222 protein-coding genes and 3 tRNA genes (1 of these 225 running past the window's edge) are annotated in these 224,753 nt (G+C 66.2%); 135 read left to right on the forward strand and 90 right to left on the reverse strand.

The window, feature by feature from the left end:
• Positions 1–298, reverse strand: a 298-nt coding sequence (locus EYS21_RS11175) for a hypothetical protein (RefSeq protein WP_131133291.1), incomplete at its 3' end; no start/stop codon positions are given.
• 924 nt (positions 299–1,222) lie between these two features.
• Positions 1,223–1,864, reverse strand: coding sequence for a DUF2510 domain-containing protein (locus tag EYS21_RS11180; protein WP_131133292.1), 642 nt, complete (start codon positions 1,862–1,864; stop codon positions 1,223–1,225).
• A 178-nt stretch (positions 1,865–2,042) separates the two neighbouring features.
• Here EYS21_RS11180 and EYS21_RS11185 point away from each other — a divergent pair, with 178 nt between their 5' ends.
• Positions 2,043–2,690, forward strand: a complete 648-nt coding sequence (locus EYS21_RS11185) for a DM13 domain-containing protein (RefSeq protein WP_131133293.1) — start codon at positions 2,043–2,045, stop codon at positions 2,688–2,690.
• 166 nt (positions 2,691–2,856) lie between these two features.
• Here the strand turns inward: EYS21_RS11185 and EYS21_RS11190 are convergent, their stop codons facing one another.
• The 6 genes from EYS21_RS11190 to EYS21_RS11215 form a co-directional block, all read right to left on the reverse strand.
• A complete protein-coding gene (locus EYS21_RS11190; protein ID WP_131133294.1) occupies positions 2,857–3,336 on the reverse strand; it encodes a hypothetical protein in 480 nt (159 codons plus the stop codon).
• Between the two features lie 110 nt (positions 3,337–3,446).
• On the reverse strand, positions 3,447–3,713 hold the full coding sequence (locus tag EYS21_RS11195) for a GlsB/YeaQ/YmgE family stress response membrane protein (RefSeq protein WP_131133295.1): 267 nt from the start codon (positions 3,711–3,713) through the stop codon (positions 3,447–3,449).
• A gap of 134 nt (positions 3,714–3,847) precedes the next feature.
• Positions 3,848–4,681 (reverse strand): aldo/keto reductase, encoded by an 834-nt coding sequence (locus tag EYS21_RS11200; protein ID WP_131133296.1) that lies wholly within the window; start codon positions 4,679–4,681, stop codon positions 3,848–3,850.
• 304 nt (positions 4,682–4,985) lie between these two features.
• The gene (locus EYS21_RS11205; protein WP_131133297.1) at positions 4,986–6,017 is read right to left on the reverse strand and encodes an NAD-dependent epimerase/dehydratase family protein; all 1,032 of its coding nucleotides are present in this window, start codon (positions 6,015–6,017) and stop codon (positions 4,986–4,988) included.
• The gene (locus EYS21_RS11210; protein ID WP_131133298.1) at positions 6,011–6,982 is read right to left on the reverse strand and encodes an aldo/keto reductase; all 972 of its coding nucleotides are present in this window, start codon (positions 6,980–6,982) and stop codon (positions 6,011–6,013) included. The genes EYS21_RS11205 and EYS21_RS11210 overlap by 7 nt, the downstream gene beginning before the upstream one ends.
• A gap of 39 nt (positions 6,983–7,021) precedes the next feature.
• Positions 7,022–7,855: an aldo/keto reductase gene (locus EYS21_RS11215; protein ID WP_131133299.1), complete on the reverse strand. Its 834-nt coding sequence runs from the start codon at positions 7,853–7,855 to the stop codon at positions 7,022–7,024.
• Positions 7,856–8,041: 186 nt separating this feature from the next.
• On the opposite strand from EYS21_RS11215, the gene EYS21_RS11220 reads away from it, so the two are divergent.
• Both EYS21_RS11220 and EYS21_RS11225 read left to right on the forward strand, forming a co-directional pair.
• Entirely contained in the window at positions 8,042–8,941 is a 900-nt protein-coding gene (locus tag EYS21_RS11220) for a helix-turn-helix transcriptional regulator (RefSeq protein WP_131133300.1), read from the forward strand.
• A 136-nt stretch (positions 8,942–9,077) separates the two neighbouring features.
• Positions 9,078–9,296: a hypothetical protein gene (locus EYS21_RS11225; protein ID WP_131133301.1), complete on the forward strand. Its 219-nt coding sequence runs from the start codon at positions 9,078–9,080 to the stop codon at positions 9,294–9,296.
• Positions 9,297–9,356: 60 nt separating this feature from the next.
• Here the strand turns inward: EYS21_RS11225 and EYS21_RS11230 are convergent, their stop codons facing one another.
• The 6 genes from EYS21_RS11230 to EYS21_RS11255 all read right to left on the reverse strand — a co-directional run bounded on the left by EYS21_RS11230 (position 9,357) and on the right by EYS21_RS11255 (position 16,507).
• Positions 9,357–9,566: a dodecin gene (locus tag EYS21_RS11230; RefSeq protein ID WP_131133302.1), complete on the reverse strand. Its 210-nt coding sequence runs from the start codon at positions 9,564–9,566 to the stop codon at positions 9,357–9,359.
• Between the two features lie 83 nt (positions 9,567–9,649).
• Positions 9,650–11,182, reverse strand: coding sequence for a right-handed parallel beta-helix repeat-containing protein (locus tag EYS21_RS11235; RefSeq protein ID WP_242633390.1), 1,533 nt, complete (start codon positions 11,180–11,182; stop codon positions 9,650–9,652).
• Entirely contained in the window at positions 11,154–13,181 is a 2,028-nt protein-coding gene (locus tag EYS21_RS11240) for a pectinesterase family protein (RefSeq protein ID WP_131133303.1), read from the reverse strand. Before EYS21_RS11240 ends, EYS21_RS11235 begins: the two co-directional genes overlap by 29 nt.
• Positions 13,182–13,294: 113 nt before the next feature.
• Complete coding sequence (locus tag EYS21_RS11245) at positions 13,295–14,191, reverse strand: carbohydrate ABC transporter permease (RefSeq protein ID WP_131133304.1); 897 nt, start codon at positions 14,189–14,191, stop codon at positions 13,295–13,297.
• Between the two features lie 10 nt (positions 14,192–14,201).
• The gene (locus tag EYS21_RS11250) at positions 14,202–15,155 is read right to left on the reverse strand and encodes a sugar ABC transporter permease (protein ID WP_131133305.1); all 954 of its coding nucleotides are present in this window, start codon (positions 15,153–15,155) and stop codon (positions 14,202–14,204) included.
• 47 nt (positions 15,156–15,202) lie between these two features.
• Positions 15,203–16,507 (reverse strand): ABC transporter substrate-binding protein, encoded by a 1,305-nt coding sequence (locus tag EYS21_RS11255; protein ID WP_131133306.1) that lies wholly within the window; start codon positions 16,505–16,507, stop codon positions 15,203–15,205.
• 307 nt (positions 16,508–16,814) lie between these two features.
• On the opposite strand from EYS21_RS11255, the gene EYS21_RS11260 reads away from it, so the two are divergent.
• The 3 genes from EYS21_RS11260 to EYS21_RS11270 are packed head-to-tail and all read left to right on the forward strand — an operon-like array spanning position 16,815 to position 20,358.
• Positions 16,815–17,744, forward strand: coding sequence for a PmoA family protein (locus tag EYS21_RS11260; protein WP_242633391.1), 930 nt, complete (start codon positions 16,815–16,817; stop codon positions 17,742–17,744).
• Positions 17,741–19,321 carry a glycoside hydrolase 43 family protein gene (locus EYS21_RS11265; RefSeq protein WP_131133307.1) on the forward strand — a complete coding sequence of 527 codons (1,581 nt, stop codon included), beginning with the start codon at positions 17,741–17,743 and terminating at the stop codon, positions 19,319–19,321. The genes EYS21_RS11260 and EYS21_RS11265 overlap by 4 nt, the downstream gene beginning before the upstream one ends.
• Before the next feature lie 17 nt (positions 19,322–19,338).
• Positions 19,339–20,358, forward strand: coding sequence for a LacI family DNA-binding transcriptional regulator (locus EYS21_RS11270; RefSeq protein ID WP_242633392.1), 1,020 nt, complete (start codon positions 19,339–19,341; stop codon positions 20,356–20,358).
• Between the two features lie 135 nt (positions 20,359–20,493).
• Here the strand turns inward: EYS21_RS11270 and EYS21_RS11275 are convergent, their stop codons facing one another.
• Entirely contained in the window at positions 20,494–21,198 is a 705-nt protein-coding gene (locus EYS21_RS11275; RefSeq protein WP_131133309.1) for a FadR/GntR family transcriptional regulator, read from the reverse strand.
• A gap of 149 nt (positions 21,199–21,347) precedes the next feature.
• Between EYS21_RS11275 and EYS21_RS11280 the strand changes: the two genes are divergently transcribed.
• The 7 genes from EYS21_RS11280 to EYS21_RS11310 all read left to right on the forward strand — a co-directional run bounded on the left by EYS21_RS11280 (position 21,348) and on the right by EYS21_RS11310 (position 28,537).
• Entirely contained in the window at positions 21,348–22,823 is a 1,476-nt protein-coding gene (locus EYS21_RS11280) for a four-carbon acid sugar kinase family protein (protein ID WP_131133310.1), read from the forward strand.
• An 86-nt stretch (positions 22,824–22,909) separates the two neighbouring features.
• Positions 22,910–23,809, forward strand: a complete 900-nt coding sequence (locus EYS21_RS11285) for an NAD(P)-dependent oxidoreductase (RefSeq protein ID WP_131133311.1) — start codon at positions 22,910–22,912, stop codon at positions 23,807–23,809.
• A 158-nt stretch (positions 23,810–23,967) separates the two neighbouring features.
• On the forward strand, positions 23,968–25,434 hold the full coding sequence (locus tag EYS21_RS11290; RefSeq protein WP_131133312.1) for a GntP family transporter: 1,467 nt from the start codon (positions 23,968–23,970) through the stop codon (positions 25,432–25,434).
• Positions 25,434–26,285, forward strand: a complete 852-nt coding sequence (locus EYS21_RS11295; RefSeq protein WP_131133313.1) for a class II fructose-bisphosphate aldolase — start codon at positions 25,434–25,436, stop codon at positions 26,283–26,285. Before EYS21_RS11290 ends, EYS21_RS11295 begins: the two co-directional genes overlap by 1 nt.
• A 36-nt stretch (positions 26,286–26,321) precedes the next feature.
• A complete protein-coding gene (locus EYS21_RS11300; protein ID WP_131133314.1) occupies positions 26,322–26,726 on the forward strand; it encodes a DUF1304 domain-containing protein in 405 nt (134 codons plus the stop codon).
• A gap of 102 nt (positions 26,727–26,828) precedes the next feature.
• Positions 26,829–28,208, forward strand: a complete 1,380-nt coding sequence (locus tag EYS21_RS11305; RefSeq protein WP_131133615.1) for an acyltransferase — start codon at positions 26,829–26,831, stop codon at positions 28,206–28,208.
• A complete protein-coding gene (locus tag EYS21_RS11310; protein WP_131133315.1) occupies positions 28,205–28,537 on the forward strand; it encodes a GNAT family N-acetyltransferase in 333 nt (110 codons plus the stop codon). Before EYS21_RS11305 ends, EYS21_RS11310 begins: the two co-directional genes overlap by 4 nt.
• 14 nt (positions 28,538–28,551) lie before the next feature.
• Here EYS21_RS11310 and EYS21_RS23395 read toward each other — a convergent pair whose 3' ends face one another.
• A complete protein-coding gene (locus tag EYS21_RS23395; protein ID WP_165478298.1) occupies positions 28,552–29,148 on the reverse strand; it encodes an ANTAR domain-containing protein in 597 nt (198 codons plus the stop codon).
• A gap of 108 nt (positions 29,149–29,256) precedes the next feature.
• Here EYS21_RS23395 and EYS21_RS23400 point away from each other — a divergent pair, with 108 nt between their 5' ends.
• The 6 genes from EYS21_RS23400 to EYS21_RS11340 all read left to right on the forward strand — a co-directional run bounded on the left by EYS21_RS23400 (position 29,257) and on the right by EYS21_RS11340 (position 36,413).
• Positions 29,257–29,796, forward strand: coding sequence for a hypothetical protein (locus tag EYS21_RS23400; RefSeq protein ID WP_165478299.1), 540 nt, complete (start codon positions 29,257–29,259; stop codon positions 29,794–29,796).
• A gap of 225 nt (positions 29,797–30,021) precedes the next feature.
• Positions 30,022–31,647 (forward strand): pyridoxal-dependent decarboxylase, encoded by a 1,626-nt coding sequence (locus tag EYS21_RS11320; protein ID WP_131133616.1) that lies wholly within the window; start codon positions 30,022–30,024, stop codon positions 31,645–31,647.
• Positions 31,644–33,035: a lysine N(6)-hydroxylase/L-ornithine N(5)-oxygenase family protein gene (locus EYS21_RS11325; RefSeq protein WP_131133317.1), complete on the forward strand. Its 1,392-nt coding sequence runs from the start codon at positions 31,644–31,646 to the stop codon at positions 33,033–33,035. Before EYS21_RS11320 ends, EYS21_RS11325 begins: the two co-directional genes overlap by 4 nt.
• Entirely contained in the window at positions 33,032–33,610 is a 579-nt protein-coding gene (locus tag EYS21_RS11330) for a GNAT family N-acetyltransferase (RefSeq protein WP_131133318.1), read from the forward strand. Before EYS21_RS11325 ends, EYS21_RS11330 begins: the two co-directional genes overlap by 4 nt.
• 32 nt (positions 33,611–33,642) lie before the next feature.
• Positions 33,643–35,526, forward strand: coding sequence for an IucA/IucC family siderophore biosynthesis protein (locus EYS21_RS11335; protein WP_131133617.1), 1,884 nt, complete (start codon positions 33,643–33,645; stop codon positions 35,524–35,526).
• A gap of 113 nt (positions 35,527–35,639) precedes the next feature.
• Positions 35,640–36,413: an SDR family oxidoreductase gene (locus EYS21_RS11340; RefSeq protein ID WP_131133319.1), complete on the forward strand. Its 774-nt coding sequence runs from the start codon at positions 35,640–35,642 to the stop codon at positions 36,411–36,413.
• Here EYS21_RS11340 and EYS21_RS11345 read toward each other — a convergent pair.
• Together EYS21_RS11345 and EYS21_RS11350 are read right to left on the reverse strand one after the other, a co-directional pair.
• Positions 36,381–37,466, reverse strand: coding sequence for an FUSC family protein (locus EYS21_RS11345; protein WP_131133320.1), 1,086 nt, complete (start codon positions 37,464–37,466; stop codon positions 36,381–36,383). The genes EYS21_RS11340 and EYS21_RS11345 overlap by 33 nt on opposite strands.
• Before the next feature lie 199 nt (positions 37,467–37,665).
• A complete protein-coding gene (locus EYS21_RS11350) occupies positions 37,666–39,264 on the reverse strand; it encodes an MFS transporter (RefSeq protein ID WP_131133321.1) in 1,599 nt (532 codons plus the stop codon).
• A 479-nt stretch (positions 39,265–39,743) separates the two neighbouring features.
• On the opposite strand from EYS21_RS11350, the gene EYS21_RS11355 reads away from it, so the two are divergent.
• Positions 39,744–39,956, forward strand: coding sequence for a hypothetical protein (locus EYS21_RS11355; protein ID WP_131133322.1), 213 nt, complete (start codon positions 39,744–39,746; stop codon positions 39,954–39,956).
• A 72-nt stretch (positions 39,957–40,028) separates the two neighbouring features.
• Positions 40,029–40,289, forward strand: a complete 261-nt coding sequence (locus EYS21_RS11360; RefSeq protein ID WP_131133323.1) for a hypothetical protein — start codon at positions 40,029–40,031, stop codon at positions 40,287–40,289.
• A 128-nt stretch (positions 40,290–40,417) separates the two neighbouring features.
• Here the strand turns inward: EYS21_RS11360 and EYS21_RS11365 are convergent, their stop codons facing one another.
• The gene (locus EYS21_RS11365) at positions 40,418–42,907 is read right to left on the reverse strand and encodes an ATP-dependent DNA ligase (RefSeq protein WP_131133324.1); all 2,490 of its coding nucleotides are present in this window, start codon (positions 42,905–42,907) and stop codon (positions 40,418–40,420) included.
• A 40-nt stretch (positions 42,908–42,947) separates the two neighbouring features.
• Here EYS21_RS11365 and EYS21_RS11370 point away from each other — a divergent pair, with 40 nt between their 5' ends.
• Positions 42,948–44,003 carry a Ku protein gene (locus EYS21_RS11370; protein ID WP_131133325.1) on the forward strand — a complete coding sequence of 352 codons (1,056 nt, stop codon included), beginning with the start codon at positions 42,948–42,950 and terminating at the stop codon, positions 44,001–44,003.
• Positions 44,004–44,063: 60 nt separating this feature from the next.
• On the opposite strand, the gene EYS21_RS11375 is transcribed toward EYS21_RS11370, so the two are convergent.
• On the reverse strand, positions 44,064–44,330 hold the full coding sequence (locus EYS21_RS11375) for a Rho termination factor N-terminal domain-containing protein (RefSeq protein ID WP_131133326.1): 267 nt from the start codon (positions 44,328–44,330) through the stop codon (positions 44,064–44,066).
• A 243-nt stretch (positions 44,331–44,573) separates the two neighbouring features.
• Between EYS21_RS11375 and EYS21_RS11380 the strand changes: the two genes are divergently transcribed.
• Positions 44,574–45,419, forward strand: a complete 846-nt coding sequence (locus EYS21_RS11380) for a class I SAM-dependent methyltransferase (protein ID WP_131133327.1) — start codon at positions 44,574–44,576, stop codon at positions 45,417–45,419.
• Positions 45,419–45,850 (forward strand): SRPBCC domain-containing protein, encoded by a 432-nt coding sequence (locus EYS21_RS11385; protein WP_131133328.1) that lies wholly within the window; start codon positions 45,419–45,421, stop codon positions 45,848–45,850. Before EYS21_RS11380 ends, EYS21_RS11385 begins: the two co-directional genes overlap by 1 nt.
• A gap of 77 nt (positions 45,851–45,927) precedes the next feature.
• On the opposite strand, the gene EYS21_RS11390 is transcribed toward EYS21_RS11385, so the two are convergent.
• The 5 genes from EYS21_RS11390 to EYS21_RS11410 all read right to left on the reverse strand — a co-directional run bounded on the left by EYS21_RS11390 (position 45,928) and on the right by EYS21_RS11410 (position 50,624).
• Positions 45,928–46,203, reverse strand: coding sequence for an HPr family phosphocarrier protein (locus tag EYS21_RS11390; RefSeq protein ID WP_131133329.1), 276 nt, complete (start codon positions 46,201–46,203; stop codon positions 45,928–45,930).
• 68 nt (positions 46,204–46,271) lie between these two features.
• Positions 46,272–48,320, reverse strand: a complete 2,049-nt coding sequence (locus EYS21_RS11395) for a fructose-specific PTS transporter subunit EIIC (RefSeq protein WP_131133330.1) — start codon at positions 48,318–48,320, stop codon at positions 46,272–46,274.
• A gap of 2 nt (positions 48,321–48,322) precedes the next feature.
• Positions 48,323–49,327, reverse strand: coding sequence for a hexose kinase (locus EYS21_RS11400; protein WP_131133331.1), 1,005 nt, complete (start codon positions 49,325–49,327; stop codon positions 48,323–48,325).
• On the reverse strand, positions 49,324–50,127 hold the full coding sequence (locus EYS21_RS11405) for a DeoR/GlpR family DNA-binding transcription regulator (protein WP_131133332.1): 804 nt from the start codon (positions 50,125–50,127) through the stop codon (positions 49,324–49,326). Before EYS21_RS11405 ends, EYS21_RS11400 begins: the two co-directional genes overlap by 4 nt.
• 239 nt (positions 50,128–50,366) lie before the next feature.
• Positions 50,367–50,624 carry a DUF6458 family protein gene (locus EYS21_RS11410; RefSeq protein ID WP_131133333.1) on the reverse strand — a complete coding sequence of 86 codons (258 nt, stop codon included), beginning with the start codon at positions 50,622–50,624 and terminating at the stop codon, positions 50,367–50,369.
• Positions 50,625–50,839: 215 nt separating this feature from the next.
• On the opposite strand from EYS21_RS11410, the gene EYS21_RS11415 reads away from it, so the two are divergent.
• The 3 genes from EYS21_RS11415 (at position 50,840) to EYS21_RS11425 (ending at position 55,174) form a co-directional block, all read left to right on the forward strand.
• On the forward strand, positions 50,840–51,457 hold the full coding sequence (locus tag EYS21_RS11415) for a phospholipase (RefSeq protein ID WP_131133334.1): 618 nt from the start codon (positions 50,840–50,842) through the stop codon (positions 51,455–51,457).
• 455 nt (positions 51,458–51,912) lie between these two features.
• Positions 51,913–52,644: an HAD-IA family hydrolase gene (locus EYS21_RS11420; protein WP_131133335.1), complete on the forward strand. Its 732-nt coding sequence runs from the start codon at positions 51,913–51,915 to the stop codon at positions 52,642–52,644.
• A 187-nt stretch (positions 52,645–52,831) separates the two neighbouring features.
• Positions 52,832–55,174 carry a glycosyl hydrolase family 65 protein gene (locus tag EYS21_RS11425; RefSeq protein ID WP_131133336.1) on the forward strand — a complete coding sequence of 781 codons (2,343 nt, stop codon included), beginning with the start codon at positions 52,832–52,834 and terminating at the stop codon, positions 55,172–55,174.
• Between the two features lie 78 nt (positions 55,175–55,252).
• Here the strand turns inward: EYS21_RS11425 and EYS21_RS11430 are convergent, their stop codons facing one another.
• Positions 55,253–56,581 (reverse strand): MFS transporter, encoded by a 1,329-nt coding sequence (locus EYS21_RS11430; protein WP_131133337.1) that lies wholly within the window; start codon positions 56,579–56,581, stop codon positions 55,253–55,255.
• A gap of 41 nt (positions 56,582–56,622) precedes the next feature.
• On the opposite strand from EYS21_RS11430, the gene EYS21_RS11435 reads away from it, so the two are divergent.
• The 4 genes from EYS21_RS11435 to EYS21_RS11450 all read left to right on the forward strand — a co-directional run bounded on the left by EYS21_RS11435 (position 56,623) and on the right by EYS21_RS11450 (position 59,631).
• The gene (locus EYS21_RS11435; RefSeq protein ID WP_131133338.1) at positions 56,623–57,384 is read left to right on the forward strand and encodes an SDR family NAD(P)-dependent oxidoreductase; all 762 of its coding nucleotides are present in this window, start codon (positions 56,623–56,625) and stop codon (positions 57,382–57,384) included.
• Between the two features lie 3 nt (positions 57,385–57,387).
• On the forward strand, positions 57,388–57,978 hold the full coding sequence (locus tag EYS21_RS11440; protein WP_131133339.1) for a hypothetical protein: 591 nt from the start codon (positions 57,388–57,390) through the stop codon (positions 57,976–57,978).
• A 107-nt stretch (positions 57,979–58,085) separates the two neighbouring features.
• The gene (locus EYS21_RS11445) at positions 58,086–58,898 is read left to right on the forward strand and encodes a hypothetical protein (RefSeq protein ID WP_131133340.1); all 813 of its coding nucleotides are present in this window, start codon (positions 58,086–58,088) and stop codon (positions 58,896–58,898) included.
• Entirely contained in the window at positions 58,882–59,631 is a 750-nt protein-coding gene (locus EYS21_RS11450; protein WP_131133341.1) for a 5-oxoprolinase subunit PxpA, read from the forward strand. Before EYS21_RS11445 ends, EYS21_RS11450 begins: the two co-directional genes overlap by 17 nt.
• Here the strand turns inward: EYS21_RS11450 and EYS21_RS11455 are convergent, their stop codons facing one another.
• Both EYS21_RS11455 and EYS21_RS11460 read right to left on the reverse strand, forming a co-directional pair.
• The gene (locus tag EYS21_RS11455) at positions 59,632–61,305 is read right to left on the reverse strand and encodes an HNH endonuclease signature motif containing protein (protein ID WP_131133342.1); all 1,674 of its coding nucleotides are present in this window, start codon (positions 61,303–61,305) and stop codon (positions 59,632–59,634) included.
• A 218-nt stretch (positions 61,306–61,523) separates the two neighbouring features.
• Positions 61,524–62,861: a DUF445 domain-containing protein gene (locus EYS21_RS11460; RefSeq protein WP_131133343.1), complete on the reverse strand. Its 1,338-nt coding sequence runs from the start codon at positions 62,859–62,861 to the stop codon at positions 61,524–61,526.
• A gap of 50 nt (positions 62,862–62,911) precedes the next feature.
• Between EYS21_RS11460 and EYS21_RS11465 the strand changes: the two genes are divergently transcribed.
• The 6 genes from EYS21_RS11465 (at position 62,912) to EYS21_RS11485 (ending at position 66,150) form a co-directional block, all read left to right on the forward strand.
• The gene (locus tag EYS21_RS11465) at positions 62,912–63,787 is read left to right on the forward strand and encodes a glycerophosphodiester phosphodiesterase family protein (protein ID WP_131133344.1); all 876 of its coding nucleotides are present in this window, start codon (positions 62,912–62,914) and stop codon (positions 63,785–63,787) included.
• A 95-nt stretch (positions 63,788–63,882) separates the two neighbouring features.
• Positions 63,883–64,365, forward strand: a complete 483-nt coding sequence (locus EYS21_RS11470; RefSeq protein ID WP_131133345.1) for a hypothetical protein — start codon at positions 63,883–63,885, stop codon at positions 64,363–64,365.
• Positions 64,362–65,117 (forward strand): AzlC family ABC transporter permease, encoded by a 756-nt coding sequence (locus tag EYS21_RS11475; RefSeq protein ID WP_131133618.1) that lies wholly within the window; start codon positions 64,362–64,364, stop codon positions 65,115–65,117. Before EYS21_RS11470 ends, EYS21_RS11475 begins: the two co-directional genes overlap by 4 nt.
• Positions 65,114–65,425: an AzlD domain-containing protein gene (locus EYS21_RS11480; protein WP_131133346.1), complete on the forward strand. Its 312-nt coding sequence runs from the start codon at positions 65,114–65,116 to the stop codon at positions 65,423–65,425. Before EYS21_RS11475 ends, EYS21_RS11480 begins: the two co-directional genes overlap by 4 nt.
• Before the next feature lie 191 nt (positions 65,426–65,616).
• Complete coding sequence (locus EYS21_RS23405) at positions 65,617–65,793, forward strand: hypothetical protein (protein WP_165478300.1); 177 nt, start codon at positions 65,617–65,619, stop codon at positions 65,791–65,793.
• A gap of 75 nt (positions 65,794–65,868) precedes the next feature.
• On the forward strand, positions 65,869–66,150 hold the full coding sequence (locus EYS21_RS11485) for a hypothetical protein (protein WP_242633393.1): 282 nt from the start codon (positions 65,869–65,871) through the stop codon (positions 66,148–66,150).
• Positions 66,151–66,168: 18 nt separating this feature from the next.
• On the opposite strand, the gene EYS21_RS11490 is transcribed toward EYS21_RS11485, so the two are convergent.
• Together EYS21_RS11490 and EYS21_RS11495 are read right to left on the reverse strand one after the other, a co-directional pair.
• Positions 66,169–66,342 carry a hypothetical protein gene (locus tag EYS21_RS11490; protein ID WP_242633394.1) on the reverse strand — a complete coding sequence of 58 codons (174 nt, stop codon included), beginning with the start codon at positions 66,340–66,342 and terminating at the stop codon, positions 66,169–66,171.
• 200 nt (positions 66,343–66,542) lie between these two features.
• Positions 66,543–67,208, reverse strand: a complete 666-nt coding sequence (locus EYS21_RS11495; protein ID WP_131133348.1) for a TetR/AcrR family transcriptional regulator — start codon at positions 67,206–67,208, stop codon at positions 66,543–66,545.
• A gap of 120 nt (positions 67,209–67,328) precedes the next feature.
• On the opposite strand from EYS21_RS11495, the gene EYS21_RS11500 reads away from it, so the two are divergent.
• The 6 genes from EYS21_RS11500 (at position 67,329) to EYS21_RS11525 (ending at position 72,350) form a co-directional block, all read left to right on the forward strand.
• Entirely contained in the window at positions 67,329–67,652 is a 324-nt protein-coding gene (locus EYS21_RS11500; RefSeq protein ID WP_131133349.1) for a thiamine-binding protein, read from the forward strand.
• A 103-nt stretch (positions 67,653–67,755) separates the two neighbouring features.
• Positions 67,756–68,433 carry an O-methyltransferase gene (locus tag EYS21_RS11505; protein WP_131133350.1) on the forward strand — a complete coding sequence of 226 codons (678 nt, stop codon included), beginning with the start codon at positions 67,756–67,758 and terminating at the stop codon, positions 68,431–68,433.
• Positions 68,434–68,559: 126 nt separating this feature from the next.
• Positions 68,560–69,039, forward strand: coding sequence for a DNA starvation/stationary phase protection protein (locus EYS21_RS11510; RefSeq protein ID WP_131133351.1), 480 nt, complete (start codon positions 68,560–68,562; stop codon positions 69,037–69,039).
• A 91-nt stretch (positions 69,040–69,130) separates the two neighbouring features.
• A complete protein-coding gene (locus EYS21_RS11515; RefSeq protein ID WP_131133352.1) occupies positions 69,131–70,228 on the forward strand; it encodes a hypothetical protein in 1,098 nt (365 codons plus the stop codon).
• Positions 70,222–71,607, forward strand: a complete 1,386-nt coding sequence (locus EYS21_RS11520) for a bifunctional PIG-L family deacetylase/class I SAM-dependent methyltransferase (RefSeq protein WP_131133353.1) — start codon at positions 70,222–70,224, stop codon at positions 71,605–71,607. Before EYS21_RS11515 ends, EYS21_RS11520 begins: the two co-directional genes overlap by 7 nt.
• Positions 71,607–72,350 (forward strand): glycosyltransferase, encoded by a 744-nt coding sequence (locus tag EYS21_RS11525; RefSeq protein WP_131133354.1) that lies wholly within the window; start codon positions 71,607–71,609, stop codon positions 72,348–72,350. The genes EYS21_RS11520 and EYS21_RS11525 overlap by 1 nt, the downstream gene beginning before the upstream one ends.
• A gap of 89 nt (positions 72,351–72,439) precedes the next feature.
• Here EYS21_RS11525 and EYS21_RS11530 read toward each other — a convergent pair whose 3' ends face one another.
• The 5 genes from EYS21_RS11530 to EYS21_RS11550 form a co-directional block, all read right to left on the reverse strand.
• Positions 72,440–72,616 (reverse strand): CsbD family protein, encoded by a 177-nt coding sequence (locus EYS21_RS11530; RefSeq protein WP_131133355.1) that lies wholly within the window; start codon positions 72,614–72,616, stop codon positions 72,440–72,442.
• Between the two features lie 271 nt (positions 72,617–72,887).
• On the reverse strand, positions 72,888–73,967 hold the full coding sequence (locus EYS21_RS11535; protein WP_131133356.1) for a YihY/virulence factor BrkB family protein: 1,080 nt from the start codon (positions 73,965–73,967) through the stop codon (positions 72,888–72,890).
• A gap of 95 nt (positions 73,968–74,062) precedes the next feature.
• Positions 74,063–74,692: a DUF3618 domain-containing protein gene (locus EYS21_RS11540; protein ID WP_131133357.1), complete on the reverse strand. Its 630-nt coding sequence runs from the start codon at positions 74,690–74,692 to the stop codon at positions 74,063–74,065.
• Positions 74,689–75,120 carry a phage holin family protein gene (locus EYS21_RS11545; protein ID WP_131133358.1) on the reverse strand — a complete coding sequence of 144 codons (432 nt, stop codon included), beginning with the start codon at positions 75,118–75,120 and terminating at the stop codon, positions 74,689–74,691. Before EYS21_RS11545 ends, EYS21_RS11540 begins: the two co-directional genes overlap by 4 nt.
• A complete protein-coding gene (locus EYS21_RS11550) occupies positions 75,120–76,166 on the reverse strand; it encodes a hypothetical protein (protein WP_131133359.1) in 1,047 nt (348 codons plus the stop codon). Before EYS21_RS11550 ends, EYS21_RS11545 begins: the two co-directional genes overlap by 1 nt.
• A gap of 187 nt (positions 76,167–76,353) precedes the next feature.
• On the opposite strand from EYS21_RS11550, the gene EYS21_RS11555 reads away from it, so the two are divergent.
• Positions 76,354–76,947, forward strand: coding sequence for a hypothetical protein (locus EYS21_RS11555; protein WP_131133360.1), 594 nt, complete (start codon positions 76,354–76,356; stop codon positions 76,945–76,947).
• A gap of 24 nt (positions 76,948–76,971) precedes the next feature.
• Here the strand turns inward: EYS21_RS11555 and EYS21_RS11560 are convergent, their stop codons facing one another.
• Entirely contained in the window at positions 76,972–78,009 is a 1,038-nt protein-coding gene (locus EYS21_RS11560; protein WP_131133361.1) for an NAD-dependent epimerase/dehydratase family protein, read from the reverse strand.
• Between the two features lie 145 nt (positions 78,010–78,154).
• Between EYS21_RS11560 and EYS21_RS11565 the strand changes: the two genes are divergently transcribed.
• Positions 78,155–78,943: a sigma-70 family RNA polymerase sigma factor gene (locus EYS21_RS11565; RefSeq protein ID WP_131133362.1), complete on the forward strand. Its 789-nt coding sequence runs from the start codon at positions 78,155–78,157 to the stop codon at positions 78,941–78,943.
• A gap of 67 nt (positions 78,944–79,010) precedes the next feature.
• Positions 79,011–79,931, forward strand: a complete 921-nt coding sequence (locus tag EYS21_RS11570; protein WP_131133363.1) for a fused MFS/spermidine synthase — start codon at positions 79,011–79,013, stop codon at positions 79,929–79,931.
• A gap of 40 nt (positions 79,932–79,971) precedes the next feature.
• Here EYS21_RS11570 and EYS21_RS11575 read toward each other — a convergent pair whose 3' ends face one another.
• The gene (locus EYS21_RS11575) at positions 79,972–80,883 is read right to left on the reverse strand and encodes a LysR family transcriptional regulator (RefSeq protein WP_131133364.1); all 912 of its coding nucleotides are present in this window, start codon (positions 80,881–80,883) and stop codon (positions 79,972–79,974) included.
• Positions 80,884–81,013: 130 nt separating this feature from the next.
• Between EYS21_RS11575 and EYS21_RS11580 the strand changes: the two genes are divergently transcribed.
• Both EYS21_RS11580 and EYS21_RS11585 read left to right on the forward strand, forming a co-directional pair.
• Positions 81,014–82,396, forward strand: a complete 1,383-nt coding sequence (locus EYS21_RS11580; RefSeq protein ID WP_131133365.1) for an MFS transporter — start codon at positions 81,014–81,016, stop codon at positions 82,394–82,396.
• A gap of 59 nt (positions 82,397–82,455) precedes the next feature.
• Entirely contained in the window at positions 82,456–83,205 is a 750-nt protein-coding gene (locus tag EYS21_RS11585; protein WP_131133366.1) for a 3-hydroxybutyrate dehydrogenase, read from the forward strand.
• Between the two features lie 35 nt (positions 83,206–83,240).
• On the opposite strand, the gene EYS21_RS11590 is transcribed toward EYS21_RS11585, so the two are convergent.
• Both EYS21_RS11590 and EYS21_RS11595 read right to left on the reverse strand, forming a co-directional pair.
• Complete coding sequence (locus EYS21_RS11590) at positions 83,241–83,504, reverse strand: hypothetical protein (RefSeq protein ID WP_131133367.1); 264 nt, start codon at positions 83,502–83,504, stop codon at positions 83,241–83,243.
• Positions 83,505–83,689: 185 nt separating this feature from the next.
• On the reverse strand, positions 83,690–84,079 hold the full coding sequence (locus EYS21_RS11595) for a helix-turn-helix domain-containing protein (RefSeq protein WP_131133368.1): 390 nt from the start codon (positions 84,077–84,079) through the stop codon (positions 83,690–83,692).
• Between the two features lie 123 nt (positions 84,080–84,202).
• On the opposite strand from EYS21_RS11595, the gene EYS21_RS11600 reads away from it, so the two are divergent.
• Positions 84,203–85,066 (forward strand): SDR family oxidoreductase, encoded by an 864-nt coding sequence (locus tag EYS21_RS11600; RefSeq protein WP_131133369.1) that lies wholly within the window; start codon positions 84,203–84,205, stop codon positions 85,064–85,066.
• Positions 85,067–85,220: 154 nt separating this feature from the next.
• Here the strand turns inward: EYS21_RS11600 and EYS21_RS11605 are convergent, their stop codons facing one another.
• Positions 85,221–85,856 (reverse strand): LysE family translocator, encoded by a 636-nt coding sequence (locus EYS21_RS11605; RefSeq protein ID WP_131133370.1) that lies wholly within the window; start codon positions 85,854–85,856, stop codon positions 85,221–85,223.
• A 38-nt stretch (positions 85,857–85,894) separates the two neighbouring features.
• Positions 85,895–87,427, reverse strand: coding sequence for an amino acid permease (locus tag EYS21_RS11610; protein WP_207307750.1), 1,533 nt, complete (start codon positions 87,425–87,427; stop codon positions 85,895–85,897).
• Positions 87,428–87,652: 225 nt separating this feature from the next.
• On the opposite strand from EYS21_RS11610, the gene EYS21_RS11615 reads away from it, so the two are divergent.
• From EYS21_RS11615 to EYS21_RS11630, 4 genes are all read left to right on the forward strand, one after another.
• Positions 87,653–88,081 carry a hypothetical protein gene (locus EYS21_RS11615; RefSeq protein WP_131133371.1) on the forward strand — a complete coding sequence of 143 codons (429 nt, stop codon included), beginning with the start codon at positions 87,653–87,655 and terminating at the stop codon, positions 88,079–88,081.
• The gene (locus tag EYS21_RS11620; protein ID WP_131133372.1) at positions 88,075–88,308 is read left to right on the forward strand and encodes a helix-turn-helix transcriptional regulator; all 234 of its coding nucleotides are present in this window, start codon (positions 88,075–88,077) and stop codon (positions 88,306–88,308) included. Before EYS21_RS11615 ends, EYS21_RS11620 begins: the two co-directional genes overlap by 7 nt.
• Positions 88,305–89,276, forward strand: a complete 972-nt coding sequence (locus EYS21_RS11625; RefSeq protein ID WP_131133373.1) for an NAD(P)-dependent alcohol dehydrogenase — start codon at positions 88,305–88,307, stop codon at positions 89,274–89,276. The genes EYS21_RS11620 and EYS21_RS11625 overlap by 4 nt, the downstream gene beginning before the upstream one ends.
• A gap of 144 nt (positions 89,277–89,420) precedes the next feature.
• Complete coding sequence (locus EYS21_RS11630) at positions 89,421–89,654, forward strand: hypothetical protein (protein WP_131133374.1); 234 nt, start codon at positions 89,421–89,423, stop codon at positions 89,652–89,654.
• 3 nt (positions 89,655–89,657) lie between these two features.
• Here EYS21_RS11630 and EYS21_RS11635 read toward each other — a convergent pair whose 3' ends face one another.
• Complete coding sequence (locus EYS21_RS11635) at positions 89,658–90,272, reverse strand: DinB family protein (protein ID WP_131133375.1); 615 nt, start codon at positions 90,270–90,272, stop codon at positions 89,658–89,660.
• A 30-nt stretch (positions 90,273–90,302) separates the two neighbouring features.
• Entirely contained in the window at positions 90,303–91,265 is a 963-nt protein-coding gene (locus EYS21_RS11640) for a phosphotransferase (protein ID WP_165478301.1), read from the reverse strand.
• A 181-nt stretch (positions 91,266–91,446) separates the two neighbouring features.
• On the opposite strand from EYS21_RS11640, the gene EYS21_RS11645 reads away from it, so the two are divergent.
• The 5 genes from EYS21_RS11645 (at position 91,447) to EYS21_RS11665 (ending at position 97,914) form a co-directional block, all read left to right on the forward strand.
• Complete coding sequence (locus EYS21_RS11645) at positions 91,447–92,898, forward strand: ALF repeat-containing protein (protein ID WP_131133377.1); 1,452 nt, start codon at positions 91,447–91,449, stop codon at positions 92,896–92,898.
• Between the two features lie 177 nt (positions 92,899–93,075).
• Positions 93,076–93,909, forward strand: coding sequence for an IclR family transcriptional regulator (locus EYS21_RS11650; RefSeq protein WP_131133378.1), 834 nt, complete (start codon positions 93,076–93,078; stop codon positions 93,907–93,909).
• 148 nt (positions 93,910–94,057) lie between these two features.
• Entirely contained in the window at positions 94,058–95,842 is a 1,785-nt protein-coding gene (locus EYS21_RS11655; RefSeq protein WP_242633395.1) for a urocanate hydratase, read from the forward strand.
• 79 nt (positions 95,843–95,921) lie between these two features.
• Entirely contained in the window at positions 95,922–97,514 is a 1,593-nt protein-coding gene (gene hutH / locus EYS21_RS11660; protein ID WP_131133379.1) for a histidine ammonia-lyase, read from the forward strand.
• A 163-nt stretch (positions 97,515–97,677) separates the two neighbouring features.
• Positions 97,678–97,914 carry a hypothetical protein gene (locus EYS21_RS11665; protein ID WP_131133620.1) on the forward strand — a complete coding sequence of 79 codons (237 nt, stop codon included), beginning with the start codon at positions 97,678–97,680 and terminating at the stop codon, positions 97,912–97,914.
• A 106-nt stretch (positions 97,915–98,020) separates the two neighbouring features.
• On the opposite strand, the gene EYS21_RS11670 is transcribed toward EYS21_RS11665, so the two are convergent.
• From EYS21_RS11670 to EYS21_RS11690, 5 genes are all read right to left on the reverse strand, one after another.
• Positions 98,021–98,281, reverse strand: a complete 261-nt coding sequence (locus EYS21_RS11670; RefSeq protein WP_207307751.1) for a hypothetical protein — start codon at positions 98,279–98,281, stop codon at positions 98,021–98,023.
• Positions 98,282–98,511: 230 nt separating this feature from the next.
• Complete coding sequence (locus tag EYS21_RS11675; protein WP_131133380.1) at positions 98,512–98,904, reverse strand: universal stress protein; 393 nt, start codon at positions 98,902–98,904, stop codon at positions 98,512–98,514.
• A 58-nt stretch (positions 98,905–98,962) separates the two neighbouring features.
• Positions 98,963–100,576: a tripartite tricarboxylate transporter permease gene (locus EYS21_RS11680; protein ID WP_131133381.1), complete on the reverse strand. Its 1,614-nt coding sequence runs from the start codon at positions 100,574–100,576 to the stop codon at positions 98,963–98,965.
• Positions 100,576–101,088 carry a tripartite tricarboxylate transporter TctB family protein gene (locus EYS21_RS11685; RefSeq protein WP_131133382.1) on the reverse strand — a complete coding sequence of 171 codons (513 nt, stop codon included), beginning with the start codon at positions 101,086–101,088 and terminating at the stop codon, positions 100,576–100,578. The genes EYS21_RS11680 and EYS21_RS11685 overlap by 1 nt, the downstream gene beginning before the upstream one ends.
• Positions 101,085–102,095 carry a tripartite tricarboxylate transporter substrate-binding protein gene (locus tag EYS21_RS11690; protein WP_131133383.1) on the reverse strand — a complete coding sequence of 337 codons (1,011 nt, stop codon included), beginning with the start codon at positions 102,093–102,095 and terminating at the stop codon, positions 101,085–101,087. Before EYS21_RS11690 ends, EYS21_RS11685 begins: the two co-directional genes overlap by 4 nt.
• Before the next feature lie 230 nt (positions 102,096–102,325).
• Between EYS21_RS11690 and EYS21_RS11695 the strand changes: the two genes are divergently transcribed.
• Together EYS21_RS11695 and EYS21_RS11700 are read left to right on the forward strand one after the other, a co-directional pair.
• Entirely contained in the window at positions 102,326–103,912 is a 1,587-nt protein-coding gene (locus tag EYS21_RS11695) for a sensor histidine kinase (protein ID WP_131133622.1), read from the forward strand.
• Complete coding sequence (locus EYS21_RS11700; protein ID WP_131133384.1) at positions 103,909–104,574, forward strand: response regulator; 666 nt, start codon at positions 103,909–103,911, stop codon at positions 104,572–104,574. Before EYS21_RS11695 ends, EYS21_RS11700 begins: the two co-directional genes overlap by 4 nt.
• 8 nt (positions 104,575–104,582) lie before the next feature.
• Here the strand turns inward: EYS21_RS11700 and hutG are convergent, their stop codons facing one another.
• On the reverse strand, positions 104,583–105,560 hold the full coding sequence (gene hutG / locus EYS21_RS11705; protein ID WP_131133385.1) for a formimidoylglutamase: 978 nt from the start codon (positions 105,558–105,560) through the stop codon (positions 104,583–104,585).
• Between the two features lie 109 nt (positions 105,561–105,669).
• A complete protein-coding gene (locus EYS21_RS11710) occupies positions 105,670–107,112 on the reverse strand; it encodes an NCS2 family permease (protein WP_131133386.1) in 1,443 nt (480 codons plus the stop codon).
• A gap of 112 nt (positions 107,113–107,224) precedes the next feature.
• Here EYS21_RS11710 and EYS21_RS11715 point away from each other — a divergent pair, with 112 nt between their 5' ends.
• Positions 107,225–107,842 carry a copper resistance CopC family protein gene (locus EYS21_RS11715; protein WP_131133387.1) on the forward strand — a complete coding sequence of 206 codons (618 nt, stop codon included), beginning with the start codon at positions 107,225–107,227 and terminating at the stop codon, positions 107,840–107,842.
• 57 nt (positions 107,843–107,899) lie between these two features.
• Here EYS21_RS11715 and EYS21_RS11720 read toward each other — a convergent pair whose 3' ends face one another.
• The gene (locus EYS21_RS11720) at positions 107,900–108,571 is read right to left on the reverse strand and encodes an FAD/NAD(P)-binding protein (protein WP_131133623.1); all 672 of its coding nucleotides are present in this window, start codon (positions 108,569–108,571) and stop codon (positions 107,900–107,902) included.
• A 417-nt stretch (positions 108,572–108,988) separates the two neighbouring features.
• Here EYS21_RS11720 and EYS21_RS11725 point away from each other — a divergent pair, with 417 nt between their 5' ends.
• The 5 genes from EYS21_RS11725 to EYS21_RS11745 all read left to right on the forward strand — a co-directional run bounded on the left by EYS21_RS11725 (position 108,989) and on the right by EYS21_RS11745 (position 116,153).
• The gene (locus EYS21_RS11725; RefSeq protein WP_131133388.1) at positions 108,989–110,026 is read left to right on the forward strand and encodes a universal stress protein; all 1,038 of its coding nucleotides are present in this window, start codon (positions 108,989–108,991) and stop codon (positions 110,024–110,026) included.
• Positions 110,027–110,119: 93 nt separating this feature from the next.
• On the forward strand, positions 110,120–112,819 hold the full coding sequence (locus EYS21_RS11730) for a PEP/pyruvate-binding domain-containing protein (protein WP_242633396.1): 2,700 nt from the start codon (positions 110,120–110,122) through the stop codon (positions 112,817–112,819).
• 88 nt (positions 112,820–112,907) lie between these two features.
• Positions 112,908–114,227 carry a hypothetical protein gene (locus EYS21_RS11735; RefSeq protein ID WP_131133390.1) on the forward strand — a complete coding sequence of 440 codons (1,320 nt, stop codon included), beginning with the start codon at positions 112,908–112,910 and terminating at the stop codon, positions 114,225–114,227.
• 8 nt (positions 114,228–114,235) lie between these two features.
• Positions 114,236–115,243 (forward strand): ATP-binding cassette domain-containing protein, encoded by a 1,008-nt coding sequence (locus tag EYS21_RS11740; protein WP_242633397.1) that lies wholly within the window; start codon positions 114,236–114,238, stop codon positions 115,241–115,243.
• Between the two features lie 103 nt (positions 115,244–115,346).
• Positions 115,347–116,153 (forward strand): ABC transporter permease, encoded by an 807-nt coding sequence (locus EYS21_RS11745; RefSeq protein WP_131133624.1) that lies wholly within the window; start codon positions 115,347–115,349, stop codon positions 116,151–116,153.
• Between the two features lie 19 nt (positions 116,154–116,172).
• On the opposite strand, the gene EYS21_RS11750 is transcribed toward EYS21_RS11745, so the two are convergent.
• The 4 genes from EYS21_RS11750 to EYS21_RS11765 all read right to left on the reverse strand — a co-directional run bounded on the left by EYS21_RS11750 (position 116,173) and on the right by EYS21_RS11765 (position 120,152).
• Positions 116,173–117,576 (reverse strand): C40 family peptidase, encoded by a 1,404-nt coding sequence (locus EYS21_RS11750; RefSeq protein WP_131133391.1) that lies wholly within the window; start codon positions 117,574–117,576, stop codon positions 116,173–116,175.
• A gap of 196 nt (positions 117,577–117,772) precedes the next feature.
• The gene (locus EYS21_RS11755) at positions 117,773–118,693 is read right to left on the reverse strand and encodes a cation diffusion facilitator family transporter (RefSeq protein WP_131133392.1); all 921 of its coding nucleotides are present in this window, start codon (positions 118,691–118,693) and stop codon (positions 117,773–117,775) included.
• A 42-nt stretch (positions 118,694–118,735) separates the two neighbouring features.
• Entirely contained in the window at positions 118,736–119,164 is a 429-nt protein-coding gene (locus tag EYS21_RS11760; RefSeq protein ID WP_131133393.1) for a metallopeptidase family protein, read from the reverse strand.
• 25 nt (positions 119,165–119,189) lie between these two features.
• Positions 119,190–120,152: a DMT family transporter gene (locus tag EYS21_RS11765; protein ID WP_131133394.1), complete on the reverse strand. Its 963-nt coding sequence runs from the start codon at positions 120,150–120,152 to the stop codon at positions 119,190–119,192.
• A gap of 126 nt (positions 120,153–120,278) precedes the next feature.
• Here EYS21_RS11765 and EYS21_RS11770 point away from each other — a divergent pair, with 126 nt between their 5' ends.
• Positions 120,279–120,959: a thioredoxin domain-containing protein gene (locus tag EYS21_RS11770; protein WP_131133395.1), complete on the forward strand. Its 681-nt coding sequence runs from the start codon at positions 120,279–120,281 to the stop codon at positions 120,957–120,959.
• Positions 120,960–120,966: 7 nt separating this feature from the next.
• Here EYS21_RS11770 and EYS21_RS11775 read toward each other — a convergent pair whose 3' ends face one another.
• Entirely contained in the window at positions 120,967–121,989 is a 1,023-nt protein-coding gene (locus EYS21_RS11775) for a PHP domain-containing protein (protein WP_131133396.1), read from the reverse strand.
• A 169-nt stretch (positions 121,990–122,158) separates the two neighbouring features.
• Here EYS21_RS11775 and EYS21_RS11780 point away from each other — a divergent pair.
• The 16 genes from EYS21_RS11780 to EYS21_RS11855 all read left to right on the forward strand — a co-directional run bounded on the left by EYS21_RS11780 (position 122,159) and on the right by EYS21_RS11855 (position 135,705).
• A tRNA-Glu gene (locus EYS21_RS11780) sits at positions 122,159–122,231 on the forward strand.
• Between the two features lie 92 nt (positions 122,232–122,323).
• Positions 122,324–122,397: transfer RNA gene (locus EYS21_RS11785), tRNA-Asp, on the forward strand.
• Positions 122,398–122,445: 48 nt separating this feature from the next.
• Positions 122,446–122,521 (forward strand) — tRNA-Phe (locus EYS21_RS11790).
• A gap of 270 nt (positions 122,522–122,791) precedes the next feature.
• Complete coding sequence (locus tag EYS21_RS11795; protein WP_131133397.1) at positions 122,792–123,895, forward strand: LacI family DNA-binding transcriptional regulator; 1,104 nt, start codon at positions 122,792–122,794, stop codon at positions 123,893–123,895.
• Between the two features lie 77 nt (positions 123,896–123,972).
• Positions 123,973–125,646: an ABC transporter substrate-binding protein gene (locus tag EYS21_RS11800; protein WP_131133398.1), complete on the forward strand. Its 1,674-nt coding sequence runs from the start codon at positions 123,973–123,975 to the stop codon at positions 125,644–125,646.
• A gap of 96 nt (positions 125,647–125,742) precedes the next feature.
• Entirely contained in the window at positions 125,743–126,720 is a 978-nt protein-coding gene (locus EYS21_RS11805; RefSeq protein ID WP_131133399.1) for an ABC transporter permease, read from the forward strand.
• A gap of 8 nt (positions 126,721–126,728) precedes the next feature.
• Entirely contained in the window at positions 126,729–127,703 is a 975-nt protein-coding gene (locus tag EYS21_RS11810; protein WP_242633398.1) for an ABC transporter permease, read from the forward strand.
• Positions 127,700–128,662, forward strand: a complete 963-nt coding sequence (locus tag EYS21_RS11815; RefSeq protein WP_131133400.1) for an ABC transporter ATP-binding protein — start codon at positions 127,700–127,702, stop codon at positions 128,660–128,662. Before EYS21_RS11810 ends, EYS21_RS11815 begins: the two co-directional genes overlap by 4 nt.
• Positions 128,659–129,711: an ABC transporter ATP-binding protein gene (locus EYS21_RS11820; RefSeq protein WP_131133401.1), complete on the forward strand. Its 1,053-nt coding sequence runs from the start codon at positions 128,659–128,661 to the stop codon at positions 129,709–129,711. The genes EYS21_RS11815 and EYS21_RS11820 overlap by 4 nt, the downstream gene beginning before the upstream one ends.
• Positions 129,708–131,276, forward strand: a complete 1,569-nt coding sequence (locus EYS21_RS11825; RefSeq protein ID WP_131133402.1) for a glycoside hydrolase family 32 protein — start codon at positions 129,708–129,710, stop codon at positions 131,274–131,276. Before EYS21_RS11820 ends, EYS21_RS11825 begins: the two co-directional genes overlap by 4 nt.
• Before the next feature lie 477 nt (positions 131,277–131,753).
• Positions 131,754–133,349 (forward strand): glycoside hydrolase family 68 protein, encoded by a 1,596-nt coding sequence (locus EYS21_RS11830; protein WP_131133403.1) that lies wholly within the window; start codon positions 131,754–131,756, stop codon positions 133,347–133,349.
• Positions 133,350–133,486: 137 nt separating this feature from the next.
• Positions 133,487–133,942 carry an Asp23/Gls24 family envelope stress response protein gene (locus EYS21_RS11835; RefSeq protein WP_131133404.1) on the forward strand — a complete coding sequence of 152 codons (456 nt, stop codon included), beginning with the start codon at positions 133,487–133,489 and terminating at the stop codon, positions 133,940–133,942.
• Positions 133,939–134,130 (forward strand): hypothetical protein, encoded by a 192-nt coding sequence (locus tag EYS21_RS11840; RefSeq protein ID WP_131133405.1) that lies wholly within the window; start codon positions 133,939–133,941, stop codon positions 134,128–134,130. The genes EYS21_RS11835 and EYS21_RS11840 overlap by 4 nt, the downstream gene beginning before the upstream one ends.
• Complete coding sequence (locus tag EYS21_RS11845; RefSeq protein WP_131133406.1) at positions 134,127–134,507, forward strand: hypothetical protein; 381 nt, start codon at positions 134,127–134,129, stop codon at positions 134,505–134,507. The genes EYS21_RS11840 and EYS21_RS11845 overlap by 4 nt, the downstream gene beginning before the upstream one ends.
• A complete protein-coding gene (locus EYS21_RS11850) occupies positions 134,504–135,097 on the forward strand; it encodes a DUF6286 domain-containing protein (protein ID WP_131133407.1) in 594 nt (197 codons plus the stop codon). The genes EYS21_RS11845 and EYS21_RS11850 overlap by 4 nt, the downstream gene beginning before the upstream one ends.
• Positions 135,094–135,705, forward strand: a complete 612-nt coding sequence (locus tag EYS21_RS11855; RefSeq protein WP_131133408.1) for a hypothetical protein — start codon at positions 135,094–135,096, stop codon at positions 135,703–135,705. The genes EYS21_RS11850 and EYS21_RS11855 overlap by 4 nt, the downstream gene beginning before the upstream one ends.
• Positions 135,706–135,714: 9 nt before the next feature.
• On the opposite strand, the gene EYS21_RS11860 is transcribed toward EYS21_RS11855, so the two are convergent.
• A complete protein-coding gene (locus EYS21_RS11860) occupies positions 135,715–137,541 on the reverse strand; it encodes a glycoside hydrolase family 13 protein (protein WP_131133409.1) in 1,827 nt (608 codons plus the stop codon).
• A 126-nt stretch (positions 137,542–137,667) separates the two neighbouring features.
• On the opposite strand from EYS21_RS11860, the gene EYS21_RS11865 reads away from it, so the two are divergent.
• The 5 genes from EYS21_RS11865 (at position 137,668) to EYS21_RS11885 (ending at position 142,363) form a co-directional block, all read left to right on the forward strand.
• Complete coding sequence (locus tag EYS21_RS11865) at positions 137,668–138,954, forward strand: ABC transporter substrate-binding protein (protein ID WP_131133410.1); 1,287 nt, start codon at positions 137,668–137,670, stop codon at positions 138,952–138,954.
• A gap of 7 nt (positions 138,955–138,961) precedes the next feature.
• A complete protein-coding gene (locus EYS21_RS11870) occupies positions 138,962–139,999 on the forward strand; it encodes a sugar ABC transporter permease (RefSeq protein WP_131133411.1) in 1,038 nt (345 codons plus the stop codon).
• Positions 139,996–140,892 (forward strand): carbohydrate ABC transporter permease, encoded by an 897-nt coding sequence (locus EYS21_RS11875; protein ID WP_131133412.1) that lies wholly within the window; start codon positions 139,996–139,998, stop codon positions 140,890–140,892. The genes EYS21_RS11870 and EYS21_RS11875 overlap by 4 nt, the downstream gene beginning before the upstream one ends.
• The gene (locus EYS21_RS11880; protein ID WP_131133413.1) at positions 140,889–141,140 is read left to right on the forward strand and encodes a hypothetical protein; all 252 of its coding nucleotides are present in this window, start codon (positions 140,889–140,891) and stop codon (positions 141,138–141,140) included. Before EYS21_RS11875 ends, EYS21_RS11880 begins: the two co-directional genes overlap by 4 nt.
• Positions 141,141–141,310: 170 nt before the next feature.
• A complete protein-coding gene (locus EYS21_RS11885; RefSeq protein ID WP_131133414.1) occupies positions 141,311–142,363 on the forward strand; it encodes a LacI family DNA-binding transcriptional regulator in 1,053 nt (350 codons plus the stop codon).
• 23 nt (positions 142,364–142,386) lie between these two features.
• Here the strand turns inward: EYS21_RS11885 and EYS21_RS11890 are convergent, their stop codons facing one another.
• Both EYS21_RS11890 and EYS21_RS11895 read right to left on the reverse strand, forming a co-directional pair.
• Positions 142,387–143,319, reverse strand: coding sequence for a hypothetical protein (locus EYS21_RS11890; RefSeq protein ID WP_131133415.1), 933 nt, complete (start codon positions 143,317–143,319; stop codon positions 142,387–142,389).
• Between the two features lie 34 nt (positions 143,320–143,353).
• Positions 143,354–144,160 (reverse strand): exodeoxyribonuclease III, encoded by an 807-nt coding sequence (locus EYS21_RS11895; RefSeq protein ID WP_131133416.1) that lies wholly within the window; start codon positions 144,158–144,160, stop codon positions 143,354–143,356.
• Between the two features lie 290 nt (positions 144,161–144,450).
• Here EYS21_RS11895 and EYS21_RS11900 point away from each other — a divergent pair, with 290 nt between their 5' ends.
• The 5 genes from EYS21_RS11900 (at position 144,451) to EYS21_RS11920 (ending at position 149,511) form a co-directional block, all read left to right on the forward strand.
• Positions 144,451–145,950 carry a CoA-acylating methylmalonate-semialdehyde dehydrogenase gene (locus tag EYS21_RS11900; RefSeq protein WP_131133417.1) on the forward strand — a complete coding sequence of 500 codons (1,500 nt, stop codon included), beginning with the start codon at positions 144,451–144,453 and terminating at the stop codon, positions 145,948–145,950.
• Positions 145,950–147,044 (forward strand): enoyl-CoA hydratase/isomerase family protein, encoded by a 1,095-nt coding sequence (locus tag EYS21_RS11905; RefSeq protein ID WP_131133418.1) that lies wholly within the window; start codon positions 145,950–145,952, stop codon positions 147,042–147,044. The genes EYS21_RS11900 and EYS21_RS11905 overlap by 1 nt, the downstream gene beginning before the upstream one ends.
• Complete coding sequence (gene mmsB, locus EYS21_RS11910; protein ID WP_131133419.1) at positions 147,037–147,966, forward strand: 3-hydroxyisobutyrate dehydrogenase; 930 nt, start codon at positions 147,037–147,039, stop codon at positions 147,964–147,966. The genes EYS21_RS11905 and mmsB overlap by 8 nt, the downstream gene beginning before the upstream one ends.
• Positions 147,963–148,739, forward strand: a complete 777-nt coding sequence (locus EYS21_RS11915; RefSeq protein ID WP_131133420.1) for an enoyl-CoA hydratase — start codon at positions 147,963–147,965, stop codon at positions 148,737–148,739. Before mmsB ends, EYS21_RS11915 begins: the two co-directional genes overlap by 4 nt.
• Before the next feature lie 115 nt (positions 148,740–148,854).
• Positions 148,855–149,511 carry a DedA family protein gene (locus EYS21_RS11920; protein WP_131133627.1) on the forward strand — a complete coding sequence of 219 codons (657 nt, stop codon included), beginning with the start codon at positions 148,855–148,857 and terminating at the stop codon, positions 149,509–149,511.
• Positions 149,512–149,536: 25 nt separating this feature from the next.
• Here the strand turns inward: EYS21_RS11920 and EYS21_RS11925 are convergent, their stop codons facing one another.
• On the reverse strand, positions 149,537–150,043 hold the full coding sequence (locus EYS21_RS11925) for a MarR family transcriptional regulator (protein ID WP_131133421.1): 507 nt from the start codon (positions 150,041–150,043) through the stop codon (positions 149,537–149,539).
• A 3-nt stretch (positions 150,044–150,046) separates the two neighbouring features.
• Complete coding sequence (locus EYS21_RS11930; RefSeq protein WP_131133422.1) at positions 150,047–151,804, reverse strand: AMP-binding protein; 1,758 nt, start codon at positions 151,802–151,804, stop codon at positions 150,047–150,049.
• 191 nt (positions 151,805–151,995) lie between these two features.
• Here EYS21_RS11930 and EYS21_RS11935 point away from each other — a divergent pair, with 191 nt between their 5' ends.
• Positions 151,996–153,129 (forward strand): acyl-CoA dehydrogenase family protein, encoded by a 1,134-nt coding sequence (locus tag EYS21_RS11935; RefSeq protein WP_242633412.1) that lies wholly within the window; start codon positions 151,996–151,998, stop codon positions 153,127–153,129.
• 63 nt (positions 153,130–153,192) lie between these two features.
• Here the strand turns inward: EYS21_RS11935 and EYS21_RS11940 are convergent, their stop codons facing one another.
• The 7 genes from EYS21_RS11940 to EYS21_RS11970 all read right to left on the reverse strand — a co-directional run bounded on the left by EYS21_RS11940 (position 153,193) and on the right by EYS21_RS11970 (position 160,357).
• The gene (locus tag EYS21_RS11940; protein WP_013599688.1) at positions 153,193–153,396 is read right to left on the reverse strand and encodes a cold-shock protein; all 204 of its coding nucleotides are present in this window, start codon (positions 153,394–153,396) and stop codon (positions 153,193–153,195) included.
• 160 nt (positions 153,397–153,556) lie between these two features.
• The gene (locus EYS21_RS11945; RefSeq protein ID WP_131133424.1) at positions 153,557–154,612 is read right to left on the reverse strand and encodes a zinc-dependent alcohol dehydrogenase family protein; all 1,056 of its coding nucleotides are present in this window, start codon (positions 154,610–154,612) and stop codon (positions 153,557–153,559) included.
• 40 nt (positions 154,613–154,652) lie between these two features.
• A complete protein-coding gene (locus EYS21_RS11950; RefSeq protein WP_131133425.1) occupies positions 154,653–155,831 on the reverse strand; it encodes a hypothetical protein in 1,179 nt (392 codons plus the stop codon).
• An 8-nt stretch (positions 155,832–155,839) separates the two neighbouring features.
• A complete protein-coding gene (locus EYS21_RS11955) occupies positions 155,840–157,129 on the reverse strand; it encodes a glucarate dehydratase family protein (protein WP_131133426.1) in 1,290 nt (429 codons plus the stop codon).
• Between the two features lie 41 nt (positions 157,130–157,170).
• Positions 157,171–158,082, reverse strand: coding sequence for a carbohydrate ABC transporter permease (locus EYS21_RS11960; protein WP_131133427.1), 912 nt, complete (start codon positions 158,080–158,082; stop codon positions 157,171–157,173).
• On the reverse strand, positions 158,079–159,029 hold the full coding sequence (locus tag EYS21_RS11965) for a sugar ABC transporter permease (RefSeq protein ID WP_131133428.1): 951 nt from the start codon (positions 159,027–159,029) through the stop codon (positions 158,079–158,081). The genes EYS21_RS11960 and EYS21_RS11965 overlap by 4 nt, the downstream gene beginning before the upstream one ends.
• Positions 159,026–160,357: an extracellular solute-binding protein gene (locus EYS21_RS11970; RefSeq protein WP_131133429.1), complete on the reverse strand. Its 1,332-nt coding sequence runs from the start codon at positions 160,355–160,357 to the stop codon at positions 159,026–159,028. The genes EYS21_RS11965 and EYS21_RS11970 overlap by 4 nt, the downstream gene beginning before the upstream one ends.
• Positions 160,358–160,457: 100 nt before the next feature.
• Here EYS21_RS11970 and EYS21_RS11975 point away from each other — a divergent pair, with 100 nt between their 5' ends.
• Positions 160,458–161,291: an NAD(P)-dependent oxidoreductase gene (locus EYS21_RS11975; protein ID WP_131133430.1), complete on the forward strand. Its 834-nt coding sequence runs from the start codon at positions 160,458–160,460 to the stop codon at positions 161,289–161,291.
• Positions 161,292–161,332: 41 nt separating this feature from the next.
• A complete protein-coding gene (locus tag EYS21_RS11980; RefSeq protein ID WP_131133431.1) occupies positions 161,333–162,142 on the forward strand; it encodes an IclR family transcriptional regulator in 810 nt (269 codons plus the stop codon).
• On the opposite strand, the gene EYS21_RS11985 is transcribed toward EYS21_RS11980, so the two are convergent.
• Positions 162,139–162,765 (reverse strand): response regulator transcription factor, encoded by a 627-nt coding sequence (locus tag EYS21_RS11985; protein ID WP_131133432.1) that lies wholly within the window; start codon positions 162,763–162,765, stop codon positions 162,139–162,141. The two genes, EYS21_RS11980 and EYS21_RS11985, sit on opposite strands and share 4 nt — an antisense overlap.
• On the reverse strand, positions 162,762–164,006 hold the full coding sequence (locus EYS21_RS11990) for a sensor histidine kinase (RefSeq protein WP_131133433.1): 1,245 nt from the start codon (positions 164,004–164,006) through the stop codon (positions 162,762–162,764). The genes EYS21_RS11985 and EYS21_RS11990 overlap by 4 nt, the downstream gene beginning before the upstream one ends.
• 217 nt (positions 164,007–164,223) lie before the next feature.
• Here EYS21_RS11990 and EYS21_RS11995 point away from each other — a divergent pair, with 217 nt between their 5' ends.
• Together EYS21_RS11995 and EYS21_RS12000 are read left to right on the forward strand one after the other, a co-directional pair.
• Positions 164,224–164,823: a heme-binding protein gene (locus EYS21_RS11995; RefSeq protein ID WP_131133434.1), complete on the forward strand. Its 600-nt coding sequence runs from the start codon at positions 164,224–164,226 to the stop codon at positions 164,821–164,823.
• A 10-nt stretch (positions 164,824–164,833) separates the two neighbouring features.
• Entirely contained in the window at positions 164,834–165,565 is a 732-nt protein-coding gene (locus tag EYS21_RS12000; RefSeq protein ID WP_131133435.1) for an ankyrin repeat domain-containing protein, read from the forward strand.
• Positions 165,566–165,646: 81 nt separating this feature from the next.
• Here EYS21_RS12000 and EYS21_RS12005 read toward each other — a convergent pair whose 3' ends face one another.
• From EYS21_RS12005 to EYS21_RS12015, 3 genes are all read right to left on the reverse strand, one after another.
• Entirely contained in the window at positions 165,647–166,846 is a 1,200-nt protein-coding gene (locus EYS21_RS12005; RefSeq protein ID WP_131133436.1) for an acetyl-CoA acetyltransferase, read from the reverse strand.
• Complete coding sequence (locus EYS21_RS12010) at positions 166,843–167,517, reverse strand: CoA transferase subunit B (protein ID WP_131133437.1); 675 nt, start codon at positions 167,515–167,517, stop codon at positions 166,843–166,845. Before EYS21_RS12010 ends, EYS21_RS12005 begins: the two co-directional genes overlap by 4 nt.
• A gap of 80 nt (positions 167,518–167,597) precedes the next feature.
• Positions 167,598–168,317, reverse strand: a complete 720-nt coding sequence (locus tag EYS21_RS12015; protein WP_131133438.1) for a CoA transferase subunit A — start codon at positions 168,315–168,317, stop codon at positions 167,598–167,600.
• A gap of 197 nt (positions 168,318–168,514) precedes the next feature.
• On the opposite strand from EYS21_RS12015, the gene EYS21_RS12020 reads away from it, so the two are divergent.
• On the forward strand, positions 168,515–169,303 hold the full coding sequence (locus EYS21_RS12020) for an IclR family transcriptional regulator (RefSeq protein ID WP_131133439.1): 789 nt from the start codon (positions 168,515–168,517) through the stop codon (positions 169,301–169,303).
• Between the two features lie 61 nt (positions 169,304–169,364).
• Positions 169,365–170,279, forward strand: coding sequence for an NADP-dependent oxidoreductase (locus tag EYS21_RS12025; protein WP_131133440.1), 915 nt, complete (start codon positions 169,365–169,367; stop codon positions 170,277–170,279).
• A 45-nt stretch (positions 170,280–170,324) separates the two neighbouring features.
• On the opposite strand, the gene EYS21_RS12030 is transcribed toward EYS21_RS12025, so the two are convergent.
• The 3 genes from EYS21_RS12030 to EYS21_RS12040 all read right to left on the reverse strand — a co-directional run bounded on the left by EYS21_RS12030 (position 170,325) and on the right by EYS21_RS12040 (position 172,657).
• Entirely contained in the window at positions 170,325–170,681 is a 357-nt protein-coding gene (locus tag EYS21_RS12030) for a DUF5655 domain-containing protein (protein WP_131133441.1), read from the reverse strand.
• 35 nt (positions 170,682–170,716) lie between these two features.
• Positions 170,717–171,541 carry an ammonia-dependent NAD(+) synthetase gene (nadE, locus tag EYS21_RS12035; protein WP_131133442.1) on the reverse strand — a complete coding sequence of 275 codons (825 nt, stop codon included), beginning with the start codon at positions 171,539–171,541 and terminating at the stop codon, positions 170,717–170,719.
• Positions 171,542–171,634: 93 nt separating this feature from the next.
• Complete coding sequence (locus EYS21_RS12040; RefSeq protein WP_131133443.1) at positions 171,635–172,657, reverse strand: LacI family DNA-binding transcriptional regulator; 1,023 nt, start codon at positions 172,655–172,657, stop codon at positions 171,635–171,637.
• A 220-nt stretch (positions 172,658–172,877) separates the two neighbouring features.
• Between EYS21_RS12040 and EYS21_RS12045 the strand changes: the two genes are divergently transcribed.
• From EYS21_RS12045 to EYS21_RS12105, 13 genes are all read left to right on the forward strand, one after another.
• A complete protein-coding gene (locus tag EYS21_RS12045; RefSeq protein WP_131133444.1) occupies positions 172,878–173,726 on the forward strand; it encodes a sugar phosphate isomerase/epimerase family protein in 849 nt (282 codons plus the stop codon).
• On the forward strand, positions 173,726–174,733 hold the full coding sequence (locus tag EYS21_RS12050; RefSeq protein WP_131133445.1) for a Gfo/Idh/MocA family oxidoreductase: 1,008 nt from the start codon (positions 173,726–173,728) through the stop codon (positions 174,731–174,733). Before EYS21_RS12045 ends, EYS21_RS12050 begins: the two co-directional genes overlap by 1 nt.
• Before the next feature lie 51 nt (positions 174,734–174,784).
• Positions 174,785–175,654, forward strand: a complete 870-nt coding sequence (locus tag EYS21_RS12055; protein WP_242633399.1) for a sugar phosphate isomerase/epimerase — start codon at positions 174,785–174,787, stop codon at positions 175,652–175,654.
• Positions 175,655–175,712: 58 nt separating this feature from the next.
• Positions 175,713–176,879 carry a Gfo/Idh/MocA family oxidoreductase gene (locus tag EYS21_RS12060; RefSeq protein ID WP_131133446.1) on the forward strand — a complete coding sequence of 389 codons (1,167 nt, stop codon included), beginning with the start codon at positions 175,713–175,715 and terminating at the stop codon, positions 176,877–176,879.
• 63 nt (positions 176,880–176,942) lie between these two features.
• Positions 176,943–178,004 carry a LacI family DNA-binding transcriptional regulator gene (locus EYS21_RS12065; protein ID WP_131133447.1) on the forward strand — a complete coding sequence of 354 codons (1,062 nt, stop codon included), beginning with the start codon at positions 176,943–176,945 and terminating at the stop codon, positions 178,002–178,004.
• Positions 178,005–178,081: 77 nt separating this feature from the next.
• A complete protein-coding gene (gene uxaC / locus EYS21_RS12070; RefSeq protein WP_131133448.1) occupies positions 178,082–179,488 on the forward strand; it encodes a glucuronate isomerase in 1,407 nt (468 codons plus the stop codon).
• Positions 179,485–180,897 carry a mannitol dehydrogenase family protein gene (locus tag EYS21_RS12075; RefSeq protein ID WP_131133449.1) on the forward strand — a complete coding sequence of 471 codons (1,413 nt, stop codon included), beginning with the start codon at positions 179,485–179,487 and terminating at the stop codon, positions 180,895–180,897. Before uxaC ends, EYS21_RS12075 begins: the two co-directional genes overlap by 4 nt.
• Before the next feature lie 54 nt (positions 180,898–180,951).
• On the forward strand, positions 180,952–182,181 hold the full coding sequence (gene manD / locus EYS21_RS12080; RefSeq protein ID WP_131133450.1) for a D-mannonate dehydratase ManD: 1,230 nt from the start codon (positions 180,952–180,954) through the stop codon (positions 182,179–182,181).
• Complete coding sequence (locus tag EYS21_RS12085; protein ID WP_131133451.1) at positions 182,171–184,492, forward strand: gluconokinase, GntK/IdnK-type; 2,322 nt, start codon at positions 182,171–182,173, stop codon at positions 184,490–184,492. Before manD ends, EYS21_RS12085 begins: the two co-directional genes overlap by 11 nt.
• Positions 184,493–184,556: 64 nt before the next feature.
• Positions 184,557–185,129, forward strand: a complete 573-nt coding sequence (gene pyrE, locus EYS21_RS12090; protein ID WP_131133452.1) for an orotate phosphoribosyltransferase — start codon at positions 184,557–184,559, stop codon at positions 185,127–185,129.
• A 104-nt stretch (positions 185,130–185,233) separates the two neighbouring features.
• Positions 185,234–185,992: a GAF and ANTAR domain-containing protein gene (locus EYS21_RS12095; protein ID WP_131133453.1), complete on the forward strand. Its 759-nt coding sequence runs from the start codon at positions 185,234–185,236 to the stop codon at positions 185,990–185,992.
• A 90-nt stretch (positions 185,993–186,082) separates the two neighbouring features.
• Positions 186,083–186,688, forward strand: coding sequence for a hypothetical protein (locus EYS21_RS12100; RefSeq protein WP_131133454.1), 606 nt, complete (start codon positions 186,083–186,085; stop codon positions 186,686–186,688).
• Positions 186,689–186,748: 60 nt separating this feature from the next.
• On the forward strand, positions 186,749–187,798 hold the full coding sequence (locus tag EYS21_RS12105; protein WP_131133455.1) for an alpha/beta fold hydrolase: 1,050 nt from the start codon (positions 186,749–186,751) through the stop codon (positions 187,796–187,798).
• 9 nt (positions 187,799–187,807) lie between these two features.
• Here EYS21_RS12105 and EYS21_RS12110 read toward each other — a convergent pair whose 3' ends face one another.
• Complete coding sequence (locus EYS21_RS12110; protein ID WP_131133456.1) at positions 187,808–188,638, reverse strand: HAD-IIA family hydrolase; 831 nt, start codon at positions 188,636–188,638, stop codon at positions 187,808–187,810.
• Positions 188,639–188,917: 279 nt separating this feature from the next.
• On the opposite strand from EYS21_RS12110, the gene EYS21_RS12115 reads away from it, so the two are divergent.
• The 4 genes from EYS21_RS12115 (at position 188,918) to EYS21_RS12130 (ending at position 192,205) form a co-directional block, all read left to right on the forward strand.
• Positions 188,918–189,934, forward strand: coding sequence for a hypothetical protein (locus tag EYS21_RS12115; RefSeq protein ID WP_131133457.1), 1,017 nt, complete (start codon positions 188,918–188,920; stop codon positions 189,932–189,934).
• Between the two features lie 46 nt (positions 189,935–189,980).
• Positions 189,981–190,628, forward strand: coding sequence for a TrmH family RNA methyltransferase (locus EYS21_RS12120; RefSeq protein ID WP_207307759.1), 648 nt, complete (start codon positions 189,981–189,983; stop codon positions 190,626–190,628).
• A gap of 130 nt (positions 190,629–190,758) precedes the next feature.
• Positions 190,759–191,778, forward strand: coding sequence for a class II fructose-bisphosphate aldolase (gene fbaA, locus EYS21_RS12125; RefSeq protein WP_131133459.1), 1,020 nt, complete (start codon positions 190,759–190,761; stop codon positions 191,776–191,778).
• Position 191,779: 1 nt separating this feature from the next.
• Positions 191,780–192,205: a DUF3151 domain-containing protein gene (locus EYS21_RS12130; RefSeq protein ID WP_131133460.1), complete on the forward strand. Its 426-nt coding sequence runs from the start codon at positions 191,780–191,782 to the stop codon at positions 192,203–192,205.
• 155 nt (positions 192,206–192,360) lie between these two features.
• Here the strand turns inward: EYS21_RS12130 and EYS21_RS12135 are convergent, their stop codons facing one another.
• Positions 192,361–192,993 carry a uracil-DNA glycosylase gene (locus EYS21_RS12135; RefSeq protein WP_131133461.1) on the reverse strand — a complete coding sequence of 211 codons (633 nt, stop codon included), beginning with the start codon at positions 192,991–192,993 and terminating at the stop codon, positions 192,361–192,363.
• Positions 192,994–193,188: 195 nt separating this feature from the next.
• Positions 193,189–194,643 carry a cytosine permease gene (locus EYS21_RS12140; protein WP_131133462.1) on the reverse strand — a complete coding sequence of 485 codons (1,455 nt, stop codon included), beginning with the start codon at positions 194,641–194,643 and terminating at the stop codon, positions 193,189–193,191.
• 308 nt (positions 194,644–194,951) lie between these two features.
• On the opposite strand from EYS21_RS12140, the gene EYS21_RS12145 reads away from it, so the two are divergent.
• The 5 genes from EYS21_RS12145 (at position 194,952) to EYS21_RS12165 (ending at position 199,009) form a co-directional block, all read left to right on the forward strand.
• Complete coding sequence (locus EYS21_RS12145) at positions 194,952–196,241, forward strand: adenylosuccinate synthase (protein WP_131133463.1); 1,290 nt, start codon at positions 194,952–194,954, stop codon at positions 196,239–196,241.
• A gap of 281 nt (positions 196,242–196,522) precedes the next feature.
• The gene (locus EYS21_RS12150) at positions 196,523–196,861 is read left to right on the forward strand and encodes a DUF1508 domain-containing protein (RefSeq protein WP_131133464.1); all 339 of its coding nucleotides are present in this window, start codon (positions 196,523–196,525) and stop codon (positions 196,859–196,861) included.
• A 319-nt stretch (positions 196,862–197,180) separates the two neighbouring features.
• Entirely contained in the window at positions 197,181–197,732 is a 552-nt protein-coding gene (locus tag EYS21_RS12155) for a sigma-70 family RNA polymerase sigma factor (RefSeq protein WP_131133465.1), read from the forward strand.
• On the forward strand, positions 197,729–198,550 hold the full coding sequence (locus EYS21_RS12160; RefSeq protein WP_131133466.1) for a hypothetical protein: 822 nt from the start codon (positions 197,729–197,731) through the stop codon (positions 198,548–198,550). The genes EYS21_RS12155 and EYS21_RS12160 overlap by 4 nt, the downstream gene beginning before the upstream one ends.
• A 33-nt stretch (positions 198,551–198,583) precedes the next feature.
• Positions 198,584–199,009 carry a CoA-binding protein gene (locus EYS21_RS12165; RefSeq protein WP_131133467.1) on the forward strand — a complete coding sequence of 142 codons (426 nt, stop codon included), beginning with the start codon at positions 198,584–198,586 and terminating at the stop codon, positions 199,007–199,009.
• Between the two features lie 12 nt (positions 199,010–199,021).
• Here EYS21_RS12165 and EYS21_RS12170 read toward each other — a convergent pair whose 3' ends face one another.
• Positions 199,022–200,050: a 2-oxoglutarate and iron-dependent oxygenase domain-containing protein gene (locus EYS21_RS12170; protein ID WP_131133468.1), complete on the reverse strand. Its 1,029-nt coding sequence runs from the start codon at positions 200,048–200,050 to the stop codon at positions 199,022–199,024.
• A 45-nt stretch (positions 200,051–200,095) separates the two neighbouring features.
• On the opposite strand from EYS21_RS12170, the gene EYS21_RS12175 reads away from it, so the two are divergent.
• The 5 genes from EYS21_RS12175 to EYS21_RS12195 are packed head-to-tail and all read left to right on the forward strand — an operon-like array spanning position 200,096 to position 202,342.
• Entirely contained in the window at positions 200,096–200,515 is a 420-nt protein-coding gene (locus EYS21_RS12175) for an MmcQ/YjbR family DNA-binding protein (protein ID WP_131133469.1), read from the forward strand.
• A complete protein-coding gene (locus tag EYS21_RS12180) occupies positions 200,508–201,056 on the forward strand; it encodes a DUF1990 domain-containing protein (RefSeq protein ID WP_131133470.1) in 549 nt (182 codons plus the stop codon). Before EYS21_RS12175 ends, EYS21_RS12180 begins: the two co-directional genes overlap by 8 nt.
• Before the next feature lie 14 nt (positions 201,057–201,070).
• Positions 201,071–201,697 carry a hypothetical protein gene (locus EYS21_RS12185; RefSeq protein WP_131133471.1) on the forward strand — a complete coding sequence of 209 codons (627 nt, stop codon included), beginning with the start codon at positions 201,071–201,073 and terminating at the stop codon, positions 201,695–201,697.
• A gap of 34 nt (positions 201,698–201,731) precedes the next feature.
• Positions 201,732–202,049: a putative quinol monooxygenase gene (locus EYS21_RS12190; RefSeq protein ID WP_131133472.1), complete on the forward strand. Its 318-nt coding sequence runs from the start codon at positions 201,732–201,734 to the stop codon at positions 202,047–202,049.
• Positions 202,049–202,342: a DUF503 domain-containing protein gene (locus EYS21_RS12195; RefSeq protein ID WP_131133473.1), complete on the forward strand. Its 294-nt coding sequence runs from the start codon at positions 202,049–202,051 to the stop codon at positions 202,340–202,342. The genes EYS21_RS12190 and EYS21_RS12195 overlap by 1 nt, the downstream gene beginning before the upstream one ends.
• 79 nt (positions 202,343–202,421) lie before the next feature.
• On the opposite strand, the gene purL is transcribed toward EYS21_RS12195, so the two are convergent.
• From purL to purS, 3 genes are read right to left on the reverse strand one after another with little or no spacing between them, the layout of a single operon-like run.
• The gene (purL, locus tag EYS21_RS12200; protein ID WP_131133474.1) at positions 202,422–204,755 is read right to left on the reverse strand and encodes a phosphoribosylformylglycinamidine synthase subunit PurL; all 2,334 of its coding nucleotides are present in this window, start codon (positions 204,753–204,755) and stop codon (positions 202,422–202,424) included.
• Positions 204,752–205,525: a phosphoribosylformylglycinamidine synthase subunit PurQ gene (gene purQ / locus EYS21_RS12205; RefSeq protein ID WP_131133475.1), complete on the reverse strand. Its 774-nt coding sequence runs from the start codon at positions 205,523–205,525 to the stop codon at positions 204,752–204,754. The genes purL and purQ overlap by 4 nt, the downstream gene beginning before the upstream one ends.
• 1 nt (position 205,526) lies before the next feature.
• A complete protein-coding gene (gene purS / locus EYS21_RS12210; RefSeq protein ID WP_056631212.1) occupies positions 205,527–205,778 on the reverse strand; it encodes a phosphoribosylformylglycinamidine synthase subunit PurS in 252 nt (83 codons plus the stop codon).
• Between the two features lie 213 nt (positions 205,779–205,991).
• On the opposite strand from purS, the gene EYS21_RS12215 reads away from it, so the two are divergent.
• From EYS21_RS12215 to EYS21_RS12225, 3 genes are all read left to right on the forward strand, one after another.
• A complete protein-coding gene (locus tag EYS21_RS12215; RefSeq protein WP_131133476.1) occupies positions 205,992–206,177 on the forward strand; it encodes a hypothetical protein in 186 nt (61 codons plus the stop codon).
• Between the two features lie 309 nt (positions 206,178–206,486).
• Positions 206,487–209,360, forward strand: a complete 2,874-nt coding sequence (locus EYS21_RS12220; protein ID WP_131133629.1) for an exo-alpha-sialidase — start codon at positions 206,487–206,489, stop codon at positions 209,358–209,360.
• A gap of 331 nt (positions 209,361–209,691) precedes the next feature.
• Positions 209,692–212,793, forward strand: coding sequence for a S8 family serine peptidase (locus tag EYS21_RS12225; RefSeq protein ID WP_131133630.1), 3,102 nt, complete (start codon positions 209,692–209,694; stop codon positions 212,791–212,793).
• 98 nt (positions 212,794–212,891) lie between these two features.
• Here the strand turns inward: EYS21_RS12225 and EYS21_RS12230 are convergent, their stop codons facing one another.
• Genes EYS21_RS12230 through EYS21_RS12245 form a run of 4 tightly spaced genes read right to left on the reverse strand, consistent with a single transcriptional unit; the run spans position 212,892 to position 215,242 of the window.
• Positions 212,892–213,245, reverse strand: coding sequence for a serine protease inhibitor (locus EYS21_RS12230; protein WP_131133477.1), 354 nt, complete (start codon positions 213,243–213,245; stop codon positions 212,892–212,894).
• The gene (locus tag EYS21_RS12235; protein WP_131133478.1) at positions 213,242–214,195 is read right to left on the reverse strand and encodes a 3-methyladenine DNA glycosylase; all 954 of its coding nucleotides are present in this window, start codon (positions 214,193–214,195) and stop codon (positions 213,242–213,244) included. Before EYS21_RS12235 ends, EYS21_RS12230 begins: the two co-directional genes overlap by 4 nt.
• Positions 214,152–214,715, reverse strand: a complete 564-nt coding sequence (locus EYS21_RS12240) for an SSI family serine proteinase inhibitor (RefSeq protein ID WP_242633400.1) — start codon at positions 214,713–214,715, stop codon at positions 214,152–214,154. The genes EYS21_RS12235 and EYS21_RS12240 overlap by 44 nt, the downstream gene beginning before the upstream one ends.
• Positions 214,716–214,744: 29 nt before the next feature.
• Positions 214,745–215,242: a MarR family transcriptional regulator gene (locus EYS21_RS12245; protein ID WP_131133479.1), complete on the reverse strand. Its 498-nt coding sequence runs from the start codon at positions 215,240–215,242 to the stop codon at positions 214,745–214,747.
• An 81-nt stretch (positions 215,243–215,323) separates the two neighbouring features.
• On the opposite strand from EYS21_RS12245, the gene EYS21_RS12250 reads away from it, so the two are divergent.
• Positions 215,324–215,548 carry a hypothetical protein gene (locus EYS21_RS12250; protein WP_131133480.1) on the forward strand — a complete coding sequence of 75 codons (225 nt, stop codon included), beginning with the start codon at positions 215,324–215,326 and terminating at the stop codon, positions 215,546–215,548.
• 118 nt (positions 215,549–215,666) lie between these two features.
• Positions 215,667–215,882 carry a hypothetical protein gene (locus EYS21_RS12255; protein ID WP_131133481.1) on the forward strand — a complete coding sequence of 72 codons (216 nt, stop codon included), beginning with the start codon at positions 215,667–215,669 and terminating at the stop codon, positions 215,880–215,882.
• A gap of 93 nt (positions 215,883–215,975) precedes the next feature.
• On the opposite strand, the gene EYS21_RS12260 is transcribed toward EYS21_RS12255, so the two are convergent.
• Complete coding sequence (locus tag EYS21_RS12260) at positions 215,976–217,334, reverse strand: aspartate kinase (RefSeq protein ID WP_131133482.1); 1,359 nt, start codon at positions 217,332–217,334, stop codon at positions 215,976–215,978.
• Between the two features lie 179 nt (positions 217,335–217,513).
• Here EYS21_RS12260 and EYS21_RS12265 point away from each other — a divergent pair, with 179 nt between their 5' ends.
• From EYS21_RS12265 to EYS21_RS12275, 3 genes are all read left to right on the forward strand, one after another.
• Entirely contained in the window at positions 217,514–218,521 is a 1,008-nt protein-coding gene (locus EYS21_RS12265; RefSeq protein WP_347559561.1) for an ABC transporter ATP-binding protein, read from the forward strand.
• Positions 218,518–219,648 carry an ABC transporter permease subunit gene (locus tag EYS21_RS12270; RefSeq protein WP_131133483.1) on the forward strand — a complete coding sequence of 377 codons (1,131 nt, stop codon included), beginning with the start codon at positions 218,518–218,520 and terminating at the stop codon, positions 219,646–219,648. The genes EYS21_RS12265 and EYS21_RS12270 overlap by 4 nt, the downstream gene beginning before the upstream one ends.
• Positions 219,649–219,754: 106 nt before the next feature.
• Positions 219,755–220,858 carry a hypothetical protein gene (locus EYS21_RS12275; RefSeq protein WP_131133484.1) on the forward strand — a complete coding sequence of 368 codons (1,104 nt, stop codon included), beginning with the start codon at positions 219,755–219,757 and terminating at the stop codon, positions 220,856–220,858.
• 78 nt (positions 220,859–220,936) lie between these two features.
• Here the strand turns inward: EYS21_RS12275 and recR are convergent, their stop codons facing one another.
• Together recR and EYS21_RS12285 are read right to left on the reverse strand one after the other, a co-directional pair.
• Positions 220,937–221,536 (reverse strand): recombination mediator RecR, encoded by a 600-nt coding sequence (recR, locus tag EYS21_RS12280; RefSeq protein WP_131133485.1) that lies wholly within the window; start codon positions 221,534–221,536, stop codon positions 220,937–220,939.
• Positions 221,537–221,607: 71 nt separating this feature from the next.
• Positions 221,608–224,753: the 3' portion of a DNA polymerase III subunit gamma and tau gene (locus EYS21_RS12285; protein ID WP_131133486.1), read on the reverse strand. 127 nt of this gene lie beyond the right edge of the window; 3,146 of the gene's 3,273 nt are visible here — the last part of the coding sequence; the start codon falls outside the window, past its right edge; its stop codon occupies positions 221,608–221,610.

Genomic DNA, 224,753 nt, shown 5'->3' on the forward strand with positions numbered 1-224,753 from the left:
CGGCCTCAATACTCACGGCCGGCGCGGCAGCTTCAACGAACCCGGCCGCTTCAACAGCACTAACGAGCCCGGCGGTTTCGGCAGCCTCAGCGAGCCCGGTGGCTTCGGCGGTGTCCTGCAGCCCGGCAGCCTCTGTGAACGGGGCAGCGCAGCGGACGCCCGGCCGTTCAGGCCGGTCGGACCGTGAACCGCCGCCGAAATCGCGGCCGCTGGAAGCGCCCCCAGCAGGGGAATCAGCGCGCGTGCGCAGGCCGGCATGACCGCCGTGCCCCGCGCGCTGAACCCTAAGAGCTTCCATAGGAACACTCTTTCAAAGGGGTACGACAATTAAGCCGAGCACCGTTTCCGGGTCGAAGAACCAGCCGGCGGGGCGGGAAAAACAGGGGCGCAGCTGGCCGGGTGCCGCCATCGAACATCAGAGTCTTGGAAGCGCCCCCAACAGGCGAGCCAGCACGCGTGCGCAGGCCGGCATGACCGCCGTGCCCTGCGCGCTGAACCCTAAGAGCTTCCATAGGAACACTCTTTCAAAGGGGTACGACAATTAAGCCGAGCACCGTTTCCGGGTCGAAGAACCAGCCGGCGGGGCGGGAAAAACCGGGGCGCAGCTGGCCGGGCGCCGCCGCCGAAATCGCGGCTGCTGGAAGCGCCCCCAACAGGCGAATCAGCACGCGTGCGCAGGACGGCATGACCGCCGCGCCCCGTGCGCTGAACCCTAAGAGCTTCCATAGGAACACTCTTTCAAAGGGGTACGACAATTATGCCCGGCACCGATTCCGAGCCGAAGAACCAGCCGGCGGGACGGGAAAAACCGGAGCGCAGCTGGCCGGGCGCCGCCGTCGAACATCAGAGTCTTGGAAGCGCCCCCAGCAGGGGAATCAGCGCGCGTGCGCAGGCCGGCGTGACCGCCGTGCCCCGTGCGCTGAACCCTAAGAGCTTCCATAGGAACACTCTTTCAAAGGGGTACGACAATTAAGCCCGGCACCGTTTCCTTGCCGAAGAACCCATGGCGACCAAGGGCGTCTCACCCTGGTGCCGCCGGGGACCGCTCCATCCGGAGCGGTCCCCGGAGCAGCCCCGGCACGCGTCAGCACGGCAGTTGAACTGCTGTGCTCCGCTTGCTGACCCGCAATGGCCTCCATAGGAATACTCTGCCAAGGGGGTACGACATTCAAACCTGGCAGGCACCGAACTCAGGTCACTCCCACAGCCGGTGCCCGGCCGCTCACCTGGGAATGGAGCCAACCACTGAGGACATCAGCGCCGACATTTTGATGGTGGTCACCACGAAACTGAGGAAAACAACGCCGATCAGCACCCAGATGGGCGCGAGCCCCCGGCCCGGAGCAACCTTGGCGACGATCACCGAGCGGCCGATCACGTACACCGGGCCGCTGAGGAAGCTCCACGCCCAGTGGAACGGCCTGGTGACGCCGTCGCGCTTGAGCCGTTCGCTGTCGAAATAGGCCAGCAGAACAGTCGCCGCGTAGGTCAGGAAGCCCGAGAAGACGAGGAGGAAATAGACCGGCGTGAAGATCGACGACGGGTCCACCGTTGGCCTCTGTTGACTTCCGACGTAAATGACACGGAAATCCGGGTTCCAAAACAGCAGCAGCGCCATAGTCAGCAGCGGGAGCAGCGAAATGGTCCAAATGAGCGGGTTATAGACCGGTGTTTCGCGGCTGATGAGTGGTCGTTGGGGCGCGTATGGCGTAGTCGCGTACGGATTGGCGTAGGCCGTTGGAACATGCGGCGTGCTGAACTGGTCGGTCCACGCCGAACCGTCCCACCACCGGAACCGCCCCGTCCCTGCGGGATCGGGGTACCAGCCTGGAGGAATAACGGGGCCGCCGCCCGAAGTGCTCATTTTCGCTCCACCGTCCCACGCCGCGCGTAACGCACGGACTATCTGACACTCATCACAGCACTCATTCAGCGCTTTGGCGAGAGGCAACAGGGAGTTGCAGTTTGGGCTTCCGAAATGTGCCGTGCGGCATTGCTGAGCGTCCGTTGCGCCGATCAGCGGAAGCGCGGACGATGATTCCATGAGCGGAAAGTCGGCGAGCGAAAAGCCCAGTCCTTCACGACGCCGAAACTGGACTGTCGCGGCGGCCGTTGCGGCGGTAGCACTCGTGATTGGGTTTGTGGTGTTCAAGCCGTGGCTGCTCTTTGTGGACGTGAGGGTGGACGAACAGCTCCCCATCGTTGCCAGCGCTCCCGCGCAGGCACAACCGACGCCGCCTACGCCCCTAACGTCGACGCCGGGCACCTCGACGCCGGGCACCTCGACGCCGGGCACCCCACCATCAACAACGACGACGCCGACACCCCCTCCCACGGGCCCGGTACAGCTCGCCGTGGGCAGCCTGATCAGCCACGAACACACCACCACGGGCACCGTCCGGATTGTTCAGCAGCCGGATGGTTCCAGGGTGCTCACCCTGGAAAACCTGGATACGTCCAACGGACCGGATGTGCACGTCTGGCTCAGTGCTGCGCACGTGGTGGAGGGGACGGCGGGATGGTTCACGGCCGGCTCTGCGGAGTACTACGACCTCGGCATGATCAAGGGAAATCAGGGCAATCAGGTGTACCAGATTCCCGCTGACGTGGACCTCTCGCAGTACCCGGCGGTGGACCTGTGGTGCGTCCAGTTCAGCGTCTCGTTCGGGGCTGCCGAGCTGGTCGCCTGAACCGGTACTTCGCGGCCACACCGTGAAACGCCGCCGGCCGCCGCGTCCCCCAAGGATCGCGACGGCCAGCAAGGTCAATCAGTTGTAGCACAGTTACGGCGAGTGCACTCTACGTGGAGTAGAAGCAGCGTAACTTTTCGTCCGGAACGTTCCGGAACCCCGTGGCTCAGTCCCGCTTGGGATCCACATTGGTGGCCGCGCCGGCTCGGGTCGCACCGCCTTCGTCGGACCAGTCCTGGCCCGTGGCGTCGTTCAGGGCGGGATCGGACTCAACATCCGACGTGCCCAGGTTGACCGTTTCCGGGTGCGTGCTGTGAGCCGGGACGTGGTCGCCGGTGCCGGACCCACCGAAAGAGGCGCCGACGTCGGACGTTTTGGCTTTGCCGTTGCTGGACGCTGTGTCGTGGTGCATGGCTGAGCCGATCACGGTTCCTGCGCGGCGGGCCGCCTCACCCAACTGGTCCGCCACCTCCGGAGCCTTTTCCTTGATGGCTTCCGTGGCGGCCGCCACCTTGTCCTGGACGGGCTTGCTGTCCCAAAGACCCGCTGCACGGGCCTTCAGCTTGTCGTACGCCGCCCGGCCGGACCGCGACCCCAGGACGTAGCCTGCGGCGATCCCAATACCCAAAAGAAGTTTTGATTTCATGATGAACTCCTGCTCCGTGAGAAGGTTTTCAATCCGGTCCAGTGCCCGGGGGAAAAGAAAACCGGCCCGGGGAGGTTCTCCCCAGGCCGGTCTCCTGGCTGGTGCCGCAGTTAGCTACGGACGCTGCGCTTGGTGATCATGCCGTAGACGAGCAGTACGATGACCGCTCCGCCGATGGCCAGCAGCCAGGTCTGCAGCGAGAAGAACTCCTGCAGGCCGGTACCGAAAATCATTCCGCCAATCCAGCCGCCGAGGAATGCTCCTACGACGCCCAGGAGCAAGGTGATGAAAATGCCGCCACCCTGCTTGCCCGGGAGGATCGCCTTAGCGATCGCACCAGCAATAAGGCCGAGAATCAAGAATGCGAAAAAACCCATTTTGTCGTTCCTCTTCCTACATAAAGGAGGTACCCGGATCCCGGGGACGCTTCATCCTTCTGCCTCAATAGTAATCATGCTTACTATCGATTTGCCAACCCCAAGGTTCGGAAGAGGGCCATTCCAAGCATGGTTCAGTGCCCGGTTAAGTCCGAATCGTTGCCCACGCCGGGACCTTCGTCCAGTATGGCCAATTCCGCTAGATCCTGCGGATCCAGGGCGAAATCGAACACGTCAAGGTTATCCCTCATCCGCTCCGGATCGCCCGACTTTGGAATGACCACAAGTCCGTTCTGAACATGCCACCTCAACACGAGCTGCCCGGGCGTTTTGTCGTACTTTTCACCCAGTTGGGAGAGCAGCGGAGCGCCCAGCAGGCTCGCCCCGGAACCGCCCAGCGGGCTGTACGATTCGGTAACAATTCCGTGTCTGGCGTTGAACTCGCGTTCGGCCACGCGGGTGATCGCCGGGCTCAGCTGGATCTGGTTGACCGCCGGCACCACGTCCGTCTCGGCCAGCAGCCGCTCCAGGTGGGCCGGTTTGAAGTTGGAGACCCCGATGGACCGGACTTTCCCCTCCGCCTGGAGCCGTTCGAACGTCTTCCACGTCGAGATGAATTCATCACGGGAAGGGAGAGGCCAGTGGATCAGCAGGAGATCCACGTAGTCCAGCCGCATCCGTTTCAGCGACCCCTCCAACCCTGCCGCAGCCCGGTCGTGGCCCTGGAACTGGCCGTCCAGTTTGGTGGTGACGAACATTTCGCTGCGGTCCACCCCGCTGGCCCGGATACCGTTGCCCACACCTTCCTCGTTGCCGTATTTCACGGCCGTATCGATGTGCCGGTACCCGGCTTCCACGGCACTGACGACGGCGGCAGCCACCTGATCGTCGTCCAGCGGCCAGGTGCCGAGCCCCAGCTGCGGGATGCTGTAACCGTCATTGAGCGTGATGAGCGGTGAAAGAGTCATTTCAACAGTCTCTCGTGCTTTCGCCCTTCCTAGCCCTCGAATGCCCGGAGAATATTTCCGGCGTTGTAGCCGAGCACTGTCCGGGCTGCGTCGGATACGTGGTCCGGCTTTCGGGACGTGGTAGAAACGGGCCGACGGCCGGACTCGTCTACTTTCTCAGAAGTTCGGTAGCCCGCCCGAAACGTTTCCCAGTGGCGTTTCCCCTCCCCACGGTCCAATCCCCCACGCGATTCCCGGGGAAATGACCGCGCGGCGGGGAGAAGTTGCGCGCGGCCCCTATAACGCGCCCACCAGCTGATTCGACTCACCCCAAGCTGCGGGCCCAGCCGGTCAGCCGGTCGCTCAGGTCCATGAATTGCTGGTCAACTGCCTGCAGTTCAGGGTGGGCGTCATACCAGTCCACGATCTCCCGGGCTCCGTCCGCGAACGGAATGGTGGCGGTGTAGCCCGGGACCAGGGACTTGATCTTGGTGTTGTCGAAAATGACCGAGTGGGACCGGTCGCCCAGCAGGTTGGCCCCCAGCTCGGCGCTGTGCGCGGCGATGGTTTCCGAGGCCACGTGGACCAGCTCAGGCTCGGCAACGCCGGCCGCCCGGGCGAACAGCCGGTAGATCTGGTTCCACGGCAGGTATTCGTCAGAGGTGATGGTGTAGCTCTCGCCCACGGCCTGCGGCCGGCCCAACAGCCCCACAAAGGCTTTGGCGAAGTCGCGGCTGTGGGTGAGGGTCCACAGCGAGGTCCCGTCGCCGTGCACCATCACCGGCAGTCCTGCCCGCATCCGGTGCACGTCCGTCCAGCCGCCCACCATGGCGATCTTGGTGCGGTCGTACGTGTGGGACGGCCGCACCACCGTCAGCGGAAAGTCCTCCGAGCGGTACGCCTCGAACAACAGGTCCTCGCATGCGATCTTGTCCCGTGAATACTGCCAGAACGGGTTCTTCAGGGGAGTGGACTCGAGGATGGGCAGCCGGGTGGGCGGCTTCTGGTACGCCGACGCTGAACTGATGAACACGTACTGCCCGGTCCGGCCGCGGAACAGCTCCATGCTGGCCCGCGCCTGGTCCGGAGTGAAGGCAATAAAGTCCGCGACGGCGTCGAACTCCCGTCCGTTCAGCACGTCCCGCACGGCGGACGCGTCACGCACATCCGCGTGCAGGACTTCGGCGCCGTCCGGCGCAGGCCGTCCCGCCGACTGGCCACGGTTGAGGATGGTCAGCCGGTGCCCCAGCGCGACGGCGCGTTCTGCCGCCGCCGCGCTGATGACCCCGGTGCCGCCGATGAAGAGGATGCTCCTCGGCGCGACCGTGTCGGCCTCAGGTCCGAGTGGATTCACCACGCGTAGTCTTCGGGCGCCGGGCGGTGCCCCGGAAAGATGTCATCGAGCCGCTTGAGCGCGTCGGCGTCGAGCGTGACATCCAAAGCCCGGACGGCGGCGTCGAGCTGTTCCTGCGTGCGCGGGCCCACGATCGGTGCGGTGACCGCCGGCTGGTGCAGCAGCCAGGCCAGCGCGACGTCGCCGGGGGCGTGGCCCAGGTCGTCCGCGAAGTCCTCGTACTGCTGGATCTGGTCCTGGTGCTTCTTCAGGGTTTCCAGGGCCCGGCCTTCGGCCCGCCGGACGCCCTGTTCCTGCTTCTTCAGCACACCGCCCAGGAGCCCGCCCTGCAGCGGCGACCAGGGAATGAGGCCCAGGCCGTACTGCTGGGCAGACGGGATGACTTCGAGCTCCACCTCGCGGCGGAAGAGGTTGTAGATGGACTGCTCGCTGACCAGGCCCGTGTAGTTCCGGCGCCGGGCAGCCTCCTGCGCCTGGGCGATGTGCCAGCCGGCGAAGTTGCTGCTTCCCGAGTAGAGGATCTTGCCCTGCTGGACGGCAACCTCGATGGCCTGCCAGATCTCGTCCCACGGCGTATCGCGGTCGATGTGGTGGAACTGGTAGACGTCGATGTAGTCCGTCTGGAGGCGCTTCAGGCTCGCATCCAGCGCCCGGCGGATGTTCAGCGCAGAGAGCCTGGACTCGTTGGGACGGTCCGTCATGGTGCCGTAGAGCTTGGTGGCCAGGACAGTCCGTTCGCGGCGCTCGCCGCCCTGCGCGAACCAGCGGCCGATGATTTCCTCAGTCCAGCCGCGGTGCCCGGTGCCGCCGTACACGTTGGCGGTGTCGAAGAAGTTGATGCCGGACTCCAGCGCAGAGTCCATGATGGCGTGCGCATCGGGTTCCTCGGTCTGGGGGCCGAAGTTCATGGTGCCCAGGCAGAGGCGGGAAACCTTCAGGCCGGAGCGGCCAAGGTGCGTGTACTGCATTGTGTGGTCCTTTCGGTGGTCGAGCCTGTCGAGGCCCGGTTAGAGCTGGGTGAAGGCCGCGACGGCGGGATCGGAACCGATGCGCGCACCGGACTCCAGCGCCGTGATGGCCGCAAGTTCGTCGTCGCTGAGCGCGAGGGACGTGGCCGCGAAGTTTTCGCGGATCCGGGACGGGTCCACGGACTTGGGGATGGCGATGGTGCCCGCTGCGAGGTGCCAGGCCAGCACCACCTGCGCGGTGGTGGCGTTGTGCGCCTGCGCGACGGCGGTGACGGCGTTCCCGTTCAGGTCCCCGCCCTGCCCCAAGGGGCTGTAGGCCTCCACCGCGATGCCCAGCGAGCGGCACTTGGCGGCCAGTTCGGCCTGCTGGTAGCTGGGGTGCAGCTCGATCTGGTTGACGGCGGGCGGAACTTCGGCGGCTTCCAGCAGGGTGTCCAGGTGGTCGGAGAGGAAGTTGGAAACGCCGATGGCGCGGATCTGCTTGTTCTCATACAGCCGCTCCATCTCCTTCCACGCCTGGACGTAGAGCCCCTGCGACGGGACTGGCCAGTGGATGAGGTACAGGTCCACGTAGTCCAGGCCCAGCTTCTTGCGGCTGTTCTGGAACGCCTCCTGCGCGCGGCCCTGCTCGCCGTTGCGGAGCTTGGTGGTGACGAAGATTTCCTCGCGTGGAATGCCCGAGGCGGCGATGGCCGCGCCCACACCGGCCTCGTTGCGGTAGCCGGCTGCCGTGTCGATGTGGCGGTAGCCTGCAGCCAGCGCGTCCTCGACGATCCGCTGCGTGTCCTCAGGCGGAACCTGGAAGACGCCGAGGCCCAGCCGGGGGATGGTGACGCCGTTGTTCAGTGTTGTCTCCGGTGTCAGCTCTGACATGGGGTGGCTCCTTTGCTGATGAACAGGAAGTGATGGGTGAGAAAACGCTTTCGGGAAGGCTCTCCCATGAGCCTATGCACTTTTGCGCCGATAGTCAGCCCTTGACCCTGTCCCTGTTTTTCCTAGGACTGGCAGTCCTACCTTCGTTGTAGAAAGTCCCTGCCGGGGCCGTGCAGAATAGGGTGCATGGGTCAGAGCGCCGAGTTCGGAAAATTCCTGAAGGCCATGCGGTCCCGGCTGAGTCCGGAAGACGCCGGGGCGAACAGCACTTCCGGCGCGCGCCGCGTTCCCGGCCTCCGGCGCGAGGAGGTGGCGCAGCTGGCAGGCGTCAGCACGGACTACTACATCCGCCTGGAGCAGGGGAGGAACATCCACCCGTCGCGCACCGTGCTGGACTCGGTGTCCCGGGCCCTGAGGCTGGACGCGGGCGAGCATGCGCACATGATGGACCTCCTGGAAAACTGCGCGGCCAGCACGCGCTCGCCCGGACCTGCGCAGGCTGTCCGTCCGGCGCTCCGCCAGCTACTGGAGGCCGTGGGCGACGTCCCGGCCATGGTGCTGGGCCGCCGGACCGACGTCCTCGCCGGGAACCGGATGGCCTTCCTTCTCTTCACCGATTTCCCGGCCCTTCCGCCCCAGGAGCGCAACCTCACCCGCTGGCTGATCCTCGACCCCGGTGCCCGGGAGCTCTTCCGCGACTGGAAGACCGTGGCGGCGGAAGCGGCCGGAGCGCTCCGCGTGGACGTCGGGCGGCATCCCAATGATGCGCAGGCCAACCAGCTGGTGGGTGAGCTCGCCGTCCACAGCGAGCAATTCCGCCAATGGTGGGCAGGGCACCGCGTGGCCACACGGTCCGCCGGCAGCGTCCGGCTCCACCACCCGTCCGTCGGAGACCTGGAACTGAACTTTGAAAACCTTGTCCTGCCCGACGATCCCGACCAGGCACTCCGGGTGTACTCCGCAAAGCCCGGCTCGCCGTCGTCGGACGCCCTGGCCCTGCTGAGCCTTGGCGCCGGTGCCGGGCCGGCGGAGCAGCCTCGGACCGCAGCCGCGGCGCCGCCGGCGGTCCCCGAAAACCGGCAGTAGTTGCAGCCACGCGGGGCCTGCGTTGTGCGTTTGTCCAGCCTGTCCAAGTGATTCTGGCCAGCGGTCCATTGGGAGTGAGCCGCGGCTTTCCTAGGCTTGAAGGACAAACTTTTCTCCACCAAGGATGGTCTCAACGATGAAACGCATCGCACTGCTCCAGGAACGCCAGGCCAACGCGGCCAGCAACGGCCGGACCGCCAGCACCGGCTCACACTGCCCCGCCTCCGGACTCTGGAGCCCCGAGGCCGACCCGCACACGGTCCTGTCGTTTTTCGAGGGCCACGTGTTCCCCGCGTTCGACGGCGTGCCCACCGTGTGGCGCCGCCGCACCACAGGCATCGTCTCGTCCAACTAAAGCTAAAGAGTGATGGCCGCGTCCAAAGGACGCGGCCATCACTCTTGGAACTCAGGCAGGTCAGCTTTCGTGGCGGAAACCGAGCTTGATCCGCACCTGCCAGTCGGCAACTTTGCCATCTTCGAGGTGACCGCGGATTTCCTTGACCTCGAACCAGTCAAGGTTGCGCAGCGATTTGGCGGCCTCGGCGATCCCGTTGCGGACTGCCGCGTCCACGCCTTCTTCGGAGGTGCCGACAATTTCAGTAATGCTGTACGTGTGGTTGGACAACTTCGCTCCTCGTGATCGCCTTCGATTCCCGGTTGCGGGCCGTTCTCGAAGCCTAGTAGGACTTCAGGAACGTTGGCCAGCCCTTAGCCGGATGTTCCGTTGAGAACCGCCACGTTGGTGTAGATGACATTCCTCCCCGTGGCACGGAGGACATCGCCGTCCTGTGGGGCGTCGGAGGTGACGGTCAGGTCCCGCACCGTTGAACCGTCCGCAGCCACCACCAGGGTGACTCCTTCACTGTTGGTCAGCACCACGTCCGCGGCATTTCCCGTTGCCCCGGCCAGGGTGACGTTGCGCCGGTCGCCCCAGATCACCGAAGGCTCATGGTAGGTGCCGGGCTGGAGCAGCACCGTGACGGGACCGGCGTTGTTCGGCGGGATGGCCCCGACGGCAGCCCTGATGCTGGCGAAGTCTCCGGTGCCGTCGAGGGCGACGGTGATGACGCGGGCTGGCGCGGATTCCGTCCCGCCCAACGGTCCGCCGAATGCCCGCACCAGCGCCGGAACCGCCGTCGTGGGTGTCAGCTCGTAGGCGTACGCCGCGGCCGGATCGAAGCACTGGCCCCGTTCCTGGCCGGTATTTCCGGTGCACTGTTCAAAGACGTTGTCCCGGGCCACCAGCTCGCCGCCAGGGCCCTGGTGGTGGAGCGGATTCCGGACATCCCGGAAGTAGTTGCCCTCCACTACCAGCAGCGCTGCATTCCGTCCCAGCATGCCGTAGTTGGAGATGTTTTCCAGATAGTTGTTATAGACGTGGGACGCCGCGGTGTTGTCCAGGCTGGCGTTGCGCTGGTGGGTGTTCCGGATCCAGTTGTGGTGCAGGGTCAGCCGGGTGACCACGTTCTGGGTCCAGCCCTCGCCCAGGGCCTTGTTGTGGTCCGCAAAGACGTTCCAGGACAGCGTGACGTTGTCGCAGTCCTTGCGGATGTCCACCAGGCCGTCGCCCAGGCGGGTGAAATACATGTGGTCCACCCAGACGTGGGTACTGGTGTCCATCTGGATCCCGTCCCTGTCGTTGTCCGGGCGTTTCCCCACGAAGTCACCGGGGATGTAGGAGTCCCGGACCGTGAAGTTGCGGAAGATGACGTTGGAGACGCTGATGAGCTTGAAGCCGGCGTTCACCACCGCCGCTCCTTCGCCCGCCCCAAGGAAGGACTTGTTGGCTGTCACCGTCAGCTTCTCGTACTGCGGGAACACCAGCTCGCCATGCAGGATCACCACCAGCGGCTCAGTGCTCTTGGCGAAGGCCCGGAGCTCATCCGGGGTGCTGGCATGGACCAGCCGGCCGCCCGCCCCGCCGGTGGTGCCGGCGCGTCCGTGCGCCGCGACGCCGGCGAAGCCTTCCGGCGCCTCAGTCCAGGCCGTGCCGGCAGATCCGCCGCCGAGTGCGCGGTTGACGGGCAATCCCGCTTCTGCAAAGCCGGAGCTGCCGACGGCGGGACTCACGCCGCCGGTGTCGGCCGCCGTCGCTGCCGGGCTGAGCAGGCCGGACGCAACCAGCGTGCCAGCCGTCAGTCCCGCCGCGAGGAGGGTCCGCCGTCGGATGTTCAGGTCCTGTGATTGTGATTGTGATTGTGCCTGTGCCATCTCAGCCACGTCCCGTCGGGGTCCAGTCACCAAGGAAGGCCTCCTTGGTGAATTTGACGGCATCCGCGGGTGTGAGCTGGGGATGGAACCCGTTGACGTAGGCGCCCGGTCCGCTGTTGTTGTATTCGGCGAACCGTCCTTCGGTCCAGGCGTGGCCGCTCATGCCGGACCAGCCCTGGACGGCGATGTGGCTGCCGAGGACGGAGTCGCGGATCACGGCCATGGGGTGCGCGTCCGGATCGCTGCTGGCGAACCAGGGCCGGCCCAGGCTGACGGTTCCGGGAGCGGCGTCGGACGTGAGGGTGCTGTCCACGATCAGGAAGCCGTACGGGTTGGAGTTCTTAGTGCTGGGAGCCACGATGTAGCCGTTGTTGGTGGCGCTGCCGCGGTCCAGGGAGTGGATCGTGCAGCCGTCGAAGACCGCCGTCCCGCGGCCGTAAAGGAAGTCCACGTCGCCTTCGATGTAGCAGTTTTTCAGGTAAGTGCGGGCGGTGGCGTCACGGCCGGTGGTGTCTGCGAGGTAGGTGTCCTGGTTGCCGAGGAAGCGGGTGCCGTCGAACGTCACCTTATCTGCCACGGACCGGACCGCGAGGGCCTGGCTGCCTCCGTTGGCGGCCTCGTCGTAGGCGTTTTCCACCGTGAGGTTCCGCACCGTGGTTCCCTCGGCCAGGACGTTCAGGGTGGCGCTGCCGCCGGCGCCCCAGGTCCCGCCGAAGAATTTCACGCCATTGGCCGGGAGGTCGTAACTGATGACGACGTCGGCCGGGTTGGCTGTGGCGCCCTGGATGGTGAGGTTGGGACGGTCTGCCCAGATGTTCACCGATTCGCGGTAGGTTCCGGGCTTGACCGTGATGGTGCGGGGGAGGGTGCTGCCGCTGGGGACGGATCCGATCGCGGCCTGGAGGCTGCCGAAGTCGCCGGTGCCGTCCAGGGCAACGGTGATTTCCGTGGTGCTGTTCGGGGCGCTGTTCTCCAATGGCCCTGCGCCGGCAGCAACGAGCTCCGGGACCCGGACGGCGTCGTCCTTCTGGTAGGCGTAGTACTGGGTGGGATCGAAGGCTGCTCCGACATTGTCCTTGCGGCCGCGGGTGCCGTTGAAGATGTTGTCCCGGTTCACGATTTCAGTGGCGGGATCCTTGGCGACGATCGGATCCTGGACGGCGCTGAAGCTGTTGCCTTCGAGCACCACCTTGGCGGCGTTGCGGCCCATCATGCCGTACTGGCCAATGTCCTGCAGGTAGTTGTTGTAGACGTGCGCTGCGGCCGTGTTGTCGATGCTGAAGTTGCGCTGGGTGGTGTTGCGGATCCAGTTGTGGTGGATGGTCATCCGGGTCACCGCGTTGGTGGTCCAGCCAACACCGAGGGCCTTGTTGTTGTCCGCGAAGACGTTCCAGGAGTACGTGATGAGGTCGGAGTCCTTGCGGGTGTCGATCAGGCCGTCGCCCATGCGTTCGAACTTCATGTGGTCCACCCAGACGTGATGGGTGGTGTCCAGCTGGAGGCCGTCGCGGTCGTTCTCCGGGCTCTTGCCGTCCCAGTCGCCCGGAATGTAGGCGTCCCGGACGGTGAAGTTCCGGAAGATGACGTTGGAGACGTTGATGAGCTTGAAGCCGGCGTTCACCACTTCGGCCCCGGCGCCCACACCGATGACGCTCTTGTTGGCTGCAACCGGGATCTTGACGTAGTCGGTGGCCGTCAGGGTGCCGCGGATGAAGATCACCAGCGGCTCGCTGGCCGCCGCGTAGTCCTTGAGTTCCTGGATGGTGGAGGCGGTGACGATTCTGCCGGCCTGGCCGCCGGTGGTTCCGGCCAGTCCGTAGCCGGGAAGGGAAGCGAAACCGTCAGGGGTCTGCTTCCACATCGACTCGGGTGTTCCCGCCGCGTCCGGGGTTGTCGCGGGAACCAGGGCCCCGTTTTGCTGGGCGGTGCTGCCGGAACCGGCAGGGGCTGCGTGGGCGGCCGGGAGTGCCGTGAGGCTTCCCAGCATCACGACGGCGGTGGCCGCACCTAATAGACGTCGCAAACTCATGCAAAAACTCCTTTGTTTTTGTGCCCGGGCAGCCTCCAGCGCGGGCGCGTTCATTACGGGATGTTCAGTAAGCAGTGTTCAGTCAGCGATGCGTTCGGAAAGCGCTGCGGGCGTTACTTGAGCCCGGTGGTGGCGATGCCGTTGATGAGGTATTTCTGGCCGGCGATGAAGAAGCCGATGATCGGGGCGATGGACACCACGGACATGGCGAACATGGGGCCCCACATGCTTTGGCCTTCGGAATCCATAAAGGCGCGCAGCGCCAGGGGAACCGTGTAGAGGTCCTGGTTCTGGATGTAGAGCAGCGGGCCGAAGAACTCGTTCCAGGTGGAGATGAACGTGAAGATGGCGGTGGTGGCCATGGCCGGCACGCACAGGGGCATGATGACGCGCAGGAATGTCCGGAAGGGGCCGCAGCCATCGATCTGGGCGGCGTCGTCGAGCTCCTTGGGCAGGGCCTTCATGAACTGGACCATCAGGAAGATGAAGAACGCGTTGGTGGCCATGAAGTTCGGCACGATCAGCGGCAGGTACGTATCAAGCCAGCCAAGCTGGGAAAAGATGATGTATTGCGGCACCAGGAGCACGTGTCCGGGCAGCATCAGCGTTCCCAGCATCAGGGCGAAGAAGAGCTTCCGGCCGGTGAACTCCATCCGGGCGAACGCGTAGGCGGCCAGGGCACAGGAGAAGATGTTCCCGATGATGGAGAACACCACGACGATCAGTGAATTGATCAGGTAGACGTGGAACGGCTGGTTCAACGCCGTCCAGCCCTGTTCGTAGTTGCTGAAGTCCCAGTTATCCGGCCACAGCCCCAGCTGGCGGAAGATGTCGTTGCTGGGTTTGAAGGAGCTGGAGATCAGCCACAGCAGCGGGTACAGCATCACCAGGCCTACCAGGCACAGGATCAGGTGGCGGGAGAAGCGGGTGCCGGGTGTGCCGGTCAGGGCATCTTCCGGGGCCACGTCCTTCTTTTGCTTGTTTTTGGTGGGTAGTTCGAGGAGAGCCATTGCGGTTGCCTTAATTGTCGTAGAAGACCCAGAACTTGGACGCGATGAAGTTGATGGCGGTGAAAATCGCAATGATCATCAACAGCAGCCACGCCATCGCGGAGGCATACCCCATCTCGAATTCGGTGAAGCCCTTTTGGTAGAGGTACAGGTTGTAGAACAGCGTGGAATCAGCCGGGCCACCGGTGCCGCCGCTCATCACATAGCCCTGGGTGAAGGTCTGGAAGGATCCGATGAGCTGCATGATGAGGTTGAAGAAGATGATGGGGCTGATCAGCGGCAGGGTGATGTTGCGGAATTGCCGCCACTTGGAGGCGCCGTCGATGGAGGCGGCCTCGTAGTACATGGCCGGGACCTGCCGCAGGCCGGCCAGGAAGATCACCATCGGTGAGCCGAACGTCCACACGTTCAGGACGATCAGGGTGCTCAACGCAAATTCGGGGTCCGTGACCCAGGCCGGTCCCTGGATGCCGAGCAGTCCCAGGAAGCCGTTCACAATTCCTTCGTTGCCAAAGATGTAGCGCCACAGCATCACGATGGCCACGCTGCCGCCCAGCAGGGACGGCAGGTAGTACACGGAGCGGTAAATCGACAGGCCGCTGAGGCCCCGGTTCAGGACCATTGCCACCAGCAGCGCGATGGCCAGCGAGATCGGTACGGAGACGAAGGTGTAGATGAACGTGACCTTCAGCGACTGCAGGAGGCGCGGGTCCTCGAACATGGCCTGGAAGTTGGCCAGGCCCACGAAGTTGGGCTCCGTGAAGAGGTTGTAGTCCGTGAAGGCCAGGTAGAGCGAGGCGAAGAACGGGATGATCGTGAACAGCATGCCGATGAACCACGGCAGCAGGAAGAGGTAGCCGGAGCGCTGGTTGGTGCGCCTCGACAGGCCCCGTTTGGGTTTACGGCGTCCCGGTGCGGCCAGGGTGGCGGCCGCACCGGGGGCTTGCTTGGTCAGCACTGACATGGCGTCAGGCTCCTATCTGCTTAGCTGGGTATCTGAGCGTGGGGCGGCTACTTGTTGATGGCGGCATTGCTCTTCTCGAGGAACGTCTTGGCGGCATCTGCCGGGGTGACGCGGCCGAACTCAACTTCAGTTGCGAGCTGCTTGAGGGTGTCAGCCACGACGCTGGCGCCCTTGGGGTAGACGTAGGCGGGCGCCAGTTCGTCCTTCTGGATGTCGGCCACCATCTGCACAAACTTCGTGTCATCCGCACCGAGCTTGGGCATGATGGCTTCTGTCACCTCGGGGTTGATCGGCACGCCGCGCTGGGTCAGTGTCTCGGCGGCGCCGTCGACGTCGTTGATGAGGAAGTTCAGCAGCTTGGCGGCTTCCTTGGGGTGCTTGGACTTGGCGGCAACGGACCAGAGCATGCTGGGATCGGCGGAGTAGCCGCGGCGCTTTTCCGTGGTTTCACCGGGCATGCGGAGCAGGACCAGGTTCCCGCCTGATGCTTCGTTGTAGCCGCGGAAGTTGTTGATGGGGATGATCTGGGAAGCCACCGTTCCCTTGGCGAGGTAGGACTGCGCCGGCGAGCCGCCGATCTGTTCGAAGAATCCGGCAGGCGGGTAGCCGCCGGCGTTGCGCAGGTCCACGCTGTACTGGAACCACTCGCGGATGGTGTCTTCGCTGACGCCGAGCTTATTGTCCTTGGTGTAGAAGTCCTCGCCGCGCTGCCGGGCCAACAGGATGGGGCCGGTCTCCGTGGCCACGTCGTAGCCCGCTCCGTAAATCTTTCCGCCGGTCTTCTGCGTCACCTCGGTGGCGAACTTGGCGTAGTCCTCCCAGCTCCAGGTCTTGTCGTCCGGGATAGTCACACCGGCTTGGTCCGTGATGGTTTTGTTGACCACCATGCCGATCAGGTTTACGCCGGTGGCCAGGCCGTACAGTTTGCCGTCGACTTCGCCCCGGCTTTGGATCGTCGCCGGAATCTTGTCGAGGTTGATCTCGGACAGCGTCTTCAGGTCGGCCAGGGTGCCGCGCTGGGCGTATTCGAGCAGGGTCCGGTTGGCCATGTTCAGTACGTCCGGGGGGTTGCCGCCGGCGAAGCGGGTGGCCAGCTTGTCGGCGTAGGGCCCGCTGTCCTGGTATTCGCTCTTGACCGTGATGCCCGGGTTCTTCTGTTCGAAGATCTTGATCGCGGCATCTGTCATCTTGGCGCGGTTGGAGTCACCCCAGTACACGAAGTTCAGCTCGACGTTGCCGCCGGAGGACGGGGAGGTGGCCCCTCCGCAGCCGCTCAGGGCCAACCCGGCCGCGGTCAGTGCTGCACCCAGGATGATCCTGCGCGGAATAGGGGTGCTCGTGGTCTTCTTCATCGAATGACGCCTCTCTAGCGGGGGTATGTCGGGCTTGTTCCGGCTACGTGCAAATCTCCAGTAGCAAGGAAACTTTCTGGTGTGGATCCTGCGCCCGGAACGCCAACTTCAGGTGAGTGTGGGTCCGAACTGCTGAAAAACTTTTGAGTAAACGATTTCTAGCAAGAAAACCCTGTGACTGTCAACACAATTTTGAAAGTTCTGCGATCAGAAACAACGGAAACTTTCTGTACTACTTGCCGAAGATTTCTGACATGGCTATGCTGATCCACACATCCCGGACACGCCACCCAACCAGGAGGTCTGCTTGGCCATCCACACCCCGCCGCCGGCCGCGGCCCCCGGTCTTACGGGCCCGGTCTCTTCGCTGGGCACCCACTGCACCGGACGGCAGCAGCCCGCCACCAGCGCGCCACGGCCCTACCTTCACCCGATTCGGTCCCTGGGCGGCGCCACCGTCACGGAAGCCGCGCCTGCCGACCACCCGCACCACCTGGGCCTGTCCATAGCCTTTTCCGACGTCAATGGCACAAATTTCTGGGGCGGTTCCACCTTCACTGCCGCCAGCGGCCCGGTGCTCCTGGCAAACCATGGAACGCAGGTGCCGCAGGGCTGGAAATCAACCGCAGATGGGGAAGCGGATGGCGGCACCGGCAGCGAATCCGGCGCTGTCTCCTGGCGGTCGCACTCAGGCGGCGAACTCGCCGTCGAGCAGCGGCACCTGGAGTACTTTGCCCATCCGGAGCCCGGCACGTGGAGCCTCTCACTGTCCTCGGTGATCCGCCCGGCGGCGGGCGTGGAGCAGCTGGAGGTGTCGTCGTCGGCCGTGAAGGGCCGGGCAGGCGCCGGATACGGCGGAATCTTCTGGCGGTTTCCCCAGGGCAGCGCTGACCCGCTGGTCCTGTCCGACGCCGGAAGCGGCGCCGATGCGGCCCATGGTTCGCGCTCGCCCTGGCTGGCGGTCAGCCTCCGGATCGACGGCGCACCCGTCAGTGTTGTGCTCGCCCAGGACCCGGAACGCCCGCTCCCGTGGTTCATCCGGGCGGAAGGCTACCTGGGGGCGGGACCTGCAGTGGCCTGGTCCGAACCTGCGCGCGCAGGCCACAACACTCCGCTCAGGCTGGGCCTGCACGCCGTCATCCACGACGGTGCGGTGCAGACTCCCGCCCGCGCCCTCGAACTCCTCCAGCAGCACCCCCGACTCAGCCGCCCCGGCCAAACCGACAGGACATCATGACAACCCGGCCTCCCATCCCCGTCTACACCAACCCCATCCTCAACGGCGACTGGCCTGACCCGGATGCCGTCCAGGTGGGCGGGACCTATTACCTCATCGCGTCGAGTTTCAACAGGGTGCCGGGGCTGCCCGTGCTGAAGTCCCGGAACCTCGTGGACTGGGAACATGCCGGCCACGCCCTTCCCGAACTGCCCCAGGGCAGCCACTACTCCCTGGTGCGCCACGGCAGCGGAGTCTGGGCACCGGCCCTCCGCTACCACGACGGCCGCTTCTGGATCTTCTACCCGGACCCCGACCACGGCATTTTCGTCCTGAGCGCCGAGCGGGCAGAAGGACCGTGGAGTGCTCCGCACCTGCTCTACGCCGGCCGCGGCATCATCGATCCCTGCCCGCTGTGGGATGAGGACGGCGAGGCCTACCTGGTCCACGGCTGGGCGCACAGCCGGGTCGGCGTCAAGAACCGGCTGACCGTGCACCGGATGAGCCCCGACGCGAGCCGGCTCCTGGACCACGGAACCCACGTGATCAACGGCGCCGACCTCCCGGGCTACACCACCCTGGAAGGGCCGAAGTTCTACAAGCGGGACGGCTGGTACTGGATCTTCGCCCCGGCCGGCGGCGTGGCTACGGGCTGGCAGTCGGTCTTCCGCTCTCGGTCGCCGTTCGGCCCGTACGAGGGGCGGAAAGTGCTGGAACAGGGGAACTCCGACGTCAACGGCCCGCACCAGGGCGCCTGGGTCACCACGCCGACGGGCCAGGATTGGTTCCTGCACTTCCAGGACCGCGGCCCCTACGGCCGGGTGGTCCACCTCCAGCCCATGGGGTGGGGCGAGGACGGCTGGCCGTGGATGGGAACTCCCGCGGACGACGGCGGCCCTGGCACTCCGGTGGCCAGCCACCCTTATCCCGTGGGAACCTCGCCGAAGGACGTGGCGCCGCCGGCGAGCGACAGCTTTGATTCGCCGTGGCTGGGGCCGCAATGGCACTGGCAGGCGAATCCGCGCGAGTGCTGGTCCTTCCAGGGTGGGGGAGGGCAGTTGGTCCTGCGCCCGCAGGCCAACGATCCGGTCAACCTGCGCGAACTGCCCAATGTGCTGGGCCAGATCCTGCCCGGCACCCCGTCAACCTTCACCACCACGCTGGAACTGGACGATGTTCCGGTGGGTACCCGGGCCGGCGTCGTGGTTTTGGGTCAGAGGTACGCCTGGCTCGGGATTATCCGGACCGCCGACGGCTTTGTGCTGGGAAGCGGTACCGGCGGGGAAGGCCCGCATGAGGAGCGGCCTGGACGCCAGGTGCCCCTGGACAGTGCAAGGATCGAGCTTCAGATCCGGACGGACGGAAGGCCGCGCTCCACCTTCGCCTGGCGGACCGGTCCGGGCGAGCCGTGGGAGGTCCAGGGCTGGCACTTCGAGGCGGTGGAGGGCAAGTGGATCGGCGCTGAACTGGGCGTTTTCACCGCGGCACCGCTGGGTTCGCAGGAAAGCGGCAGTGTTATCGTTGGACCCGTGCGGGTCGAGACTGCGCCGGTCCGCCGGGCAGTCATGCCGCACTTTGCCGCCACCGCTTCCAGATGATCGCAAGGACCCAGCCGTTGACCGCCACTCCGCGCCCCAAGATCGCAGATGTGGCCGCAGCGGCAGGCGTCTCCGTTCCCACCGTGTCGAAAGTGCTCAACGGCCGTTCGCACGTCTCCGAGGCAACCCGGGCCAAAGTGCGCCAGGCCCTCGAGGAGCTCGACTACACCAAACGGAACGTCCCGGCTGACCAGCCGGGACTCCTCCAGCTGGTGGTCAACAACTTCGACTCGCCCTGGGTGCTGGAAATCATGGAAGGCGCCGAGGCCGCTGCGGCCCGCCTGGGCTACTCGATTGTGTACACGCGGGCAGAGCACGCCACCGCCGAGAACTGGCGGAAGCTCCGCGAATCCTCGGCCAACCGGCTCGCCGGCGTGGTGCTGCTGGCTCCGCGGCGCGGATCGCGGCTGGTCACCACACTGCGGAGCCTCAACATCCCCGCGGTGGCAGTGGATCCGGAAGGAACCGAAGGGCTCACCATCCCCAGCGTCAGCCCGGCGTCGTTCTCCGGAGCGCTCGCCGCGGTGGGCCACCTGCTGGAGCTGGGCCACCGCCGGATCGGCATCATCACCGGCCGGGGGCATGGTTCCGGACACAGCCGTGCGCGGTACGCGGCGTACGCTGCCGCCCTGCATGAAGCGGGGTTGCCGGTCCTGCCTGAACTGGTGCGCGACGGCGACTTCAGCATTGAGTCCGGCGTCCGCCACGGCGGGGACCTCCTGGACCTGCCGGAGCCTCCCACCGCGATCTTTGCCGCCAACGACCTCCAGGCGCTGGGCGTCATGAACGCCGCCGCCGGGCGCTCGCTGAAGATTCCGGGGGATATCAGCATTGTGGGCTTCGACGACATTGCGCAGGCCGCGCTGATGTCCCCGCCGCTGACCACCGTCCGCCAGCCGCTGGCGCAGCTGGCGTCCATGGCCGTGGGCATCGTGGTGGAACAGCTCGAGCAGCAGGGCCCGGCTGTTCCCGCTGCGCTGGAAGTCGCCACCGAGCTGGTGGTCCGAGGCACTACCGCCCCGCCGCGGGTGCGCTAGCCGGGTCTCGACACGCTCGACCACCGGCGGGTCTCGACAGGCTCGACCACCGGCGGGTCCCGACAGGCTCGACCACCGCCGGGTCTCGACCGGTTCGACCACCGCCGGGTCTCGACCGGTTCGACAGCCGGGCTGCTACTGTGCCTCGAGCACCAGGTTCTTGAGGTCGTCCAGGGTCTGCTGCATGTGCGCGTCCATGGCTTCGCGGGAGCGGGACGGGTCGCGGGATTCCAGCGCCTCCGCGATGTTCTGGTGGTGGCCGATCGCGTGTACCTGGATCTCGCGCACCGCTGACGTTTCAGTGCGGCGCTTTTCCAGCACCCGGTGCAGCGGCTCGAACAGGACAGCCACAAAGACGTTTTCCGAGGCGTGCAGGATCAGGTCGTGGAACGCCAGGTCCGCCTCCACAAACGCGGCAACGTCGTTGACCTCGTGCGCGGCGCGCATGGCGGCCACATAGGAGTAGAGCGTCTGGACGTCGGCGTCGCCGATCCGGCCAGCCGCAAGTTCGCAGGCGCCGGTCTCCAGCATGCGGCGGAGTTCGATGAGCTGCACCGAGGCTTCTGCCTCGTTTTTGCCCTCCGAGGCCGCGCGAAGGACGGCCTCCAGTGAAGCCCAGCGGTTCAGCGGGTTCACAAAAGTGCCACGGCCACGTTCGACGCTGAGGATGCGCTGCGCCTCGAGGGTCTTCATGGCCTCGCGCACGGTCATCCGGCTGACTTCGTGTGCGGCGCTCAATTCAAGTTCCCCGGGCACACTGGCCCCGGGCGGGAATTCCCCCGCGATGATGCGGTCCAGAAGCTCGTCGGCGACTACGCCTACCAGTGATTTCCGTGCCATTTTCCCCCGTCCAAGCCCTGCGGCCGATATGTCAGACAAGTCTACTTGCGCGTTTGTATGTCCTATGCCACACTGAATTCAAATGTTAGATGTCAGACATCTTACAGATATCCACATCACCACCGATTACACCCACAATGGAGTGCAGCATGACGCTTGAAGCAGAAGTCCTGGCCGCCTTTCCGGCCGAAGTCCGGATCCCTGCAGCGATGGTGGCCGACGCCGTCGCCGCGTCCAGTGCCGAGTCGCCCCGCATGCTGGTGGTGCTCGACGACGACCCCACCGGAACGCAGTCCGTTGCGGACCTGCCCGTCCTCACCCGCTGGGACGTTGAAGATTTCATCTGGGCCTTCGGCCAGGCCAAACCCGCCGTCTACGTGCTGACCAATACCCGCAGCCTTGACCCCGCCGAAGCCGCCGCCCGCAACGGGGAAGTGGTCCGCAACGCGCTGGCCGCCGCCGGTTCCGGCATTGATTCAGGCCTCCGGCTCGGCTTCGTGAGCCGCAGCGACTCCACCCTCCGCGGCCACTACCCGCTCGAACCCGACGTCATCGCGGCCACCGTGGCCGAGGTCAGCGGCGAAGCAACCGACGGTGTGGTCCTGGTCCCGGCGTTTCCCGACGCCGGACGCGTGACCATCGGCGGCGTGCACTACATGCGCGGCACCGGAGAGGACGCCGGCAAGCTCACGCCCGTGGCCGAGACCGAATTTGCCAAGGACGCCACCTTCGGCTTCGCCAACTCGGACATGGCCAAGTACGTGGAGGAGAAGTCGCACGGACGCTTCGCCGCAGAGTCCGTGATCGTACTGGACCTGAACATCATCCGCGCCTCAACGGACCCGCAGGTCACCGCCAACGCCATCGCCGACGCCATTGCGCCCGCCACAAACTCGACCCCGATCGTGGCCGACATCGTCACCGAGAACGACCTCCGCGCCCTGTCCCTGGGCCTGGAAGAAGCCGAACGGCGCGGCAAGAAGCTGCTCTACCGTGTGGGCCCGCCGTTTGGCCGTGCCCGGATCGGCCAGGAAATCCGCGCCGAGCTCAGCGGCGCCGAAGCCTACGCCGGCAACACCCCGTCCACCGCGGGCGGCCTGATCGTGGTGGGCTCCCACGTGGGCGTCACCACCCGCCAGCTTAAGGCCCTCACCGAACAGCACAGCGCCGCACGCATTGTGGAAATCGACGTCGAGAAGCTGCTGGGCGAGTCCGCCGACTCCTACCTGGACCAGACCGTGGACACCGTTGTGGAGGCGTTGCGCGGCGGAGACGTGATCGTCCACACCAGCCGCCTGCTGATCAAGACCGACAGTCCCGCCGAAAGCCTGCGGATCGCACGCACCGTGTCCGCCGCCGTCGTCGCCGTGGTGAACCGGACCCTCAAGACCTTCCCGCCGCGCTTTGTCATTGCCAAGGGCGGCATCACGTCCTCCGACGTCGCCGCGCACGGACTGGAAATCCGGCACGCCATTGTCCGCGGTCCCATGCTGCCGGGCATCGTCTCGCTCTGGGAGCCGGTGGACGGTCCCGCCAAGGGCATCCCGTACATCGTGTTCGCCGGAAACGTGGGCGATGACCAGTCGCTCGCCGACGTCACCCGCAAGCTCAGCAACACTTTCTAACCGGTGGTCGAGCTTCTCGAGACCTGGATTTCGACGGGCTCAATCACCGGCATCACCGATATCGCAAAAATTCACAGGAGAACACCATGACCAGCAACTACACCATCACCGTCCTGGGCCTTGGCGCCATGGGCCTGCCCATGGCCACCCGCCTGGCCAGCGAGCTCACCGTCCACGGCTTCGACATCGCCGAGCCGCGCCTGAAGCTCGCCGAAGAAGCCGGTATCCGCACTTTCGCCTCCGCCCGGGAAGCCTCGAAAGGCGCTGACGCCCTGCTCCTGGCGGTCCGCAACGGCGAGCAGCTCAACGATGTCCTCTTCGGCGAGAACGGCGTGGCCTCCGTGCTGGAGCCGGGCGCCGTCGTCATCCTGGGCAGCACCGTGGGCACCGAAGCCATCCCCGCCACCGTGGCCCGCCTCGCCGAATACGGCGTCGAACTCGTGGACGCGCCGCTTTCCGGCGGCCCCAAGCGCGCCGGCGAGGGCGACCTGCTGATCGTTGTCGGCGCGTCCCCCGAAGCCCAGGAGAAGGCCCGCCCCGCGCTGGAACTCCTTGCCTCCACCCTGACCGTGGTGGGCGACAAGCCCGGCGACGGCCAGGCCCTCAAGACCGTCAACCAGCTCCTCTGCGGCGTCCACATCGCCGCCGCCGCCGAGGCCCTGGCACTGGCCGACGCCCTCGGCCTGGACCAGGAGAAAACCCTCAAAGCCCTCGAAGCAGGTGCCGCCGGTTCGTTTATGCTCTCCAACCGCGGCCCGCGCATCCTCGAGGCCTACACCGAGGAAGGCGCCGAGGTCCTGTCCCGCCTGGACATCTTCGTCAAGGACATGGGCATCGTGGGCAAAGCCACCCGCGCCGCCGGTCTGGCAGCTCCCGTGGCCGCCGCGGCCGAGCAGCTGTACCTCCTGGGCCAGGCCCAGGGCCTCGCCGCCGCTGACGACTCCGCCGTCATCAAGGTTGTGGCGCCCACCAGGCGCACCGCCTAAGCACCCCGCTTCACCCCCGCCAAAGCACCTCCCCGCAAAGCTCGACGACGGCGGTCCCCCCTCCGCCGTCGTCGTACCTCCCAGCGTTCCCCAACAGAAACAGTTAGCGCCTGATTGCCCGTCTTCTGGAAGACTGGCTCGTCAAAGGAGACACCGTCATGAACCACCTGATAAACCCCCTGATAGTGCGGGCGGCCGACGCCCCCGCCATCAAACCGGCAGTTGAGCTTGGCACTCCGCTGCTCCTGACGATCGCCGCCGTTGGCATCGCCATCCTGCTGGTGATGATCATCCGCTTCAAGATCCAGGCCTTCGTGGCGCTGCTGACCGTCAGCATCCTGGTGGCCGTGGCCTCCCAGATCCCGCTCAAGGACGTCTTCACCGTGGTGGCCACCGGCGTGGGCGGCACCATGGGCAAGGTGGCCCTGCTGATTGCCCTCGGCGCCGTCCTGGGCCGGATGATCGAGGTCTCGGGCGGCGTCCAGTCACTCGCCGCGCACTTCACCGAGAAGCTCGGAGCCAAGCGCGTTGCGGTGGCCCTGACCGCCGTCGGCTTCCTGGTGGCCATTCCCGTGTTCTTCGAGGTGGGCATCATTGTGCTGGTCCCCATCGTCTACGCCTTCGCCAAGATCGCCAACGTCCACCCGGTCAAGTTCGGCCTGCCGATGGCCGGCATCATGCTCTCCATCCACGTTGCCGTCCCGCCGCACCCGGGCATCGTCGCCGGCGCCGGTGTGTTCGGTGCCGACATCGGGCTCATCACCCTCATCTCGCTGCTGATCTGCGTCCCGCTCGGCTTCCTGTCCTACTGGGTTGCCAGCATCATGAACCGTAAAGAGTACGAGCTCCTCCCCGGCGTCAAGGCACAGGTGGACGAATTCGGTTCCGACTCCCTGGTCAAGGTCGGCCACGAAGGCCCCGGCGCCGTAGGCATCGCCCCGCCGCGCCCGGCCCTGATCATCTTCCTCATCGCCGCCCCGATCGTGCAGATCCTCATCGGCACCCTGGGCACGCTCACCATCCCCAAGGACAACTCCTGGTACGGCCTGGCTGCGTTCATCGGCAACCCGTTCTTCGCCCTGCTCGTTGCTGTTGCCCTGTCCTTCTTCCTGCTCGCTGTCCGCCGCAACTGGTCCCTGAAGGAAACCGGCGAAATCTTCGAAGGCGCGCTTCCTCCCATCGCCTCCATCCTGATGGTGGTCGCCGCCGGCGGTGTGTTCGGTGAAGTGCTCCGCACCTCCGGAATCGGTGCCGCGCTGTCCCAGACCCTGGACCACCTTGGCCTGCCGGTCATTGTGCTCGGCTTCGTCATCTCCCTGGCACTGCGCGCAGCCCAGGGTTCGGCCACCGTCGCCATCGTCACCACCACCGGCCTGCTGACCTCGGCCGTGATGGAAGGCGGCTACTCGCCCGCGCAGATCGCCGTCATCGTGATCGCCATCGGCTTCGGTTCCCTGGGCCTGTCCCATGTGACCGACGCCGGCTTCTGGACCGTGGTGCGCTACTACGGCCTGACCGTCTCCGACGGCCTGAAGACCTGGACCGTGCTGACCACCATCCTGGGCCTGGCCGGCTTCATCCTCACCTTTGTGGCCTGGATCCTGGTGGGAGGCCTGGGCGTCTGATGCGCACCCGACTCGACCACCTCGTCACCTCCGCCCTCCAGCAGGGCTCCGCCGTTCCGGCGTTCACCTGCTACGACTTCACCACCGCCCTGGCTGTGGTGGGCGCCGCCGAAGACGCGGGCCGCGGGGTCATCCTGCTGGTGGCACCCAAGACGGCCGCCACGTCCAACGGCCTGCGGCTGATCGCCGCGCTCCGCGGCCTGGCAGATGCCGCCTCCGTCCCGGTGGCGGTCCAGCTGGACCACGCGTCGGACCTCAGAGTGATGGCCGACGCCGTCGCCGCGGGGGCGGATTCGGTCCTCGCGGACGGCTCGTCCCTTCCGTATGAGGACAACGTGGCGCTCGTCCGGGCGGCCCGCGCACTGTTGGGTGCCGACGTTGTGCTCGAAGCGGAACTTGGCGGCCTGGCCGGCGACGAGGACCGGGCCTTCGGCGCGGATGAAGCCGGCGTGGCAGTGGCCGGCCTGACCGATTCCGCCCAGGTGGAGGACTTCGTGTCCCGGACCGGCGCACAGCTGCTGGCCGTGGCCGTGGGCAACGTGCACGGGAAGTACAAAGGCGAGCCGCAGCTTCGCTGGGACGTCCTGCAGGACATCGCCGTGCGGACGCACATTCCGCTGGTACTCCACGGCGCGTCGGGCATTCCGGCCGGTGAGCTGGTCAAGGCCGCCGCCATGAACGTGGGCAAGGTCAACTTCAACACCGAGCTCCGCACCGGCGTGCTGTCCACGCTCCAGGAGCAGCTCCCGTCGCACCGGGCCGACGGCGAGAACCTCCAGGGCCTGCTGGGTCACTGGAACACGTCGGCCAGGGAGTTTGCCACGTCGGCACTGGGGATGCTCACCCGCTGACGCTCTTTTGAGGTTTGGGGAGGCTAGGATCAAGCCATGATCCTGGCCTCCCTCGTTTTTGCGTTCATTGCCGCAGCCCTGCACGTCTACATCTTCACGATGGAATCCCTCACCTGGACCAGGCCTGCCACCTGGAAACGCTTCGGACTCGCTTCCCAGGCCGACGCCGAAACCACCAAGCCGCTCGCCTACAACCAGGGCTTCTACAACCTGTTCCTGGCTATCGGCGCGTTCATCGGCACCGGCTGCGTGGCATTCGCCGCCGCGGGGTCGGCGCCGTCCGTAGTCGGCTGGACCCTCGTCTTCAGCTGCTGCGGTTCCATGCTGCTGGCCGCCGTGGTGCTCGCCCTGAGCGGGAAAAAGTACCTCCGCGCCGCCGCCACCCAAGGCACCACGCCGCTGCTCGCCGTCGTACTGGGGCTCCTGGCGCTGAACCTGTAAGGCACAATCTCCAGGGCGGCACCTTGCCGCGGCCGGGCCGTCCGGGCGGACAATGTAGGTAACAACAACATCCGGCGTTTGTAGGGACCGTACGTGAGTGGTGTGCAGGAGCAGGGGGCAGCCCCGCAACACGGACCTGCCGGTCGGCGGGGCGCTGAACGCGACCTGATCATCGACCTCGTCCGGTTCTTCTGCCTGGCACTGGTGGTGGTGGGGCACTGCATGATGGTCAGCCCGGTGCTGCACCGGGACGGCACCGTCACCACCGAAAACACCCTCACGGCGCAGGGCTGGTTCGTGCCCGTCATCTGGATCTTTATGGTGATGCCGCTGTTCTTCGTGACAGGCGGAACCACCGGCCTGCAGTCCTGGCAGCGGCTCAAGGCCCGGGGCGGCACCGGCTTCGAGTTCGCCCAGGCCCGTCTGCTCCGCCTGGTCCGGCCGGCGACGGCGCTGCTGGCGTGCATGTTCGTGGGGCTGTGGGCGGCCCTGCTGCTGGGCGTTGACCCCCAAGTGATCCAGCTGATGACCGCCGGCGCGGGAATGCCGCTGTGGTTCCTGGCCGCGTACCTTGCCGCACAGCTGAACATTCCCCTGCTGGCCCGCTTCCATGACCGTGCACCCTGGCTGACGGTGGGTGCGCTGGCCGGGCTGGTGGTGGCCGTGGACTGCTTCCGCGGCGTCCTGCCCCTGCTGGCGTACGCCAACCTGGTGTTCCTGTGGTGCGCAGTGCAGCAGCTGGGTTTCCTGATGGCGGACGGCCACTTTGCCAGGCTGTCCCGGTCCGCCCTGGTGGGTCTGGTCGTCGCGGCCAACCTGTTGCTGGGCGTGGTGACGGGGCTGGGCCTGTATTCCGGGGACATGCTGGTGAACCTGAACCCGCCCAACTTCTGCCTGCTCCTGCTGGGTGTGTCGCAGGCGGCCTTCCTTCAACTGGTCCGCCCCATGCTCGGCTGGGTTGCCGGGGTGCGATGGGTCAGGGCGCTGGTGGCTGTCGCCGGACGCCGGTCCATGACGGTCTATCTCTGGCACCTTCCCCTGCTCGTGGGGATGTCCGGGCTCCTGCTGCTCACCGACTTCCCCAAACCGGCCGCCGGAACTGCCTCGTGGTGGTGGGCGCGGCCGCTGGTGCTCCTCGGCGTCGTTGCCCTGCTGCTTCCCGTCCTGGCCGCCTTCGGGAGGCTGGAGGAACGTCCGACGGCGTCAGTCCACACCCGCGGCCGGCCCGCCGGCGCGGTGGTGACTGCCGCCGTCGTGGTCTTCATCCCGGTGGCCGACGCCGCCTTCAACGGCCTCACGCTGGGGCTCCTGGGCGGGGGAGCGGCGTGCTTCGCGTTGGCCGTGCTGCTGCTGGGCAGGATGCCGGAGCGGGTGGTGGAGCAGGTGCCGGAGCGGCCCAGCGCGGCCCGCGGCGGACTGTCCGGCGGGCAGGAGGGCGGGCCATTGCCAGCAGGGCCAAGTAGTGCCAGTGTCGAACCATGACCGAGAACATGATTTCCACCGAGGACGAATTCAGCCCCGACGTTTCATTGGCACGGAACGACGCCCACCACTGCTACGAGCTGCGGGTCGGCGGAAAGGTCGCGGTGCAGTCCTTTTTCCGGGACCGGCCGGGGCACATTGATTTCACCCACACGGAGACGGCCGAGGAGTTCAAGGGCCAGGGCCTGGGAAAGGTGCTGGCGCATTTCGCGCTGGATGACGTGGTTGCCTCGGGGAAGCGGATCATCCCGCATTGCCCCTTCATTTCCGGCTACCTCCGCCAGCACGAGGGGTACGAGCAGTACATCGACTGGCCCGACGACGTTTAGCGAGGACGCCGCTCTTAATCGAAGTGGGTGAACGGCTCCTGGCTGGAGATTGAGGCGACCAGGTTCTCTGCCAGGGTCCGGAGCTTCTGGTTCCTGCCGCTGGAGGCCTTGACCAGGATGGCCATGGCCTTCTCCTGCGAGCAGCGGTTCTGGCCCACGATGATGCCGGCGGCGAGGTCGATTGCCGTCCGGGATTCCATGGCCGCCTTGAGGTCCGCGGCCAGTTGCTGGCCGGCAGCAACACGCATTGCCAGCCGAAGCGAACTCTGGGCATGGGCGGCGAACAGTTCCGCGTTGCTGATGGACTCTGAGCCAAAGGCGTTCACGTCCGGGGCGAAAATGTTAAGCGCCGCCCGGGAGTCATCGTCCAGGGTCAGGGGAACGGCCAGCACACTGAGCTGGCCCATGTCGGCGATGGCCTGCACGTATTCGGGCCAGCGCGTGTCGTGCCACCACGGGGAGCTCCATTGCTTCGGCGATGGCACGGGCTGAGTAGTCGCAGAATTCGTGCAGGAATTCAGTGACATCCCTGCTGCCGACCACAAGTTCTGCAGCTGCTCAGCCACGGCGTCGTCGGCGCGGCCGAGGGCCTTAAACGCGGACTTGTCCATAGCCTCAGTTAGGTCTGCAACTGCGCGGTATTGTGAGCTGAGCGACATTTTTATAAAGTCGATGGTGGGCCATGCAGTGTGCCCGAGGGCACCTATGCGGAGATCGCCATGAGCCACAAACTTTCCCATCACAAGCTTCGGATTGTTGTCCACGTTGATGTGGACCGCGGAAACATCAGCGTTGATGTTGGCGGCTGCCTGACGCAGAACAATTTTCCGGCACTGCTGCACCTGCTCCTCCGGGCGCAGCGCCTGGCCTCCGCCCCTCAGATAGCCCTGGACCTGCGGCACGCCATCCACCTCGACGCCGGCGTCCTGGCACATCTTCGCCACATCGCCAGTCCTGGCTCGCACCGGTCCGGGCAGCATGCAGCCATCCATCACGCGATGGGGCTTGCTGCGGCGGCGGCGCTGGAGGAGGCCGAAGACTTCCGCCTGTCGCTGCTTGAGCCGGTCTACCTGCCGGTGTGCCCCATTCATTCGGCCGCCGACTTCGAAGCGGCGCGGCGGGACGCTGTCGACGCCGCGGTGGTTGGCCACCCCAACCAGCCCACCGACCCCGTCCATCCGGTGCGCCCGTCCCGCGCCGCGTCAGTCAAGCGCTCCACCCACGAACGTGCAGCTAAGGCCCTCCGCGTGCACCATTGAGGTCATCATCTGCACGTTCGCGCGGGTATTTTGCCCCCGATTGGCGACATGCGCCAGTCAATGACGCGTTCAGGACCCCCAAAGCGCCCGTATTCCCGCGGTTTCGATAAATAGGTCACAAAAGTTTGACGAAAAGGCATGCCTAAGTAAGGCTTACCTTGCTAAAGACCCCCAACGTCAAAACTAAGGATGACCACCGTGCCGCTGCTGCCCCGTGTTGATGAGATGTACGTGGATGAGAACCGGGTGGGCCACGCCCTGCCCGGACAGGATTTCGGCTCCCGCGTGGAGCTTGCCCTCGCTGCCACCAACCATCTGCTCAACACCCGGAACTCCAACCGTTACGTGGCGCAGGTGCTGCAGGGTGTGAATGCCGTTGCCACCAAACTGGACCGCACGGCCCGGCCGTTCACCGGCGTCGGACCTGCCGAAATGAAGGCGCGCATCGGTGCCGTGGACCTGGACCGGCCGCTCCCGGACACCGCCGCAGCCCTTGAGGAGCTTGAGTCCGTCTACCTCCGGGATGCCATCTACTTCCACGATGCCAAGTACGCCGCCCACCTGAACTGCCCGGTGGTGATCCCGGCGCTGGTGGGGGAGGCCATCCTCTCCGCCGTGAACTCCTCGATGGACACCTGGGACCAGAGCGCCGGCGCCACCATGATCGAGCGCCGGCTCATCGACTGGACCGCCGAGCGGCTGCAGCTGGGGGCTGCTGCCGACGGCGTGTTCACCTCCGGCGGCAGCCAGTCCAACCTGCAGGCCCTGCTGATCGCCCGCAACCACGCCGTGGCGGGCCTGCGTCAGGAACCGGCCAACACCGGACTCCGGCTGCCCTCACTGCTGGAAAAGCTGCGCATTTTCACGTCCGCGGACAGCCATTTCAGCATCCAGAAGTCCGCGTCGATGCTCGGTCTGGGCTTCGACGCCGTCATCTCCGTCCCGTGCGCCCCGGACCACAGGATGGACCCCGCCGCCCTCGCCGAGGCCATGGCGGAAGCATACGACGCCGGGCTGGTGCCGATGGCTGTTGTGGCCACCGCCGGGACCACCGACTTCGGTGCCGTGGACCCGCTCGCCGAGCTCGCCGCCCTGGCCCGCGCGTACGGCGCCTGGTTCCACATTGACGCGGCCTACGGCGGCGGGCTGATAATTTCGAACCGCTACCGCCACCTGCTGGACGGCACACGGCTGGCCGATTCCGTCACCGTGGACTTCCACAAAACGTTCTTCCAGCCCGTCAGTTCCAGCGCCCTGCTGGTCCGGGACCGCGCCATGCTGCAGCACGTCACCTACTACGCGGACTACCTGAACCCGGAAAGCGCCGCCCTGGCCGAGATCCCCAACCAGGTGGACAAGAGCATCCAGACCACCCGGCGCTTTGACGCGCTCAAGCTGTGGCTGACCCTGCGCATCATGGGCGCGGACGCGATCGGCGCCCTGTTTGATGAGGCTATCGACCTTGCCACCCGGGTGGGCTGCGTACTGGCGGCCGACGACGACTTCGAGCTCGCCGCCGACCCGCAGCTCAGCACGCTGGTCTTCCGGTACCGGCCGCGAGTGCCCGGCTCTGTGTCTGGTCCTGGTGCTGGTGCAGATGCGCTTGCCGACGGCGGCGCCCGGCTGTCCGAGGATGCGGCCGACGCCCTCAACCCGGCCATCCGTGCGGCGGTCTTCGCCTCCGGCCAGGCCGTGGTGGCCGGCACCAAGGTGGCCGGCCGGCACTACCTGAAGTTCACCCTCCTCAACGCCGAAGCAACACTGGAGGACATCAGCGAGATCATCGGACTGCTCCGCCGCACCGGCGCGCAGCTGCTCGCCAACACCGCCACGACGGGAGCCTCCGCATGAGCGCCACGGACTTTGGCACTTCTGCAGAACCGCGCGTTTTCGACTTCGCCGGCATCGGCGTCGGGCCCTTCAACCTGGGCCTCGCCGCCCTCAGTGAGCCGGTGGACGGGCTGGACGGCGTCTTCCTGGAACAACGGGAATCCTTCGACTGGCACCCGGGCATGATGCTGGAGCCGGCCCACCTCCAGGTGCCGTTTATGGCGGACCTGGTGACGCTGGCCGACCCCACCTCGCCGTATTCGTTCCTGAATTTCCTCAAGCAGACCGGGCGGCTCTACCGGTTCTACATCCGGGAAAACTTCTATCCGCTGCGCGCGGAGTACAACCAGTACTGCCAGTGGGTGGCCGGCCAGCTGCGGTCCGTCCGTTTTAGCACGGCTGTGCTGGATATAACGTACGACGCCGGCGTGTACCGCCTTTCGGTGGAAGGTCCGGACGGGCCCGAGGTGCTGCTGGCGCGGCGGCTGGTGCTGGGCACCGGCACCTCGCCGTACGTGCCGGCTTCCTGTGACGGAATAGTCGACGCGGCGGCCAACGAAGGCGGGGGACTTGTCCTCCACAACGCCGACTACCTGTCGAGGAAGAGTGAGCTGCAGGCCAAGCGCAGCATCACCATCGTGGGCAGCGGCCAGAGTGCCGCGGAAATCTACTATGAGCTGCTGCAGGAGATCGACACCTACGGCTACCAGCTGAACTGGGTCACCCGGTCCGGGCGTTTCTTCCCGCTGGAGTACACCAAGCTCACGTTGGAGATGACCTCGCCGGAATACGTTGACTACTTCCACGGGCTGCCGCAGGACCAGCGCGACGGCCTGATCAAGAGCCAGAAAAACCTGTACAAGGGCATCAACTCCGAGCTGATCGACGCCATCTACGATCTCCTGTACACCAAGAGCCTCTCCGGCATGGTGGACACTCAGCTCCTCACGCACTCATCGCTGACGGAGGCCGCCTGGGATCCGGCCGCCGGTTCCCACACCCTGCAGCTCAGGCACGAGGAACAGGGCGCCGACTTCGCGCTGGACAGCGAGGCCGTGGTCCTGGCCACCGGCTACACCTACCGGGAACCGGGCTTCCTGGCCGGCATCCAGGACCGGATTGCCCGGGACTCCGCCGGCCGGTTCGCCGTGGCACGCAACTACAGCACCGGCGTCGAACCCGGCGAAATCTTCGTCCAGAACGCCGAGCTGCACACGCACGGCTTTGTCACCCCGGACCTGGGCATGGCCGCCTACCGCAACTCGTGCATCCTGCGCGAGATCACCGGCCGCGAGATCTATCCGGTGGAGCGCAGCATCGCGTTCCAGCAGTTCGGTGCGCCGGGATCTGTTCCAGCAGCAGGCCCGGCCCGGGAGGAGCAGACAGATAAAGCGGAGGTGACGGCATGAGCTACACGTTCCGCTGTGTTGACGCCGTCGCTGATGCACCCCTCCTCCACAGCTGGGTCACCCAGCCCTACGCATCGTTCTGGGGGATGCTGTCCGCCACAGTTGACGGGGTTGTGGAGGAGTACACAACGATCCAGTCCAGCGGGCACCACCACGCCCTGCTGGGGCTCGACGGCGGCGTCCCCGCCTTCCTGATGGAGGAGTACCGTCCGTCCGCCTCACCGCTGGCCGCAGCCTATGCCGTGCAGGACGGCGACATCGGCATGCACCTGCTGGTGGCGCCGCCGTCGGGAGGTCCCAAACCGGGTTACACCGCCTCGGTGATGGACGCCGTGCTGGACCGGCTGTTTGCGAAGCCGGGCGTGGAACGCGTTGTGGTGGAACCTGACGCCCGGAACACCAAAATCCATGTGCTCAACGAGCGGCTGGGCTTCCAGCCGGCCGGAGTCGTGAGGCTGCCGGACAAGGAAGCACTGCTCAGCTTCTGCACCCGCCAGGACTACCTTGCCGCCCGTGCGGCGCTCCGCAACCCCCAAGACCTTTCCGCCCCGATCCACCAGGGAGCCACACTGTGACCACCATCGAGCTGGACCCAACCGCCGCCGCCATGGCGGGAACCACCGCCGACACCGTCCCGCACCTCGGGCCGGAGCGCTGGGCCACGGCCAACCGCCACCTGGTCCGCAAGGCACTTGCCGAATTCCTGCACGAACGCATCCTGGCGCCGCAGCGACTGGGTACTGGCGCGGTCTCAGGCCCAGGCCCAGGCTCAGGCTCCGGTGCAGGCGCCGCGGACCCGGCTGAGCCCGCGGTGTATGTGGTCCGCAGCGACGACGGCTCCACGGCGTACTCGTTCACCGCCCGCGTCCTGGAGCTGGAGCACTGGTCGGTGGACGCAGCGTCCATCCGCTGCACCCGGAACGGCGTGGATACCGGCCCCGACGCGCTGCACTTCATTACCGAGTTCAAGGACACCCTGGGGATCCGCGAGGAGATGCTCCCGGTCTACCTCGAGGAGATCAGCAGCACCCTGGCCGGCCACTCCTACAAGCAGTGGCTGGGGCAGCCCTCGGCCCAGGAGCTTGTTGGCGGCGTGACCGGCGGAACCGACCCGGCGGCGGATTTCCAGGCCATCGAGCGCAGCATGACCGAAGGCCATCCCTGCTTCGTGGCCAACAACGGCCGGCTGGGCTTCGGCATCAGCGACTATCGGGCGTTCGCCCCGGAAACCGGGGCTCCTGTCCGGATCGAATGGATCGGGGTGCACCGCAGCAAGGCTGTCTTCACGTCCAGCGCCGGACTGGACTACCGTGCCCACCTGGAAGCCGAACTGGGTGCCGGGGTCCTGCAGTCCTTTGACGCCGAATTCACCGCGCAGGGCGTTGACCCTGCCGGGTACTTCCTGATGCCCGTGCACCCCTGGCAGTGGGAAAACAAGCTCACCGTCACGTTCGCGGCCGAAATCGCGCAGCAGCACATCATCCACCTCGGGACAGGCCCGGACAGCTACCAGGCCCAGCAGTCCATCCGCACGTTCTTCAACACGAGCGCCCCGGAAAAGAGTTACGTCAAGACGGCGATGTCGGTCCTGAACATGGGCTTCATGCGGGGCCTCTCGCCGCAGTACATGAAAGCCACCCCGGCCATCAACGACTGGCTGCAGGACCTGATCCGTTCGGACGGCGCCCTGCAGAAGAGCGGCCTGGCCATGATCAGCGAGATCGCGGCCATCGGCTACCACAACAGCTACTACGAGGCCGCGTCCGCCAAGGGCTCGCCGTACCGGAAGATGCTGTCAGCGCTGTGGCGGGAGAGTCCGCTTCCGCTGCTGGAGGACGGCCAGCAGCTGGCCACGATGGCATCGCTGCTGCACGTCGATTCGGCTGGCCGGCCCATGGCGTCTGCCTTCATCGAGCGCTCCGGACTGGAACCGGCCGAATGGCTGCGCCGCTACTTCGAGGCCTACCTCGTTCCGCTGGTCCACTGCCTCTACCGGTACGAGCTCGCGTTTATGCCGCACGGCGAGAACGTCATCCTGGTGCTGGAGGACGGCGTACCCGTCCGGGCAGTCATGAAGGACATCGCCGAGGAAATCGTGGTGATGGGGGACCGGCTGGACCTCCCCGAGGAAGTTTCACGCATCCGCGCGGACATTCCCGACGGCGAAAAGGTCCTGGCTATCTTTACCGACGTCTTCGACTGCATCTTCCGGTTCCTCGGCGCGCTGCTGGTGGAGGACGGGAAGCTCAGCGAGGATCAGTTCTGGGGTACCGCCGCCCGGGTCATCCGGGATTACCAGGCCGAAAACCCGGAGCTGGCCGATCAGTTCGCCCGCCACGACCTGTTCGCCGCCGATTTTGAACTGTCGTGCCTGAACCGGCTGCAGCTGCGGAACAACCAGCAGATGCTCGACCTGACCGACCCGTCCGGGGGGCTCCAGATGGCAGGCCGGCTGAAGAACCCGCTCGCAAGGTTCGCCACCGCCCGCTGACCCGCCGTTGATGAGGCGCGAACGTACACTTGGCGCCCCGCGGAGAGGGCCTCAAGTGTACGTTCGCGCTGTGGGAGGGCCTCAAGTGTACGTTCGCGCAATAGGCTGGGGGCATGACGCCTCGGGACGCTAAGACCACAGCCCTCATCACCGGAGCCAGCGCCGGGCTGGGCGCCGAGTTCGCGCGGCAGCTGGCGGCCCAGGGACACAACCTGGTGCTGGTGGCCCGGGACCGGGCCCGGCTCGAAAAGACGGCGGCGGACCTGGAACGGCGGTTCGGGATCACGGCTGAGGTGCTGCCCGCGGACCTGACGGACGACGGCGGGGTGGCCGCCGTCGTCGGACGCCTCACGGCCGCGGAAAACCCGGTGGGCATCCTGGTCAACAACGCGGGCATCGGACTGCTCCATAACTTCGAGCAGAACCACATCGACGAGGAGAAACGGCACCTGAAGCTGCACGGTGAGACCGCCATGGAACTGAGCCACGCCGCGCTGCAGGGCATGCTGGAACGCGGATCGGGCCGGATCATCAACGTGGCCAGCGTGGCAGCGTTCCTGCCGCGCGGCACGTACTCGGCCGCGAAGGCGTGGCTGCTCAGCTTCAGCCGCTGGGCCAGCCTGGCCTACGCGGCGCGGGGCGTGAAGGTCACGGCGGTGTGCCCCGGTTTCACGCACACCGAGTTCCACGACCGGATGGGAATGGACAAGTCGGTTGCGCCTGCCTGGACCTGGCTGACTGCCGAGCGGGTGGTGCGTGAAGGCCTGGCCGACAACCTCCGCGGCAAGGCCGTGTCCATCCCCTCGAAGCGCTACAAGGCCCTGGCTGTTGCGGTCCGCGTGCTGCCGGACCGGCTAGTCACCGGGCCCGCGCGCAAAGCGAAGTAGCGGGCTCGATCCCGGCCGGGTCCGTACCGTCACGACGACGAGGATTCCCACGAGCGCGCCCACGAACGTTTCCACTCCGCGTTCCAGGATGAGTACGGAGGGGTCGATCGGTGCCGCCAGCTGCGTCATCAGCAGGATCACGGGCGTGAACGAGACCATGGCCAGGCCGTAGTGCCGGGCCATAAAGAGTTCGGTGGTGAACTGGAAAACGATGACCAGGATGGCCAGGACCGCCACCTGCTGGGCTGCGAACAGCGGCGCCAGCGACCACGGCGCCTGGACAAGGACGACGGCGGTGACGGCCAGTCCGAGGAATGTCCCTACAATGCGGTGGATCCCCCGCCGGACCCGGCTGGGGAGGTCGGCCCCGGCCAGCGGGACAGCGGCGGCCGCCATGGCCCAGTGCGGATGTCCGCTGCCGCTGATGACCCCGATGGCTCCGGCCAGGCCGACAGCCAGCGTGTACCTGGCCGCGTGCACGGCGGCCGCCCGCCCTGCCGCACCGCGGAGGGATACGACGTCGCGCGCGGCTCCCGGCTGCCAGGCCCGGCCGCGGACCCAGCCGCCGAAGCCCACCACCATGGAGAAGGCCGCCGCTCCTGCGGCGATCAGCAGGGCGGCATACCAGGGGACGGACATGGGTACCGAGGCGCAGGCGCCCAGGGCCAGGATGCCGAAGAACGGGCCGTTGGGCTTGAGCTTCACACGGTCCGAATACACCGAACCGACGCCGGCCAGCACCGCTTCCACGGCCACCAGCCACCACGACTGGAGGTGGTTGACGGACAGGAAGACGCCCACGGCGACCCCGCTGAGGAGGACGAGCGCGGCCTGGGACTGGTGCCGGAGACGCAGCTGGTGCGGTTCTGACCGTCCGTACATCCCCGTCAGGGCGCCGAACACCGCGTAGATGATCAGGTCCGCGTGCCCCAGAAGCAGCAGGATGAGTGAGGGGACAGCGACACTGAGTGCGACGCGGAGCGCCGCCAGGTGGTCGTTGTTCGCGGGTTCCAGCCGGTGGAGGGCACGGACTTGCCGCAGCACTGGCTTCACGCGTTGACACCCCTCATGTGGTTGGCTGCCCCGGGCGGGGCCTTTCAAAATTATCTCCCGGCGCACGGCTAAGGCCCGCCCTGCGTGCTTCCCCCAAGGAAGAACGCGGGACGGGCCTTTGAGCGGGCCAGACAAAACAGCGGCTACAAGGCGGCCCTGACAGGCCGGTTTGTTGGTTGCGGTGCTTGGACTGCGGTGCTTAGACGCTGGCCGGAACCTTAGTGGCCGAGGCGTCGGTGATGTCCTGGGTCTCGAACGGCATGTCGTCCAGGTCGATCAGCGGGTTCTCGTCCTGGGTGGCTACCAGTTCCCTGGCCTCCGCCTGGGTGTCCACGCTGGGCATGGAGCCGGGCAGCGGGCGCTGGGCTGATTCCTTGAGGAAGTAGATCGCCACTGCCCCGATCACCGAGGTGCCCATCAGGTAATAGGCAGGCATCATGTCGTCGCCGGTTGCGCCGATGAGGGCCGCGACGATGAACGGCGTGGTGCCGCCGAAGATGGCCACCGAGAAGTTGTAGGCGATGCCCATCGCTCCGTAACGGCTCGCAGTAGGGAACTGTGCCGGGAGGGCGGAGGCGAGGTTCGCTATGTAGAAAGTCACCGGGAACGCAATCATTGCCAGGCCTGCCAGCGTGGACCAGACCTCACCGATACCGATCAGCAGGAAGGCCGGGATCGAGAACACTATGGTGCTCACGGCGCCGATCCACAGCACGGGGCGGCGGCCGATCCTGTCGGAGAGCTTGCCGGTCAGCGGAATGCAGACGGCCATGATCACGAGGACAGGGATGGTCAGCAGCGTGCCATGGACAGGGTCGTAGCCCTTGGACTCGGTGAGGTACGTCGGCATGTAGGACGTCAGCGCGTAACCCACGGTGTTGGCCGCGGCAGCGAGGATCATGGCGAGCACAATCTGGCGCCAGTAAGCCTTCACGATGCCCAGCGGGCCCTTGGAGGCGTCCGCATCGGCTGCGGCAGCATCCTTGCCCAGGGCTTCCTGGGCGTCCAGGGTTGCCTGGAACTGGGGGGATTCCTCGATCTTGTTCCGGAAGTACACGGCGATGAGGCCCAGCGGTCCGGCGATGAGGAACGGCAGCCTCCAGCCCCATTCCTCCATGGCGGACTGGCCAAGCGTCAGCTGCAGTACGGATACCAGTGCGGCACCCATGGCGAAGCCGATGTAGCTGCCCATGTCCAGGAAGCTGGCAAAGAAACCACGGCGCTTGTCCGGCGCGTATTCGCTGACGAACGTTGTGGCACCGGCGTATTCACCGCCGGTGGAGAAACCCTGCACAAGCTTCAGCAGCACCAGGAGGGCCGCGGCCCAGATGCCGATCTGCGCGTAGCCGGGAAGCAGTCCGACGGCGAACGTGCTGGCCGCCATGATCATCAGTGTTGCGGCCAGTACCTTCTGGCGGCCGATCTTATCGCCGAGCCAGCCGAAGACGACACCGCCGAGGGGGCGGGCGATGAAGGTGGCCGCGAAGGTTCCCAGCAGGAACAGCGTCTGGACCGACTTGTCTGCCTCGGGCAGGAAGACGGGTCCCATGGTGGTGATCAGGTAGCCGAACACACCGACGTCGTACCATTCCATGGTGTTACCCACGATGGTTCCGCCGAGTGCCTTTTTCAGCATGGGCTGGTTGACTACATTCACGTCGGACTCCTTGAGCCGGCGACGTGCAAGAATTTTAGGTTTCCGCACACTGGGTGGTGCGGTTGGTGGCATTACATTGTTGGTTCCGCTGGCGTTGTTAACGCCTGCTGAAGAGTCGGTCATGCTTCGGTCTGTGGGCATTTGGGCAACTCCTATGGAGGTCATTTGCTTGCGACTTGTAGCTGCCCCGCTCCGGGCAGGCCTTCAATTTTACGCGAATTCCGTGGCAATTGAGAGTTCGATGCCGTAGGATCACCCGTTTCAGGGCGTTTTCGGCCATTGTCGTCTGATTTCTTTTCGCCGGTTTGGCCGCGCCATCATTGGGAATGACGCCCGGCGGGGCCATCGTTACGTAATCTTTTTCCGCCAGGCCGCTTTGGGACGGCTTTCGGCAACCTGTTCAGGCCTAATGGTGACGCCCGCCACGGAACTTTGGAGCACTCGGGGACACCCTTCGCCGACCCAAATCGGGGGTTCACAAGCCGGGCGCAAGCTGCCTATTGTTGAGCCATGGGAACACTGATTTTTGAGTAGGCGGACGCCTGCGGCCCCGACCATCGTGCCCGCGTCCACGCTGAGCTCGTCAGACACGCTGATCCTCCTCAGAAAGGTTCCACCCAATGACTGAACAAAACACTCCCAATGAGCCCGACACCCCTGCCGAAAAACCAGAAGCCAAGGGCATCAGGGCCGGGCTCACCGAAGCGCAGCGGGCCATGCTCGCCAGCAAGTCCCGGGGTGGCGACTCCGGGCTGCAAAGCGTTGGCAAGAACCACAAGCCCACGCATGCAAGCGGCAAACAGGGGCCGGTCGAGAAGAAAGTCCGCTGGTAATTCCAGCCCCGGAAAGGCACTCCAGTCTTACTGCTGGTAAACACTTCATTTCATTGCGGAAAGGAAGAAAAAATGGCTGAAAAACATACTGGGTCCAAGGTCGCACCGGAGGTCGCGGAACATCTCGCGGCAGCCATGGACAAACCGTCCATGCCAGGCCCGGCCACCATTGCCGTGAGCACCGCCATGGCGGGGATGCAACGCTGGCCCGACGGCAACGGCAAGCGCCGGCACCCCAAGGAACGGGGTTCTTCCCACGGACGGGCCGGCCAGGAAGCAGCAGTGACGGCCGTGCACAGGACCGGCCGCCCGCAGATGCCGCACTCATCCTAGGAATCCTGGGCTGAATGACGCGCACCTGACCTGACGACACGCAAAAGACCTGGCGACACCCGAATACGGGTGTCGCCCAGGTCTTTTCCGTGTCCCCGGTGACTTTGCGTGTCGCCAGCGCAGCGGCGCTAGGACTCGTCCACCACCTCGTCGGCGTCCTTGTCCAGCCGCCACCCCCGCCACACCGGATGCCGGAGCTTCCCGCTGCCGGTCCATTGGCCGAAGGTCACCTCGCCCACCAACCGCGGCGTCACCCAGTGGGCGTCAGAGGCATCCTCGCGGGGGACGTCGTCGAACGGGGAGGTTTTCCGGGCGAGTCCGTCCACTGTCTGCCGGAGTTCCTCCAGTTCGCGCAGGCTGAAGCCGCTGCCCACCCGGCCCACGTACCGCAGCTTGTTGCCGTCGGGGATGCCCACCAGGAGCGAACCCACCGAACTCTGCCGCCCGCCTTTGCCCGGCCGCCAGCCGCCCACCACCACTTCCTGGGTCTGCTCCAGCTTGATCTTGATCCAGGTCCGGGTCCGTTGCCCGCTGACATACCGGCTGTCCGTCCGCTTGGCCATCACGCCCTCGAGCCCCAGCTCACGCGCGCTCTCCAGGATGTGCTCGATCCGGTCATCCAGGACCGGAGACAGCTCCACGGGGCATGCCGACGGCTGGTGGAACTCCTCAAGCCGTTGCCGCCGCTTGCCATACGGAAGGCGCCGGAGGTCCTTGCCGCCGTCGGACAGCAGGTCAAAAAGCATCAGCCGCACCGGTATGGCGGCCCGGGCGCGGGCGACGTCGGCGGGCCGGGTCAGCTTCATGCGGCCCTGCAGTACGCCGAAGTCGGGTTTGCCGGAAGGCCCGACGGCGAAGATCTCCCCGTCGGCGACGAACGGCCGGTCCGGCCAGCAGGTCCGGTCGGTCAGCTCGGGGTAGCTTGCGGTGACGTCGTTGCCGTTGCGGCTGAAGATCCGGACCTTCTCTTCGTCGGCGACGATCACCGCCCGGACGCCGTCCCACTTGAGTTCATACTGCCAGTCGCTGCCATGGAGGTCCGCGGCGGTGCCGGCTGTGGCCATCATCGGCCTGAGGTCTTCGGTGGCAGCCTCGGGCGCCGGCCCGGGCTTCTGTTCGTCCAGTTCCTTCTTCTCGACTGGTCCGTTGTCAGGCCCGTCGTTGGGCCCGTCATCATCCGCAGGAGACTTTCGCGGATGGAACGTGTGGTACTCCTTGTCCATCAGGTGGATGAGCCACTGCCCGTCTGAATCCTTGCCCTGCCCCCGGCCGGTGTTGATCAGGGCGAACTTCCTGGTGCCGCCCAGGCCTCCGCCCTCGGCGCCGGTGAGCGTTGCGATGACCTCGCGGCCGTTGATCCACTTCTCGAGCTCGTAGGTGCCGTGATCCCAGATTGTCATTTCGCCGGCGCCGTACTGGCCCGTGGGAATGGTGCCCTCGAATGTGAGGTAGTCCAGCGGATGGTCCTCGGTCTGGACCGCCAGGTGGTTTTTGCCGCCGGACTCCGGAATACCTTTGGGCAGGGCCCAGGACACCAGCACACCGTCATGCTCCAACCTGAGATCGAAGTGCAGCCGGCTGGCATGGTGTTCCTGGATCACAAAGGCGTCGCCGGCGCCCCCGGTGCCGCTGAACGGCTCCGGCGTGGCGTCCGGATCCCGCATCGACCGGTACTTTTCGAGGCGAGGGTGAGTGCCGCCGTCGTGCTGGTTCCCTCCCGGGTTCCCGGAACCGCTGGCGACGGCGGCGAACGGGTCCTTGCCTGCCTTCACCCGGCGCATCACAGCGTTGTAGTCGAGGTGCTGGAGGTTGGCGGTTCCGAGCTCCCGCCAGGTCCGGGGGGCGGCAACCGTGGGGGTGTGCCTGCCCCGGAGGGAGTAGGGAACGATGGTGGTCTTAGCTGCACTGTTCTGGCTCCAGTCCACCAGGACCTTGCCTTTGCGCAGGGTTTTCTTCATGTCGCTGACGGCGAGGGCCGGGTGGTCTGCCTCCAGGGCACGGGCGAGTTCGTGGGCAAAGTCCGAGATCTGGTCGGAAGTCTGGGTTCCGTCCAGGCCGGCGTAGAGGTGGATCCCCTTGCTGCCGCTGGTCACCGGCACGGGGTCCAGGCCCACGTCCTGCAGGATGGCGCGCGCCAGGAAAGCCACCTCCACGCATTCTTCGAGCCCGGCGCCATCGCCGGGATCCAGGTCCAGGACCAGCCGGTCCGGATTCAGCTGCTTGCCGTGGGAGTCCACCTGCCACTGGGGCACGTGGATTTCCAGCGAGTTGATCTGGCCGAACCAGGTGAGCGTGGCGGGATCGTTGACCATCGGGTAGTAGATGGTGCGGTCCTTGTGGGTGATGGCCGCGCGGGGGAGCCAGCCCGGGGCGGAATCCTCCAGGTTCTTCTGGAAAAACACCTCGCCGGGATTCTCCGCCGTGCCCACGCCGTTGACCCACCGCTTGCGGGTGGCGGGACGTTTGGCGGCGGCCGGGATCAGCACGTGGGCGACGGCGGCGTAGTAAGCCAGGACATCGGCCTTGGTGGTGCCGGTCTCCGGATAGATGATTTTGTCCAGGTTGGTCAGGGTGAGCTCCCGCCCCGCCACCCGGACACGCTCCTTAGCGCCGGCCAAAGGTCTTCACCTCCGGCGCTGCGTGCGGTTCACTTGAGGGATGAGAGCCATCTGGAAAGGTGCCATCGCGTTTGGCCTGGTCAACGTGCCCGTGAAGGTCTACAGCGCCACCGAGGACCACGACATCAGCCTCCACCAGGTCCACAACGCCGACGGCGGCCGGATCCGGTACCAGCGGCGCTGCGAGGTGTGCAGCCAGGTCATCGACTATTCGGACATTGACAAGGCTTTTGAGGACGGCGGCCGGACTGTGGTGCTGTCCAAGGAGGAACTCAAGTCCATTCCGGCGGAGAACAGCCACGAGATCGAGGTGGTCCAGTTTGTCCCCTCGGAGCAGCTGGAACCCATGATGTTCGAAAAAAGCTATTACCTGGAGCCGGACTCCAAATCGCCCAAGGCCTATGTCCTGCTGCGCCGGGCGCTTGAGGACACGGACCGGGTGGCCATCGTCCAGTTCGCCCTGCGTGAGAAGACGAGGCTGGGGGCGCTGCGCATCAAGGACGATGTGCTGGTGCTGCAGTCCCTGCTGTGGCCCGACGAGGTCCGGGAAGCCAGCTTCCCGGCACTGGATGAGTCCGTCCGCATCTCCGCCCAGGAACGCGAAATGTCCGCGGCACTCGTGGAGTCCATGGCCGCCGACTTCGATCCTGACCACTTCACCGATGACTACCAGATCCAGCTCCGCACGCTCATCGACGCCAAGCTGGAAAAGGGCGACTCCCTGGACACCGACGAGACATTCGGTGTGGAAGCCGGCGAAGGCGGCAAGGGTGAAGTCATTGACCTGATGGAAGCCCTCAAGCGCAGCCTGGACCGGAAGCGCGGCGGTGGATCCACGGCGGCCGCCAGGGACACCGACACCGACGAGGACGAAGCAGACGAAGCTCCGGCGAAATCCGCTGCCGGGAGTAGGTCCGGAACAAAGAGCGCCAGTGGAACCAAGGCTGCTGCAGCCAAGTCCGGCACAACCAAGTCCACCAGCACTAAATCCACCACCACCAAGTCCACCACCCGCAAGCCCGCCGCGAAGGCGGACTCGCCTGCTGCCAAGCCCGCGGCGAAAGCCACCACCACCCGGGCGCGCAAGGGCGCGTGATCCTGCACACGTGCCTGATGCTGCCGACCTCAGGGCCGCTGGTGCGGTGATGGCGGCCGCCTAGGAGTTCCGGAGCGCGGAGATGAGCTCGCTCTTTTTCTTGGCGGAGTAACCGGTGAGGCCTATTTCCTTGGCCCTGGCCTTCAGCTGCGGGACTGTCCAGTCGTCGTAGTCGCCGGCCTTTCCGCCCTTGCGGCCCACGGCGGAGCGGCCCTTCTTCGCTGCCGCGTTCGAGATGCGGGCGGCCTTCTGTTTGGACGCGCCGTCCTCACGCAATTCCTCGTACAGCTCGGGATCCTTCAGGCTGGGGTTTTTCTTGCCTGGCATGTCATCCTCCTTCAACCGCTGGCCGGTGCGCCGCAGCACTGTCTTTGCTGGTCAGGCTTCCACGCTATGTCCGGGCCTGCGCAAAAACAAGGAAACGCTAAGTCTGCTTGCCTTCTGGCCCGGCAAGCAGCTTCGAGTCCTTTACACCCCGGCCCGCTGCGGCCACAATGGGTCGCATCGCAGCCTCCACTGTTAGCGCAGCGTGCTGTCACTCAAAACCTGCCACAGGAGAGGGACACCGACATGAATGACACAACGGACGTCAAAGATGCCGACCGTGCACTGAAGCAGAAGCACCGGGCCATGTGGGCGTCGGGGGACTACCCCGCATTGGCCAGCGAACTGATCCTGGACCTCGGAGCCATCCTGGTTGATGCGTGCGGAATCAAGGCCAAACAGCGTGTCCTGGATGTGGCGGCCGGGTCCGGCAACGCTGCCATCCCGGCGGCCATGATGGGCGCCCAGGTGATCGCCAGCGACCTCACTCCGGAACTGTTCGACGCCGGCCGGCACCAGGCAGCCGACCGCGGCGTAACACTGGAGTGGAAGGAAGCCGATGCCGAGTCCCTGCCGTTCGGGGACAACGAATTCGATGTGGTCCTGTCGTGCCTGGGCGTGATGTTCGCGCCCCATCACCAGGCGGGGGCGGACGAAATCGTACGGGTATCCAAACCCGGCGGAACCATCGGGCTGCTGAGCTGGACGCCTGAAGGGTTCATCGGAAAGATGTTCGCCACCATGAAGCCGTTCTCGCCTCCCCCTCCGCCCGGGGCCCAGCCGCCGCCGCTCTGGGGCAGCGAGGACCACGTACGTGAACTCTTCGGCGACAGGATCACCGACATCAAAGCGCAGAAGCGCACGGTTGCCATCCACAGCTTCCACCAGCCGGAGGACTTCCTGCGGTACTTCAAGTCCCACTACGGCCCCACCATCTCGGTCTACAAATTCCTCGCCGACGACGAAGATAAGGTCAAAGCCCTGGACAAGGCCCTCACGGAGCTTGCCGACTCCTTTGGCGATGCCCATGGCGACGCCGCGTGGCAAATGGAATGGGAATACCTGCTGCTCACGGCGCGGAAGGCTAAGTGATGGCAGGCGGCCACGTGGCAACGTCCAGCATCACCATCGATGCCCCGCCGGACCGGGTCTGGGATGTCATCACGGATCCGGCTGCCGTGAAGGAATTTATGTTCGGGGCCGACCTCGTCACTGACTGGACGGTGGGCGGGCCCATCGCCTGGCGCGGGGAATGGGAAGGGAAGCCGTACGAGGACAAGGGGACGATCCTCGAAGTTGAACCCGGGCACAAGCTCGTCCACACCCATTTCAGCCCTCTCGGCGGCGAGGAGGACAAGCCAGAGAACTACCACACGCTGACGTGGACGCTGGAGGACAGGGACGGTCAGACGCAGCTGACGCTCTCGCAGGACAACAACGCCAGCGAGGACGCGGCTGAGCATTCCAGGGGTATGTGGGACATGCTCGTGGCCGACGTCAAGAAGATCACCGAGCGCACCTAAAAGCAGCGGCCGCCGTCGTACCTCCCCATCTCGGGAGAAGTACGACGGCGGCCGCTGCTGTTAGCGCGTGCCGCTACTTACGCGTCGTGATCCGTTTCCAGGATCTTGACGAGGCTCTCCAGGGCGTCGTCCGCGCCGGTGCCCTCGGCGCGAAGCACCACAACGTCGCCGTGGGAGGCGCCCAGGCTCATCAGGGACAGGATGCTGGCGGCGTCCATGGCCTCGTCGGCAGGCTCACCTTCACGGGCGATGGTGATGTCGAGGTCGTACTCCCCGGCTGCTTCCGCGAAGATGGCGGCGGGACGGGCGTGCAGGCCTACTCGGCTGGCGACGGTTGCGGTGCGTTCTGGCATTTTTGCTCCTTTTGTCTTTCGGCGCCCTGTGGGTTCAGCGCCGTTGATATGTAGTGGGTGAAGCCGGGTCAGACCGTTACGGGAACGGACTCCACGGTAGCAGCGGGCTTGGCGGCAGCCCAGCGCTTGAGCGCGATGACGGCCAGGGCGCTGATTACGGTGCCGGCCAGGATGGCGACGACGAACATCACCAGGTTGCCGATGGCGAAGAACACGAAGATACCGCCGTGGGGTGCCTGCGAGGTGACGCCGGTGGCCATGCAGAGGGCGCCGGTGAGGGCGCCGCCCACCATGCTGGCGGGGATGACGCGCAGCGGGTCCGACGCGGCGAACGGGATGGCACCTTCTGAGATGAAGGATGCACCCAGCAGCCAGGCCGCCTTGCCGTTTTCACGCTCGTTCAGGGTGAAAAGCTTCTTGTCCAGGACCGTGGCCAGGGCCATCGCCAGCGGTGGCACCATGCCGGCAGCCATGACAGTTGCCATGATCTGCCACGGGGCCTGGTTGGTGGCGCTGCCGGCGCTCAGGCCGGCCACTGCGAAGGCGTACGCAACCTTGTTGACCGGACCGCCAAGGTCGAAGCACATCATGAGGCCGAGGATGATGCCGAGGACCACCGCGGAGGCGCCGCTCATGCCAGTCAGCCAGCTGTTCAGGCCGGAGGTGATGCCGGCGATCGGGCCGCCGAGGACCAGGAACATCAGGCCGGAGGCGAAGATGGAGGCGAGCAGCGGGATGATCACCACGGGCATCAGGCCTCGGAGCCAGCGCGGTACCTGCCACGTACCGATGAGGTGTGCCATGTAACCGGCGAGCAGGCCTCCGACAATGCCGCCGAGGAAGCCCGCACTCATGTAGCTTGCGACGGCACCTGCGACGAAGCCCGGAGCAATACCTGGCCGGTCGGCGATGGCGTAGGCGATGTAGCCGGCCAGCGCCGGCACCAGGAAGCTCATGGACAGGTTGCCGATTTTGAACAGGACTGCGCCGAGGTAGACGCCGAGCCCTCCTTCGGGAAGGTTGCCGAAGTTGTTCTCCAGCACCACCTTATTGGCGACCTCGGTGACGTCGTAGCCGCCCAGCAGGAAGCCAAACGCCATTAGGAGGCCACCACCGGCCACAAACGGAATCATGTAGCTGACACCGGTGAGCAGTGCACGCTTCAGCTTCTGGCCGATGTGCTCGCCCTTTTCAGACGCTTCACGATCTGCCTGCTCTTCGGCGCCGAAGTGCGGCACACGGCGGGCGTGCGGGTCGTTGGCTGCGGCGAGCGCTTCCTGGACCATCTTGGCGGGCTCGTCGATGCCGCGCTTGACGGGAGCGTTGATGACGGGCTTGCCGGCAAAGCGCTCCTTGCCGCGGACGTCCACGTCCACCGCGAAGATCACGGCCTCGGCGGCTGCAATGACTGCGGGGTCCAGCGGCTTGGCGCCGGAGGAACCCTGGGTCTCAACCTGCAGGTCCACGCCCATTTCCTCGGCGGCGGCGACCAGCGAGTCGGCGGCCATGTAGGTGTGGGCGATGCCGGTGGGGCACGCGGTCACGGCCACAAGACGCCTCGGTCCCGCAGAACCAGCGGCCGGGGCGGCTCCCGCGGCGGCCGCGGCAGGCGCCGCATCAGCAGCAGAAGCAGAAGGCGCAGCTGCAGCCGCGTGGGCTGCCGGCTTGTCCGCCAGTGCGCCGTCCACCAGTTCCACGATCTCCTCACGGGAGGACGCTGCACGCAACGCTGCCGTGAAGTCCTTTTTGATCAGGGACCGGGCAAGCTTGGACAGCAGCTTCAGGTGCTCCTGGTCTGCGCCGTCGGGGGCGGCGATGAAGAAGATGAGGTCCGCCGGGCCGTCCTTGGCGCCGAAGTCCACCTTGGGGTTGAGGCGGGCCATGGCCAGGGTGGGAACGGTGACCGCCGCGGAGCGGCAGTGCGGGATGGCGATGCCGCCGGGGATGCCGGTAGCCGTCTTCTGCTCGCGGGCGAAGGCATCGGCAAAGAGGCCTTCAACCTCTGATGCGCGTCCGGTGGCCGCTACTTTGCTGGCCAGGTGCCGGATCACGTCCTCGGGCGAGCTGCCCAGGTTCTGGTCGAGCTCGACCAGTTCGGTGGTGATGAGCTGCGTCACTGTCAATCCTTTCGAAGGGCCGTGATGGTTACGGCATCCGGGGTGGTTTGGTGGACTGCCGGGACAGTGGAACCCGGCAGGGAGGCGGCGGCAGCACCATGTGCCACCGCCTGACGGAGGCAATCGGCCGGGGCGGCGCCCTGGCCGTGGGCGAGCAGATAGCCAGCCAGCGACGAATCGCCCGCGCCGACCGTACTGACCGCGGCGACCGGCGGATGCGTGGCCAGCCACGCGCCGTCGGCCGTTACCAGGACAGCTCCCTTGGATCCGAGAGTTGCCAGCACAGCACCCACACCGGAACGTACGACGGCGGCGGCGGCCGCTGCTGCAGCCTCCGGATCCGCTTCAAGTTCGTCTGCGGTTGACGCCGTGGCAAAGCCGGCTGCGGCAGCCAGTTCCGCCAGTTCCTCGGCGTTGGGCTTAAGGAGGTCCGGTTTCCCGGACATGCCGTCCGAAGTGCCGGAGACGGCGCCGGCGAGCGGCGCCCCGGAGGAGTCGACGGCGATGAGCGGCACGCCGCCGTCGGCCCCGGAACCAGCGCCGGAACGCAGCCGGCTGGTGACGGTGGCGTAGAAGTCGGCCGGGAAGCCCGGCGGCAGGGAGCCCGCCAGGACCACCCAGCTGGCACCGCGGGCGCGTTCCAGGAGCAGGGCGATCAATGCTTCCTGCTGGTCTGCGGTCAGCACCGGCCCGGGCTCGTTGATCTTGGTGGTCACGCCACCGGGCTCCGTGAGGGCCACGTTGGTGCGCAGCGGCTCGTCAATGGGCAGCGCGGCGAACGGGACGCCGTCGTGCTGCAACCCGGCCAGGACGGGATCGCTGTCGCCGCCGGGGAGTACCGCGATGGTTTGCAGGCCCGACGCGACCAGCGCCCGGGAGACGTTGACGCCCTTGCCGCCCGATTCCTGGCTGACGGAGATGGCGCGCTGGACCTCGCCGCGTTCCAGTGGTCCGGGCAGTGCCACGGTCCGGTCCAGGCTGGGGTTGGCCGTGAAGGTGACGATCATGCGATCACCACGTCAACGCCGGCCTCTGTCAGGGCTGCTGCCAGCTCCGGGCTGGGCTCGCTGTCTGTAATCAAGGTGTCCAGATCTTTCAGTGAGGCGAACTGGACCAGGGTTTCTGCGTCCAGCTTGGAGGAATCGGCCAGCACCACGATGCGGCGGGCCGAACGGACGAAGGCTGCCTTGACGGCGGCTTCTTCAGGATCGGGGGTGCTAAGGCCAAAGCTGGGGTGGATGCCGTTGGCGCCGATGAAGGCGATGTCCGGGCGCATCCGCTGGGCCGCTTCCACCGTTGCCTGCCCCACGGCGGCCTGGGTGAGGCCGCGGACCCTGCCGCCCAGGATCTGGAGGGCGATTCCGGGGGTACTGGACAGCCTGGCGGCGATGGGGACGGCGTGGGTGATCACCACGAGTTCGGTGCCGGGCTCGGTGGCGGAAGGCTCGACGGCGGTGCGCCGGGAAAGCAGGTCAGCCAGGACTTCGGTGGTGGAGCCGGCGTCGATCAGGATGCTTCCGGACCCCGATTGCGGGATCAGGGCCATCGCGGCTTCGGCGATGCGCCTTTTTTGGTCGGGGCGCTGGATGGCCCGCTCGTTGATGCTTTCCTCGGTGGTGCTGAACCGGTCCGCGGCGACGGCGCCGCCGTGGACCCTGCGGACGGTCCCGGCTGTTTCCAGGGTGGCGAGGTCACGGCGGACGGTTTCGGTGGTGATACGGAAGCGCTCAGCCAGCAGGGTCACGCTGACCCGGCCGCTGCCGGCAACAAGCTCGGCAATCTTCTGCTGGCGCTCTTCGGCGAACACGTACCCTCCGTTGCGTAAAGTCCTGCGGGATTCTTTGAGTGACTGGCATCACATGATGTGGAATTACTTGACTTTATCTTTGTTTGTGTTGGTTTGTCAATGGAAACCCACACGAAACAAAGAGGGGTGCTTTGCCGATGCGGGCGGCTGGAACCGGAGGGTGCGAAAAAGCCGGGCCGGACCGCGGTGGTCCGGCCCGGCTTTTTCGGGTTCATGGTGGGGGTCTTCGGGCGTGGGGTTTACAGGCCGCCGTCGCGGCTTTCATTGCGGGTGATGCGCTCCCCGGTGTTGGGGTCAACCACTGAACGCGTTTCGCTGACCCGCCGGCTGCGCCCCGGTGAGGCCAGGATCAGTGAGGCGATGAGGCCGATCACGCCCACGGCCATCAGGATGTATCCGATCAGCACCTGGTCCACGAAGGGAATCAGCCCTGGTGCGACGGCCCAGGCGAGGATGGCGCCGATGGCGATGAGGAAGATGGAGGAACCGATTCTCATGACTTGCTCCTTATTGTCCGCGGATTGGTGGGCGGTACTTCTGGAACTGCAGGACTCGCTGGATATCTGCTCAGTGCATTTGCTAAGCATGCTGTCTGTCTAGCGTTAGGCTACAGCGCGGTCAGGGCCGATTCAACGACCGGGCGAAGGTGCGGCGCAATCGTAACCATGCGCCACGGTGCCGTTGCGACCCGCCTGCTGGTTAGGCTGATCCGATGGAAACAGTTGTGTGGTCCAAGCCGGAGGAGGAGCGGGCAGGCACGCCGTTGCTGGTGATGATGCACGGCTACGGCACCGACGAGTCCCGGATGGTGCGGCTGTTTGACTACCTGCCACCGAACTTCACCTGCGCGGCGTTGCGCGCGCCCATGGTCATCGGCGACCACTACGGCTGGTTCCTCCTGGACTACTTCCTCGCCAACGACTTTGCCGACGTCATCAGCACCACCAACACGGTCCACGACTGGATCAACGCCGTCAGGGGCCAGCACCGCAGCGTGAGCCTGCTGGGCTATTCGCAGGGCATGGCCATGGCCAGCACCCTCCTGCGGCTGCATCCCAAAAGCTATGAAGCCGTGGTAGGGCTGTCCGGCTTCGTGCTGGAGAATGACCTGCTGGCGCTGACTGACTCCTTCGAGACCCCGCCGCCGTTCTTCTGGGGCCGGGACAAGGCGGACCTGGTGATCAACGAGGACGCCACCGCCCATACGGGAGAATGGCTGAACGCCAATACGCGGCTCACGGCCAGGACCTACCCAGGCATGGGGCACGCGATGAGCAAGACGGAGATGGTGGATGTCAGCGCCTTCCTCCGCCACTACGTCCTCCCTTAGGCCTGCCAGGGCTCAAGCGATCCGTGCCCGGGTGGAATGGCCCCGACGCTGAGAGTCGCGTCACACTCCGGCAAGGAGAAAAAACAGTTGCATGCCAAATTTGTAAGCGCTTACACTCGAGTTCGGCCGATTCCACCGGCCCTTGAACTGGGCGGGAAGGGAGATCTGCCGCATGCACGTGTTTTATTGCCCTGCGCGGGTCGCTCCACCGGCCGCCGACGCGTGGTTTGCCGTCCAGTTTGTTATGTCGCAGCAAGGCGCCCATGATGGAAGAAGGCATTCATCAGCGCCCCTCCGGCCCGCCGTGGCATTGACGCCCCCGCGCCGCGCTTGCTGATCGCAGCGGACACCGTCGCCGTTTCCTCGCCCCACGCACCGCATAGCCCACGCACAGCCCATCCCAAGCACCGCGCCCGCCGAGCCTGCCCGCCGTCTGAAAGGACACCGCACCGCGCATGACTGAACTTCTGAGCCACCCGACCAGCTGGACCGGCGCCTCCGCCATTCTCTTCGACCTCGACGGAGTGCTGACCCCCACGGCCACTGTCCACGAGCAGGCCTGGCAGGAACTCTTCGAAAGCTACCTGGCAACACAGCCCCAGGTCCCCGGCTACCGGGAGAGTGACTACTTCGACCACATCGACGGCAAGCCGCGGTTCGACGGCGTCCGGGACTTCCTCGCGTCGCGCGGCATTGTGCTGCCCGAGGGACCTACCGACGACGATCCCGCCCACACCACGGTGCAGGGGCTGGGCAACCGCAAGAACCGGATCTTCAACGACATTGTCAGCTCCGGCGTGGAGCCGTTCGAGGGCTCAGTGCGTTTCATCGAAGCCGTGCTCGCGCAGGGACTCAAGGTCGCCGTCGTCTCCTCCTCCCGAAACGCGCCGGCGGTGCTCAAGGCGGCCGGCCTCAGCGACCGCTTCCCGGTGGTGGTGGACGGCGTGGTGGCAGCCGCGGAAGGCCTGCCCGGCAAACCCAGCCCCGCCACCTACGACTACGCCGCCCGGCTGCTGGAACTTCCCAGCGAGGAATGCGTGGTGGTGGAGGACGCCGTGTCAGGTGTTCAGGCGGGCCACGCCGGCTCCTTCCACTCCGTGATCGGCGTGGACCGCGGCGCAGGCAGGCAGACCCTGCTGGACGCGGGAGCCACCCTGGTGGTCAACGACCTGAAGGAACTCCTGTAGCCCGGTAACTCCGGGGCCCGGCTGTTCCCCGACAGCCTGCTCCGCATGATTTAACCGCGGCTTCCTTCCCCCAGGACAGACCGCACAACGACCCCCCCCACGCATGCCCACGACGGGCACGCACAAAAGCGCCCCAAGCCGGATGAGACCCGGCTGCCCAGCACTACGCCAAAAGGACCCCAACACCATGGCTCTTATCACCGCGGACCGCGACCGGTTCCCCAACACCCCCTGGCAGCTTGTGGAGACTCGCCACGAGCCTGGCAACACCGGTACCCTGGAGACCCTTTTCGCGCTGGGCAACGGGCACCTTGGCATCCGCGGCGCCCACTGGGCGGCCGCCGATGCTGACCTGCCGGGCAGCTTCATCAACGGCCTGCACGAAATCTGGGACATCAAGCATGCCGAGAACGCGTTCGGCTTCGCCCGGACCGGGCAGCGGATCATCTACATCCCCGATGCGAACAACTTCACGGTGATCATCGACGGCGAGACACTGAGCCTCGCGGAGTCGGCGGTGCAGGAATACCGCCGGTCGGTGGACTTCGCCACCGGCATCTACGAATGCCGCATCACCTGGCTGTGCCGCTCCGGTGCCGCCGTCACCACCACCGAGCGCCGGGCCGTGGGCTTCGCGTCCCGCGGCAGCCTGGGCATCTCCCTGGAGGTATCGGCGGACCGGGACGTGTCCGCTGACGTCACGTCCTCGGTCATCAACCGCCAGGACCAGCCTGTGGAGGACCACTCGCAGCACGACCCTCGCCGCGCCGGCCGCCACGCCGGACGTGTCCTGCTGCCGTTGCGGCTCGACTGCGGCGACGGCTCGCTCCGCCTCTCGTGGGAGGCTGCGGAATCCAAGCAGCGCGTGGGGATTGCCGTTGACCACTGGACCTCCGCGGGCCACCAGCCGTTCGACACCCTGGTGGACCAGGACGACAGCAGCGTCCGGTACGTGCTCGCCGTCGGCGCCGATGAGCCGTTCCGGCTCGAGAAAATCGTCAGCTACGCCGCGGGCCGTGGCGTCCAGGATTCCGGACGCGATGCAGCGGAAGTCGCTGAGGAGGGCCTGCGCTCCGTGGAGGACATCTTCGCTGAAAGCCGCGACCACTACCGCGACTACTGGGCAACGTCCGACATCGTGGTGGGTGGCCAGTCCGAACTGCAGCAGGCCATCCGCTGGAACCTGTTCCAGCTGGCCCAGGCCACCGCGCGAGCCGACGTCGCAGGCATCCCCGCGAAGGGAGTCAGCGGTTCCGGGTATGAGGGGCACTACTTCTGGGACCAGGAGGTCTACCTCCTGCCCTACCTGACCTACACGAACCCGGAGGGCGCGCGCCAGGTCCTGGAGTTCCGGCACGAGATGCTTCCCACCGCCCGGATCCGCGCCAAGGAACTCAGCGTGGACGGGGCGCTGTTCCCGTGGCGCACCATCAACGGGCTCGAAGCGAGCGCCTACTACGCTGCCGGCACCGCGCAGTTCCACATCGCGGCAGCCATCGCTTTCGCGACCAACCGGTACGTCTGGGCCAGCGGAGACGGGGCCTTCCGCGACGGCATGGGTGCCGAACTGCTGATTGAGACGGCCCGCATGTGGATCTCCCTGGGCTTCTTCGGCAAGGACGGGCTCTTCCACATCCACGGCGTCACCGGCCCGGACGAGTACACAGCCGTGGTCAACGACAACCTCTACACCAACGTCATGGCCCGCTTTAACCTGCGCGCCGCCGCCGCCCTGGGCCACGCCGAAATCAGCGACGAAGAACGCCAGCTGTGGTCTGCCGCGGCCGACCGGATGCAGCTTCCGTTCGATGACCGGATGCAGGTGCATTCCCAGGACAACGACTTCATGACCCTCGAGCCGTGGGACTGGAACACGCCGCGGTCCAAGTACCCGCTGCTGCTGCACTTCCACCCGCTGGTGATCTACCGCCACCAGGTCCTCAAGCAAGCTGACACAGTGCTGGCCATGTTCCTGCAGTGGCAGGACTTCACGGCAGAGGAAAAGCGCCGGGCCTTCGATTTCTACGATCCCATCACCACCGGCGACTCCACCCTGTCCGCCTGTGTCCAGGGGATCATGGCTGCCGAGGTTGGCTACCCCAAGGCTGCGCTGGAGCACTTCACCAACGCCGTGTTCATCGACCTCGACGACACCCACGGCAACACGATCGACGGCGTGCACATCGCGTCCACCGGCGGCGTGTGGAGCTCGCTGGTCTGCGGCTTCGCGGGCCTCCGCGACCAGGGGCCGGTGCCGTTCTTTGATCCGCGGCTGCCGGCAGAGTGGGACAGCCTGGCCTTCCACCTCAAGGTCCAGGGCCGGCTGCTTCAGGTGGAGCTCGACGCCGGTTCGCTGACCCTTACTGTGTCCGAGGGCGAGCCGCTTGATGTGGACGTCCGCGGCGAGCTGTTCAGCGTAAGCGGCGAACCGGTGCGCGTGGCGTTGGCCCCGGTCCAGGTCCCGGAGCCCACGGTCTTCCCCAGCGGACCGCCGACGGCGAGCATCCCCGTGGTGCGCGCCCGGGCTTAACTCCCGCTGGCTTAACCCCCGCGGACCTCACGGCCGCGGTGCGCTTGACCCGGCGGCAGGTTGCTGACGCTGCGCGCGTCAGTCTCCTGCCGCCGTCGTGCGTTCCACTTCCGGCTCCCGGTCCAGCGGGTGGGCGAGTTCGTCCTGGGGCATCTTCGCGACGATCGACGCGATCACGGCCACGATGGGGCACACGCCGCCGGCCACCAGGAAGATCAGCCAGATGGGCAGCACTTCCGCGGCGGGTCCGGCCAGGGCCATGGAGACAGGCATCAGGGCGAGGGACACAAAGAAGTCCAGGCTGGAGACCCTGCCGAGCAGGTGGGGCGGGACGCGGCGCTGGAGCAGCGTGCCCCAGATGACCATGCCCACGCTGCCGGTGGCGCCAAAGATGAACAGCGCCGCGGCCAGGGCCCAGAAATTGTCCATGATTCCGACGGCGGCCAGCGGCAGGGAGCCCACGCCCCAGGACACCATCATCACCGTGAGATACCGCCGGGGCAGCCTTAGCGACGCGGTCACCAGCGACGCCGCGGCTCCTCCGACGCCCATGATGGCGAGCAGGAAACCGAACATGCTGGAGTCGCCGCCCAGCTGGTCGCGGACCACAAACGGGAGCAGCACTTCGATGGGGCCGATCAGGAAAAGCACTGAAATGCAGGCCCAGAGCAGGGTCCAGAGCAGCCAGGGCGTGCGCAGCGTATAGCTGATGCCTTCACGGAGGTCGTGGAAAAAGGACGACTTGGGCCGCCGTTTGCCGGTCATGCCGCCGTCGTCCCCGCCGCCCGCCTCGGAGCCGTTGGCAGGTGCGTCCAGGGCGTGCTGGCCCAGGAAGTTCAGGATGATGAACGCCATCAGGTGGCAGGCGGCCACGCCGGTGACCGCGTGGGCTGGTGAGAGTGCGGCCACCAGGATGCCGGCGACGGCGGGACCGGCGGCCTGCTGGAGGGTGGGGCGCATGGTCCCCTCCATGCCGTTTGCGGCGAGCAGGTCCTCCGGCGGCAGGATCCGCGGCAGGATGGCCGAGTACGCGGGGAAGAAGAACGCGGCGCCGACACCCAGCACAAAGGCGCCCACCGCGAGGTGCCAGATCTGCAGCCACCCGGCGATGGACAGCGCGCTGATGCCCGCGATGACGGCCAGGTTGGCGCCTTCCACCGCGATGATCAGGAGCCGCTGCGGGAAGCGGTCGGCCGCGATGCCGCCCGCCAGGACAAATGCCACCAGGCCCACGCTGCCGCCAGTGGCAACCAGCGAGAGCTCCAGCGGGCCGCCGCCCAGGTGGATCACCTGGTAGACCATCGCGACAGCCCACATTCCGGATCCGAAGATGGAGATGGCGAGGGCTGCGATCAGGACCCTGTACTCGCGGTGCGCAAAGGGCCGCAGGGCTTTGAGGGTGGGCATAGGGTAAGTCTAGGCTTTTGGGGAAAACGGGGGGTACTGGGATGCAGCCTGCAGGGCAACTTGACCAGCAACCGCAACGGCACGGGCAATGGTCCGGGCAGCAGCGCGGGCGCAGGCAACGGTTAGCGGTGGTCACCGGCGCCGGCCGGGGTTTCGGCGAGGCCCTTGCCCGCGAGCTTTCGGTGGCGGGATGGCTGGTGGTTGCCGTGGTGCGGCAGGCTGCGCAGGCAGCGCCGCTGGACCTCTTGCCCGGGGTGCAGGCCGTGATCCACGACGTACGGTCGGAGGACGCGTCAGCCGTGGTTGACGCGGTGCAGGGGCGTCAGGTGGATGTCCTCATCAACAACGCGGCCCAGGGGGCGCCGCACCGGCCGCTCGGTGCGGTGGACGCGGCGGGTGTGCTGAACGCCGTCGACGTGAACGCGGCCGGGCCGCTGCGGATGGTGCAGGCGCTGCTGCCGCAGCTGCTCGACGCCGGCGATCCCGTCATCGTGAACGTCACCTCCCGCCTGGGGTCACTGTCGGCCCAGGCCCGCGGGGACTTCGCAGGCCTTTCCACGAGCTATGCCTACCGGGTGTCCAAGGCTGCGCAGAACATGCTGACCGTATCGCTTGCACAGGACCTGGCCGGGCAGGTCCGCTGCTGGGCGGTCCATCCCGGCAAGCTCGCCACCGGGATGGGGCAGGCCGACGCCGTGAAGCCGCCCCGTGCTGCGGCGCGTGAGCTGCTGGAGCTGCTGGAATCGGACGAGCGCCGGTCACCGCGCTTCGTTTCACTCGGTGCGCAAGACCTGGACTGGTAACGGATGGAAAGCACACCGGCCCCCTCGTGGCGGCGCAGCCTGGCTTTTGTTGGCGCAAATCATGGCCTCGCGCTCCATCCCGTGGACGCCAGCGGCGAACAGCTTCCGGGTGAGGCGGCCAGCTGTTTCGCCTCGTTCTGGATGGCGGAGTGGTCGCGCTGGGGAACAGGTAACGCCCTCATCGTGGCCACCCTGCAGGGGTGGCGGAGCTACGGAAGCAACGAGTTCTTCGCCGCCACGCTTGCCGCCGAACTGACCCGCTACTTCCCGGAGGCGGCCAGGTTCCCGCTCGACGGGATCTCGCACACCCAGGACGAGTTCGACGTCGAACTGGACCTGGAGCACGGATTCCGCGCCACCGGCCGTAAGGCTGAGCTGGAGCTGGGAGGGATCCTGGACCGCCGGCCCTTTACGCAGCCGGACTTCCAGCTCGGGTCCAACCCGGCGGCCCTAAGCAATGTCTACCTGCCGTGCAGCAGCGGGAGGCTGGCCGAATTCGGAGTGGAGTGGCCCGGCGCGCCGAGCGTTTATCCGGGACCGCGGGGGCCGTCGTCGTCCGGCTATATGGCGGTTGCCGAATCATGGGTGATGTAGGGACCTGCCGGGGATGTAGGGGAGCCGGGCAGGTTGGCCTAGTGTTAAGCAACCTTAGTATTTAGGACGGCAGTGAAAACTGCCGGCGGACGAAAGCAGAGGTGACCATGGCCAAGCGCAGTAATCCCGCCGTGCGGATCGCACAGGAAACCGCCCACAACGCGGTGTTCGACGCCGAAGGAAAGCCCAAACCCGGGGTCCACAATGTGCTGCTCCGGGCAGTGGAAATCCAGCGCCCGCTGGTGCTGGCCTATATCCGCAGGGTGCAGCGCAAACAGCCGCACGCATCCGCTGCGCAGCTCGCTGTAAGAATTGAGCGCGACTACCTCGCGGCGGTGACCGGAGGCGGCGCGATCGTGGGGGCCACGGCGTTGGTGCCCGGCGTCGGGACCGTCGCATCGCTTGGCCTTTCCGCTGCGGCCACCGTGGGATTCCTCGAGGCCACAGCCCTCTATGCCACGTCCCTCGCCGAGCTTCATGGCATCCGCCTGACCAACCCCGAAAAGGCCAGCACCATGGTCATGGCCATCATGCTGGGCGAAGAGGGAACCGCCCTGCTGGGCACTCTGAGCGGGCAGGCGATGGGCAGGGGAACGAGTCCCACCAAGGCATGGGGCAACGCGCTCTCGAAGTCCCTCCCCGGGTCTGGGTTCGGCGCCGTCCGGAACAGGATCCAGAAGGCCTTCCTGAAGAGCCTGGTGAAGCGCCAGGGCACGGCGCTGTTCGGCCGCGCCCTGCCGTTCGGCATCGGCGCAGTGGTGGGCGGAGCAGGAAACCTGATGATGGGGCGGGCTGTGGTGGCCAACGCCAAGGAGGCTTTCGGGCCGATGCCGGATACCATTCCAGGGGAGCTCAAAGCCGCCGGCGCGGGCCCGGACAACCTCACTCTGGAAGGCAACAACCTTGGACCTCAACGCTGACCTTGGCGAATCATTCGGCTCGTGGAACATGGGCGACGACGCCGCGATGTTCCGGCTGGTCACCAGCGCCAACGTAGCCTGCGGCTTCCATGCGGGTGACCCCGTCACCATGTTGGACAGCTGCCGCGCCGCCTTCGAACTTGATGTGACCGTCGGCGCGCACGTGGGATACCGGGACCTGGCAGGTTTCGGCCGGCGCTCCCTGGATATGTCCTTCGATGAGCTTTTCGGCGACGTCCTCTACCAGTTGGGGGCCCTGGACGGGGTGGCCCACGCAGTGGGTGCCTCCGTTGATTACGTCAAGCCGCACGGCGCACTGTACAACCGGCTGGTCCACGACGCCGAGCAGGCTTCAGCCGTGGTTGCCGCCATCCAGGCCTACGACCCCGGCCTGCCCATCCTCGGACTGCCGGGCTCGCAGCTGCTGATCCAGGCCAAGGAAGCCGGCCACCCCGTTTTCGTGGAGGCCTTTGTTGACCGTGCCTATCAGGCCGACGGCACGCTGGTCCCGCGCTCGCAGGCTGGTGCCGTCCTGCACGACGTCGATTCCATTGTTGAGCGTGCGGTGCGCCTTGCCGTGAAGGGTGAGGTCGTGGCTGTTGACGGGACGGTGGTGCAGGTCAGGCCCGACTCGTTGTGCATCCACGGCGACACCCCCGGGGCAGTGGAAATGGCCGGGGGAGTCCGTGCAGGCCTCGAAGCGGCCGGCGTGGAACTGGAGTCGTTCGCGTAATTAGCGAGCTTCGGGCCCAGCTACTTCGAGCAGCAGCTCTTCGGGCAATGGATCCTCGGGCAAATCGTCTTCGGGCACGGCGGAGCTGAGTCCTCTGTCCGAAAGCAGGCCCCGTATCTGTGGTGGCCAGTGGGGTGGTTCCCAGTCCTGGTGTTCGCTTTGGTAGTGGCGGCCGGTGGGTGAGGTCCAGCCGGGGGGTTCGTTGGTGCTGGCGTTTGTGGGGGTCCACGCCGTGGAGTGTTTGAGCCGGTGGTGTTTGCGGCACAGTGACTCGAGGTTGGATATACCGGTGGTGCCGCCGTCGGCCCAGGCGAGGATGTGGTCTGCTTCGTTGTCCAGGGATTGGTTGCTGCAGCCGGGGAAGGAACATTTCCCGTCCCGCATGTGCAGCCATTGCCGCATGGAGGCGGGGATGCGGTAGCTGTTCCGTCCGGTTTCCAGCGGTGCCCCATCTCGCGGATCAATGAGGACCCGGCGGAATGAGGATGCCCCGTCGGCGACGAGCTGGCGGGCCATGGAGGCGGGGATGGGGCCGTAGCCGTCGAGGTCGGCGGGTTCGTCGGTGAGGCCCATCAGGGCGAACACAGGCACGGTCACGAGGACCTGCGCCGCCGGTGGGGGCACCCGGCCAGAATCGACCCCGTCAGTGGCCGGAACCGGGCCGGCCACAGCATCATCGACCCCGTCCGTGACCGGAACACCGCCAGCCACGCCATCATTGCTGGTGCTGGTGCTGGTGCTGGTGCTGGTGCTGGTGCTGGTGCTGGTGCTGGTGCTGGTTCTGGTGGTCGCTAGATCTGTCTTGCTGTCGGCGGCTGGGCCTGTACTGCCGTCCAAGGGGTTGCTGGTGGTGAAGCCGGCGCTGAGGAGTAGTTTGGCGGCGACGTCTGCCCGGAGCTGGGTCATGGTCCTGTCCTCGGCGGGGCCTTGGAGGGCCCGGGCGGCGGCGGTGACGCCGTTCCAGATCCCGGCGGCCTGGTCCGCAGGCAGGTACGCGGAGAGCCAGGCCATCCCGTCGCGGTCCGGGGCGTACTCCAGCCGCCGGTCCAGGAAGCTTTTAGCGTGGCGTTTCTCGATGCTGACCGGGTGGTGGCGTTCCCGCCACGTCCGGGCTTTGTGCCGGAACCGCGCCGGGACCATGTCCCCGACCGGGCACGTGGCGGGGTTGGGTGCTTCCGGGTCCAGGAAATGGGCTTCCAGCGCGGCGGCCCCGGCTGGATTCAGGCTGGCCGCCTCATCGACCATGACCCTCGCATGCTGCCACGACACCAACCCCTGCTCCAAAGCGGCCTGGGTCAGCGGCAGGGTGGTGGTCAGTTCGTGGGATTCGGCCAGGAGTGCTGATGCCGAGCGTTCGCTGACCGTCAGCGCACACGCGACCTCCGCGACGACCCCCATTTCCCGGGCCAGTCGCTGATGCGGCTCCTCATCCGGAGCGGACATCGCCCGGGTTGCCTCGGCAAACCCGGCGGCGAAGCGCACTTTCCTGGCAGCCAGCATGGCCTCCATTCGGGCAGTCTCTTCGAGGCCCTCCAGGCACGCATCTGCCCGGTCACGGAGCGGGTCCGTGCCGGTGGACCCGGAGCGGCCCTCGCTGCGTTCCGCCAGCACCGCAAGCGCAGCGATAGAAGCCATCATGGCCTCCATCGAATCCACTGCTGCGGCGTTTCCCATACCCCCATCATCCTGCGAGGCACCGCCAAAAACCGCGAAGCAAATGCCCTATGTGGATAACCTCCGGCCACTCGCAAGACGAACTTCCGGATGGGTTTCCGGCTGCACTTGCAAGGGCCCCAACTGTACGTTCGCGCAGCCTTTGTCGCGGCCGGAGGGCCCCAACTGTACGTTCGCGCTGTCTTTGTTCGTTCGGAAGTCCCGGGTCGGAGGAAAGTTCAGCCGAAGACCAGGTGCGCCGCGCTGAAGATGGCCAGGCCGGCCAGCGAGCCCACCACGGTTCCGTTGATCCGGATGAACTGCAGGTCCTTGCCCACCTGGAGTTCGATCTTCTGGGACGTTTCCTCCGCGTCCCAGCGCGCCACGGTATCGGTGATAACGCCGGCGATGTCCGAGCGGTACGTGCGCACCAGGTAGCCGGCGGCGTCGCCGATCCAGGCGTTGACCTTGCCGGCCAGTTCGGCGTCATTGACCAGGCGTGAGCCGAAGTCGCGCACGGCCGCCTTGAACCGCACCGTCAGTTCACTGTCCGGATCGTCCACCGCAGACAGCAGGGCGCTCTTCACGGTGCCCCAGGTCCGGGAGGCCAGTTCGCGGACTTCAGGATCTCCGAGGACCTGTGCCTTGATGTCCTCCGCGCGGGCAATCATGACAGGGTCATGCTGGAGGTCCTGCGCCAGGTCGGTGAGGTACTTATCGATCTGCTGCCGCACCTGGTGATTGGGGTCTGCCTGCACGGCACGGGTGAACTTGAGGATCTCCACATAGACCTTGTCGCCTACCAATCCGTCCACGAACTGCGGAACCCAGGCGGGGGAGCGGTCCGACACCAGCCGGCTGACGGTCTCGTGGTTGTCGTCCACCCAGTCGGCAGCCCTGTCAACCAGCAGGTCCACCAGCTTGTGATGGTGGCCGTCGGCGAAAATCCGCTCCGCCATCCGTCCCACGGGAGGTCCCCACGGCGGAGCCAGCAGATGCTTGCGCACCATTCCCTCGATAACCGCCTGAACGTCGTCGTCGTTCAACACCTTGAACGCACCGCGGATGACGGCGGCACCCTCCTTCGCCACGCGCTCGGCGCCACCCGGCCCGGCGAGCCACTGGCCGGCCTTCCGTGCGACGTTTACGCTGGCCAGCTTGTCCTGGACCACCTGCTCCGACAGGAAGTTGGTCTCCACAAACTCACCCAGCGACGCCCCGATCTGGTCCTTGCGCCGCGGAATGATGGCGGTATGCGGAATCTTGATCCCCATCGGGTACTTGAACAGGGCGGTCACGGCGAACCAGTCGGCCAGCGCGCCCACCATGCCACCTTCGGCGGCCGCCCGGACGTACTGCAGCCACGGATATTCCTTCTGGAAGGCGAACGCAAACACAAAAATGACCGCCATGGCGATCAGCAGACCCAGCGCCAACAGCTTCATCTTCCGCAGCGCTGCCGCCTTTTCGGCGTCACCCGCACTGAGCTGATGGCCGACGACGGCGGCGCCCCTTTGGGCGGGCACGTCGGGCCGCGTGGGGTCCTGCCGGGTAATTGGCTCAGAGTTCACCTGCATGTGCCCAGCCTAGTCCCGCCCGCAGCCGCAGGGTCGGCTACCGTGTCTGCATGACCATCGACGAGTCTGCACCCCACCGGCCCCTGGTTTATGCCCACCGCGGCGCCAGCGCCGCCTTTGCCGAGCACACCCGGGCCGCCTACCTCCAGGCACTGGCCGACGGCGCCGACGGCGTCGAGTGCGACGTCCACCTCACCCGGGACCAGCACGCCGTCCTGCTCCACGACGCGAATCTGGACCGCACCTCCGACGGAACCGGGCCGGTTGCGGACCGCACGCTCGAGGAGTTGAGGCTCCTGGATTTCTCGTCGTGGAAAGGCGTGCGGATTCCAGAGGAATACGGAGCCCGGTCGGAACAGTTCCTGACACTCAAGGAGCTCCTGGACATCCTCCGCGGGGCCGGACGCCCTGTGGGGCTTGCCATTGAGCTGAAGCACCCCAGCCCGTACCAGCTGAAGCTGGAGGACCGTGTCCTGGACGTTCTCCGGAGCGACGGCTGGGACCCCCTGACGTCAACCGTGGACAACATCCGCGTGACGTTCATGAGCTTCAGCCCGGATTCGGTGAAGCACCTGCTCCACACCGTGCCTGCGGAGTTCATCTGCCAGCTGGTGGATGAGATAGACGTCGACGAAGTCCGCGAAGAGCTCGGTCTCGGTGCGCTCACCGGCAGCGCTGTCGCCAACGTCATGAAGGCTGCGCAATTGGAAGGCGAACGCATCCTCGATGACTGCGAAGTGAGGCTGGCCGGGCCAGGCATCGACTATGTCCGCCTGCACGCCCGCACAGTGCAGCGGTGGCTGGAATCCGGCCGGCGCTTCCGGGTATGGACTGTGGATTCCGAGCGGGACGTGGCCCTCTGCCAGGGCCTGGGCATCCACGAGATCACCACGAACATGCCCGCCAGGGTTTTGGCGCAGCTCTAGGGCAAGCGCGCAGGCCCGTTCAGCCGTGGTTCAGGCGCCGCTCGTGCGGGAGCGGCCCGGTTCATGCGCCGGACGGGCTGTGGTTGAGTGGAACCATGGCATTTCATTGGTCCAGCACCGCCACGCAGACCCTCTCCGCGGCAGCCCTGAGCGCGCTGCTGCTGACCAGCGCCATGAAGCACTTCCGCGATCCTGGCTTCTACCGCCAGGTGGTCCCGGACTACCTTTGCCGCGACGAGCACGGATCCCCAGCCGCGCCGCCAGCGTCAGCTGCCGTCGCCAGCACGCGGCCGCTCGCCGTGATGACCCGCGATGAATGGATCGCGCTGAGCGGCCTCGTGGAGGCGGGTGCCGCCGTCGGCCTGCTGATCCCCGCGACGCGACGCGTCACGGCCACCGGCGTCGCTGCCCTCTTCGGGGTGTTCCTGTCCGGCCATGTGGACGCAATCCGGCGTGCCTATGGCCCGGACGGTTCACCGGTCCAGCGCAAAGTGCACACAGTCCGTTTGCCCCTGCAGGTGCCGCTGATCCTGTGGGCGTGGAGCCTGCGGAACGCTGGCCGGCGGACCGGCTCATGAAGCTTCTGTCCTCCCCGGCGGTCAAGGTGGGAATATCCATCAGCATCGCCACCGGGCTCTACGGTGTTTCGTTCGGCGCGCTGTCCGTCACCTCGGGACTGGACTTCTGGCAGACCATGGCGCTGAGCCTCCTGCTGTTCAGCGGCGGCTCACAGTTCGCGTTTATCGGAGTGGTGGCCGGCGGCGGATCCGGCGTCGCGGCGATGAGCGCCGCCACGCTGCTGGGCATGCGCAACGGCATCTACGGCATGCAGCTCAACGCGCTCCTGCACCCCACCGGCTGGCGCAAGTACGTGGCGGCACAGCTCACCATCGACGAGTCAACCGCCACCAGCACCGGCCAGACCGATCCGGACGAACAGCGGCGCGGCTTCTGGGCTGCAGGGATCGGCATCTATGTCCTGTGGAACCTCTTCACCGCAGTGGGCGCACTCGCCGGGGCCGGCTTGGGCGATCCGAGGCAGTGGGGACTGGACGGTGCCGCGGTCGCTGCCTTCCTGGCGCTCCTGTGGCCGCGGCTGAAGGGGCGCGAGCCGGTGGCCATCGCCGTCGTCTGCGCCCTGGCAACCGTCCTCGCCGTGCCGTTCGTGCCCGCCGGCGTACCGATCCTGATCGCTGCCGTGGTTGCCGCAGTGATCGGCTGGTTCAGCCACGGCCGCAGCGACGAAGGCCTCGAGCCGGACGTGGACCCGTACGCCGAGCACCACCACCGCCAACACGGCCCTGCCGCTTCGAGGAAGGCGGGCGCATGAGCCTCTGGATCTGGCTGCTGCTGGCGTGCGCCTTGGCTTATGCGTGGAAGCTCGTGGGCTACTTTGTGCCCGCCAAGCTCCTTCAAAACCCCCGTATGTCCCGTGTGGCAGGCACCATGACCATCGGCCTGCTGGCGTCCCTGACGGTGGTAAATGCCGTGGCCTCCGGACAGTCGCTGGCAGCCGACGCCAGGCTGGGAGCACTCGCGGCGGCGGCCATTGCGCTGGCTTTCCGGGCTCCGTTCCTGGTGGTGGTGCTGGCCGGCGCCGGTGCAGCCGCAGTCCTTCGGCTCCTCGGATGGAACTGACGGCACACGCCATGTGACGCGCACCTCTGGTGACGCGGAACACGGCGGCGGTACTATGAGTCTGGCTAGGCAGTTGGCCATGGATCGTCTTTATTGGAGCGGTAACCATGGAAAACCCACTGTACGTAGCTGGCGACAGATCCGGGACGCCAGTAAAAATGGCGTCCCCCAAACGACGCGCGGGACTACCCGTGAAGAGGTTCTTCTCCCGTTTCAGGTCGCTGTCAGACGTCCCTGCGTCGGACCTGGAGTTGCTCTCAGAGCGCATCACCTTGGCGCTGGATCTGGGGCACCAGCCCCACTTCTCGGCGCTTCATGCAGCGGTACGCCACGAACTGCGTAACCGGGAATCAGCCCTCAACGATTGAGCTTTTCGGGACTGAAGTATGGTCCACTGAAGAGGGGCCGCCGCCCAAGGCAGGTGGCCGGAAGGAGGAATCACCATGAACGAACAGCCGCAAACGCCGGTCCAGGACGATGGGGTGGAGGCTACGACGACGGGCAGCCAAGCCAAGGTGCGTCCCGCTTACCTTGACTCCAGTGGCTCCGAGTCCACCCGCGAACTCCGCGACACGGCACGCCGCCGCCGGGATTCGGAAGAGAAGCTCCAGCAGCATCTGCTCGAAGCCAAGGACCACACTCCCAATGCGGACACACACCCGCATCATTCGCCGGAAGACGCCGGCCAGCGGGAAGAAGCCGCTCAGCGCGAAGACGCTGGCTAGAGGAGACTCAACGCGTGCTCAGGCTACTCCGTGGGCCGCGCCGTCGGCCGAGCCGGCCCGGCGGCCGCTTTCCTCGACAGCGAGTTCGTACCAGACCTGCGCGCCGAATTCCGGCGTAGCCGTATCAAGGTTCTGGAACAGCGCGTCCAGGAGGTTCGCCAGTTCTTCGGGGGACAGGGTCGGGAGTACCACTTCCGGTCCACGCGGGTCATTTATGAAATGCGCGAGCTGTGAACTGTTCATCGTGCGGTGGTTTCGTCGAATCGGATACGCAGGAAACTGCTCATGGGTCGCTCCATCTGGGAAATCAGAGGCTGGCTGCGTAACCCCACACGAGTCTATTCCAACGATTGGATGCCCACAATGGCTCCGGCACCTTCAGGTGAAGCGGTTCAGCTAAATCGGCGTCCGGCAACGAAGTCGCCAGCCATATGTCCGACGGGCAGTTGGGCTGCCGGCAGCGGGACGTGGGCGGGAAGCGGCCGGTGGGGCCTTTCGGACCGGATGGCGTCTTCGATCAGCGCCACCGGACGGCGCCAGGCGTCGGAGCCCGGCTCCATGGTGTCCACCACGCCGATCAGCATGGCGAGCAGCCGGAAGATGTCCGTCATGGAGATATCCGGGCGCAGTGTGCCCTGCCCCTGCCCGCGTCCCAGCAGGATGCCGATGGAATCGATCAGGGAGCCGGTGATTCCGGTGAGGAGCTGCCGCCGCCCGGCGACGGCGCCGAGCAGGTTTGCGTCGGTGCTGGCCGCAGCCATGATCGCCTCGATGACCCGGAACAGTCCTGCGGCTGCGTCGATGTCCGCCAGTGCGTCGTCGATGACCGGATCCACAGTCAGCCTGAGCTGCCGGTTGAGGGCGGCCAGGACCAGTTCTTCCTTGTCCGCGAAGTTGCGGAACAGGGTTGCGGGTCCGACGCCGGCCGTGGCGGCAATGGTCTGCAGCGGCACTTCCGGGCCAAATTCCTGGAAGCATTGCCGGGCCGCCGTAATGATCTTGTCCACGTTGCGCGCTGCGTCTGCGCGGAGTGGTTTGCGGGCGACTGCGATGCTCATGCGATCAGGGTAGCAACGCAGCCCGGGGCGATCACCGTTACTGGAGGGTAGGCGGTTATGTGACGTGCGCGGCACGCTTCAGGCCGCTTGGCCTCCGCACCGCCGTGGCACACTTTCAGTATGTTGCTTGCATTTTCTGTAGCCCCGTCCGGTACGCCCAGCGGGGGGTCCCGGCCCACCGATGCGTCAGTGCACGACGCCGTTGCCGCCGCCGTGAAAATCGTCCGGGAGTCGGGACTCCCCAACCAGACGGATTCCATGTTCACCACCATCGAGGGTGAATGGGACGAAGTCTTTGACGTCGTAAAGCGGGCCACGGAGGCGGTTGGCCAGTTCGGGAGCCGCGTCTCCCTGGTCATCAAGGCGGACATCCGTCCCGGCTACACCGGTGAGCTCACCGCCAAGGTGGACCGGCTGGAAAGCGTGCTCGAAGAACAAGGTTAATCAGCTACCCGTGTAAGCGCAGGCTCCGGAACCGTACGGGCCGCTCCAGACAGCCAGGAGGACGTGCCTAGACCCACGCATTCCCGCGTGCCAGACTGTGGCCATGTTTGAGCACAAGCCCCAGCCGGGCTGGATTGCCGTGGAGGAATTCCTGACGGACAAGGTGGTCCATCCCGACGGGTCGCTGCAGCGGGCGGTGCAGTCCGCGGTCGACGCCGGGATGCCGCCGATCGAAGTGGCGCCCAACGCCGGGAAGCTATTGAAGCTCCTGGTTCAGATGTCCGGCGCGCGGCGGGTCCTGGAGATCGGCACACTGGCCGGCTTCAGTACCATCTGGATGGCCCAGGGACTTCCCGACGGTGGCAGGCTTGTCACGTGCGAATACCTCACCAAACACGCTGACGTGGCCAGGGCCAACCTTGACGCCGCAGGCCTGGGTCACAAAGTTGACATCCGGATCGGCGCCGCGCTGGATACGCTGGCCGCCCTGGAGGCTGAAGGCCAGGAAGCCTTCGACTTTGTCTTCATCGACGCGGACAAGGAGAACGACTCCAAATACCTCGACTGGGCAGTCCGGCTGGGCCGTCCCGGCACTACGGTGATCCTCGACAACGCCGTATGGGAAGGCGCCGTGCTGGAGCCGGCCATGGACCCGGTCAATGCGCCGGGAATCATCAGCGCTCTTGAGCTGATGGGGAAGCACCCCCAGCTTGATGCCACGGTCATCCAGACGGTCGGCTCCAAGGGATGGGACGGGTTCGCGCTGGCCGTCGTCCGGTGACAGCGCTGCGACGCCGGTAAAACCGTCGGGCTCAAAACTTCAGCCTCCAAAAAGTACTAAGTATGCTTAGAATAGTGTCCCGCCCGGAACTCCGGACGGGACGGAATCTTGCAGCGGAGGCAACTGATGAAAGCGTCACCCACCCTGGCCAGTAACCTTCAGATGGTCCTCACCGACCTGATCGAACTGCACATGCAGGGCAAGCAGGCTCATTGGAACATCGTGGGAACCAACTTCCGCGACCTCCACCTGCAGCTGGACGAAATCATCGAGGCCGCCCGGCAGTTCGCGGACGAGGCGGCGGAACGGATGCGGGCCCTGCATGCCCTTCCGGACGGCCGGAGCAGGACGGTTTCTGCCGATACGCGGCTGGACGAATTTCCCGCAGGGCTGACGTCCACGAAGGACGCCGTTAAGCTCGTCACGGCGAGGCTGGAACGGACGGTCAAGACCATGCGGGATGTCCATGACGAGGTGGATGAGGAAGACCCCACCAGCGCGGACCTCCTGCACGCGGTCATCGAACGCATGGAGCAGCTGGCGTGGATGGTGAGTGCGGAAACCATGACGCCGTCGGCCGCCGTTACCGAGCCGGCCGGCAAATAGGCTGCGGCAGGGCAGGTACGTGAAGGAAGCGAAACCGCAGGGACGGCCCGCGGCATCTGAACATCGGAGGCCGCGGCCCGTCAGGTTCACTGTGCCGTCAGGACATGACACCGCCCTGGAAAGCCTGCTCGACGCCGTGGCCTCGGCGGTGGGTGACGTGCCGGCGCTCCTCACGCTGGCGCGCGAGGCAGCAAGGGCCTGGCCGCAGCCAGGCAGGGGCAGCACGGCGGAGCTGTGGGAGCTGCTGGCCTCCGTCACCGCCGTGGATGTTGCCGCCGGCCGGATCTTCGAACCGCACCTGGATGCGCTGGCCATCCTCGCCCAGTCAGGGAGGAATCCGGGCAGCATAGAGGGCGCGTGGGGCGTGTTCGCTGCCGAAGGCCCGGGGGAAAAGCTGGAAGCCAAAGCGGGCGACGGCGGCATCCTCCTGAGCGGTTCAAAGCCGTGGTGCTCCCTGGCGCCGCTCCTGGATTACGCCGTGATCACCGCCCACACCGGGACAGGCGGCAGGGCTGCCTTCGCCGTGGACCTGCACCACCCGGGAGTGACCTGCGAGGAGCCGGCGTGGATCGCCCGCGGACTGCAGGAAATACCCAGCGGGACCGTGCACTTCAACCAGGTCCCCGCCGGGCAGCTGGGCGACGACGGCTGGTACTTCAACCGTCCGGGCTTCGCGTGGGGCGGCATGGGAGTGGCCGCCTGCTGGCTTGGCGGAGCCGTGGCCGTGGCCAGGGACTACGCGGACGCCCTTCGTGGGGCTTCGGAGCGGGGCCGTGAACCGGACCAGGTTGCGCTCGCCGGCCTGGGCGAGACGGACCGCATCCTTTCCTCCTCGCTCCAGTATCTGGCGCGGACAGCAGCACTGATCGACGACGGCGGACTCGGCCGCGGCGATCAGCCCGCCTTGGGCGGTGATCGCCATGGAGCTGCGAACCGCTCAGGCACGGACCACCCGGGCACGGACCGCAGCGTGTGGAGCGAAGCGCTGCGCGTGCGCGGCACGGTGGCTGCCGCCGTCGAACGCGTCCTTTCCCTCGTCAGCCGGAACCGGGGACCGGGACCACTGGCGTTCGACGAACCGTATGCCAAGCGGATGGCTGACCTGGAGCTCTATGTGCGCCAGCACCACGCCCAGCGCGACGACGCGCAACTCGGGGCGCTGACCCTGAAGGGGGAACGGCTGTGGTGACGTTTTCGCACACAGATGAAGGGACGGACGAGGCCGTCTGGGCTGCCAGCGGCCTCGCCGGCCTCGCTGAATTGCCGCTTGCCCCGGAGGAGCTGGCCGGTATGAGGTTTGTGGTCCTGGCGGCCCACCCCGATGACGAGACGCTCGGTGCCGGCGGGCTGCTGGCGCGGCTGCACACCCTTGGGGCCGACGTCGACGTTGTATTGTGCACCGCGGGCGAGGGGTCGCATCCCTACTCCAAAACAGTCTCCCCGGACCAGCTGGGGACCACCCGCGTCAACGAGTTCGGGGCGGCCCTGGCCGCGCTGGGGCATGCCGGGAACTGGCGCTACCTGGGCCTGCCGGATGGTGGCCTTGCCGGGCACGTCGTCGAGGTCACCGCCGGCCTGCGTGAGGCCCTTAGCCGCCACGCCGGCCCGCCGGAACAGCTGGTGATTGTGGCTCCGTACCGTGCCGACGGCCACACGGACCACGACGCCCTGGGCGCGGCCGCGGCGCAGGTGGCGCTCGACGGCGGCCACGCGCTGCTCGAATACCCCATCTGGTACTGGCTGTGGGCAACGCCGGCCCACCCCGAGTGGGAGTCCTGGGTGCGGTTGCCGCTGGACCGCGCGGCACAGGAGGCCAAAGCGGCGGCGATGGGTGCCCACGCCAGCCAGGTGCTCCCGCTATCGCCCCAGCCGGGCGACGAAGCGTTGCTGGGCGTTAGGTTCCTTCGGCATTTTGACCGCCCGTTTGAGGCGTTCGCCTGGACGCCTGCAGCCGGCGGTGCCTCTGCCCCGCACAGCAGCGCGGATGCCGAACGGATCTTTGACGAGGTCCATTCAGCCTCCGAAGATCCTTGGAAATACACCACCAGCTGGTACGAACGCCGAAAACGCGCCCTGACCCTGGCCGCACTGCCGCAGGAGTACTACCGTTCCGGCCTCGAGATCGGCTGTTCCATCGGCACGCTCAGCCTTGAGCTTGCGGACCGCTGTACCAGTCTCCTCGCCGTGGATGCCAGCAGCACGGCGCTGGAGCAGGCCGCGGCCAGGCTGGCCCCGTTCCCCGGCGTGGCCACCCGACAGCTCACCCTTCCGGGGGAGTGGCCGGACGGCACCTTTGACCTGGTAGTGGTCTCCGAAGTGGGCTACTACCTGTCGCCGGCCGAGCTGGCGCTCCTCCTGGATCGCATCGAGGCGTCACTGGAGCCCGGGGGCATACTCCTGCTGTGCCACTGGCGGCATCCCGTCTCCGGCTGGGAGCTCGACGGCGAGACCGTCCACACGCTCGCGCGGGACCGCTTGGGCTGGCCTGCCGCGGGCCTCTACCGGGAGCGGGACTTTGTGCTGGAAACCCTGGTGGCGCCTCTGGACTCCACCAGTGCGGAGCCGTGATGGACCGCATCGGGCAGGTCGCCGTCGTCGTGCCGGTCCATAACGAGGAGCAGCACCTGGCCCGGGCCCTTGCCGGCATCCGCGCCGCGGCCAACGCCCTGCAGGCGTGCCAGCCCGGCGTCGGGGTCACCGTTGTGGTTGTCCTGGACACCTGTACTGACAACTCCGGTGACATCGCGGCGCGGGCCGCGGCAGCGGATACGCGCATCACCCTTCTCCAGGTTGCCTTCCGGAGCGTGGGGAAAAGCCGCCGGGCGGGCATCGAAACGCTGCTGGCCGCTTGTCCACTGTCCTCGGGTGCTGCTTCCCGGCGGCTATGGCTGGCCAACACGGATGCTGATTCCTGCGTTCCTGCGAACTGGCTGCAGGGCCAGGTCGGCCTCGCGGACGCCGGGGCGGACGCCGTGCTCGGATCAGTGGAACCGGATCCGGCGGGCATGGACCCCGAGATCCTGCGTCGCTGGCATGCCAGGCACCCGTTTGAGGAGGACCATGCCCACGTGTACGGAGCCAACTTTGGGGTGCGGGCTTCGGCGTACGAGCTGTCGGGTGGGTTTCCGCGCCAGCGCTCACACGAGGACCGCGCACTGGTGGAGACGCTGCGCCGGCGCGGGTTCACGGTCAGGGCCACCGACAGCATCCGCGTGCTGACGTCGGGCCGCATCCACGCGCGGGCTCCCCACGGTTTCGGCGCCTACCTTCTCGCCCTGGGGCTGGAACCGGCTGTGGCGGTCGAAGGCTGATCCGGCCAAACGGATTGATTTAATCAAAAAAGACCGGGACGGCACGTGCATACCTGCCGTCCCGGCCCGTGGGTCAGGTAATCAAAGGGTCAGTCCTTTTTGAAGGCGTCCTTGACCTTCTCGCCGGCCTGCTTCAGGTCCGCCTTGGACTGGTCCATTTGTCCCTCGGCCTCAAGGCGCTCGTCGTCTGTCGCCTTGCCTGCGGCCTCTTTGGCCTTGCCGCCGAGCTTCTCGGCGGTGTTCTCGATTTTGTCATCCAAACCCATGGTGATTCTCCCTACGGCTTGTTTGCGGCGGCGGAATGCCACCGATGATTCTTCCATGCTAGCCAGCAAGAGCGCGCGCCAACAGAGGCTCAAACGGGGAGAGACTACAAGAAACCGGATCGAGGGGGCCGACGGCGACTGGGGGGACTGGCCTCGGTCTCAGAAGAGGCCAACTCGCCGCCGACCCCGTCTGACGCCCGTGCCCACGTGACACGGGCAAGCTAAATGGGGCTTGTCCTGTTTTGATTTTCCTCCTAGTTTGCGACCCTGCCTAGTCCTTCCGATTCGCGTCCCTGTTGTGGCGCTCGCGGAGTTCACGGCCGTGCCGGATGTCTTCTTCCTCCTGCTTCTGCAGCTTCTCGCTCTTCTTCGTGTCGCGGGGCGGCAATTGGATCGTTTCCTCAGCCTTGATGCCGGCCTGGAGCTGGCGCCCACGCTCCATCTCGGCGTCAAACTCGGCACCGAACAGCAACGACATGTTCAGGATCCAGAGCCACAGGAGCATCACGATCACGCCGCCCAGGGCCCCGTAGGTCTTGTTGTAGTTGCCAAAGTTGGCCACGTAGAAGGCAAAGCCCAGCGATGCCAGGACAAATATGACCAGGGCGATCAGGGAGCCGATACTCATCCACTTGAACTTGGGCTGCTTAACGTTCGGGGTGGCGTAGTAGAGGACCGCGATGATCACGGTGACCAGGGCCACGATCACTGGCCACTTGGCCATGTTCCAGACGGTAAGGAAGGCTCCGCTCAGCCCGATGGCACCTCCTACTGCCTCCGAGACTGGTCCGCTCAGGACCAGCATGCCGGCAAGAAGGGCCACAATGACCACGGCGAGCAGGGTCACTGCCAGCATCGTCCCGCGGAGCTTCACGAACGGCCGGCCCTCGTCCACTTCATAGATCCGGTTCATTGCCCGGCCGAACGCGCCCACATACCCGGAGGCTGACCACAGTGCGGTTGCCAGGCCGAGGAACAGGGTGAGCCCGGCGGCAGGAGAGGAAGCCAGCTCCTCCACCGGGCCGCTGACAGTAGCAACGGTGTCGGAGGGGGCGATGCCGCGAACGATCTCCAGCAGCACCGCCGTCGTCTTCTCCGGATCACCGAAAATCCCCACCAGCGAAACAAGTGCCAGGAGTGCCGGGAACAGGGATAGCACAGCGTAGTAGGTGAGGGCGGCGGCAAGGTCGGGGCATTGGTCTTTGGAGAACTCCCGCAGGGTCTTCTTGGCGATGTACTTCCAGGACGGCTTGTTGACGTCCGTGGGACTGTCTGGCTTGCGGGGATCGTCCGGTGCCGGGGCTTGGGCCGCCTTGGCAGTGCTGGTTTCTGAAGAATCATGAGGTGTCATGGGGGTCCTCTCCCGCGATGAAAACTGGAGCTGAAAAACAGACAGGCCGGCGCCGCCGGGGGAGGCGGGGAGCCGGCCTGTCTGCTGGTTAGGGGTCAGGCGTTTTGGACGTGGTCCTTGGCGTCTGTGGCTCTGTCTCGTACGTCTGCGGCGGCGTATTGGCCTTCGGTTTTGACGTGTTCGGCGGCGTCGGTGGCGGTGGCCTTGACGTTTTCCATGGCTTCCTGGGCTGGTTCCTTCAACCCTTGGGCCACGTCCTTGGCGGCCTCGGTCAGCTCGGTGGTCAGCGGTTCGGCCGCGTTTTTGAGGGCGTCGGCTGTTTCGCGTTCCTTCTCGCTCGCCGGGATGAGGGAGGAGAGCAGCATGCCTGCGCCGAAGGCGATGAGGCCTGCGGCCAGGGGGTTGCCCTGCGTTTTGGCTTTGACCTGGGCCGGGGCTTCGCCGATCGCGTGGCCGGCGTCGCCGAGGGTGGAGCCGACGGCGTCACCGGCGTGGCCCATGGCGTTGCCGGTGTGTCCTGTGCCGGTGTGGATGTTGGCGTTGGCGTGGTCGGCTGCTCCCATGACTTTCTCCTTCACGCCGAAGACGGCGTCCCTGACCTTGTCGGTCTGGCGGTGGACGATGTTGGACGGGGTGACTTTGTCGGCCACGGCGTCGACGTTGGTGCCGAGCCGGGCTCGGGTTGCTTCTATGTCTGAACGGATTGCGTCCGGGTTCTCGCTCATCGTTTTACCTCACCGGGTTTCAGGGTTGGGGGGATTTCTGAAAGGGTTTCGCCTGTCTGGGGCAGGCCTTTGACCTGCTTGAGTTCGCTCCGGCCGATGGAGGCCAGAACGGCGGCGATGATGCCCCAGATCAGGGCGACGACGACGGCGGACCAGCCCAGTCCCATCAGCGCGCCCAGGGCGTACCAGAGCGCGATGGAGAGGAAGAGGAGCACGAAGTGCCCGGCCACGCCCGCGCCGGCAAGCATGCCGCCGCCTTTGCCGGCCTTCGTGGCTGACTGTTTCAGTTCGGCCTTGGCGAGTTCGACCTCCTGGCGCATCAGCGTGGACAGGTCACGGGTCACCTCACCGAGCAGGTCACCCAGGGAGGTGTTGTCCGCCTTCGCATGCGCCGCCGAAGCAGGAGTTTCCGGCATTTGCGTGCTCATCACGGCCTGCCAGCCTGGCCGTCCGTCGACCGGTCCCTGGTGAGGGGGTCGCTGCCCATGGGGTCGTCGGCAAGGTCGCGGTCCCGGAGCGGATCGTCGGCTAGCCGGTTGCCTGACCACGGATCTTCTACCAGTTGCGGGCTGTCCAGCGGGCTGGCCGCGCTGGTGGTGCCGGCGTAACCGGTCTCTCCGGCATAGCCCGGAGAGCCGCCGTCGAACCCGGCCGTTGTGGTGGCCGGCCCGGGAACCTGTACGGGGGGAGGTGGAACGGCCCCGCCGGAGGGGGTGTAACCGCCAGGGCCGCCGCTGTAGCTGTCGCTGCTGTATTGGCTGCCGTACTGGCTGCCGTACTGGCTGGGTGAGCCGTTTGCGCCGGAGCCGTATTCGCCGGTGCTGCGCGCCGCCGTCGTGCTTGACTCCGGTGCGCCCGCGCTCAGGCTGCGGGTGAGCCTCCCGGCCAGGACTCCGGCGCCTGCGGCGAGAAGCAGGAACGTGCCGGGACGCTGCCGGGCGAAGGACTTGACTTCGTCCAGGAGCGATCCGGGATCGCGCCCGTCCAGCCAGGAGGCCACGGACGAGGACCGGTCGGCTGCCTGGCGGACCAGGTCGCTGGCGACGCCAGGCTGGTCGGAAGCCCGGGCCATGGCATGCAGCTCGTCTGAGATGGACCGAAGCCCGCTGGCAACCTTCTGCTGCTGGGCACCGGCCTGGTGGGTGAGGTCGGTACGGGCCTGGTACAGCAGGTCCTTGGCGTTGGACTTGACCTCGGAAGCCACATTTGCGGCCTCCGTCTTGGCCGTTTCGGCTACGTTTTGCGCGGAGTCCTTCGCGGTACGGGCAACATCGCCGGCCTCATCCTTCACGGCGTCTTTCATGGCGTCCTTGCGGGACGTCCCGTCGACGTCGCCGGAGGAATAGGGGCTGCCCGCCAGGGGAGTGGGCTGCGCGGCGGCGGGGAACGTGGTGGCGCTCCGCTCTCCAGTGCTCAATGGATTGGCCGGCGGTACCGTGTTGGTGCTGTCCGCGGGCCATTGGTTCTCTGTCATCTTTGCTCTCTCTTTCCAAGAAGGCCGGTTGTTGATTAAGAACCAGCGATACTGGCCGTAAAATAGTAAGCATGATTACCAACAGATAGTAAGTACCCTTGGTAAATAACTTTATGCAAGTTCCGGACGGCCAGTTTCTGTGGGCATCTGCCGGGCCGGCATAACAACATAGGAAGAGGTGGGTGGCGTGGAACCATGGGTTTGGGTGGTAGTGGCAATCGTTGTGGTGGTGCTGATTGTGTTGCTTCTGGTGACGGGGCAGCGCCGTAAGGCAATCCAGCAGAAGCGGGATGAGTCGCACCGCGAGAAGGCGGCCGAGATCCGCCGCAAGGCCGAGGACATTGAACTGGATGCCCGCGAAAACGAGGCACGGGCCACGCGTGCCAGGGCCGACGCCGAGCAGGCCCAGGTGGAAGCCGCCAGGCTGCGTCAGGAAGCCGAGAAGAGGGCGGCTGAGGCACAGTCCCTGCGTGGCGATGTTGCCGAGCACACCAGGAAGGCGGACGCCGTCGACCCGGATGTTGAGACCCGCCGACTGCGAGAGCGTTCGCAGGACGGCGACGTCCCGCAGTCCCGGGACGCCCAGGTCACCCGCGACGACGACGCGCGCATGGCCGACCCGGCACCCAGGGATGACGCGCGTACGGCGGCTCCCCGAGCAGGCGACTCCCGTATCGACAATGCGCGCACTGCCGAGGCCCGTGCCGAGGAAGCCCGCGCTGACGAGGTCCGCAGGAACGAGGTTCGCGCAGACCGCGACAATCCGCGTTCAGGAATCTAGTCCCGCGTAACTAGTCCGGGGGAGTCAGTCCCGTGGCTTCAGTACGGGGGAAGGTGCAACGCCTTCCCCCGCTGCCATGCCGTCCAGCAGTTGTGCGATCGCATCGACGGACGACACTTTGGGCTCCCAGCCGAGCAGCCGGCGCGCCCGCCCGGTATCCATGACGGGCGCGCCGGCGGCCATATCAATCCAGCCCGCGTCCGTGGGCTGGATGCGGAGCTTCCACGTCAGTCCGGCCAGCCCACGGAGCAGGGCCATCGGGATGGGCAGGATCCGGCGCGCATGCAGGAGCCTGGCCAGCTCCTGCGGCGTGACCGCCGGTTCGGCGGCGATGTTGAAGGCCCCCGACTCGCGGCGGTCCAGCACGCGCCAGTATGCCTCGGCAACGTCGTCGGCGTGGACGGCCTGGAATATCAGGTCGTCCGGGGCCGGCAGGATCGGAATCTTCAGCCGCCGCGGCAGCAGCCGGGGGATCAGCGGGCCCAGGAAGTACCGTCCGATTTCGCTTCCGGCATTGCGCTGGAAGGTGAGGCCCGGCCGGAGCCTGGCCACCCGGACGTCCGGATGGTCCGCCGCGAACCGGTCAAGCAGGGTTTCCTGCTCGGCCTTGTGCCTGCTGTAATGCGAGCCGGGTATCCCCGTGGCCGGCCAGGACTCGTCGGTCCTCCGGTCCTTGGGGGCCCTGCTGTAGGCGCCCACCGATGAGGCGCAGACAATATGCCCCACCCCGGATTGCCCGGCTGCCTCCAGGACATTGGCCGTCCCGGTGACATTTGTCCGGAACAGCTGTTCCAGATCGCGGTTGGGCTGGAGTTGCCAGGCCAGGTGGACCACCGCGTCCACGCCCGTCAGTGCTGTCCGAAGCCGCTGGAAGTCGGCGTCGGCGCCGATATCCAGGGTGTGCCACTCGACGCCCCGGTACGGTGCCCGTGAGGTGTCCGGAAGCCTTCGGCTGATGCCCACCAGTTCCAGGGATCCGGGCTTTGATTCGAGTTGGCGGTGGAGATTGCGGAGGACTGCGGTCCCCACGTTTCCGCTTGCTCCGGTAATGGCGATTCGCATAGCAGGATTCTCCCTTCGCGTGGCTGTCTGCGCCACCTGCACATCGAGCCTATCTCCGGAAGCATTGTTTAATAAGCAGCCTTATGATTTCCTGCTTCTAAGTCTTGCCGCAGGCTTTCGGACCCAGACCGAGGAATCCACGACAATGCCCGACTTTCTTCCTGCTTTTGCCTTGGACCATGCCCCAGTTCCGTCACCGGAGGAGCGCAGCCCGCATGGGTCGGCTTCGACCGGCGGACAACTCCGGGAGGCCCTTGAACGTTATCTCGTCCTGGAGCACCTGGACCTTGCCGAGTCGCTGGCTGCCCGTTTCGAGGGCCGGGGCAGGGAGCGTGCCGACCTGAACCAGGTCGCCTACCTTGGCCTGGTCAAGGCCGCGAAGGGCTTCGACCAGGCCAAAGGAGACAGCTTCCCTGCCTATGCCGCACCCACCATCAGCGGTGAGCTGAAGCGGTACCTCCGCGACCGCAGCTGGGTGGTGCGGCCGCCGCGCCATGTCCAGGACCTCCGCAGCCGCCTGTACCGGGTGGAGCCCGAACTGGCACAGGCGCTCGGCCGGACGCCCAGCATCGCCGAACTCGCGAACGAGCTCACGGCCGACCCCGCCGACGTCCTGGAAGCGATCTGCGCCTCCAGCAGCATGCACCCGGACTCACTTGACGCCGTCAATCCCTACGATGGTTCGCTGCCGGTCACCGAGGTGCTTGCCACCCCCGACTCGCCGATTGAGCGCCTGGAAGAGCTGGCCTGCCTGCGCCATGCGATGCAGGATCTGGCCGCCGCAGACCGCGAGTTGCTGTACCGGCGGTACTTCTGTGAAGAAACCCAGGTGCAGCTGGGCGAGCGCCTGGGCATGTCCCAGATGCAGGTGTCGCGCCGGCTTGCCCGTCTCCTGGTTGTGTTGCAGCAGGTGCTCCGGGACGCGGACGGCTAGATTCGGCTGGGCCGGTCCTGTCCGGCGTCAACTAATGTTGAACCATGACTGAAGCGGCACACGGATAATGGCGAAACGCGGCAAGTCAGGCGGCCGGAACAGCCAGCGTCCGGCGGCGGGGGTCATCGAGGTGCCTAAAGGGACCCGGCAGGACGGCCCCGTCGAGGGCGTCTACTACATCGACACAGGCGACTGCGAGCTTATCGCTGACCAGGACAACTCCACCGGCTGGCTCCTGAGGATCAACGGCGTTATGAGTTCGCACATCGACCTCGCCGATCCGCTCTTCCTGGATTTTGAATACATGCGCTGGATGGCTGCGCTGATCGAATCGCGCTGGCCGGTGGCGTCCGGAAAGGGCGGGGCCCAGTCCGAACCGCACCGCCTTCGCGGGCTGCACCTGGGCGGCGGGGCATGTTCCCTGGCCCGCTACTTCCATGCCGCCTACCCGGACGCACGGCAGGTGGTGGTGGAGCTCGACGGCAAACTCGCGGAGTATGTCCGTGGCTGGTTCGACCTCCCCAAGGCACCGCTGCTGCGGCTCCGCGTGGGGGAGGCCAGGGAGGTCACGGAGACGCTTACGCCGGACACCCGCGACTTCATCATCCGCGATGTTTTTGCCGGTGCGCTGACCCCGCGCCCGCTCACCACCGCGGAGTTCAACGGCCATATCAAGCGTGTCCTGGCCCCGGGCGGCATTTACGTGGTCAACTCCGGCGACGCCCCGGACCTCAAGAACGCGCGCGAGGACGCAGCCACCATCGCGGCCGCCTTCGAACACACCGTCATCATCGCCGATCCCGCCATGCTCAAGGGCCGCCGCTACGGCAACATGGTCATGGCCGGCAGCGACCACCCGCTCGACGGCGACCCGCAGCTGGCGCGCCGGCTCCTGGGCGGCGCGGTCCCGGCCCATATCTGGAACGACGCCCAGGTGCGCGCCTTCGCCGCCGGGTCACCCGTGCGCCACGACCCGGCTGACGTCTGACGGTGATCGAGCTTGTCGAGATCCCGGGGTTTCGACAAGCTCAACCACCGGAATTCCTGCCCCGGCCCAGGAGCGCCTCCCGGTGCGCCGCCGTCTGGTCCCGCAAGGCCTGCACGACGGCGGCCACCGCGGGGCGGCGCATTGAATCCGGCCGGAGCACCATCCAGTAGGGCAGCAGCTCGGCGAAGTCGCCGGGAAGCAGCCGGACCAGGTCCGCGTGCAGGTCGCCCATAAAGCACGGCAGGAAGCCGATGCCCGCGCCGGCCCTGGTGGCCTCCACGTGGACAAAGACGTTGGTGGAGGTGAGTCCGTCGCGCATCGCCGGCACCAGCCGGCGGGGAGCATCGAGGTCGTCCACCTGCAGCATCGAGTCCACAAAGTAGACCAGCGGATGCTCCGTCAGCTCCGCCACGCTGGTGGGTGTGCCGTGCTCCGCCAGGTAGGCGCGCGAGGCGTACATCCCCAGCATGTAGTCGCCCAGCCGCACGGCTTCGGCGCGGTGGACCTGCGGTTCACCCACCACCACTTCGATGTCCAGGCCCGAGCGCTGCTGCAGTGCCCGCCGGGTCATGGTCACCACCTCCACGGTGAGCCCGGGGTGGTGGCGCCGCAGCCGGGCCACGGCCGGGGCCGCGATGTAGGCGCTGAAGCCGTCAGTCGCCGTCATGCGTACGACGCCGGCAATCGGGTCCGGTGCCTTTCCCGCCGGTCCCAGCGCACTCACCGCAGCCTCCACCTGTTCGGCAACCCGGACGGCTTCCGTGCCGAGCTCCGTCAGTTCCCAGCCGCCGGCTGCCCTGGCCAGGACCCGGCCGCCGAGCGCCTTCTCAAGGGCGGCTATCCGGCGTGAGACGGTGGTGTGGTTGAGGCCCAGGGCCTGTGCCGCCGTCGTAAATTTAGCGGACCGGGAGACGGCGAGCAGGACGAGCAGGTCGTCTGGATTGGCGTTCATATCTGCAATTGTGCACATGGTTGGTGCTGGATTGGCCATTGAACCTGCATGTTTGTGCAGTAATACTCAGTGGAGCCATTAGTGCTGGAGATCACAGCACGTGTCAGAGTGGACACTAAGGAGAAACCCCATGAGCGTAGGACAACGCTCGGCAGACAATGCCGCCGGATCCGCACCCAAAGGATCCGGACTGAAGAAGATTGTGGCCGCCTCAATGGTGGGCACCGTAGTGGAATGGTACGAATTCTTCCTCTACGCCACGGCCGCAACCCTGGTGTTCGGGAAGTACTTCTTCCCCGCCACAGGTAACGAGCTGGACGGCATTATCCAGGCCTTCCTTACCTATGCCGTGGGCTTTGTGGCCCGCCCGCTCGGTGGGATTGTCTTCGGCCAGATCGGCGACAAGCTGGGCCGCAAGCCCACCCTGCAGCTGACCATCGTGATCGTGGGTGTCGCAACGTTCCTGATGGGCTGCCTCCCCGGTTTCGCCGACATCGGCTACCTGGCACCGGCCCTCCTGGTTGCCCTGCGCTTTATCCAGGGCTTCGCGCTTGGCGGTGAATGGGGCGGCGCTGTGCTGCTGGTTGCAGAACACAGCCCCAACGCCTCGCGCGGTTTCTGGTCCAGCTGGCCCCAGGCCGCCGTGCCGGTGGGCAACCTCCTGGCCACGCTGGTGCTGTTCATCATGTCCAGCACCCTGAGCCCCGAAGCGTTCCTCGGCTGGGGCTGGCGCGTGGCCTTCTGGCTCTCCGCCGTGATCGTGTTTGTGGGCTACTACATCCGCACCCACGTCACCGAAGCCCCCATCTTCCTGGAGGCCAAGGCCCTGGTGGAGAAGGAGCAGGCCGTCAGCTACGGCGTCTTCGAAGTTGTCCGCAAGTACCCCAAGGGCATCCTGCAGGCCATGGGACTGCGCTTCGCGGAAAACATCATGTACTACCTGGTGGTCAGCTTCGCCATTGTCTACCTCAAGAGCGTGCACAAGTACGACACGTCCTCGCTTCTGCTGGCACTCCTGATCGCGCACGTCATCCACTTCCTGGTCATCCCGCAGGTGGGCCGGCTTGTGGACAAGCTGGGACGCAAGCCCGTCTACCTCTTCGGCGCCATCGCCGGGGCGGCCTGGCCGTTCTTCGCCTTCCCGATGTTCGACACCCGCAACGCCGTGGTGATCGTGGCCGCCGTGACCATCGGCCTGTGCCTGCACGCCTTTATGTACGCCGGCCAGCCCGCCATCATGGCGGAGTTGTTCCCCACCCGGATGCGCTACTCGGGCGTCTCGCTGGGCTCGCAGGTGACGTCCATCTTCGCCGGTTCGCTGGCGCCGCTCCTGGCCACCCAGTGGCTCAAGGACACCGGCTCCTGGCTGCCCACCGCCGTCTACCTCGTGGTGGCCTGTGCCATCACCACCGTGGCGGTGCTGAGCCTGAAGGAAACCAAGGGTATCGCCCTGGAGGACGTGGATAAGGCCGACGCCGCCCGCGAAGGACTCCTGCCGGCCGGCTCGCGCTGAGCTGCTTGAGCCGTTGAGGACCGGGGACGAAGGCTGACTGGCAGACGATGGGAAGTGCAATGGAAAACAGTTTGAACGGCCGCAAGGCCCTGGTGACCGGCGGAGCCAGCGGGATCGGCGCCGCGTGCGTCAGGGAGCTCGCTGCCCGCGGGGCAAAGGTGGTGGTCGCCGACGTCGACTCCGCCGGCGCCGCCGCGCTCGCCGACGAAGTGGGCGGCACGTCCTGGGCCGTTGACCTGCTGGACGTGGACACGCTCGCCACCCTGAGCCTGGACTGCGACATCCTGGTGAACAACGCCGGGATCCAGCGCATCAGCCCCATCGAGGAGTTTGATCCGGCGGAGTTCCGCCGGATCATCGCCCTCATGCTGGAGGCCCCCTTCCTGCTGATCCGGGCCGCCCTGCCGCACATGTACGCCAACGGCTTCGGCCGCATCATAAACCTGTCCTCCGTGCACGGACTCCGTGCCTCCCCGTTCAAAAGCGCGTACGTTTCCGCCAAGCATGGCCTGGAAGGGCTAAGCAAGGTGACGGCACTTGAGGGCGGGGAGCGCGGTGTCACGTCCAACTGCATCAATCCCGGCTACGTCCGGACGGCGCTGGTGGAGAAGCAGATCGCCGACCAGGCCCAGGTGCACGGCATCCCGGAGTCGGAGGTCCTGGCCAAGGTAATGCTCACCGAGTCCGCCGTCAAGCGGCTGGTGGAGCCCGGGGAAGTGGCGTCCCTGGTGGCGTGGCTGGCATCGGACCATGCCGGCATGGTCACCGGGGCCAGCTACACGATGGACGGCGGCTGGTCCGCGCGGTAGGTTCTGACCCTTTTATATCCCGCCACCTGGGACGGTTAATCCTGCCGCCTCAGGTGGCGGTGGTCGTAGAAGAAGACTCCCGCCGCTGTTCCGAGTTCCACGGACGAACCGCGGCGGGTCATGACGATCCCTTCATGCCGGCCGTTATACGGATCATCCCCCACCACGGCATCCCCCACGCGGTAAGGGCACTTCGGGCCGAGGGTCACCAGGATCCGGTTCCGGATGCTGATGATGAGGGAGGAAAGCCTGACTGGCCGGCCCATGCTGGCCAGGTCCGGGACATGTGCTTTCACCATGAAAACCACTCCTTGAAGGCGGCATGGAGCCGCCCACTACGGTGCAGTTGCCGGAACGCTCCAGCAGAGGATGGTCCTCCTATTCCTGGCTGGCACCTTACACATACGCTAGGCGCTATTCACACCAGTCACACCAGTAACAGGTACTCGTTTTAGCGGAGGCCCACTACTTAGGGACTTTCCATTCAGCGCTGGCCGTCGAGAATGTCGTCGGCGTTGTCGTAGGCCCACGTGACCAAAGGAATCAGCAGGGCGGTGAGTTCATAGCCGCGGTCCGTCAGGCTGTAGTCAACATGCGGCGGAATCACCGGCTGGGCCTTCCGCAGCACCAGCCCGTCACGCTCCAGTGTCTTCAGGGTCTGCGCGAGCATCTTCTCGCTGATGCCTTCGGCCCGCCGCCGCAGTTCGCTCCAGCGATGCTCGCCTTCCGAGAGCGCCACGAGGATGAGCACTCCCCATTTGCTGGTGATGTGGTCAAGGACGGTCCTGCTGGGGCACCCGGCCTGGAAAACGCCGTCGGCGGAATCCGCGGGCAGGTGGGCCAGCTGCGGGACGCTCAGTGTTTTCGCTTCCATGGCCATATCTTACCAAAAGGTCAGTACCTTACTTTAAAGTGCGTACTCTCTTTCAGGAAGTAATCCTGCGGCACGGCGGTTGTGGATGGTGACCCCCTACAAAACGGTGAAAGGAAACACCCCATGAGCATCGTCATTACCGGAGCCACCGGACAGCTTGGCCGCCACGTCGTCGAGGCACTCCTGCAGCGCGACGTTCCGGCGGCGGAGATCGTGGCCACCGGCCGTTCCCTCGAAAAGCTGGCCGATTTCAGCGCACGCGGCGTGCAGGTCAAGCCGATGGACTATTCGGACCCCGCGTCCGTGGCGAAGGCACTCCAGGGCGCCAGCAAAGTCCTGCTCATCTCCGGCAGCGAGGTTGGCCAGCGGGTTGACCAGCACCGCACGGTGATTGAGGCGGCCAAGGCTGAAGGCGTGGAGCTGGTCGCCTACACCAGCATCGCCAACGCAGACACCACCACCATGAAACTGGCTGCCGAACACCAGGCCACCGAGGCCATCCTGAAGGACTCCGGCGCCCCGTTCGCCATCCTCCGCAACGGCTGGTACCTCGAAAACTACACGGACCAGCTGCCGGGCACGCTGGCCCAGGGCACCCTGGCGGGAAGTGCCGGCCTAGGCAAGGTCAGTGCCGCTTCCCGCGCCGACTACGCCGAGGCCGCCGCGGCGGTCCTGGTTGCCGACAGCCAGGCCGGCAAGATCTATGAACTCGGCGGGGACCACGCCTTCACCCTCGCCGAACTGGCGCAGGAAATCAGCACCGCGGCAAGCAAGCCGGTGACGTACCAGGACCTTCCGGCCGAGGAATATGCCGGGCTGCTGGCCGGATTCGGTGTCCCGGAGGCTTTCGCTGAGATCCTGGCCGATTCCGACCTAGGCATCGCCCGCGGCGACCTCCTGGTCAGCGGCTCCGACCTGAGCACCCTGATCGGCCGGCCCACGACGCCGATGCCGGCCGCCGTCCGCTCGGCTGTCGCCGCCGCCTGACGCACCACCCCCGACGCTCTCGCACTTAATGCCGCTTTTCGGCCGGCGCTCTCTCACTTTCCTCAAGAAAGTGAGAGAGCGCCGGGGATTAACCGGCGTTAAGTGAGAGAGCGTTCGTGGTTGGTCACTTGGGGTGGGAGGGGGCTGGCGGTTGTCAGGACTTGCTGCCCGTCAGCGCCAGCGTTCCGCCGAGGCCGATCATCATGACCCCGCCGGCAGCGCCGAGGGTGGAGATGCGCTTCGGGGAACGGGCGAACCAGTGCCGGGCGGTGCCGGCGGCCAGCGCCCAGATGCTGTCCAGGGTAAGCGCCAGCACCAGGAAAACCGCGCCCAGGGACGCAAGCTGCAGCGGAATACTGCCGGCCCGATAGTCAACGAACTGGGGCAGCACCGCCACGAAGAAAACGATCGACTTCGGGTTCGTGGCACCCACCACGAAGCCCTCCCGCAGCAGGCGCCAGGTGGACGACGGCGGCACCGGGCCAGCCGCCGTCGTTCCTCCGCCCCGGTGCCGGATCGCCTGGATGCCGAGATACACCAGGTAGGCCGCGCCGGCGAATTTGATGATCGTGAACAGCACGACTGACTGTGCCAGCACCACGCCGACTCCCAGGGCCACGGCGATGATCTGCGGCACCATCCCCAGGGCGTTGCCCAGCACGCTGAGGAGCCCGCCCTTGCGTCCGAGGGCAAGTGAACGGCCGATGACAAACAGCACGCTGGGGCCGGGGATCGCGATGAGGACCAGCGAGGCCAGGGCAAACGCCAGGAGATTGGTGATCGGAACCATGCCTGATGATAGCCCTGGCCTTCGCCGGAGGTCGATGCCTAGCTGCGGTCGGAAACCCCGGTGGAAGCCGCGGCGGTGACCACCGGCAGCGGTGAGGTCTCGTCCACGAGGTCGGCCCGGCGTCGTCCGTTCCCCTTCACCCAGAGCCGGTAGGCGAGGACCAGCAGTCCCAGCCACACGGCTCCGACGTACAGCGCCACGCGCGTGTCTTCGAAGGCGCCCAGGACGCCGATGACCAGCGCCATGAATGCGATGGTCAGGACGGATGCGGCCGGCCACCAGGGGGAGGGGAATTCCGACGCCGGCAGGCCCTTCCGGGCGATCTCCAGTTTCATGGCAACGTGGGACGCCAGGATCATGACCCACACCCAGACGGTGGCGAATGTGGCGATCGAGGCGATCAGGATGAAGACATTTTCGGGAATGACGGCGTTGAGGACTACGCCCACGAGGAGGATGCCGGCCATCATCACGACGGTCATCCAGGGGACGCCGTGGCGCGAAACCTTGCCGAACACAGCCGGCGCGTGGCCCTGGTTGGACAGGCCGAACAGGATGCGGCCTGCGCCGAAGATGTCGCTGTTAATGGCGGACAGGGCGGCGGTAATGACCACGGCGTTCAGGATGTGCGGTGCGGCCGGGATGCCGAGGCCGCTGAAGATCTGGACGAACGGGCTGCCGTTGGTGCCGATCTCGTTCCAGGGGAAGAGGCTCATGAGGACGCCGAGGGTCAGGACGTAGAACAGCAGCACGCGCACCGGTACGGTGTTGACCGCTTTCGGGATGACCTTCTTGGGATCCGCGGCCTCGCCGGCGGTGATACCGAGGGTCTCGATCCCGCCGAACGCGAACATCACGACGGCGAAGGAGGCGAGGAGCCCCTCGAAGCCGTTGGGGAACAGGCCGCCGTGTTCCACGAGGTTGCCCAGGCCCGGCGCCACGCTGGAGCCGCCGGCCTGGAAGCCGAAGGCGATGATGGCTGCTCCGCCGGCGATCATGGCGATGATGGCCGCCACCTTGATCAGCGAGAACCAGAACTCAAGCTCGCCGAAGACTTTCACGCTGAGCAGGTTCAGTGCGGCCAGGAAGCAGATGATGGCCAGGATCCAGATCCAGCGGTCCACCTGGGGAAACCAGAAGCCCATGTAGATGCTGAAGGCGGTGACATCGGCGATGGCCACGATCGCCATTTCGAAGACGTAGGTCCAGCCGGTCACAAAACCTGCCAGCGGCCCCAGGTAGCGGCTCTCGTACTGGCCGAACGAACCCGAGACAGGGTGGCGGACGGCCATTTCCCCGAGCGCCCGCATGACCATAAACACTGCGGCGCCGCCGATGACGTACGCGAGGAGGACGGCCGGGCCGGCCTTCTGGATGGCGGAGGCCGAGCCATAGAACAGGCCGGTGCCGATGGCCGAGCCGAGCGCCATAAAACGGATGTGCCGGACGTTCAGTCCCCGGGTCAGGGTGCCGCTGAGGACGCGGCCGACGGCGGCACCCGGGTTCTGTTTTTCGGCTGGGGGTGCATCCTGGCTGGCTTCCTTGCTGGCTGCGCTTGGTGCTTGTTGCATGCAATTACCTTCTCGTCATTGGGAGGGGGATCGCTAACCAGCAGACCATTTTGGCGCCCGGCGTGATGAGCCTCACGGCAGCTTGGTGTCTTTCATCTCAGAATGCACCCCGGGTGTGGCCGCTTCACGCTCTGGGGATCTAAAAACCTTGACACCATGTCTGGTTTTCTTTACTTTGGAGATGTCAGGTTTGTTTTACATTCAGTGGAAGAGGCTGGAGCGGAAATGTCCTTCGAAGAGAAGAGCGCGTGGATCATGGGCGTGGTGGCCGCGGGCTCCTACGGCGTCTACCTGGCTATAGTCCTCGGCCTGGCCGGTACCATGCCTCTGGTCGATGTCCCGTACGTTGCGCCGCTCCTTTGGACCGTGGGGGCCTCCATTGCGTTGTCCATCGCCCTGCACATTCTGATGGGCATCTCCTCGCCCAAGGAGGCCGGGAAGAAGGACCAGCGGGACCGGGAGATCTACCGCTTCGGCGAGTACATCGGCCAGTCGTTTCTGGTGATCGGGGGAGTCGCGGTGCTGTTGATGGCGATGGTGGAGACGGACCACTTCTGGATCGCAAACGTCATCTACCTGGCGTTTTTCCTGTCGGCAATCCTCGGCTCCGTGGCCAAGATTGTTGCCTACCGCAGGGGGTTCCAGCCGTGGTGAAACCAACACGGGTTACGAACTCAATCCGGCGCCTCCGGTTCGACCGTGGCGAGATGACCCAGGCCGAACTTGCCGAGCGTGTGGGCGTCACCCGGCAGACCGTCATCGCCATCGAGCAGGGCCGGTATTCGCCGTCATTGGAGATGGCCTTCCAGATCGCCCACGCGCTCAGCGTTCCGCTTGAGGACGTATTCCAGTACCCGCAGCTTGAAGGAGACGCATCATGAAAGCCATCGTGCAGGACGTTTATGGGAGCTCGGAGATGCTCCAGTTGCGGGACATCCCGAAGCCGGCGCCCGGTGACGGCGAGGTACTCATCCGGGTCCGCGCCGCCGGCGTCGACCAGGGCGTGTGGCACCTCATGACCGGCATGCCATACCTGGTCCGGCTGTTCGGCTTCGGGCTGAAGAAGCCCAAGGTGCCGGTCCGCGGCAGGGAGGTTGCCGGCGTCGTCGATGCAGTTGGGCCGGGAGTGACCCGGTTCCAGCCCGGCGATGAAGTGTTCGGCACCTGCGAAGGGTCCTTCGCGGAATTCGTCTGTGCCAGGGAGAACCTCGTGGCCCGGAAGCCTGCAAACCTCACGTTTGAGGAAGCTGCCGCTGCACCGATTTCCGCGGTGACTGCCCTGCAGGCCGTCCGCGACGCCGGACAGGTCACTGCGGGCCAGAAGGTGCTGGTCATCGGCGCGGGCGGGGGAGTGGGGTCTTTTGCAGTCCAGTTGGCCAAGGCATTCGGGGCAGAGGTTACCGGCGTGTGCAGCACCGGCAAGGTGGACCTCGTCCGGTCGCTCGGCGCCGACCACGTCATCGACTACACCCGGGACGATTTTGCCACTGCCGGTGTGCTTTACGACGTCATTCTGGACACTGCCGGAAACCGGCCCCTGTCTGTCTCTCGCAAGGCCCTCACACCGCAGGGAACGCTGGTGTTCGTCGGCGGTGAAGGCGGCGGGAAACTGACCGGCGGCTTTGAGCGGTCCATTGGTGCGCCGCTGGTCTCGGTGTTCTCCGGGCAGAAATTCAAGGGACTTGTCTCAACCGAGAATTACCGGGACCTTGAGGCGCTGACGTCGTTTCTTGAAGCCGGCAGCGTGAAGCCCGCCATCGACAAGGTCTACGCCCTTTCGGAGGCGCCAGCCGCTGTGGCGTACATGCATGAAGGCCGGGCGCGCGGAAAGGTAGTGGTAAGCATCTGACGCTTCCCGGCCCTGGCGCGAACGTACACTTGAGGCCCCGATTTCCGCGCCCGAAAGTACAGTTGTGGGCCCCGCGGCCGCAGGTTATCCACATAGGCGATCTGCCTCGCCGCTTTGCTCGGTGAATCGCCGGATGATGTGAGCATGGAAAACGAAGAGTCCGTCAGGGTGGAAGCACTGGAAGCACTATTAGCGATTATCACGTCCCTTGTCGCGCTTAGCCGGACAGTCGCCGCGATCCAAGTTCATCCACCTGCGTCCCCTTACGGCCCTTACGTTGATGCCGTTGCCCTGAAGGGTGCGGCGTACTGGGCGGTCAGAGAAGCTGCCCGGGCGGTGGTCCGGATCGCTGCGATATACGCCACCGAAGAGAAGTGACACCTATGGCTTGGCGGAACGCGCCGTGTTTTGCTCCGCTGGATTGGAAGCAGCACGGGCTGCAGCCTCGATGGTGGCGCGGTGAGCCGCCCATTCTTCCGGAGTGCGCGGAGTCAGGTTGGGATCACCGGGACGCTGCCCCGCGGTGCCGTCGATCAGCTCGCGCAGGATGTCGGCGTGGCCCAGGTGGTGGGCCCTTTCCGCAACCATGTGAACGAGGATCTGGTGCAGGGTGACGTGGCGCCGCACTTCCGGCCACCACGGAACCACCCCGCCCGCGTCCGGCGGCAGGGCCTCGATGGTTGCGTCACTGTGTGCCCCTGCAAACAAGTGCAACTCAATGATGTCCTCACGGCTTTCGTCAGGGGTGACCCACAGGTCGGCGTCGGGGCTTGCGTCGTCGTCGAACCACGGGAGGTGCCGGCCGCTGGGGCGGCCAAACACGTCACCAAGGTAGCCGAGTTCCATACTCGCCACATGCTTGACCAGACCCAGCAGGTTGGTGCCGGTGGGTGTGAGCGGCCGGCGGACGTCGTACTCGCTCAGGCCATCCAGTTTGCCGAGGAGGTTGTCCCGCCTGACGCGCAAATAGTGGTGCAGTGTCTCTTTTTCGTCCATAGCGGGCACTCTATCCAACTGCGCCGCCGGTCAGTGCAACGGGCCAGGTCCCGACGGCGGGAGTCTGTCCCGCAGCCAGTGAATGACCGCTTCGCCCTGCCGCTGCTGGAAAGCCCGGACTGTGGGGAGCCCGGGCGGTGGCGGTTGCCGGGCGGCATCGATGAAGTACGCTGCCAGGCCCGAAAGGAATCCGTTGACGTTCTCCGGGGTGGCTGTCCCGAACACGTCGTGGGATTTCAACAATGCATCCACATCGAAGTCGGGATCGAAGACGCGAACGTTAACCAGGACCGTGAGGGCATCCACCCACGGTGCTCCGACGGCAGCCCACGGCCAGTCCACCAGAACGGCCCCGTCCGCTGCGGTAATGAGGATGTTGTCTGCACGGATATCCGTGTGGGCCAGGGAACCGCCGACGACGTCCCGCAGCCCTTGCTCGGCCAGCCGCTCGAGCGTATCGAGGTTGCAGAGGACCCACGGATCGCAGCCCTCCGGCGGACTGCGACGGACACGGGTCCAACCGCGAAATGGATCTGTGAGCTCAGTCTCCAGCGTGGGCAGCTGACCCAGTTCCGGCGGGAGCGGCGTACGGGAAATCTTCAGCAGGGCGTCGAGGACAAGGTGAACCTCGACGGCGTGCCAGGGAACATGGGGATGCCTGCCTTCCACATCGCTGCGTACAAGCGCGACCCATTCGCCGTCGTCGTAGGTTCCGATCAGGGCGGGCGCCGGCACTCCGGCGGGCAGCGCCGCCGCAACTGCTGCCTCCTTGCGGTGGATTCCGGGTGAGTGCTCGTTCAGTTGCGGACTGACGGCTTTGACGAAGGCGCGCTGCCCGGAAGCTGTGAGGACGCGGTCCGCGGTGCCGGGAGAAAAGCCTCCCTGCTGGCCCCTCGCCTCCATCACGGGTGCCCCGATAATCTGTTCTATTCCTTCCCGAACATGGCCGGGCAGGTCAGTCCAGCTGATGCGCGGACTCCATTCGGGTTGCATGCACCCATTATTCCTTCGCGGCGGAGGACGACCCATCCGCTGTTTTTGAGGGCTGGCGTGGGGCGCGGTTCGTCTGCGTATAGAATTCGGGTACGCAACCCCGGTATCAAACGTCGTGGCCTCCCAGGAAGCCTGCTGTTAGCCGCTTCAACGGGTTGACATCAAACCTGTTGGGGGAATCTTGATCACCGCTCTGCAATGCGCCCTGCGCCAATGGCTGTCTGCAGCGATGGCTGCCGGCCTCGTCTTGGGACTCGCCATGGCTGCCCTGCTGATTCCCTCGACGCCGGCACAAGCTGCACCGGCAGATGAGGACCGGGTCAAGGCCACCTATCTCATTGAAAGCGAATGGGTGCGCGTCAGGTTGGCTGCTCAAAGGGCATTGGACACCTATTCACCTGCGGTCATCCGGGAGTTCCTCCGCTACGAGCAGTACCTCGCGGCAGCCATGGACATTGAGGAACAGGTGGTCCTCCGTCTGACGGCCGATGCTGATTCTGCCAGCCTGGAAGCGCGGTCGCAGAGGCTTGCTGCCGAAAGCGCCCTGGCCCAGGCGGGCGATCCTCTGCACGCCACAGCCTTTGCGGCGTCTGCCCGGGCCGCAGCTGATGCTGCGCGGACGGCAGCGCAGAAGGCTGCCGAGGCCGTAGGCGACGCGGTAGCAGCAGAAAAGGCTGCCCGAACGGAGGAACGCGCGCGCCTTGGGGCTGAATGGGCGTTCCGCACGGCGGAAGCCAAGGCCGCCAGCACGGCTGAAGACGCCCGGTTGGCGGCAGAGGCCCAAGCCAGGTTGGACAACCCGGCCCCCTATCCCACCGACCAGCAGATCATTGCCGACAGGCAACGCACGTATCAGTACCAGGCAACGGGTGGAGCGCACGTCCGTTCGTCCGCGGAAAGCATTCTCCTCGCTGACGATCCACTCCTTGTGCGCGAATTCCTGGTGGAGGGTGTCTTCGCAGCCGAGGAACTGGACAATAGGATCTCTGCCTACTGGCTGCTCGAAACAGGCGGTCCCGAGACCAGGGTTGGAGCAGACGTAGCCATTGACGGGACACGGGAAATGCTCCGCACCCTGGTCACGACGGACCAGTTCCGGTTCGCCGATCGCGACCGCGAAAAGTCAGCCCTGGTCTCAGGAGTTCAGGCAAGAATCTCCACATCGACTGGCCAGGCTGCCCAGGCTGAATCCGACGCCGTAGCCGCAGAAGCTGCTGCAGCCGACGCGGCCGCCCTGGCGGCGTCCGGAGCCGCCACGCCGCCAGCCAGCCTGCCCGAAGCGGTCAGGAATCAAGCCCCGGCTGCCAGCCGGCTTGGCTTTGCGGGAGGAACCGTCCTGAACGCCGGGGTCGTCGAGGCAGGAGCCCTTCGGCAGGGTGCACCGGCTGAACCGGGCGAAGTTGCCGGGATGACCGATGCCGCACACGCCGCACCAGCAGCAGCGGGGGGCGTACCTGCGTCCGGAACAACGGACGCAGGCAATCCGGCCGTTCGGGCGGAAGCCCCCCAGGCTGCCGAGACCGGGACTAGCCAGGGCGGCGGGTCCGTGTGGATGGTCCTGCTTGTCCTTGGAGTGATTGTGCTGGGCGGCGTCAGCGCCCTTGTCCTGCACCGCCGGAGAAGCCCGGCCTGACACGGGAGCGGTACCGCCGCCGCTGCGTGGTTGCGGAGGTCGGGATCTCGGCGCCCTCATCGGGCGGGAGTGTCTGGGATTAGAGACACTCGATCGGTGAGCGGGTCCCCGGCAATCACTCGTGGGGCGCATCCTTAAGTACGGGATACCGGACACCGCCGAGACCGAAGAGGACGTATGCCAGCCACTGCAGCCGCCGTAACCGCCCAGACCCCGACCCCTGCGGGGACAAAGGTGACATCCAAGGTCCCCGCCGCCGAGAACACCCTTCGCATCCTCAGACTGCTGGCCTCCAAGCGGGGGCCCATGGCGGCGTCGAGCATTGCCACATCCCTTGGCTTGCCCCGTTCCAGCGTCTACCACCTGCTCGCCGTGATGGAGGCAAGCGGCTTTGTCCTCCACCTGCACGAAGAGCAGCGCTACGGGCTGGGCATCAGTGCATTTGAGCTCAGTTCCGCCTACTCGCGGCAGGAACCGTTGTCCCGCCTGGGCCGGCCGCTGCTGGCATCCCTGGTGGACGTCATCGGGGAGAGCGCGCACCTGGCGGTGCTCCACGGCCGCGACGTGCTGTACATCGTGGAGGAGCGGGCCAAGAACCGCCCGTCCCTGGTGACCGACGTCGGCGTCCGCCTTCCCAGCCACCTCACTGCCAGCGGCCGCGCCATCCTCGCCGCGCTGCCCAAATCGCAGGTCCGCGCGCTGTACCCGAACGCCGCGGCCTTCACCGCCCGGCACGAGGTGGAGGGCGCCATCATGAAGTACTCGGCGCTGTCCTCCCACCTGGACCAGGTGCGGCAGCGCGGCTACGCCACGGAACACGGCGAGGTGACGCCCGGCTTCGGCTCGATCGCCGCCGCCGTCACGGACCATGTGGGATGGCCGACGGCGGCAGTCGCCGTGACGTTCCTCGAAGACAAATTGCCGGCGGACCAATGGCCGGCGCTCGCCGCCCGGGTGCAGAGGGTCGCGGACGAGCTCTCGGTCCGCATCCACGGCCGCCCCGCCAAGTAGCACCGCGGCCAGGCTGGAGCGGTCTGGAATCCCGGACAGTACCCGCCCGAAAGCCCTGTCCGGCCCCGCGTTTAGGGGCTTTAGTAGATACAGAACCTCTTCCCAACACCGCGAAACCACACTCGCCCAAAACACGAAGGAGCCCCTCATGGCACCCGCCGATTTCACCACCGGTGCCCGCCCGGTCAAAGCAGCCCGCGGCACCGAGCTCACCGCCAAGAGCTGGCAGACGGAAGCCCCGCTGCGCATGCTCATGAACAACCTGGACCCCGAGGTTGCCGAACGCCCGGACGACCTCGTGGTCTACGGCGGCACCGGCCGCGCCGTCCGCAGCTGGGCCGCGTTCGACGCGATCACCCGCACCCTGGAAACCATGGAAAAGGATGAGACCCTGCTGGTCCAGTCCGGCAAGCCCGTCGGCGTGTTCCGCACCAACGAATGGGCCCCGCGCGTCCTGCTGGCCAACTCCAACCTCGTGGGCGACTGGGCAACGTGGCCCGAATTCCGGCGGCTCGAGGCCGAGGGCCTGATGATGTACGGCCAGATGACCGCCGGGTCCTGGATCTACATCGGCACCCAGGGCATCCTGCAGGGCACCTTCGAGACCTTTGCCGCCGTCGGGCGCAAGCTCCAGGCTGAAGGCCGCATTGCAGCGGGCGACGGCGGACCCCTCGCCGGGACCCTGACCCTCACCGGCGGCTGCGGCGGCATGGGCGGCGCGCAGCCGCTGGCCGTCACCCTGAACGACGGCGCCTGCCTGATCGTCGACGTCGACGAGTCCCGCCTGCGCCGCCGCGTCGGCAAGCGCTACCTGGATGAGGTCGAGACCGATCTGGACACCGCGATCGCCAAGGTCCAGAAGGCCAAGGCCGAGCGCCGCGGCTGGTCCGTGGGCTACGTGGGCAACGCCGCCGAGGTCTTCCCCGAACTCCTGCGCCGCCACCAGGCCGGCGAGCTGACCATCGACGTCGTCACGGACCAGACCTCCGCCCATGACCCCCTGTCCTACCTGCCCGAAGGCATCACCGTGGACGAGTGGCAGGCCGAGGCCGCCGCGGATCCGGAAGGCTTCACCAAGAAGGCCCAGGCCTCCATGGCCCGGCACGTGCAGGCCATGGTGGAATTCCAGGACGCCGGCTCCGAGGTGTTCGACTACGGAAACTCCATCCGCGACGAGGCCCGCAAGGGCGGCTACGCGCGCGCCTTCGAGTTCCCCGGCTTCGTCCCCGCCTACATCCGCCCGCTCTTCTGCGAGGGCCTTGGCCCGTTCCGCTGGGTGGCCCTGTCCGGTGACCCGGAAGACATCGCCGTCACGGACAAGGCCATCAAGGAGCTCTTCCCGGAGAACACACACCTGCATAAGTGGCTTGACGCCGCCGCGGACCGCGTGGAATTCGAAGGCCTCCCGGCCCGCATCTGCTGGCTGGGCTACGGCGAACGCGCCAAGGCCGGACTGCTGTTCAACCAGCTGGTCAAGGAAGGCAAAGTCAAGGCGCCCATCGTGATCGGCCGTGACCACCTCGACTCCGGCTCCGTGGCCTCCCCGTACCGCGAAACCGAGGCCATGGCCGACGGCTCCGACGCGATCGCCGACTGGCCCCTCCTCAACGCCCTGCTCAACACCGCCTCCGGCGCCACCTGGGTCTCGATCCACCACGGCGGCGGCGTCGGCATCGGCCGCTCCATCCACGCCGGCCAGGTCTCCGTCGCAGACGGCACCGACCTCGCCGCGCAGAAACTCGAACGCCTCCTCACCAACGACCCCGGCATGGGAGTCATCCGCCACGTTGACGCCGGCTACGACCGCGCCGTCGAGGTCGCCAAAGAACGCGGCGTCCGCATCCCGATGCTCCCCACGGACTCCCTAACCTCGCAAGCTCGGCCAGGGAACCCTGTCCGCGTGGCCCCAGAGACAGCGTCCGAAGCCCGCTAACCAGCCCCCTCGGTGATCGAGCTTGTCGAGACCTGGATCTCGACAAGCTCGATCACCGGCACTGAGCAAGGAACATCCAATGACCATCACCACCCAAGCACCGCTCACCGTCACCCTCGGCTCCAGCGGCGTCACACCCGAGGACGTCGTCGCCGTCGCGCGCCACAACGCCAACGTGACCATCTCCCAGGACGCATTGGACACCGTCGCCAAGGTCCGCGCCCACATCGACGAGCTCGCCCACAGCGAGACCCCCGCCTATGGAATCTCCACAGGCTTCGGCGCGCTGGCCAACCGGCACATCCCCACCGAGCTGCGCACCCAGCTGCAGAAGTCCCTCATCCGCAGCCACGCGGCCGGCATGGGCCCGGTCGTGGAACGCGAAGTGGTCCGCGGCATCATGTTCCTGCGCGCCAAGACCCTCGCCTCCGGCCGCACTGGCGTTCGCCCCGTGGTTCTGCAGACCATGGTGGACGTCCTCAACGCCGGCATCACGCCGGTGGTGCGCGAATTCGGTTCGCTTGGCTGCTCCGGCGACCTCGCCCCGCTGTCCCACTGCGCCCTGGTGCTGATGGGCGAGGGTGAAGCGGCCGGGCCCGACGGTGTGACGTACGGTGGCCGAGGTGAGCAGCCTGTCGCTGTACTGCTCGCCGAGCACGGCATCGAGCCGGTGACCCTCGCCGAGAAGGAAGGGCTCGCGCTGGTCAACGGCACTGAAGGCATGCTGGGCATGCTCCTGATGGCCATCGCGGACCTCCGCCAGTTGCTGACGACGGCGGACATCACCGCTGCGCTGAGCGTCGAGGCACTGCTGGGCACGGACCAGGTGTTCCTGCCGGAGCTGCACGCTGCGCTCCGCCCGCACCCCGGCCAGGCCGCGTCCGCGGACAACATGCTGCGCGTGCTGTCCAACTCGCCGATCGTGGCCTCCCACCGGGTGGGCGACTCCAAGGTCCAGGACGCCTACTCCCTGCGCTGCGCACCCCAGGTTGCCGGCGCCGCCCGCGACACCGTGGACTACGCAGCCCTGGTGGCGTCCCGCGAGCTCGCCGCCGCGATCGACAACCCGGTGGTCCTGCCGGACGGACGGGTCAGCTCCAACGGCAACTTCCACGGCGCTCCGGTGGCCTACGTGCTGGACTTCCTCGCTATCGCCGTCGCCGACCTGAGTTCCATCGCAGAGCGCCGCACCGACCGGATGCTTGACCCTGCACGGTCCCACGGCCTTCCGGCCTTCCTCGCCTCGGATCCGGGTGTCGATTCCGGCCTGATGATCGCCCAGTACACACAGGCAGGGCTGGTCTCGGACAACAAACGCCTGGCCGTCCCGGCGTCGGTGGATTCCATCCCCAGCTCCGCCATGCAGGAAGACCACGTGTCCATGGGCTGGCACGCGGCCCGGAAGCTTCGCAAGGCAGTGGAGAACCTCCGCCGGGTCCTGGCCATCGAACTCGTGACCTCGGCCCGGGCACTGGATATCCGGACAGAACTCTCCAGCGGTGAACTGGTTCCGGGACCTGCCGGGACCGCCATCCTGGGAGTCCTGCGCACGATGGTCGAGGGGCCGGGCACCGACCGGTTCCTGTCCCCGGAACTCGAAGCGGCGGACCTCCTGGTCGCCTCCGGTGAGGTGATTTCAGCCGCCGAATCCGCCGTCGGGAATCTCGCCTGACAGGGAATATTGTTCAGTCCGGCTTAGCTTTTCGGGTCGATGTCGAAATATGTGGCGACACGTACATTTCGGGCCCGGGAAGTGTAGTAGAACTGAGGATGTAGTGAAAGTCACATCAAAGAGGCTGTGGCAGCAGAACGCATACAAAGGGGTAGTAGTTCACATGAAAGCACGTGGGGCAGTCCTAACGAGGCGAAATGCCCATTCGGCCACCATCTCCGACTGGGGAACACTCCGGCCAGGGGTTCGGGTGGAAATTCTCAAGCATGCGCATGTCATTGCGACGGGCGAAGTTGAGGAAGTGTCGCAGAGCGGGAACGTTCTGTGGCTGGTGCCGGCCGGTCCGACCGAAAAGCAGCTCTTCCTGAAGTCCGACGGAGTGCAAGTGCGCCGGAGCTAACCCAACAGGTCCTGCACCAGAAAGTCCCCGCCGTTTGGCAGCCCCTGGAAACAGGGGCAGGCCAAAGGCGGGGACTTTCTGTTTTAAGGAATGCGGCGCTGGAGAACTACGCTGCGATGTTCTCGTAGGTCTCGCCGAACGGCACCGACTCGTCGAGGGCGACCGTGTAGCGGCCCGGGTGCAGGCGGGTGACAAGGATGCCGCAGGCTGCATCTTTTGCGGCGGTCTCGATCAGGGTGGCAACAGCGTTGTCCAGTCCTTCGTGGACCTCTTCCGCGCTGGAGAACTCCAGGTCGATGGAGGGGAATTCCGCGGCTTCATCGGCCGGGGAAACGGCTGGGCTGCGTTCGAGGGTGGCTGTAGTCATGTGCTGGTCTTTCTGTGATTCGTGCCGGAGGGCACGGTACATTCTACCGGCGGGCCCTCCGAATGTCAGATGACTGGTGTTTATCACACCGGGATAGCGCATTCCCCCGCGGATCATTGTGCCACAACATCCCTTGAACGTTCAAGAAAAAATTCCGGGGCTTGTCCGCCGGACCGCACCATAAAGGTGGGGAACTGCGGACAAGCCCCGGATCAGTCGGAGCAGAGCCTTTAGTTGGCTTTGACGGCCAACACCGGACAGTCAGCCTCCAGCAGGATGCGCTGGGACACACTGCCCATGATCAGCTTGCCCACCGGGCTCCGGCGGCGCAGCCCGATCACGATCAGCTCGGCGTTGTGCTCCTCGGCGGCATCCAGGACCTCCGCCGCCGCGTCATGGCCCCGGACCGGCTGTTTGATGACGTGCTTGATGCCCTGGGTGGCGAGCCGTTCCTCGATGCCCTGGATCTCAGGTTCCTGCGCATACCGGTTGTCCACCAGCGCATCGCCTTTGGACGAGTTGATGACCAGCAGGGTGGTGTCGGTTTTCCTGGCCTCCGCGATGGCCTGCGTCAGGGCCGCTTCGCCCTCGGGGGTGGGGACGTATCCCACAACGATCGTCATGGCTGCTCCTCTTTTCTGTCTTTTGGTGTTTTGCTGCGGGTGCGGATGCGGGGACTGGCTAGCCGTCCCCGTCCCCGTCGCCATCAGTGGTGGCATCGCCCCGTTGGCTGCCATGCGTCACGTTGCCGCGTGCCACGTCCGTCGGTTCGTTTCCGCGGGTGGCGTTTGGGGACAGGAGGCTGGTGGCCGGCCGGTTCCGCCGGATCAGCTTGAACAGGAGCGGCCATATGAGGATGATCGCGATGATGATGTAGACGCCAATGGCGATCGGCTCGCTCCACAGGCCGGCGGGGTCGCCGGCGCTGAGCTGCAGCGTCTTGCGAAGCTGGCCTTCGATCCTCGGCCCGAGGATCACGCCCAGGATGAGCGGAAGCACCGGAAGCCCGAAGCGGCGCATCATGAACCCAAGCGCACCCAGTACCAGCAGGAGCACCAGGTCGAACGCCTGCAGGTTCACCGAGTAGGCGCCGAGCGTGGCGAAGAACAGAATCCCCGCGTAGAGGTAGGGCCTGGGCAGTTGCAGGAGCTTGGCCCACAGCGGAGCCAGCGGCAGGTTGATGATCAGGAGCAGGAAGTTGCCGATGAAGAGGCTCGCGATCAGGGCCCACACCAGCGGCCCCTGGCTGGAGAACAGCTGCGGCCCCGGCTGGATGCCGTACGAGGTGAACGCTGCCAGCATCACGGCGGCCGTGGCGTTGGTGGGCAGGCCCAGGGCAAGGAGGGGTGTCATGGTGCCGGCGGCGGCAGCGTTGTTTGCTGCTTCCGGTCCGGCCACCCCCTCAATGGCGCCGTGGCCGAACTCCTCGGGGTGCTTGCTGAGGCGTTTCTCAGTCACATAGGAGAGGAACGTGGGAATCTCGGCCCCGCCGGCCGGGAGTGCGCCGAACGGGAATCCGAAAGCGGTTCCACGGAGCCAGGGCTTCCAGGACCGCTTCCAGTCCTGCTTGCCCATCCACGGACGGCCCACCGGAATGACCTGCAACGGGTTGCGGCGCAGGTGCGCGGCAACCCACAGTGCCTCGCCCACGGCGAAGATGGCCACCGCGACCACCACAATGTCCAAGCCGTCAGCCAGCAGGGGCTGGCCGAACGTGAGCCGCCGCTGGCCTGTCACGGAGTCGATGCCCACCAGGCCAATCGCAAGGCCGAGGCCCAGTGAGGCAAAGCCCCTCAGCCGGGATGATCCAAGGACCGCGGTGACCGCCAGGAGGGCAAGCACCATGATGGCAAAGTAGCTGGGCGAGCCCAGGCTGACCGCAAACTTCACCACGATCGGAGCAAAGACTGCGAGCAGGGCGGTGCCGATGGTGCCGGCCACGAACGAGCCGATGGCCGCCGTCGCCAGGGCCTGGGCGGCCCTGCCGGCTTTCGCCATCTTGTTGCCTTCGATGGCCGTGACCACCGACGACGATTCACCCGGTGTATTAAGCAGGATGGAGGTGGTGGAGCCGCCGTACATGCCGCCGTAGTAGATGCCGGCGAACATGATGAAGGCGCTGGTGGGTTCCAGGACGTAGGTGACCGGGAGCAGCAGGGCAACGGTCATGGCCGGACCAAGGCCCGGGAGGACGCCGACGGCGGTGCCCAGGAGCACGCCGATGACGGCGTAGAGGAAATTCATGGGAGTCAGGGCGGTGGCGAAGCCATCCATGAGGGAGGAGAAGACATCCATCAGAGAACCCCTTCCAGGAGGCCGGCGGGCAGCGGAATGCCGAGGCCCAGGTAGAAGCCGTAAAAGGTGAGCACGGACATCCCCACGGAGATGATGCCGTCACGGATGTAGTGCCGGCTTCCCAAGGCCCATGCGCTGCCCCAGAAAAGGATGGTTCCGGAGATCACCCATCCTGCCCAGTCGATGAGCAGGATGTTGGCGACGAAGGCTCCCACCAGCGGCAGGACGGTCTTCCAGTCGGCGGGGTGCGTGAGGTCCACGTCCTCGCCGCCTTCGGCTTCGCCCTGTCCGCCGCGCAGGACGTTGATGGCAAGCAGCACAGCGCAGACGATGAGCAGTCCGGCCACGAGGTACGGCAGGGTCTTCGGTCCCACCGGATCCGACTTGGAGTACGGGGTTACCAGGGCAATGGCGTCCACGAGGACCAGGACGCCCACCGCCCCGAGCAGGAGGGCTACCCCCAGCTCGGAGCGGCCTTTGAGCCGTGAGGCCAAAGTTGGTGAGGAGCTCACGTCAGGCCAAGCTTCGTGAGGACGTCCGCCACCCGCTTGTCCTGCTCGGCCAGGAAGGTTTTGAATTCGTCGCCGGTGATGAAGGCGTCGGTCCAGCTGTGCGTCTTGAGGGCTTCTTTCCAGGCGGCCGTGCCGTGCATCTTTTCGAGGGCGGCGATCAGCTTGGCCTTGTCGGCGTCGGTGATGCCCGGAGGGGCCACGATGCCGCGCCAGTTGGTGAATACCAGGTCGATGTTCGATTCCTTCAGCGTGGGTGCGTCCACGCCGTCGAGCCGCTTATCGCCGCTGGTTGCCAGGACGCGGACCTCGCCGGACTGGATCTGCTGGAGGTACTCGCCGGCGCCGGAGGCTGCGAAGCCCACCTTGTTACCGAGGATGGCCGGGAGGAGGTCGCCGCCGCCGTCGTAGGACACGAAGTTCACCTTGGTGGCGTCGATTCCGACGGCTCCGGCGAGCTGCATGGGCAGCAGGTGGTCCGGGCCGCCGGGGGAGGATCCGCCGCCCACGCTGATGGAACCGGGGTCGGCTTTCCAGGCGGTGATCAGGTCATTGATGGTCTTGTAGGGCGAATCCTTGTTGACCATGATGGCGCCGGGCTCTTCGATGAGCTTGGCCAGCGGAGTGGTGGCCGTCAGCTTGGACTCGGACTTGTTGGTGTAGCTGGCGCCCACCACGCCAAGACCCATGAGCATGGTGAGGTCGCCGTTGCCCTTTTCATTGACAATCCGGGCCAGGCCCACGGTACCGCCGGCGCCGGCCAGGTTGAAGACCTCGGTGTTGGTGGCGACCTTCTCGTCATCGAGAACCTTTGCCGCCACGCGGGCAGTGGTGTCGTAACCGCCGCCGGGAGTGTTGGGCACCATGATCTTCAGATCGGTCACCGGGCCGGCAGCGGCGCCGGACGTGGTGCTGTCGGTGGAGCTCTTGCCGGTGGCACCGCAGCCGGTGGCCATCAGGGCGATGCCGGCGGCGACGGCGGCGATTCGCAATGCGCGGATCTGGCGCATGGTGTTCCTCTTCTCAATCAAAATTGATCAGCAGGGGCTGACTTGTAATTCCGATGCTAGGCCCGTGCGTGACGGGGGTCACTCTTGTGTACGCAGAGAACGTTAAGTTCATTGCGTTCACGTTTCCGGACGGCCACAGGCGCTCTGCTCAGCGCATTGTTCAGGTAGCCTGACCTGCAGAGACCCGCCATTTTGCAGAAGAAAGAACTACAGTGACTCGACGAAGAGGAATGTCCCTCGCGGGGCAGTACCTGGTTCTGCAGTTGCTGATTGTCCTCGCGGTCCTCGTCGCGGTGGTGGCCATCTCGTTGGCGCAATCGGCGGCGGCCTTCGAACGGACCGAAGGCCGCCGGGCACTCTCCGCCGCCGAAGCGCTCGCTGCCAACCCGACGGTCCGCGAACTGCTCCCGGCAGCGGAACCGCGGGCCGGATCAGCCCTTCCCGCCGTTGCCGAATCGGTGCGTACGGTTTCCGGTTCCTCGAACGTGGCGCTCGCGAAGATAGACCGCACCGTCGTTGCCTCGTCCGATCCCGGCCTGCTGGGCCTGCAGCTGGAACTGGGGCCGAGCGGGGTGCTGGAAGGCCGGTCGTGGACCGGCGTGGTGGGTGGCTCCGGTACTCAGGCCCTGTCCGCCCACGTCCCGGTCCTCGACGACGCCGGCAAGATGATCGGCATCGCGTCCATCAGCCGTGACTACCCGTCTACGCTGGAGCGGCTGGGGGACGCCGTGCCCAACCTCCTCACCTATCTCGGGGTGGCCAGCGTCCTGGGCGTGGCCGGGTCGCTGCTCCTTTCCCGCAGGGTGAAACGGCAGACCCTGGGCATGGAACCGAGCGAAATCACCGGACTGGTGGAAAACCGCGAGGCCATGCTCCACGGCCTGAAGGAAGGCGTGGTGGGGCTGGACCCGCACGAGCGCATCACCGTCGCCAACGACAGTGCCCGCGCGCTGCTCGGCCTCCCCGCCGACTGCGTGGGCAAGAAGCTGCACAGCCTCCCCGTGGAGCCCGCCCTGAAGGAAGTCCTCACCCGCGAGCAGCCGGGGCCGGACCGGCTGGTGCTCGTCGGTGACAGGCTGGTGGTGCTGAACCGCGTGCCCATCCAGTCGCGCGGCCGGGACATCGGATCCGTCACGACGCTGCGCGACCGCACCGAACTGTCCTCGCTCGAGCAGGAGCTCGGCGCCACCCGCACGGCCACGGACACCCTCCGCGCGCAGGCGCACGAGTTCGCCAACCAGCTGCATGTGATCTCCGGCCTGATTCAGATCGGTGAATACGATTCCGTGGTGCAGTTCGTCAATGGTGCCACCCTGGACCGGACCCGGCTCAACGATGAAGTCACCAGCCGCATCCAGGACCCGGCGCTCGCCGCCCTCCTGATTGCCAAGTCCAGCCTGGCCACCGAACGCGGCGTGACGCTGCAGCTTGACCCCGCATCCGGGTTGGCCCGCGTCGACGATGAGCTCTCACGCGACCTCACCACCGTCATCGGGAACCTGGTGGACAACGCGTTCGACGCCGTCACCGGGCTTCCGGAGACAACCGTCAGTGTGCTGGTGGAGGACACGGCCGACGGCGTCACACTCACCGTCCGCGATACCGGCCCCGGCGTGCCCGGCACGGATATCGGCGAGATCTTCCGGCAGGGTTTCACCACCAAGGCACCCGGCCCGGGCGGCAGCCGCGGCTTTGGCCTGGCGCTCTCCCGGGTGGTATGCCGGCGCAGCGGCGGCGACCTCACGGTGGCCAACGACAATGGGGCAGTCTTCACCGCGCACCTGAACCGGGCGCACCCGAGAGGAACACAGCCATGATCAACGTCCTGATCGTCGACGACGACTTCATGGTGGCCAAGGTCCACGCGGGGTTCATCCAGCGCACGCCCGGGTTTGCCGTCGTCGGAGTCGCCCACACCGGTGCGCAGGCGGTCACCGAAACGGCCCGCCTGATGCCGGACCTGGTCCTGCTGGATATCCACCTGCCGGACATCAACGGACTGGACCTGATGCACCAGCTGCGCGAGGTGGCACCGGAGCTGGACGTGCTGGTGATCAGCGCCGCCCGTGAGGTGGATACCGTGCGCAAGGCCCTCCGCGGCGGGATTGTCCACTACCTCATCAAGCCCTTTTCGCAGACGGACCTGCAGGAACGGCTGGAGCACTACCGCAGCGCCTATCACGGCCTGGACTCCTCCAAGGACGTGGCGGAGCAGTCGGACGTCAACAAAGTCTTCGGCCTGGACCGGACCGACAGGCCCCTGCCCAAGGGCTGCAGCATCGAAACGCTCAAGCTCGTGGAGGCGGCCCTGAAGGAGGCCGACGGCGACCTGTCCGCCAACGAAGTCGCGGTCCAGCTGGGCACGTCCCGGGTCAGCGCGCGCCGGTACCTGGAGTACCTCCACGATGAAGGCGTGCTGGACGTGCGGCTCAAGTACGGCGTCGGAAGGCCTGAGCGGCGATACGTGCTGAAGGCGTAGATACGCCGTTAGCGCAGCAGTGTGTTAACCAGCCGGGCGGCCACCCGTGCTGTCCGGCCGTCAATGTCGAATGCGGGGTTCAGTTCGGCCACGTCCAGATGCAGGAGCTTCCCGCTGTCCGCCGCCTGCCGGCACACCGCACTGATCACCGGCAAGGGCACTCCGTAGGCGGCGGGCGCGCTCACGCCGGGAGCCGCGGACGCCGGCAGCACGTCCAGGTCGATGGTCAGGTACAGCACGTCCACGCTGTCCAGGAACTGCGCAACAAACGCCTGGGCGCCCTCGGCGGTGCAGTCCTCATCCAGCAGGTACTGGACACCCAGCCGTTCTGCCGTGTCGAAGAGTGCCCGGGTGTTGTTCGGCTCGGAAATCCCGACGACGGCGTATCGGAAGTCGCGCCCCGCGGCAGCTTCCGCCTGGGCCATCTGGAGGAACGGCGTGCCGGAGCTGGGGCGCGGCTCGTCGCGGAGGTCGAAGTGGGCGTCCAGGTTCAGGATGCCCAGCCGCAGGCCGCTGCGCACGGCCTCGGAACCGGCAACCCCCAGGTAGCTTGCGTAGGCGGTCTCGTGTCCGCCGCCCAGCACCACGGTGAGCCTGCCGGCGTCGATCATGGCAGCAATGGCCTGCCCGGCACGGCCCTGCCCGGCCTCCATGGCGCCGTCCGAAACGACGACGTCGCCGGCATCCGACACGGAACGGTGCAGGTGGAAGGCCAGCGGGCCCAGGGCGGCTCGGATCGCCGCGGGCGCAAGGGCAGCGCCGGTCCGTCCCTTGTTACGGCGCACGCCTTCGTCGCTGGCGAACCCGAGGACGACGGCGGGGCGGGCCGGGGCGTCAGTCCCGGAACCGGACGGCGTGGTGGCGGACTGGCCCGGGGCGTAGGGCGAAACGGCCTGCCACCAGCGCCGGTGTTCGCCGCCGTCGCCGTCGAACCGGCCCGTCCAGGGCTGCGGGGGGACATCAACGGTGAGTGCGGGGAGGACCATGATTCAAGCTCACCGCATGCCTGCACCGAAAGCGAGCCGGACCGCCGTCGTGATGTCTGTAATTCCGGAATTCACGCGGGCCGGTGCGCCCCGGCCGCGCCGAAGGAGGTTACATTCCCAGCGCGGCCTCGATCGGACCCACGGCGAAGAACAGCAGGAACGCGCCGGCCACGGCCCACATCAGCGGATGGACATCCTTCACCCGGCCCTGGACCGTGCGGATCAGGACGTAGCCGATGAAGCCGGCACCCAGGCCGTTGGCGATCGAGTACGTGAACGGCATCAGCGTGAACGTCAGGAAGGCCGGTATCGCGATGCCCCAGTCCTGCCAGTCGATCTTTCCCACCTGGGACACCATCATGAAGCCGACAACCACCAGCGCGGGAGCCACGGCTTCGAACGGCACCAGGTTGATCAGAGGCGTGAAGAACATCGCCACCAGGAACAGCAGGCCGGTGACGATCGACGCAATGCCGGTCCGGGCGCCTTCGCCGATGCCGGCGCCGGCCTCGACAAAGATCTGGTTCGAGGACACCGAGGCGCCGCCGCCCACAATGGCGCCCAGGGCGTCCACCTGCAGCACGCGGTCGACGTCGGGAATGTTGCCGTGCTCGTCCACGGTTCCTGCCTCGTTGGCCAGGCCGACCATGGTGCCCATCGCGTCGAAGAAGATGCTGAGCAGGATGACAAAGGCCAGCAGGGTGGCGGCCACGAAGCCCAGGTGCTCAAATGCGCCGAAGGGGTTGGCTTTGCCGATCAGGGAAAGGTCAGGTGCTGCCCAGCCGGAGAAGGCGGGGGCTACCAGGGACCAGCCCTGCGGATTGAACGGCTTGTCCGGGGCGACGCTGGGGCCGATGTGCAGCGTGACTTCCAGGATCACGGCGATGACGGTGGACGTGACGATGCCGATCAGGATGGCGCCCTTCACCTTCCGCACTACCAGGGCGATGGTCAGGACCAGGCCGAACACAAACACTGCTGTGGGCCAGCCCAGGAGCTTGCCGTCGAAGCCCAGGCCCACGGGCACGGTGGTTCCGGCGACATCGGGGATACGGCGGACAAAGCCGGCATTCACCAGGCCGATCAGCGCGATGAACAGCCCGATGCCCACCACGATGGCGGTTTTCAGGTCCTCCGGAACGGCCTTGAACACGGCGGTCCGGAACCCGGTGAGGACCAGGATCAGCATGGTGACGCCGGAAAGCACCACCAGGCCCATCATGTCCGGCCAGGTCAGGCCCGGGTTGGTGGCCACAGTGACGGCCACGAAGGCGTTGACGCCCAGGCCTGTGGCCAGTGCGAAGGGGTGCCTGGCCCAGGCGCCCATCAGGATGGTGAGGATGCCGGCCACAAAGGCGGTCACCGCAGCAACAGCGGGGAACCCCAAGGAGTTGCCGCTGGAGTCGGGGCCGGAAAGGATCAGCGGGTTCAGCACCACGATGTAGCTCATGGCGAAGAAGGTCGCGAACCCGCCGCGGATCTCGCGGGAGAAGTTGGACCCCCGCTCGGTGATCTTGAAGTACCGGTCCAGTGCAGAGCCTTGCTTAAGCATTGAGTCCTCCGGGGAGTCTGTGGGGATAGTTGAATCCTATGGGCCCTCCGGGCGGCGGCCCGGCAAATTCGCCTAGTCTGTAAGGAAGCCAACACAAGGGAGCAGTCCACGCATGCGTTCCATCCGCCGCCAGTTGCTGAGCGCTGTGCTCGGTTCGTTCGTTCTCGCCGCCGCCATGCTGGGCCTGGCCGGTCCGGCCTCTGCACACGACGCCGCAGAATCCAGCAGCCCCGCCCAGGGTGCCACGGTCGCCACACCGCCGGAAAAAGTTTCGGTCACCTTCAGCAACAAGCCCCTGGGTATCGGCTCGCAGTTCTCCGTGAAGGATGCAACGGGCACTGAATGGGCCGATGGCGCCGTCGAAATCGTCGATAACGTGGCATCCCAGAAACTCAAGGGCGGCGCACCGGCCGGCGTGTACACGGTCAGCTGGCGGGTGGTCAGTTCGGATTCCCACCCCATTGAGGGGACGTTCGGGTTCACGGCCACAGCGGCGGCTGCCGGCGCGGCACCTGCTACGGGTTCGACGTCGGCCGCTGCCGTCCCGGGGATGGGCACCGCGCAGCCGGGCAGCACCGCGACCCCTGCGCCGGTCCGGGACGCATCCCAGCCGTTCCCGTGGAGCCTGGTGGTGTTCGCAGCAGTGGCCGTGGGGCTCCTCGTGGCCATCGGTGTCCTCGCCAGGCGGCGCCTTGGTGCGGGCGGCGACGAAGACGAACGCGCCGCATAGTCCGGTAAAGCCAACCCTGCGCACGCCCCCGGGTCCTGCAGGTCCCTGTGGGGCCGGTTAAGCGGGCAAGACGGCGGCGAAACTGCCGGTCATGATGGTCGGGGCGTTCTCCGGGTGGACTTTCGCCGAGATCGCCTGTCCCACGGTTTTGGCCTGGCGCAGCACTTCCTTCGGCGATGGCGTGATCAGGTCGCCCACCCCCACCAGGTAGATGCCGATGGCCCGCATCGCGGCCACCAGGTTGCGGCCCACGGTGATGCCGAAATCGCTCAGCATGCGGCGCAGCTGGCTGTGCGCGCAGCGGGTGAGGACAATGTGGTCGGCCAGCAGGATGCCGGTGGGCGTGTGCACCTCCCACTGGTGGGAGGAAGCCCCTTCAGCGCTGGACCCGTCGGCCGTGGACCCGTCGGCCGCGGGCCCGGGTACGGGCCGGACCATGGTCAGCTGGACGGCGCGGGTGGTGTTGCGGACGTCCACCTGGTGGCTGGCCGCATAGTTGCGCAGGTGGCGGAGGATTTCATTGCGCTCCCGCAGCGAAACGGAGTCGGCGGCATCGCAGCGCTGCAGTGAAGCGGTATTTGCCGGCTGGCCCGCGCCCAGGATATCGAGTCCGTCCACCACGATGGAGTGCACGCCCCTGCGCCGCAGCTCGGCGGCCACGGCCAGGCCCGAGAGGCCCGTGCCGATAATCACCGTGGTGGTCTGTTCGGTCCCGCCAGTCATAGGCATGCTTGACACTACAGTTTCCTCCTTCGAAGGTGTGGGCAAACGCAGGCATCCTCGCCGTGCTCTCGCTCCGTTACCCCCAAAGTCCGGTCGCAATAGCTGGCCCGGGATGTTCTGACACAGAGCATCGGCGGACCAGCAGTGCCTCGAAGACTACAGAACAAAAACGTCCATGGATAGCCCAACCGCAAACATTCTTCCCGCGTTGAATGCGCTTTCCGCCGGCAGCGAAACCGGGTGTGGATAACCTCGGGTTGCGCCCCTGCGCATGCTTGCTAAGAACCTGTGGAACGAGAATAGTGAGAAGTGGACGCGGGCTTTGATGATCCGGTGCGTGGCCTGTCCGGCGAGTGCACTGGGAATGGCCTGCTTCTGGCAGAATAGCCGCAACATCAGGCAGTATCGCGAGGAGGCGGCCCAATGGGCGCACATGAGATGCATCCGGACCCGGCACGGGATGGCGGCGACAGTTCCACCGCCCCGCTGGGGATCGTGGTGGGCGTCGACGGATCGGATCACGGCCAGTGTGCCCTTGTCTGGGCGGCCCGCGAGGCTGAGCGCCGACGCCGTCCGCTGCACATCGTCACCGCATACTCCGTGCCGATCTTTGCCGCCTCCGGGCTCGACGGCGGCTACGCCACCGTGGATGACTCGGTGATCCGCGAGGGGGCCGAGGCCATCGTCAAGCAGGCGTTGGACAAGGTGTCCGGCTACACCATCGACGTGGATGCCTCCGTTGAGAACGGTGACGCCGCCGGTGTGCTCCTGGAGATGTCCGAGTCGGCCGAGCTGCTGGTGTTCGGCACCCGCGGGCGTGGCGGCTTTGTGGGCCGCCTCCTCGGGTCTGTGAGCAGCGCGCTTCCGGCCCACGCCAAGTGCCCCACTGTGACGGTTCCGCTGATTTGCTCCGACCGGCTGGGCGAGACCACCGAGGACAAACGGATCAAGGCCGAACAGGCGAGGTCCGGCCACCAGCCCGTGGAGAACGTTGTGGTGGTGGGCGTGGACGGTTCCGAGCAGGCACGCGTCGCTGTCCTGGAGGCCGCCTCCCAGGCCGAACGCCTCGGGGCAACATTGCGTGTGGTCTGCGCTGTGCCCCAGTACAGCGGCTCCCTCGCCTGGGTTCCGGCGCCGATGGACCGCAAAGCCCTCTTCGCCGACATCCGGGTCCAGCTCGATGCCGGGATGGCCTGGCTCAAGAGCCACTACCCGCATCTGCCGGTGGAATCCGAGCTGAAGGACGGCTCGCCCGTGGACGTGCTCGTGGAGTCCAGCCGGCACGTGGAACTGATCGTGGTGGGCACCCGCGGACGCGGCGGCTTCACCGGGATGCTGCTCGGCTCAACGTCCGACGGCGTCCTGCACCACGCGAAGGGACCTGTCCTTGTTGTGCCGGACCGGGAGGATCCGCGGCTGGCGGACCGGGCAAGCTTCGGCCCCATCCTCGGGGCAGCCTGAGGCTCCTGGCATTTCCTGTCTGACGTCACTGCCTGCAGTCTCCCTCCCAAGTCCCCGTTTCAGCCGCAGGCCTCATGATCAGGAGGCATGGAAATGCCAGACACCGTTGGCCCGGTCCTGGGACTGGAGCATGTCCGCGCCGGCATGGTGCAGCTCGTGGGCGGCAAGGCCGCGAACCTGGGTGAGCTGCTCGCCGCCGGGCTGCCCGTACCCGAGGGCTTCTGCCTCACCACCGACGCCTATCTTCAGGCCACCGACAGGGAGGGCAGCCTCGCCGAAATCCATCAGGCGCTGACTGCCACGGCCGCGGGCGACTTGCCTGCCCTCGCAGGGTTGGCGGGACAGGCACGGGACCTGGTCCGTGGCACGCCGGTTCCAGCCGGCATAGCCGCCGCCATCGGGCAGGCCTATGCCGCCCTGGGCGCCGATGTGCCGGTAGCGGTCAGGTCATCGGCCACGGCCGAGGACCTTCCCTCCGCCAGTTTCGCCGGCCAGCAGGACACCTACCTGAACGTGGTGGGGACCGCCGCCGTCGTGGAAGCCGTCCGGAACTGCTGGGCTTCGCTCTGGACGGACCGTGCCGTCAGCTACCGCGCGGAGCTGGGGATCGACGCCTCCACGGTGGCGCTGGCCGTTGTGGTCCAGCGGATGGTGGACGCCGTGACGGCCGGGGTGATGTTCACCGCGAACCCGCTGACAGGCCGCCGGCGGCAGGCGGTCATAGATGCCAGTCCCGGGCTGGGCGAAGCCGTGGTTTCCGGCTCCGTCAACCCGGACCACTTTGTGGTGGACCCCGACACGGGGCGGGTCATTGAGACTCGGCTCGGGGACAAACGCCTGGTGGTGCGGCCGTTGCCGGGTGGCGGAACCGAAACCCTGGACGTGCCCGACGCCGGATCGGCTGCCTGCCTGACGGACGGCCAGGCAGCCGAGCTTGCCCGGCTGGGCCTGCGCGTCGAGCGGCATTTCGGCTCGCCCCAGGACACCGAATGGGCCATCGATGCTGATGGCCGGCTGTGGCTGACACAGTCCCGCCCCATCACCACCCTGTATCCGCTGCCGGAGACCAAACCGGCCCGGGAAGGCACAAGGGTCTACCTGTGCTTCAGCCTCGCCCAGGGCCTCACCCGCCCGATCACACCGATGGGGCTGGCCGCGTTCAAACTCATAGGCTCCTCCGTGGCGCGGGCTGCCCGCTTTGACGTGCCGGAGCCCCGGAACGGCCCGTCACCGTTTGCGGAAATCGGGCAGCGCATTTACTTCGACCTGACCACAGTGGCCCGAAGCACCATTGGGCGTCGGATCGTTCCCCGCGTGTTTGACGTGATGGAGGCACGCTCCGCCACGGTCCTGAGGCGGGTCTTCGAGGATCCCAGGTTTTCGGTGACGAACAGGACCCCCGTCGGCCTGCTGCGGCACGTGGTTCCGGCGGCGGTACATGCCAGGGCACCTGAGACGCTTCTCCGCGCCCTGTTCAGGCCGGAAGCGGCGCTGCGGCGGGTGAACCGGTTTGCGCGGGACTTCGGGAAGTCCTTGGAGCTCGGGCCCGGCGCCACGCCGGCCGAGCGCCTCGACCACGCCGAATTTCTCCTGGGCAACCGCCTCTTCTCGATCGTGCCCGCCGTCCTTCCCCTCCCGGCGCTGGGATTCGGCATGCTGGCGCTCGCAGGGAAACTGCTGGGCGGCAAGAACCGCTGGGACGATCTTCAGCACGTGCTGCGCGGGCTGCCGAACAACGTGACCACGGAGATGGACCTGGAGCTGTGGCGGCTCGCCACGGTAATCCGGGACGACGGCGGATCGTCCAATGCGGTCAGGAACCAGGCACCGGCCGCGCTGGCCCGGCAATTCAAAGCCGGGGAACTGCCGGCAGTGCTGCAGGCCGGCCTGGCCCGCTTTATGGACAGGTACGGCCACCGGGCCGTGGCGGAAATCGACGTGGGCATGCCGCGCTGGTCCGATGATCCCACCCATATCCTGGGGGTGCTGGCCAACTACCTCCGGCTGGAGGACTCCAGGCTTGCTCCGGACGTGCAGTTCAGCACTGCCACCGAGCAGGCGGAGGAAACCGTGGTGCGCCTCGTGGCGGAAGCCCACCGCCGCGGCCGGGTCCGCGGCGCCCTGGTGCGGGCGGCGCTGCGGCGAGCCAGGCTCTTCGCCGGGCTGCGCGAAATGCCCAAGTACCAGATCGTGGTGGGCCTCGCCGAGGTGCGCCGGCAGCTGCAGCACGTGGGAGCCGCGCTGGCCGCGGCCGGAAGCATCGCGGATCCGGACGACATCTTCTTCCTCGACTTCAGCGACGCACGGCAGGGCCTCAATGGAACCACGCCCGCGGACCTGCGCAGCCTGGTTGACCGGCGGAGGGAAGCGTACGCCCGTGAGCTCGAACGCCGCCACGTGCCCCGGCTCCTCCTCTCGGACGGAACCGAACCCGAAGCGGTGCCATCCGGTTTCGCCGGCGCGGCACCCACGGTGCCAGGCACGCTCAGCGGCAGCCCGGCGTCGGCCGGCATTGTCAGCGCCGACGCGCGGGTCATCCTGGACCCGGTGGGGGCGCACCTGGAACCGGGGGAGATCCTCGTGGCGCCGTCCACGGATCCCGGCTGGACACCCTTGTTCCTGACGGCGGGTGGCCTGGTCATGGAGATGGGCGGCCCAAATTCGCACGGTGCCGTGGTGGCGCGGGAGTACGGTATCCCGGCCGTGGTGGGCGTCCCGGACGCCACCGTCCTGCTGTCCAGCGGGCAACGAATCACGGTGGACGGCGCCGCCGGAACAGTGGTGCCCGGATAGCTGGTCCGCCCCAAAGACGGGGTAGTGTACGGGGCCCCTCCCAGGCGTAACCTGAACCTATGGGCTCCAATGATGGAGTGTGGGTGGCATGAGCCGCGCATGGTTGCGGTGGATGCCGGCGGTTGCAGTACCAGCCGTGATCGCCGCCGGGGTGCTGGCGGGATCCATTCCGGCGCGCGCCGGCAACCCGTTGCCCGAAAAGACTCCGGCGCAGGTTCTCGTCATGCTCGGCGGGCACACCATTAGCACCCTCTCGGGAACCGTGGAGCAAACCTCCGAGCTTGGCTTGCCGGAACTTCCCTCAACCGCCCCGTCCTCCGGTCCTGCGTCGGCCGGCGGAGCGGCCTCGATCGCCGAACTCCTGACCGGCCAGCACACCGCCCGGGTATTTATTGATGGTCCGTCGAAAGCCCGGGTCCAAGTGGTGGACCGCCTCGCTGAACGCGACGTCATCCGCCGGGACACCGAGCTCTGGTTCTACAGCTCCAGGGACAATTCGGCCGCGCACCTGACCCTTCCGTCGTTCGCCCGTGACCTGCCGCTGGCTGAACCGCCGAAAGCCCCCATGCCCCCGGACCAGGCGCCAGCGCCGATGCCAGGGCTCCCAAAGCCGGAACTCCGCGCGCCTGACCTGCCATTACCACCGGTCCCGGCACCTGACATGCCGATACCAGTTCCAGTACCGATGCCGGAATATTCCGTTCCGACGCCGGAGGACATCGCCACCAGGCTGCTGGCCGCCGTGGACAGCTCAACCCAGGTCACCGTGGGCCCCGACGTAGAAGTCGCGGGCAGGGCGGCCTACAACCTACTGCTGGAGCCCCGGACCCAGGGGACCCTGGTGGGACGGGTGGCCATCGCGGTCGACGGCGAAACGGGACTGCCGCTCCGCGTCACCGTGACGGCGCGTGACCAGGCGGAGCCCGCCTTCCAGATCGGATTCACCAGCCTCTCCCTTGCAAAGCCCGACGATTCGCTGTTCACGTTCGCCCCGCCGCCCGGTGCCACCGTCAAGGAACTCCAGCTTCCCGGTGCCCGGCCCTGGCCGGTCACGTCGGGCTTCCCGGGATCCCCCGGCATGGTCGTCACTCCGGACGCAGCCGCCGCGGAGATCTACTCGCGGACCGGACCGTCCCACATGATGCCCGCAATGGCCCGGCCCAGCGTGACGGGAACCGGCTGGGAAACCGTGCTCGGGTTCCCCGCGGCACCGGCCGGACAGGGATCCGCGCTGAGTGAATCCCTGCTGAAGGATCCGTTCCTGGCCCAGGCCGCCGTCGTCGTTCCCGGTGGACGCCTGCTGTCCACCACACTGGTCAACGTGCTGATCACCGACGACGGACGGATCTTCGTCGGCATGGTCCCGGCGGAGCGGCTGCAGGCCGCAGCGGGCGCCGTGGCCAAGTGACCGCCGCTGTGGGCAGAAACGCATCAGGGACAGGGACTACCGGGCTGACCATCGAAACGCAGGGCCTGACCAAGCGGTTCGGCCATCAGGTCGCCGTCGACGGCGTTAACCTGGCCGTACCGCACGGCTCCGTGTTCGGATTCCTGGGGCCGAACGGGTCCGGAAAGACCACCACCATCCGCATGATGCTGGGCCTGGCCGCGGCGTCGTCGGGCACCGTCAGCGTCCTCGGGCTGGACATGCCGAACCGGCTGCATGAGGTCCTTCCCCGGGTGGGTGCACTCGTGGAGGGGCCGGCTTTTTACCCTTTTCTGTCCGGTGCCGCCAACCTGCACCGGCTGGACGCCGCGAGCCGCAATGCGCGCCCGGCCACGCGCCGGACCCGGGTGGGTGAGGCGCTGGAGCGGGTGGGGCTTTCGCATGCTGCCGGCAAGCGCGTCCATGCCTATTCGCTGGGCATGAAGCAGCGGCTGGGGATAGCGAATGCGCTGCTGTCCCCCCGCGAGCTCCTGGTTCTGGACGAGCCCACCAACGGGCTGGATCCGCAGGGAACCCGGGAAGTGCGGAACCTGGTCCGCTCGCTGGCCGCCGACGGCGCCACGGTGTTCGTCTCCAGCCACCTCCTGGCCGAGGTGGAGCAGATATGTACGCACGCGGCCATCATGAGCACCGGCCGGCTCGTCGCCCAGGGCCCGCTCGCGGAACTCCGGCAGGCCGGCGAGGCCCGGATCCGCCTGTTAACGCCCGACGCCGGCACGGCCTTTGGCGTTTTGGCGCGGCTGGGCATGACTCCCGTGGCCGGCAGCCCTGAAACCGACGGTGCGGTGGTCACCGCCACGTTGGGGACCGGTGCGGGCCCGGATGCTTTGGCAGGGAATGGTTCCGTTGCGCCGGAGGAGATCGTTGCCCGGCTGGTGGAAGGCGGCGTTCGGGTCCGCGGCTTTTCGGTTGAACGCGAAAGCCTCGAGGACCGCTTCGTGGCGCTCACGGGGGAGGGGTTCGACGTTGCCCAGTAGCGTGCCGGGCGAACTGCCCAACAGGTTTCCGCAGAGCGGGTCCGGTGCCCGGTCCCGAGGCGTCTCCACGAGTGTCCCGGCGCGGGACCGCGCGGCGTCCAGTATCCCGCTCCTGGGTTCCGAACTCAGCGTCCTGTTCAGGCGCCGGCGGACCTGGGCCATGCTCCTGGCGCTGGCCGCCATCCCGGTGCTGATCGCCGTCGCGGTCCGGCTCTCGTCCAGCGTCCCGTCGGGCCGCGGACCGGCCTTCCTGGACCGGATCTCCCAGAACGGTCTCTTCGTGGCGGTCACCGCGATGCTGGTGTCCGTCCCGCTGTTCCTTCCCCTGACCATCGGGGTTGTTGCCGGCGACACGATCGCGGGGGAGGCCAGCCTGGGCACTTTGCGCTATCTGCTGGTGGCACCCGCCGGACGTGTCCGGCTGCTGCTGGTCAAGTACGCCGGTGCGTTGGTTTTTTGTGTTGCCGCGCCGGTTACGGTTGCCCTGGCGGGGGCGGCCATCGGTGCGTCGCTGTTTCCCATCGGGCCGGTCACACTGCTGTCCGGGGACGTGGTCCAGCCGCCGGAGGCTGCCGTGCGGCTGGTGCTGATCGCGGCGTACCTGGCTGTGTCGCTGGCCGGGCTCTCGGCGATCGGGCTTTTCCTGTCCACCCTGACGGTTGTCCCGGTGGGTGCCATGGCCGCAACGGTGGTGCTGTCCGTGGTCTCCCAGGTCCTGGACCAGCTGCCGCAGCTGGAATGGCTGCATCCGTGGCTGTTCAGCCATTATTGGCTTGGATTCGGGGATCTCCTCCGCCAGCCGGTGTTGTGGGATTCTTTCGGCAGCAATGCGCTGCTGCAGGCGGGCTACGTGGCCGTGTTCGGGGCGCTCGCCTACGGCAGGTTCGTCACCAAGGACGTCCTGTCCTGACGCTTTGCTCCGGGTGGCGTCAGTACCGGGCGGCGTATGGATGGAGCTGCATGCCGGCCATGCTGCTCAGTGACGTGACGCCGATGCCTTCCTCCGGGTTGAGCGCCTGTACCACCTGGCCATTCCCGAGGTAGATGGCCACGTGGTAGAAGTTCGGCGCCGAGCCCCACACGAGCAGGTCGCCCCGCCGGGCCTGCGAGATGGGGACATGGACCGGTGCCGACGCGTACTGCTGCGAGGCGGTGCGCGGGAGATATTTGCCCGCGGCGGCGAAGGAAGTCTGGACAAGCCCCGAGCAGTCAAAGCCATTCGGGCCGGTGCCGCCCCACTGGTAGTAGTACGGTGCCCCGACTTTGGTCATCGCCACCGAGATGGCCGTCTCGTTGGAGCCGCCCGGCGAAGGAGCGGGTGCTGGTGCGGGGGCCGGAGCTGGAGCGGGTGCTGGAGCCGGCACCGGCGCGGGTGCTGGAGCTGGAGCGGGTGCTGGAGCCGGCACCGGCGCGGGTGCTGGAGCTGGAGCGGGTGCCGCCGGTGCAACAGGTGCGTTGCTTCCGGCAGCTTGGTCCGCCACAGCCTGGTCGAACGCCGCCCGGTCCGTAGCGGCGGTCAGGGCAGCAAGCCGGGCCTCCTCGCGCTGCCGGTCCAAGGCGTCAACGCGCGCCGTTTCGAGGGCGACCGTGGTGTTCCGCAGCTGTGCGAGCTGGTCCACCAGGACTGTCCGCTGCGCCGCTGCCTCAGCCACTGCCTTGGCCTGTGCGGCATTGGCCTGTTCGGCCTCGGTCTTGCGGGCTTCGGCGTTCCTGGCTGCATCGTCTGCTGCCCGGTTGGCGTCCTGGGCCGCTTCCGTCAGGGACGTTGCCGCCGTTGCCGCGTTCGCAGCGGATTCGAAGGCGCGGCTCCGGCTTGCCGAGATGGCTTCGAGCGTGGCCGCTTGTCCCAGCACGTCCCCGCCGCCCGTGACGAACGTGGTCAGGGCAGGGTTCATGCCGCCGTTGCGGTAGAGGTCCCCGGCCAGCTGCCCCACCTGCTTGCGCGCCCTGTCCTGCTCCAGCCCGGCAGACTCTGCCCGTGCGGTGGCGACTTTCGCGGCCGCCTGCCGTGCCTGAAGCTCAACGAGCGCCTCGCTGTACGTGTTGTTGGCCTGCATCGCCAGGGCGAACGTGGCCTCCTGGGCGCGCGCTGCGTCCGCAAGGAGCCGTTCGATGGCGGTGACCTGGTCCGCCGTCGCGCTTTCACTAGCCTTGGCGGCGGCAATGTCTTCGGGGGACGGGATCTCCGGCGCAGCCGGAATGCTGACTGCAGGCGCGGCAGGCGCTGGTGCCAATGGCGCCGGCGCCGCCTGGGCATGCAGCGGGAAGCTGCCAAGAAGCACGACGGCGAGTCCCAGTTGGGCGGGCCAACGGCGGGGTCCGGTTAAAGCCATTCGCAGAACCTCGCAGCATCTTTGGGCTGGGGAGCGAGGTCTGATTGGTCGGCACTGAGTGCCCCTCTGCCGATCACCCAGCATTCAGAGGCTACGGGACCACATGCACTTTGACAACACTGGTCACAGTAATAACATAAACAACAAGAGGGCCGATGGGGTGCATTTCCGCCGGGCGTGTCGGGTCCTTCGTGAGCTACGCGTGCTGCTGCGACTCGTGCTCTGAGTGGCTGGCCGGTTCAAGCTGGAACGTGCAATGGTCCGTATCGAAGTGGGACCCGAGGCAGGCCGTCAGCTTGTCCAGGAGCTGGTCCGCGCCACGGGCGTTGAGGACCCCGTCCTCCACCACCACATGCGCGGAAAACACGGGTACTCCCGAGGTGATGGTCCAGATGTGGATGTCGTGGACGTCGGACACACCGTCAACCGAAAGGATGTGCTCGCGGATCATCTGCACTTCCACGCCCTTCGGGGTTGCCTCGAGCAGGACATCCACCACGTCCCGCAGCAGGCTCCACGCCCTCGGCAGGATCATCAGGGCGATCACCACTGAGGCGATGGTGTCCGCGGCCTGGTAGCCGGTGAGCAGGATAACCACGGCGGCGGCGATGACGGCGATGGACCCGAGCAGGTCTCCGAGCACCTCGAGGTAGGCCCCGCGGACGTTCAGGCTTTCTTCATGCGCTCCCCGCAGGATCAGCAGGGACACCAGGTTGGCCACCAGGCCCAGGATGGCAGCAAAGAGCATGATGCCGGTCTGGACCTCGGGGGTGGAGCCGATGCGCCGGATGGCTTCCGAGAAGATGACCACCGAAATCACAATCAGGATCAGCGCGTTTGCCAGCGCCGCCAGGACTTCGGCGCGCTGGTAGCCGTAGGTCCGCTGGTCGCTGGCGGGCCGTCCAGCGATCCAGGCTGCCAGCAGGGCGATGGTCACGCCTGCCGCATCAGAGAGCATGTGGCCGGCGTCGGCGAGCAATGCCAGCGATCCGGACAGTGCCGCGCCCACCACCTGGACCACCACAACAGCCATCGTGATTGCCAGGACAGCGAGCAGCCTCTTGCGGTGCCGGCCGGTGGCCGTCATCCCGTGCGCGTGGTGGTGGTCGTGTCCCATGCCTACAAGGCTAGTCCCAGGGGAAGCCGAAACCAGGGAGCGCTAATCCCAGCCGAGCTCATGCAAGCGCTCGTCGTCGATGCCGAAGTGGTGGGCAATCTCATGGATGACGGTCACCGCCACCTCCTCGACGACGTCCTCGCGGGTCTCACAGATGTCGAGGATGGGTTGGCGGAAGATGGTGATCCTGTCCGGCAGGGATCCCGCGTCCCACCACGAGTCCCGCTCCGTAAGGGGGACACCTTCGTAGAGCCCCAGCAGGACCGTGTCCGGATCGTCGCCGGGCCCGGGAATGTAGTCGTCGTCGATGAATACCGCCACGTTGTCCATGGCCCGGGCGATCTTGGCCGGGATCCGGTTCAGGGCGTCGCTGACGGCGGATTCGAACTCGTCGTCGGACATCGAGAACGGTGGGGTCTCCTGCGGACCGTCCGGGATGATGGGAAGTCCAGGCGGAAGGTGTGCGGGCATACCCCGACTCTAGCGGGAAACCCCGTCAGGCGGCGTTGCGCAGGGGGCGGGACCGGCGCCTTGTGAGGCCCACTCCCACCAGGCAGACCGCGCCTCCCACCAGCCCCCAGACGGTGGGGATCTCGCTCAGCAGCAGCCACGAGATCAGGATGGTGGTGCCTGGTACCAGGTAGGTGGTGGCGGCCAGCTTGCCGGCGTCAATCAGCGACAGTGCGTACGCCCAGGTGGTGAAGGCGATGGCGGTGGGGAAGATGCCCAGGTACACCAGGCCCAGTGTTGCCGGCAGCGGCGCCGACTGCAGCTCGGACACCAGTTGGCCGCTGAAGGGAAGGCAGCACAAGGCCCCCACCATGATGCCGAACCAGGTGGCCTGGCCTGCAGGGAACTTCCGGAGTACCGGCTTCTGGATGATGACGCTGACGGCGGCGAGCACAGCGGCAAGGAGGCAGAGCAGCACGCCCGCCACATCCGCCGTCGAACGTTCCCCGGAACCTGAGCCGGAGCCCAGCGCGATCATCGCCACCCCGCCGAACGCCACGAGGCTGCCGATGATCAGCCACCGCGGGAAACCCTCCTTCAGGAAGAATCCGGCCATGATGGCAACCAGGATGGGGCTGACGTTGATCAGCAGGGCGGCGGTCCCGGCATCCAGCAGGTGTTCCGCGGCGTTCAGCGCCACGTTGTAACCACCGAACCACATCACGCCGTACCCCAGGATGGGCCACCATTCCCTTCCCCGCGGAAGCACTTTGCTTTTGGCCAGTTGCGGCACCACCAGTGCGCCGAGTACGACGGCGGCAACGGCCAGCCTGCCGAGCGTCAGGGAGCCGGGGGAAAAGGTGGGTCCGATCGCCCGGATGCCCACAAACGCCGACGCCCAGAGCACCACGGTCACCACCACGGCCGCGACGCCGAGCGCCTTCACTGGGCTGGGCAGTGCGGGCGGTGCCGTCGATGTAGCGGAGTTCGTGGGGGAGGTGGTTGCCATGCTGCCAATCTAGCCCTGCGCGGGCGCTGGCGGCTGGCGGAAATCGGCCACGTCTAGTCGAGTTCCTGCCAATAGTGCGCGCGTGGACACTGAGAGGAGTGCACAGCCTCGGTTAGGATGCGTGCCATGGTCTCAGCCACAATTTCATCGCCGGACACAGCCAAACGAATTCGCCTGGTCATCTGGATCCTGCTGGCCGTCATCGTGGTGGGCGGAGCGGCCTGGTACGCGGTGCTCACGTCCAACAAGCCCTCGCAGGTCCCGCCGGTGGCAGGCAGTGAACAGCTTGTCCGGACTGACAGCCACAGGCTCACTGCACCGGCTGTGGAAAAGGCGCAGCTCGTGGAGTTCCTCGACTTCGAATGCGAGGCGTGCCGCTCCGTCCACCCATTCGTCGAAGAGCTCAAACAGGAGTTTGGCGACAGGATCACCTTCGTCAACCGCTACTTCCCGCTGTCGTCGCACCCGAACTCCGGACAGGCAGCCCTCGCTGTCGAAGCCGCGGCACAGCAGGGAAAGTTCGAAGCGATGCAGGCCAGGCTGTTTGAAACCCAGGACCAGTGGCACGGCAAAACCGAATCACAGGCGCCCCTGTTTCGGACCTACGCCGGGGAACTCGGGCTGGACCTCGCCGCGTTCGATGCCGCCGTCGCGGCCGACAAAACCAAGGAACGCATCCGGGCCGACATCACGGACGGAACCACCTTGGGCGTGACCGGCACGCCGACGTTTTTCCTCAACGGTGAAAAGCTCACCCTGACCACCAAGCATGACTTCCGGCAGAAACTCGCCGACGCCGTGAAGTAGCCCCCGCTCAGGCCGTTCCGGACCACTCCAGCAGCTTGTCCAGCGGCCACGTGGTGATGATGCGTTCGGCGGGCACGCTGTTGCTGGCCGCCCGTGCTGCGCCGTACTGCAGGAAGTCCAGCTGTCCGGGAGCGTGTGCGTCGCTGTTGATGGAGAACAGGCACCCGGCGTCGAGGGCGAGCTGGATCAGGTCGTCCGGCGGGTCCTGCCGCTCGGGGCGCGAGTTGATCTCTACGGCCACATTGTTCTCGGCGCAGGCGGCAAACACCTTTTTGGCGTCGAATTCCGACTGCGGGCGGGTACCGCGCGAGCCTTCCACCAGGCGTCCCGTGCAGTGGCCCAGCACGTTGGTGTGCGGATCCCGGATGCCCGCCAGCATACGCCGCGTCATGGTGCTCCGGTCCGACCGCAGTTTTGAATGGACGCTTGCCACCACAATATCCAGGCGGTCCAGCATCTCCGGCGTCTGGTCCAGTTCGCCGCTCTCCAGGATGTCCACCTCGATTCCGGCCAGGAGCGTGAAGCCGTTTCCGCCGGTTTCGTCGTTGATCCCGGCCACGACGTCGAGCTGTTCAGCCAGGCGCTCAGCGGTGAGCCCATTGGCGATCTTCAGGTTGGGGGAGTGGTCGGTCAGCGCCAGGTACTCACGTCCCAGCAGCCTCGCGGCCTCAGCCATCAAGGTGATGGGGGAGCCGCCGTCGGACCAGTCGCTGTGGCTGTGGAGATCGCCGCGGAGTGAGGCGAGGAGTTCGCTGCCGCCCTCCGCCAGTGACCCGGTGCTGCGCTGGCGCAGGTCTTCCAGATAGTCCGGGACCGCGCCGTCGACCGCCTGGCGGATCACCTGGTAAGTGCGGTCCCCGATCCCTTTCATGCGTTTGAGCCGGCCGTCCTCCGCCCGGGCCTTCAGCTCGGCGGGCTCCAAACCGGCGATGATGTCCGCCGCTTTCCGGAAGGCCTGGACCTTGAACGTGGCGGCGCGTTCCCGCTCCAGCCAGAAAGCAATTTCGTTGAGCGCGGCGACGGCATCCATGGGTCCATCTTCGCCGCTTCCGGGCACTTTGGTCAGGTGCCTGTGGGCCGATTTTGGATTATCCCGGGGTAGGCCCTATAGTTTTAGAGTCCAGTTCGGAGGAACTGCGAAGGACAAAGACTGACAGCCCCGGCTCGAAGCCTTTTCTTTTTGCTCCGAACGGGTTCTGGCCCCCATCGTCTAGCGGCCTAGGACACCGCCCTTTCACGGCGGCGGCACGGGTTCGAATCCCGTTGGGGGTACGCAAGGAACTGGTCAAGCAGGCTGAAAACGTCTGGTAAGCTGGAAGCCTTGAAAAAACGCGGTAGCGATACTGCGGAAGCAAGAAAAGCAAGGCCCTGTAGCGCAGTTGGTTAGCGCGCCGCCCTGTCACGGCGGAGGTCGCGGGTTCAAGTCCCGTCAGGGTCGCTCTGATTGCCGGAAGAAATTCCGGTGGTCAAGGTGACATGTCACCTAGGCTCTGTAGCTCAGTTGGTAGAGCGTTCGACTGAAAATCGAAAGGTCACCGGATCGACGCCGGTCGGAGCCACCACTGGGAAGCATCAGTTCTTCGGAACTGGTGCTTTTCTTCTTTAAAGGGACCTTGTGACCTAACCCTGTTCGCTAAACATTGCCTTGAAGGTTCGGATGTGCGAACAAGCTTCTGACGGCCGCCCGGCCCCCGAAACGAAAATCCCCCAAAGCATTGACAGTATCCGTGTAACGCGCGTAACCTCGATCACATACCGCATGTAACGCGCGTAACTAAACGAAATCCGGCCGGTCACCAGACGGGCCCCACGCAGAAGTCCCGGAGCATTCAATGGCGAACAGCACCCCACCCGCACCTGCCGCGAGGACACGCGCAGCTGGTACGACGACGGCGGCCCCCTCGCCCCGTGGAGTCACCATGGCGGATGTGGCCAAGCACGCAGGAGTGTCCCGCACCGCTGTGTCCTTCGTCCTCAGCAACCGGGAGCACCCCAACGTCTCGCAAGACACCAAGCACCGCATCCTCGAAGCTGTCCAGACGCTCGGCTACCGTCCCAACGCCGGCGCCCGGGCCTTGGCGTCCCAGCGAAGCGACTGGTACGGCATCGTCACGGAGATTGTCACGGCACCGTTCGCCGTCGACATCATCAAGGGCGCGCAGGACCAGGCGTGGTTGGACCGCAAGTTCCTGCTCATCGCGCCCTCCGACCAGGCCGATGCCGTCGGACCCAATCAGGGCATGGAGGATGCAGCCTTTGAAAAGCTGCTGGAGCAGAGAGTGGAAGGACTTCTGTACGCGGCCACCTTCCACCGGCCCGTGCACGTTCCGAAAAGCGCCAATGAGGTGCCCACTGTCCTGATCAACTGCTTCGACGCGGACGGGAAGCTGCCCTCGATCGTCCCGGACGAACGCGCAGGTGGGCGCGTCGCCGTCGAGCGTTTGCTCCAGGCAGGCCACTCCAGAATCGGTGTCATCAACCTGGATCCGAACATCCCCGCCGCCGTCGGACGACTGGAGGGGTGCCGTGAAGCACTCGCCGAAGCAGGGCTGGAACTGGACCCCGACCTTGTCGTCTCGGGATACGCGACGGCGGACGGCGGCTACGAGGCGGCCTGCCAAATTCTTGATAGATATCCCGCTGGGGAAGGCAGGCCAAGTGCCCTGTTCTGCCTCAACGACCGGATGGCCATGGGCGCCTATGACGCCATCAAGGAGCGCGGGCTCGCCATCCCCCAAGACATCGCCGTGATCGGCTTCGACAACCAGGAACTCATTGCGGCCTATCTCAGGCCGAAACTGACGACGGTTGCGTTGCCCTTCGAGGAGATGGGTGCGCTGGGTGTCCAGACACTCGCAAGCCTTACAGCAGGACAGCCGATCACTGCACATCAGCAAATGGTCGACTGTCCGCTGCTAGAACGCTATTCAGTCTGACGGCAAATCAACTACTGAACAGCAACCCCAACCACACCTTCACCTTCAGCGATGAAGAGAGGAAAGAGATACCCATCATGACACAACAGCGATTCTTCAGGGCTGCCCGCATCACGGCGGCCGGCCTGGCCGTGGGAGCCCTCCTGCTCACCGGCTGCTCAGCCAACCAAGGCAGTACAGGCGCCACTGGCGGCTCGTCAGAGAGCGCATTCCTGACCATTCCCCGTGAGGACATGGGCACGTTCGTCCAGAACTTCAACCCCTTCGCACCCACGGTGAATCCCATGGTGCAGCAGTCCATCTACGAATCCCTTCTGATCTTCAACCCGGCCAAGGGCGACACGACGCCGTGGCTCGCCACAGAGTGGAAGTCCGCCGAGGATGGCAAGTCCATCACCTTCACCCTGCGCGACGGCGTGAAGTGGTCCGACGGACAGCCGCTGGTGGCCGACGATGTCGCCTACACTTTCGAACTCCAGAAAAAGATCAAGGGCGGTTACGACTACCTCGAGACGGTAACCGCCGATGGCGCCAACAAGGTTACCTTCAGCTTCAACAAGCCCTGGTCGCCGGCCCTCTACGACCTCGGCCAGCTCACCATCCTGCCCAAGCACATCTGGTCCGCGCTTGCCGATCCGGCGAAGGACGCCAACGCCAAGCCGGTGGGCACCGGCCCGTACACGGAGGTGGACAGCTTCCAGGCCCAGTCATTCGTGCTGAAGAAGAACCCCAACTACTGGCAGCCGGAAAAGCAGAAGATCGCCGGCATCAAGATGCTTGCTTTCGCCGGGAATGACGGCGCCAACCTTGCCGCCGCGAACGGTGACGTGGACTGGGCCCCGCAGTACATGCCCAACATCGAGAAGACCTTCATCTCCAAGGACAAGGAACACCGCCAGTACTGGTTCCCTGCCACGGGCGCGATGATCAACTGGCAGCTCAACACCACCAAGGCCCCCTTCAACGACGTTGACGTCCGCAAGGCACTCAGCATGGCCGTGGACCGCGACCAGGTGACCAAGATCGGCATGAGCGGCTACGCCAAGCCGGCCGATTGCACCGGCCTGTCCGGCAACTACGAGAAGTGGAAGAACCTTGAGGTCAAGGACAGCTGTACCTGGACCAAACTGGACGTGGAGGCTGCCAGTCAGCTGCTGGACAAGGCCGGCTACCCCAAGGGCGCGGACGGGAAGCGCACCTTCAAGGACGGCAAGCCGTTCGAGTTCAAGATCTCCGTAGGAGCTTCCTCGTCCGACTGGCTGTCGGTGGCCAACGTCATTTCGCAGAACCTGGCCGAGATCGGCGTGAGCGCCAAGGTTGATTCCCCGGACTGGGCAGCAGTTGTAGCAGGGTATGAAACAGGCGACTTCGACTCCGGCATCGTCTGGAGCGCCAACGACCCCAGCCCGTACAAGTACTTCAACGCCTCCATGGGCACCGCAACGGTCAAACCGGTGGGAAACAAAACCTTCGATAACTACCACCGCTTCGGGGACGCCACGGCGGACGCGCTGCTTGCAGAGTTCGCGGCAGAGTCCGACGAGTCGAAGCAACAGGACATTGCCAACAAGCTCCAGGAACAGTACAACGACGTCGCACCGCTGGTGCCGCTCTTTTCCGGCCCGGTCTGGGGCGCCTTCAACGACACCCGGTTCACCGGTTGGCCCACGGAGGACAACCCCTACGCGACGCTCTCGGAACGCTCACCCACCACGGTCCTGGTCCTGACATCGCTGGAACCGCGCAAGTAGTCCCCAGCTTCAAGAGGCCCGCGCTGCCGCAAATCAACGCTGCAGCGCGGGCCCGCCACCCAAAAAATTTCCGCAATTCCCGAATGGAGGGAAACCGTGCGCTTTATCCTGCGCCGCCTGGGTTTCTACCTGATTGCCTTCTGGGTGTCCATCACCCTGAATTTCCTGCTCCCGCGCTTTATGCCCGGCGATCCCGTCTCCCGGATGTTCGCCCGGACCCAGGACCGGATGCAGCCCGAACAGATCGAGCAGCTGCGAAAACTGCTCGGAGTGGACGACCGGCCGCTGTGGGAGCAGTACATCGGCTACCTCCACAACATGCTGACCGGCCAGATGGGCGTCTCCATCTCTCGTTTTCCCGCACCTGTCACCGAAGTGATCGGATCGCAAGTGGGCTGGACGCTCCTGCTGGGCGGAACCGCCCTGGTGATTGCCGCCGTCGTGGGGAACCTGCTGGGAATCCTGGCTGCTTGGCGCCGCGGGGGAGCCGTTGACTCGGCGCTCCCGCCGCTGCTGATCTTCATCGGCTCCTTCCCGTACTTCTGGCTCGCGATGGGTGCCCTGTACCTTTTCGGCGTCACCCTGGGATGGTTCCCGATCCGGCATGCGTTCAGTGACACCATCACCCCTGGCTTCAGCTGGGAATTCATCTCCGACGTCGGCATGCACCTGGTGCTTCCCGCCCTCACCATCGTGCTGGTCTCCATCGGCGGCTGGATGCTGGGCATGCGCAACACCATGATCGCCACCAACGCCGAGGACTACATCACCATGGCCGAGGCAAAGGGCCTGCGCCCGGGCCGGATCATGTTCCGCTACGCCGCCCGCAACGCCATGCTGCCCTCCGTCACCGCCTTCGGCATGAGCCTGGGATTTGTAGTGGGAGGCGCCCTCCTGACCGAAGTCGTGTTCGCCTACCCCGGCGTGGGCTACCAGCTGCTGGCCGCCGTCCAGGGCCTGGACTACCCGCTCATGCAGGGCCTGTTCCTGACCATCACGGCCGCCGTGCTGCTGGCCAACTTCCTGGTGGACATCCTCTACGTCCGCCTCGACCCGCGCGTGCGCAGCAACTAGGACTGATCATGACCACTTCCATCGCAAACACCGCTTCCAGCCTGCCCGGCAAAACGCCCGACGGCGGCGCAGGGCTTCCGCCCGCGGTTTCCGTCCGGCAATCCAACCGGAGCCTCCTGCACGGGCTGCTGACCAACAAAAAGGCCATGACGGGCGCCGCCATCCTGTTCGTTTTCATCGCCCTGGCCCTCCTCGCGCCGGTGCTGTTCCCGGACAACCCGTCCAAAATCACCGGCATGGCGTCACAGGAGCCCGACGCGGAATACTGGCTCGGCACCACGGCCAAGGGCCAGGACGTCCTGGCCCTGACCATCCACGGTTCCCGCAGCTCCCTGTTTGTGGGCCTGACCGTGGGGTTCGCCTCTACGTTCATCGGCATCCTGGTGGGCCTCGCCTCTGCCTATTTCGGCAAGTTCATCGACGAGGCACTTTCCCTGACGACCAACGTCTTCCTGCTGCTGCCGGGGCTGCCGCTCCTGGTCATCCTGGCCGCATTCCTCCCGCCTGGCCTGGGCACCGTCATCCTGGTCCTGGTGGTCACCGGCTGGGCCGGCTCCGCCCGGGTGCTGCGCTCACAGGCGCTGTCCATCCGCTCCAAGGACTTCGTCGCAGCTGCCGTGGTCACCGGCGAACGGCCGCTGCGGATCATGTTCGGCGAAATCCTTCCGAACATGGCCTCCATCGTGATGGGCACGCTCCTGGCCTGCATCATCTACGGCATCGGTGCGCAGGCCGGGCTTGAATTCCTGGGCCTCGGCGATGTCAGCACGGTCTCCTGGGGCAACAACCTCTACTGGGCCGGCAATGAAGGAGCCCTGCTCACCGGCAGCTGGTGGGTCTTTGTCCCGTCTGGCCTGTGCATCGCGCTGGTGGCGTTCTCGCTGGCGCTGATCAACTACGCCGTGGACGAGGTCACCAACCCCCGCCTCAGGAAAATCAAGAAACCCAAGCCTGTCCCCACCGGAAAGCGAGCAGCGGCATGACCGTCTCCCAGACCTCCCTCGGCTCGCACGAGCCCGTCCTGGAGATCAAGGACCTCACCGTGAAGTACCGTGGCGACACCCGCTCCACCACCGCCGTCGACCGCGTCTCCTTCAGCATCGGTGCCGGCGAGATCTTCGGCCTGGCCGGCGAATCCGGCTGCGGCAAATCCACCATCGCGAACGCGGTTATGCGGCTGCTGCGCGACCCGGCTGAGATCTCCGGCGGCAGCATCCGTTTCGGCGGCAGGGACGTCCTGGCACTGGACAAGGAGGAGCTCCGCCGGTTCCGCTGGCAGGACGTGGCCATGGTTTTCCAGTCGGCCATGAACTCGCTCAACCCGGTGATGACCATCGGCGACCAGATCGTGGATATCTTCACCACGCATGCCGGCTACTCCCGCAAGGAGTCCCTCCGGAGGGCCGCCGAACTGCTGGAGCTGGTCCGGATCGACCCCGCCCGGCTGAAGTCCTACCCGCACCAGCTGTCCGGGGGCATGCGCCAGCGCGCGGTCATCGCCATGGCTGTAGCGCTGAAGCCGTCCCTGCTGATCCTCGACGAGCCCACCACTGCCCTGGATGTGGTGGTGCAACAGGAAATCATGGCCCAGATCAAGGACCTGCAGCACCAGCTGGGGTTCTCCGTCCTCTTCATCACGCATGACATGTCCCTCATGGTGGAACTCTCGCACCGGATGGCGGTGATGTACGGCGGCAGGATCGTGGAAACAGCCAAGTCACGGGACATCCATACCGCCCCGCGCCACCCGTACACGCAGGCACTGATGGGAGCGTTCCCACCCCTCACGGGACCTCGCGTGCCGCTCACCGGCCTGGCCGACGGCGTGAAGTTCAGCAACATCGCCGACCTCCGGGAAGCGGCCCCCGGGCATTTCGTGGCACCGGTTTCCCAGGTTCAGACTGCCCAGAACCAGCCCGCCCTGGAAGGAGCTCGCTCATGAGCAAGCACAGCGAAACACCGGCTCTTGGAGCCCCAGCTCTTGAGGTACGGGGCCTGGTCAAGGATTTCCACAGCGGCGGCCTGTTCTCCCGCGCGGCCGTGCGAGCCCTTGGCGGGGTGGACCTGAGCATCGGCAGGGGTGAAATCGTGGCCCTCGTCGGCGAGTCGGGCTCCGGGAAGAGCACCCTTGCCCGCTGCATTGCGCGGCTGGAACGGCCCACCGCCGGCCAGATCCTGCTGGACGGCACCGACGTCCTGAAACGGGACCGGTTCCAGGCATCCAGGCAATACCGGGCACAGGTGCAAATGGTGTTCCAGGACCCCTTCGGCTCCCTGAACCCGGTCCACCGGATCGAACACTTCCTGACTCGTTCCCTCACCCTGCACGGAAAAGCCGGGACCCCGGACCAGCTGCGGACCAGGCTGGACGAACTGATGACCACTGTGGGACTCACCCCTGACATGCTCAATTCCTACCCGCATGAGCTGTCCGGCGGCCAGCGCCAGCGCGTGGCCATCGCCCGGGCCCTGGCCGTGGAACCCGAGGTGATCCTGGCCGATGAGCCCACCTCCATGCTGGATGTTTCGGTCCGGATCGGCATCCTCAACCTGCTGCGCGGGCTCCGGGACGACAAGGGCATCTCCATGCTCTACATCACCCACGACCTTGCCTCGGCGCGCTACCTCGCGGACCGCATCGCCGTGATGTTTGCCGGCGAACTCGTGGAGGAGGGCGAATCGCTTGAACTCCTTGCGAATCCGGCGCACCCCTACACCCGGCTGCTCGTATCGGCCGTTCCGGACCCTGCCCGCACCGGATCCTACGATCCGGCCGAGCGGGCCGAGCTGCGGGCGGCGGTGATGGAACCGACGTCGTGCGCTTACGACGGCGACCCGCAACAGCGGTGCTCCTCCGCCGAACCCGTGCGGCACCAGGTGGGCGATCCTGCACACCGGCATTGGGTCCGCTGCCATCTGTACCGGCCGCCGGCCGCTGCATCCAGCCACGCGTTGGCCACCGACCCCCTGGAAGAAGTGGTTTCCGCATGACCGGCCTGACCCACCCGCTGGCCACCGTGCCGCAAGACGAACTCGTGATCCGCGCCGAAGCGGACCCGCACCGCCCGCGCTTCCACTTCGTCTCTCCCGCGGGCTGGCTCAACGATCCCAACGGCGTCAGCCAGTGGAACGGCACCTACCACCTCTTCTACCAGTACAACCCGGAGGGAGCGTTCCACCACCGCATCCTGTGGGGCCATGCCACCAGCACGGACCTGGTCAACTGGACGGACCGGCCTGTCGCGCTGGAACCCTCCGAAGGGCCGGACTCTCCGGACGCCGACGGCTGCTGGTCCGGGGTGCTGGTGAACGACGGCGGCACGCCCACCCTGGTGTATTCGGGTCGGCACGGCGAACGCGAATTGCCCTGCGTGGCCGTGGGCTCGCCGGACCTGCTCACCTGGACCAAGGCGCCGGAAAACCCCGTGATCGCCGCCCCGCCGGCCGGGGTGGACGTCACCGCCTACCGGGACCACTGCGTGTGGCGCGAGGGCTCAAGCTGGCGCCAGCTGGTGGGCTCGGGCATCCGGGGCCGCGGTGGCACGGCGTTCCTCTACGAGTCGGCTGACCTCCGGACCTGGGACTACATCGGGCCCCTGTTCATCGGCGACGCGGCCTCCGTTGATCCCGCAGCAGCGGATTGGGAAGGCACCATGTGGGAGTGCGTGGACCTGTTCCGCGCCGGCCCCGGGTCGCTGGGGGATGGCGGTGGCCCGTCCGACGACGTGCTCGTATTTTCCGCCTGGGACGACGGCGACACCCGGCACCCGCTGTACTGGACCGGGCGGTATTCCGGAGATTCCTTCGAGCCCGCCGCGCTGCACCGCCTCGATTACGGGGGCAGGCACTTCTACGCGCCGCAGTCGTTCATTGACGACGCCGGCCGCCGCGTGATGTTCGGGTGGCTGCAGGAGGGCCGGACGGATGAGGCCATGGTGGAGGCCGGCTGGTCCGGCGTCATGAGCTTGCCGCGCGTAGCCACCTTGGACGACCAGGGGGAGCTGGCCTTCACCCCCGTGCCGGAGGTCGAGACGCTGCGCCGGGACCACGTCAGGCTTGACCCGCAAGGTGTGGCCGGCAGCGAGGTCCTGGCAGAGGTTGCCGGCAACCAATTGGACCTGGAGCTGGACGTGGAGCTGGAGCCAGGAAGCGTCTTCCGGCTTGGGATCCTGGGCTCGTCTGCCGATTCCGGCGCTGCCCTGGAAGGAACCGCTCCGGGCTCCGCCGAGGAGACCGTCATTGAAGTCTCCCGCGGCACCGGCAGCGACTCATGGCTGCGCCTGGACCGATCCCGCAGCAGCCTTGACTCGTCGGTGGACGCGGAGGAGAGATCAGGCCCTGTGATCCTGGCCGCTGGTCGGCTTCACCTCCGGGTCCTCGTGGACCGCTCGGCGGTGGAGATCTTCGCCAACGGCAAGGCCCTGACCGCCCGGGTCTATCCCACCCTCGGAGGGACCTCGGTGCGCTTTGCCGCCGCCGGCTCAGTCCGGCTCCTGCAGCTGGACGCCTGGCGGATGGAAGGAATCTTCAGCGGTCCGCGCCCGCTGTTTCCCTGACCTACGTGCATCGATTGCTCCGTACGGGCCTTTTTGGGGGACTCCATAACGGCCCGTACGGAGTGGTTGATGTACCTGTGAGCGGGTCCAATTGGAACCTGGAGTGAATTCGGGGTGGACTCAGGGTGACGTTTCCCACGATTGGATTTTCGGATGAAACATTTGACTCGGCCAAACCGTTATGGCACGCGCGCGCCTTGGGCAATGTAAGCGCTTGCATTAAATGTCTGACAGGCTGGATTTTGGCTGCGAAACACGGTTTGAAATGCAGTCCGGGTACTGCCTAGCGTGGACAGCGGGCCAGGAAATAACGATCTTCCTGTGGCACCTACGGGGCCTCACCCAAGCCCCGTTCCCCTCGATACAACGGCGTCCTCGATGACGCCTGAGGTGTTGTCGGGCTCGCCGGAGCATTCGAGGCCATAGGGCATACGCCCGTCTTCCACGAATAGTTTCACCTCCGCGAGAAGAGCAAAAATGCACAAGCACCCCCAAACCCCCCGGATGCTGCGGTGGCGCCCTGCCGCCGCAGCGCTGGCGGCAGCCGTGGCGGCCTCGGCCTTCCTGGCCATCCCGTCAGCACAGGCCAACGAGCCGGCGGATCCGCCGGCGGCCGAGCAGATGCCGGCGCCGACCCCGGGCTTCCCCCTGCCGACCAAGCACACGCAGCAGGCCCACGACCCGGCGTCGGACTTCACTTCCAAGTGGACCCGCGCGGACGCCAAGCAGATCATGGCGCAGAGCGATTCCACCGTTGCTCCCGGCGAGAACTCCATGAGCCCGGATGTCACCATGCCGGAGATCCCCGAGGATTTCCCCGCCATGAATGACGACGTCTGGGTCTGGGACACCTGGTCCCTCACGGACGAGAACGCCAACCAGATCAGCTACAAGGGCTACGACGTCATCTTCTCCCTGGTGGCCGACCGGCACGCGGGCTACGGCTTCGACCAGCGCCACTGGAACGCCCGGATCGGCTACTTCTTCCGCAAGACCAACGCCGACCCGGCGAAGGACAAGTGGAACTACGGCGGACACCTGTTCCTGGACAACACCTCGATCGGCAACACCGAGTGGTCCGGTTCCACCCGCCTGATGCAGGGCAACCAGGTCAACGTGTTCTACACGGCCACTACGTTCTACGACGTGGCCGAGCGGAACGCGGGTGGCGGCGGCATCGCCCCCGACGCGGCTATCGCCAAGGCCCTGGGCAAGATCCATGCAGACGAGAACGGCGTCACGTTCGATGGCTTCGAGCACACCAAGCTGCTTGAGCCGGACGGCAAGATGTACCAGAACAAGGCGCAGAACCCCGGCTTCGCGTTCCGCGACCCGTACACGTTCGCGGACCCTGCACACCCCGGCAAGACTTTCATGGTCTTCGAAGGAAACACCGGCGGCACCCGTGGCGAATACCGCTGCGAGCAGGAGGACCTCGGCTACGAGCCGGGAGACCCCAACGCCGAGAACCTGAACGAAGTCAACAGCACCGGCGCCTACTACCAGACCGCCAACGTGGGCCTGGCCGTGGCGGACAACAAGGACCTGACCAAATGGTCCTTCCTGCCGCCGATCCTCTCCGCCAACTGCGTCAATGACCAGACTGAGCGCCCGCAGATCTTCATCCAGAATGAAAATGGCAAGAACAAGTACTACCTGTTCACCATCAGCCACCAGTTCACCTACGCGGCAGGCATGCGCGGCCCCGACGGCGTCTACGGCTTCGTCGGCGACGGCGTCCGTTCCGACTACCAGCCGATGAACAACAGCGGATTGGCCCTGGGTTCCCCGACGGACCTGAACATGCCGGCCAACGCTCCGGAGGGCCCCAACCCGCTCCAGAACGGCCGCCAGTTCCAGGCGTACTCGCACTACGTGCAGCCCGGTGGCCTGGTGCAGTCCTTCATCGACAACGTCAACGGCGTCCGCGGCGGATCCCTCTCGCCCACGGTGAAGATCAATTTCCAGAACGGTATTTCCCAGGTGGACCGCAGCTTCGGCACGGACGGCCTCGGCCCGTTCGGCTACCTGCCCACCAACGTCCGCGTCGGCGGCGAGGGCCACTACAAGTGACCATCACCTAACGGAAGCTGATCCAAGACCTTCCGCAGGTGGGGCGGGGATGTCCGGCATGACCGGGCGTCCCCGCCTCCTGCCGTTAAGACGCAGGCAGGGGATAGGGTTGGGTTCAACAGAAGGGGGAGTGCCTGATGGAATACCAGAACCCACAACCCGACGCGGGCGTCCAAAAACACAGCGCCGGAAGCCTGGTGCCCGGCCACGGCCGCACCGTCATCTCTGAGACTGCCGTAGCAAAGGTTGCCGGCATCGCCGCCCGTGCTGTCCCGGGAGTCTATTCGCTGGGCTCCGGGCCGTCCCGTGCCCTCGGCGCCATCCGGGACGCCGTCGGCAGTTCCGACCACGCAGCAGGTGTGCACGCCGAGGTGGGCGAAACCCAGGTGGCTGTGGACATCAGCCTGGTGGCCACCTACGGCGCACCGCTCCATTCGGTGGCAGACCAGGTCCGGTCGTCCGTGTACCGCGCCGTTGAAGAGCTCGTCGGGCTGCAGGTCATTGAAGTGAACGTCGAAATCACCGATGTCTATGTGGCCCCGCCTGTTAAACCGGCAGGTCCGGCCACCGCAGAAAGGGAGGCCCTCCTGTGAACCTGACAGTTGTGGGAATCGCCGTGGGAGCGTTCGTGGCGTTTATGTCCTTCCAGTTCGGGCTGTGGGGCTTCCTGGTCTCGCTGCTGTTTATGGCAATCGGAGCCCTGCTGGGCCGCGCGGCGGAAGGGAAACTGGACCTGCGCGGCGTCCTGGATGCCATCATCGGCCGGCGCTCCTCGTCATGAGCTCGCCTGCATCGACGCTCCAGGGCCAGGTTCTTGCCGGCCATAACCGCATCAGCACCCAGGCCCTCACCAGCCTGGCCAGGGCCGCGGCAGCTGAGGCGCTGGGCGTGCCTGCCCAGGACATCCGTGCAGACTGGTCCGACGACGACGGCCTTCTGGCGCTGTCCCTCGTGGCGCCCATCCACATCCCGCCGCTGAAGGCCGTAGCGGCCGACGCCGCCAGGGTGGCCGCCTTCGGCGGGTCCATCTGGGACCGTACTGTCACTGCGAAAGCACGGATCCTGGCCACCGTCACCGCGCTCAGCGGGGCAAGGCTCAGCCGCGTGGACATCCGGATCAGCGGGGCCCGGATCAGCGAAGGAGGGCGTGTGAAATGAGCGCACCGGACAAGCAACGAATCCTCTACCGGGAGACCCACTCGTCCCGCGCGGTGGTGGCATCGATCGCCGCCGTCCTGGTTGTGGTGGCCTGCGCCTACGGACTCCTGGAAGCAGCCGTCCATGCCATCGGCCAGCCCGCTTGGCTGATCGAACCGCAGACTGCGGCGGAACGGCTCGTAGCGCTGCCCTCGGGAATATCGCCGTTGCTGCTCGGCGCCATGGGCGCCGTGCTGGCAATGATCGGGCTGTTCTTCCTTCTGAACGCAGTGCTTCCCGGGCGCCGCGCACGGCATGTGCTCAGCGGCCAGGGCGACGGCTGGAACAGTCCGGCAGTGGTGGTGGACGACGAGGTCATCGCTTCCGCCCTGGCACGGCGTGCCCGGCTCGCTGCCAACGTCACACCCGAGCAGGTCATGGTGGTGGTTTCCCGGCGCCAGGTCATTGTGAACGTCCGTCCCACCTCCGGCGTCCCTGTGGATGGGGAAGCCATCCGCGCAGCAGTGGACAGCGAACTTGGCGAGATGGCCCTGCTCCCGGTTCCCGAGGTCCGCATCAACCTGGCATCGGCAGGGGTGATTGGCGCGTGACCAGCACACCCGTCCTGCTCAATCGGATCCTTGTGGCGATCCTGGGCATCAAGCTCCTCGCCATTGGACTGCTCCTGGTCCTGCTGGCCACCGTTCCGGCAGTCGCCACGTGGTGGCATTCCTGGTCGGAGGACGTCTGGCAGGGGATTAACCAGGCCTTCAACAACACCCGGTTCCCGGGCCGGCCGGAAAGCTGGCTGTGGATCGTGGTGGTCCTTGTGACACTGCTGCTGATGGGGCTGATGGTTGCCTGGGTGGCGCAGCAGGGGAAAGGGCGCACCAACCAGCTCGTTTCAGATGACGACGCCGGGGAAGTTGCCGGCAACGTCCGGATCGGGGGAGGGGTGGCCGAACAGGCACTCAAGCAGGCCCTCGCGGAACGTCCGGATCTGGCCGGTGCCACCGTTGCAACCTACGAGGTCAACGGCAACCCGGCCCTGAAGGTCCGGCTCCTCCCGCGCCAGGGCGTCGCCCCGCACCTCCTCGCGGCGGAGGTGGCAACCCTGGTGGACGCCCTGGACGCGGTGGTTGGCATACGCACGCCGGTGCTGATCCACATCGGCGCCGGTGCGCGGACGCGGTTCAGCCGGGCTGAACGCGTCCGCTGAACACCTAAATCAGCGGGTCAGGTAGACCGTGCAGTTCGGCGGAATCCCGGCCATCAGACCGTCCGACGGCGGAGTGCTGGCCAGCGACACCGCGAACCCCTCAGGTACGGGAACCGCGGCCGCACCCAGGTTGCTCAGCACCAGCACCTCGCCATTGCGGAAGGCCAGCACCCCTGCTTCCGGCTGATGGGCGTCCGCCCATTGGAAGGACCCGGATCCCAGCCCGTGGGCGGAGCGGAACGCCAGTGCCGAACGGTAGAGCTCCAGCGTGGAACCCCCGACGCCGTCCTGCCGGTCTGCAGCCAGGTCCCGGAAGGACTCCGGCTGGGGCAGCCATGGTGCCGCGGGCACAATGGTGCCGGCGTCGGGCGTCCCGCCGACCGGGAAGGCCGTTGCAAAACCGTAACCAGGCTCGTCTGCCTTCCACGGAAGCGGCACGCGGCAGCCGTCGCGGCCGATCTCCGCGCCACTGGTGCGGAAGAAGGTGGGATCCTGCCGGGCGTCATCCGGGAGGCCGGTGTGTTCGGGAAGCCCCAGTTCCTCGCCCTGGTAGATGTAGACGGAACCCGGCAGCGCGAAGGAGAGCATGGTGGCCGCACGGGCCCGCTGCAGTCCCAGGAGGGCGTGCGGCTGCTCGTCCCCGGCCCCGATGCCCTTGGGGAACGTGGTGGGATCCTTCAAGCCGAACCGCGTGGTGTGCCGCACGGTGTCGTGGTTGCTCAACACCCACGTGGACGGTGCCTCCACGGACGCCGCCGCGCGGAGGGAGTCGTCAATGGCTTCGGCCATGCGCTCCGCATCCCACCCGGCGAGCAGGAAATCGAAGTTGAAGGCCTGCTGCATTTCATCCTTGCGGACATACCGGGCAAGCCGTTCCGCGGGCTCCACCCAGGCCTCGGCGACCATCATCCGGTCGCCCTCGTACGCCGCCAGCACCCGGTTCCAGTCGCGGTAAATGTCATGCACGCCATCCTGGTCAAAAAACGGCGACGGCGGGTACTGCGGCGACACCGCCCGGTGCGGCTCCTGCGCCTCCGTATGGGCGCCGTGGGCATCGCCCGGCGGGGTGTGCCGGTTGTCCGGAGCCTGCTCGGCGGTACCCTCCACCATGGCCGCGACCCCGTCCCAGTCCGGCAGGCCGGCTTCCTTGACCATGCCGTGGGCAACATCCACGCGGAAACCGTCCACGCCGCGGTCCAGCCAGAAGCGCATGACGGAGCGCATTTCCTCCTTGACCTCGTCGTTGTCCCAGTTCAGGTCAGGCTGTTTGGTATCGAACAGGTGAAGGTACCAGTCGCCGGGCCTTCCATCCGCTTCCGTTACCCTGCTCCAGGCGGGCCCGCCGAAGATGGACCGCCAGTTGTTCGGCGCGAGGTTGCCATCGCCGGAGCCCGGCACCTCGTCCTTGCCCGTCCGGAACATGTAACGGTCCCGTTGCGGGGATCCCGGAGGGGCTGCCAGAGCCTCCTGGAACCATGCGTGCTCGTCCGAGGTGTGGTTTGGGACAAGATCCACGATGACCTTCAGGCCGAGGCCGTGAGCAGTTTGTAACATTGCGTCGAAATCGGCCAGCGTTCCGAAAAGCGGGTCCACCTGGCGGTAGTCCGCCACGTCGTAACCGCCGTCCGCCTGGGGGGACTTATAGAAGGGCGACAGCCAGACCGCGTCGACTCCGAGCTGCTGCAAATACGGCAAACGGGCCGTAATCCCGGGCAGATCCCCCATCCCGTCGCCGTTGGCGTCTGCGAACGACCGGGGATAGATCTGGTAGACGGCGGCACTGGCCCACCAGGACTTTACCGTCAAGGCGGGGGTGGGAACGAGCGGATGGCGCATTTGGTTCCTCTCAGGTAACTTTTTGATGTAAACGCTTGCATTTCTTCCCGCAACGTTACTAGTGTGACAGTCACCACATCAACCGCACTGTCGACTTACTTGTCACTCAGCGAGGAGCCTCAAGCAATGAAAACCCGTAAATTCTTACTCCCGGCAGCAACTGCCGGCATCTTGGCCCTAACGCTCTCCGCCTGTGGCGGCGGGGGCGGGGGCACCACAGGTGGCGGCGGCACTGATGCCGAGGCCAACCTCGACGGCCGCGGTCCCATCACGTACGTCCAGGGCAAGGACAACAGCAACGTTGTCCGTCCCCTGGTGGAAAAGTGGAATGCCGCCCACCCCAACGAGAAGGTCACGTTCAAGGAACAGACCGACCAGGCCGACCAGCAGCACGATGACCTCGTGCAGCATTACCAGGCCAAGGACGCCAACTACGACGTCGCCAGCGTTGACGTTGTGTGGACAGCTGAGTTTGCGGCCAAGGGATGGCTGCAGCCGCTCAAGGACAAGATGGCCGTTGACACCACAGGCATGCTGAAGCCCACCGTGGATGCGGGTTCGTACAAGGGAACGCTCTATGCCGCGCCGGTATCGTCCGACGGCGGCATCCTCTACTACCGCAAGGACCTCGTTCCCACTGCCCCCAAGACCTGGGCAGAAATGATGGACATGTGCTCCATTGCCAAGGCCAACAACATCGGCTGCTACTCGGGCCAGTTCAAGCAGTATGAGGGCCTTACGGTGAACGCGTCCGAAGCCATCAACTCGTTTGGCGGCTCCGTCCTTGACAAGGACGGCAAGCCCAGCCTGAACACGGCTGACGCCAAGGCAGGCCTGGAGAACCTGATCAAGGCCTACAAGGACGGCAACATCCCGCAGGAAGCCATCACCTACCAGGAAGAGGAAAGCCGCCGGGCCTTCCAAAGCGGTAACCTGCTCTTCCTGCGCAACTGGCCTTACGTTTACAACCTTGCCACCACTGAAGGCTCATCCGTCGTCAAGGACAAGCTGGGTATGACGGCTCTTCCGGGCAAGGACGGACCTGGTGCATCGTCGCTGGGCGGACACAGTGCAGCAGTCAGCGTGTACTCGAAGAACAAGGCAACTGCCCTGGACTTCGTAAAGTTCCTTGTCGACGCGGAGCAGCAGAAGTTCTTCGCCACCCAGGGTTCTCTGGCTCCGGTGCTTGGTGACCTCTACGAGGACAAGGAGCTCGTTGCGAAACTCCCGTACCTTCCGGTGCTGAAGACCTCCATCGAGAACGCCGTTCCGCGTCCGGTCACGCCGTTCTACCCGGCCGTTACACAGGCTATCCAGGAGAACTCGTACGCTGCGCTGAAGGGCGAGAAGTCTGCTGAGCAGGCCCTCTCCGACATGCAGAAGTCCATCGAGTCCGCTGGCGCAGGATCGTAGCTTAGCCATGGCAACCGAATTGGGCCCGACGCCGGTCAAAAAGCCGGCGTCGGGCGGTCCCGAAGTCCACCACGCACCCAAGGGTGTGGGGGAGGACAACAAGCTGATGAGTCAGGGCAGGTGGGCGTCCTGGCTGCTCGCTCCGACCATCATTGCGCTGGGCGTCGTTATTGTGTACCCGATCATCAGCGCCATTGTGATGTCCTTCCAGAAGGACGCAGGCCTGGATCCTGTCACCGGCCTGTTTACGGCCGGCGGCCCAGCAGGTATTCAAAACTATGTGAACTGGATAGGCCAGCAGTGTGCCGCCCCTGGCGGCGGCACCATTGCTTGCCCCCCAGGTACCCTCGGCGGCCAGTTCTGGTCGGCCACAACCACCACGTTTATCTTCACCATCATCACGGTCACGTTTGAGACCATCCTGGGCTTCTGGATGGCCATGATCATGGCACGCACTTTCAAGGGCCGCAGCCTCATCCGGGCCGCTGTCCTGGTGCCGTGGGCCATCCCCACCGCCGTCACCGCCCAGCTCTGGCTCTTCATCTTCGACTTCGAAGGCATCGCCAACAAGCTGTTCAACGCCAGTATCCTCTGGACCGGCAGTGAGTGGCCCGCCAAATGGGCCGTTATCATCGCCGATACCTGGAAGACGACGCCGTTCATGGCGCTGTTGATCCTCGCGGGCCTGCAGATGATTCCCGCTGAGGTCTACGAAGCGGCCAAGGTGGATGGCGCCACTGCATGGCAGCGGTTCCGCCTGATCACGCTTCCGCTGGTCAAGCCGGCGCTGATGGTGGCAATCCTGTTCCGCACGCTGGACGCGCTGCGCATGTTCGACCTCCCGTACATCCTGACGCAGGGCGCGAACAACACCACCACGCTGTCCATACTGGTGATCAACCAGATCAGGCAAGGGTTCAACGCGGCCGCGGCGCTGTCCACGATCACCTTCATCATCATCTTCTTGGTCGCTTTCATCTTCGTACGGTTCCTGGGCGCGAATGTTGTGGAGCAAAGCGGCGCCACCGGTAAGGGGAAGAAATGAGCACGTCAACAGCAGCCACCGACCTGCGGGCCAGGCAGGACAAGGGGCGCAAGACCGCCCAGAACAGGGAGAAGTGGGCCCAGGGCCGCACGTACATCAGTGCAGCAGTCATCCTCATCTGGTGCCTCGCTCCTGCCTATTGGATGGTGGTGACGGCGTTCCGCGAGGTGGGCTTTACCTACGACACCTCGATCCTGCCAACCCATGTCACGCTGGACAATTTCGCCACCGCGTTCGACACCTCGTTCGGCAACAGGTTCGGCCAGGCCCTGCTGAACAGCATTTTCATCGGTGTTGTTGTCACGGCGGTGTCCCTGCTGATCGGCGTGTTTGCCGCTTACGCACTGGCGCGGCTGAATTTCCGGTTCAAGTTCCTGGTGCTGGGCTTCATCCTGGGGGCTTCCATGTTCCCCGGCGTCGCCCTGATCACCCCGCTCTTCCAGCTGTTCACCAACATCGGCTGGATGGGCACGTACCAGGCGCTGATCATCCCGAGTATCTCGTTTGTGCTGCCGCTGACCGTCTACACGCTGACGTCCTTCTTCCGCGAAATGCCGTGGGAGCTGGAGGAATCGGCGCGCGTGGATGGGTGTACCCAGGGCCAGGCCTTCCGCAAGGTCATCATGCCCTTGGCCGCACCGGCCATCTTCACCACGGCGATCCTGGCGTTCATCTCGTCCTGGAACGAGTTCCTGATCGCCAGCCAGCTGTCCAGTGACGCCACGCAGCCCGTGACGGTCGCCATCGCGAGCTTCGCGGGTGCACAGCCCAACCAGATCCCGTACACGGCCATTATGGCCGCAGGCACCATCGTCACCATTCCTTTGGTGATCCTGGTACTGGTCTTCCAGCGCAAGATCGTTGCCGGCCTGACGGCAGGTGCGGTCAAGTGACGGACGGCGTTTCCCGCCCCGGGAAGTCCAAAGGGGCGGGAAACGGACGCCGGCTGGCACGCTCCGGCGAGGACTTTGACATCATCATCGGATTCCTGGGTTTCTGGGCCGTGGTCCTGGTTGTGGTCACTGTCTGGATGGAAGTGACAGGGCAGCCCGCCCTCTGGTGGGCGCTGGGCCTGCTGGCCACGCTCCTTGCGATCTACGGAATGGTGCGGCTGCGAAAGCGGCTGCCCGAACGGAGGTAGCACTCCGGAGATGGTCCGGCCGAGTGACTACCCGCTTCGCGGTGTAACACTGCCCACACTGACACTGGGCAGGTAACACTGCGAAGCGGGACCCGGCTCAAAATACTATGGCGTGGGGGGATCGCACTGGAGCAGGGCGGACGCCTGCAGGGAGTACATAAGGGGACACCGTGGCACGCACATCTGAAAGGTCCCAACGGGGCGGCCACAGCGGCGTCAGCATTGAGGATGTAGCGGCCGCTGCGGGAGTTTCCACGGCCACTGTCTCGAGGGCGGTTCGCGGACTGCCGCGGGTGTCGCCGGCCACACGGGAAAAGATCCTCGAGGTCGCTGGCCAGCTGGGATATGTCGCTTCCTCCTCAGCATCAGGGCTGGCCACCGGCCGTACCAAGACCATTGGTGTGCTGGCACCGTTTGTGAGCCGGTGGTTCTTTTCCAAGGCCATCGAGGGTGCCGACCGGGAGCTCCACGCCCGCAATTACAACCTTTCGCTGTTCAACCTGGGCGGCCACGGCAGCAACCGGGAGCGGCTCTTCAGCAAGACCATGGTCTATAAGCAGATCGATGCGCTGCTGGTGCTGTGTATGGCCCTCACCCATGACGAGCTCGACCATCTGCAAAAGATCGACATCCCCCTGGTGGTGGTGGGCGGCCATGTTGAGGAATGCGCCTACATAGGCATCGATGACTACGCCGCCGCATCCACCGCCGTCCGGCACCTGATTGACCTGGGGCACCGCGACATCGCCCTGATCCATGGCGATGATGAAACCGACCTGAACTTTGACGTCCCCCGGGTCCGCATCCTCGCCTTCAAAGACGTCATGCAGGGCGCGGGCCTGCCCACCCGCCCGGAATGGGATGAATGGGGCGATTTCACGGTCCGGAGCGGGCAGGAGGCATTCCGCCGGCTCTGGGCCCGCCCGGGAGACAAACCCACCGCCGTCTTTTGCGCCTCCGACGAAATGGCCATGGGCGTCATCTTTGAAGCATCCCGGCTGGGGGTCCGCGTCCCGGAGGAGCTTTCCGTGGTGGGAATCGACAACCATGATTTCGCCGACGCAATGGGCCTGACCACGGTGGGCCAGCGTCCGGACGAGCAGGCGGAGCTCGCCACCAAAATGCTGCTGGACGAACTCGACGGCGCTACCGGGGCGGTGCGCTCCGCCGTCGCGCCTCACGAACTCATCATCCGGAGGACGACGGCGCCGCCACGCGCCTAAGACGGCCCGCGCCGGGTGTGAACCTAGGAAGCCCGGGCCAGTTGCCTGATGGGGATCCAGCGGGAGGCCAGCCGGCGGTAAGCCGCCGCGGCGCCGGTCATGTCCCCCTCGGCCAGGCACTCGATGCCCAGCCGGATGTCCATTGGTGACTCGTCCGGGTACACCTTGTCCGCGACGGCTCCGTAATCCAGCTCCACCATGGAATTGACGTGGAACAGCTCCAGCCACTCGGTGAGCTGGGCGAGGTCGTCCAGCATGTCCAGGTCCGGCGCCGCCAAGGCCAGGTTGGCCACGGCGTACCGCGCCCGTTCCATGGCCTCCGTGATGGGCGTCCAGACGCGGACGGTGAGGATCCGGCCGCCGGATTCCACCACGTCCTTGCGGTCACCTTCCATAAACAGCGAGAACCAGCTGAACGGAATGCCCCATGTGGAGGCGCGGGTATGGACCCGGATGGATCCGTCCCGGGCCTTGACGAGGTCGATGCGTTCCTGGTGTTTATCCCGCTGTTCTTCCGGAATCAGCATTTCAGCGAGAGGGCCGTGGATTCCCTCCATCAGCGCGTTGGCTGCCAGTCCGGCCCGCAGCACCAGCTGGCTGGGGCAGTACAGCAGGACCGGAGCCGCGGCGGCACCCGCGCCGGCGTCAGCGCCGCCGTCGGACGTTCCAGCTGCCGGAGCATCTTCGGGCAACGCAGGTCCCGGAACGCCGGGAGTGGTGGTGACCCGGACCAGGTCGGTGCGGCCGGTGGGAAACGGATCGCCGCCGGCCCGGGTGATACGGCCCAGGGAGGCGAGCAGTTCGGCGTTTTCCACGGCCGCCCGTGAGGCGGTGCGGGCACCGGCCGTCCGGATGGCTTCACGCTGGTCCTCGGGAAAGGCGTCCAGCGGTTCATAGACACGCAGCGTGGAGGAAAACGGCAGGCCGGCCTGGCCACGGTAGAGGTTTCCGGTCATCGTTTCCCCCTTTCGGCGGTCCAGGGTTGAAGCATCAGTCTGCCAGATCCACCAGCACCGGCGCGTGGTCCGAGGCGCCCTTGCCTTTACGTTCCTCGCGGTCGATCGATGCGCCGGTCACCCGGGCTGCGAGGGCAGGGGAGCCGAGTACGAAGTCGATGCGCATGCCTTCCTTCTTGGGGAAGCGCAGCTGGGTGTAATCCCAGTAGGTGTAGACGCCGGGGCCGGGTGTGTACTCGCGTGCCAGGTCCTTGAACCCGGCCTCTTCAAAGGCATGGAACGCGGCGCGTTCCGGTGGGCTGACGTGGGTGTAGTTGTTGTTGACGAACAGGTCGATGTCCCAGACGTCGTCGTCGAACGGTGCAATGTTCCAGTCGCCCATGAGGGCCACCTGGGCGTTCGGGTCGGCGGTGACCAGGCTGTGGGCGTGGGTCTTCAGGGATTCAAGCCATTTGATCTTGTACGGCATGTGTTCGTCGTCGAGCGACCGGCCGTTGGGGACGTAGAGGCTCCAGATCCGGACGCCGCCGCAGGTGGCGGCCATGGCGCGGGCTTCCTGGACGGGGTCTTTGCCCTCCTTGCCGAACACGGGCTGGTCCAGGAACGTCCGCTCCACATCCTCAAGGCCCACCCGGGACGCGATGGCCACGCCGTTCCACTGGTTCACGCCGAAGTGGGCCACCTCGTAGCCCATCCGCTCGAAGAGTTCCCAGGGGAAATTCTCGTCCTTGCACTTGGTTTCCTGTATGGCCAGGACATCACAGTCACTGCGCTGCAGCCAGGCCTCCACACGGTCGGCACGGGCACGGAGCGAGTTTACATTCCAGGTAGCAATCTTCACGTTCCTAACTTACCGAACTTGGGCGCCCGGCATAGCCCCCGCGGCCGCGGAGCCGGATCCGTGACTGGCTCCCGGCCGGCGCCCGCAGGAACGGGGCACAATGGCGCGGACACGCCGTCGGAACGTGCTTTCACGGCCCGGATGCAGGTCAAAGTGCCCCACGACGGCGGCACGTAAGCATGCGACGACGGTGGCGGCAGCGGGGCCATGGCACTCTGGAATTTAGTAGGAAGTCCGAGTATATTCGCTTGCAGAGATGACCTGGATCACATGCGAAGGAGCATTCAGCCATGGTGCGCGAACTATCCCATTACATGTCCGGCCAAAGAATTGGCGGGACGTCCGGCCGTTACAGCGACGTTTTTGATCCCTGCACGGGCGAGGTCCAGTCGCGCCTGCCGCTGGCCAGCCGCGAGGAAGTCCAGAACGTGGTGGCCGCGGCGGAGAAGGCCCAGCTGGAGTGGGGAGCCATGAACCCGCAGCGCCGCGGCCGGATCCTGCTGAAGTTCGTCGACCTGGTCAACCAGAACATGGATGAGCTCGCCACCCTGCTCTCCTCCGAACACGGCAAGACCTTCGCGGATTCCAAGGGCGACATCCAGCGCGGGATCGAAGTGGTGGAGTTCGCGGCGGGTGCCCCGCACCTGCTGAAGGGTGAATTCTCCGACGACGCCGGTGCAGGCATCGACGTCCACTCACTTCGCCAGCCCCTCGGCGTGGTTGCGGGCATCACGCCCTTCAACTTCCCGGCGATGATTCCGCTGTGGAAATCCGGGCCGGCCCTTGCCGCGGGCAACGCCTTCATCCTCAAGCCCTCCGAGCGGGACCCCTCGGTGCCGCTGCGCCTGGCCGAGCTGTACTCCGAAGCGGGCGTCCCGGATGGTGTCTTCAATGTGGTGAACGGCGACAAGGTAGCCGTTGACGCCCTGCTGGAGGATCCGCGGGTGAAGGCCATCGGTTTCGTGGGCTCAACCCCCATCGCCCAGTACATCTACGCCACTGCGGCCGCCCACGGTAAACGCGCCCAATGTTTCGGCGGCGCCAAGAACCACATGGTGATCATGCCGGACGCGGACCTGGACATGGCCGCCGACGCCCTGATCGGGGCCGGCTATGGCTCCGCCGGTGAGCGCTGCATGGCCATTTCCGTGGCTGTGCCGGTCGGCGAGGAAACCGCCGACCGGCTGGTGGGGAAACTCCAGGACCGCATCAAGGGGCTCAAGGTGGGCCACAGCCTGGCCAAGGATTCGGACTTCGGCCCGGTCGTGGCGGCCAGTGCCAAGGAACGGATCGAGGGCTACATCCAGGCAGGTGAGGACGAGGGGGCGACGCTCCTCGTAGACGGGCGAGGCCTCACCGTTGAAGGCTACGACGGCGGCTTCTGGGTGGGTCCCACGCTCTTTGACCACGTCACCAAGGACATGAAGATCTACAAGGAAGAGATCTTCGGCCCGGTCCTGAGCGTCCTGCGTGCCGCCGACTACGACGAGGCCCTCCGGCTGTGCTCCGAGCATGAGTTCGGGAACGGCGTCGCGATCTTCACCCGCGACGGAGACGCCGCCCGGGACTTCGCCAGCCGCGTGGAAGTGGGCATGGTGGGCATCAATGTCCCCATCCCGGTACCGATCGCGTACTACACCTTCGGCGGCTGGAAGGCCTCCGGCTTCGGCGACCTGAACCAACACGGCGCCGATGCCTTCCGCTTCTACACCAAGACCAAAACGGTCACCACGCGCTGGCCCTCCGGGATCCGCCAGGGCGCCAGCTTTGTGATGCCGGCGGGAAGCTGATGGGGGAGCAGGAACTGCCAGAGGTGCTGTTCGAGCGGCGTGGGCAGCTGGGCCTGATCACGCTGAACCGGCCGAAGGCTGTCAACGCCCTCACGCTCGGCATGGTCTCGGCCATGCTGGAGCAACTCACGGCCTGGGCCGATGAAGACGCCGTGGCCACCGTCCTGGTGCGCGGCGCCGGGGACCGCGGGCTGTGCGCCGGCGGGGACATCGTTGCCATCTACCAGGACATGATCAAGGAGGAAGGCCGGGCCCCGGACTTCTGGAGCGCCGAGTACCGGCTCAATTCGCTCATTGCCGGGTACCCGAAGCCCTATGTTGCCTTCATGGACGGCCTGGTGCTCGGCGGCGGTGTGGGAATTTCTGCCCACGGCTCGGTCCGCGTGGTCACTGAGCGGACGCGGATGGGGATGCCGGAAACCACCATTGGTTTTGTGCCCGACGTCGGCGGGACGCTGCTGCTGTCCCGCGCACCGGGGGAGACGGGTACCCATGCCGCGCTGACGGGTGCCCACCTGACCGGCGCGGATGCCCTGTTTTTGGGACTTGCCGACCACTTCGTCCCGTCCGGAAGTCTCCCCGCACTGGCGGAAGCGCTGGAGAGCTCGACGGCGGATGCCGCCGTCGGGCGCTTCGCCCAACAGCCGCCGGCGTCGGTGCTCGAGGGGCATCGGGACTGGATTGATGCCGCCTATGCGGGCGACGACGCGGAAGAGATTGTCCGCCGGCTGCGGGCGGCGGGCGGCGATGCCGCCGCGGCGGCGGACACCATCGAATCGAAGTCGCCCACGGCCGTGAAGGTGGCTCTGGCGTCACTCCGGCGGGTCCGGGGGCTGTCCCTTGAGGACGCCCTGGACCAGGAATACCGGGTGGGGCTGCGCTTCCTGGCCGGCCGCGATTTCCGTGAGGGCATCCGGGCGCAGGTGGTCGAGAAGGACCGCAATCCGCGGTGGCAGCCAGCCACGCTCGCAGAGGTGGGCGAGGCCGACGTCGAGGCCTATTTTGCATCCCTCGGCGAACGCGAACTCGGCCTGGGCGGCGTGGTCGCCGGTGCGAAGACCTTCAGCCAGCCAAAGGAGACGGACCATGTCTGAGAAACCCACCATCGCGTTCCTGGGCCTGGGCCACATGGGCGGGCCCATGGCCATCAATCTGGTCAAGGCCGGCTACAGCGTGGCCGGCTTCGATGTGGTTCCCGCTGCACTGGAGGCGGCAAAGGCGCACGGCGTGCCCATCGCGGCCAGCCCTGCCGAGTCCGTGACCGGCGCCGGGGTGGTGCTCACCATGTTCCCCAGCGGCCAGCACGTGCTTGACGCCTACCGCGGGACGGACGGTGCGCCCGGACTGCTGGCGGCAGCCGCCCCGGGAACCATGTTCCTGGACTGCTCCACCATCAACGTCGACGAGGCCCGGGAAGCCGCAGCGCTGGCCGTCGCGGCGGGCCACCGCTCCGTGGACGCCCCGGTCTCCGGCGGCGTGGTGGGCGCGGAGGCCGGCACCCTTACGTTCATGGTGGGCGGCGAAGCGGAGGACTTCGACGCCGTGCGGCCGCTGCTCGAAGTGATGGGCAAGCGCGTAGTTCACTGCGGCGGGCACGGCGGTGGCCAGGCCGCGAAGATCTGCAACAACCTCATCCTGGGGGTCTCCATGATCGCCGTGAGTGAGGCTTTTGTGCTGGGCGAGAAGCTGGGCCTGACGCACCAGGCGCTGTTCGACGTCGCCTCCGCCGCCTCCGGACAGTGCTGGGCGCTGACCACCAACTGCCCCGTTCCCGGGCCGGTCCCCAGCAGCCCCGCCAACCGCGACTACCAGCCAGGCTTCGCCGGGGCGCTGATGGCCAAGGACCTCAAACTGGCACTGAACGCACTGCAGAGCACGGGGGTGGCGGCCCGGCTGGGCCCGCTCGCCTCCGAAATCTACGATACGTTTGCCGCTGAAGGCGGCGCAGGCCGGGACTTCTCCGGGATCATCACCGACATCCGGGACAAGTCCCACAACGACGGGAGTCAGGCATGAGCGAGTACACGAACATCCTGGTGGAACAGCGTGGCCGGGTTGGCCTGGTCACGCTCAACCGGCCGGAGGCCCTCAACGCCCTGGACAAGGCCACCATGGAGCAGCTCGTGGCAGCAGTCACCGCCATGGACGCAGACCCGGGCGTCGGAGCGGTGGTCATCACGGGCTCCGGCAAGGCGTTCGCCGCCGGCGCGGACATCAAGGAAATGGCGTCGCAGGGCTTTATGGACATGTTCGCGGCCGACTGGTTCCGCGGCTGGGAGGACTTCACCAGGCTCCGCATCCCCACCATCGCTGCGGTGTCCGGCTTCGCGCTGGGCGGCGGCTGCGAACTGGCGATGATGTGCGACCTCATCATCGCCGGTGACAACGCCAAGTTCGGCCAGCCGGAGATCAACCTCGGCGTGCTGCCGGGCATGGGTGGCTCCCAGCGGCTGACCCGTGCAGTTGGCAAGGCAAAAGCCATGGACATGATCCTCACCGGACGCTTCATCGGCGCCGAAGAGGCCGAACGCTCAGGGCTCATCTCGCGCGTAGTGCCCGCGGAGGACGTCGTGGAGGAGTCGTTGAAAGCCGCCGAGATCATCGCGTCCAAGTCCAAGCCGGTGGCCATGCTGGCGAAGGAAGCCGTGAACGCCGCCTTTGAGACCGGCCTGGCCCAGGGTGTCCTGTTTGAACGACGGATCTTCCACTCGCTCTTCGCCAGCGAGGACCAGAAGGAAGGCATGGCCGCCTTTACGGAGAAGCGCCAGCCGGAGTTCAGCCACCGCTGACCCCATCGACTGAACCATTTACCTGATTGAAGGGCCATGCCCCGTTCCTCCTAGACTCGTAGGAGCCGGGAAACCGGAACGGACATCTGGCTGTGTAGTGGAACGGGGAATGGTGATGTGGGGAACAGGCGTCGCTTCCGCAGGCTCGACGGACAACCTGGGCGGCCTGGTGGGCTTCGCGGCGAGGGGCATCGAAAGCCTCGGCGAATGGGGCGTGGGCCTCTTCACCCTGGCAGAAACTGTCCTTCCGCCCATTCCCAGCGAGGTGATCCTCCCGCTGGCCGGGTACCTGGCCAAACAGGGATCCCTGAACCTGCTGCTTGTCTTCATCACCAGCACGATGGGTGCCTACGCCGGTGCCCTCCTGCTGTATTGGCTCGGGGCCAAACTCGGACTCGAGCGGTCCATTCGTGGCCTGTCGAAGCTTCCCTTGGTGGACCGGGAGGATTTTGACAACGCCGCGGACTGGTTCCGCCGCCACGGCCGGTCCTCGATCTTCTTTGGCCGGCTGCTCCCCGGCGTGCGGAGCCTCATTTCACTGCCCGCCGGTGCGTCCAGCATGCACCTGGCCACGTTCAGCCTCTATACGCTCGCGGGGAGCGGGCTGTGGAACGGCGCCCTCATCGGCCTGGGCTATGCGGTTGGTTCGCAGTACCAGGTGATCGAACAGTATTCACGGTTCCTCAACTACGCCGTGTACGCCGCGCTGGGGCTGATGGTGGTGTGGCTCGTCGTCAGGAGTGTCCGGCGCAGCAAGAACGCCAGGTCCTAAGGACGCTAAGCCTAAAGGGACGCCATCAGTCCGTGAAGTCGCCGGCGTTCCGGCGGAAGCTGCCCAGGATCCGGATGAGCTGATCCACATCTGCCGATTCGAAACCCGACTGGCCAAACACCTCGGAGTTCAGTACCGCCGTCGCGCGCTTCGCCACGGTGCGGCCCTCCGACGTGAGCTCGATCAGGGTGGTGCGGCCGTCCGTTGGATGCGGCGAGCGGGCTACCAGCCCGGCTCTTTCCAGCCGGTCGACGGCGTTGGTCACGGAGGTGGGATGGACCTGGAGCAGTGCGCTGGCCTTGTTCATGGGCAGCGCCCCGCTGCGGGCGAAGCTGAGCAGGGCAAGCAGTTCGTAGCGGGCAAACGTCAGTCCGAACGGTTTCAGGACGCTTTCGATCCGGGCCAGCAGGATCTGCTGGGTCCGCATGATGGCCGTAATGGCCGCCATGGGCGCGGCGACGTCAGACCAGCCACGCTCCTCCCAGTTGTGCTGGGCGTCGGCGATGGGATCGCGGGGCAGCGGTGCGCCCATCCCTCAGCCCTTCAAACCGGGGAAATCGGCTTCTGAATACTCGATTCCGGCTCCTTCGGGGAGCGCGGCACCGCCGGGGTCCAGGTCCCCGCCGTGCCGCAGTTCCTCGTTGTGCCGCAGTTCCACCCGGCGGATCTTGCCGGAGATGGTCTTTGGCAGGGCCGCGAATTCCAGCCGCCTGATGCGCTTGAACGGGGCCAGGTGGTCGCGGCAGTACCGGAGGATGTCCTCGGCCAGTTCAGGCCCGGGTTCATGCCCGGCGGCCAGCACCACGTAGGCCTTGGGGACGGACAGTTTCAGGGCATCGGGGGAGGGTACAACGGCTGCTTCAGCAACGGCCGGATGTTCGATCAGCACACTCTCAAGCTCGAACGGGGAGAGCCGGTAGTCGGAGGATTTGAAGACGTCGTCGTCGCGGCCCACGTAGGTGATGATGCCGCGCTCATCTCTGCTGGCCATGTCACCCGTGTGGTAGTAGCCGCCACGGAACGCCTCGGCGGTCCTTTCCGCATCCCCGTAGTAGGACTTCATCAGCCCCGCGGGCCGGGGATCCAGGCGGAGGCAGAGCTCGCCGTCGTCCGTCTCTTTCCCGGTGTTCGGGTCCACCAGCACCACGTCGTAGCCGGGAAGCGGCTGGCCCATCGCGCCGATCTTGACCGGCTGGCCCGGGGTGTTGGCGACCTGGACGGTGGTTTCGGTCTGGCCGAAGCCGTCGCGGATGATCTGCTTCCAGGCGCGCTGCACCTGCCCGATCACCTCGGCGTTGAGCGGCTCACCGGCGGAGACCACCTTGGTAGGCGGGGTCTTCAAAAGGGTCAGGTCGGCCTGGATGAGCATGCGCCAGACAGTGGGCGGGGCGCAGAAGCTGGTCACGTTTTCGCGGTCCATCTGTTCCATCAGTGCACGGGCATCGAATCGTTCATAGTTGTAGATAAAGACGCAGGCTTCGGCGATCCACGGCGTGAAAACGTTGGACCAGGCGTGCTTGGCCCAGCCGGGCGAGGCGACGTTCAGGTGCACGTCCCCTGGTTCCAGCCCGATCCAGAACATCGTGGACAGGTGGCCCACGGGGTAGGACGTGTGGGTGTGCTCCACGAGTTTGGCCTTGGACGTGGTGCCGGAGGTGAAGTAAAGCAGCAGCGTCTCGTCCGCGGCGGTGGGGGCGTCCGCGGCAAAGGTGGTTGCCGCCGTCGTCGCGCCCGCGTACTGGAGGGCGTCGGGATTGGCTGCTTCGGGACTGCCGGAAGTGCCGCCGTCGGCGATTTCGATGAGCCGGTAATCGCCGGGTACGCCGGCGAACTTGCCGATGTTGGAACTCCCGACGGCGGCCCAGCCTGCCTCGCCGCGCTCCACCCGGTCCACCAGGTCCGCCGGACCCATGAGGGTGGTGGTGGGGATCAGGACAATCCCCAGCTTGATGCCGGCCAGCATCAGCTCCCACAGCTCCACCTGGTTGCCCAGCATGATGATCATGCGGTCGCCGCGGCGGACGCCCTGGCTCCTAAGCCAGTTGGCCACCTGGCTGGAACGGGCGGCCAGGTCCGCGAAGCTGCGGCGGGTTGCTGAGCCGTCCTGCTCCACGATCACCAGGGCAGGCTTGTCTCCCCGGGCGGGGTCGGCGGCGATCTGGTCGAACCAGTCCAGGGCGAAGTTGAATTCCTCGAACCGTGGCCACCGGAACTCCTCCCGGGCCTGGCCGTAGTCGGAACGGAGGGCCAGCAGGCGGTCGCGTGCTGCGCGGAAGTCGTCGGTGACTGTCATGGTGGCGCCCTTTCAACAAGTGATGCGCATCACTGGTTATCCAACTCTGTGCAATATACTAGGACATCCAAGGGTTTGGAAGAGCGAAGGGACACCGTATGCCCGTGCCGCCACAACGACGTGATGAAGACGCCGTGACCGCAGCCCCGGCGGCACCGGCAGCCACGCTGCCATTTCCGGAGGCGGACCTGATGTACATCGTGGACCTGCTGCCGGGGCACGAGAAGGACCGCTACCTGGAGATCCGGGAGTTTCTGCAGGCCTCCGTCCGGCAGGCCTCGATCGACTACTGGAACCGCGAGGAATTCCCGTTCGGCCTCCTGGCGGAAATGGGCAAGCATGGCCTGGGCGGGCTGCAGACGGACGGCAGCTCCAAGCTCTTCAAGGGCCTGATGTACGTGGAAGTGGCCCGGGCCGATGTGTCCCTTTCGGCGCTGGTGGGCATCCACAACGAGCTGATCGTGGGAATGATCCATGAACTCGGTTCTCCGGAGCAGAAAGAACGCTGGCTGCCCGGGCTGACCTCCTTTGCCCAGCTTGGCGCGTTTGCCCTGACCGAGCCGGACCATGGCTCGGATATCGCGGGCGGCCTGGCCACGACTGCCCGTCTGGAGGGCGGCGATTGGGTGATCAACGGCGCCAAACGCTGGATCGGTGCCGGAACCATTGCCGACTTTGCGCTGGTCTGGGCACGGGACGACGCGGACGGGCAGATCAAGGGCTTCATAGTTGAGACGGACCGGCCCGGTTACTCGGCCACGAAGATCTCCAACAAGATCGGCCTGCGGATCATGCAGAACGCGGACATCGTCCTGGACAACGTGCGGATTCCGGAGTCCAACATGCTGCCGGGCGCCACCGACTTCTCCAAAGCCAACGATCTCCTGCGGGACTCACGCGCCTGGGTGGGCTGGCAAGGTGCCGGCATCCAGCTGGCGGCCTTCGACGTCGCCCGTTCGTACTCCGTGCACCGGAAACAGTTCGGCAGGGAGCTGGCACGTTTCCAGCTGATCCAGCAGCAGCTCGCCGAAATCCTGGGCAACGCCTCCGCATCGCTGGCGCTCATGGCCCAGCTGGCCCGGATCCAGGAGGATGGCAAACTGGAAATGGTGCAGGCCGCCATGGCCAAGTCCACTAGCACCCGGCTGGCGCGCGCGTCCGTGGCGATGGGCCGCTCCATCCTGGGCGGCAACGGCATCAGCACGGATTTCGAGATGGGGAAACTCTTCGGCGACGCGGAAGTCCTGTACACCTATGAGGGCAGCTACGAAATCAATTCACTGATTGTGGGCCGCGGCGTCACCGGAATGTCCGCCTTCGTTTAATTGCAAACGCGAAAACTCCCCCGCCAGTGCGAAAAGCACCAATGGGGGAGTTCCCTTGAGACGTTACAGCGGGCGGATGTTCTCTGCCTGCGGGCCCTTCGGACCCTGGGTCACATCGAATTCGACCTTCTGGTTCTCGTCCAGTGAGCGGTAGCCGCTGCTGGCAATTGCCGAGTAGTGCGCGAAAACGTCAGCGGATCCGTCATCCGGAGCGATGAAGCCAAAGCCTTTTTCGGCGTTGAACCATTTAACTGTGCCTGTTGCCATTGCTATTGCTACTTCCTTTGTAACCCTTTTCTGGTCCTGCTCCAACGGCAGGCAGATGGCGGAGATGATCCCCCGCTGTCTCAAACCTAGGGGGCGGACGGTGGGCGTGCAATAGCTGCCGTCATCAACTATTCAAGCTGTAACCTGCCGGAAATAGATGTTAAGGCTTAAGCAGCACCTTGATGGCCCGGCGTTCATCCATCGCTTTGTACGCTTCTGCCGCTTCCTCAAGGGGCATTTCGACGTCGAACACCCGGCCGGGATTGATGCGGCCGGCCAGCACGTCGTCGAGCAGCTCGGGGATGTAGGTGCGGGCGGGCGCCATGCCGCCGGACACTGTGATGTTTTTGTCGAACAGGTAGCGCAGCGGTATTTCGGCGCCGCCAGTGGGAACCCCCACGAAGCCCAGGGCGCCGCCGGGGCGGACCGAGTGCAGGGCCTGTTCCATGGATTCCTTCGTCCCGACGCATTCGAGGACCGAGTCGGCGAGCACCCCGCCCAGGAGTTCGCGGACCTTCGCCACGCCGTCGTCTCCGCGTTCTTCCACGATGTCCGTGGCGCCGAATTCGCGGGCGATGGCCTGCCGGTCGGCGTGCCGGGACATGGCAATGATCCGCTCGGCGCCCAGCCGCTTGGCCGCCAGCACGCCGCAGAGCCCCACCGCGCCGTCGCCGACCACCACAACGGTGCGGCCGGGGGAGACCTGGGCGGAGAGGGCGGCGTGGTGGCCGGTGGCCATGACGTCGGACAGGGTGAGCAGGTTCTTTCGGAGGGCGTCGTCAGGCTCCCCGGTGAGCGGAACCTTGACCAGGGTGGACTCAGCCAGCGGAACGCGCACTGCCTCGCCCTGGCCGCCGTCGATCTTCACCCCGGAGTCGTCCCGGCCGCCCCAGCCGGCCAGCCGGGCGCACGCCACGGTGACGCCGTTGCGGCACTGCGGGCATTCGCCGCAGCTGACCACAAACGGTGCAATGACGAAGTCGCCCGCCGTCAGCTCCATGACTTCGGCGCCGGTGCTCTCCACAACGCCGATGAACTCGTGGCCGATGGCGGTGGGACGGCGGGTGGGCTTGACGCCGCGGTAGGGCCAGAGGTCCGAGCCGCAGACGCATGATGCCGTCACCCTGACCACCGCATCGGTGGGCAGCTGGACCGTTGGATAGTCGCGGTCTTCCACCCTGATATCGCCGGGGCCGTGGATGATCGTGGCACGCATAACTGCTCCTGTCGGGCATGGACGAAGGGGAATACCGAGTCTAGCCCCGGCAGGCCGCCAAGGCGCCGGCAGCCGCGTCGAGGCGGCGGGTGGAGGCCAGTCCCAGGTGGTACAGGTGGAGTTCGCTGCTACCGGCTTCGAGGAGAGCGGCCCACTCCCGTGCCATAGAGCCGGCGTCGGCAGCTTTCGGCGGCAATAACAGCACGTACGAGCCCACCCGCGCCTCCGGCGCCGCCGCCCGCATCGCCGAGACGGTGGCGGCTCCCTGGGCCGTGTCTCCCCAACAGGGAACGACGGCGGTGACCTCGCCCATGCGCGGCCACAGTTGGCTGCGGCGGAGTGCTTCCACCGGAGCGAACGGCCCCGTGGACCACGGATCAGGCGAGGCATGGATCGAAATCCTGGGCGTGGTTCCGGAGTCCGCAACCACCGCCAGGCACGCATCCAGCAGGGCCGCCGTCGCGCTCCATCTGGTGTCCAGCAGCGGCAGGAATTCCTGGGCGCCGGACGCCGTTTCCGGCGTGGTGTGTGGATCGTCCGCCCGCAGAATTTCCTGCCGTACCCGGTTCCGTAGTGGCCCCGACGCCATTCCGCGCGCGTCGTAGGCGGAACAGCAGGCCGCGCAGAAGCACAAGGACAGGAGCGCCTGCACCCAGGGGGAATACTCGGCCCCGTCGGTTTTCTCATGCTGGTTCTGGTGGCCGAAGCCGAGAGGGCCCGCCGCTTCAAGGACCAACCCGTCGGGCCGGCCGCGCTGCAGTACTTGTGCCACCAGCGTGGCGGCGTACCTGCGTACTTCCGGATGCGAAGGGCACAGGGCGTGGCGGTATGTTTCTCCGAAGGCGTTCCGCACGCTGAACTCAGGCAGCCCCGTCCCGAGCGCACTTGAATGCGTCAGGACCGTCCAGGCATCGACGGGAAGCCCCGTGCTGCGGATAACGGCGGCCGCCGCGGAGAAGGAGTCATCGGTTCCCGTCCATTCCGCAGCATCCGCCGGAGTCAGTGACTGGCCGTTCCAGGCATTGCCTGCCGGCACGTAGAGGGCTGCGGACCGGGCGTCCACGACCCGGCGTTCCGGATGCCGGGGCGTGGCTGCGCGCACCGAGTGGTACGCCGCAGCCAACGCGACCCGGCTGACTCCCGTTGCCCTGATGCAGGCGGCCGCGTCAGGGTCCCCGAGGACGTCCCATGGATAGAGGTAGCCTGTAGCGCTCCGCATGGGTTGAGTCACCAGCGGGGCAGGTCTGCGGTGTACTCGGGGACGAACCGCTGCATGTAGCCGGTGTCATCCCGGGCGGTCATCTTTGCGTCGAGGTACTGCTGGTGCAGTTCCGCGAGTTTTTCCCGGTCCAGCTCCACTCCGAGGCCCGGACCGGGCGGCACCGCTACGCTGCCGTCAACAAAACGCAGGGTGCCGGGTTTGATAACGTCGTTGTGGCCGTTCCACGGGTAGTGCGTGTCGCAGGCGTAGGTGAGGGCCGGCGTGGCCGCGGCAACGTGGACCATGGCGGCGAGGCTGATGCCCAGGTGGGAGTTCGAATGCATGGACAGTCCCAGGCCGAAGGTCTGGCACAGGGTGCCCAGCTCCCGGGTGTGGCGTAGTCCGCCCCAGTAATGATGGTCGCCCAGGATGACCTGGACCGAGTCCAGTTCCACGCTGCGCTTGATGTGGTCGAAGGCCACCACGCACATGTTGGTGGCCAGCGGCATGGCAGCGGTGGCCGCCACCTCACTCATTCCTTCGAGGCCGGGGGTCGGGTCTTCGAGGTATTCGAGCAGGCCTTCTGTCTCCTTGGCCACCCACTGCGACGTCTCCACAGTCCAGGCCGTGTTGGGGTCCAGGCGGAGCGGCATCTCCGGGAACGCTTCCCGCAGGGCCTTGATGGCTTCGATTTCCTGGGCCGGCGGGAACACGCCGCCTTTGAGCTTGATGGACTTGAACCCGTATTCGGCAATCATCTTCTGCGCCTGCCGGACGATGCCTGCAGGGTCCAGGGCCTCGCCCCATTCGTCGGTGATGGCCGGACTGCCGTCCAGTGCTGGATGCTCGGCCCACTTGTAGAACAGGTAAGCGCTGAAGGGGACTTCATCCCGGACGGTGCCGCCGAGGAGCTCGCTCACGGTGCGGCCGGTGGCATGGCCCTGGATGTCCAGTGCGGCCACTTCGAAGGCGGAGAAGACGGCAGCCTTTTCGAAGGAGGACAGCGCCGGGTCCAGGGCCTCGTTGATGAGCTGTTCCATCATGGACGTGTCAAAAACACTGAGGCCCTTGATGGCGGCGGCGCCCACGGCGAGGTTGTCCAGCCGGCTCTGGCCGCCGGCGCATTCGCCCAGGCCCAGCAGGCCGTTGGCGGTTCTGACTTCGATGACCACGCGGTGGACCAGGGGTTCGTGGACCCCGACGGCGTTCAGCAGCGGCGGGTCGGAGAAGGCGATGGGGGTGATGGTGATGTCGGCGATTTTCAGGTCGGCCGCCGTGGGTGTGGTGGTGGACGTGAGGACAGTGCTGGTATGCATGGAACTTCTTTCGTGGGAAGGGCGGGACGGGCTGGCCTGCCCTAACCTTTGGTGGCGCCGGCGGTGATGCCCCGGATCATGGAGCGCTGGAGGAACAGGTAAACCAGCAGGCTGGGGATCATCGCCATGACCGCGCCGGCCAGCAGGACGCCCGGACCAACGGTGGTGTCATTCCGGAGGACGGAGAGCGCAACGGTCAGCGTGTAGTCGCTGGGGTCGTTGGCGGCGATGAGGGGGAGCAGGTACTGGTCCCAGACCATCATGAAGCCGAAGATCCCGATCACGCCCAGGGCAGGCTTGCAGAGCGGCAGGATGATGGTGAACAGCATCCTGAACTCGCCCACGCCGTCCAGCCGTGCGGCTTCCTCGATCTCGGCCGGAATCTCCTTCATGAATTCGCTCATGATGAAGATGGAGAAACCCCAAATACCCACCGGCAGGATGACGGCCAGGACGCTTCCGCGCAGGCTGACCCCCAGCAGGGGCAGATCGCCCAGCACCAGTGAGAGCGGGATGGCGATCACTTCCTCCGGCAGCATCATGGTCATCAGGACCAGCAGCATGGCGAAGGCCTGGCCGCGGAATTTCTTCCGGCTCAGGCTGTATGCGGCGAACACGGACACCGTCATCTGCAGGAGGAGCCCGCCGCCGGCAACAACCAGTGAGTTCAGCAGGTAGCCCCAGAGGCCCTGCTGCTGGGCCGCCTCGAAGTTCTGCAGGGTGAACGATTTCGGCAGCAGCGAGATGTCGGTAGGGCTGGAGTTCCGGTCGAAGGCCCCTGAAATGATTGCCATGAACGGCAGTGCAAAGATGCAGAACACCAGGATGCAGAGGATGATCCGCAGGGCCATGTTCGTGCCAAAGCGAGGGGACCAGCCCAAGGCGGAATCGAAGCGCGAGGAGGCCGAGGGCGTGGATTTCCGCGCGGCGGGGCGGGTGGTGGTCTGGCTCATCGTTCTGCCTTCCTTCGGGCCAGGAGCTGGGTGCCGACGGTCAGGAGGAGCGTGACCACCAGCAGGAGGACGGCCGCGGCCGATGCCACGCCGATGTCATTGCGTTGGAAGCCCAGCGAGTACATCCGGGTCATCCAGACCTCGGTTGAGCCGGCCGGGCCGCCTCCCGTGAGTACGTACACCTCGGTGAAGCTGCGGAGGCTGCGGATGGCGGCCAGGGTCAGGACGATCACGATCGAGGGCCGCAGCGCCGGCAGGGTGATGTAGCGGAGCCGCTGCCAGACGGTGGCACCATCCACGCCGGCTGATTCGTAGAGGGTGCGGTCCACGCCGGTCAGGCCGGCCAGGATGATCACCATGTTGTACGGCGCACCGCTCCAGATGCCGACGACGGCGATGGACCAGAGTGCGGTATCCGTACCGTTCAGGAACTGGAGCGGTTCCAGTCCCACCCACCCGAGGATGGTGTTCAACGGCCCGTCGGCAGTGGGGAAGTAGAGGATGCGCCAGATCTCGCCGACGACGGCGAGTGCCGTCACTACGGGCAGGAAGATGGCGGTCCGCAGGACCCAGAGGGACCGGGCCTGGCCCTCCAGCAGGAGGGCCAGGACGAATCCCACCACCAGGGCGCCGAGGGTCTGGGTCACGCCCAGGACCACGGTGTGGCCCAGGGCGTCCATGAAGCGGGCGTCCGTGAGGACATTGATGTAGTTGTCGAAGCCGACGAAAACGTCGCCGAGGAAGGGCTGGACCTTGAAAAGGCTCAGCCGGATTCCCTCGAACATGGGGATGAACTTGAAGTACAGGCCCAATACGGCTGCCGGCACCAGGAACAGCCAGATGGCCAGGACCTGCTTCCCGTTGACCCGCTTCCTGCCTGACCGTGCCGTCTTGGCGCCCTTGGCTGGAACCAGCGGGTCCGCTGGCTTTGTTGGCGTGACGGTCATGACTTGGCGTTCTGGCTCGTCAGCTCGTCGTTGATGGCCGTATCAAGCGCTTTGAGGCCCGAAGCCACATTGTCGGCTCCGCAGTCGGACACGATCTTGTTCAGTGCTTCTGCAGCCGCCTGCTTGATGGGGACAAAGTTGATCGCGGAGGGGAAGGCCTTGGAGGAGTCCTTCAGGGCATCCTGGACTACGCCCCAGCGTGGATCGTTGTAGACGGTGGCGGCATCGACGTCGGCGTTGACCGGGACGCGGACAATGGGCTGCTTGCCGGCTGTCATGCCTGCCTTCTGGCCGTCGGGGGAGACGAGGTAGTCGATGACCTTCTTGGTCTGGTCCGGCTTGCCGTTGCTGGCGGTGACGTAGATGTTCTCGCCTTCTGCCAGGACCGTGTTGTCAGCGGAGCCCTTGGGCGCTTCGATGACCTCGTAGGTGTCCTTGCCCAGGGCGGTGTCGAAGGAGGCGAGGTTGTAGGGGCCGGTGAGGATGATGCCGGTTTTGCCCGTCTGGAAGAACGGGGAGGCGACGCTCGTGGCGGCCGTGAGCGCGCCGGGCTGGGTGTTGCCCGGGGTGCAGAACTGCTGCTTGATCCAGGTGACACCCTTCTCGGTTTCGGCGCTCGAAGCGGAGGCAGCGTATTTTCCGTCGCCTTCGTCCTTGAGGTAGGACCCCCCGTCCTGCCAGATGTAGGAGGAAGCCCACCAGCCCAGGTAGCCGCGCTCCGTGGAACCGGGAACGGTCATGCCGTAGGTGTCTGCCTGGCCGTTGCCGTCAGGGTCCTTAGTGGCGAAGGCTGCGGCCAGGGCGGCCAGGTCCTCCTGGGTCTTGGGGACCGGGAGGCCCAGCTTTTCGCGCCAGTCCTTGCGGATGAGGGTCACCATGGTCTGCCGGGAGAACGGAACGCCATAGGTGGCGCCGTCCAGGCCCTTGGCCTCATCCCAGAGGGAGTCGGAAATCTTGTCGTTGCCCGTGACCGTGGACTTGTCCAGCTTCTGCAGGTAGCCCTGGGCGGTGTAGTTGCCCAGTGCGGCGGAATCGTTGATCACGATGTCCGGCAGGTCCTTTGATGCGGCACGGGTCTGGAGCTGCTGGTCCAGGTCGGGGACGCCCTGGAAATTGACCTGCACGCCGGTCTTCGCGGTGAACTCCTTGAACAGGGCGGCGTAAGTGGTGGCGGCGTCGGTGCCGGCGCGTGCCCAGACTTCAATGGGCTGGCCGTCGTCGGTTGCCGCCGGCACGGAGGACCCCGCGCTGCAGCCTGTGAGGACGGCGGCGGAGGCGACAGTGACGGCCAAGGCAACGCGGGAACGGGACTTAAACTTCGAATCCACTCTGATTCTCCTTTTTACATATGTAAATTGATGTTATCCTGTGAAACCTACTTTATGAGAGTATGATCATGGTCACAGGCTGTCAACCGTCGGAGGAATCTTGTCTGCAGCACCGAACCCCCAGACCATCGCCCTGACCGGCGGGGCCGGCATGATGGCCACACTGCTGCGGCCATACCTCGCCGACGCCGGTCATACGGTGCGGTTGCTGGACCTCGCGGAAGCCGCCGCCCCCGGCCCCAACGAATCCGTCCACGTGGGATCAGTGGCCGATCCCGTGTTCATGACGGGCGCACTCAAGGGCGCCACCGCCGTCGTCCACCTCGGCGGCCTGCACCGCGAGAAGGCCTGGGCGGACCTGGTGGCAACCAACATCACCGGCACCCAGGTGACCCTGGAAGCGGCGCGAATCAACGGCGTCGGACGCGTCCTCCTGGCCAGCTCGACGCATGCTGTGGGCTTCCACCCCACGGAAGCGGCGGCACAGGATGCGGTACTTATTCCGCGGCCGGACACCTACTACGGCGTCAGCAAAGCCGCGGTGGAGGCTCTGGGCAGCCTCTACGCCGACAAGTACGGCATGAAAGTGGTCAGCGCCCGGATCGGCACCGGCGGCGAACGGCCGGGGAACGTCCGGACGCTGGGTTCCTGGCTGTCGCCGGCCGATTCCTACCGTTTGGTGGAAGCCACCCTGAACGATCTGGGGGCACCAGGGCACCACGTGGTGTGGGCCGTTTCCGCAAATACCCGCGGGTGGGCAAGCCTCGAGGCCGGCCGCTGCATCGGATTCGAGCCGGTGGATGACGCGGAAGCATTTGCCGAAGGCGTGGATACCGCGGCGCAGGACAGTTGGGCAGGCCTGCTGGGCGGCTTCTGGGCCAGTGAGGGCCATAAGGTAGGGATGGACAACTACCCGGAGCTGGCGGGCAAATGAATGTGGCGAAGGCCCGGGTTGTGGGACGAGGGGGAGCAAAGATGACACCGCTGGAAGCGCAGCCAGGCGCCGGTGATGGTGCGGCGGGAGACGTAAAACTGGTTAAATCCGCTGAGCGCACGATCGCAATCCTTGAATTGCTGGCGGCCGCCCCCCAGCCCCTGACGACGGCTGAAATCTTCAGGCTGACCGGATACCCGCGGTCCAGCCTGCACTGGCTCCTGCTCACGCTGCTGGAGCTCAACTGGATTGAACAGACCGCGGAAGGCGGCTACCGGATCGGAGCCCACGCACTGCTGTGCGGCACGGCCTACCTGGACCGGGACCCGGTCATGGAACACGTCTCGGCTGTCCTTGAAAAGGTCCGGAACGCCACCACCTTCACCACGCACTATGCCCGGCTGGACCGTTCGGATGTCATCTACCTGGCCACGCGCCAGGCCGTTGACCGCAGGCGGCTTTCGTCCCGCGTCGGCCGGAAGCTGCCTGCCCAGGTGACGGCGCTGGGCAAGGCCATCCTGTCCGAGCTGACCGACGCGGAGGTCCGCCAGCGGATCGGTGCCGGTCCCTACGAGCGGCTCACGCCCAATACGGTGCCGGACTTCGAAGCGTTGCAGGCTGAACTGGCGGTGTTCCGCCGGACCGGCCACTCCGTGGAGAGGGAACAGAACACTGTGGGACTCTGCTGCGTCAGTGTGGTGGTGCCGTACCGGATCCCGGGCACAGATGCCATCAGCTGCTCCATTCCCACCGAACTCGCTACGGAGGAAGTCCTCCGCGACACCGTGGCCACCCTGGAAGCGGCCGCCGCTGAGCTGGCCAGAACCCTGCGGGTTGCCGGAATCCGCTAGCGCATGCCCTCCCGGCGGATGGCCGTGGCGATCGCCGCGGCCCGGGTCTCCACTCCGAGCTTGGCGTAAATGTGCGCCAAATGCGTTTTGACCGTCGCCTCGGAAATGAAGAGCCGCTGGCCGAGCTCCCGGTTGCTGAGCCCCTCGGTCAGGAGGCTCAGAAGCTCAGCTTCCCGCGGCGTCAGGACCTCGTCCGGATTGCGGAGCTGCTGGAAGAGGCGCGAGGCCACCGGCGCGCTCATCACGCTCTTTCCCTGTACTGCTCCACGGATGGCGGCGAATATTTCATCCGGGGAAGCGTCCTTGAGCAGGTAGCCCATGGCCCCGGCATCCACTGCCCGGACGATGTCCGCATCCGAATCGTAGGTGGTGAACACCAGGATGGCCTGCCGGCCGTTGCGCTGCCGCAGCGCCCTGATGGCCTCGATCCCGTCCATTCCGGCGCCCATGGCCAGGTCCATCACCACCACGGCGGGGGAATGCTGTTCCACCAGCTCCAGGGCCTCCTCGCCGGAGGCAGCCTCGGCCACCACGTCAAAATCGGGCTGCGTGCCCAGCAGCGCCTTGAGGCCGCTCCGGACCACCAAGTGGTCATCCACCAGGAGCACGCTGATGGTGGTCATGCGTCGCCCCGGTTTTCTTGCTGCAGTGCTGGCGCTGGCTGCGCCCGAGCCGGCAGTTGTGCTGCCACAACGGTCCCTTCGCCGGGTGAACTTTCCACCGAGAATACGCCTCCCAGTTGCTCCACCCGCTGGCGCATGGCGCGCAGCCCGTAGCCTCCGGCGTCCGACGGCGGTGCTGCCGCCAACGGATCAAAGCCGGTCCCGTCGTCGTAAATGTCCAGGGTGACGGAGTCCGGGAGGAATCCCAGCGTCAGGGTTGTCGTGGCGGCGTGTGCGTGCTGCTGGATGTTCGCGGACGCGCTCTGGACCACGCGCAGCAGGGTGTGCCGGACCTCAGCGGGAACGGTCCTCGGCTCACCGGTGACCAGGAGGCGGGCCTGCGGGACGTACTGCGTGGCCGCCTGGTGCAGGGCCTCGGGCAGCGGCGACGCCTCAAGGCCCGGGGCGGCGAGTTCGTGGACCAGGCTGCGCGTCTCGGCAAGGTTCCGGCGCAGGAGCTCCGTGGCCTGGGTGAGCTCCTGGCGCGATGCCTGGCCTGGCCACGAACGGTCAGCGGCCTCCAATAGGAGCAGGCTGCTGGCCAGGCCCTGCGTCACGGTGTCGTGGATCTCGCGCGATACCCGTTCGCGTTCGGCGATGGTGCCCGCCCGGCGCTCGCTGGCCGCCAGCTGACCCTGCGCCAGCGATACCTCGGCATGGAGGCGCCGCTGCTCCGCGGCGTCGTGCTCGATCCGGTCATAAATCAGGGTCAGCATCGCGCCGACAGCGAGCGGCCCCAGCAGCATCGCGAGGTCCGTGCCGTCGCTGAGCCGGAACAGCCCGACGGCGGTGGCGGCCGCCGTCGCGCCCGCCGCCACGTAGCCCACAGCGCCTCGAAAAGCGGTGCGGCACAGGAAGAAAATCGCAAAGGAGCACCACGCGAAGCTGGGTGCGGCGATGACCAGGGCTGCCCAGACGGCTACAAACACCAGCATCCAGACTGCCCACGGGCGTCCCTGCCGGGCCAGGACGGCGATCACGGCATACAGCGCGAACACCGCTCCTGCCAGTCCGAGGACCAGGAGGTTGTCCGGCAGGCTGTGCCGCATTGCATAGCGGACGGCCGAGGCCACAAGCAGGACAGCGAAGCCCAGGTGGACGGCGGCGTCGATCCGGCCGAGCCGGCCGGCTGCCGGGGCAGGGTGGGCAGGCAGGGCGGATCCTGTAGTCAGGGTTTCAGGGGGAGGGGCAGGGGATGGCATGGGGTCCGGTTCAGGTCAGGGGAGTTCCTCTCCCATGCTATTGCCCGCACCGTTGCTGGTCTCTCAGCCTTTTGGCTGATGCTGCTGGCCTTCCGGGGGAGCGGGGCGCAGCCGAAGGCCCGATGTTTGTTCCGGCAGGCCTGGACAGGATGGAGGGAGCCGATGCCCGTTCCAAGGGATCCCATCATCGTGAGTCCATCAGCATGAGGAGAACACCGTGAAGAAGTCCGACAAGATTGCCGCCGCCGCTGCCGCCGGAGCGTTGCTGCTCACCGGTGGTCTGACCGCCGCAGCCAATGCCGGTACCAGCCAGGCGGCCGCCCAGGCAGCGGTGCCGGCGCCCGCTGCTGTGCCCGCCGTCGATATCCCGCAGGCACCGGAAACCGTGGTGGCGCAGAACCGCATCAGTGTTGGCGCCTCGTCCCATGCCGTCAGCGCAGCCCTCGCCAAATGCCAGGCGGACAAGCTGCCGTTCGTCACAGTGGCCCTCGTGGACCGGTTCGGAACCGTCCAGGCGCTCCTTCGCGGGGACAACGCCGCCGAGCACACGATCGAAGCAGCCAAGCAGAAGGCCTACACCGCGGCTGCTTTCGGTGCGCCCACGAGTGAGCTGGCCAAGCGCATCAACGGCAACGGACCCAGCATCGCTGACCTCCCCGGCACCCTGTTCCTCGCCGGTGGCGTCCCGCTCAAGGTCAACGGCGTCTCGGTGGCGGGCATCGGCGTGGGCGGCGCCCCCGACGGCACCCTGGACGAAGCCTGCGCCACCGCCGGCGCCGACGCGATCGCCGCGCTCGCAGCCGGCCCGGCCAAGTAGGCTCGGCTCCATGAGGCGGTTCAGGACCTGGCGGTTGAAGAACCGGCGCCGGGCACGCAGCACGGCGGCTGTACTGATTGTGGCGGGCGGCGTGGCAGTGTGCCTCGCGGCCTGCCAGACGGTTCCCGGCGAGGCACCACGGGTGGAGGCGCCGCCGTCGTCCGTCCTGCCGGGTCCTGGGACCTCCGCTCCCGCCCCGTCTGCTTCAACTCCGGCTCCCACCAAGCCGCCTGCCTTGTCCGCCGAGGCGCAGGCCCGGCTCGACCAGGGACTGATCGCCGCCGCGAAGGCCAACAACGTGGCGCTGGTGGCTGAGCTCATTGGCCGCGGCGGGAGCGTGAACGCCAAGGACGCGATCCAGGACTCCGCGTTCCTCTACGCCGGGGCCGAGGGCTTCAACGAGGTCCTCCAGCTGACCCTGGCGGCCGGCGCCGACGTCGCCAGCACCAACCGCTACGGCGGGACAGCCCTGATCCCGGCCAGTGAACACGGCCATGTGGAGACGGTCCGCATCCTGCTGGCCGAAGGCGTGCCCGTCAACCATGTAAACAACCTGGGCTGGACCGCCATGCAGGAGGCCATCCTGCTCAACGACGGCGGGCCCAGGCAGCAGGAGGTGGTCCGGCTGCTGCTCGAGGCCGGCGGGGATCCGAACATCCGGGATCCCGAGGGCCGCACGGCCCTGCAGAACGCCGAACGGCTGGGCTTTGCCGAGATCGCCAACCTGATCCGCGATCGCTAGCGCTGCCGGTCACCTCCAACGCGGGGTCAGATACGGCCCGATAATCCGCCCCGGAGCGGCCGTATCTGACCCCGCGTTGGATTACGAGACGGCCTCGAGCACGCTGACGTAGTTGGCGATACCAACACCGCCCATGTTCTGGACGGCGGCGCGTCTGGGATTGGCGAGCTGCATGTCGCCGGCGGTTCCCGTGAGCTGCATGGCGGCGATGACATGTTGGGACACGCCGGTTGCACCCACAGGGTGGCCCTTGGCTTTGAGCCCGCCGGAGACGTTGATGGGCAGTTTGCCGTCCTTGAATACCCAGCCTTCCTCGAGGGCGCGGGCCCCCTGGCCCGGTTCGGTCAGTCCCATGGCTTCGTACATCAGCAGTTCGGCGATGGTGAAGCAGTCGTGGACTTCGGCGAAGTCCAGGTCCTCAAGGCCGACGCCGGCCATCGCCAGGGCACGCTGCCAGGACACCCGGGTGGCCGCGAAAGCCGTGGGATCCCGGCGGTCGGCCGGGAAGAAATCATTGGCCTGGCCGAAGCCTGCGAGCCGCACCGGCGCAGTGGCCCCGCCGGTTGGTGAGACGGACAGCACGACGGCGGCGGCGCCGTCGGACACGGGGGAACAGTCGGTACGGCGCAGGGGGTCGGCGACCATCGGGTTCTTGTCCGAGATGGTGCGGCAGAACTCCTCGCCGAGGTCCTTGCGGAGCTGGGCGTAAGGGTTGTCCACTCCGTTGCGGTGGTTTTTTGCCGCGATGGTGCCCAGGACGTCGCCCAGCTTTCCGTCGCCGCGTCCGTAGCGCTTGTCGTAGTGCTTGGCGACGTCCGCGAAGAGCCCGGTGAAGCCGGTGGTGGAGGTCTGGCCGGCCATGTCGTAGTCGGCGCCCAGCAGTGCGGCTCCTACAACGTCGGCGCCGGCGTGCGTCATCTTCTCGGCACCGATCACCAGGACGGTTTTCGCGGTGCCGGCCAGCAGGGACTTGGTGCCCTGCTGGAAAGCGGCCGAGCCGGAGGCGCAGGCATTCTCCACCCGGGTGGCCGGGACGTTGGCCAGGTCCGGCGAGACCTGCAAGGCCAGTGACGACGGGAAAGCCAGCGGCATCATGCCGGAGTTGAACTGGCCGAGGTAGATTTCATCGATCTGGCCGGCGTCGATCCCGGCGCTGCCGATAGCTTCCGTGGCCACCTGGACGATCAGGGACTCGAGCGTCTCGTCCGTCAGTTTGCCGAACCGGCTGTGGCCCCAACCGGTGAGCAGGACGTCCTTGCCGAACTGTTGCTTCAGGCTCATGCTGCCACTTCCTCGTTTTCGAGTTGGACGCCGAACACGGCTTCGGTTTTTGCGCGGATGTCGTCCACGGTGACCCCCGGCGCAAGGCGGGTCAGCGTGAGCTGCCGCCCGCCGCCGTCGTCCGCTTTCACCAGGTCAAAGACCGCGAGGTCGCTGATAATTCTGTCCACGCAGCTGAGCCCCGTGAGCGGCAAGGTGCACTCGGTGACGATTTTGGCGGTGCCGTCCTTGGCGTTGTGTTCGGTGAGGACCACAACGCGCGGGGTGCCGGCGACGAGGTCCATGGCGCCTCCCATGCCCTTGACCATCTTGCCTGGGATGGTCCAGTTGGCGAGGTCGCCGTTGCCGGAGACCTGCATGGCGCCGAGGATGGCGACCTTCACGTGGCCGCCGCGGATCATGCCGAAGGACGTGGCGGAGTCGAAGATGCTGCCGCCGGGCAGGACCGTAACGGTCTGCTTGCCGGCGTTGATGAGGTCCGCATCCTCTTCGCCCTCGTAGGGGAACGGGCCCATGCCGAGCAGCCCGTTCTCGCTCTGCAGGACCACGCGGACGCCCTCGGGCAGGTTGTTGGCCACCAGCGTGGGGATGCCGATGCCCAGGTTCACGTAGTCGCCGTCGTTCAGTTCCTCGGCCGCGATGGCAGCCATTTCATCCCTGGTCCAGGCCATGGGGGTCTCCTTGTTCAAAAGGTTGGGGGGCTTAAGTGTTCGTTCGCGCTGGGTGGAGCGTTACCGCTTGTGAAGCAGTACTAGGCGGGGACGGGCTCGGAGGTACGCGGTCGGACCGTGCGCTGTTCGATGTCCTTGACCCGCCCGGACGCCTGGACCAGGCGCTGGACGTAGACGCCGGGGGTGACAATGTGGTTCGGATCCAGTGTCCCGGGGTCCACGATGACTTCCGCTTCCGCGATGGTGACCGCACCGGCCGTGGCCACCACCGGATTGAAGTTCCTGGCGGTGTAGCGGTAGATCAGGTTCCCGTCCGTGTCCGCGGTGTGCGCGTGGACGAGGGCGACGTCGGCACGGATGGCGCGCTCCTGCACGTACGTTTCGCCGTCGAACACCTCGTGCGGCTTGCCCTCGGCGACGAGCGTGCCGACTCCCGTCTTGGTGTAAAAGGCGGGAATGCCGGCGCCGCCCGCGCGGAGGCGTTCGGCCAGCGTGCCCTGCGGAGTGAACTCCACCTCCAGTTTCCCCGCGAGGTACTGCTCGGCGAACAGCTTGTTCTCGCCGACATAGGAGGCAATGACCTTGCGGACCTGCCCCGCTTCGATCAGCACCCCCAGGCCTTTCCCGTCCACGCCCATGTTGTTGGACACCACAGTCAGGTCCCGCACGCCGGAGTCACGGACGGCCTCGATCAGGTCAGCCGGGATGCCGCTCAGGCCGAAGCCGCCCACCGCCAGGGTGATTCCATCCCGCAGGACATCGTGGAGGGCGTCGGCAGCGCCTGTTTTGAGTTTCGACATGCTTTTCTCCTCATTGAGAGCGGGGGCTTTACGGCGTATTCCACTTTATGGACAATAGCTCTGGTTTCGGAGCGTACGGGAGTGAATTGTGGCCTGTCAAGGCATCCGAATTGCCCAAATCGTGGCCTTTTTACAGTGTGGACGGTACCCTGAGTGGAGTCCACAATATGGATACTTTGAAGCTCGAAAGGTCATACATGAACCAGAATCCCGTGCAGGGCGCACAGGTTGTCAGCCGCATCGCCGGGCTGCTGCGCATCGCCGGCCGCAAGCCCGAAGGCAGCCCGCTGGTGGAACTGGTGAAGGAGTCAGGCCTCACCCGGCCGACGGTCCACCGCCTGCTGACCTCGCTGGCGGCGGAAGGACTCCTGGACCATGACGCCCGGACCGGCAATTGGGTTCTCGGACCCGAAATCCTGCTGATGGGGTCCGTGGCGTCCGCAAGGTTCCCGCTTGAGGAGATCGCCCGGCCCAGCCTCCGCCGGCTGGCGGAGGAGACGGGGGAGAGCGCCTTCTTTTCCATCCGCCGGGGAGCGGAGACGGTCTGCCTGCTCAGGGAGGAGGGCAGCTTCCCGGTTCGTTCCTTCGTGCTGCATGAAGGAGTCCGTTTCCCACTGGGCGTCGCCTCGGCCGGGACGGCAATCATGGCATTCCTGCCGGAGGCGGAACAGGAACAGCTGCTGGCATCCTGGGCAGGCCATGCGGGCGCGTTCGCCGCAGCACACACGGCAGAAGTTGTCCGGGCAGGCCTGGCCAGGACCCGGCAGGCAGGCTACTCGGTGAATCCCGGCCTGGTGCTCGAAGGCAGCTGGGGGATGGGTGCCGCCGTCTTTGACCAGGCGGGACGGCCTGCGTGGGCACTGTCCCTGACCGGCATCGAGCCGCGCTTCCGCGAGGACCGGCAGGAATTCCTTGGCCGGCTCCTGATGGAGGAAGCCCACCGGATCACGAACAAGCTGGGTTCCCCCGCCAAGGAACTGTTGTGACGCCGGGCGGGGCGTGCCTACGCTAGCCATAGAGTGCCAAACACCCGAAGGAGCCAGGGACATGAGCACGAATGTGTACTTCGAACAGTACGGCGATCCGGAGGTCTTGAAGATCGGGCCGGAGGAACTGCCGGAACCCGCCGCCGGCGAGGTGCGGGTGGAGTTCCGCGCCATTGGCGTCAACCCGACGGACTGGAAGCTGGTGGCAGGGCATCTCAGCAAAGTGGCGCCCCTGGACCTTCCCGAAGTGCCGGGCAGCGAGGCCGCCGGAGTGGTCACGGCGGTGGGGCCCGCGTTCGAAGGTTTCACCGTCGGCGACGAAGTCATCTGGAACGGCTTCACGGGCGGCTACCGCATGGAGGCTGTGGTCCCCGCCGATCAGCTCACGCCGCTGCCCGCCGGCGTCGATTTTGAACAGGCCGCCTGCATTCCGGTGGCAGGGGGCACCGCTTACTCAGCCTTGAAGCAGGTGGGAGTGGGCCCGGGTGACACGGTGCTGATCCACGCGGCGGCCGGAGGCGTGGGGTCCGCTGCCGTCCAGATTGCCCAGGCCTTTGGCGCCCGCGTGATCGGCACGGCGTCGGAAGCCAACCAGGACTACCTGCGGGAGCTGGGCGCGGAGGCCGTTCCTTACGGGCCCGGCCTGGCTGACCGCATCAGGTCCGCCGCTGAGGAGGCCGGAGCTGTCACCGCAGTGCTGGACGCAGTGGGGACCGAGGAATCCGTGGCGGCAACGGTCGAACTCCTCCCGGACCGCGGCCGGGCCGTCATCACCGCTCCGGGCAAACAGTCAAAGGAGGCCGGGATCGCCGCCGTGCAGCAGCAGGAGGGCCGGATCATGGACGTGGCCACGCTCGCAGCGGAAGGCCTGATCACGTTCACCATTGCACACCGGTTGCCGCTGGTCGAGGCGGCCGAGGCGCTGGAACTTAGCCGCAGCGGCCACGGCCACGGCAAGATCGTCCTGCTGCCCTAACGCTTCTGAGCAGGACGGCGCAGGGTAAGCCGGTGCCACAGGGGTTCATCGGGTGCCCGGTCCAACGTCGTCATGCGCTTCTACCAGCCACGCTGCGATGTCGGCGTCCAGCTGGTCAGCTGCGGTGAAGCTGAAGCGGTGCGTGTACACCCTCCTGGTGGTGGGAAAGCTTTGCAGCAGGGCCGGATGGTCCACCAGCCGTAGCAGGTCAATGGCTACTTCCAGCCGCCCGGAAATGATAAACGCGGCCGCGAACACGCGCCGGTCCGCCCACGCCACCTCCGTGCGGTGGACTCGCTCTTCGCATTCGCCGGTGGCGAGCACCAGCGCACGGAACCGGCGGAAGAGTTCGACGGCGGCCGGCGGCTTCCCCGCGAGGTACGTGTCGACGTCGTGGGTCATGCCCGCCTATGGCCGGCCCGGCGCTCCCCGGAACCTTAGTCCTTCCACCAGGTGTCGAAGATCGTGACGGGCACAGTGCGCTTGTGGCGCGTGCGCAGGTACTTTTCTTCGATCTTTTCGGCTACCTCATCCGGTACGTCGCGGCCCTCGAGGTAGTCGTCGATCTGGTCGTACGTGATACCCAACTCGTCCTCGTCGGTGCGCCCGGGCTTGCCGTCCAGGAGGTCCGCCGTAGGCACCTTCTCCCAGACGCGTGCCGGGGCTCCCAGCTCGGCCAGGAGTTCACGGTTCTGGCGCTTGTTCAGGCCGAACAGGGGCAGGATGTCCGCGCCGCCGTCGCCGTACTTCGTAAAGAAGCCCGTGACTGACTCGGCGCCGTGGTCGGTGCCGATGACCAGGTAGTTGTGTTCGCCGGCCAGCGCGTACTGGGCAATCATCCGGGTGCGCGCCTTGGTGTTGCCCTTGTGGAAATCGGAAATCCCGTTTCCGACGGTCTTTTCGAACTCATCCTCGAAGCCGTCCACGGCGGCGGAGATGTTGAAGGTCCACTCCGTCTTGGCCTGGACGAAGTCCAGTGCTGCCTGGGCGTCGTCCTCGTCGTGCTGCACGCCGTAGGGCAGGCGGACGGCCACGAAGTTGGCCTCCACACCCTCGGCTTCCAGCTCCTCAACGGCAAGCTGGGCCAGCCGGCCGGCGAGCGATGAGTCCAGTCCGCCGGAGATTCCCAGGACAAAGCCCTTGGTGTGTGTTGCCTTGAGGTAGTCCTTGAGGAAAGCCACGCGTTTGCGCACCTCCCCGACGGGATCGATCCGGGGCTGCACGCCCATTTCTTCAACGATTTTGGCCTGGAGTTCGCGCATGTGTCCCAGCCTAGCCAGCAGTGTCAATAACGCTCAACTGTGTCCTCCGCAACCAGTCACGGTTGAGCGCGAACGTACACTTCAGCTCCGGGGTTACGCTTTCGCCGGAGCCGGCCCGGTGGAGCCGCGGACCGTGAGGTGCGTGGGCATCACGGAGCGGCTGCGCGTGCCGCCTCCGGCCAGCGCGTTCAGCTGGGCCAGCAGCATGGAGACAGCCACGCGGCCTGCCTGTTCGATGGGGGAGGCCATGGTGGTCAGCGGCGGATTGCAGAAGTCCGCCCCGAAAATGTCATCACACCCCACAATGCTCATGTCCTCTGGTACACGGAGACCCCGTTCACGCAGCCTCTGCAGCATCCCGATGGCAATCAGGTCGTTAAACGCGATGCAGGCCGTGACGCCGGAGTAGACAGCGGCGTCCGCTGCGGCCGCACCGGATTGGGTCTTGGGCGCGAACGGTCCAAGCCGGCGGACTTCCACGCCGAGTTCCTCTGCCGCCCCGGCCAGGGCGGCCCAGCGACGGGTACTGGACTGGGACGTCGTGGGCCCGGCGATGTAGGCAATCCTGGTGTGTCCCAGCGAAGCGAGGTGGTCCAGTGCCTGGCTGGTGGCCGAGGGAGTGTCGATGATGACCGCGGGAACGCCGGGAACGTCCCGGTTGATGGCCACCAGGGGCGTCGTCGCGGCCGCTGCCAGCAACACCTCGTCCGTGAGCCGCGACGCGGCAACGATGATTCCGTCAGCGCTCTTGCGCAGCTGGTCAACGGTGGTGGCCTCCACTTCGTCGGACTCCTCCGTGTCCACCAGCAGTTGGGTGTACCCGGCCGCCTTGAGCTGGAGCTGCGTTCCCCGGATCAGGTCAAAGTAGAAGGGGTTGGTAATGTCCGGCACCAGGACCCCGACGGCGGACGTCCGGCCGGAGCTCAGCGCCTTGGCCTGGATGTTCGGCCTGTAGTTCAACGCTGCCGCCGCGGCTTCAATGCGCTCGCGGGTACGGACGTTGACGCGGTACGGCGTGGAAAGCGCACGGGAAACAGTGGAAGCAGCGACTCCGCACCGGGCGGCGATGTCGTGGATCGTGGCAGGGCGGTCCGTTCCTGCGGCTTGCGTCGCCATGGCGCTCCTCTCTGAACGAAATGACGGGGGTGGCTATGACCATTGCCATAGCTGCATCCGCCAAGAATGCCACAATCCGCCAATCTTTGGCAATCGGTTGTCATTCGTTGGCGCGATGCCTAGACTTGCGGGAGTACCGTTCTGTGAACCGAGTCACCCACGCGCCGTAGCTGGAATCCACGGCTGCCACTGCCGCGAGGGTCCTACCGAGGAGATTCCCTTGACCCAAGCACCATCCGCAACCTGGCAGCTCTCGGGATTCGGCGACGAAATTGATCCGGATCCGGCCATTCAGGCGTCTGTGCTGCTGGCACTGGGCGCCAGCCATATCGAGGTCCGCAGCGCCTGGGGGACGAACGTCTCCGAGCTGACACCGGAGCAGATTGCCGCGCTCAAGGAAATCCTCGATGCCAAGCGCCTCAAGGTCTCGGCCGTAGCCAGCCCCATCGGCAAGGTGGACGTGAGCCTGCCCGTGGAACACGAGGTGGAACGGCTCCGCCAGATCATCTCCGTGGCCAAGGGCCTGGATACCAAATACGTCCGGATCTTCTCGTTCTACCGGGCCGAAGGCCGGACCCCGGAAGAGATCCGCGACGACGTCCTGGCCCGCATGGGTGCGTTGGCAGCGCTCGCCGAGGAATCCGGCGTCGTGCTCCTGCATGAGAATGAAAAGGACATCTACGGGGATACACCGCAGCGCGTGCTGGACATCATGGAATCCGTGAACTCTCCGGCACTGCGCGTCGCCTGGGACAACGCCAACTTCGTACAGGTGGGCGTCAAGCCGTACACGGACGGGTACGCCATCCTGCGCCCTTACCTCGAGTACCTCCAGGTCAAGGATGCGCTCTCTACCACCGGCGAAGTGGTGCCCTCCGGTGAGGGAGACGGCGAGCTCGACGCCACCATCGCCGCGCTTAAGGCTGACGGTTTCTCCGGCTTTGCGTCACTGGAACCCCACCTGGCCAGTACGCATGAGCTGGGCGGTTTTTCGGGACCGGTGGCTTTCGGCATCGCGGCGCGGGCCTTTGCCGCGCTCGCGGCGAAGAACGGGGTTGGACTCTCTTGATGACGACGGCGGCGGTCATCGGCTGCGGCGATGTGTCCGCCGTGCATTTCGATGCGGTTGCAAAGCTCGACGGCGCCTCTTTGGTTGCGGTCTGCGATACGGATCCGCAGCGGCTGGCGGCCGCCGTGGCCGCGTATGGCGTCCCCGGCTTCGCCGACCATCTGAGCCTTATCGAGGCGGTCCGGCCCGATGTGGTGCACATCTGTACTTCGCACGACCAGCATGCGTCGGTGGCAGCAGACTGCCTCGAGCGCGGCGTCAACGTCATCGTGGAAAAGCCGCTGGCACACACCCTGGCGGAGGGGCGCCGCCTGGTTGAGGCCGCCTCAGCGGGCACCGCGAAGATCGCCGTCTGCTTCCAGAACCGGTACAACGCTACGGCGCAGGCCATGCATGCCCTGCTCTCATCCGGCGAACTTGGGCCGGTGGTGGGGGCATCCGCAACGGTTATGTGGCAACGGGGCCCTGAGTACTACCAGAGCAGGCCATGGCGGGGGACGTGGGCCGGCGGCGGCGGTGGCCTCATGATGAACCAGGCCATCCACACCGTTGACCTGCTCCAGTGGCTGGTGGGCGACGTCGTGAAGGTCACCGGCAATGCATCCACGCGTTTCCTGGGTGGCACCATCGAGGTGGAGGACACCGCAGAATTCGTCGCGGAACATGCCAACGGTGCCCGGAGCGCGTTTTATGCCACCCTGGCCAATGCCTTTAATGCGCCGGTGACACTCGATGTGGTCACCGGGAAGGCGGTCCTGAGCCTTCGGGGCGACCTCACTGTCAGCCATGATGACGGGCGCGTGGACGTCATTCCGGAACGCACCAGCGACTCCGGCGGCCGGTCCTATTGGGGTGTCTCGCATGAGCTCCTGATCAACGACTTCTACAACCGGCTGGACGAGACCGAGCCGTTCTGGATCAGCCCTGCCGAAGCCGAGAAATCGCTGCGCATCATCAAGGACGTGTACCGGCAGAGCTACCCGGATTCGGTTCACCAGGTTTCCTGAGTAAGCGGGCACGATGGCCCTGGAGGGGTCAGAAGACAACGGAGGACCACCATGGCCACCACAGCCAAAATCGGCGTACAGGCGATGATGCTGAAAGACAGTTTCGCGGAGATCGGGGCGTTCGAAACGCTCCGCAAGGTCAGCGCGATCGGTTACAACGCCGTCGAAATCTCCCAGATCCCGATGACACCGGAGAACGTGGCAGAACTGGACCGCTCCCGAGGCGAACTGGGCATGGACGTCGCGGCGTTGTCCGTCGCCATGGAAACCCCCAAGGGCCGCCCCGGCGATTCGCTCCAGGACCACTTCGACAAGATCGTGGACGACGCCCAAAGCCTGGACGCGAAACTGCTGCGGATCGGCATGCTGCCGTTCGGTGCAATGACATCCATCGGCGCGGTGATCGATTTCGCCAAGCAGGCCAATGAATACGCCGAGCGTCTGAAGGACCAGGGCCTGAACCTTTACTACCACAACCACCACATCGAGTTTGCGAAGTTCGACGGCAAGTTCATGCTGGACATCATTGCCGAGAACTCCCCAGCGATGGGCCTGGAAATCGACGTGCACTGGGTGCAGCGCGGCGGCCTGGATCCGGTGCGCACCCTGGAAAAGTACGCTGGCCGCACAGCCATGGTGCACCTGAAGGACTACCGCATCGGCCAAATGCCGGAAGCGGCCATGGGGCAGCTGGATTCCGGGGACTTCGCCGGATTCATGGCCGAATTCAAAAACGTTGTCCAGTTCGCCGAAGTGGGCGAAGGCAACCTGGACTTCGCGTCCATCATCCCGGCCGCGCAGGCTGCAGGCGCAGCGTACCTGCTGGTGGAGCAGGACGAACTCTACGGCCGGACAGTCTGGGAAGCGCTGCAGATCTCCTACAACAACCTGATTGCCCTGGGCCACTCCGGGCTTTTCTAAGCACCGATTTCCAGCAACTGGTTTCGACAAGCTCAACCAACGAAAAGGATAAATAACTGTGAGCAAGAAAGTACGCCTCGGCATCATCGGCCTGGGACAGCAGGGCGGCGCCTACGCCAGGTTCATCGCAGACGGAATGATCCCCAACCTGGAGATAGGTGCCATCTGCGACATCGACCCCGCCAAGAAGGACGTTGCCGCTTCCCACTACCCGGACGCCCCCTTCTACGACGACTACATCGCCATGCTGGAAAGCGGCGACGTCGATGCGGTGGTCACGTGCGTCCCGCACTTCCTGCACCCGGAAATGGGCATCGAATCCCTCAAGCGCAACGTCCACGCCCTTCTTGAGAAGCCGGCCGGCGTCTACACCAAGCAGGTCCGGGAACTGAACGAGTTCGCTGCCGGCAAGCCGGAACTCTCCTTCGGCATCATGTTCAACCAGCGCAACAACCCGCTGTACAGGAAGCTTAAAGAGATCGTGGACAACGGTGAGATCGGCACGATCCGCCGCAGCAACTGGATCATCACCAACTGGTGGCGTCCGCAGGGCTACTACAACTCCAGCGAATGGCGCGCGACGTGGGGCGGCGAGGGCGGCGGCGTCCTGGTCAACCAGGCACCGCACCAGCTGGACCTGTGGCAGTGGATCTGCGGAGTGCCCAAGTCCGTCTACTCCAAGGTTTCCTTCGGCTTCCGCCGCGACATCGCCGTCGAGGATGAAGTGACTGCGGTGGCTGATTACGGAGACGGAGTTACCGGCGTTTTTGTCACCGCCACGCACGACCTCGTGGGAACCGACCGCTTCGAAATCCTGGGCGACCAGGGCAAGATCGTCGTCGAAAACTCCAAAACCGCCACTGTCACCCGCCTGGTCAAGCCCGAGCGTGAACTCAGCGACGCCATGGACATGGACGACGTCCGCAAGCTCTTTAAAGGCGAGCTGAACCCCGAGCAGTACTACACCACCGAAGTCATCGAATTTGATTCTGTCTGGGGTGGGCAGCACGCCGGCGTCCTGGAGAACTTCGCCGCCAACATCCTGGACGGCACCCCGCTGCTGGCGCCGGGCTCGGACGGCATCAACGGCGTCCGCCTGGCCAACGCCATCCACCTGTCCAGCTGGACCGGCACGGAAGTGGGCCTGGACTTCGACGAGGACGTGTTCCTGGCCGAATTGAACAAGCGCATCGCGGACGAAGGCAAGTTCCCCGAGCGCTCCTAGCCGAACCCGGCCAGCCGCCAGCTTCGGCAACCGCTGGCCAACTTTCCTCGTTAGGATGGGGCCGTGACTGAACCCAAGACCCCGGACGTTGCCGCAACGCCAGGCCCGGTCAAAAAGCACGGCCGGGACGGAAAATCCAACGCCACCATCTACGACATTGCCAAAGTTGCCGGCGTCAATCCCTCCACCGTTTCCCGTGCGCTCAGCAAGCCGGGAAGGGTCAGCGCCAAGACGCAGAAACTCATCGAGGATGCGGCTGCCGAGCTGAACTACCAGGTCAACCCGTTCGCCCGGGCGCTGCCGACCGGCCGGACCAGCACCTTCGGCCTGATCGTCGCGGATATCACCAACCCCACGTTCTTCGACATCATCCGCGGGGCCGAGACGACCGCCACCGTGCGGGACTACACCCTGGTGCTCGCGGAGTCCGCTGAGTCCGCCGTCACCGAGCTCACGGCGGCCCGCCGCATGATGGCCACCGTGGACGGCCTCATCCTGGCCAGCCCCCGGATGGACGACGACAACATCCGCGCCCTCGCCCGCGACAAACCGGTGGTGGTCATCAACCGCGAGGTCGACGGCGTGCCCTGCGTTGTCCCGGACGTCGACAAGGGCATCAGCGAGGCAGTCCGCAGCCTGGCCGCCAACGGGCACAGGAAGGTTGCCTTTGTTGCCGGGCCGCCGCAGTCCTGGATGTCCGCGCGCCGCTGGGACGGCGTGCAGGCCGCCTGTGAGTGGTCCCGGCTGGACGCCGTACGGCTCGAATCCACCAAACCCACGGTCGACGGCGGCAGGCAGGTGGCGCGCGACGTCCGGGCCAGCGGTGCCACCGCAGTCCTGACCTACAACGACCTCCTGGCGATCGGCCTCATGCAGGAACTCCAGGCCGCGGGCGTGGTGGTCCCGGACCAGATCAGCATCGTGGGCTTCGATGACATCTTCGGTGCCGACTTCACTACCCCGCCGCTCACCACAGTGCGTTCGCCGTTGGGGGAGTGCGGCTCAGGCGCCGCAACGCTGCTGCTTGATCTCCTGCAGGGCCGGGGGGAGGGCGCCGAAACCCTGAGGGTGGAAACCGAGCTGGTGCTGCGTGGCTCGAGCGGGCGGCTCCTTCCCGCCGGCTAGCTTCGCAGCCCCGCAACTGAATGGCAATTGATGGCAACCGGTTGACAAAGCTCCGGTGCAGGCCGGACCATTGACCTATGTCACAGTCGATTGCCGCCAACCCAGACCGGCTCCTGCCCGCGGATCCCGGAACGCGCAGCATTGCGCGGGACCTCCTGCAGCGAGTCCGGGACCTGCCCATCATTTCCCCGCACGGTCACGTTGACGCCGCAGTCATCGAGCAGAACACACCCTTCCCGGACCCGGCTGCGCTGCTGGTCAGCCCGGACCACTACGTCACCCGGCTGATCCACGCCAGCGGCGTCCCGCTGGACCGGGTGCGCGGCTCGGCAGCAGGGGAACCGGACTCGCGCACCGTCTGGCGCGAATTCTGCAAGGCGTGGCCCTTGTTCGAAGGAACGGCATCCGGCTACTGGCTCCGGACCCAGTTCGACAGCGTCTTCGGCCTCCAGCAGGAGATCAGCGCCGAGACCGCCGACGCGAGCTATGACGCCATTTCAGCCAAGCTGCTGGGGCCGGGCTTCCGTCCGCGCCAACTGTTCAAGGACTTCAACATCGAGGTCCTGGCCACCACGGATGACCCCCTGGACAGCCTGGCCAGCCACCAGGCGATCGCCCAGGACCCTACGTTCCACGGCCGGGTCCTGCCCACCTTCCGCCCGGACGCCTACCTGAACATCGCGCACCCCACCTGGTCCGCGAACGTGGACCGCCTGATCGCGGCAGCGGGCGATGGCGGTACCGGCTACGCGGGGTACATCACCGCGCTGGAAAACCGGCGTCGTTATTTCGTGGAGCATGGTGCCGTCTCGGCGGACCACGGCGTCCGCACCCCCGCGACGCTCAAACTCGACGCCGCCGACGCCGGTGCCTTGTTCGAACGGGCCCGGTCAGGCCAGGCCACAGCGCAGGACCGCGACGCCTTCGAGGCGCACATGATGTACCAGATGGCGCGGATGTCCGTGGCGGACGGCCTGGTGATGACCATCCACCCGGGCTCGTACCGCAACCATCACCAACCCACGTTCAACACGTACGGCGCCGACACCGGCCACGACATCCCCTTCGCGATAAACTACACCGAGGCCATCCGCCCCGTACTGCAGGACTTCGGCACCGCCAAGGACTTCCACCTGGTGCTCTTCACCCTGGATGAGACCGTGTTCTCCCGCGAACTCGCGCCGCTGGCAGGCTTCTACCCGTCGGTTTATCTCGGTGCGCCGTGGTGGTTCCTGGACGCGCCGGACGCCATGCTGCGCTTCCGCTCGGCCGTGACCGAAACCGCCGGGTTCTCCCGCTCCTCCGGCTTTATCGACGACACCCGCGCGTTCTGCTCCATCCCCGCACGCCACGATGCCTCGCGCCGGATCGAAGCCTCCTTCCTGGCCCGCCTCGTGGCCGAGCACCGCGTCAGCGAGGACCGCGCCCACGAACTGATCGTCGACCTGGTGGACGGTTCACCGAGACGGGTGTTCAAGCTGTGAGCATCGAACTGCAGCCCGGGGCGCCATCCGCCGTCGACCTTCCCCAACTCAACCGGCGCCTGCGCCCCTCCGCCAAGGCGCCGGTGCGGATCGTCCACCTGGGGCTCGGCGCCTTCTCCCGCTCGCACCAGGCCTGGTACACCCAGCAGGCGTCTGACGCCGCGGACTGGGGCATCGCAGCTTTCACTGGCCGCCGACCGGACGCCGCGCTGGCGCTGGCTGAACAGGACGGGCTGTTCACCGTGGTGGAACGCGCCGACGCCGGCGACTCGTTCGCCGTGGTCAGCAGCATTGTGGAGGCCGTGGACGGAGCCGACGTGCAGCGCCTCGTGGAGCTGGTTGCGGCCCCCGTCACCGCCATCATCACCCTGACCATCACCGAAGCTGCCTACCGTATCGGTTCCGACGGGCACCTGGAACGCGCCGCATCCGACGTCGCCGCCGACCTTGCGCTGCTGGCGTCCGGCAGCGCATATCCGGCGACGCCGCTGGGCCGGCTGGTGCTCGCCCTCGCCGCGCGCCGGGCTGCCGGCGCGGGACCGCTCGCCGTCGTCTGCTGCGACAACCTCTCGAACAACGGCACCGTTGCCCGCAATGCCCTGGCGGGCTTCGCCGGCGCGTGGGACGCAGGCCTTGCGGAATGGATCGACGCCAACATCAGCTTCGTCAGCACCTCGGTGGACCGCATCACCCCGCGCACCACCGACGCCGACCTTGCCGCCGTCGAGGCTGCCTGCGGCTACCGCGACAATTCACCTGTGGTGGCCGAGCCCTTCTCCAACTGGGTCCTGAGCGGGGAGTTCCCCGCCGGCCGGCCGCGCTGGGAGGACTCCGGTGCCGTGTTCGTGGCCGACATCGAACCCTACGAAAACCGCAAACTCTGGTTGCTGAACGGCGCGCACTCCCTGCTCGCCTACGCCGGCCAGCTCCGCGGCCACACCACCGTGGCCCAGGCGCTGGCGGACCCGTTCTGCCTGCAGGCTGTGGAGGGTTTCTGGGACGAGGCCGAGGCCAACCTGGCCGGCAGCGGGACGGGAGGCACAGACTTGCAGATCCCTGCCTACCGTGCCGCCCTCCATGCCCGGTTCAGCAACGCCCGGATCGCCCACCACCTGGCGCAAATCGCGATGGACGGCAGCACCAAACTGCGGATGCGCGCCGTCCCGGTACTCCAAGCCGAGCGTGCCGCGGGTCGTTCCGGGGCTGGCGCCGCACTGATGATCGCCGCCTGGATGGACTTCACCGCCGGTGGCCACACGGTGCAGGATCCACTCGTGGGCGCCATCGGTGCCGCAAACCAACTTGCTGGGTCGGAACGGACGCAGGCCCTGCTTGCGTTGCTGGATCCGGATCTTGCAAAGGACCGCTCCGTCATCGACCTCGTTGAGAACCTGCGCGGATCGTTCTGACCGCTGCCCGCCCCGACACCCCGAAACTTAATCCCGACCCTGAAAGGACCTGCAGTGAAAATCATTGCCGCGGAAGTCTTCGTGACCAGCCCGTCCCGTAACTTCGTAACCCTCCGGATCACCACGGAGGACGGTGTGACCGGCATCGGTGATGCCACCCTGAACGGCCGCGAGCTTGCCGTCGCCGCGTACTTGAAGGAACACGTCGCGCAGCTGCTGATCGGCAAGGACCCGCACCGGATCGAGGACACCTGGCAGTTCCTCTACCGGTCCTCGTACTGGCGCCGCGGCCCGGTGACCATGGCCGCGATCGCCGCCGTCGACATGGCGCTGTGGGACATCAAAGGCAAGATAGCCGGCATGCCCGTCTACCAGCTCCTGGGAGGGGCGTCCCGCAACGGGCTGCGCGCCTACGGCCACGCCTCCGGCGCCGACCTTCCGTCCCTGTTCGATTCCGTCCGTGAGCACCTGGAGCTGGGCTACAAGTCCATCCGGATCCAGACCGCCGTCCCCGGCATCAAGGCCGTCTACGGCGTCGCCGCCCAGGCCCAGGCCTCCGGGGAGCGCTACGATTACGAGCCCGCCGGCCGCGGCGCGTTCCCGCTGGAAGAAGACTGGGACACCCGGGCCTACCTACGCCACCTGCCCACAGTCTTCGAAGCTGTCCGGAACGAGTTCGGCCCGGAGATCCCGCTGCTGCACGACGGCCACCACCGCATGACCCCGATCCAGGCGGCGAAGCTCGGCAAGGCGCTGGAACCGTATGACCTGTTCTGGCTCGAGGACTGCACCCCGGCCGAAAACCAGGAAGGCCTGCGCCTGGTCCGCCAGCACACCACCACCCCGCTGGCCATCGGCGAAATCTTCAACACCGTGTTCGACTTCCAGACCCTGATCAAGGAACAGCTGATCGATTATGTCCGGGCAGCCTCCACGCACTTCGGCGGGATCTCCCCGCTGAAGAAAGTCATGGACTTCGCGGCGCAGTACCAGATCAAGTCCGGCTTCCACGGCCCCACCGACATCTCCCCGGTGGGCTTCGCCGCGCAGCTGCACGTGGGCCTGGCCATCCACAACTACGGCATCCAGGAATACATGCAGCACTCGGACAAGACCAACGAGGTCTTCGAACAGTCCATGACGTTCGTGGACGGCTACCTGCACCCAGGCGACAAGCCAGGCATCGGCGTCGAGTTCAATGAGGAAGCCGCGGCAGCGTTCCCTTACCAGCAGGCGTACCTGCCCTACAACCGCCTCGTCGACGGCACCGTCCATGACTGGTAACCCGACGCCGGAAGCTGGATCCGCCCGCCACCGCATCATCGTGATGGGCGTTTCCGGCTGCGGGAAAACCACCATCGGCGACCTGGTGGCCCGCGAACTGGGCGTGCCGTTCCTCGACGGCGACTCCCTCCACCCGCTGGAAAACGTCGCCAAAATGGCAGCCGGGACGCCGCTGACGGACGAGGACCGCTGGCCCTGGCTCGCCACGGTGGGCAGCGAACTCGCAGCTGCCAAGGACGGCCTGGTTCTGGCCTGCTCGGCCCTGCGCCGCAGCTACCGCGACGCCATCCGCGCCCAGGCGCCGGACACCGTGTTCCTGCACCTGCACGGCAGCAAAGACGTCCTTAAAGCACGGACGGAAGGCCGCTCCGGGCACTTCATGCCGCCGGCGCTGCTGGAATCCCAGCTGGCCACCCTCGAACCGCTCGAGGCCGATGAACCCGGCGTTGTGGTGGACATCGCCGCTCCAGTGGACCAGGTGGTGGCCGAGGCGTTGGCCGGCATCGCGGCTGCGGTGACTGCCGCCGTCGGAAGTCCCACCGCCGGTGCCGCCGGCACCCCAGGGCGCCAGTTCGACGTCGACCTCCAGGCCGCGCCGTTCAACCTCGACGGCGATGCCGTGGCGTGGGTGGAGTCCACGCTCGCAGGGATGAGCCTTGAGGAAAAGATCGGGCAGCTGTTCATCAACCACAACAACGATTACTCCCCGGAGTACATTGACGGCGTCCTGGACAACTTCCACGTGGGCGGCATGCGCTACCGGCCGGGACCTTCGGTGGCGGTGCAGGAACACATCCGGTACGCGCAGGCCAGGAGCCGCATCCCGCTGCTCGTGGCTTCCAACCCGGAAATGGGGGGAGCCGGAAGCTGCGACGACGGAACGTTTGTGTCGACGCACCTTCAGGCCGGCTCGCACCCGGACAAGTCCATCGCCAAGCAGATGGGCCAGGTGGCCGGGGTGGAAACCGCGGCGCTGGGCTGCAACTGGGCGTTCGCGCCGATCGTGGACATCCACTACAACTGGCGGAACACGGTGATCTCCACCCGGTCCTTCGGCAACACGCCCGAGATCGTGGTGGAGCGCGCCAAGGAGTACTTCGGCGGCATCAGCGAGTCGCCCACCGTCTGCGCCATAAAGCACTTCCCGGGCGACGGCGTGGACGAACGCGACCAGCACGTGGTCACCTCCTACAACACGCTCGGCTACGAGGAGTGGAACCGGACCTACGGGCACGTGTACCGCGAGATGATCAGGCACGGCGTGCAGTCCATCATGATCGGGCACATCGGGGCGCCGGAACTGTCCCGGCATTTCCGCCCCGGCCTCGCGGACGCGGACATCCTGCCCGCCACGCTGTCCCCGGAACTGCTCCAGGACCTGCTCCGAGGTGAGCTTGGCTTCAACGGGCTGATCCTGACCGACGCCTCGCAGATGGTGGGCCTGACCCAGGCGATGAAACGCAAGGACCTGGTGCCGGCCACCATCGCCGCCGGCTGCGACATGTTCCTGTTCTTCCGCAACCCCGCCGAGGACTTCGGGTACATGCTGGACGGCTACAAGTCCGGCGTCTTCACCGAGCGGCGCCTGCATGACGCCCTGCGTCGAATCCTTGCCCTGAAGGCAAGCCTGGGGCTGCACGTGAAGCCGGTTGCGGAGCTGGTTCCGCCGGTGGAGGCCCTTGCCGTGATCGGCTCCGAAGGCCACCGCGCCATCGCCGCGGAGATTGCGGACAAGACTGTCACCCTGGTCAAGGACACTGCGAACAACCTGCCTATCCGGCCGGAGACGCACCAGCGGATCCGGCTGTACGGGATCTCCGGCGGTTCGGACTTCACCCGTGCCGACCCGCTGGCCTACCTGGACACCGTCAAGGAGGAGCTGGAAGACGCCGGCTTCGAGGTGCACGTGTTCAAAACCGCGGACCAGCGTGCGGCGGCAGGGGAGACCGGCGTGAACTTCATGTCGGTCATCTCCGAGGAAGCCACCGGCGACTATGCGGACAAGTACGACGCCGCGTTTGTGTTCGCCAACGTGAAAGGGTTCGCGCAGGAGGCTGCCATCCGGATCAAGTGGTCCACCCCGATGGCAGCGGAGATCCCCTGGTACGTCACCGAGGTTCCCACCGTGTTCGTCTCGCTCAACCAGCCCAACCACCTGATTGACGTGCCGATGGTGAAGACCGCCATCAACGCCCATGCCGGGTCACGGGAGGCCATCCGCGCCACGATCCAAAAGATCATGGGCAAGTCGGAGTTCCAGGGAACGTTCAACGACAACGTCTTCTGCGACTCCTTCGACACCCGGCTGTAGCGTTCCCGCTGCGGGCCCCGGCCGGAACACGCACCCGGCTTCGCCCGCCGCTAAACTGGAGACCATGACTTCCCCTCTTGATGCCACTGCCGCACGTGCCCGCCTTCTTGAGCTGATCAAGGAGCTCGCCGTCGTCCGCGGCAAGGTGATCCTGTCCAGCGGAGCGGAGGCCGATTACTACATCGACCTGCGCCGCATCACCCTCCACCACGAGGCGTCCAAGCTCGTGGGCCAGGTCATGCTGGCGCTGGCGGACGACGCCGGGATCGACTTTGAGTGCGCCGGCGGTCTCACCATGGGTGCCGACCCCGTGGGTACCGCCGTGATGCACTCCGCTGTTGACGCCGGCCGGACCGTGGACGCCTTTGTGGTCCGGAAGGCGCAGAAGTCCTACGGCATGGGCCGCCAGGTCGAAGGCCCGTCCGTCGACGGCCGGAAGGTGCTGGTCCTCGAGGACACCTCCACTACCGGTGGCTCTGCGCTCACCGCTGTTGAGGGCGTCCGCAAGGCCGGCGGCAACGTGGTGGCCGTGGCCGTCATCGTGGACCGCGACACCGGCGCCAAGGAAAAAATTGAAGCCGAGACCGGGGTGCCCTACCTCTTCGCGTTCGGCAAGGACGAACTGGGCCTCTCCTAGTCCGGCACCAGCCGGCACCGGCGTAATCCGGTGCCGGTTGGACTGACGCAGGGGAGCGTCCTAGTATTTGCTCAACCTCTTCTGCAGCTATTGGAGAACGCGCCATGCTCCCACCGGAACTCCCTTTGAACACCACCGAGCAGGTCCAGAACCTCATCCTGGACAGCGCGGACTTTGAGCAGTTCCTCAACGAGCTGGCCCGGTTCTCGGCCCACCAGGTGGCAGGCGACGGCGACGACGCCCTGTGCGGCATTACCCTCCTCCGGGACCGGAAAGCCGCCACCATCGGCTGGAGCAGCGATTCCGCCCGTGAAGTGGACGAAATCCAGTACTCACTGTCCCAAGGCCCGTGCCTGACCGCCGCCGAGGAGGAACGCGAAGTCAACGTCCCGGACCTCTTTGAAGAGGACCGTTGGGGTCCGGACTACGCCAACGCCGTCGCGTCCCACGGACTGCGTTCGGTGCTTTCCCTCCCGTTCAACCTCCAGGGGGAAGCGAAAGCGGCCCTGAACCTCTACTCGGATGTGCCGCGGAAATTCGACGAACGTGCCGCGGCTAAAGCCCGGGGCTACACGCGGGAAATCTCGCAGGCACTGAGGTTGGCTGTCAGGTTTTCACTGCATACCGACAGCGCCGCCAACCTGCGTGCCACCCTGGAGTCCCGCACCATCATCGACATCGCCGTGGGCATCGTGATGGCACAAAATCGCTGCAGCCAGGATGCGGCAGTCCAGATCCTGACGGATGCGTCGAGTAACAGCAACACCAAGCTGCGGGATATCGCAAAGTCACTGGTGGATTCCGTCGGTGGGGCAGGCACCCGAACGCATTACCAGGAGCCCGGCAAAGCCCACGCGGGCTAAACAACTTCTGCGGCTTGTGCCGGGCTGGTCCGGAGGATACGCTTGCCGAGGTTGAGCCGTCGGCCATAGACACCCTTATTTGGAGTACCTATGGACCGCAAATTGCACGCCCTCGCTACGCGTGACGTTCTCACGGACACTGTCCGGATTGATATCCGTGGCAGCCTCACTGGGGAAACCCGCCCGGCACTTGTGAACCTGGTCCGACGTGTTCGGGCCCTGGGCATTCCCTCCCACATCCACGTTGACCTCTCCCGGGCTGCTTACGTTGAATCGGCGGCGCTGGCGGGCCTCCGCAACGATCTCAACGCCATCGACGGAGCCACCCTTCCCGGTATGGCCGGAAGCGGCGTATCACTGGTTCTGACCCCGCGCAGCGATGCGGCCCCGCCGGAAGCCGGCGTCAACGGGCTGTCGCTGGCCATCACCGATGAGCTCGCGGACACTTTCGCTGACGGCGCCGAAGGGGACGCCCATGCACCCCTTGACCCGATGTTCGGGCGTCCCTTGGCAGAATACTCCGACGACGAACTCCTCACGGCCAGCGATTCGATCTTTGCGCTGCTCGATGAGCCCGAAGCGTTCGCCGGCTCGGACCTGTTGGCACGGTACAACGAGATCGGCCAGGAGCTTGCGCGCCGAAACCCGATGGGCGGCCTGTACGACCCCGCCCGGGAGGGCCTGGCTGCCAGCTGACACGGCCCGGTCCTGCCAGGGGGTTGCAGCAGGGGCTTCCGCTGTGCGTACGGTAGACACGTGCCGTACAGGGGGGAAACAGATCCGCAGGGACAGCCTGAACAGCCGGGAATTGACCATGCCCGGCTGCTGGCCGACGCTGCAGCCCTCCGGCAGTTCTCCCGCCGGGGCTTCCTCTGGGGAACAGGAGCGTCCGCCCTGCTGGCCGGGGATATGCTCGTCACCCGCCGCGTCCAGTCGGAGCGGCGGGTCAACAGGATCCTTGAAGTCCGGGACGACTTCGCCGATGCGTACTACCCCGATGCCAGCTGGTTCCTGTTTCCGGGCTACAAAACCAGCTGGGAAGAAGCGCAGTGGATCCTGAACGCCCTGCGCGGAGCGCTGAACAAGCGCGCCCGGCTGGCCGCCGTCGGCTATTCCAACCAGGGGCTGGACATCGATGAACTGGTGATCGCCGTGATTGAGCATGTGCGGGCGAACAAGCTCACCAAATTGTTCTTCTATGGCCACAGCTTTGGCGGCATGGTGGCCACGCAGGTCGCCGCCCGCCTCCGCGAACTCCACGGCGTGGAAGTGGCGTTCATCCTGCTCGATTCCAGCCCGTACAGCAAGCACGACGTACTGGACCAGAGCTGGTTCGACGGCGTGGTGTTCCTCTACGAGCGCGGTTTCCGTGTCCCGTCCGTGCTGCGCGGCGGGTACGAACTGGGGGAGCGGGTGATCCACAAGGACGAGCGGACCTGGCGCCAGATCCTGGACCAGACCCTGGAGCAGCTGTCCCCGATCGCCCCCTCCAGTGTGCTCGTGCAGTCGGAGTCCGCCTACATTTACCACTTCGACGGGCTCCGGTTCGTGGAGAAGCTTGGCGGCACGAAGATGGCGTTCATCGGCAACCCGCGGGACCAGACGGTGCAGTACCAGACTGCCCTGGAGGCGTGGGAGGTTGCCTACAGTTCCAATATCGTGTCAACAAACCTGCAAACGGAGGGCGCCCGGCCGGCACACGCCAGTCCGGGCTGGAACCCCACCGTTTACCGGCCCATCGTGGACCAGCTGATGAACGAGTTCTTCCCCCTTCCCGGCGGGGGATCGCGGGTGACTGTTTTCTAAGCCTGTGTCCTAGATCTGGCTTTTCAGGTCCGCGACGGAGTTGAGCACCTGGTTGGGCCGGAACGGGTAAGAGGCAATCTCTTCACGCTGCGTGATGCCGCTCAGTACCAGGACCGTATGCAGGCCAGCCTCCATGCCCGCGATGATGTCCGTGTCCATCCGGTCACCGATCATGGCAGTGGTTTCCGAATGTGCGTCGATCTGGTTCATGGCCGACCGGAACATCATGGGATTCGGCTTGCCTACGATGTACGGCTCCCGGCCGGTGGCCTTGGTGATCAGGGCCGCGATGGCACCGGTCGCAGGCATGGGGCCGTCCTTGGAGGGGCCGGTGGCGTCGGGGTTGGTGGCGATGAAACGGGCTCCGGCCAGGATCAGCCGGATGGCCATGGTGATCGCTTCGAAGGAGTAGGTGCGCGTTTCGCCGAGCACCACAAAGTCCGGGTCCTGGTCGGTGAGGATGAAGCCGGCCTCGTGCAGCGCCGTCGTCAGCCCCGCCTCACCGATGGTGTAGGCGCGGTTTCCGGAACCCGAGCCCTGCACCTGGTCCTTGAGGAACTGCGCGGTGGCGAGCGCCGAGGTCCAGATGTTCTCCTCCGGAACCTCCAGGCCCGACGCGCGGAGCCGGGCAGCAAGGTCGCGGGGAGTGAAGATGGAGTTGTTGGTCAGCACCAGGAAGCGCTTGGAGGTGTCCACCCAGCGCTGGATCAGCTCGGCCGCGCCGGGGACAGCCTGGTTTTCGTGGACCAGGACGCCGTCCATGTCCGTCAGCCAGCACTCGATCTCCTGGCCGCTTCGGTAGACCGCCGGTGATCCGTTGACCTGGTCTGCTTTTGCCATGTTTTTCCTCCAACGCCGATGTGCCTTTACCGGGCTCCAGTCTGTCATTCTTCGGGCGAAGGAACACGTGAGGCCGAAGAAATGACGGCGGAGCCCGCGCGCGCCGGCTGTCCGGCCCATCGGCTAGGCTCGTGGTGGCGCCATGGCGCCCAGCGGCTGCGGATCGGGGGATGTCCGCGGCGGTGTTGTGCCGGCGTGCGCCGGCTGGTCCCCGCCGTCGGAAATCACCGGGCACCGCGGGAACCGCAGGATGCCTGCCAGCACCTGAAAGGGACCGCCATGAGCAACAACTACAGTGCGCCGCCGCCACCGTCCAGGGACGCGGAGGGCAACCCGCAGGCTCCGTATCCAGGGCAGCAGTACGCCCAAACGCCGCAGCCGGGCCAGCAGTACCCCGGCCAGCAGTACCCGGGCCAGTACCCGCAGCAGCCGGCACCGCAGCCCCCGCACAGCAACAAAAAGGCGCTCTTCATCGTTCTCGGTGCCGTTGCCGCCGTCGTGATTGTTGGATTGGTGGCGGTGTTCGCCTGGGTGATTCCCACCTTCGCCAAACCGCAGGCCGGGGACACTCCGTCTCCCGTGGTGACGTCCGGGGCAGCAGGGGAAAGCGCCGCGCCGGAAGAATCGGCGGCGCCGTCGGACGATCCCAGCGCGGACGACGTGCCGGCCGGCGCCATCCCGCTGCCGCCGGGATGGGCGGAACTGCAAGGACCGGCGAACATCCCGGCCGAAGGTGACCCGCTCTTCAGCCGGTTTGTCACCGGGGAGTCATCCTTCCAGTACCTGGCCGCCTGGACCGGCGACGAGACGTTCGGGATCACCACTGACCCGACCACGGGCGCTCCCATGCAGCAAAAAGCCCAGGGCACCGAGGAACGTGACGCGGACGGCATCGCCCTGGCCTTTGCGTTCTTCGCTGAAGCGGAAGAGGGCAAGTACGGCAAGGAACCGGAGAAAGTCCAGGCCGCCATCAAGGAGATCGAGGCCAAGTTCACCGCCATGCCCGCGGCCGAAATGCCGCAGCACCTGGTGGGCCATAAGTGCACCAGCAATTTCACGACGACCACTCCGGAAATCCGGGAGTTCCGCCGGGCGGCCGCCGTGGTGATCGGCTTTGAGTGCCTCAACGCCCGCGGCGAAACCATCAAGGCAGTGAACCTGTTCAGTGTCACCCCGTGGGGAACGCCGCAGATGGTGGGCGTCAGCGGCCATGCGACGTACTGGGATGAACACCCGGGGCTGCTGGAGCAGCTCGCCAACTCCTACCGCGCCAACCGCTGGAAGATCGACGGCTGACCCCGGCTAGAGTTGAGGCGTGACTGACCAGCCCCAGACCCCGCCGCTGCCCGTTCCACCGCCCGAGGAAGAATCCGGGCCAAAGGCGGAGGTCGGCGTCGGGCCCTGGGAAGGCGAGCTGCCCGCCGGGGACCACTGGGATCCGGAGCTGCTGGCCGACGGGGACCGGCGGAACGTCGTGGACCAGTACCGCTACTGGAAGCATGACGCGATCGTGGCCGACCTCGATTCCAAGCGGCACAACTTCCACATCGCCATCGAGAACTGGCAGCACGACCTCAATATCGGCACCGTGGTGCGGACCGCCAACGCGTTCCTCGCCAAGGAAGTCCACATCATCGGACGACGCCGGTGGAACAGGCGCGGGGCCATGGTCACCGACCGCTACCAGCACGTCCGCCACCACCCCACCGTGGAGGACTTCGTGGCGTGGGCGCAGGGGGAAGGGCTTGCGATCATCGGCATCGATATCTTCCCGGATTCCGTGCCCCTGGAAACCTACGAACTGCCCAAGGACTGTGTGCTGGTGTTCGGCCAGGAAGGCCCCGGCCTGACACCGGAAGTGCACGAGGCCGCCCTCGCCACCCTTTCCATCGAGCAGTTCGGCTCCACCCGCTCCATCAACGCGGCGTCCGCCGCGGCCATCGCGATGCACGCGTGGGTGCGCCGGCACGTATTCAACCAGCACGTGTAGGCAAGTGTTACCGGGTCTGCGTGACCCGAAACACGGCGCCCCGGCAGAAATGGCTAGGATGGTTCCTAGCCGACGAGGTTCACTCCAGGGCCAACCCAGCCCGCCGACGAAATTCACTTTAGGAGTCAGCATGCCCATTGCAACCCCAGAGATCTACTCCGAGATGATCGACCGCGCAAAGACGGGCGGCTTCGCATTCCCCGCCGTCAACGTCACCTCCTCGCAGACGCTGAACGCAGCGATCCGCGGCTTCGCCGAGGCTGAGTCCGACGGCATCATCCAGGTTTCCACCGGCGGTGCCGCCTACTGGTCCGGGGCCTCGGTCAAGGACATGGTGGCCGGTTCCCTCGGCTTCGCCGCCTTCGCCCGCGAAGTGGCCAAGAACTACAACGTCAACATCGCCCTGCACACGGACCACTGCCCCAAGGACAAGCTCGACGGATTCGTCCTGCCGCTCCTGGCAGCGTCCGAGGCCGAGGTCAAGGCCGGCCGCAACCCGATCTTCAACTCGCACATGTGGGACGGCTCGCACGAGACCCTCGAAGACAACCTGCGCATCGCCCGCGAACTGCTGGAGCGTTCCGCAGCCGCCAAGATGATCCTCGAAGTCGAGATCGGCACGGTCGGCGGCGAGGAAGACGGCGTTGAGAACGAGATCAACGAGAAGCTTTACACCACCACCGAAGACGCCCTCGCCACCATTGAGGCCCTCGGCACAGGCGAAAACGGCCGCTACATGACGGCGCTGACCTTCGGCAACGTCCACGGCGTGTACAAGCCGGGCGGCGTGAAGCTGCGCCCCGAGCTGCTGAAGCAGATCCAGGCCGAGGTCGGCGCCAAGATCGGCAAGGAAAACCCGTTCGACCTCGTGTTCCACGGCGGCTCCGGCTCGTCCGACCAGGAAATCGCTGACGCTGTTTCCTACGGTGTCATCAAGATGAACGTCGACACGGACACCCAGTACGCCTTCACCCGCCCGGTGGCCGGCCACATGCTCGCCAACTACGACGGCGTGCTGAAGATCGACGGCGAAATGGGCAACAAGAAGACCTACGACCCCCGCGTCTGGGGCGCCTCCGCCGAAGCCGGCATGGCCGCCCGCATTGTTGAGGCCGCCCGCCAGCTCGGCTCCCTCGGCAAGACGTTCTAGTATGTCCGACGAGTTCCGCAAGAACCTGATGGGCCCTGAGCCCACGCTCCTGCCTGCCGAGACCGACGTCTACGCGCAACTGGACGCGGGCCAGGAAGCCCTGGACCTCGTGGAAAAGCACCCCACGTCGTCGCTGTTGTGGGCCGTGCTGGCCGAGGAGGCGTGGGCCGAAGGGCGCACCATCGACTCCTACGCCTACTCACGCGTGGGCTACCACCGCGGGCTGGACTCGCTGCGCCGCAACGGCTGGCGCGGAGTGGGCCCCATTCCGTGGGAGCACGAGCCCAACCAGGGCTTCCTGCGCGCACTCTACTCGCTGGGCCGGGCTTCCTCGGCGATCGGCGAGGCGGACGAGCCGGAGCGGATCGAGAAGTTCCTGAACGACTCGGATCCGGCCGCGAAGGCAGCCATCGAAGCGCAAGGCTAAAAGCAACGCGGGGTCACTTCCTGCCCAATAAACCTACGGTTACGGGCAGGAAGTGACCCCGCGTTGCGGTTTTAACGAGTACGACGGCGGGCGGTCACCTTTTCGAAAAGGTGCCCGCCCGCCGTCGTATGTCGAGCTTGTTGAGACCCGGGCTGTCAGCTGGCTTTCGTGAGGCCCGTGCGCGCCATGGCGTCGGTGTAGGCCACGCGCATTTCCTCGAGGTACTGTTCCTGCCGCGCGGGCGTGCCGGCGAAGGCGCGGCCGCTCAGGGACCTGACCTTGTAGGTCTTGAGTCCGCGGCGCCAGATCATGGGCACCTCGGTCTTCAGGAGCAGGTTGGCCAGGCGGTTGGCTTCGGTGCCATGTGCCACGATGACCGACGCGCGGGGGACCAGGGCAAGGAACTTGAGCAGCGGCTTGAGGCCGGAGGAAATCTGGTCCGGCGTGAACTTGCCGTTGACCTCGCCCGGGGTGTGCCACGGGTGGACGTTCCACGGCATCACGAATTCCGGACGCAGGCCCAGCGTCCACTGGATGCCCAGCATGCGGGTGGCTGCGTCGTCGTCGCCGGCGGTGATGAAACCGGACTTGTCCGCTTCCCCGATGTTCGAGTAGAGGCTGATGATGCGGCACTCGTCCACATCGTGCATCGGGTCAACGTAGGGGACTTCGGTGTGGGGCTTGACGCTCTGCAGGGAATCGCACAGCTCGTTGACGGCGGCAACGTTGGGTTCGTAACGGCGGCTCAAAAGCTGCTCACGGAAAGATTCGGGTGCCAGGGCTGTCATGTAGTGCTATGTCTCCTGCGGGGCTAGGTGCTGCTGCCAATCCGGAAAATGGGCGCGGTGGGGCGCGCCGCAGTCCGGGATGGTTTGAAATGTGGTGGACCGATTCCTGGTCGGTCACTACCAGTCTAGCAAGCCCCGCGAAACGAAACGCCGGGCCGGCCTCGCGGGCTTTCGCGAGGCCGGCCCGGGGATCGGTCAGCCGTTGACTCCCGCAGTTGTGGCGTTCTGCGCGCTGGCGGGTGTGGGTGTCGGGTAGATCGTCTGGAGCGGCGCGCGGTTGGTGGCTTTGGCCCATGGGTAGTACACCGCCATGGTCGCAAGGATTCCCACGATCCAGGAAATGTCCGCGCCTCCCAGCCACTTGGTGACCGGCCCCGTGTAGAGCGCCTGGGCGAGGAACGGCACCTGGATGAGGACTCCGATCCCGTAGGAGACCAGGGCTGGGACATTCCAGCGGCCGTAGCGGCCGTCCGGGTTGTACAGGGCCGGGATGTCCAGCCGGTCGCGGGAGATCTTGTAGTAGTCCACGAGGTTGATCACCGACCACGGCGTAAACACCATCAGCAGCAGCAGGACGAAGTTCTTGAAGACGTTCAAGAAGTCCTTGCTGGCGAAAAGGGCTATCAGCACGCTAGCCGTGATGACGGCGATGATGAAGGCGATGCGGGCCGCCCGTGAGACGGAGTCGCGGCGGTTGATGGCCGTGCTGATGGTCACAGAGCACATGAAGGCTCCATAGGCGTTGAGGCAGTTGACGGTGAGCTTGCCCGTGACGATCACGAGGTAGATGAAGACCGCAATCAGTCCTCCGCCGGCCAGGTCTCCCATGTAGCCCACCTGGTTCTTGAGGAAATCGCCGCCCAGGCCGGCGGCGGAGAGCCCGCCTGCTATGGCACCCAGCGTCATGGCCCACTGGGCACCGCCCACAGAGCCAGCGAACGTGTACCAGAAGGTTTTGCGCTCTGAGGTGGACTGGGGCAGGTAACGCGAATAGTCGGCGACGTAGGGGCCAAAGGTGAGTTGCCATCCTGCACCCAGGGCTATTGCGGTGAGGAAGGTGGGCCATTCGAAGCCCTTCAGGAACATGATCTGGCCAACGTCGAACCTGGTGAACACGGCAACAGTCAGGTACAGGAAGCCGGCCAGGCCAAGCACTGTGGCGATGCGGCCAAGGGCGTGGATGTACTTGTAGCCCAGGATTGCCAGGAACGCGGTGGCGGCGCCAAAGATCAGGATGCCGACTACTGGGGCATCCACGCCCAGCATGAGGTTGATAGCCTGACCGGACAGCACCGTGCCGGTAGAGGCGAAGCCGATGTACATCAGGATCACCAGGACCAGCGGAATCACGGCACCGTAGACACCGAACTGGGCGCGGCTGGAGATCATCTGGGGAAGCCCCAGTTTCGGCCCCTGGGCGGAGTGCAGCGCCATGACGGCGCCGCCGACGACGTTGCCCAGCAGGAGGCCGATGATGGCCCAGAACGCGTCGGCCCCGAATACGACGGCGAGGGCGCCGTCAACGATTGCGGTGATCTGCGCGTTCGCCCCGAACCAGAGCGTGAACTGACCCCTCGGGTGGCCGTGCCGCTCGCGTGGCGGGATCATCTCGATGGACCGGGCCTCGACTGTAGTGCTTCCTGCTGCCATGGTTACTCCTCGTGCTGGCTGTTATGTTCCATGTCACAGGTTCCTGGGCGGCAGGACAACGGCGATGCCGCGGCGAATGTCGCAAATACCAGACACCCCGGCGTGTCGTCCGGAGTCGCCCCGGCGCCGCAGTCAGGGCGCCATCGGCTAAACTTGGGTGGTAAGAGCCCCGGAACTCTTGCGTTGGCAGGCCGCACCTCGGACCTGGCAAGGCTGGTCCATTCGGGGCATTCTCATGAACGGCGCTGCACCAGGCCTGCCATTTCGGTGGACAGCCTGGCCGGCCCGAACGAATGGGGGAGGATCCCATGCCAGCAATCGTGATCGTAGGAGCCCAGTGGGGCGACGAAGGAAAAGGCAAAGCCACTGACCTTTTGGGCGGCCGAGTCGACTACGTCGTCAAGCCGAACGGCGGCAACAATGCCGGGCACACCGTCGTCGTAGGCGGTGAGAAGTACGAGCTCAAGCTCCTTCCTGCCGGCATCCTCAGCCCCAACGCGGTCCCGATCATCGGCAACGGCTGCGTGGTGAACCTCGAGGCCCTGTTCCAGGAGATCGACGGGCTGGAGGCGCGCGGCGCCGACACCTCCAAGCTCCGTGTTTCGGCCAACGCACACCTCGTTGCCCCCTATCACCAGGTGCTGGACAAAGTCACCGAGCGCTTCCTCGGCAGCCGCGCCATCGGCACCACCGGCCGCGGTATCGGCCCGGCCTACATGGACAAGGTGGCCCGCCTGGGCATCCGCGTCCAGGACGTCTTTGACGAGTCGATCCTCCGCCAGAAGGTTGAAGGGTCGCTGCGCCAGAAGAACGATCTCCTGGTCAAGATCTACAACCGCCGCAGCGTTGTGGTGGAGGAGATCGTGGAGTACTTCCTGTCCTTCGCCGACCGCCTGCGCCCGCTGGTCATCGACAGCACGCTGGTCCTGAACACAGCACTGGACGAGGGCAAGGTGGTCCTGATGGAGGGCGGCCAGGCCACGTTCCTGGACGTTGACCACGGCACGTACCCGTTCGTCACTTCGTCCAACCCCACCGCGGGCGGCGCCTCCGTGGGTTCCGGCATCGGCCCCACCCGCATCTCACGCTCGATCGGCATCATCAAGGCCTACACCACCCGCGTCGGTGCGGGCCCGTTCCCCACGGAGCTGTTCGACGAGATGGGCATGTACCTGCAGAAGACCGGCGGCGAGTTTGGCGTCAACACCGGCCGCCCGCGCCGCTGCGGCTGGTACGACGCCGTCCTGGCCCGCCACGCCTCCCGCGTCAACGGTTTCACGGACTACTTCGTCACCAAGCTGGACGTCCTGACAGGCATCGAGCAGATCCCGGTCTGCGTGGCCTACGACGTCGACGGTGTGCGCCACGACGAAATGCCCATGACGCAGACCGAGTTCCACCACGCCGTGCCCATCTTCGAGTACTTCGAAGGCTGGACCGAGGACATCACCGGCGCCCGGACCCTGGCGGACCTGCCGGAGAACGCCCGCAACTACGTGCTGGCCCTGGAAAAGCTCTCCGGCACGCGGTTCTCGGCCATCGGCGTCGGCCCGGACCGGGACCAGACGATCGTGGTCAACGACCTCATCAACGACTGACGTTTTAGAACGTACGACGGCGGCGGGTCACCCTGGGTTCCTAACGAGCCTTGCGGGTGGCCCGCCGCTTTGTTCTGCCGGGGGTTGAACGCAATTTACACAGGGTTAACCCGGCCGGTCTTGTGAGGCTGCAGACGGTGCCGGGAGACTTGATGTACAAGCTGAACTGATCAACAGATCGTTCGAGCAGACCCGTGGGAGACCGGCGCAGAGATGTGTTCGGGACCGTCCAGTGGCGACGACGTTGCCCGGACAGGACCCACAGACCGGAAGGATTTGCCATGGCCGGGAAGTTTGAAGTTTTCTTGGACTCCGATTCACGATTCAGGTTCCGCCTCAAGGCGCCGGACGGCACGGTGATGGCCGTGTCCGAAGCCTATGAGGACAAGTCCGCTGTCGCCGCCGGTATCGCCGCTGTGCGTGAGTGCGCCGGAACAGGGCTGGTCACCGATCTCTGCACCGCCGCCAGTGTCAGTCAGCCTGCGCCCGTTGCGGCCCCCGCCCTGGTCCAGCCGGCCTGCGATGACCAGCGCGTCCCTGCCACGAGGGTGCACTCGTTCGCCAATGCCAAGGCGCCGCGCAGGCAGGTCACTTCGCCGCGTTGGACCGGGGCAGCCTAAGGTCCAGCACCGGCGGATCCAGCCCTCGTCACCGGCCTCCAAAAGTTTTTTCAGAAAGGTCGTAACCCTTGGAGCGCCCCGGGCGATTACCCCTATGAAAGCGCCGGACTGGAACCTGTCCCCCATCATGTTCCAGCCCGGCTCTTTTTTGCTTCGGCAGGACACAGAAGTGACAGGGATCCGGCACCCGAAACGGGCGCCGGCGGGCGAGGTGGCACGGTTACCGCAGGGTAAAGTTAGTTGGCAAGGGCATTCCGCGGAAGCGTCACTGGCCCTAGACTGAGCAAGCCAAGTTCCCTCCACCGAAGGCCCTACGTCCGTGACCGATGCGCTGACTGACGATGTATTGCGGGCTGGTGCCGGCGATCCGGAACTCTTCAGCCTCGTGTACCGAAGTTATGCGTCACAGGTCCTGGGCTATCTCACAGCCCGCGGTGTTGAAGATCCGGAGGCTGTTATGCAGGACGTCTTCCTCGCGGTCCTCCCACGGCTGGAGACTGTCACGGGCGGCATGCACGGCCTGCGCACCTTTATCTTCTCGGTGGCCCACGCCCGGATGGTGGACGACCACCGCCGGCAAAGCCGCACCCCCGCGAAGCTCCCGTTCGACGCCGAGCTGGACCTGCGCGAGGAATCATCCGCCGAAGCTGAAGCCCTTGCGAGGGTCTCGCCGTCGGAGGTCCTGGGCCTGCTCCAGGGGCTGCTGGACGAGCAGAAGGAAGTGCTGACCCTGCGCATTATCGGCGGCCTGACCGTGGACCAGGTGGCCGCCGTCATGGGGAAGAGCGCGGGCGCCGTGAAGCAGCTCCAGCGGCGGGCTTTGAACAGACTCCGCGAGGAAACCTCAGTGAAGGAATACGTGGCGCCATGACACCTCAAACCAGCCGTTTGACGGGCACCGTGGAGTCGATGCTGCTCGATGCCGGCCAGGAGCAGGACACCGAACTGCGTGCTGCGCTCCTGTCGCTGGGCAGCCTGGCTTCCTTGCCGGCACCGTCCCCCAACGCACAGCTGGCCGCCCTGCTGGCCTCCCGGCCGGACGAGCTGACCCGCCGACGCAGGCAGCGCCGGCACCGTAACCGGTCCGCCATTGTGGGCCTTGCCGTCGTAGCGGGGATGGGCCTCGGCGTCACCGGGGTCGCCGCCACCGGGTCCGGTGCGGCGGGGAAGGCCAGCCACTCCGTGCAGCACTTGCTGGAAGACTGGGCGCCCTCGTGGAACGTGTCCGGGCTGCCCGCTGCCGCCCCTGCCATCGGAACCGTCCCGGAAGCCGCAAAGGCGGAATCCGGTGCAGGGCGGGATGCTGGTCCGGCAGACGGTCAGCAGCAGTACGTGCCGCAGCAAGCGCCGGACCATAACGCGGCGCCCGACGCCACCGCGGACGAAACTGTGAAGGAAGGACCGGACGACGGCGGCGCTGACTCCCAGGCCGGATCCGGTTCGCCCGGGACGTCCGGCGGGGTAAAAAATTCAAAGGAACAGGGGAAGCTCCCGGAAAGCTCCCCGTCCCAGGAAGCGGAGCATGCCCCTGAACCTGTGCGGCAGACGCTGGAAAAAACGGAGAAGCTGCTGGCCAGCGTCGTGCCCGGAAATGCGGCGTCCAAGGAAGCCGGCAACGGGTCCGGCAAGTCCGGGACCAACAAGAAAGCAGACCCCGGCGCCAAGTGGCTCAAGAAGTTCAGCCGCTAACCACCCGCCGCCCGCAGCCCGTAGGCTTGCCTCATGGGGCACACCAACGATCCTGCAGTCATTGAGCGCCTGATGCGAACCAAAGGGCGGTGGGCCATCGTGGGCCTGACTACCAATGAGTGGCGTGCGGCCTACGATACGTCGCTGTTTATCCGGGACCGCCTCGGCATGGAGATCATCCCCGTCAACCTCCCTGGCGATCCTGTGCACGGCGAACCCGGCTACCGCACCCTCGGTGACATTCCCCCCGAAAAGCAGCCGGTCGACGTCGTTGACTGCTTTGTGAATTCGCACAGGGTTGGTGCGGTGGTGGACCAGGCCATTGCGGCAGGTGCCAAGGCCGTATGGCTGCAGCTGGGCGTCATCGACGAAGCTGCGGTGGAGCGTGCCAAGGCAGCCGGTCTCGATGTGGTGATGAACGTCTGCCCCGCCCAGCAGGCGTGGAAGTACAACCTCTGATACTCCCCGCGTTCAGGTTTTGATCAGGTCCGGGTAGTGCCGCTCGGTCACGTCCGGGTGGGCGCGCATCCGTCCCTTGAGCATGTTCATGCCGAATGATGCGAGCATCGGGTTGGACGGATCATCCGAGATTCCGCGGGCCTGTGCTTCCAGCTCCGGCGGCAGGGGCACGGGGTCAATCACGGCGTCCAGCCGCGGCGACCAGAAGAACGGCACGGAGTAACGGTCGACGCCGGGCGGCGGCGCCTGCACGCGGTGGATCGTCGCGGCGAGGTAGCCTTCGGTGGCAACCTCTAGCATTTCGCCCAGGTTCACCACCAGCGCGCCCGGGATGGGTTCGACAGGGGCCCATTCGGTGGCGCCGGGCGGGAGGACCTCCAGGCCTCCGACGCCGTCCTGCAGCAGGAGGGTGACGAACCCGTAGTCGGCGTGCGAGCCCACGCCCTGGTCACCGGCCGCTTCCACCACGCCGCCCACATAATGCACCAGTTTGCCCATCCAGGCCGGTGTGTCACGGAACGGATCGTCGAAATATTCCTCGGGCAGCTGCAGGGAGACGGCGATGGCGCGCATCAGTTCCATGCCTACCGCGGACATCAGGTCCGCCCAGGCCATGGCGGCCTGCTTCAGCTCCGGCAGCGCTTCGTCCGGCCACTGGTTGTGTCCCTGGAGCAGCCAGAACGGCTGATCTGCCGGATAATCCGGGATGGGGTCGCGCTCCGGCGAATAGTCAATCTGTTCCCGGGCATCGGCCCGGCCCTGGGTGACCTCTGTGCCCATCCGGGTGTAGCCGCGGAAATGCGGTGAAAGCCGGTTATCAAGCTTCATCCGTTCCTCAAGCGGCAGATCGAAGAAGCGTTTGATGACGGCCAGGAGGTCCTCGGCCTGGCCCGGCGCGGCGCCGTAGCCGGTGAGCTGGAAGAAGCCGACGTTGTGGGTGGCGTTTCGCAGCTCTTCAATGAATTCCGGACTAAAGGGACCGTAGGGCTGGCGTGCGGTGCTCAGGTCCAGAACAGGTATGGTCGCCTGGTCATGTGACATGCTCGCAGACTAGCACCGGCGGCGGCCGCTTTGTAGGCTCACTGGATGGACCAAGCTGAACTCCGCGAAATCTGCCTGTCGTTTCCCGGTTCCTTCGAGGATTTTCCCTTCGGACCCGAAACCTCGGTGTTTAAGGTCCGGGCGCATGTTGCCGGCGGCGCCCGGCACGAGGCCAAGATGTTTGCGGCCACCGCCATGGACCCGGACGACTGGTCCGTGAGCCTGAAGTGCGAGCCCGCCCTGGCTGAGCAGCTTCGTGCCGCCCACCCGGAAATCACGGGCGCGTGGCACATGAACAAGACCCACTGGAACGGCGTGCGGCTGGACGGCGCTCTCCCCGATTCAATGGTCCGGGACATGGTGGAGGACTCCTACGACCTCGTAGTGTCGACCCTGAGCCGAAAGCAGCAGGAGCAGCTGGGATGGGCCCGGCTGTCCGGCTCCCAGGAGGCGTCTGTTGACTGACAGGCGCCTGGTAGGCGGCCGGCTCGATTACCCCGGCGTCGGCGCTACGGAGAATGGCCGGCCGCCAGCGGGATACTCCTGCCTGGTGTCACAGGTCTACCTTGGAGACGGGGTGGCACTGTACCGTCGGGTGGCGCACGGAATCCTGACGTGGGAGCTGCAGCGGCGGTCGGGGCTCCGAGTCCGGGCTGAATCCGACGTCGTCCGTCCTGGAACGCGCGTGGTGAGCGGATTCGGCGTCGGACCTTTCCGCATTAACGCCCCCTGCGAGGTGGTGTGGGTCCGGCGGCCGGTGCCGGGGGAGGGCCCGCAGTCTGCGGGGTTTGGCTACGGAACATTGCCCGGACATCCGGCCCGCGGTGAAGAGGCGTTTGAAGTGGAGATTGACGCCACTGGCCGCGTATTTTTGCAAATCACCGCCTTCAGCATGCCTGCCAACTGGTTCTACCGGGCAGGTGGCCTGGTGACCAGGGCGGCGCAAAGGCACATCACTTCGCGATACGTTGAAGGGGCACGCCAACTCGCCGCAGGTGAAAGCTGATCAGGAGTAGGTACATGCTGGACCAAGAGACCCTTGACCGACTATGGAAGCAAAAGGATCCCGGGCTGTCCGAGCAGCGCTTCAGGGACGCCCTTGCCGATCCGGCGTACGACGCCGACGAAAAGGCCGAACTGGCCACCCAGCTGGGACGTGCCATCGGCCTGCGGGGACGCTACGAGGAGGCAGATGAGCTGCTGGACTCGGTGGACGGGGAGGAGGAACCCACCGTCGGAGTGCGGATCCTGCTGGAACGCGGACGCGTCCTGAACTCCAGCGGGCACGCCGCCATGGCCGTGCCCCTGTTTGAGCAGGCCGCGGAGCTCGGCGACCACCTGGGCGAGGAGTACCTCGCCGTGGATGCGCTGCATATGCTCGCGATCGCAGACTCCGCCCATGCCGAGCTCTGGACAAAGAGTGCCATCGAATACGCGTCCACTGCCCACGATCCGCATACGCGGCGCTGGATGGTGGCGCTGCACAACAACCTGGGCTGGGCCCTGCACGGCGCCGCCCGCTTCGCCGAGGCGCTCGTGGAGTTCCAGCTGGCCGAACAGTGGGCGGAGCGGGCCGGCACCCCCGCGCAGCAGCAACACGCGCGTGAGGCCATCGAGGCCTGTGAGCTCGCCCTGGCTGCGGGCTGACACTGATTCAACACCCTCAACGGAAGGAAATCCCATGATCTTCATCGTGGTTAAATTCAAGGTCAAGCCCGACTGGTCCGAGCGCTGGCTCGGCCTTGTTGAAGAATTCACCACGGCCACCCGGGAGGAGCCCGGCAACCTGTGGTTCGACTGGTCCCGCAGTGTGGAGGACCCCAACGAGTTTGTTCTGGTGGAGGCCTTCAAGGACGACGCCGCCGGGGACCACGTCAACAGCACGCACTTCAAGCAGGCCATGGCGGACATGCCCCAGGCGCTGGCCGAAACACCCCGGATCATCAGCCGCCAGCTCGACGGCGACGGCTGGGACCGGATGGGCGAACTCACCATCTGATGTGGGTCGGCTGGATTGAATTCGACATCCTCCTTGGCGACGTCCAGAGCCTGAAGGAGAAACGCTCCATCATCAGGTCGCTGCTGGCCGAGCTCAAGCGCCGCTTCGACGTGTCCGTCGCGGAGGTGGGGGACCACGACCAGTACCGGCGCTCGCAGCTGGGCGCCGGCCTGGTGGCAGCTGACCGGGCCCACCTCGTGGAGGTGCTCACCGCCGTCGAACGCTTTGTAGCCGCCCGGCCCGAGCTTGAGCTACTCAGCGCAAGGCAGCGGGAGCTCCACAGCGAGGACTAAACCAACGCGGGGTCACTTTACGCCCATCCCCAGGGGATTATTGGGCGTAAAGTGACCCCGCGTTGCTTTAGCGGAGGCCTTAGCCGAAGTACTTCGGCAGGGTTGCCTCGTGGGCTTCGCGGAGGGCGTCGAGGGACAGGGTGTCCACGCCGTTGATCTCCAGCTGGTTGCTGTCTGCATCCACCACGCCGATCCGGACGTGGGCGAACCCGCGGGCGGTGCACATGTCGGTGAAGCGGACTTCCTCGGAGCGGGGAACGCCCACAATCGCGCGGCCCTGGGTCTCGGAGAACAGCGCCGTGAAGAGGTCAACGCCGTCGCGGTCCAGGACGTCCTGCAGGGCGATCCGGGCGCCGACGCCGTAGCGCAGTGCCGACTCAACGAGGGCTGCCGCGAGGCCGCCTTCGGAGAGGTCGTGCGCGGAGTCCACCATGCCGTCGCGGGATGCGTTGATCAGGATCTCACCCAGCGCGCGTTCGGCGGCGAGGTCGACCTTCGGCGGGAGCCCACCGAGGTGGCCGCGCATGTTGGCCCATTCGGAGCCGTCCAGCTCGGCCGCCGTCGTGCCCAGCAGGTAGATGGCCTGGCCATCTTCCTTCCAGCCCGACGGCGTGCGGCGGGCGACGTCGTCGAGCTTGCCCAGAACAGCCACCACGGGGGAGGGGTGGATCGGGGTGGTGCCCGTCTGGTTGTAGAGCGAGACGTTGCCGCCGGTGACCGGGATGCCCAGCACCATGCAGGCGTCGGACAGGCCGCGGATGGCTTCGGCGAGCTGCCACATGACGTCCGGGTCCTCGGGGGAGCCGAAGTTCAGGCAGTCGCTGACGGCCATCGGCACGGCGCCGGAGGTGGCCACGTTGCGGTAGGCCTCGGCCAGTGCCAGCTGTGCGCCGTGGTACGGGTCAAGGTAGGTGTAGCGGCCGTTGGCGTCGGTGGCCAGGGCAACGCCCAGGCCGGTTTCCTCGTCCACGCGGACCACGCCGGCGTCGTCCGGGAACGCCAGGGCGGTGTTGCCGCCGACGTACCGGTCGTACTGGTTGGTGATCCAGTCCTTGCTGCACATGTTCGGCGAGGCCACGAGCTCGGTCACTGCAGCTGCCAGTTCCGCGGGGGCGGAGGGGCGGCCAGCGTCCTGGACGGATCCGGTGAAGGAATCGGCCTGGACCGAATCCTGCCACTCGGGGCGGGCGTACGGGCGGTCGTAGACCGGACCGTCGTGGGCCACAGTGCGCGGGTCGACGTCGACGATGACTTCGCCGTCCCAGGTGATGATCAGGCGGCCAGTGTCGGTGACCTCGCCGAGCCAGGAGTACTCCACTGCCCACTTGTCCATCACAGCTTCGAAGGCGGCGATGTTCTCAGGCGTGACCACTGCCATCATGCGTTCCTGCGACTCTGACATCAGGATTTCGCCCGGGGTCAGGGTGGGGTCGCGCAGCAGGACGGAGGTCAGCTCGACCTCCATGCCGCCGTCGCCGTTGGAGGCGAGCTCGGACGTGGCGCAGGAGATGCCTGCGGCGCCGAGGTCCTGGATGCCCTCAACAAGGGAACCCTTGAACAGCTCAAGGCAGCACTCGATCAGGACCTTCTCGGCGAAGGGGTCGCCCACCTGGACGGCGGGGCGCTTGGACGGCTTGGTGTCGTCGAAGGACTCCGAGGCCAGCACCGAGGCGCCGCCGATGCCGTCGCCGCCGGTGCGTGCACCGAAAAGGACCACTTTGTTGCCCTTGCCGGAGGCGTTGGCGAGGCGGATGTCCTCGTGGCGCATAACGCCGACAGCCAGCGCGTTGACCAGCGGGTTGCCCTGGTACACGGAGTCGAACACCATTTCGCCGCCGATGTTGGGCAGGCCCAGGGAGTTTCCGTAGCCGCCGATGCCGGCAACGGCACCGTGCATGACGCGGGCAGTGTCCGGGTGGTCGATGGCGCCGAAACGCAGGGGGTCCATCACGGCCACCGGGCGGGCGCCCATGGAGATGATGTCGCGGACAATGCCGCCGATGCCGGTGGCGGCACCCTGGTAGGGCTCAACGAACGACGGCGAGTTGTGGGACTCGATCTTGAACGTGACGGCCCAGCCGTCGCCCAGGTTGGTGACGCCGGCGTTCTCGCCGATGCCTACCAGCATGTCCTTCTTCATCTCGTCGGTCACCTTGTCGCCGAACTGGCGCAGGTGGTTCTTCGAGGACTTGTAGGAGCAGTGCTCGCTCCACATGACGGAGTACATGGCCAGTTCCGCGCCGGTGGGGCGGCGGCCCAGGACCTTGACGACCTCGTCGAACTCGTTCTGCTTCAGGCCCAGTTCGGCCCAGGGGAGTTCGGTGTCCGGCGTCTTGGCGGCGTTCTCGACGGTGTCGATGTTGAACTTCTTGGCGGTCTCGACAGGCTCGACCACCGAATTGATCTCGGTCATTTGCTGCCTCCCACAATCTTGTTCAATACGGAGGTGAAGAAACCCAGTCCATCGGTGTCTGAGCTGCCGACCCCGTCCAGCGACTGGGGTCCGAAGCCGGCCTCAACGGCGTGCTCCGGGTGCGGCATAAGTCCCACCACGTTGCCGGCGGCGTTGGAGATGCCGGCGATGTCGCGGCGCGAGCCGTTCGGGTTGAAGCCCACGTAGCGGAACACCACGCGGCCTTCGGCTTCGAGCGCGTCCAAGACCTTCTCGTTAGCGATGTACTGGCCATCCTGGTTCTTCAGCGGCACGGTGATTTCCTGGCCGGCCTCGTAGTCCAGGGTCCAGGCGGTGTTGCTGTTTTCAACCCGCAGGACCTGGTCGCGGCACATGAACTTCAGGTGGTCGTTCTTGATCATGGACCCGGGCAGAAGGTGCGACTCGGTCAGGATCTGGAAGCCGTTGCAGATACCCAGCACGGGCAGCTTGGCGTCGGAGTTCGCGGCGTCGATGATCTTGGACATCAGCGGGGCGAAGCGGGCAATGGCACCGGCGCGGAGGTAGTCGCCGTAGGAGAAACCGCCGGGAATCACGACGGCGTCCACGTCACCGAGGTTGGTGTCGGCGTGCCAGAGCGGCACTGCGGTGCCGCCGGCCAGCCGGACCGCACGGGCGGCGTCGCGGTCATCAAGCGTGCCGGGGAAGGTGACCACGCCGATCTTCGCGCCCGCGAGGCGCGGCTCAGCGGCGACGGCGATTGCCTCGCCGATCAAGGGAAGTTCAGTCATCTCAGGCCTCGACGACCTCGACGTTGACGACGTCTTCAATCACGGGGTTGGACAGCAGGGTCTCGGCTGCCTCACGGGCCTGGGCCAGGATTGCGTCGGTCACCTCGCCGTCGACGGTCAGTTCAAAGCGCTTGCCCTGGCGGACAGAGCTAAAGCTGGTGAAGCCCAAACGGGGGAGTGCACCCACGATGGCCTTCCCCTGCGGGTCCAGAATCTCGGGCTTGGGCATGACGTCAACAACGATCCGGGGCATCCGGCAACTCCTGTGCGTGAGCATTGGGTAAGGGCGCAGCGGAGTGGTGCCGTCTCACGCCGTTCCGCTGTGTTGAGGGGTGCTTCTTGAACAGTGTGGACGGGCGCTCCGCGAGCTTGCTAGCCCATTCTACCGGGCATGGGGCCGCACTCTGTATTCGGCGGAACGACGGCGGCTCTGGCCCTGCGCGCGCACCGTCACTAGGATTGCGGAATGGCTGAGAAATCGAAATCCGTGCTGTTGCCCGTGGTAGCCGTTGCCGTTTTCGCCGGGCTGGGCCGCATGGTCCTGCAGAAGATCAAAGCAGACCGGGCTGCCCGGGAAACCCGCGTGGCAGGTCCCGTCGATGAAAAGACCCGGCAGTGGATCAGCGACGTAGTCCGGACGCCACGCCAGTAGGCGCCATCATCGCGTGACTCTGTTCGAGGGCGGCCCCTGAGGGGCCGCTTTTTTGTGCCCCGGAAACATCTCCTGCCAAAGAACCTTCCCCTGTGACCTTTCACACCCTACGGTGGTAGGACGTCGTATGTGGCATGTGGAACCTATGGTTCTGCCGTCCACAAAACGACTCATTCCCGCATCGCCGCCAGCCGGCGCAGTGAAAGGACAGTCAACTTGCCACTCATCACCCAACGCAGCAGGCATCGATCCCTGGGACGGACGGCAGGTGCGGGCATCGTCGCCCTCGCCTTGCTGGCCGGTCCGGGGATGGCCGCCCAGGCGGCCCCCATCCCTTCCAACAGCCCGACGGCGGGTCCCGGCTCCTTCGCGGAGGCCAACCTTGCGGCCGACCGGACGGCCAGCAACTTCTTCTACCGGATCCCGGCCCTCACCTACCTCGGGAACGGAGTGGTGCTGGCCGCCTGGGACGGCCGCCCGGGCAGTTCCGCCGACGCGCCGAATCCCAACTCGATCGTGCAGCGCCGCAGCACCGACGGCGGCCAGACCTGGGGCCCCGTGCAGGTCATCGCAGCAGGGCACCCGGGCGACGCCACCAGCCCGAAGTACGGGTACAGCGACCCGTCCTATATCCACGACGCCGAAGCCGGCAAGGTCTTCGCGTTCTTTGTGTACTCCAAGGACCAGGGCTTTGGCGGCAGCCAGTTCGGCAACGACGACGCCGACCGCACCGTGATCTCCTCAGCTGTCATCGAGTCCTCCGACGGCGGCCTCACCTGGAGCCAGCCACGGCTGATCACCAACGTCACCAAGCCCGGCACCAGCAAAACCAGCCCGGTGGCCGGCGATGTGCGCTCCAACTTCGCGTCCTCCGGCGAAGGCATCCAGCTCAGGTACGGTCCCCACGCAGGGCGCCTGATCCAGCAGTACGCCGGCGATGTGCGCCAGGCCGATGGCACCAACAAAATCCAGGCCTACAGTGTCTACTCCGATGACCACGGCCTCACGTGGCAGAAGGGCGCCAACGTCGGCGACCGGATGGACGAAAACAAAACCGTGGAACTCTCCGACGGCCGCGTTCTTCTGAACTCCCGCGACAACGCCAACCAGGGCTTCCGCAAGGTGGCCATCTCCACCGACGGCGGCGCCACCTACGGCACGGTCACCCAGGACACCGAGCTGCCCGATCCCGCCAACAACGGTTCCATCGCCCGGATGATCCCGTCCGCGGCGCAGGGCTCGGCGGACGCCAGGAAGCTGATCTTCACCAACTCCAACTCCAAGACCGGCCGCGAGAACGTCTCCGCCCGTATCTCCTGCGACGACGGCGCCACCTGGCCCGGCGTGCGCACCATCCGTCCCGGCTTCTCCGCCTACTCCACCGTGACCCGCCTGGAAGACGGCAAGTTCGGCGTCCTCTACGAGGGCAACTACACGGACAACATGCCCTTCGCGAAGTTCGACGACGCCTGGCTGAACTACGTCTGCGCCCCGCTGTCCGTCCCCGCCGTCACCACGGCTCCCGGTGCCACCTCGCAGGTCGCTGTGACAGTCACCAACCAGGAAGCCGCCACACTTTCAGGTGCCAACGCCACTGTCTACACCCCGAGCGGCTGGTCCGCCGCCACCGTGCCGGTTCCCGACGTCGCCCCCGGCGCCTCGGTCACCGTCAACGTGGCCCTGACCGCCCCCGCTAACGCCAGTGGCCCGCAGAACCTCAACGCGGCATTCACGACGGCGGATGGCCGGGTTTCGCAGTTCACCTTTACCGCTACCGTGCCGGCTGCCCCGCAGGTGGGGCTGACCGTCACCGGGAGTGCGCCGACACGCGATGTAATCACCAACCCGTACCAGGTGGGCGAAGTCCTCAGCTACTCGTTCACCGTCAAGAGCACCGCGAACGTCACGGCAAACTCGGTACCGGTCTCCGGGACCTTCGACTCCGGCTTCCTCCCGCCGTCGGCCCCGAACTGCCGGTTCAACAACCTGGCCGCCGGAGCCAGCTACACCTGCACGACCGCCAAGCACGTCATCACGGCCGCGGACGTTGAGCGCGGCTACTTCGTGCCCGAGGCGGGCTTCAGCATCACCGCCAGCGCGACGGCGTCGCTCACCAAAACGGTTCCGTTCACCGGCGCTGCGGTCGCCTTGCGCGACGGACTCGTGTCGGCCGATATTAGCGGAGCGCGTGCCGACGCCGGGCGTGACCTCTCAACCCAGCCGTACGCGGCAGGCGAGCCCGTCCCTTACACCTTCGCCGTGCGCAACACGAGCCCGCTGGTTGAAAAAGTGGTCCCCACCGCGGGAAACTTCAGCCCCTTTGTCCCGGAAGGTCCCGGCAACTGCCGGTACGGCACGCTGCCGGCGGGCCAGAGTTACCAGTGCACCACGCCTCGTCACACGGTGACCGCCGAAGAAGTTGAGCAAGGCTTTTTCGTTCCGGCCACCAGCTGGGAAGTCAGCGCAGCAGGCCAGAGCACCAGGAGCTACCAGGTGGACGGCGGCGAAGTGGACCTTAAAGTCCGCGAGCCGAAGCTTGAGGGTACCGTTTCCGCCCAGTGGGAAGACGCCGACGGCGACCGCTTTGCCAGTGCGGGTGATCCCGTCACGTACACCTACACCCTGGGCAACGCGGGGAATGTGGCGCTGACGGGGCTGGACGCCCCGGAGGCTGGAATCACGGAATCCGCGCTGGCCGTTGGTGGCACCGCGACGGCCACGCGGGTTCATGTGCTGAGTGCCGCTGACGTCGCTGCGGGAAGCCTGGGTGGCGTCACCTTCGGGGCGACGGCACGCAACGGCTCCAAAGAGGTCAGCGTGCGTGTTGAAGGTGACCCGCTGGTGCTGACGGTCCAGCCGGCGCAGCCGGAGGGTGAGCCCGCACTGGCGGTCCAGGACCTCGAAGGCCAAACGGCCCCCTTGGACCTGGGCACTGCGGACAAATACCGCAACGGCCAGAAGATCACGCTGGCCGGGCTGGAGTACGGCCAGTGGTACTACGTCTACCTCAACAAAATGGCCTACCGGATCGGATGGATCTTCCCCACCACGGCGAACACTGTGGAGTTCATCCTCCCGTCCGACGTGCAGAACGGCCGCGACGACGTGGTGGTCCTGGACAAGGACGGCCGGCAGGTCTCCTTCGACAGGCTTCAGGTCACACCCAAGGGCGACCGGGGCTAACAGCACCTAACGCAACCATGGCAACGGCCCGGCGGACACCGCCGGGCCGCTGTCATGACAGCCAAATTGACAGATTCAAAAAAGGATCTTGTGGCTTATGTCATATTCGTCTATCAGTCTGTACTGTTTGAATCGGCTGGTCTCCCCGGATTACAAGATCTGTAATTACGGTTGCCGTCTTCCAGCTGCCACGGGGGCGGACACGCGCCGGACCCGTGCCTCGTGAAAGGTGTAGTCGCTCGTGAAATCAACTGGAAAGAGCCCCATCCGGGGCGGGGGACTCCGGAAAGCGACGGCGTTGGCCGTGGGTTTGCCGCTTCTCCTCACGTCAATGGCGTTGAGCCCCGCTACCGCGGCGCCCGTCGAACCCAACACCGTAGTAACTCCCAGGACCGTTAGCCCCGCCGACTACCCGGCAGGACGCTACATCGTGGTCCTTGCCGAGAAGCCAGCAGCCACGTACGACGGCGGAACGCCCGGGCTGGCAGCGACGAAGCCGCAAAACGGCCGGAAGCTCGACGCGGAACGCCCCGAAGTCCAGCAGTACCAGGCACACCTCGAGGAAAAACAGAACTCCGTTGCCCAGACGGAAAGCATCCAGATCAAGCGCAAGTACACGGCAGCCATCAACGGCTTTTCGGCCGACCTCACCGCTGAGCAGGCCGTGAAGCTCGCCAAGGATCCTGCCGTGCTGATGGTGGCCCCGGATACCGAAAACGCTCCGGACTACTCCACCACGGACTTCCTCAAACTCAGCGGAGCAAACGGGCTCTGGAACACCGCCTTCGGCGGCCAGGACAATGCCGGCAAGGGCGTTGTGGTGGGTGTCATCGACTCCGGCTACACGCCGTCGAACCCCTTCTTTGCCGGCAGCGACGTCCAGCCGCTCAGCGGCGAGGCCCAGGTTGGCGTGCCGTACCGCACCGCGGACGGCAAAATCGCCATGCTTAAATCCGACGGCGACACGTTCCTCGGTGAGTGCCAGAAAGGCCAGGGATCCGGGGCGACTTTCAACGGAGATGACTGCAATTCCAAGGTCCTGAGTGCACGCTACTTTGCCGACGACTTCCTGAAATACGTGGCGCCCCAGCACCGCGCGCCCGAGGAACTGATTTCGCCGGTTGATGTCGGGAGCCACGGCACCCACACGGCCAGCACGGCGGCAGGCAACGCCAACGTCCATGCCAACCTTGGTGCCACTGACATGGGCATCACCAGCGGCGTGGCACCGGCGGCCAAGCTCTCTGTCTACAAAGTCTGCTGGGAGGATGACAACCCGGACACCGGCGGCTGCTACAGCTCGGCCTCCGTCGCCGCGATCAACCAGGCCATCCTCGACGGCGTGGACGTCCTGAACTACTCCATCTCCGGCAGCACCTCCACCACCACCGATCCGGTGTCGCTGGCCTTCCTGTCCGCGGCCTCGGCCGGTATCTTCGTTGCCGCATCCGCCGGAAACTCGGGACCCACCGCGAGCACCGTCAACCACGGTGCACCCTGGCTGACCACCGTGGCCGCGAGTTCCTTCTCCACGGAACTGCAGGGAACCGTCGAATTCGAGGACGGCAGCAAGTTCCGCGGCGCCAGCCTCATGGCCGCTCCTGTTCCCGCGAGCAATGTGGTTCTCGCCGCAACGGCCGCGGCAGCCGGCGCAGCAAATCCTCAACTGTGCGCCCCCAACGCACTCGACCCCGCCAAGGTGGCAGGCAAGATCGTTGTCTGCGACCGCGGAGTGGTTGACCGGGTGGCCAAGAGCGCCGAAGTGAAGCGGGCCGGCGGCATCGGGATGATCCTGGTGAACCTAGCCACGTCCTCCGAGGACCTGGACCGCCATTCTGTCCCGACCGTGCACGTGAACCCGCCGGCGACGCAGCAGATCAAGGACAAGATCACGGCCAACCCGGCCATCAAGGTTGCTTTGGTAAACAAGGACACCACCGGCCTTCCGGTGGCGCCGCAGCCGCAGATTGCCGGGTTCTCTTCCCGCGGCCCGCTGCTTGCCACCGGCTCGGACCTGCTCAAGCCTGATGTGGCTGCGCCCGGTGTTGCCGTTCTTGCAGGTGTGTCGCCCATCGGCTCGGGCGGCGACCAGTTCGGCATGATGTCCGGAACATCGATGGCGGCGCCCCACGTCGCCGGCTTCGGTGCGCTGATTCTTGCCAGGAACCCCAGCTGGTCTCCGGCCACGGTCAAGTCGGCCATGATGACCACGGCCGGTGAGGTCAAGAACGCCGACGGCACCCGCAACGGCGACGTCTTCGCCACCGGCGCCGGCCAGGTGGATGTTGCCAGGGTCCTCGATCCGGGACTGGTCTACGACAACACCGAGGATGATTATTTGAAGTTCATCCAGGGCACGGGCCTTGACCTGGGCATCCCCGGCCTGGGGAGCACCGCGCCGCGGGACATGAACGTCGCCTCGTTCGCGCTGGGTGCACTCACGGGCAAGACTGAGGTCACCCGGACGGTCACTGCTTTGACGCCGGGTGTCTACCGGGCCAAAGCGGACGTCCCGGGCGTCAAGGTGACCGTGACGCCGTCGATCCTCAGCTTCAGCGCCGCCGGCGAGAAGCGCACCTTCAAGGTTAAGTTCGAAAACACCAGCGCGGCCCTGGGGCAGTTCGCCATGGGCAGCCTGGTCTGGCAGGGTGCCGGCAAGAACGTGGCGTCCCCTGTGGCTGTGCGTCCGCAGTCGGTGGTGGCCCCGGCGAACCTGGGGTTCACCTCGGCAGGTGGCACGGGCCAGGGTGACATCCCGGTGGTCTCCGGCACCAACGCCCCCGTGAAAATCACCCTGGACGGGCTGTCCAAGGCTGACTCCTCTGCCATCGAACTGGTTCCCGGGCCGCTGGCGCTGGAAACCAATGGGTCCAACTTCGCCAAGGAAGTCACCGTTCCGGCAGGATCGCCTTTGGCCAAGTTTTCTGTGTACTCCTCGGATGAAGCCGCCGACTTCGACATGGTGGTCTTCAACCCGGCGGGACAGGCACTCCTTGCCCAGACCGCCTCGGCCAGCGAATCGATTTCCGTTCCCAACCCGGCTGCCGGGGTGTACACGATCTTCGTAAACCTCTATGCAAGTCCGAACGGGCAGCCCACCAAGGCCTCCGTGGACGCGGCCGTGCTGGGGGCCAACGTAGGAAACGCCACCGTGACCCCCAACCCGCTCCGGCTCGGGAACGGCCAGGCGGGAGTTGTGAAGCTCCAGTGGAAGGACCTCGCTGCAGGCTCCTACATCGGCCGGGTGACGTTCGCCGGCTCAAGCGTGCCCACGTTCGTCTCGGTGGCGGTCACCTCCGGTGGCGCCGTGGTGGTCCCGGATGACGAAACAGCCAACGACCCGGCTGCTTCGGACAAGAAGGACAAGGCCACGAAGGACAAGAAGAAACAGGAAGTCCCGGAATTCTCGGGCAACAGCAACATGGATCTCTAGTCCACCAGAAGCAGACCAGGACGCCGCCGGTTCCGTTGGAGCCGGCGGCGTCCTGCTGTTTAGGCGGGGGTGCAGCCGGGGGCTACGTTTCGGGCAGACTACGTTTCGCCGCGCGAACCCGGCGTCCCGCCGAGCAGCGGCGCCATGGCGCGCCAGCGGGCAATCTCGCAGCCGTCGGTGCGCCGGAAGGTCACGTTGACCGGGCGGCCATTGACGGCCCCCGTCACCACCGCAACCTGCGGGCCGCCGTATTGCTGTGTGCACAGCTTCGGCGGACCCGGTCTGGGGAAAAAGATGTCCTCCCCGAAGCGTTCAACGGCCGCCAGCGCGGCGGCCGGATCAGGCAGCGTGCAGCCGGCAACGGGGTGGCCGTCCCGGGCAACCAGCCGGAACTCGTACTCGGGAGCATCCGCGTCTTCCCGGAGCCTGATGGCCAGGTCGAGTTCGTTCATGCCGTACTCTCCGAGTGCAGCGGGGCCAACTCCCTTGCCAGCCGATCACGGAGCTCAGCAGCCTCGGCCGCGAACGCACGCTGGTGCTCGACGTAGGTGGCCTTGCCGTCCGGGGTTTCGATCCTGATGGCGGGGTAGCCCCACTCCGCGAGGTCATAGGGGGAAGCCTGCATGTCCATCGCCCTGATCCGCCAGGAAAGCTCAAAGCAGTCCATCACCAGTTCGCTGGGCAGCGCGGGCAGCAGTTTGTAGGCCCACTTATAGAGGTCCATGTTGGCGTGGAGGCAGCCTGGCTGTTCCATGTCCCGCTGGTTCTCCCGGCTGGGTGCCAGTTCATTGCGCGGGATGGCATCCGGTGTGTAGAAACGGAACGCATCGAAGTGCGAGCACCGGATCCGGTTCTCCTCCACCACCTGGTCCGTCCCGGCCGGGCCCAGCCTCAGCTGCAGGTACTCGTGCCGCAGGTCGAACTTGTCCTGGCGGTACACCATGGCCCATTCGTGCAGCCCGAAGCAGCCGAACTGGGCGGGACGGGCCGCAGTTCCGCGCAGTATGATTTCGGCGAAGGTGACGGCTTCCCGGCGGTCGGCCAGGAAGGCGTGGCGGTCAAAGGTGACCGCCCCGGTTCCCGCCGGCAGCCCTACGGAGGCGAGCTCGCCGTCGTCGGGCGTTCTGTAGTGTTTCCATCCGCTGCGGGCGGTGGCCTGTTCGCCGGTCAGTACGACGCCGGCTCCCGGGTGCCAGCGCAGCAGCTGGCCTGGCTTTTGGGTGTAGTAGGTGAAGAGGAAGTCCTCAACGGGGTGCTTGCGGCCTGCGGACCGGCGGGCCAGGTAGGGGTCGGCGTAACGGCGGACGCGCTGGACGTGCGCGGCTTCGCGCGCCCTGCAGTCCTCGGCCGCCGGCAGGCTAAGCTGCTCCACCGCTGGAACCCAGGATGGTCTGGGCGGCATTCCAGGCACTGATTTCGCAGCCGTTGGTCCGGGCGAAGATGACATCCACGGGTGTTCCATCCACTATCCCGGTGACGGTTGCCTTCTGCGGCCCGCCGTATTGTTCGGTGCACGCCTGGGCGGTGTTCTTCGTGGACGGGCTCAGGACCGACGCGTTGTCCTTAAGGGCCGTGCAGGCCGCGTCCGCGGCCGGGTGCTTGCTTTCCGCCGACGGCACGCCGCCCTGGCACACCAGCGTGTAGTTGACCGCCGGTTCGGTGTCGGAAGGCTTGACCATGATGGACAGTTCAGCGTTCCCTGCTCCGGGGCCGGCCGGGAGTCCGGACGGCGCTGACGGTGCGGGCGCCGGGACGGATGTTTCGGTGTCGGGGGCGGGTGTGGCCGACGGAGTGGACGTGCCCGATGCAGTGGCGGACGGTCCGGACGATGTGGGCTGGCCTGATCCAGTCCCTGCGGAACAGGCCGACATCAGGCCTGCCGACACTGCCACGGCCAACACCTGGATCAGCAATTTACGCACGCGCCCGGCCTCCTCGGATTGCTCCCATTCTACTGCCGGGTCTGCTGGTGCCCGGCCCCGGAGCCTGCCGCCCCGCCGGTCGCGGCGATCAGTCCCATCATGGCGCCATGCAGTTCGGCCACCTGGTCCCGGGTCAGGCCCAGGCGCTCCATCATGGTGCCGGGGACCGCCAGCGCCTCTTGCCGAAGGTCCGCGCCCGCCGGCGTGAGTTCCACGGCGAGGGCCCGTTCATTTCCGTCCACCCGGCGCCGCGTCAGAAGTCCCGCTGCTTCAAGGCGCCGGAGGAGCGGGGAGATGGTGGCGGGCTCCTGGGCGAGGGCCTCGCTGATATTCCGCACGGTGCGGGGACTTTCTTCCCACAGGCACAGCATCACCAGGTACTGCGGGTGGGTCAGCCCCAGCTTTTCCAGGACCGGCTTGTAGGCGCCCACCACACTCCTGGACGCCACTGTCAGGGCGAAACAGAGCTGGTGTTCCAGGAGCAGGTCGTCCTGTGCGGACGATGCCGGGGTCACGCTGGTGGTCATCACTACCCTCCAATAGTTAGTGCACTAATTATTAGCGTACAGTGGACTGACAATCAGGGTTCTGTCGAAGGAGTCACCTCAGTGGTCAAGGACAACGCGTCACAGCGCTTCATGCGTGCAACCGGCAAGCTGCGGGCCATCTTCGGCCCCGCCAACCGCAGCTCCCTGGTGCATGACATGACCGAGGAGAACCGCAAGCTCCTGGCCCAGCGTGAGGCTGAGAGCCAGCAGTGGGAGACGCTGCAACGCCCTGACGGCAGCACCTACGTGGTCCCCAAAAACCCGGACGACAAGTCCCTGCGCTGAACACTGGCCGCCCCCTGACCCGGGGCCTTTTTGTCCCTCTGGGCGTAAAATAAGGGCACTGCCCTCCAGGTGAGGGACAGTGGACTTTCGCCCGGGATGTGGGAAGGGGGTGGAGAATATGGCACATGCACTCACCCGCTTTATGAACGTGACTGACCGGCTCCGTTTCGTCTTTGGGCCGGCGACCCGCCTGGACTCGGACGCGCCGGTAGTTCACAAGCACGATGCGTTTGAGCAGGCCTCCGATGAGGATCTTTCGCACTTCGAAGTGGAAACGGATTCAGAAGGACACCACTACGCTGTCCGGCGTGAAGACATGGACAAGCAGTCCTGAAGTACCTGCCAACCAACGCGGGGTCACTTCCGGCCCGATATCCGTCGATTATCGGGCCGGAAGTGACCCCGCGTTGCTTTTAGAGGCCGGTGCTTAGCGCCCGGTGCCGCCGTAGACGGTGGCTTCGTTGTCGCTGTCCAGGTCGAAGGCCTTGTGGATGGCGCGAACGGCGTCGTCCAGCAGGTCTGCGTGCGTGACCACGGAGATGCGGATCTCCGAGGTGGAGATCATGTTGATGTTGATTCCGGCGGCAGAGAGCGCCTTGAAGAAGGTCGCGGAAACGCCGGGGTGTGAACGCATCCCGGCGCCGATCAGGGACAGCTTGCCGATCTGTTCGTTGTATTCGATGTTTTCGAAGCCGATTTCCGGCTGGGCTGCCTTGAGTGCGGCGAGGGCGTCTGCGCCTTCGACGATGGGCAGCGTGAACGAGATGTCTGTGCGGCCGGTGCCGTGCGTTGAGACGTTCTGGACGATCATGTCGATGTTGGAGTGGGCATCGGCGATGACCTGGAAGATCGCGGCGGCCTTGCCGGGGATGTCCGGAACGCCCACCACGGTGACTTTGGCTTCGGAACGGTCGTGCGCAACGCCGGAGATGATTGGCTGCTCCAAGGCAACTCCCTCTTGAGTGGTGATCTTGTCTTCGGCGCTGGGGATGACCCAGGTGCCTTCGTTCTGGCTGAATGAGGACCTGACGTGCAGGGGCACGCCGAACCTGCGGGCGTATTCGACGCAGCGCAGGTGCAGGATCTTGGCGCCGGAGGCCGCCAGTTCCAGCATTTCCTCGCTGGAGATCGTGTCGATTTTCTGGGCTGAAGGCACCACGCGCGGGTCGGCGGTGTAGATGCCGTCCACGTCCGTGTAGATCTCGCAGACGTCGGCTTCGAGCGCCGCGGCAAGGGCCACAGCCGTGGTGTCCGAGCCGCCGCGGCCCAGGGTGGTGATCTCGTTGGTGGTCCGGCTCATGCCCTGGAAGCCTGCCACAATGGCGATGTGGCCCTTGTCCAGCGACGTGCGGATGCGGTGGGGGTCGACGTCGATGATCCGGGCCTTGCCGTGGATGCCGTCGGTGATCATGCCGGCCTGGGACCCGGTGAAGGACTGGGCCGAGGCACCGTACTTGTTGATGGCCATCGCCAGCAGCGCCATGGAGATGCGTTCGCCGGCGGAGAGGAGCATGTCCATTTCGCGGGCGGGGGCGGAATCGGTGACCTGGCCGGCGAGGTCCAGCAGTTCGTCGGTGGTGTCGCCCATGGCGGAGACCACCACGACCACCTCGTTGCCGGCGCGCTGTGCGTCCACGACGCGCCTGGCGACGCGCTTGATGCCCTCGGCGTCGGCCACGGAGGAGCCGCCGAACTTCTGGACGATCAGCTGCTTGGTGACGGCACCGCCGTCGGGCCGCTCCTGCGGCCGGGCTGCGGTGTGCACTTCGGTAGTGGGCGTACTCATTGCGCGTACCTTCACTGAATCAATCGGATTTCTGGCAGCCAGGCGGCCTTGCGGCGCGACGGCGTGACTTGTTCAGCCCAGTTTATCGCCGCTGCCGCCCGGCGTTGAATTGTGACCGAATCTCAGCCTTGGGGTGGACCCCGGACGCAACACCGCGGGCGTACGCTCAGATAGTCAGTATGCATGCAAAGACTTGGGGGACAGGTGCGCAGGAAATGGCAATAGAAGAGGATTCAGCTGGAGGTCCGGCACTGCCGGAAGAGCTGCCAGAGGGTGGCATCACGGCCACCGGCGTGAGCCGCAAGTTCGGGCAGGTGCACGCCGTTGAGCACATGGACTTCCACGCGCCGGCAGGCAAAGTGACCGCACTGATCGGACCCAACGGGGCAGGAAAAACCACCCTGCTGCTGATGCTGGCATCCCTGCTGGCGCCGGACTCCGGCACCGTCAGCATGGGTGGCCTCGATCCGCAGCACAACCGTGCAGCGGTGCGCAGCAGGATCGGCTGGATGCCCGACACCCTGGGGGTGTGGGAGTCCCTGACGGCGCGCGAGATCCTGACACAGATGGCGCGCTTCTACCGGCTTCCCGCCGCCGGGATTGGCCCGCGTGTTGCGGAGATGCTTGACCGCGTCCGGCTGTCCGACCTCGCCGACCAGCCCGCCCGCGTGCTGTCCCGCGGCCAGCAGCAGCGGCTCAGCCTGGCCCGCGCCCTCATCCACGACCCATCAGTGCTGCTCCTCGATGAGCCCGCGTCCGGCCTCGATCCGGGGTCCCGGGTTGAGCTGCGGATCATGCTTCGGGAGTTGGCGAAGGAGGGGAAGGCCGTGGTGGTCTCCTCGCATGTCCTGAGCGAACTGGATGAAATCGCCGACGGCGCCGTCTTCGTTAACAAGGGCCGCACCGTCAGGCAGCAGACTACGGAAGAAGCCCACGCCGCCGGCCGGCGGTACGCCATCTCGGCCACTGACGGCGCCGCGCTGGCCGCCAAGCTTACAGAATTGGGTCTGGTCTTCCGGCAGGAGGACGGCCGCCGTCCGGCGGTGAGCCTGCTGCTGCTAAGCGACGACGACGCCGCGCGGCTCCTGCGGGACCTCGTGCTCGCCGGCGTCCCGGTCAGCTCCTTCGCGCCCGCCTCGGGTGCCCTGGAAGAGACGTACATGAACCTCGAGGGGGAGCGGCGATGAGCCAGGTGACGGACACACAGCGGCACGCGGCCGGTCCCGGCGGGGCGGCCGGTTATGCCGCTGGAATCAAGGACGTGGTGATCCTTGAACTGAAGCAGCGCCTCCGGTCCCGCGGCTGGTACATCATGCTGGCTATCTGGTTCCTCCTCACCGGCCTGGTGACGTGGCTGACATGGGCCAGCTGGAACGCTTCGCAGGCGGCGCAACGTGCCTACTCAGACTTCACGCCGGCGCAAACGGGCCCGGGGTCCATGATCTTCGAAGTGGTCCTGGCCTTCGTCCTGCTGTTCGCGCTGCTGGTCGCTCCGGCCCTGTCCGCCAACGCCGTGAACGGCGACCGCGCAGGAGGAACCCTGGCCATCCTGCAGGTGACGCTGCTGCAGCCCGGCCAGATCCTTTGGGGCAAGTTCTTTGCCGCCTGGTTCGCGGCCCTGGCCTTCCTTGTTGCCAGCACACCGTTCCTGGTCATCGGCGTGGCGCTCGGCGGCATGACACCCGGGCACGTCATCGTTGCGCTGCTGATGCTCGCCGTAGAGGTGGGGGTTGTCTGTGCCGTGGGCGTCGGGATTTCGGCCTTGGCAGGACGGCCGTTGTTCTCCATCGTGGTCACGTACCTGGCGGTCGCGGGACTGGTGATCGGCACCCTCATCGCCTTCGGGCTGGGCACGGGACTCACCCAGGGGACCATCAAGGCCAACCAGCCGAACTACCGCGAATACCAGCCGCTCAGCAACGGGCCGGTGGAACCGGAATACACCTGCTCCGGGCCGCTGCGGGAGCAGCCGGCCCCGCGTACCGAGCGGGTGGCCTGGTTCCTGGCCATGAACCCGTACGTTGTGGTGGCCGACGCCATTCCCTATCCCGAACGGACGGATCCGCAGGGCTTTACGTCGGTGGGGGCCATCGAGAGCATCAGCCAGGGTGCGCGTTACGCCATGGCGGGTCCGGAAGGCACGTATCCGTGCGCCAACGGTGAGGCGAAACCACGGTACCTGGCCCAGGAAACGCCGCTGTGGCCGCTGGGACTTGGTCTGCAGCTGGTGCTTGCCGGGCTGCTGATGTGGCTGGGCTGGCGTTCGCTGCGCACCCCGGCGCACAGGCTGGCGCCGGGAACCCGCATAGCCTAGTTGCTCCTCTGGACAGGCCATGCCCGGTGGATCAGGATGGGATGAACCGGCGAATCCGCCGGTGACTTCGGGGCTGGGGCTGTCCATGGAGCGGGGGGCTTGAACTGTGGCCGAAGGCGAACGCCAGGACGAGGGCCGGCGCGGCGACGACCCCGTTTACGAGGCCATCGGTCCTGGCTGGAACAGCGGAACGCAGGAAATGCAGGACGACGCCGGCTGGGAGCCCCGGCCGGCGGGCCCTGCGCGGGTGGCGCTCGCCGCTGCGGCTGGGGATGTGCTGGCATCCGTCCGGACCCTGCGGTTCTGGCTTGTGGCAGCGGCCGTGCCGCTGGCTACTTGTCTTTTCGCGGTGGCCCTCGTTGGGATGGCTGCGCCTTACGAAATGCAACTGGAAGAGGCCCGGTGGTTGGGCTATATGCTCGCTGCTGCCATGATGCCCGCATCCTCGGCACTCCTTGCCGTGCATTGGGGGCTTCTGGGAGGCCGGCGGCTGTCCTCGCGCAATCCGCCAGCGGGCCTGGAGCCAGGCCCGCTGGCCCCGTTCCTTGCCGTGGCCGCGCGTGGGCTGGTGGTGGCTGCGATAGCCCTGATCCTGCTGTTGCTGCAGGCCGGCCTCGCGGAGGTGTCGGCTGCCGGCACTGCAGGTGCTTCCGCGGGGGTCGTCGTCCTGGAGTTCGCCATCTTTGGGGCCGTCGGCGCGGGCGTGTCCGCGCTGCTCCACCGCCGAATGTGGGCGTCCATTCTCGGCTGGACCGTGGCCGGAGTCCTTGTCCTGGGCAATGCCGTGGCAGTTTTGGCCCTGATGCCTGCGGTGCGCGCGGACGAGCCCGTGGCTGTTGCCATGAATGTTGTCTGGGGGCCCGGCCATACGCGGGTTGCATATGAGTGCTCGCCCGAACTCGTGGGCCTCGCCGAGGTTTTTCACACGGAACGTATTGTGTGGCTGGCAGCAGCGAACCCCGTGGTGATGTTTGCGATGCTGGCCTCCGGCGGGGATACCGGCGAGGAGGCCCTGGGCTGGATGCCTGGCGCCCTCCAGGAAGCTGCGGACGGCACGCAGGTTCCCTGTGTCAACGGCGAGCCACGCACGAAGGACACCGTCCGGATGCCGTTGGAAGTGATCGGGCTGGCCACACAGGGTGTCCTGGCCGGCGGATTCCTTGCCGGCGGACAGCTGGCCGCCCGGCGCAGGTCCGGTTCAGGCGGGTGATGGCTGCGGAGCGTCGAGCCAGTTCACCAAGGCCCGCTGCCCCGCATCGCGGCCGTATCCGTGATCCGCCCCGAACCCTTAGGTAAGCGCGTTGCGGCGGCCCTCGAAGGCGCGCCCCAGCGTGACTTCGTCCGCGTATTCCAAGTCGCCGCCCACGGGGAGTCCGGAGGCCAGGCGGGTAACCACAATTCCGATGGACTTCAGCATCCGGGCCAGGTACGTGGCCGTTGCCTCACCTTCCAGGTTGGGGTCGGTGGCGATGATGACTTCCTGGATGGCGCCGTCGTTCAGCCGGGTCAGCAGCTCCCTGATCCGCAGCTGCTCAGGGCCGACACCGGCAATGGGATTGATGGCTCCGCCCAGCACGTGGTAGCGGCCGCGGAAGGACCGGGTGCGTTCCACGGCGAGGACGTCCTTGGACTCTTCCACCACGCAGATCACGGAGGGATCGCGCCGGGTGTCCCGGCAGATGTTGCAGAGCTCCTGCTCGGTCACGTTGCCGCAGACCGTGCAGAATTTCACGCGCTCCTTCACCGTGGTGATGGCTTCCACCAGGCGTTTCATGTCCTGCGGGTCGGCTTCAAGGATGTGGAACGCCAGCCGCTGCGCGGACTTGGGCCCCACACCGGGAAGGCGTCCGAGCTCGTCTATCAGCTCCTGGACCGCACCTTCGTACACGTTTCCCTCTTTAGCTTGGCTTGGATGGTGGGCGAATCAGTGGCGCTGCTGGGCGAACCGTGGTGTGGCCGTCAGTAGCGTGGAGGCAGCGGGCTGCCATCCAGGGAGCGCTCCTCGATGAGCTTTCCGCCCAGAATACGCTCGATGGCGGCGCGCCCGAAGACGCCCGATTCCTCGATGGTTTCGTCATCCGCGCTGGGGATATCCTGCACGTCCGGCACGGCTGCAGCGACAGCCCGGGACGGCGCCTTCGCCCGCCCGGCCTCTGCCTCCGGGCTGTTGGACAGCCGCTGGTAGAGGCTTTGCCGGGCGGCGGCTGCCTCAGGGGAGGTTGCGGGGGACGGCTGCGGAGGCGCGGCCTGGGGGGCCGACGCGGCCATTGCATATTCCCTCACCGGTGCCGCCACAGTTTCAGGGGCGGGGCTTTCCGGGGCGGACGGCCTCCCAAAATCACCTGGCCCTGGCGAAGGAGGGGCAGTTACGGGTTCAGCCACTGGAAGTCCCCAGGGGTCCACTGATTCCGGCGGCTCCGGGGACGCTGAGGGCTGCGGGGCCACAGGCTGGGGAACTGCAGCAGCTTGGGGAACCTGTGCCGTCGCGGGTTCGTACTGCGGGGCGGGGGCTGCAGCGGCGGACGCGCTGTCCGGCTCGGGCGAAGCCTGGCTCTTCCCAATGTTGGTCTCAGTGCCGACGACCCACACGCCCGGTGCCTGTTCCACGGCGCGGGTCCACGGATCATGCGGGGCAGCTTTTGCGGTCGCGGTGATGCCGCTGGCCGCCGCGCCCGCCTTTTTGGTTTTGGGGGCACGCTTTCCGGCCGGCAGGTCACTGCCACCGGAACCTGGGGCAGCTACCCGGGCTGCCGGCGTGCGCTGCGGTTCCGGCGGGGCGGAGGGATCCCAGTCCATGGGAGGTTCCTCGTCCAGCGGCGGGGCATCCTCGTCGCGGGGCGGGCCCCAGTCGTCGTCGGAGTAAGCGTAGGTGCCGGCAATGTCGGCCTCCTGCACTGTCGACGTCGAGGGAACCGGGCCGGGCGCCTGAACCGATGACTGAGCGGGCGTTGTGGCCGCGGCCTGTGTGGGTGCCGGGGCAGGTGCTTTGTGAGCTTCAGCTGGAGCAGCAAACTGAGGCGTGGAACCAGAGGCCGTGGGCGCAGGAGCTGTTGGCGCCGGAACCGCCGGAGCATGAGCTGTGGGCGCCTGGACGGCGGGTGCCGCGGCTGCGTGTGGGGCGGCGGTGTCCTGTGCGGAGTCGGTGCTGTCCTGTGTGGGGGCAGTGCCAGCGGGCGCGAGTCCCCAGGCTACGTCGGCGGATGTCGGCGGGGCTACCCGGCTAGCGGGTGCTTTTGGGTTTGGCTCAGAGCTCGCTGGGCTGTTGGTCCCACGGTTGCTGCCCCCGGCGACGGCCGTGATCTGGCAGTCAATGCCCACGGTTTTGTGGATCGCCTGGCGCAGGTTTTCCGAGTGGTCGGCACGGCCGAAGGCTCCAGCCAGTCCGGACGTGCTGAAGGCAAGGGTAAGTCCCTGGCCGTCGAAAGCTGCCACCTGGGCGTTGGGCTCCACCAGCGCCCACGTGCTGCGCTTGATCTTGGACAGCGTCTGCAGGATTTCCGGCCACGCGCGGCGAAGAACTTCGACGTCGCCGCCGGGTCCTGCAGCGGTCCCGGGTCCTGCAGCGGCCGCCGGGCCTGCGGGGACAGCCACCGTGCGGACTTCCGGAACCGGCGCGGCAGCCGGCGACTCCTGCACAGGAGCCGCTTGTGCCGGCGAAGCCTGTGAAGGTGATTCCTGTGCGGGAGATTCCTGCTCCGGGGCCCGGCGCACGTCGGCGGCAGGGCCGACCCCAGCTCCGGCGGTGGTCCGGGCGCCTGCTGGCTCGTCCACCGGCCAGTCGCTGGTGCTGACCCGGGGTGCTGTCAGGGGTTGGCGGGCTTCGGCCGGCTGCGGCTGCTGCTGAACCTGCTGCGGCGGGGCTTCGCGCGAGGAAGGTGCGGCGGGGGCGGCCTCCGCAACGCGGGCGGGTGCCGGTGCTGCCGGTGCAGGCGTCTGAGATTCAGCGCCCGCAGGCGGCAGCACCACGGCAGGTGCCGTTGGTTCCGGGGCGTTTCGCTCCGGAGCAGCTCCAGCAACCGACACGCTGGAACCCTCGGGGGCGGGAGCGCCGACGTCGTTCCCGGCGTAGTTGAGGCGCCGCTCCACCCGGTCGATCCGCGCCGCGATGCCGCGTTCAGTCTGTTCGGAACTGGGGAGCAGGATGCGCGCGCACAGCAGTTCGAGGTGGAGCCGCGGGGACGTGGCGCCGGTCATTTCGGTCAGCGCCGTGTTGGTGACATCCGCGGCGCGGGAGAGTTCAGCGGCGCCCAGGTTGTGCGCCTGGTTCTGGAGGCGTGCGATCTGGTCCGCGGGCATGCCGCGCAGGATGGTCTGGGCGCTTTCGGGCATGGCCTGGACAATGATGAGGTCGCGGAAACGCTCCAGCAGGTCCTCGACGAAGCGGCGCGGATCGTGGCCGGTCTGGATGACGCGGTCCACGGCACGGAAAACTGTGGCGGCGTCGGAGGCGGCCACGGCCTCGACGACGTCGTCCAGCAAGGACGCATGCGTGTAGCCCAGCAGGGCGACGGCGAGTTCGTAGTCCAGGCCGTTCTGCCCGGCTCCGGCCATCAGCTGGTCCAGCACGGACAGGGAGTCGCGGACCGAGCCCGCACCCGCGCGGATCACCAGGGACAGGACACCCGGGGCCACCGGCACGTTTTCCTGCCGGCACAGCAGTTCCAGGTACGCCATGAGCGGCTCCGGCGGGACCAGCCGGAACGGATAATGGTGCGTGCGGGAACGGATGGTGCCGATGACTTTGTCCGGCTCCGTGGTGGCGAAAATGAACTTGATGTGTTCCGGCGGCTCCTCGACGATCTTGAGCAGGGCGTTAAAGCCCGCCGAGGTGACCATGTGGGCCTCGTCGATGATGAAAATCTTGTAGCGGTCGCGGACCGGAGCGTACGTTGCCCGCTCGCGGAGGTCGCGGGCGTCGTCCACGCCGCCGTGGCTGGCGGCATCGATCTCAATGACGTCCAGGGATCCGGAACCGCCGCGGGCCAGCTCAATGCAGCTGGGGCAGACGCCGCAGGGGGTGTCGGTGGGGCCCTGCGCACAGTTGAGGCAGCGGGCGAGGATACGGGCGGACGTGGTCTTGCCGCAGCCGCGGGGGCCGGAGAAGA

The organism is Arthrobacter sp. S39, from assembly GCF_004320525.1.
Classification (GTDB): domain Bacteria; phylum Actinomycetota; class Actinomycetes; order Actinomycetales; family Micrococcaceae; genus Arthrobacter.

Coding starts and splice junctions, on each gene's coding strand:
- EYS21_RS11180 (WP_131133292.1), bottom strand. CDS start 1,864: ATGAGCACTTCGGGCGGCGGCCCCGTTATTCCTCCAGGCTGGTACCCC.
- EYS21_RS11185 (WP_131133293.1), top strand. CDS start 2,043: ATGAGCGGAAAGTCGGCGAGCGAAAAGCCCAGTCCTTCACGACGCCGA.
- EYS21_RS11190 (WP_131133294.1), bottom strand. CDS start 3,336: ATGAAATCAAAACTTCTTTTGGGTATTGGGATCGCCGCAGGCTACGTC.
- EYS21_RS11195 (WP_131133295.1), bottom strand. CDS start 3,713: ATGGGTTTTTTCGCATTCTTGATTCTCGGCCTTATTGCTGGTGCGATC.
- EYS21_RS11200 (WP_131133296.1), bottom strand. CDS start 4,681: ATGACTCTTTCACCGCTCATCACGCTCAATGACGGTTACAGCATCCCG.
- EYS21_RS11210 (WP_131133298.1), bottom strand. CDS start 6,982: ATGCAGTACACGCACCTTGGCCGCTCCGGCCTGAAGGTTTCCCGCCTC.
- EYS21_RS11215 (WP_131133299.1), bottom strand. CDS start 7,855: ATGTCAGAGCTGACACCGGAGACAACACTGAACAACGGCGTCACCATC.
- EYS21_RS11220 (WP_131133300.1), top strand. CDS start 8,042: ATGGGTCAGAGCGCCGAGTTCGGAAAATTCCTGAAGGCCATGCGGTCC.
- EYS21_RS11225 (WP_131133301.1), top strand. CDS start 9,078: ATGAAACGCATCGCACTGCTCCAGGAACGCCAGGCCAACGCGGCCAGC.
- EYS21_RS11240 (WP_131133303.1), bottom strand. CDS start 13,181: ATGAGTTTGCGACGTCTATTAGGTGCGGCCACCGCCGTCGTGATGCTG.
- EYS21_RS11245 (WP_131133304.1), bottom strand. CDS start 14,191: ATGGCTCTCCTCGAACTACCCACCAAAAACAAGCAAAAGAAGGACGTG.
- EYS21_RS11250 (WP_131133305.1), bottom strand. CDS start 15,155: ATGTCAGTGCTGACCAAGCAAGCCCCCGGTGCGGCCGCCACCCTGGCC.
- EYS21_RS11255 (WP_131133306.1), bottom strand. CDS start 16,507: ATGAAGAAGACCACGAGCACCCCTATTCCGCGCAGGATCATCCTGGGT.
- EYS21_RS11265 (WP_131133307.1), top strand. CDS start 17,741: ATGACAACCCGGCCTCCCATCCCCGTCTACACCAACCCCATCCTCAAC.
- EYS21_RS11275 (WP_131133309.1), bottom strand. CDS start 21,198: ATGGCACGGAAATCACTGGTAGGCGTAGTCGCCGACGAGCTTCTGGAC.
- EYS21_RS11280 (WP_131133310.1), top strand. CDS start 21,348: ATGACGCTTGAAGCAGAAGTCCTGGCCGCCTTTCCGGCCGAAGTCCGG.
- EYS21_RS11285 (WP_131133311.1), top strand. CDS start 22,910: ATGACCAGCAACTACACCATCACCGTCCTGGGCCTTGGCGCCATGGGC.
- EYS21_RS11290 (WP_131133312.1), top strand. CDS start 23,968: ATGAACCACCTGATAAACCCCCTGATAGTGCGGGCGGCCGACGCCCCC.
- EYS21_RS11295 (WP_131133313.1), top strand. CDS start 25,434: ATGCGCACCCGACTCGACCACCTCGTCACCTCCGCCCTCCAGCAGGGC.
- EYS21_RS11300 (WP_131133314.1), top strand. CDS start 26,322: ATGATCCTGGCCTCCCTCGTTTTTGCGTTCATTGCCGCAGCCCTGCAC.
- EYS21_RS11310 (WP_131133315.1), top strand. CDS start 28,205: ATGACCGAGAACATGATTTCCACCGAGGACGAATTCAGCCCCGACGTT.
- EYS21_RS23395 (WP_165478298.1), bottom strand. CDS start 29,148: ATGGACAAGTCCGCGTTTAAGGCCCTCGGCCGCGCCGACGACGCCGTG.
- EYS21_RS23400 (WP_165478299.1), top strand. CDS start 29,257: ATGAGCCACAAACTTTCCCATCACAAGCTTCGGATTGTTGTCCACGTT.
- EYS21_RS11320 (WP_131133616.1), top strand. CDS start 30,022: ATGTACGTGGATGAGAACCGGGTGGGCCACGCCCTGCCCGGACAGGAT.
- EYS21_RS11325 (WP_131133317.1), top strand. CDS start 31,644: ATGAGCGCCACGGACTTTGGCACTTCTGCAGAACCGCGCGTTTTCGAC.
- EYS21_RS11330 (WP_131133318.1), top strand. CDS start 33,032: ATGAGCTACACGTTCCGCTGTGTTGACGCCGTCGCTGATGCACCCCTC.
- EYS21_RS11335 (WP_131133617.1), top strand. CDS start 33,643: ATGGCGGGAACCACCGCCGACACCGTCCCGCACCTCGGGCCGGAGCGC.
- EYS21_RS11340 (WP_131133319.1), top strand. CDS start 35,640: ATGACGCCTCGGGACGCTAAGACCACAGCCCTCATCACCGGAGCCAGC.
- EYS21_RS11350 (WP_131133321.1), bottom strand. CDS start 39,264: ATGCCCACAGACCGAAGCATGACCGACTCTTCAGCAGGCGTTAACAAC.
- EYS21_RS11355 (WP_131133322.1), top strand. CDS start 39,744: ATGACTGAACAAAACACTCCCAATGAGCCCGACACCCCTGCCGAAAAA.
- EYS21_RS11360 (WP_131133323.1), top strand. CDS start 40,029: ATGGCTGAAAAACATACTGGGTCCAAGGTCGCACCGGAGGTCGCGGAA.
- EYS21_RS11370 (WP_131133325.1), top strand. CDS start 42,948: ATGAGAGCCATCTGGAAAGGTGCCATCGCGTTTGGCCTGGTCAACGTG.
- EYS21_RS11375 (WP_131133326.1), bottom strand. CDS start 44,330: ATGCCAGGCAAGAAAAACCCCAGCCTGAAGGATCCCGAGCTGTACGAG.
- EYS21_RS11380 (WP_131133327.1), top strand. CDS start 44,574: ATGAATGACACAACGGACGTCAAAGATGCCGACCGTGCACTGAAGCAG.
- EYS21_RS11385 (WP_131133328.1), top strand. CDS start 45,419: ATGGCAGGCGGCCACGTGGCAACGTCCAGCATCACCATCGATGCCCCG.
- EYS21_RS11390 (WP_131133329.1), bottom strand. CDS start 46,203: ATGCCAGAACGCACCGCAACCGTCGCCAGCCGAGTAGGCCTGCACGCC.
- EYS21_RS11400 (WP_131133331.1), bottom strand. CDS start 49,327: ATGATCGTCACCTTCACGGCCAACCCCAGCCTGGACCGGACCGTGGCA.
- EYS21_RS11410 (WP_131133333.1), bottom strand. CDS start 50,624: ATGAGAATCGGTTCCTCCATCTTCCTCATCGCCATCGGCGCCATCCTC.
- EYS21_RS11415 (WP_131133334.1), top strand. CDS start 50,840: ATGGAAACAGTTGTGTGGTCCAAGCCGGAGGAGGAGCGGGCAGGCACG.
- EYS21_RS11420 (WP_131133335.1), top strand. CDS start 51,913: ATGACTGAACTTCTGAGCCACCCGACCAGCTGGACCGGCGCCTCCGCC.
- EYS21_RS11425 (WP_131133336.1), top strand. CDS start 52,832: ATGGCTCTTATCACCGCGGACCGCGACCGGTTCCCCAACACCCCCTGG.
- EYS21_RS11430 (WP_131133337.1), bottom strand. CDS start 56,581: ATGCCCACCCTCAAAGCCCTGCGGCCCTTTGCGCACCGCGAGTACAGG.
- EYS21_RS11435 (WP_131133338.1), top strand. CDS start 56,623: ATGCAGCCTGCAGGGCAACTTGACCAGCAACCGCAACGGCACGGGCAA.
- EYS21_RS11440 (WP_131133339.1), top strand. CDS start 57,388: ATGGAAAGCACACCGGCCCCCTCGTGGCGGCGCAGCCTGGCTTTTGTT.
- EYS21_RS11445 (WP_131133340.1), top strand. CDS start 58,086: ATGGCCAAGCGCAGTAATCCCGCCGTGCGGATCGCACAGGAAACCGCC.
- EYS21_RS11455 (WP_131133342.1), bottom strand. CDS start 61,305: ATGGGAAACGCCGCAGCAGTGGATTCGATGGAGGCCATGATGGCTTCT.
- EYS21_RS11460 (WP_131133343.1), bottom strand. CDS start 62,861: ATGCAGGTGAACTCTGAGCCAATTACCCGGCAGGACCCCACGCGGCCC.
- EYS21_RS11465 (WP_131133344.1), top strand. CDS start 62,912: ATGACCATCGACGAGTCTGCACCCCACCGGCCCCTGGTTTATGCCCAC.
- EYS21_RS11470 (WP_131133345.1), top strand. CDS start 63,883: ATGGCATTTCATTGGTCCAGCACCGCCACGCAGACCCTCTCCGCGGCA.
- EYS21_RS11475 (WP_131133618.1), top strand. CDS start 64,362: ATGAAGCTTCTGTCCTCCCCGGCGGTCAAGGTGGGAATATCCATCAGC.
- EYS21_RS11480 (WP_131133346.1), top strand. CDS start 65,114: ATGAGCCTCTGGATCTGGCTGCTGCTGGCGTGCGCCTTGGCTTATGCG.
- EYS21_RS11485 (WP_242633393.1), top strand. CDS start 65,869: ATGAACGAACAGCCGCAAACGCCGGTCCAGGACGATGGGGTGGAGGCT.
- EYS21_RS11495 (WP_131133348.1), bottom strand. CDS start 67,208: ATGAGCATCGCAGTCGCCCGCAAACCACTCCGCGCAGACGCAGCGCGC.
- EYS21_RS11500 (WP_131133349.1), top strand. CDS start 67,329: ATGTTGCTTGCATTTTCTGTAGCCCCGTCCGGTACGCCCAGCGGGGGG.
- EYS21_RS11505 (WP_131133350.1), top strand. CDS start 67,756: ATGTTTGAGCACAAGCCCCAGCCGGGCTGGATTGCCGTGGAGGAATTC.
- EYS21_RS11510 (WP_131133351.1), top strand. CDS start 68,560: ATGAAAGCGTCACCCACCCTGGCCAGTAACCTTCAGATGGTCCTCACC.
- EYS21_RS11525 (WP_131133354.1), top strand. CDS start 71,607: ATGGACCGCATCGGGCAGGTCGCCGTCGTCGTGCCGGTCCATAACGAG.
- EYS21_RS11530 (WP_131133355.1), bottom strand. CDS start 72,616: ATGGGTTTGGATGACAAAATCGAGAACACCGCCGAGAAGCTCGGCGGC.
- EYS21_RS11535 (WP_131133356.1), bottom strand. CDS start 73,967: ATGACACCTCATGATTCTTCAGAAACCAGCACTGCCAAGGCGGCCCAA.
- EYS21_RS11540 (WP_131133357.1), bottom strand. CDS start 74,692: ATGAGCGAGAACCCGGACGCAATCCGTTCAGACATAGAAGCAACCCGA.
- EYS21_RS11545 (WP_131133358.1), bottom strand. CDS start 75,120: ATGAGCACGCAAATGCCGGAAACTCCTGCTTCGGCGGCGCATGCGAAG.
- EYS21_RS11550 (WP_131133359.1), bottom strand. CDS start 76,166: ATGACAGAGAACCAATGGCCCGCGGACAGCACCAACACGGTACCGCCG.
- EYS21_RS11560 (WP_131133361.1), bottom strand. CDS start 78,009: ATGCGAATCGCCATTACCGGAGCAAGCGGAAACGTGGGGACCGCAGTC.
- EYS21_RS11565 (WP_131133362.1), top strand. CDS start 78,155: ATGCCCGACTTTCTTCCTGCTTTTGCCTTGGACCATGCCCCAGTTCCG.
- EYS21_RS11570 (WP_131133363.1), top strand. CDS start 79,011: ATGGCGAAACGCGGCAAGTCAGGCGGCCGGAACAGCCAGCGTCCGGCG.
- EYS21_RS11575 (WP_131133364.1), bottom strand. CDS start 80,883: ATGAACGCCAATCCAGACGACCTGCTCGTCCTGCTCGCCGTCTCCCGG.
- EYS21_RS11580 (WP_131133365.1), top strand. CDS start 81,014: ATGAGCGTAGGACAACGCTCGGCAGACAATGCCGCCGGATCCGCACCC.
- EYS21_RS11585 (WP_131133366.1), top strand. CDS start 82,456: ATGGAAAACAGTTTGAACGGCCGCAAGGCCCTGGTGACCGGCGGAGCC.
- EYS21_RS11590 (WP_131133367.1), bottom strand. CDS start 83,504: ATGGTGAAAGCACATGTCCCGGACCTGGCCAGCATGGGCCGGCCAGTC.
- EYS21_RS11595 (WP_131133368.1), bottom strand. CDS start 84,079: ATGGAAGCGAAAACACTGAGCGTCCCGCAGCTGGCCCACCTGCCCGCG.
- EYS21_RS11600 (WP_131133369.1), top strand. CDS start 84,203: ATGAGCATCGTCATTACCGGAGCCACCGGACAGCTTGGCCGCCACGTC.
- EYS21_RS11605 (WP_131133370.1), bottom strand. CDS start 85,856: ATGGTTCCGATCACCAATCTCCTGGCGTTTGCCCTGGCCTCGCTGGTC.
- EYS21_RS11610 (WP_207307750.1), bottom strand. CDS start 87,427: ATGCAACAAGCACCAAGCGCAGCCAGCAAGGAAGCCAGCCAGGATGCA.
- EYS21_RS11615 (WP_131133371.1), top strand. CDS start 87,653: ATGTCCTTCGAAGAGAAGAGCGCGTGGATCATGGGCGTGGTGGCCGCG.
- EYS21_RS11625 (WP_131133373.1), top strand. CDS start 88,305: ATGAAAGCCATCGTGCAGGACGTTTATGGGAGCTCGGAGATGCTCCAG.
- EYS21_RS11630 (WP_131133374.1), top strand. CDS start 89,421: ATGGAAAACGAAGAGTCCGTCAGGGTGGAAGCACTGGAAGCACTATTA.
- EYS21_RS11635 (WP_131133375.1), bottom strand. CDS start 90,272: ATGGACGAAAAAGAGACACTGCACCACTATTTGCGCGTCAGGCGGGAC.
- EYS21_RS11640 (WP_165478301.1), bottom strand. CDS start 91,265: ATGCAACCCGAATGGAGTCCGCGCATCAGCTGGACTGACCTGCCCGGC.
- EYS21_RS11650 (WP_131133378.1), top strand. CDS start 93,076: ATGCCAGCCACTGCAGCCGCCGTAACCGCCCAGACCCCGACCCCTGCG.
- EYS21_RS11655 (WP_242633395.1), top strand. CDS start 94,058: ATGGCACCCGCCGATTTCACCACCGGTGCCCGCCCGGTCAAAGCAGCC.
- hutH (WP_131133379.1), top strand. CDS start 95,922: ATGACCATCACCACCCAAGCACCGCTCACCGTCACCCTCGGCTCCAGC.
- EYS21_RS11665 (WP_131133620.1), top strand. CDS start 97,678: ATGAAAGCACGTGGGGCAGTCCTAACGAGGCGAAATGCCCATTCGGCC.
- EYS21_RS11670 (WP_207307751.1), bottom strand. CDS start 98,281: ATGACTACAGCCACCCTCGAACGCAGCCCAGCCGTTTCCCCGGCCGAT.
- EYS21_RS11675 (WP_131133380.1), bottom strand. CDS start 98,904: ATGACGATCGTTGTGGGATACGTCCCCACCCCCGAGGGCGAAGCGGCC.
- EYS21_RS11680 (WP_131133381.1), bottom strand. CDS start 100,576: ATGGATGTCTTCTCCTCCCTCATGGATGGCTTCGCCACCGCCCTGACT.
- EYS21_RS11690 (WP_131133383.1), bottom strand. CDS start 102,095: ATGCGCCAGATCCGCGCATTGCGAATCGCCGCCGTCGCCGCCGGCATC.
- EYS21_RS11695 (WP_131133622.1), top strand. CDS start 102,326: ATGTCCCTCGCGGGGCAGTACCTGGTTCTGCAGTTGCTGATTGTCCTC.
- EYS21_RS11700 (WP_131133384.1), top strand. CDS start 103,909: ATGATCAACGTCCTGATCGTCGACGACGACTTCATGGTGGCCAAGGTC.
- hutG (WP_131133385.1), bottom strand. CDS start 105,560: ATGGTCCTCCCCGCACTCACCGTTGATGTCCCCCCGCAGCCCTGGACG.
- EYS21_RS11710 (WP_131133386.1), bottom strand. CDS start 107,112: ATGCTTAAGCAAGGCTCTGCACTGGACCGGTACTTCAAGATCACCGAG.
- EYS21_RS11715 (WP_131133387.1), top strand. CDS start 107,225: ATGCGTTCCATCCGCCGCCAGTTGCTGAGCGCTGTGCTCGGTTCGTTC.
- EYS21_RS11720 (WP_131133623.1), bottom strand. CDS start 108,571: ATGCCTATGACTGGCGGGACCGAACAGACCACCACGGTGATTATCGGC.
- EYS21_RS11725 (WP_131133388.1), top strand. CDS start 108,989: ATGGGCGCACATGAGATGCATCCGGACCCGGCACGGGATGGCGGCGAC.
- EYS21_RS11730 (WP_242633396.1), top strand. CDS start 110,120: ATGCCAGACACCGTTGGCCCGGTCCTGGGACTGGAGCATGTCCGCGCC.
- EYS21_RS11735 (WP_131133390.1), top strand. CDS start 112,908: ATGAGCCGCGCATGGTTGCGGTGGATGCCGGCGGTTGCAGTACCAGCC.
- EYS21_RS11750 (WP_131133391.1), bottom strand. CDS start 117,576: ATGGCTTTAACCGGACCCCGCCGTTGGCCCGCCCAACTGGGACTCGCC.
- EYS21_RS11755 (WP_131133392.1), bottom strand. CDS start 118,693: ATGGGACACGACCACCACCACGCGCACGGGATGACGGCCACCGGCCGG.
- EYS21_RS11760 (WP_131133393.1), bottom strand. CDS start 119,164: ATGCCCGCACACCTTCCGCCTGGACTTCCCATCATCCCGGACGGTCCG.
- EYS21_RS11765 (WP_131133394.1), bottom strand. CDS start 120,152: ATGGCAACCACCTCCCCCACGAACTCCGCTACATCGACGGCACCGCCC.
- EYS21_RS11770 (WP_131133395.1), top strand. CDS start 120,279: ATGGTCTCAGCCACAATTTCATCGCCGGACACAGCCAAACGAATTCGC.
- EYS21_RS11775 (WP_131133396.1), bottom strand. CDS start 121,989: ATGGATGCCGTCGCCGCGCTCAACGAAATTGCTTTCTGGCTGGAGCGG.
- EYS21_RS11795 (WP_131133397.1), top strand. CDS start 122,792: ATGGCGAACAGCACCCCACCCGCACCTGCCGCGAGGACACGCGCAGCT.
- EYS21_RS11800 (WP_131133398.1), top strand. CDS start 123,973: ATGACACAACAGCGATTCTTCAGGGCTGCCCGCATCACGGCGGCCGGC.
- EYS21_RS11810 (WP_242633398.1), top strand. CDS start 126,729: ATGACCACTTCCATCGCAAACACCGCTTCCAGCCTGCCCGGCAAAACG.
- EYS21_RS11815 (WP_131133400.1), top strand. CDS start 127,700: ATGACCGTCTCCCAGACCTCCCTCGGCTCGCACGAGCCCGTCCTGGAG.
- EYS21_RS11820 (WP_131133401.1), top strand. CDS start 128,659: ATGAGCAAGCACAGCGAAACACCGGCTCTTGGAGCCCCAGCTCTTGAG.
- EYS21_RS11825 (WP_131133402.1), top strand. CDS start 129,708: ATGACCGGCCTGACCCACCCGCTGGCCACCGTGCCGCAAGACGAACTC.
- EYS21_RS11830 (WP_131133403.1), top strand. CDS start 131,754: ATGCACAAGCACCCCCAAACCCCCCGGATGCTGCGGTGGCGCCCTGCC.
- EYS21_RS11835 (WP_131133404.1), top strand. CDS start 133,487: ATGGAATACCAGAACCCACAACCCGACGCGGGCGTCCAAAAACACAGC.
- EYS21_RS11845 (WP_131133406.1), top strand. CDS start 134,127: ATGAGCTCGCCTGCATCGACGCTCCAGGGCCAGGTTCTTGCCGGCCAT.
- EYS21_RS11850 (WP_131133407.1), top strand. CDS start 134,504: ATGAGCGCACCGGACAAGCAACGAATCCTCTACCGGGAGACCCACTCG.
- EYS21_RS11860 (WP_131133409.1), bottom strand. CDS start 137,541: ATGCGCCATCCGCTCGTTCCCACCCCCGCCTTGACGGTAAAGTCCTGG.
- EYS21_RS11865 (WP_131133410.1), top strand. CDS start 137,668: ATGAAAACCCGTAAATTCTTACTCCCGGCAGCAACTGCCGGCATCTTG.
- EYS21_RS11870 (WP_131133411.1), top strand. CDS start 138,962: ATGGCAACCGAATTGGGCCCGACGCCGGTCAAAAAGCCGGCGTCGGGC.
- EYS21_RS11875 (WP_131133412.1), top strand. CDS start 139,996: ATGAGCACGTCAACAGCAGCCACCGACCTGCGGGCCAGGCAGGACAAG.
- EYS21_RS11890 (WP_131133415.1), bottom strand. CDS start 143,319: ATGACCGGAAACCTCTACCGTGGCCAGGCCGGCCTGCCGTTTTCCTCC.
- EYS21_RS11900 (WP_131133417.1), top strand. CDS start 144,451: ATGGTGCGCGAACTATCCCATTACATGTCCGGCCAAAGAATTGGCGGG.
- EYS21_RS11905 (WP_131133418.1), top strand. CDS start 145,950: ATGGGGGAGCAGGAACTGCCAGAGGTGCTGTTCGAGCGGCGTGGGCAG.
- mmsB (WP_131133419.1), top strand. CDS start 147,037: ATGTCTGAGAAACCCACCATCGCGTTCCTGGGCCTGGGCCACATGGGC.
- EYS21_RS11915 (WP_131133420.1), top strand. CDS start 147,963: ATGAGCGAGTACACGAACATCCTGGTGGAACAGCGTGGCCGGGTTGGC.
- EYS21_RS11920 (WP_131133627.1), top strand. CDS start 148,855: ATGTGGGGAACAGGCGTCGCTTCCGCAGGCTCGACGGACAACCTGGGC.
- EYS21_RS11925 (WP_131133421.1), bottom strand. CDS start 150,043: ATGGGCGCACCGCTGCCCCGCGATCCCATCGCCGACGCCCAGCACAAC.
- EYS21_RS11930 (WP_131133422.1), bottom strand. CDS start 151,804: ATGACAGTCACCGACGACTTCCGCGCAGCACGCGACCGCCTGCTGGCC.
- EYS21_RS11935 (WP_242633412.1), top strand. CDS start 151,996: ATGTACATCGTGGACCTGCTGCCGGGGCACGAGAAGGACCGCTACCTG.
- EYS21_RS11940 (WP_013599688.1), bottom strand. CDS start 153,396: ATGGCAACAGGCACAGTTAAATGGTTCAACGCCGAAAAAGGCTTTGGC.
- EYS21_RS11945 (WP_131133424.1), bottom strand. CDS start 154,612: ATGCGTGCCACGATCATCCACGGCCCCGGCGATATCAGGGTGGAAGAC.
- EYS21_RS11950 (WP_131133425.1), bottom strand. CDS start 155,831: ATGCGGAGCGCTACAGGCTACCTCTATCCATGGGACGTCCTCGGGGAC.
- EYS21_RS11955 (WP_131133426.1), bottom strand. CDS start 157,129: ATGCATACCAGCACTGTCCTCACGTCCACCACCACACCCACGGCGGCC.
- EYS21_RS11960 (WP_131133427.1), bottom strand. CDS start 158,082: ATGAGCCAGACCACCACCCGCCCCGCCGCGCGGAAATCCACGCCCTCG.
- EYS21_RS11965 (WP_131133428.1), bottom strand. CDS start 159,029: ATGACCGTCACGCCAACAAAGCCAGCGGACCCGCTGGTTCCAGCCAAG.
- EYS21_RS11980 (WP_131133431.1), top strand. CDS start 161,333: ATGACACCGCTGGAAGCGCAGCCAGGCGCCGGTGATGGTGCGGCGGGA.
- EYS21_RS11985 (WP_131133432.1), bottom strand. CDS start 162,765: ATGACCACCATCAGCGTGCTCCTGGTGGATGACCACTTGGTGGTCCGG.
- EYS21_RS11990 (WP_131133433.1), bottom strand. CDS start 164,006: ATGCCATCCCCTGCCCCTCCCCCTGAAACCCTGACTACAGGATCCGCC.
- EYS21_RS12000 (WP_131133435.1), top strand. CDS start 164,834: ATGAGGCGGTTCAGGACCTGGCGGTTGAAGAACCGGCGCCGGGCACGC.
- EYS21_RS12005 (WP_131133436.1), bottom strand. CDS start 166,846: ATGAGCCTGAAGCAACAGTTCGGCAAGGACGTCCTGCTCACCGGTTGG.
- EYS21_RS12010 (WP_131133437.1), bottom strand. CDS start 167,517: ATGGCCTGGACCAGGGATGAAATGGCTGCCATCGCGGCCGAGGAACTG.
- EYS21_RS12015 (WP_131133438.1), bottom strand. CDS start 168,317: ATGTCGAAACTCAAAACAGGCGCTGCCGACGCCCTCCACGATGTCCTG.
- EYS21_RS12020 (WP_131133439.1), top strand. CDS start 168,515: ATGAACCAGAATCCCGTGCAGGGCGCACAGGTTGTCAGCCGCATCGCC.
- EYS21_RS12025 (WP_131133440.1), top strand. CDS start 169,365: ATGAGCACGAATGTGTACTTCGAACAGTACGGCGATCCGGAGGTCTTG.
- EYS21_RS12030 (WP_131133441.1), bottom strand. CDS start 170,681: ATGACCCACGACGTCGACACGTACCTCGCGGGGAAGCCGCCGGCCGCC.
- nadE (WP_131133442.1), bottom strand. CDS start 171,541: ATGCGCGAACTCCAGGCCAAAATCGTTGAAGAAATGGGCGTGCAGCCC.
- EYS21_RS12040 (WP_131133443.1), bottom strand. CDS start 172,657: ATGGCGACGCAAGCCGCAGGAACGGACCGCCCTGCCACGATCCACGAC.
- EYS21_RS12050 (WP_131133445.1), top strand. CDS start 173,726: ATGACGACGGCGGCGGTCATCGGCTGCGGCGATGTGTCCGCCGTGCAT.
- EYS21_RS12055 (WP_242633399.1), top strand. CDS start 174,785: ATGGCCACCACAGCCAAAATCGGCGTACAGGCGATGATGCTGAAAGAC.
- uxaC (WP_131133448.1), top strand. CDS start 178,082: ATGTCACAGTCGATTGCCGCCAACCCAGACCGGCTCCTGCCCGCGGAT.
- EYS21_RS12085 (WP_131133451.1), top strand. CDS start 182,171: ATGACTGGTAACCCGACGCCGGAAGCTGGATCCGCCCGCCACCGCATC.
- pyrE (WP_131133452.1), top strand. CDS start 184,557: ATGACTTCCCCTCTTGATGCCACTGCCGCACGTGCCCGCCTTCTTGAG.
- EYS21_RS12095 (WP_131133453.1), top strand. CDS start 185,234: ATGCTCCCACCGGAACTCCCTTTGAACACCACCGAGCAGGTCCAGAAC.
- EYS21_RS12100 (WP_131133454.1), top strand. CDS start 186,083: ATGGACCGCAAATTGCACGCCCTCGCTACGCGTGACGTTCTCACGGAC.
- EYS21_RS12110 (WP_131133456.1), bottom strand. CDS start 188,638: ATGGCAAAAGCAGACCAGGTCAACGGATCACCGGCGGTCTACCGAAGC.
- EYS21_RS12115 (WP_131133457.1), top strand. CDS start 188,918: ATGAGCAACAACTACAGTGCGCCGCCGCCACCGTCCAGGGACGCGGAG.
- fbaA (WP_131133459.1), top strand. CDS start 190,759: ATGCCCATTGCAACCCCAGAGATCTACTCCGAGATGATCGACCGCGCA.
- EYS21_RS12130 (WP_131133460.1), top strand. CDS start 191,780: ATGTCCGACGAGTTCCGCAAGAACCTGATGGGCCCTGAGCCCACGCTC.
- EYS21_RS12135 (WP_131133461.1), bottom strand. CDS start 192,993: ATGACAGCCCTGGCACCCGAATCTTTCCGTGAGCAGCTTTTGAGCCGC.
- EYS21_RS12140 (WP_131133462.1), bottom strand. CDS start 194,643: ATGGCAGCAGGAAGCACTACAGTCGAGGCCCGGTCCATCGAGATGATC.
- EYS21_RS12145 (WP_131133463.1), top strand. CDS start 194,952: ATGCCAGCAATCGTGATCGTAGGAGCCCAGTGGGGCGACGAAGGAAAA.
- EYS21_RS12150 (WP_131133464.1), top strand. CDS start 196,523: ATGGCCGGGAAGTTTGAAGTTTTCTTGGACTCCGATTCACGATTCAGG.
- EYS21_RS12160 (WP_131133466.1), top strand. CDS start 197,729: ATGACACCTCAAACCAGCCGTTTGACGGGCACCGTGGAGTCGATGCTG.
- EYS21_RS12165 (WP_131133467.1), top strand. CDS start 198,584: ATGGGGCACACCAACGATCCTGCAGTCATTGAGCGCCTGATGCGAACC.
- EYS21_RS12170 (WP_131133468.1), bottom strand. CDS start 200,050: ATGTCACATGACCAGGCGACCATACCTGTTCTGGACCTGAGCACCGCA.
- EYS21_RS12175 (WP_131133469.1), top strand. CDS start 200,096: ATGGACCAAGCTGAACTCCGCGAAATCTGCCTGTCGTTTCCCGGTTCC.
- EYS21_RS12185 (WP_131133471.1), top strand. CDS start 201,071: ATGCTGGACCAAGAGACCCTTGACCGACTATGGAAGCAAAAGGATCCC.
- EYS21_RS12190 (WP_131133472.1), top strand. CDS start 201,732: ATGATCTTCATCGTGGTTAAATTCAAGGTCAAGCCCGACTGGTCCGAG.
- EYS21_RS12195 (WP_131133473.1), top strand. CDS start 202,049: ATGTGGGTCGGCTGGATTGAATTCGACATCCTCCTTGGCGACGTCCAG.
- purL (WP_131133474.1), bottom strand. CDS start 204,755: ATGACCGAGATCAATTCGGTGGTCGAGCCTGTCGAGACCGCCAAGAAG.
- purQ (WP_131133475.1), bottom strand. CDS start 205,525: ATGACTGAACTTCCCTTGATCGGCGAGGCAATCGCCGTCGCCGCTGAG.
- purS (WP_056631212.1), bottom strand. CDS start 205,778: ATGCCCCGGATCGTTGTTGACGTCATGCCCAAGCCCGAGATTCTGGAC.
- EYS21_RS12215 (WP_131133476.1), top strand. CDS start 205,992: ATGGCTGAGAAATCGAAATCCGTGCTGTTGCCCGTGGTAGCCGTTGCC.
- EYS21_RS12220 (WP_131133629.1), top strand. CDS start 206,487: ATGGCCGCCCAGGCGGCCCCCATCCCTTCCAACAGCCCGACGGCGGGT.
- EYS21_RS12225 (WP_131133630.1), top strand. CDS start 209,692: ATGGCGTTGAGCCCCGCTACCGCGGCGCCCGTCGAACCCAACACCGTA.
- EYS21_RS12230 (WP_131133477.1), bottom strand. CDS start 213,245: ATGAACGAACTCGACCTGGCCATCAGGCTCCGGGAAGACGCGGATGCT.
- EYS21_RS12235 (WP_131133478.1), bottom strand. CDS start 214,195: ATGCCGCCCAGACCATCCTGGGTTCCAGCGGTGGAGCAGCTTAGCCTG.
- EYS21_RS12245 (WP_131133479.1), bottom strand. CDS start 215,242: ATGACCACCAGCGTGACCCCGGCATCGTCCGCACAGGACGACCTGCTC.
- EYS21_RS12255 (WP_131133481.1), top strand. CDS start 215,667: ATGGCACATGCACTCACCCGCTTTATGAACGTGACTGACCGGCTCCGT.
- EYS21_RS12260 (WP_131133482.1), bottom strand. CDS start 217,334: ATGAGTACGCCCACTACCGAAGTGCACACCGCAGCCCGGCCGCAGGAG.
- EYS21_RS12265 (WP_347559561.1), top strand. CDS start 217,514: ATGCATGCAAAGACTTGGGGGACAGGTGCGCAGGAAATGGCAATAGAA.
- EYS21_RS12270 (WP_131133483.1), top strand. CDS start 218,518: ATGAGCCAGGTGACGGACACACAGCGGCACGCGGCCGGTCCCGGCGGG.